Source organism: Lactiplantibacillus mudanjiangensis, assembly GCF_005405385.1.
Classification (GTDB): domain Bacteria; phylum Bacillota; class Bacilli; order Lactobacillales; family Lactobacillaceae; genus Lactiplantibacillus; species Lactiplantibacillus mudanjiangensis.
This window is the reverse complement of sequence record NZ_BJDY01000003.1, coordinates 403,701-634,386: the sequence shown is the minus strand read 5'-3', so window position 1 is coordinate 634,386 and position 230,686 is coordinate 403,701. Positions and strand designations below refer to the sequence as shown.

General features: G+C 43.3%; 212 protein-coding genes and 1 pseudogene (2 of these 213 only partly in view). 86 read left to right on the top strand and 127 right to left on the bottom strand.

Annotated elements, in window-relative coordinates:
- Positions 1-136, top strand: the end of a protein-coding gene (locus FFM84_RS07745; protein WP_130844186.1) for an Rgg/GadR/MutR family transcriptional regulator. It extends 755 nt beyond the left edge of the window; 136 of the gene's 891 nt are visible here — the last part of the coding sequence; its start codon lies beyond the left edge, outside the window; its stop codon occupies positions 134-136.
- 61 nt (positions 137-197) lie between these two features.
- Here FFM84_RS07745 and FFM84_RS07740 read toward each other — a convergent pair whose 3' ends face one another.
- Entirely contained in the window at positions 198-761 is a 564-nt protein-coding gene (locus FFM84_RS07740) for a TetR/AcrR family transcriptional regulator (protein WP_130844187.1), read from the bottom strand.
- A 137-nt stretch (positions 762-898) separates the two neighbouring features.
- Between FFM84_RS07740 and FFM84_RS07735 the strand changes: the two genes are divergently transcribed.
- The 3 genes from FFM84_RS07735 (at position 899) to FFM84_RS07725 (ending at position 3,579) form a co-directional block, all read left to right on the top strand.
- Positions 899-2,728 (top strand): FAD-dependent oxidoreductase, encoded by a 1,830-nt coding sequence (locus tag FFM84_RS07735; RefSeq protein ID WP_130844188.1) that lies wholly within the window; start codon positions 899-901, stop codon positions 2,726-2,728.
- 220 nt (positions 2,729-2,948) lie between these two features.
- Positions 2,949-3,311: a type II toxin-antitoxin system RelE/ParE family toxin gene (locus FFM84_RS07730; protein WP_130844189.1), complete on the top strand. Its 363-nt coding sequence runs from the start codon at positions 2,949-2,951 to the stop codon at positions 3,309-3,311.
- Positions 3,304-3,579: a helix-turn-helix domain-containing protein gene (locus tag FFM84_RS07725; protein ID WP_130844190.1), complete on the top strand. Its 276-nt coding sequence runs from the start codon at positions 3,304-3,306 to the stop codon at positions 3,577-3,579. The genes FFM84_RS07730 and FFM84_RS07725 overlap by 8 nt, the downstream gene beginning before the upstream one ends.
- A gap of 123 nt (positions 3,580-3,702) precedes the next feature.
- Here the strand turns inward: FFM84_RS07725 and FFM84_RS07720 are convergent, their stop codons facing one another.
- The 6 genes from FFM84_RS07720 to FFM84_RS07695 all read right to left on the bottom strand — a co-directional run bounded on the left by FFM84_RS07720 (position 3,703) and on the right by FFM84_RS07695 (position 12,335).
- Positions 3,703-4,533 (bottom strand): PRD domain-containing protein, encoded by an 831-nt coding sequence (locus FFM84_RS07720; protein ID WP_130844191.1) that lies wholly within the window; start codon positions 4,531-4,533, stop codon positions 3,703-3,705.
- A gap of 25 nt (positions 4,534-4,558) precedes the next feature.
- Positions 4,559-6,010 (bottom strand): glycoside hydrolase family 1 protein, encoded by a 1,452-nt coding sequence (locus tag FFM84_RS07715; RefSeq protein WP_130844192.1) that lies wholly within the window; start codon positions 6,008-6,010, stop codon positions 4,559-4,561.
- Positions 6,011-6,012: 2 nt separating this feature from the next.
- Positions 6,013-7,857, bottom strand: a complete 1,845-nt coding sequence (locus FFM84_RS07710; RefSeq protein WP_130844193.1) for a PTS beta-glucoside transporter subunit IIBCA — start codon at positions 7,855-7,857, stop codon at positions 6,013-6,015.
- Between the two features lie 245 nt (positions 7,858-8,102).
- Positions 8,103-9,437 (bottom strand): dihydrolipoyl dehydrogenase family protein, encoded by a 1,335-nt coding sequence (locus FFM84_RS07705; protein ID WP_130844194.1) that lies wholly within the window; start codon positions 9,435-9,437, stop codon positions 8,103-8,105.
- A gap of 401 nt (positions 9,438-9,838) precedes the next feature.
- Complete coding sequence (locus FFM84_RS07700; protein WP_130844195.1) at positions 9,839-10,807, bottom strand: ABC transporter ATP-binding protein; 969 nt, start codon at positions 10,805-10,807, stop codon at positions 9,839-9,841.
- Position 10,808: 1 nt separating this feature from the next.
- Complete coding sequence (locus FFM84_RS07695) at positions 10,809-12,335, bottom strand: ABC transporter permease/substrate-binding protein (RefSeq protein WP_130844196.1); 1,527 nt, start codon at positions 12,333-12,335, stop codon at positions 10,809-10,811.
- 202 nt (positions 12,336-12,537) lie between these two features.
- Between FFM84_RS07695 and FFM84_RS07690 the strand changes: the two genes are divergently transcribed.
- On the top strand, positions 12,538-12,954 hold the full coding sequence (locus FFM84_RS07690; protein WP_130844197.1) for an Lrp/AsnC family transcriptional regulator: 417 nt from the start codon (positions 12,538-12,540) through the stop codon (positions 12,952-12,954).
- Between the two features lie 52 nt (positions 12,955-13,006).
- Here FFM84_RS07690 and FFM84_RS07685 read toward each other — a convergent pair whose 3' ends face one another.
- The 5 genes from FFM84_RS07685 to FFM84_RS07665 form a co-directional block, all read right to left on the bottom strand.
- The gene (locus FFM84_RS07685) at positions 13,007-13,627 is read right to left on the bottom strand and encodes a response regulator (protein WP_130844198.1); all 621 of its coding nucleotides are present in this window, start codon (positions 13,625-13,627) and stop codon (positions 13,007-13,009) included.
- Positions 13,602-14,873 (bottom strand): sensor histidine kinase, encoded by a 1,272-nt coding sequence (locus tag FFM84_RS07680; protein ID WP_130844199.1) that lies wholly within the window; start codon positions 14,871-14,873, stop codon positions 13,602-13,604. The genes FFM84_RS07685 and FFM84_RS07680 overlap by 26 nt, the downstream gene beginning before the upstream one ends.
- A gap of 81 nt (positions 14,874-14,954) precedes the next feature.
- Entirely contained in the window at positions 14,955-17,003 is a 2,049-nt protein-coding gene (locus FFM84_RS07675; RefSeq protein ID WP_130844200.1) for an ABC transporter ATP-binding protein/permease, read from the bottom strand.
- Between the two features lie 132 nt (positions 17,004-17,135).
- Positions 17,136-18,260 (bottom strand): GGDEF domain-containing protein, encoded by a 1,125-nt coding sequence (locus FFM84_RS07670; protein WP_130844201.1) that lies wholly within the window; start codon positions 18,258-18,260, stop codon positions 17,136-17,138.
- A gap of 635 nt (positions 18,261-18,895) precedes the next feature.
- Complete coding sequence (locus tag FFM84_RS07665) at positions 18,896-19,789, bottom strand: oxidoreductase (RefSeq protein WP_130844202.1); 894 nt, start codon at positions 19,787-19,789, stop codon at positions 18,896-18,898.
- Positions 19,790-19,955: 166 nt separating this feature from the next.
- Here FFM84_RS07665 and rihC point away from each other — a divergent pair, with 166 nt between their 5' ends.
- The 3 genes from rihC to FFM84_RS07650 all read left to right on the top strand — a co-directional run bounded on the left by rihC (position 19,956) and on the right by FFM84_RS07650 (position 22,828).
- On the top strand, positions 19,956-20,867 hold the full coding sequence (rihC, locus tag FFM84_RS07660; protein WP_130844203.1) for a ribonucleoside hydrolase RihC: 912 nt from the start codon (positions 19,956-19,958) through the stop codon (positions 20,865-20,867).
- 508 nt (positions 20,868-21,375) lie between these two features.
- A complete protein-coding gene (locus FFM84_RS07655) occupies positions 21,376-22,329 on the top strand; it encodes a ketopantoate reductase family protein (RefSeq protein ID WP_130844204.1) in 954 nt (317 codons plus the stop codon).
- 262 nt (positions 22,330-22,591) lie between these two features.
- On the top strand, positions 22,592-22,828 hold the full coding sequence (locus tag FFM84_RS07650) for a hypothetical protein (RefSeq protein ID WP_130852012.1): 237 nt from the start codon (positions 22,592-22,594) through the stop codon (positions 22,826-22,828).
- Positions 22,829-22,885: 57 nt separating this feature from the next.
- Here FFM84_RS07650 and FFM84_RS07645 read toward each other — a convergent pair whose 3' ends face one another.
- The 3 genes from FFM84_RS07645 to FFM84_RS07635 form a co-directional block, all read right to left on the bottom strand.
- Positions 22,886-23,443 (bottom strand): acetyl-CoA carboxylase biotin carboxyl carrier protein, encoded by a 558-nt coding sequence (locus FFM84_RS07645; RefSeq protein WP_130844206.1) that lies wholly within the window; start codon positions 23,441-23,443, stop codon positions 22,886-22,888.
- Positions 23,444-23,541: 98 nt separating this feature from the next.
- Positions 23,542-23,853 carry a hypothetical protein gene (locus FFM84_RS07640; protein ID WP_130844207.1) on the bottom strand — a complete coding sequence of 104 codons (312 nt, stop codon included), beginning with the start codon at positions 23,851-23,853 and terminating at the stop codon, positions 23,542-23,544.
- Positions 23,854-24,545: 692 nt separating this feature from the next.
- Positions 24,546-25,016, bottom strand: a complete 471-nt coding sequence (locus FFM84_RS07635) for an RrF2 family transcriptional regulator (RefSeq protein ID WP_130844208.1) — start codon at positions 25,014-25,016, stop codon at positions 24,546-24,548.
- Between the two features lie 112 nt (positions 25,017-25,128).
- Here FFM84_RS07635 and FFM84_RS07630 point away from each other — a divergent pair, with 112 nt between their 5' ends.
- The 3 genes from FFM84_RS07630 to FFM84_RS07620 all read left to right on the top strand — a co-directional run bounded on the left by FFM84_RS07630 (position 25,129) and on the right by FFM84_RS07620 (position 28,136).
- The gene (locus FFM84_RS07630; RefSeq protein ID WP_130844209.1) at positions 25,129-26,325 is read left to right on the top strand and encodes a DUF2075 domain-containing protein; all 1,197 of its coding nucleotides are present in this window, start codon (positions 25,129-25,131) and stop codon (positions 26,323-26,325) included.
- A gap of 31 nt (positions 26,326-26,356) precedes the next feature.
- Positions 26,357-26,866, top strand: coding sequence for a YbhB/YbcL family Raf kinase inhibitor-like protein (locus tag FFM84_RS07625; RefSeq protein WP_130844210.1), 510 nt, complete (start codon positions 26,357-26,359; stop codon positions 26,864-26,866).
- 349 nt (positions 26,867-27,215) lie between these two features.
- Complete coding sequence (locus FFM84_RS07620; protein ID WP_130844211.1) at positions 27,216-28,136, top strand: hypothetical protein; 921 nt, start codon at positions 27,216-27,218, stop codon at positions 28,134-28,136.
- Between the two features lie 42 nt (positions 28,137-28,178).
- Here FFM84_RS07620 and FFM84_RS07615 read toward each other — a convergent pair whose 3' ends face one another.
- The 3 genes from FFM84_RS07615 to FFM84_RS07605 all read right to left on the bottom strand — a co-directional run bounded on the left by FFM84_RS07615 (position 28,179) and on the right by FFM84_RS07605 (position 31,670).
- Positions 28,179-28,547 carry a DUF1304 domain-containing protein gene (locus tag FFM84_RS07615; RefSeq protein WP_130844212.1) on the bottom strand — a complete coding sequence of 123 codons (369 nt, stop codon included), beginning with the start codon at positions 28,545-28,547 and terminating at the stop codon, positions 28,179-28,181.
- A 182-nt stretch (positions 28,548-28,729) separates the two neighbouring features.
- The gene (locus FFM84_RS07610) at positions 28,730-30,235 is read right to left on the bottom strand and encodes a multicopper oxidase family protein (protein WP_130844213.1); all 1,506 of its coding nucleotides are present in this window, start codon (positions 30,233-30,235) and stop codon (positions 28,730-28,732) included.
- A gap of 859 nt (positions 30,236-31,094) precedes the next feature.
- Positions 31,095-31,670, bottom strand: coding sequence for a matrixin family metalloprotease (locus tag FFM84_RS07605; protein WP_225424748.1), 576 nt, complete (start codon positions 31,668-31,670; stop codon positions 31,095-31,097).
- Positions 31,671-31,892: 222 nt separating this feature from the next.
- Between FFM84_RS07605 and rpiA the strand changes: the two genes are divergently transcribed.
- Complete coding sequence (gene rpiA / locus FFM84_RS07600) at positions 31,893-32,561, top strand: ribose 5-phosphate isomerase A (RefSeq protein WP_130844215.1); 669 nt, start codon at positions 31,893-31,895, stop codon at positions 32,559-32,561.
- Between the two features lie 729 nt (positions 32,562-33,290).
- Here rpiA and FFM84_RS07595 read toward each other — a convergent pair.
- The gene (locus FFM84_RS07595) at positions 33,291-34,607 is read right to left on the bottom strand and encodes an ammonium transporter (protein WP_130844216.1); all 1,317 of its coding nucleotides are present in this window, start codon (positions 34,605-34,607) and stop codon (positions 33,291-33,293) included.
- Positions 34,608-34,968: 361 nt separating this feature from the next.
- Between FFM84_RS07595 and FFM84_RS07590 the strand changes: the two genes are divergently transcribed.
- Complete coding sequence (locus tag FFM84_RS07590; RefSeq protein ID WP_130844217.1) at positions 34,969-35,928, top strand: L-lactate dehydrogenase; 960 nt, start codon at positions 34,969-34,971, stop codon at positions 35,926-35,928.
- A gap of 64 nt (positions 35,929-35,992) precedes the next feature.
- Here the strand turns inward: FFM84_RS07590 and FFM84_RS07585 are convergent, their stop codons facing one another.
- Entirely contained in the window at positions 35,993-36,448 is a 456-nt protein-coding gene (locus FFM84_RS07585; RefSeq protein WP_130844218.1) for a hypothetical protein, read from the bottom strand.
- 119 nt (positions 36,449-36,567) lie between these two features.
- Here FFM84_RS07585 and FFM84_RS07580 point away from each other — a divergent pair, with 119 nt between their 5' ends.
- Together FFM84_RS07580 and FFM84_RS07575 are read left to right on the top strand one after the other, a co-directional pair.
- On the top strand, positions 36,568-36,993 hold the full coding sequence (locus FFM84_RS07580; protein ID WP_130844219.1) for a MarR family winged helix-turn-helix transcriptional regulator: 426 nt from the start codon (positions 36,568-36,570) through the stop codon (positions 36,991-36,993).
- Positions 36,994-37,147: 154 nt separating this feature from the next.
- Positions 37,148-37,411 carry a hypothetical protein gene (locus FFM84_RS07575; protein WP_225424749.1) on the top strand — a complete coding sequence of 88 codons (264 nt, stop codon included), beginning with the start codon at positions 37,148-37,150 and terminating at the stop codon, positions 37,409-37,411.
- Positions 37,412-37,456: 45 nt separating this feature from the next.
- Here FFM84_RS07575 and FFM84_RS07570 read toward each other — a convergent pair whose 3' ends face one another.
- Both FFM84_RS07570 and FFM84_RS07565 read right to left on the bottom strand, forming a co-directional pair.
- Positions 37,457-38,896, bottom strand: coding sequence for an MFS transporter (locus FFM84_RS07570; protein WP_130844221.1), 1,440 nt, complete (start codon positions 38,894-38,896; stop codon positions 37,457-37,459).
- On the bottom strand, positions 38,893-39,444 hold the full coding sequence (locus FFM84_RS07565; RefSeq protein ID WP_130844222.1) for a PadR family transcriptional regulator: 552 nt from the start codon (positions 39,442-39,444) through the stop codon (positions 38,893-38,895). Before FFM84_RS07565 ends, FFM84_RS07570 begins: the two co-directional genes overlap by 4 nt.
- 143 nt (positions 39,445-39,587) lie before the next feature.
- Between FFM84_RS07565 and FFM84_RS07560 the strand changes: the two genes are divergently transcribed.
- Complete coding sequence (locus FFM84_RS07560) at positions 39,588-40,754, top strand: hypothetical protein (protein ID WP_130844223.1); 1,167 nt, start codon at positions 39,588-39,590, stop codon at positions 40,752-40,754.
- Positions 40,755-41,250: 496 nt separating this feature from the next.
- Here the strand turns inward: FFM84_RS07560 and FFM84_RS07555 are convergent, their stop codons facing one another.
- The 3 genes from FFM84_RS07555 to FFM84_RS07545 all read right to left on the bottom strand — a co-directional run bounded on the left by FFM84_RS07555 (position 41,251) and on the right by FFM84_RS07545 (position 44,059).
- Entirely contained in the window at positions 41,251-41,508 is a 258-nt protein-coding gene (locus tag FFM84_RS07555; protein WP_130844224.1) for a hypothetical protein, read from the bottom strand.
- A 63-nt stretch (positions 41,509-41,571) separates the two neighbouring features.
- Entirely contained in the window at positions 41,572-42,984 is a 1,413-nt protein-coding gene (locus FFM84_RS07550; protein WP_130844225.1) for a C69 family dipeptidase, read from the bottom strand.
- Between the two features lie 733 nt (positions 42,985-43,717).
- Positions 43,718-44,059, bottom strand: coding sequence for a bacteriocin immunity family protein (locus FFM84_RS07545; RefSeq protein ID WP_165450282.1), 342 nt, complete (start codon positions 44,057-44,059; stop codon positions 43,718-43,720).
- A 175-nt stretch (positions 44,060-44,234) separates the two neighbouring features.
- Here FFM84_RS07545 and FFM84_RS07540 point away from each other — a divergent pair, with 175 nt between their 5' ends.
- Both FFM84_RS07540 and FFM84_RS07535 read left to right on the top strand, forming a co-directional pair.
- Positions 44,235-44,432 (top strand): hypothetical protein, encoded by a 198-nt coding sequence (locus FFM84_RS07540; protein WP_130844227.1) that lies wholly within the window; start codon positions 44,235-44,237, stop codon positions 44,430-44,432.
- A 14-nt stretch (positions 44,433-44,446) separates the two neighbouring features.
- Positions 44,447-45,352 carry an SPFH domain-containing protein gene (locus FFM84_RS07535; RefSeq protein ID WP_130844228.1) on the top strand — a complete coding sequence of 302 codons (906 nt, stop codon included), beginning with the start codon at positions 44,447-44,449 and terminating at the stop codon, positions 45,350-45,352.
- A 50-nt stretch (positions 45,353-45,402) separates the two neighbouring features.
- Here the strand turns inward: FFM84_RS07535 and FFM84_RS07530 are convergent, their stop codons facing one another.
- Positions 45,403-46,806, bottom strand: a complete 1,404-nt coding sequence (locus tag FFM84_RS07530) for an MFS transporter (protein ID WP_225424750.1) — start codon at positions 46,804-46,806, stop codon at positions 45,403-45,405.
- 167 nt (positions 46,807-46,973) lie between these two features.
- Here FFM84_RS07530 and FFM84_RS07525 point away from each other — a divergent pair, with 167 nt between their 5' ends.
- Together FFM84_RS07525 and FFM84_RS07520 are read left to right on the top strand one after the other, a co-directional pair.
- Entirely contained in the window at positions 46,974-47,165 is a 192-nt protein-coding gene (locus tag FFM84_RS07525) for a hypothetical protein (protein ID WP_130844230.1), read from the top strand.
- Positions 47,166-47,298: 133 nt separating this feature from the next.
- Positions 47,299-48,636, top strand: a complete 1,338-nt coding sequence (locus tag FFM84_RS07520; protein ID WP_130844231.1) for an MFS transporter — start codon at positions 47,299-47,301, stop codon at positions 48,634-48,636.
- Positions 48,637-48,737: 101 nt separating this feature from the next.
- On the opposite strand, the gene fba is transcribed toward FFM84_RS07520, so the two are convergent.
- A complete protein-coding gene (fba, locus tag FFM84_RS07515) occupies positions 48,738-49,601 on the bottom strand; it encodes a class II fructose-1,6-bisphosphate aldolase (RefSeq protein ID WP_130844232.1) in 864 nt (287 codons plus the stop codon).
- A gap of 430 nt (positions 49,602-50,031) precedes the next feature.
- On the opposite strand from fba, the gene FFM84_RS07510 reads away from it, so the two are divergent.
- Positions 50,032-51,402, top strand: coding sequence for an aldehyde dehydrogenase family protein (locus tag FFM84_RS07510; RefSeq protein ID WP_130844233.1), 1,371 nt, complete (start codon positions 50,032-50,034; stop codon positions 51,400-51,402).
- A gap of 93 nt (positions 51,403-51,495) precedes the next feature.
- Here FFM84_RS07510 and FFM84_RS07505 read toward each other — a convergent pair whose 3' ends face one another.
- The 5 genes from FFM84_RS07505 to FFM84_RS07485 form a co-directional block, all read right to left on the bottom strand.
- On the bottom strand, positions 51,496-52,500 hold the full coding sequence (locus tag FFM84_RS07505) for a hypothetical protein (protein WP_130844234.1): 1,005 nt from the start codon (positions 52,498-52,500) through the stop codon (positions 51,496-51,498).
- Between the two features lie 12 nt (positions 52,501-52,512).
- Complete coding sequence (locus FFM84_RS07500) at positions 52,513-53,406, bottom strand: ATP-binding cassette domain-containing protein (RefSeq protein ID WP_130844235.1); 894 nt, start codon at positions 53,404-53,406, stop codon at positions 52,513-52,515.
- A gap of 2 nt (positions 53,407-53,408) precedes the next feature.
- Complete coding sequence (locus tag FFM84_RS07495; RefSeq protein WP_130844236.1) at positions 53,409-53,765, bottom strand: GntR family transcriptional regulator; 357 nt, start codon at positions 53,763-53,765, stop codon at positions 53,409-53,411.
- A 278-nt stretch (positions 53,766-54,043) separates the two neighbouring features.
- Positions 54,044-54,229: a hypothetical protein gene (locus FFM84_RS07490; protein WP_130844237.1), complete on the bottom strand. Its 186-nt coding sequence runs from the start codon at positions 54,227-54,229 to the stop codon at positions 54,044-54,046.
- Between the two features lie 123 nt (positions 54,230-54,352).
- A complete protein-coding gene (locus FFM84_RS07485; RefSeq protein WP_130844238.1) occupies positions 54,353-54,880 on the bottom strand; it encodes a GNAT family N-acetyltransferase in 528 nt (175 codons plus the stop codon).
- Between the two features lie 583 nt (positions 54,881-55,463).
- Between FFM84_RS07485 and FFM84_RS07480 the strand changes: the two genes are divergently transcribed.
- The 7 genes from FFM84_RS07480 (at position 55,464) to FFM84_RS07450 (ending at position 61,732) form a co-directional block, all read left to right on the top strand.
- Complete coding sequence (locus tag FFM84_RS07480; RefSeq protein WP_130844239.1) at positions 55,464-55,931, top strand: ASCH domain-containing protein; 468 nt, start codon at positions 55,464-55,466, stop codon at positions 55,929-55,931.
- A gap of 216 nt (positions 55,932-56,147) precedes the next feature.
- A complete protein-coding gene (locus FFM84_RS07475) occupies positions 56,148-56,690 on the top strand; it encodes a helix-turn-helix domain-containing protein (protein WP_130844240.1) in 543 nt (180 codons plus the stop codon).
- A 26-nt stretch (positions 56,691-56,716) separates the two neighbouring features.
- A complete protein-coding gene (locus FFM84_RS07470; RefSeq protein ID WP_130844241.1) occupies positions 56,717-57,814 on the top strand; it encodes an ABC transporter ATP-binding protein in 1,098 nt (365 codons plus the stop codon).
- An 11-nt stretch (positions 57,815-57,825) separates the two neighbouring features.
- Positions 57,826-58,653, top strand: a complete 828-nt coding sequence (locus tag FFM84_RS07465) for an ABC transporter permease (RefSeq protein ID WP_130844242.1) — start codon at positions 57,826-57,828, stop codon at positions 58,651-58,653.
- A complete protein-coding gene (locus FFM84_RS07460; RefSeq protein ID WP_130844243.1) occupies positions 58,650-59,456 on the top strand; it encodes an ABC transporter permease in 807 nt (268 codons plus the stop codon). The genes FFM84_RS07465 and FFM84_RS07460 overlap by 4 nt, the downstream gene beginning before the upstream one ends.
- Entirely contained in the window at positions 59,456-60,526 is a 1,071-nt protein-coding gene (locus FFM84_RS07455) for an ABC transporter substrate-binding protein (protein WP_130844244.1), read from the top strand. The genes FFM84_RS07460 and FFM84_RS07455 overlap by 1 nt, the downstream gene beginning before the upstream one ends.
- Positions 60,527-60,955: 429 nt before the next feature.
- A complete protein-coding gene (locus FFM84_RS07450; protein ID WP_130844245.1) occupies positions 60,956-61,732 on the top strand; it encodes a CPBP family intramembrane glutamic endopeptidase in 777 nt (258 codons plus the stop codon).
- Positions 61,733-61,772: 40 nt separating this feature from the next.
- Here FFM84_RS07450 and FFM84_RS07445 read toward each other — a convergent pair whose 3' ends face one another.
- Both FFM84_RS07445 and FFM84_RS07440 read right to left on the bottom strand, forming a co-directional pair.
- Positions 61,773-62,030, bottom strand: coding sequence for a hypothetical protein (locus FFM84_RS07445; protein ID WP_130844246.1), 258 nt, complete (start codon positions 62,028-62,030; stop codon positions 61,773-61,775).
- A 69-nt stretch (positions 62,031-62,099) separates the two neighbouring features.
- Positions 62,100-62,534 carry a MarR family winged helix-turn-helix transcriptional regulator gene (locus FFM84_RS07440; protein WP_130844247.1) on the bottom strand — a complete coding sequence of 145 codons (435 nt, stop codon included), beginning with the start codon at positions 62,532-62,534 and terminating at the stop codon, positions 62,100-62,102.
- 74 nt (positions 62,535-62,608) lie between these two features.
- On the opposite strand from FFM84_RS07440, the gene FFM84_RS07435 reads away from it, so the two are divergent.
- Positions 62,609-63,049 (top strand): GNAT family N-acetyltransferase, encoded by a 441-nt coding sequence (locus FFM84_RS07435; RefSeq protein ID WP_130844248.1) that lies wholly within the window; start codon positions 62,609-62,611, stop codon positions 63,047-63,049.
- A gap of 267 nt (positions 63,050-63,316) precedes the next feature.
- Here FFM84_RS07435 and FFM84_RS07430 read toward each other — a convergent pair whose 3' ends face one another.
- Positions 63,317-63,952 carry a hypothetical protein gene (locus FFM84_RS07430; protein ID WP_137643809.1) on the bottom strand — a complete coding sequence of 212 codons (636 nt, stop codon included), beginning with the start codon at positions 63,950-63,952 and terminating at the stop codon, positions 63,317-63,319.
- A gap of 263 nt (positions 63,953-64,215) precedes the next feature.
- On the opposite strand from FFM84_RS07430, the gene FFM84_RS07425 reads away from it, so the two are divergent.
- Positions 64,216-64,323, top strand: a complete 108-nt coding sequence (locus FFM84_RS07425) for a helix-turn-helix domain-containing protein (RefSeq protein WP_130844737.1) — start codon at positions 64,216-64,218, stop codon at positions 64,321-64,323.
- 396 nt (positions 64,324-64,719) lie between these two features.
- Here FFM84_RS07425 and FFM84_RS07415 read toward each other — a convergent pair whose 3' ends face one another.
- Complete coding sequence (locus FFM84_RS07415; RefSeq protein WP_130844250.1) at positions 64,720-65,046, bottom strand: DUF5626 family protein; 327 nt, start codon at positions 65,044-65,046, stop codon at positions 64,720-64,722.
- Between the two features lie 206 nt (positions 65,047-65,252).
- On the opposite strand from FFM84_RS07415, the gene FFM84_RS07410 reads away from it, so the two are divergent.
- The gene (locus tag FFM84_RS07410) at positions 65,253-65,675 is read left to right on the top strand and encodes a hypothetical protein (protein WP_130844251.1); all 423 of its coding nucleotides are present in this window, start codon (positions 65,253-65,255) and stop codon (positions 65,673-65,675) included.
- A gap of 440 nt (positions 65,676-66,115) precedes the next feature.
- On the opposite strand, the pseudogene FFM84_RS07405 reads toward FFM84_RS07410, so the two are convergent.
- Positions 66,116-66,390, bottom strand: a pseudogene (locus tag FFM84_RS07405) (helix-turn-helix domain-containing protein).
- Positions 66,391-66,529: 139 nt separating this feature from the next.
- On the bottom strand, positions 66,530-67,735 hold the full coding sequence (locus tag FFM84_RS07400) for an acetate/propionate family kinase (protein ID WP_130844252.1): 1,206 nt from the start codon (positions 67,733-67,735) through the stop codon (positions 66,530-66,532).
- 201 nt (positions 67,736-67,936) lie between these two features.
- Here FFM84_RS07400 and FFM84_RS07395 point away from each other — a divergent pair, with 201 nt between their 5' ends.
- From FFM84_RS07395 to FFM84_RS07380, 4 genes are all read left to right on the top strand, one after another.
- The gene (locus FFM84_RS07395; RefSeq protein WP_130844253.1) at positions 67,937-68,302 is read left to right on the top strand and encodes a hypothetical protein; all 366 of its coding nucleotides are present in this window, start codon (positions 67,937-67,939) and stop codon (positions 68,300-68,302) included.
- A gap of 139 nt (positions 68,303-68,441) precedes the next feature.
- Positions 68,442-70,817 (top strand): ATP-dependent DNA helicase, encoded by a 2,376-nt coding sequence (locus FFM84_RS07390; protein WP_130844254.1) that lies wholly within the window; start codon positions 68,442-68,444, stop codon positions 70,815-70,817.
- Positions 70,807-71,523 carry a hypothetical protein gene (locus FFM84_RS07385; RefSeq protein ID WP_130844255.1) on the top strand — a complete coding sequence of 239 codons (717 nt, stop codon included), beginning with the start codon at positions 70,807-70,809 and terminating at the stop codon, positions 71,521-71,523. Before FFM84_RS07390 ends, FFM84_RS07385 begins: the two co-directional genes overlap by 11 nt.
- Positions 71,520-72,437, top strand: coding sequence for a sce7725 family protein (locus tag FFM84_RS07380; protein ID WP_130844256.1), 918 nt, complete (start codon positions 71,520-71,522; stop codon positions 72,435-72,437). Before FFM84_RS07385 ends, FFM84_RS07380 begins: the two co-directional genes overlap by 4 nt.
- 750 nt (positions 72,438-73,187) lie before the next feature.
- On the opposite strand, the gene lplA is transcribed toward FFM84_RS07380, so the two are convergent.
- On the bottom strand, positions 73,188-74,213 hold the full coding sequence (gene lplA / locus FFM84_RS07375; protein ID WP_130844257.1) for a lipoate--protein ligase: 1,026 nt from the start codon (positions 74,211-74,213) through the stop codon (positions 73,188-73,190).
- 123 nt (positions 74,214-74,336) lie between these two features.
- Between lplA and FFM84_RS07370 the strand changes: the two genes are divergently transcribed.
- The 3 genes from FFM84_RS07370 (at position 74,337) to apf (FFM84_RS07360) (ending at position 76,601) form a co-directional block, all read left to right on the top strand.
- Positions 74,337-74,708 (top strand): glycine cleavage system H family protein, encoded by a 372-nt coding sequence (locus FFM84_RS07370; RefSeq protein WP_130844258.1) that lies wholly within the window; start codon positions 74,337-74,339, stop codon positions 74,706-74,708.
- Positions 74,709-75,131: 423 nt separating this feature from the next.
- Positions 75,132-75,704 carry an aggregation-promoting factor gene (apf, locus tag FFM84_RS07365; protein ID WP_130844259.1) on the top strand — a complete coding sequence of 191 codons (573 nt, stop codon included), beginning with the start codon at positions 75,132-75,134 and terminating at the stop codon, positions 75,702-75,704.
- 360 nt (positions 75,705-76,064) lie between these two features.
- Positions 76,065-76,601, top strand: a complete 537-nt coding sequence (gene apf, locus FFM84_RS07360; RefSeq protein ID WP_130844260.1) for an aggregation-promoting factor — start codon at positions 76,065-76,067, stop codon at positions 76,599-76,601.
- 73 nt (positions 76,602-76,674) lie between these two features.
- Here the strand turns inward: apf (FFM84_RS07360) and FFM84_RS07355 are convergent, their stop codons facing one another.
- From FFM84_RS07355 to FFM84_RS07325, 7 genes are all read right to left on the bottom strand, one after another.
- On the bottom strand, positions 76,675-76,995 hold the full coding sequence (locus tag FFM84_RS07355; protein ID WP_130844261.1) for a hypothetical protein: 321 nt from the start codon (positions 76,993-76,995) through the stop codon (positions 76,675-76,677).
- Between the two features lie 29 nt (positions 76,996-77,024).
- A complete protein-coding gene (locus FFM84_RS07350) occupies positions 77,025-77,282 on the bottom strand; it encodes a hypothetical protein (protein ID WP_130844262.1) in 258 nt (85 codons plus the stop codon).
- A 363-nt stretch (positions 77,283-77,645) separates the two neighbouring features.
- Complete coding sequence (locus FFM84_RS07345) at positions 77,646-78,305, bottom strand: ABC transporter ATP-binding protein (protein WP_130844263.1); 660 nt, start codon at positions 78,303-78,305, stop codon at positions 77,646-77,648.
- Between the two features lie 15 nt (positions 78,306-78,320).
- On the bottom strand, positions 78,321-79,811 hold the full coding sequence (locus FFM84_RS07340; RefSeq protein WP_130844264.1) for an ABC transporter permease: 1,491 nt from the start codon (positions 79,809-79,811) through the stop codon (positions 78,321-78,323).
- Positions 79,812-80,041: 230 nt separating this feature from the next.
- The gene (locus FFM84_RS07335) at positions 80,042-82,123 is read right to left on the bottom strand and encodes an L-type lectin family protein (protein ID WP_130844265.1); all 2,082 of its coding nucleotides are present in this window, start codon (positions 82,121-82,123) and stop codon (positions 80,042-80,044) included.
- A gap of 317 nt (positions 82,124-82,440) precedes the next feature.
- On the bottom strand, positions 82,441-82,986 hold the full coding sequence (locus FFM84_RS07330) for a DNA-3-methyladenine glycosylase I (protein WP_130844266.1): 546 nt from the start codon (positions 82,984-82,986) through the stop codon (positions 82,441-82,443).
- 108 nt (positions 82,987-83,094) lie between these two features.
- The gene (locus FFM84_RS07325) at positions 83,095-87,393 is read right to left on the bottom strand and encodes an MMPL family transporter (protein ID WP_130844267.1); all 4,299 of its coding nucleotides are present in this window, start codon (positions 87,391-87,393) and stop codon (positions 83,095-83,097) included.
- Between the two features lie 180 nt (positions 87,394-87,573).
- Here FFM84_RS07325 and FFM84_RS07320 point away from each other — a divergent pair, with 180 nt between their 5' ends.
- Complete coding sequence (locus tag FFM84_RS07320) at positions 87,574-88,170, top strand: TetR/AcrR family transcriptional regulator (protein WP_130844268.1); 597 nt, start codon at positions 87,574-87,576, stop codon at positions 88,168-88,170.
- A 171-nt stretch (positions 88,171-88,341) separates the two neighbouring features.
- Here FFM84_RS07320 and FFM84_RS07315 read toward each other — a convergent pair whose 3' ends face one another.
- The 3 genes from FFM84_RS07315 to FFM84_RS07305 all read right to left on the bottom strand — a co-directional run bounded on the left by FFM84_RS07315 (position 88,342) and on the right by FFM84_RS07305 (position 90,846).
- On the bottom strand, positions 88,342-89,028 hold the full coding sequence (locus FFM84_RS07315) for a GTP pyrophosphokinase (protein WP_130844269.1): 687 nt from the start codon (positions 89,026-89,028) through the stop codon (positions 88,342-88,344).
- Between the two features lie 55 nt (positions 89,029-89,083).
- Positions 89,084-89,371 carry a hypothetical protein gene (locus tag FFM84_RS07310; protein WP_130844270.1) on the bottom strand — a complete coding sequence of 96 codons (288 nt, stop codon included), beginning with the start codon at positions 89,369-89,371 and terminating at the stop codon, positions 89,084-89,086.
- Between the two features lie 80 nt (positions 89,372-89,451).
- Positions 89,452-90,846, bottom strand: coding sequence for an FAD-binding oxidoreductase (locus tag FFM84_RS07305; RefSeq protein ID WP_130844271.1), 1,395 nt, complete (start codon positions 90,844-90,846; stop codon positions 89,452-89,454).
- A 248-nt stretch (positions 90,847-91,094) separates the two neighbouring features.
- On the opposite strand from FFM84_RS07305, the gene FFM84_RS07300 reads away from it, so the two are divergent.
- Positions 91,095-92,108: an LCP family protein gene (locus FFM84_RS07300; RefSeq protein WP_371852222.1), complete on the top strand. Its 1,014-nt coding sequence runs from the start codon at positions 91,095-91,097 to the stop codon at positions 92,106-92,108.
- A gap of 100 nt (positions 92,109-92,208) precedes the next feature.
- On the opposite strand, the gene FFM84_RS07295 is transcribed toward FFM84_RS07300, so the two are convergent.
- The gene (locus FFM84_RS07295; protein ID WP_130844273.1) at positions 92,209-92,475 is read right to left on the bottom strand and encodes a hypothetical protein; all 267 of its coding nucleotides are present in this window, start codon (positions 92,473-92,475) and stop codon (positions 92,209-92,211) included.
- 223 nt (positions 92,476-92,698) lie between these two features.
- Between FFM84_RS07295 and FFM84_RS07290 the strand changes: the two genes are divergently transcribed.
- The 6 genes from FFM84_RS07290 (at position 92,699) to FFM84_RS07265 (ending at position 97,173) form a co-directional block, all read left to right on the top strand.
- Positions 92,699-93,010 carry a hypothetical protein gene (locus FFM84_RS07290; RefSeq protein ID WP_130844274.1) on the top strand — a complete coding sequence of 104 codons (312 nt, stop codon included), beginning with the start codon at positions 92,699-92,701 and terminating at the stop codon, positions 93,008-93,010.
- Positions 93,011-93,145: 135 nt separating this feature from the next.
- Positions 93,146-93,850, top strand: a complete 705-nt coding sequence (locus tag FFM84_RS07285) for a response regulator transcription factor (protein WP_130844275.1) — start codon at positions 93,146-93,148, stop codon at positions 93,848-93,850.
- Positions 93,837-95,225 carry a sensor histidine kinase gene (locus tag FFM84_RS07280; protein ID WP_130844276.1) on the top strand — a complete coding sequence of 463 codons (1,389 nt, stop codon included), beginning with the start codon at positions 93,837-93,839 and terminating at the stop codon, positions 95,223-95,225. Before FFM84_RS07285 ends, FFM84_RS07280 begins: the two co-directional genes overlap by 14 nt.
- Before the next feature lie 700 nt (positions 95,226-95,925).
- The gene (locus tag FFM84_RS07275) at positions 95,926-96,174 is read left to right on the top strand and encodes a hypothetical protein (RefSeq protein WP_130844277.1); all 249 of its coding nucleotides are present in this window, start codon (positions 95,926-95,928) and stop codon (positions 96,172-96,174) included.
- A 47-nt stretch (positions 96,175-96,221) separates the two neighbouring features.
- On the top strand, positions 96,222-96,524 hold the full coding sequence (locus FFM84_RS07270) for a hypothetical protein (protein ID WP_130844278.1): 303 nt from the start codon (positions 96,222-96,224) through the stop codon (positions 96,522-96,524).
- Positions 96,525-96,549: 25 nt separating this feature from the next.
- Positions 96,550-97,173: a hypothetical protein gene (locus FFM84_RS07265; RefSeq protein ID WP_130844279.1), complete on the top strand. Its 624-nt coding sequence runs from the start codon at positions 96,550-96,552 to the stop codon at positions 97,171-97,173.
- Positions 97,174-97,283: 110 nt separating this feature from the next.
- Here the strand turns inward: FFM84_RS07265 and FFM84_RS07260 are convergent, their stop codons facing one another.
- Both FFM84_RS07260 and FFM84_RS07255 read right to left on the bottom strand, forming a co-directional pair.
- Positions 97,284-98,648, bottom strand: a complete 1,365-nt coding sequence (locus tag FFM84_RS07260) for an Nramp family divalent metal transporter (RefSeq protein ID WP_130844738.1) — start codon at positions 98,646-98,648, stop codon at positions 97,284-97,286.
- 221 nt (positions 98,649-98,869) lie between these two features.
- A complete protein-coding gene (locus tag FFM84_RS07255) occupies positions 98,870-99,547 on the bottom strand; it encodes a TetR/AcrR family transcriptional regulator (RefSeq protein ID WP_130844280.1) in 678 nt (225 codons plus the stop codon).
- A gap of 182 nt (positions 99,548-99,729) precedes the next feature.
- Here FFM84_RS07255 and FFM84_RS07250 point away from each other — a divergent pair, with 182 nt between their 5' ends.
- Both FFM84_RS07250 and FFM84_RS07245 read left to right on the top strand, forming a co-directional pair.
- Entirely contained in the window at positions 99,730-100,170 is a 441-nt protein-coding gene (locus FFM84_RS07250; protein ID WP_130844281.1) for an Rrf2 family transcriptional regulator, read from the top strand.
- Between the two features lie 161 nt (positions 100,171-100,331).
- Complete coding sequence (locus FFM84_RS07245; RefSeq protein ID WP_130844282.1) at positions 100,332-101,213, top strand: tyrosine-protein phosphatase; 882 nt, start codon at positions 100,332-100,334, stop codon at positions 101,211-101,213.
- A 70-nt stretch (positions 101,214-101,283) separates the two neighbouring features.
- On the opposite strand, the gene lpdD is transcribed toward FFM84_RS07245, so the two are convergent.
- From lpdD to FFM84_RS07230, 3 genes are all read right to left on the bottom strand, one after another.
- On the bottom strand, positions 101,284-101,694 hold the full coding sequence (lpdD, locus tag FFM84_RS07240) for a prenylated flavin chaperone LpdD (protein ID WP_130844283.1): 411 nt from the start codon (positions 101,692-101,694) through the stop codon (positions 101,284-101,286).
- Between the two features lie 2 nt (positions 101,695-101,696).
- Positions 101,697-102,263: a UbiX family flavin prenyltransferase gene (locus tag FFM84_RS07235; protein WP_497707032.1), complete on the bottom strand. Its 567-nt coding sequence runs from the start codon at positions 102,261-102,263 to the stop codon at positions 101,697-101,699.
- A gap of 155 nt (positions 102,264-102,418) precedes the next feature.
- Positions 102,419-103,252 carry a chitosanase gene (locus FFM84_RS07230; RefSeq protein WP_130844285.1) on the bottom strand — a complete coding sequence of 278 codons (834 nt, stop codon included), beginning with the start codon at positions 103,250-103,252 and terminating at the stop codon, positions 102,419-102,421.
- A gap of 618 nt (positions 103,253-103,870) precedes the next feature.
- On the opposite strand from FFM84_RS07230, the gene FFM84_RS07225 reads away from it, so the two are divergent.
- On the top strand, positions 103,871-104,650 hold the full coding sequence (locus FFM84_RS07225) for a hypothetical protein (RefSeq protein WP_130844286.1): 780 nt from the start codon (positions 103,871-103,873) through the stop codon (positions 104,648-104,650).
- Positions 104,651-104,762: 112 nt separating this feature from the next.
- Here the strand turns inward: FFM84_RS07225 and pnuC are convergent, their stop codons facing one another.
- Entirely contained in the window at positions 104,763-105,542 is a 780-nt protein-coding gene (gene pnuC / locus FFM84_RS07220) for a nicotinamide riboside transporter PnuC (protein WP_130844287.1), read from the bottom strand.
- 412 nt (positions 105,543-105,954) lie between these two features.
- Here pnuC and map point away from each other — a divergent pair, with 412 nt between their 5' ends.
- Positions 105,955-106,743: a type I methionyl aminopeptidase gene (gene map / locus FFM84_RS07215; RefSeq protein ID WP_130844288.1), complete on the top strand. Its 789-nt coding sequence runs from the start codon at positions 105,955-105,957 to the stop codon at positions 106,741-106,743.
- 48 nt (positions 106,744-106,791) lie between these two features.
- Here the strand turns inward: map and rbsU are convergent, their stop codons facing one another.
- From rbsU to FFM84_RS07190, 5 genes are all read right to left on the bottom strand, one after another.
- Positions 106,792-107,676 carry a ribose/proton symporter RbsU gene (rbsU, locus tag FFM84_RS07210; RefSeq protein ID WP_130844289.1) on the bottom strand — a complete coding sequence of 295 codons (885 nt, stop codon included), beginning with the start codon at positions 107,674-107,676 and terminating at the stop codon, positions 106,792-106,794.
- A 30-nt stretch (positions 107,677-107,706) separates the two neighbouring features.
- Entirely contained in the window at positions 107,707-108,102 is a 396-nt protein-coding gene (rbsD, locus tag FFM84_RS07205) for a D-ribose pyranase (RefSeq protein WP_130844290.1), read from the bottom strand.
- Between the two features lie 2 nt (positions 108,103-108,104).
- Positions 108,105-109,025 (bottom strand): ribokinase, encoded by a 921-nt coding sequence (gene rbsK, locus FFM84_RS07200; RefSeq protein ID WP_130844291.1) that lies wholly within the window; start codon positions 109,023-109,025, stop codon positions 108,105-108,107.
- A 105-nt stretch (positions 109,026-109,130) separates the two neighbouring features.
- Positions 109,131-110,129, bottom strand: a complete 999-nt coding sequence (rbsR, locus tag FFM84_RS07195) for a ribose utilization transcriptional repressor RbsR (protein ID WP_130844292.1) — start codon at positions 110,127-110,129, stop codon at positions 109,131-109,133.
- Between the two features lie 110 nt (positions 110,130-110,239).
- Positions 110,240-111,589, bottom strand: a complete 1,350-nt coding sequence (locus FFM84_RS07190; RefSeq protein WP_130844293.1) for a DUF2252 domain-containing protein — start codon at positions 111,587-111,589, stop codon at positions 110,240-110,242.
- A 182-nt stretch (positions 111,590-111,771) separates the two neighbouring features.
- Between FFM84_RS07190 and ndk the strand changes: the two genes are divergently transcribed.
- Positions 111,772-112,236: a nucleoside-diphosphate kinase gene (gene ndk / locus FFM84_RS07185; RefSeq protein ID WP_130844294.1), complete on the top strand. Its 465-nt coding sequence runs from the start codon at positions 111,772-111,774 to the stop codon at positions 112,234-112,236.
- Positions 112,237-112,287: 51 nt separating this feature from the next.
- Here ndk and FFM84_RS07180 read toward each other — a convergent pair whose 3' ends face one another.
- The 6 genes from FFM84_RS07180 to FFM84_RS07155 form a co-directional block, all read right to left on the bottom strand.
- Positions 112,288-112,512: a hypothetical protein gene (locus FFM84_RS07180; protein WP_130844295.1), complete on the bottom strand. Its 225-nt coding sequence runs from the start codon at positions 112,510-112,512 to the stop codon at positions 112,288-112,290.
- Between the two features lie 47 nt (positions 112,513-112,559).
- Entirely contained in the window at positions 112,560-112,892 is a 333-nt protein-coding gene (gene trxA / locus FFM84_RS07175) for a thioredoxin (protein WP_130844296.1), read from the bottom strand.
- Positions 112,893-113,191: 299 nt separating this feature from the next.
- On the bottom strand, positions 113,192-114,346 hold the full coding sequence (locus tag FFM84_RS07170; RefSeq protein WP_130844297.1) for a mannitol-1-phosphate 5-dehydrogenase: 1,155 nt from the start codon (positions 114,344-114,346) through the stop codon (positions 113,192-113,194).
- A gap of 1 nt (position 114,347) precedes the next feature.
- Positions 114,348-114,797, bottom strand: a complete 450-nt coding sequence (locus FFM84_RS07165) for a PTS mannitol transporter subunit IIA (RefSeq protein ID WP_130844298.1) — start codon at positions 114,795-114,797, stop codon at positions 114,348-114,350.
- Positions 114,798-114,811: 14 nt separating this feature from the next.
- Positions 114,812-116,887: a BglG family transcription antiterminator gene (locus FFM84_RS07160; protein ID WP_130844299.1), complete on the bottom strand. Its 2,076-nt coding sequence runs from the start codon at positions 116,885-116,887 to the stop codon at positions 114,812-114,814.
- 24 nt (positions 116,888-116,911) lie between these two features.
- Positions 116,912-118,744, bottom strand: coding sequence for a PTS mannitol transporter subunit IIBC (locus FFM84_RS07155; RefSeq protein ID WP_130844300.1), 1,833 nt, complete (start codon positions 118,742-118,744; stop codon positions 116,912-116,914).
- 295 nt (positions 118,745-119,039) lie between these two features.
- Between FFM84_RS07155 and FFM84_RS07150 the strand changes: the two genes are divergently transcribed.
- Together FFM84_RS07150 and FFM84_RS07145 are read left to right on the top strand one after the other, a co-directional pair.
- Positions 119,040-119,252, top strand: coding sequence for a hypothetical protein (locus tag FFM84_RS07150; protein ID WP_130844301.1), 213 nt, complete (start codon positions 119,040-119,042; stop codon positions 119,250-119,252).
- 590 nt (positions 119,253-119,842) lie between these two features.
- On the top strand, positions 119,843-121,258 hold the full coding sequence (locus FFM84_RS07145; protein ID WP_130844302.1) for a C69 family dipeptidase: 1,416 nt from the start codon (positions 119,843-119,845) through the stop codon (positions 121,256-121,258).
- Positions 121,259-121,329: 71 nt separating this feature from the next.
- On the opposite strand, the gene FFM84_RS07140 is transcribed toward FFM84_RS07145, so the two are convergent.
- A complete protein-coding gene (locus tag FFM84_RS07140; RefSeq protein WP_130844303.1) occupies positions 121,330-122,043 on the bottom strand; it encodes a glucosamine-6-phosphate deaminase in 714 nt (237 codons plus the stop codon).
- Positions 122,044-122,299: 256 nt separating this feature from the next.
- Positions 122,300-122,743 carry a DUF4352 domain-containing protein gene (locus tag FFM84_RS07135; RefSeq protein WP_130844304.1) on the bottom strand — a complete coding sequence of 148 codons (444 nt, stop codon included), beginning with the start codon at positions 122,741-122,743 and terminating at the stop codon, positions 122,300-122,302.
- A gap of 172 nt (positions 122,744-122,915) precedes the next feature.
- Here FFM84_RS07135 and greA point away from each other — a divergent pair, with 172 nt between their 5' ends.
- Positions 122,916-123,386 (top strand): transcription elongation factor GreA, encoded by a 471-nt coding sequence (gene greA / locus FFM84_RS07130; RefSeq protein ID WP_130844305.1) that lies wholly within the window; start codon positions 122,916-122,918, stop codon positions 123,384-123,386.
- Between the two features lie 588 nt (positions 123,387-123,974).
- Here greA and FFM84_RS07125 read toward each other — a convergent pair.
- The 3 genes from FFM84_RS07125 to FFM84_RS07115 all read right to left on the bottom strand — a co-directional run bounded on the left by FFM84_RS07125 (position 123,975) and on the right by FFM84_RS07115 (position 126,915).
- Positions 123,975-124,805 carry an aldo/keto reductase gene (locus FFM84_RS07125; RefSeq protein WP_130844306.1) on the bottom strand — a complete coding sequence of 277 codons (831 nt, stop codon included), beginning with the start codon at positions 124,803-124,805 and terminating at the stop codon, positions 123,975-123,977.
- Between the two features lie 19 nt (positions 124,806-124,824).
- A complete protein-coding gene (locus tag FFM84_RS07120; protein ID WP_130844739.1) occupies positions 124,825-125,301 on the bottom strand; it encodes a glutathione peroxidase in 477 nt (158 codons plus the stop codon).
- Between the two features lie 99 nt (positions 125,302-125,400).
- Positions 125,401-126,915, bottom strand: a complete 1,515-nt coding sequence (locus FFM84_RS07115) for an ABC-F family ATP-binding cassette domain-containing protein (RefSeq protein ID WP_130844307.1) — start codon at positions 126,913-126,915, stop codon at positions 125,401-125,403.
- Between the two features lie 299 nt (positions 126,916-127,214).
- Between FFM84_RS07115 and FFM84_RS07110 the strand changes: the two genes are divergently transcribed.
- From FFM84_RS07110 to uhpT, 3 genes are all read left to right on the top strand, one after another.
- Positions 127,215-127,598, top strand: coding sequence for a fluoride efflux transporter FluC (locus tag FFM84_RS07110; RefSeq protein WP_130844308.1), 384 nt, complete (start codon positions 127,215-127,217; stop codon positions 127,596-127,598).
- Positions 127,598-127,951, top strand: a complete 354-nt coding sequence (gene crcB / locus FFM84_RS07105; protein WP_130844309.1) for a fluoride efflux transporter CrcB — start codon at positions 127,598-127,600, stop codon at positions 127,949-127,951. The genes FFM84_RS07110 and crcB overlap by 1 nt, the downstream gene beginning before the upstream one ends.
- Positions 127,952-128,029: 78 nt before the next feature.
- Positions 128,030-129,418, top strand: a complete 1,389-nt coding sequence (gene uhpT / locus FFM84_RS07100; protein ID WP_130844310.1) for a hexose-6-phosphate:phosphate antiporter UhpT — start codon at positions 128,030-128,032, stop codon at positions 129,416-129,418.
- Positions 129,419-129,475: 57 nt separating this feature from the next.
- On the opposite strand, the gene FFM84_RS07095 is transcribed toward uhpT, so the two are convergent.
- Positions 129,476-129,721 carry a DUF3781 domain-containing protein gene (locus FFM84_RS07095; RefSeq protein ID WP_130844311.1) on the bottom strand — a complete coding sequence of 82 codons (246 nt, stop codon included), beginning with the start codon at positions 129,719-129,721 and terminating at the stop codon, positions 129,476-129,478.
- Between the two features lie 602 nt (positions 129,722-130,323).
- Complete coding sequence (locus tag FFM84_RS07085; protein WP_130844313.1) at positions 130,324-131,508, bottom strand: acetate/propionate family kinase; 1,185 nt, start codon at positions 131,506-131,508, stop codon at positions 130,324-130,326.
- 110 nt (positions 131,509-131,618) lie between these two features.
- Between FFM84_RS07085 and FFM84_RS07080 the strand changes: the two genes are divergently transcribed.
- Both FFM84_RS07080 and FFM84_RS07075 read left to right on the top strand, forming a co-directional pair.
- Positions 131,619-132,497: an NFACT RNA binding domain-containing protein gene (locus tag FFM84_RS07080; protein ID WP_130844314.1), complete on the top strand. Its 879-nt coding sequence runs from the start codon at positions 131,619-131,621 to the stop codon at positions 132,495-132,497.
- Positions 132,484-132,834 (top strand): iron chaperone, encoded by a 351-nt coding sequence (locus FFM84_RS07075; protein WP_130844315.1) that lies wholly within the window; start codon positions 132,484-132,486, stop codon positions 132,832-132,834. Before FFM84_RS07080 ends, FFM84_RS07075 begins: the two co-directional genes overlap by 14 nt.
- A gap of 38 nt (positions 132,835-132,872) precedes the next feature.
- Here the strand turns inward: FFM84_RS07075 and FFM84_RS07070 are convergent, their stop codons facing one another.
- The 7 genes from FFM84_RS07070 to FFM84_RS07040 all read right to left on the bottom strand — a co-directional run bounded on the left by FFM84_RS07070 (position 132,873) and on the right by FFM84_RS07040 (position 137,651).
- Positions 132,873-133,094, bottom strand: a complete 222-nt coding sequence (locus FFM84_RS07070) for a hypothetical protein (protein WP_130844316.1) — start codon at positions 133,092-133,094, stop codon at positions 132,873-132,875.
- 157 nt (positions 133,095-133,251) lie between these two features.
- Positions 133,252-133,470 (bottom strand): P8 family protein, encoded by a 219-nt coding sequence (locus tag FFM84_RS07065; RefSeq protein WP_130844317.1) that lies wholly within the window; start codon positions 133,468-133,470, stop codon positions 133,252-133,254.
- 100 nt (positions 133,471-133,570) lie between these two features.
- Positions 133,571-134,503: a DMT family transporter gene (locus FFM84_RS07060; protein WP_130844318.1), complete on the bottom strand. Its 933-nt coding sequence runs from the start codon at positions 134,501-134,503 to the stop codon at positions 133,571-133,573.
- A gap of 81 nt (positions 134,504-134,584) precedes the next feature.
- Positions 134,585-135,070, bottom strand: coding sequence for a MerR family transcriptional regulator (locus FFM84_RS07055; protein WP_130844319.1), 486 nt, complete (start codon positions 135,068-135,070; stop codon positions 134,585-134,587).
- A 72-nt stretch (positions 135,071-135,142) separates the two neighbouring features.
- Entirely contained in the window at positions 135,143-136,132 is a 990-nt protein-coding gene (locus tag FFM84_RS07050) for an aldo/keto reductase (protein ID WP_130844320.1), read from the bottom strand.
- Between the two features lie 265 nt (positions 136,133-136,397).
- A complete protein-coding gene (locus FFM84_RS07045) occupies positions 136,398-137,015 on the bottom strand; it encodes a GyrI-like domain-containing protein (protein WP_130844321.1) in 618 nt (205 codons plus the stop codon).
- A 12-nt stretch (positions 137,016-137,027) separates the two neighbouring features.
- On the bottom strand, positions 137,028-137,651 hold the full coding sequence (locus FFM84_RS07040; protein WP_130844322.1) for a histidine phosphatase family protein: 624 nt from the start codon (positions 137,649-137,651) through the stop codon (positions 137,028-137,030).
- Positions 137,652-138,483: 832 nt separating this feature from the next.
- Between FFM84_RS07040 and serC the strand changes: the two genes are divergently transcribed.
- From serC to FFM84_RS16410, 6 genes are all read left to right on the top strand, one after another.
- Positions 138,484-139,572 carry a 3-phosphoserine/phosphohydroxythreonine transaminase gene (gene serC, locus FFM84_RS07035; RefSeq protein WP_130844323.1) on the top strand — a complete coding sequence of 363 codons (1,089 nt, stop codon included), beginning with the start codon at positions 138,484-138,486 and terminating at the stop codon, positions 139,570-139,572.
- Positions 139,572-140,741, top strand: a complete 1,170-nt coding sequence (locus tag FFM84_RS07030) for a phosphoglycerate dehydrogenase (RefSeq protein ID WP_130844324.1) — start codon at positions 139,572-139,574, stop codon at positions 140,739-140,741. The genes serC and FFM84_RS07030 overlap by 1 nt, the downstream gene beginning before the upstream one ends.
- Positions 140,742-140,753: 12 nt before the next feature.
- Positions 140,754-141,188 carry a GNAT family N-acetyltransferase gene (locus tag FFM84_RS07025; protein WP_130844325.1) on the top strand — a complete coding sequence of 145 codons (435 nt, stop codon included), beginning with the start codon at positions 140,754-140,756 and terminating at the stop codon, positions 141,186-141,188.
- Positions 141,189-141,347: 159 nt separating this feature from the next.
- A complete protein-coding gene (locus FFM84_RS07020; protein WP_130844326.1) occupies positions 141,348-143,009 on the top strand; it encodes a peptide ABC transporter substrate-binding protein in 1,662 nt (553 codons plus the stop codon).
- Between the two features lie 260 nt (positions 143,010-143,269).
- Positions 143,270-144,112, top strand: coding sequence for a helix-turn-helix domain-containing protein (locus FFM84_RS07015; RefSeq protein ID WP_130844327.1), 843 nt, complete (start codon positions 143,270-143,272; stop codon positions 144,110-144,112).
- Between the two features lie 87 nt (positions 144,113-144,199).
- Positions 144,200-144,331 carry a hypothetical protein gene (locus tag FFM84_RS16410; protein WP_263854355.1) on the top strand — a complete coding sequence of 44 codons (132 nt, stop codon included), beginning with the start codon at positions 144,200-144,202 and terminating at the stop codon, positions 144,329-144,331.
- 78 nt (positions 144,332-144,409) lie between these two features.
- On the opposite strand, the gene FFM84_RS07010 is transcribed toward FFM84_RS16410, so the two are convergent.
- Positions 144,410-148,462 carry a SpaA isopeptide-forming pilin-related protein gene (locus FFM84_RS07010; protein ID WP_165450283.1) on the bottom strand — a complete coding sequence of 1,351 codons (4,053 nt, stop codon included), beginning with the start codon at positions 148,460-148,462 and terminating at the stop codon, positions 144,410-144,412.
- Between the two features lie 239 nt (positions 148,463-148,701).
- On the opposite strand from FFM84_RS07010, the gene FFM84_RS07005 reads away from it, so the two are divergent.
- Complete coding sequence (locus FFM84_RS07005) at positions 148,702-148,908, top strand: hypothetical protein (RefSeq protein WP_130844329.1); 207 nt, start codon at positions 148,702-148,704, stop codon at positions 148,906-148,908.
- A 114-nt stretch (positions 148,909-149,022) separates the two neighbouring features.
- Here the strand turns inward: FFM84_RS07005 and FFM84_RS07000 are convergent, their stop codons facing one another.
- The 5 genes from FFM84_RS07000 to FFM84_RS06980 form a co-directional block, all read right to left on the bottom strand.
- A complete protein-coding gene (locus FFM84_RS07000) occupies positions 149,023-150,246 on the bottom strand; it encodes an MFS transporter (protein WP_130844330.1) in 1,224 nt (407 codons plus the stop codon).
- Positions 150,247-150,248: 2 nt separating this feature from the next.
- Entirely contained in the window at positions 150,249-151,133 is an 885-nt protein-coding gene (gene aroE, locus FFM84_RS06995) for a shikimate dehydrogenase (protein WP_130844331.1), read from the bottom strand.
- A 17-nt stretch (positions 151,134-151,150) separates the two neighbouring features.
- Positions 151,151-152,035, bottom strand: coding sequence for a shikimate dehydrogenase (locus FFM84_RS06990; protein ID WP_130844332.1), 885 nt, complete (start codon positions 152,033-152,035; stop codon positions 151,151-151,153).
- Between the two features lie 76 nt (positions 152,036-152,111).
- Positions 152,112-152,951: an SDR family NAD(P)-dependent oxidoreductase gene (locus tag FFM84_RS06985; RefSeq protein ID WP_130844333.1), complete on the bottom strand. Its 840-nt coding sequence runs from the start codon at positions 152,949-152,951 to the stop codon at positions 152,112-152,114.
- A gap of 23 nt (positions 152,952-152,974) precedes the next feature.
- The gene (locus tag FFM84_RS06980; protein WP_130844334.1) at positions 152,975-153,826 is read right to left on the bottom strand and encodes a sugar phosphate isomerase/epimerase family protein; all 852 of its coding nucleotides are present in this window, start codon (positions 153,824-153,826) and stop codon (positions 152,975-152,977) included.
- Between the two features lie 214 nt (positions 153,827-154,040).
- On the opposite strand from FFM84_RS06980, the gene FFM84_RS06975 reads away from it, so the two are divergent.
- The 3 genes from FFM84_RS06975 (at position 154,041) to FFM84_RS06965 (ending at position 158,450) form a co-directional block, all read left to right on the top strand.
- Complete coding sequence (locus FFM84_RS06975; protein ID WP_130844335.1) at positions 154,041-154,946, top strand: LysR family transcriptional regulator; 906 nt, start codon at positions 154,041-154,043, stop codon at positions 154,944-154,946.
- A 1,092-nt stretch (positions 154,947-156,038) separates the two neighbouring features.
- Complete coding sequence (locus FFM84_RS06970; RefSeq protein ID WP_130844336.1) at positions 156,039-156,932, top strand: LysR family transcriptional regulator; 894 nt, start codon at positions 156,039-156,041, stop codon at positions 156,930-156,932.
- A gap of 75 nt (positions 156,933-157,007) precedes the next feature.
- Positions 157,008-158,450, top strand: coding sequence for a hypothetical protein (locus FFM84_RS06965; RefSeq protein WP_130844337.1), 1,443 nt, complete (start codon positions 157,008-157,010; stop codon positions 158,448-158,450).
- 335 nt (positions 158,451-158,785) lie between these two features.
- Here the strand turns inward: FFM84_RS06965 and FFM84_RS06960 are convergent, their stop codons facing one another.
- The 4 genes from FFM84_RS06960 to FFM84_RS06945 form a co-directional block, all read right to left on the bottom strand.
- Positions 158,786-160,246: a glycoside hydrolase family 1 protein gene (locus tag FFM84_RS06960; RefSeq protein ID WP_130844338.1), complete on the bottom strand. Its 1,461-nt coding sequence runs from the start codon at positions 160,244-160,246 to the stop codon at positions 158,786-158,788.
- Complete coding sequence (locus tag FFM84_RS06955) at positions 160,239-162,107, bottom strand: beta-glucoside-specific PTS transporter subunit IIABC (RefSeq protein WP_130844339.1); 1,869 nt, start codon at positions 162,105-162,107, stop codon at positions 160,239-160,241. Before FFM84_RS06955 ends, FFM84_RS06960 begins: the two co-directional genes overlap by 8 nt.
- 102 nt (positions 162,108-162,209) lie before the next feature.
- Positions 162,210-163,055 (bottom strand): BglG family transcription antiterminator LicT, encoded by an 846-nt coding sequence (licT, locus tag FFM84_RS06950; protein WP_130844340.1) that lies wholly within the window; start codon positions 163,053-163,055, stop codon positions 162,210-162,212.
- 182 nt (positions 163,056-163,237) lie between these two features.
- A complete protein-coding gene (locus FFM84_RS06945; RefSeq protein ID WP_130844341.1) occupies positions 163,238-164,926 on the bottom strand; it encodes a glycoside hydrolase family 13 protein in 1,689 nt (562 codons plus the stop codon).
- Between the two features lie 444 nt (positions 164,927-165,370).
- Here FFM84_RS06945 and nhaC point away from each other — a divergent pair, with 444 nt between their 5' ends.
- From nhaC to FFM84_RS06905, 8 genes are all read left to right on the top strand, one after another.
- The gene (gene nhaC / locus FFM84_RS06940) at positions 165,371-166,768 is read left to right on the top strand and encodes a Na+/H+ antiporter NhaC (RefSeq protein WP_130844342.1); all 1,398 of its coding nucleotides are present in this window, start codon (positions 165,371-165,373) and stop codon (positions 166,766-166,768) included.
- A 113-nt stretch (positions 166,769-166,881) separates the two neighbouring features.
- Positions 166,882-167,793 (top strand): NADP-dependent oxidoreductase, encoded by a 912-nt coding sequence (locus tag FFM84_RS06935; protein ID WP_130844343.1) that lies wholly within the window; start codon positions 166,882-166,884, stop codon positions 167,791-167,793.
- Positions 167,794-167,993: 200 nt separating this feature from the next.
- The gene (gene treR / locus FFM84_RS06930) at positions 167,994-168,716 is read left to right on the top strand and encodes a trehalose operon repressor (RefSeq protein WP_130844344.1); all 723 of its coding nucleotides are present in this window, start codon (positions 167,994-167,996) and stop codon (positions 168,714-168,716) included.
- Between the two features lie 20 nt (positions 168,717-168,736).
- Entirely contained in the window at positions 168,737-170,386 is a 1,650-nt protein-coding gene (treC, locus tag FFM84_RS06925) for an alpha,alpha-phosphotrehalase (protein WP_130844345.1), read from the top strand.
- Between the two features lie 14 nt (positions 170,387-170,400).
- Positions 170,401-172,398 carry a PTS sugar transporter subunit IIABC gene (locus FFM84_RS06920; protein ID WP_130844346.1) on the top strand — a complete coding sequence of 666 codons (1,998 nt, stop codon included), beginning with the start codon at positions 170,401-170,403 and terminating at the stop codon, positions 172,396-172,398.
- Between the two features lie 727 nt (positions 172,399-173,125).
- Positions 173,126-173,686, top strand: coding sequence for an ECF-type riboflavin transporter substrate-binding protein (locus FFM84_RS06915; protein WP_130844347.1), 561 nt, complete (start codon positions 173,126-173,128; stop codon positions 173,684-173,686).
- A gap of 6 nt (positions 173,687-173,692) precedes the next feature.
- Positions 173,693-175,393, top strand: coding sequence for an ABC transporter ATP-binding protein (locus FFM84_RS06910; RefSeq protein WP_130844740.1), 1,701 nt, complete (start codon positions 173,693-173,695; stop codon positions 175,391-175,393).
- The gene (locus tag FFM84_RS06905; protein WP_130844348.1) at positions 175,393-176,229 is read left to right on the top strand and encodes an energy-coupling factor transporter transmembrane component T family protein; all 837 of its coding nucleotides are present in this window, start codon (positions 175,393-175,395) and stop codon (positions 176,227-176,229) included. The genes FFM84_RS06910 and FFM84_RS06905 overlap by 1 nt, the downstream gene beginning before the upstream one ends.
- Positions 176,230-176,324: 95 nt before the next feature.
- Here the strand turns inward: FFM84_RS06905 and FFM84_RS06900 are convergent, their stop codons facing one another.
- The 3 genes from FFM84_RS06900 to FFM84_RS06890 all read right to left on the bottom strand — a co-directional run bounded on the left by FFM84_RS06900 (position 176,325) and on the right by FFM84_RS06890 (position 181,663).
- On the bottom strand, positions 176,325-178,862 hold the full coding sequence (locus FFM84_RS06900) for a lectin-like domain-containing protein (RefSeq protein ID WP_130844349.1): 2,538 nt from the start codon (positions 178,860-178,862) through the stop codon (positions 176,325-176,327).
- A gap of 148 nt (positions 178,863-179,010) precedes the next feature.
- A complete protein-coding gene (locus FFM84_RS06895) occupies positions 179,011-179,778 on the bottom strand; it encodes a helix-turn-helix transcriptional regulator (protein ID WP_225424753.1) in 768 nt (255 codons plus the stop codon).
- 415 nt (positions 179,779-180,193) lie between these two features.
- Positions 180,194-181,663 carry a sucrose-6-phosphate hydrolase gene (locus tag FFM84_RS06890; RefSeq protein ID WP_130844350.1) on the bottom strand — a complete coding sequence of 490 codons (1,470 nt, stop codon included), beginning with the start codon at positions 181,661-181,663 and terminating at the stop codon, positions 180,194-180,196.
- 286 nt (positions 181,664-181,949) lie between these two features.
- On the opposite strand from FFM84_RS06890, the gene FFM84_RS06885 reads away from it, so the two are divergent.
- Positions 181,950-182,816 (top strand): fructokinase, encoded by an 867-nt coding sequence (locus FFM84_RS06885; RefSeq protein WP_130844351.1) that lies wholly within the window; start codon positions 181,950-181,952, stop codon positions 182,814-182,816.
- Positions 182,817-183,306: 490 nt separating this feature from the next.
- Here FFM84_RS06885 and FFM84_RS06880 read toward each other — a convergent pair whose 3' ends face one another.
- From FFM84_RS06880 to FFM84_RS06775, 22 genes are all read right to left on the bottom strand, one after another.
- Positions 183,307-184,032: a GntR family transcriptional regulator gene (locus FFM84_RS06880; RefSeq protein WP_130844352.1), complete on the bottom strand. Its 726-nt coding sequence runs from the start codon at positions 184,030-184,032 to the stop codon at positions 183,307-183,309.
- Positions 184,033-184,127: 95 nt separating this feature from the next.
- The gene (locus FFM84_RS06875; protein WP_130844353.1) at positions 184,128-185,561 is read right to left on the bottom strand and encodes a 6-phospho-beta-glucosidase; all 1,434 of its coding nucleotides are present in this window, start codon (positions 185,559-185,561) and stop codon (positions 184,128-184,130) included.
- 29 nt (positions 185,562-185,590) lie between these two features.
- Positions 185,591-186,949, bottom strand: coding sequence for a PTS cellobiose transporter subunit IIC (gene celB, locus FFM84_RS06870; protein WP_130844354.1), 1,359 nt, complete (start codon positions 186,947-186,949; stop codon positions 185,591-185,593).
- Between the two features lie 22 nt (positions 186,950-186,971).
- Positions 186,972-187,445 (bottom strand): hypothetical protein, encoded by a 474-nt coding sequence (locus FFM84_RS06865; protein WP_130844355.1) that lies wholly within the window; start codon positions 187,443-187,445, stop codon positions 186,972-186,974.
- A 399-nt stretch (positions 187,446-187,844) separates the two neighbouring features.
- On the bottom strand, positions 187,845-190,112 hold the full coding sequence (locus tag FFM84_RS06860) for a glycoside hydrolase family 65 protein (RefSeq protein WP_130844356.1): 2,268 nt from the start codon (positions 190,110-190,112) through the stop codon (positions 187,845-187,847).
- Between the two features lie 99 nt (positions 190,113-190,211).
- Complete coding sequence (locus FFM84_RS06855; RefSeq protein ID WP_130844357.1) at positions 190,212-191,315, bottom strand: ABC transporter ATP-binding protein; 1,104 nt, start codon at positions 191,313-191,315, stop codon at positions 190,212-190,214.
- A 42-nt stretch (positions 191,316-191,357) separates the two neighbouring features.
- Positions 191,358-192,026, bottom strand: coding sequence for a hypothetical protein (locus FFM84_RS06850; protein ID WP_130844358.1), 669 nt, complete (start codon positions 192,024-192,026; stop codon positions 191,358-191,360).
- 31 nt (positions 192,027-192,057) lie between these two features.
- Positions 192,058-192,876, bottom strand: a complete 819-nt coding sequence (locus FFM84_RS06845; RefSeq protein WP_130844359.1) for a carbohydrate ABC transporter permease — start codon at positions 192,874-192,876, stop codon at positions 192,058-192,060.
- A complete protein-coding gene (locus FFM84_RS06840) occupies positions 192,876-193,736 on the bottom strand; it encodes a carbohydrate ABC transporter permease (protein ID WP_130844360.1) in 861 nt (286 codons plus the stop codon). Before FFM84_RS06840 ends, FFM84_RS06845 begins: the two co-directional genes overlap by 1 nt.
- Before the next feature lie 48 nt (positions 193,737-193,784).
- On the bottom strand, positions 193,785-195,083 hold the full coding sequence (locus FFM84_RS06835) for an ABC transporter substrate-binding protein (RefSeq protein ID WP_174795752.1): 1,299 nt from the start codon (positions 195,081-195,083) through the stop codon (positions 193,785-193,787).
- A gap of 268 nt (positions 195,084-195,351) precedes the next feature.
- Positions 195,352-196,632: an alpha-amylase family glycosyl hydrolase gene (locus FFM84_RS06830; protein ID WP_130844362.1), complete on the bottom strand. Its 1,281-nt coding sequence runs from the start codon at positions 196,630-196,632 to the stop codon at positions 195,352-195,354.
- A gap of 3 nt (positions 196,633-196,635) precedes the next feature.
- Positions 196,636-198,306: an alpha-glucosidase gene (locus FFM84_RS06825; RefSeq protein WP_130844363.1), complete on the bottom strand. Its 1,671-nt coding sequence runs from the start codon at positions 198,304-198,306 to the stop codon at positions 196,636-196,638.
- Positions 198,307-198,829: 523 nt separating this feature from the next.
- Entirely contained in the window at positions 198,830-199,792 is a 963-nt protein-coding gene (locus FFM84_RS06820; RefSeq protein ID WP_130844364.1) for a LacI family DNA-binding transcriptional regulator, read from the bottom strand.
- Positions 199,793-199,816: 24 nt separating this feature from the next.
- A complete protein-coding gene (locus FFM84_RS06815) occupies positions 199,817-200,824 on the bottom strand; it encodes a LacI family DNA-binding transcriptional regulator (protein ID WP_130844365.1) in 1,008 nt (335 codons plus the stop codon).
- A gap of 123 nt (positions 200,825-200,947) precedes the next feature.
- Positions 200,948-203,185, bottom strand: coding sequence for a glycoside hydrolase family 31 protein (locus FFM84_RS06810; RefSeq protein ID WP_130844366.1), 2,238 nt, complete (start codon positions 203,183-203,185; stop codon positions 200,948-200,950).
- A 13-nt stretch (positions 203,186-203,198) separates the two neighbouring features.
- Positions 203,199-204,893 carry a glycoside hydrolase family 13 protein gene (locus FFM84_RS06805; protein WP_130844367.1) on the bottom strand — a complete coding sequence of 565 codons (1,695 nt, stop codon included), beginning with the start codon at positions 204,891-204,893 and terminating at the stop codon, positions 203,199-203,201.
- Positions 204,886-205,302: a PTS sugar transporter subunit IIA gene (locus FFM84_RS06800; RefSeq protein ID WP_130844368.1), complete on the bottom strand. Its 417-nt coding sequence runs from the start codon at positions 205,300-205,302 to the stop codon at positions 204,886-204,888. The genes FFM84_RS06805 and FFM84_RS06800 overlap by 8 nt, the downstream gene beginning before the upstream one ends.
- Before the next feature lie 66 nt (positions 205,303-205,368).
- A complete protein-coding gene (locus FFM84_RS06795; protein WP_130844369.1) occupies positions 205,369-206,202 on the bottom strand; it encodes a PTS system mannose/fructose/sorbose family transporter subunit IID in 834 nt (277 codons plus the stop codon).
- Complete coding sequence (locus FFM84_RS06790; RefSeq protein ID WP_130844370.1) at positions 206,195-207,001, bottom strand: PTS mannose/fructose/sorbose/N-acetylgalactosamine transporter subunit IIC; 807 nt, start codon at positions 206,999-207,001, stop codon at positions 206,195-206,197. The genes FFM84_RS06795 and FFM84_RS06790 overlap by 8 nt, the downstream gene beginning before the upstream one ends.
- Before the next feature lie 19 nt (positions 207,002-207,020).
- Positions 207,021-207,512, bottom strand: a complete 492-nt coding sequence (locus tag FFM84_RS06785) for a PTS sugar transporter subunit IIB (RefSeq protein ID WP_130844371.1) — start codon at positions 207,510-207,512, stop codon at positions 207,021-207,023.
- A 7-nt stretch (positions 207,513-207,519) separates the two neighbouring features.
- The gene (locus tag FFM84_RS06780; protein ID WP_130844372.1) at positions 207,520-208,035 is read right to left on the bottom strand and encodes a PTS sugar transporter subunit IIB; all 516 of its coding nucleotides are present in this window, start codon (positions 208,033-208,035) and stop codon (positions 207,520-207,522) included.
- Positions 208,036-208,132: 97 nt separating this feature from the next.
- Positions 208,133-210,862: a sigma 54-interacting transcriptional regulator gene (locus FFM84_RS06775; protein ID WP_130844373.1), complete on the bottom strand. Its 2,730-nt coding sequence runs from the start codon at positions 210,860-210,862 to the stop codon at positions 208,133-208,135.
- A 172-nt stretch (positions 210,863-211,034) separates the two neighbouring features.
- Here FFM84_RS06775 and FFM84_RS16470 point away from each other — a divergent pair, with 172 nt between their 5' ends.
- The 3 genes from FFM84_RS16470 to FFM84_RS06760 are packed head-to-tail and all read left to right on the top strand — an operon-like array spanning position 211,035 to position 212,285.
- A complete protein-coding gene (locus FFM84_RS16470; protein WP_225425271.1) occupies positions 211,035-211,160 on the top strand; it encodes a hypothetical protein in 126 nt (41 codons plus the stop codon).
- A gap of 4 nt (positions 211,161-211,164) precedes the next feature.
- Positions 211,165-211,680: a folate family ECF transporter S component gene (locus FFM84_RS06765; RefSeq protein WP_130844375.1), complete on the top strand. Its 516-nt coding sequence runs from the start codon at positions 211,165-211,167 to the stop codon at positions 211,678-211,680.
- A gap of 11 nt (positions 211,681-211,691) precedes the next feature.
- Positions 211,692-212,285 carry a hypothetical protein gene (locus FFM84_RS06760; RefSeq protein ID WP_130844376.1) on the top strand — a complete coding sequence of 198 codons (594 nt, stop codon included), beginning with the start codon at positions 211,692-211,694 and terminating at the stop codon, positions 212,283-212,285.
- 40 nt (positions 212,286-212,325) lie between these two features.
- Here the strand turns inward: FFM84_RS06760 and FFM84_RS06755 are convergent, their stop codons facing one another.
- The 10 genes from FFM84_RS06755 to FFM84_RS06710 form a co-directional block, all read right to left on the bottom strand.
- Positions 212,326-214,029 (bottom strand): aryl-sulfate sulfotransferase, encoded by a 1,704-nt coding sequence (locus FFM84_RS06755; RefSeq protein WP_130844377.1) that lies wholly within the window; start codon positions 214,027-214,029, stop codon positions 212,326-212,328.
- A gap of 99 nt (positions 214,030-214,128) precedes the next feature.
- The gene (locus FFM84_RS06750) at positions 214,129-215,730 is read right to left on the bottom strand and encodes an acyl-CoA dehydrogenase family protein (RefSeq protein ID WP_130844378.1); all 1,602 of its coding nucleotides are present in this window, start codon (positions 215,728-215,730) and stop codon (positions 214,129-214,131) included.
- 117 nt (positions 215,731-215,847) lie between these two features.
- Positions 215,848-217,068, bottom strand: a complete 1,221-nt coding sequence (locus FFM84_RS06745; protein ID WP_225424754.1) for an MFS transporter — start codon at positions 217,066-217,068, stop codon at positions 215,848-215,850.
- A gap of 300 nt (positions 217,069-217,368) precedes the next feature.
- The gene (locus FFM84_RS06740) at positions 217,369-218,013 is read right to left on the bottom strand and encodes a TetR/AcrR family transcriptional regulator (protein WP_130844379.1); all 645 of its coding nucleotides are present in this window, start codon (positions 218,011-218,013) and stop codon (positions 217,369-217,371) included.
- A gap of 22 nt (positions 218,014-218,035) precedes the next feature.
- Positions 218,036-219,652 (bottom strand): ABC transporter permease, encoded by a 1,617-nt coding sequence (locus FFM84_RS06735; RefSeq protein WP_130844380.1) that lies wholly within the window; start codon positions 219,650-219,652, stop codon positions 218,036-218,038.
- A 5-nt stretch (positions 219,653-219,657) separates the two neighbouring features.
- Positions 219,658-220,572 (bottom strand): ABC transporter ATP-binding protein, encoded by a 915-nt coding sequence (locus tag FFM84_RS06730; RefSeq protein WP_130844381.1) that lies wholly within the window; start codon positions 220,570-220,572, stop codon positions 219,658-219,660.
- Positions 220,573-220,920: 348 nt separating this feature from the next.
- Positions 220,921-221,412 (bottom strand): alcohol dehydrogenase, encoded by a 492-nt coding sequence (locus FFM84_RS06725; protein ID WP_130844382.1) that lies wholly within the window; start codon positions 221,410-221,412, stop codon positions 220,921-220,923.
- A 642-nt stretch (positions 221,413-222,054) separates the two neighbouring features.
- Positions 222,055-222,843: a hypothetical protein gene (locus FFM84_RS06720; RefSeq protein WP_130844383.1), complete on the bottom strand. Its 789-nt coding sequence runs from the start codon at positions 222,841-222,843 to the stop codon at positions 222,055-222,057.
- Positions 222,844-222,868: 25 nt separating this feature from the next.
- Positions 222,869-223,210 carry a PadR family transcriptional regulator gene (locus FFM84_RS06715; RefSeq protein WP_130844384.1) on the bottom strand — a complete coding sequence of 114 codons (342 nt, stop codon included), beginning with the start codon at positions 223,208-223,210 and terminating at the stop codon, positions 222,869-222,871.
- Between the two features lie 451 nt (positions 223,211-223,661).
- Positions 223,662-224,378, bottom strand: a complete 717-nt coding sequence (locus FFM84_RS06710; RefSeq protein WP_130844743.1) for a GntR family transcriptional regulator — start codon at positions 224,376-224,378, stop codon at positions 223,662-223,664.
- 186 nt (positions 224,379-224,564) lie between these two features.
- Here FFM84_RS06710 and FFM84_RS06705 point away from each other — a divergent pair, with 186 nt between their 5' ends.
- The 4 genes from FFM84_RS06705 (at position 224,565) to FFM84_RS06690 (ending at position 228,301) form a co-directional block, all read left to right on the top strand.
- Positions 224,565-224,831, top strand: coding sequence for a hypothetical protein (locus tag FFM84_RS06705; protein WP_130844385.1), 267 nt, complete (start codon positions 224,565-224,567; stop codon positions 224,829-224,831).
- A gap of 247 nt (positions 224,832-225,078) precedes the next feature.
- The gene (locus FFM84_RS06700; protein WP_130844386.1) at positions 225,079-226,461 is read left to right on the top strand and encodes a glycoside hydrolase family 1 protein; all 1,383 of its coding nucleotides are present in this window, start codon (positions 225,079-225,081) and stop codon (positions 226,459-226,461) included.
- Positions 226,461-227,939, top strand: coding sequence for a PTS sugar transporter subunit IIC (locus FFM84_RS06695; RefSeq protein ID WP_130844387.1), 1,479 nt, complete (start codon positions 226,461-226,463; stop codon positions 227,937-227,939). Before FFM84_RS06700 ends, FFM84_RS06695 begins: the two co-directional genes overlap by 1 nt.
- Before the next feature lie 35 nt (positions 227,940-227,974).
- Complete coding sequence (locus tag FFM84_RS06690; protein ID WP_130844388.1) at positions 227,975-228,301, top strand: PTS sugar transporter subunit IIB; 327 nt, start codon at positions 227,975-227,977, stop codon at positions 228,299-228,301.
- Positions 228,302-228,387: 86 nt separating this feature from the next.
- Here FFM84_RS06690 and FFM84_RS06685 read toward each other — a convergent pair whose 3' ends face one another.
- Positions 228,388-230,238 (bottom strand): FAD-binding protein, encoded by a 1,851-nt coding sequence (locus FFM84_RS06685; RefSeq protein WP_130844389.1) that lies wholly within the window; start codon positions 230,236-230,238, stop codon positions 228,388-228,390.
- A 162-nt stretch (positions 230,239-230,400) separates the two neighbouring features.
- Here FFM84_RS06685 and FFM84_RS06680 point away from each other — a divergent pair, with 162 nt between their 5' ends.
- A protein-coding gene (locus FFM84_RS06680) for a LysR family transcriptional regulator (RefSeq protein ID WP_130844390.1) crosses the window boundary here: on the top strand, positions 230,401-230,686 show its 5' end (the start). It continues 608 nt past the right edge of the window; the window shows 286 of its 894 coding nt (coding positions 1-286); its start codon is at positions 230,401-230,403; the stop codon falls past the right edge of the window.

Here is a 230,686-nt window from a genome sequence, read left to right as displayed (position 1 = left end):
AGATGACTATCTGTCAAAGTCAGATTTAACAATGGCCAAGTGCACCACGGCTATTCAGATGACTCAACAACTAGGCATGCCAAAGTGGACCGCTATTTTTAATAACATTTTAGATGAAGCGCAAAAAATTCAATGACTAAAAAATCACTTAGCCTTAAACGACGGCTAAGTGATTTTTTATTCTTTCTATATTAGAACTATCTATCCGAAACCATGAATAATACAGCCAACGCCTGTTTAGTCGCCACAAATGCGTCAAAATCCCCTTTTTGAAAACACCAGTTAATTTCGACACCTTCAAACAACATCACTGAACTGCGATACATCTCGGCAGCTGGCGCGTGATTTTTAATGGAACCGGCCTGTTGTGCTTGCTGAATTAAGTCCGTCACATACTTGTTAGTTGATTCACTAAGATCAAACGTATGCTGATTGATTTTTAAGTTAGCAATATACAATTGGCTATACAAATCTGGTCCCAAAGTCGCAATAATGTCGATGGTCTGTTGATAAAAATCATAGATCCGCTCGAGTGGATCTTGTGGCCCATCCTGACGTTGTAGTTGTGCCGGTAGTTTGACGACTAGACTTCGAAAATAGGTACTAATCAATTGATCCTTACTGTTGAAATGATAGTAAAACGTGGGTTTCGTAATATCGCAGGCCCGACAAATATCATTGATCGTAACCTGTTCAAATTGTGTTGCTTTAAAGAGCTTAATAGCCGTCGTCATAATACTTTGATCCGTTGCTTTTGTCATCGTTCATCCTCCCGCATCACACAATTTATTATAACATTTAAAGGTTTGTTAAAAATCTTACCCGAGTAATAAAAAATGTGCTATGATATTGTTAATCAATGAACATAGTCTTGGTAATTGAAAGGAAGTTGTTGAAGATGTCACAAAAATTTATCGGTGCCGTACAAGGGTTTCATAGCGTTATTACGGCCACGGTTACCGTTAACGATCAACATGAACTCATCGATGTCGAAGCAGACGCCCAAGCTGGTACAGTCGGTGCCTTAGGGATTGAACAAATGCAGCAAAAAATGAAAGCGGTTCATAGTGCCGATGTCGATGCGGTTTCTGGTGCTTCGGTAAGCTCGACCAGTTTTAAGAACGCCGTGCAAAAAGCCCTAGCAGTCAGTGACGGCCAACTATCTGCCAAAGATGCCCTTGATGTGACAGTTCCTAATCCCAAACAATCAACCACCGATGCGACCACTAGTGCATCGGTTCATCCAGATGCCACTCCAGACAATCCATCACCCGTCATGCCGGCCGTCGCTTACAAGCCCGATCTCAACTTTGATGCCAGTTATGACGTTGTGATTGTCGGTGCTGGTGGTGCTGGGTTAGCTGCGGCCGCCGAAGCCGCACGATCTGGTCTTTCCGTTTATATTAGTGAAAAAAGTGGTATTCCTGGTGGGACCACCAACTACTCCGGTGGGGTTATTCAAGCAGCGGGGACAAAACTACAACAGACAACAACTGACTATCCTAATGACACGCCCGAAAAACATGCGAAATTGTGGCTACAAGCGGGCGAAAACATGGTTAAACCTGAACTCGTTAAGGATTTAGCTCAAGGTGCACCCCAAAATATTGATTGGTTGGCATCACTTGGTATCAACTGGATTAGTGTCTACGGTCATTGCCACATTCCTTATGTGGACGATGCTAACTTTGCCGATCGAATTCACATTTACGACAATGGCACCGGTAAAGGTGGTGGCATGGGAGATGGCTTAGTCTTAACCCAAACGTTACTTAAAGCGGCCTTAGCTGCTGGGGCTACTATTGATTACGAAACTCCAGCCGTGGCTTTAGTTCAAGATACTAACAACCACAACGTTTACGGCGTTAAAGTCAGTCATGACGGCCAAGACCATTTAATCAAAGCTAACCGTGGGGTCATTTTAGCCACCGCCAGCATCGATCATAATCCGGCCTTAGCTAAAGCTTACAACGCTCAACATTATAACGATTTGATGTTCAATACGTGCTTATCCGCTAAGTCGGACACTGGTGACGGTTTAATGATGGGCTTATCCGCTGGCGGTGCCGTCAGTGGCATGGGTGGTACCATTGATTTTTGTGGCAAGACTGGGAACGGGACCAGCAATCAAGTTCCAACGATCCCATTAATCTTTGTCAATGGTGCTGGGAAACGGTTTGTTTGCGAAGATGCGACTTACGCTTATCAATATCGCGCTATTTTCCAACAAGAAAAACAATTCGAGAAACCAACTTATATGATCTTTGATCAACGGTCAATTAGCGAACCCGGTAGTGTTTGGGCAACTGAATCTTTAGCCGCAGACGTTAAAAAAGGTGTCGTTAAACGAGCCGACAGTATCGCAGAATTGGCCGACTTAATCGATGTGCCGGTAGCAAACTTACATGCCACGATCGCCACTTGGAACGAAAATATGACCCAAGGTAATGACTTAGAATTTGGTCGCCGCACCGGTTTGAAACCATTGCAAGCGCCATTCTATGCTTATCATAATCAAGCCACGAACTTAGGTGCCATTGGTGGGTTAACGATCAATGTTGACGGCCAAGTCCTCGACAACTTCGATCAACCGATTACCGGCCTGTACGCCGCTGGTTTGAATGCCGGCGGTTGGCTTGGCCCTTACTATCCTGGTTCTGGAACCGCAATTTCTGGAATCGTGCATCAAGGACGTAAAGCGGCGCAAGCTTTAGCACAATTGAATTAGCTGCTGAAGAGAGTGGGACAAAAGACGGTTTGCTACTGAATATAGCCTAGGCATACGAATGATTATGCATTTTCAATCGTTTATATGCCTAGGCTATGCGGAGGGAGCAGTCTTTTGTCGCACGTTTCGACTGTAAATATTCGGAGATGCAAAAAAGAATCAAGTAAGCCGTCAATAGCATATAATGGTATTTTTATCAATATGTGCTATAATTCAAGGTATGAAAAAACCAGAATTTGAATTTTATCAACGTCCCAATGGGCACATCGAATTTATTGAGTTTTTACAATCTTTACCTGATAAGGATCGTTCAAAACTAGTAGCCACCATTGCCAACGTACAAGATCAAGGATTGATTGTTGCTAGAAAGATGAAATGGATTAAGAAATTAGACGATAACCTATTTGAGCTACGATCAAAAACTGGCAATAACATTCAACGTGGACTATATTTTCATGTAACCGACACCAATTATCAAGTCACTCATGGATTTAGCAAAAAGGCACAAAAAACACCACCCTATGAAATCAAACACGCTATGAAGATCAGAGACGAATACTGGGAGGAACATAAAAATGACTAGTATTAAATTTAATGATTATTTGCAAGAATCCTTAAAGAACCCATCATTCAAAGCTTCTTATAATAGTGACTACAGCAAACTCGCCAGTGCGGCCGCATTAATGAAAGCTCGCGAAACTGCCGGATTAACGCAACAAGAACTCGCAGTCAAGGCATCTGTACCGCAATCAACAGTGGCGCGGATAGAAAGTGGTGCTAATACAAGTTTCGATACACTATCTAAAATTGCATTTGCACTTGGAAAACGATTAATTGTCGACTTTTCTTAGATTAGCTTTTCTGAAAGCACTATAAGACTGACATATAATTAAAGCTGGTGAGCCGGAATCTTCTGATTTCATCTCACCAGCTTTTTAATAGCTTAAAAATAAGACACCACAACTTACGCGTTTTTATATTAATCGTTGTATTTGCAATGCCATCAACATCACTTCTTCATCTGGTAACGGCGTCTTGAATTTCATATTCAAATAGGCCGCCACCTTTTGTGCAATCTGGAAAGCCCGTGGATTTTGACTTTTAACTAATGCCACCATAGCTGGATCAGCATTTGCTAACAAGCTTCCGGCAATGGCCCGTTCAACCAAGAACTTGACATGAACGACACAACGCTGATAATTCATTCCTTGCTCATCTAGCTTGCCACCGGCCTGATATTTGATAATATTGATGATCCTGCCAATTAATTGGCCCGCCTTCAAAGCATCTTTACGTTCATCAGTTCCATTTTCGGCATTAATAATGTGAGCCGCAATATTCGCCGCTTCTTGTTCCGAAAACTCAGTTCCCATTTGCTCGTTGACCAGCTTAACTGCTAATTGTCCCAACTCAAACTCACTGGCGTAGTACGTTTTGATTTCCCAATAAACCCGATTAGTAATCACAATGCCTTTTTCCGCTCGTTCCAATGCAAACTTCAAATGATCTAGCAAAGCAACATATAATGTCTCACTCAACTTTGCAGTTATCCGTTGTTGCGCCTGGGTCACAATTTCTTGCGTAATTTCTAGTAAATGTGGGGACGATGACGCAATTGTCGTTAACAACTGTTCAACATTAGGATTCTGAGTCGCGACAAACACTTGATTAAAGTCATGTTCGGTTACCACTGTTCCAGGATGTTTACCGTAACCTAACCCTTTGCCTAATAATACAAACTCTTGGTCACGCTCATTGGTCGCGAGCACCACGCTCGAATTTAGCACTTTCTTGATTCGTAGCACGTCTACCCCTCCAATCCAATTATCGTTAGCCTAAGTCAGCACCATTCGTGGCAATTACTTTTTGATACCAAGTGAATGAATCTTTCTTGTACCGGTTTAACGACCCCTGTCCCAAATCATCTTCATCAACATAAATGAAGCCATATCGTTTCGACATCTGTGACGTGGAGGCACTAACCAAATCAATTGGTGCCCAACTTGTATAGCCTAACAAGTCGACGCCGGCATCGACCGCTTTAATCATTTCCGCAAAGTGCGCTTTGAAATACTTAATCCGATAATCATCATGCACGTGATGATCCGCCGTCAAGTCATCTTTAGCACCCATTCCGTTTTCAACAATCATCAATGGTTTATGATACCGATCATAGAGTTGTAATAGTGAAATCCGTAACCCAACTGGGTCCACGGTCCAACCCCATTCTGTTGCTGGCAAATGTGGATTCTTGCCACCAACGACAGTATTCCCTGTTGTTAAAGTTAAATTATTCTCGTCATAAGATGAGACCATTGACATGTAATAACTAAACGAAACAAAGTCGACTGGATTAGCTTTCAAAATTGCCAAATCTTCCGATGTCATCTCAATATCCAAGTCATGTTCCTTAAAGTAGTTCAGGATTAAGGCTGGATATTCACCGAAAACTTGAACATCGGCTGGGAAATAATTCATTGTGTTTTTATTAAATGACGCTAACACATCCCGCGGATCAGAAGAATTTGGATAATCGGTTAATTTCGTCAACATACAACCGATCTGACTGCCCGGAATCATCTCATGACAAGCTTTCGTTACTAACGCTGAGGCCACAAATTGATGATGAAAAGCCTGATATTCGGTTTGTAACAAGTTATCCGTTTGATCAGGAATAATTCCTGCCGACGTAAATGGGTGACGCGTCACACTATCGATTTCATTAAAGGTCAACCAATACTTCACATCATCTTTAAACGCGGTAAAGCACGCCTGACAAAAACGCACAAACAAGTCAATGACATGTCGATCAGCCCAACCATTATATTTCGTGGCTAAAGCTAACGGCATCTCATAATGTGATAACGTGACAATTGGTTCAATCTGATACTCATGCATCTTCGCAAATAGTTCTCGATAATAAGCTAATCCGGCTTGATTAGGTTCAGTTTCTTCACCGGTTGGAAAAATTCGCGTCCACGCGATCGATAAGCGTAACGTTTTAAAGCCCATTTCATTGAACAATGCTAAATCTTCTGGGTAGCGATGATAAAAATCAATGCCACGACGTTTGGGATAATCAGTCGTATCCGTAGCCTTAATGGCCGCATCAATATCTGCGGAGCTCACACCGACTTGCTTGCGATAATCTTTGACATCAACTTTTGGTTTATAAGTCGCAACGTCAGCAACTGACAATCCCTTACCATCATCATTCCAAGCACCTTCAACTTGATTGGCAGCAACCGCGCCGCCCCATAAAAAGTCTTTTCTTAATCCCATGATTAAACTCCTAACTTCGCAATGTTCATCACTGATTGCGTCTCTTGGTCATCAGTCACTTCATCTACAGCAACTGCATAATTGTCTTGATTGGTGACTACCATCATCGTAATTGGATTATAGCCAGCCGCTTTAATCTTGTCTAAATCAAATGTTTCTAAGACTTCACCCGCCGTGACATGTTGACCGACCTGAACATCAGATTCAAAATACTGCCCATTCAATTGAACGGTATCTAACCCAATATGGAATAAAATTTCAGCACCATTATCGGTCTTCATGCCTAGTGCATGTTTCGTTTCATAGACCATTTCAATCGTCCCATCGGTTGGGGCAACTAAACGACCTTCACTTGGATCGACCGCAATACCTTGACCGATTAACCCTTGTGAAAAAACATCGTCAGGAACTGCGGATAATGGTAGGACTTGACCAGCAATCGGTGCCGTTAAATCTTCAGCAGCCACACTGGTTGTCGTTGTTGCATCGGCCTTGACTGCTTCATTGTTAGTTTCATTCTTCCATAGTAACAAACTTGCCACAAATGAAACGACAAATGAAAGTCCAAAGCCAATCAACGCATGAATTAAGTTGGCAGGATTACTCTTATCCACAAACATTGGTAAACTGGCTAACCCAGGTCCCACAATCGTAAATCCGGCTAACCCAACAATACCAACGTAGGCACCACCAATGACACTCCCAATCACAACACTCGTTAATGCCCGTTTGTGTTGTAAAGTGACCCCGTAAAGCGCGGGTTCCGTAATGCCAAACAAAGCTGAAATCGCTGCGGATAACGCAACCCCACGCATCTTCGTGTCTTTAGTCCGAATGGCAATGGCAAAACACGTTCCACTTTCTGAAATATTATGTGCCAAGGAAGCAGGTAGATACAACGTTTCTTTCCCAACCGTACTAAAAGTTGAAACGACATAAGGAATCATTGGTTTGTGCATCCCAGTTGCAACCATAAATGGCAAAGCACCAGCTAACAAAGCGGTCGCAACCCAGCCAAGATGTGTATTCAAGAACAAGATCACACTGACAAAGCCTTCACCAACCACATAACCCAAAGGTCCTAAGAATAAGAGCGTAATTGGCGCGGTAATGAGCATCGCCATCATTGGCACAAAGAAGATCCGAATGGGCTTTGGTGAGTACTTCGTAAAGAACCGTTCCATCACCGCATAGAACAACACACTTAAAATTGCTGGAAAAACTTGTGAACTATAAGTCACGTTCATCACATTCATACCAAACAATTGCGTCCCTTTAGTCATCATTGTGACTAAATCAGGTAAGATCAAAACACCCACTGTTGAAACAGCCACTAACGGATTGACTTTCAATTTCTGAGCGGTTGTAATTGCCACCAGAATTGGTAAGAAGTAAAGCGGCGCCCCACCAACTAAGGTTAAAATTTGATACGTTTGACTACTATCACTAATCCAGCCGAACATCGCAAGTAGCATCAGTAGCGCTTTAAGAATCCCACCACCCGCAATAGCTGGTACTAAAGGTTGAAAGACACTAATAATAAAATCAAGGACAACTTTACCCCAGGATTGCTTGGGGCCTTTAGTCGCTTGTCCTGTAACTTCACCTAATTCATTTTGCACAGCATCAAACATATCCACGACATCATTACCAATAATCACCTGACATTGGCCACCGGCGATAACCGCACCTAAAACGCCATCAATCGCTTTTAATTCATCCAAATCAGCTTGATCAAAATCACTCAATGAAAACCGTAGCCGGGTTGAACAATGAATCAAAGAAACAATATTCTGCTTACCACCAACACCAGCAATAATTGCTTTTGCACTTGCATCAAAATCCATAATAGTCACTCCTAACGACAAAAAACAGGATCTAAAAAGTAGCCGGGGAATGCCCGTTACTTTTTTAGATCCTGCCTGCTTTACCAGTTACATGTCTAATTTTATTTAATTTCTATATTGATAATGTAAACCCTTACATATCGGAAGTCAACCTTATTTTTCAAATAAAAAAAGATTCGGGCCCTTTTCATTAGACCTGAATCTTGATTAAACAGCTGTAAATAAGGAACTACCGACCGTGATGATTAAACTAAATATTGTAAATCACTAGCCGGTGTTGGATAAGCCCAGATAAGTTTCTGTAACTCAGCCAACGTCACTTTTTGTTGAATTAACGTCATGACATAGTTAATCATTTCATCGGCAATTTCACTCAAGAAGCTAGCGCCAACGACCAACCCACTTTGCCGATCAACGACGACCTTCGCTAAAGCTTTGGGCGTCTGCAACCGATAATAGGTGAACCAGTGTGTCATATCTAACGTGTTCACTTGATACCGAGCTGAATCTTCTCTGGCTTTAGCCGTAGTGAGCCCCACCTCAGCCAACTTGGGTTCTGCATAAACTTCGGTTGGAATCACCGGATACGTGATTGCTGCAGCCGGTTGCGTTAATTCTCCAACCAAGTAACGCGCTTCATATCCCGCGACTGGCGTTAACTTTGGCACTGGTGTATCGCTCACATCACCAATCGCATAAATATGTGGATTGGCGGTTTGAAGATGATCATTGACTTGCACGCCACCGCGGTTAACCGTAACGCCCACGTTTGCCAACCCCAAATAATCAACATTTGGTTGTCGACCTGCCGAACAAATTACTAAGTCCGTGGTGAGGTCGAACCCATCGGCCGCCGTCAAATGCAGGCCATCCGGTTGCTTGGTAATCCGTTGTAAGTCAACATTCAAATCAAACGTGATCCCCTGTTCAGTCAGTTGCCCCATCAATGCTTGGACATGTTCAGTGTCAAACGCTTTTAATGGCCGCTCATTATGATGAATCAAGTGAACTTCGGCCCCTGCCGCCCGAGCAATGGTTGCGAGTTCAAACCCTACATAGCCACCGCCAACAAAGGTGACCCGTTTTGGCATCGTATCGAGATCTAAGAAATCCGTACTCGTCTTAAAGTATTCCTGCCCCTCAACGGGTAAGATGGTTGGCCGTTGACCGGTCGCAATCACATAATCGGTCCCACTAACCGTTTCGTCACCAACTTGCAACGTGCCATCGGCGTTAAAGGTCGCCTGACCATGTAGTGTTGCAATCTTTTGGCCTTGTAAGCCGCTCAAGGTTCCATCATTAATACCATCAGTATAACCGCGTTTTGTCGTCATCAAAGCTGGCCAATCAACCGTTGGCACACCGGTTAAGCCATGGCCTTGTAAGTTTTTAGCACGTTGCTGAGCTTCAACCGCACTAAGCAAAATCTTCTTCGGATCACACCCCCGATTAGGACAAGTACCACCCCACAAGTCCGCTTCAACAATCAATACAGACTTACCTTGCGCTTTAAGCCCACCGGCAACCGCCGTTCCAGCTGGGCCGCCACCGATTACAACGATATCGTATTCTTTTGTCATTTTTGGGTCCTCCTCGTTTGCTTTTCTGAAACGTGTTCGGTCAACCTGGGAGCTGCGCTGACTACGCAAGCCCAACAATCCGGCAGGTTCATCGGATCATTGGCTTTGCTAGGTCATGCTCACTCCCAACCCGGTTGGTCTCTCACTCTAGTCTGAAACGTGTTCGGTCAACCTGGGAGCTGCGCTGACTACGCAAGCCCAACAATCCGGCAGGTTCATCGGATCATTGGCTTTGCTAGGTCATGCTCACTCCCAACCCGGTTGGTATCTCACTCTAGTCTGAAACGTGTTCGGTCAACCTGGAGATTCCGCTTGCTACGCTAAAGCAACTAACCGGATAGACCACCGGCTAATTGCTTTAGCTAGGCAATGCTCATCTCCAACCCGGTTGACCTCACACTCTAATCTGGTTCATGCGTACTCAAATAAGTCATCACCGTCTGACGATCTAAGTATCCCTTGACCTGCGTCTCCTCAGTGATTGCTAAATATTGGTGCGTCGCCAATGCTTCAAAAGCCGTTCGTAACGTTGCTTGAGAATCAATTGCTTGGATTTCACCATCAGCAACTGCCGGCTTTTTTGGCAAATAACCTTGAACCAGGCCGACCCGACCAACATACACATCGTAAATCTTTTTCGCTCGACTAGCACCGAAGAAGTCCCGCACAAAATCATTGACCGGATGTTGCGCAATCGCACTCGGCGTATCGACTTGCAACAACTCACCATGCCGCATAATCCCGATCCGATCGCCTAATTTCAAGGCTTCATTCATATCATGGGTCACAAACACAATCGTATTGTCATAACGTTGATGGAGCTTTAAGACTAGATCTTGCAACTGTTGACGCGAGATCGGGTCCAACGCACTGAATGGTTCATCCATCAATACAGTCGTGGGTTGTGAGGCGATGGCCCGCAAAATGCCGATCCGTTGCTGTTCCCCACCGGATAATTCATCCGGCATTCGATCACGATAAACTGCTGGGTCTAAGCCGACTTCTGTTAACAAATCATCAATCGTGGCATTAATTTCTTTTTTGGGAGTCCCCTTCATTTCAGGGATAACCGCAATATTTTGGGCCACCGTCATCGTTGGGAACAGGGCAATTTGTTGCAAGACATAGCCCATGTCCCAACGTAATTCTCGTAACGGTACCGTTGTGGTATCTTGACCATTCACTAAGATTTTGCCACCGGTTAACGGTTCTAACCGATTGATCATCTTGAGTGACGTGGTCTTACCACTTCCTGAGGTCCCAACTAAGACGAAAAGTTCACCCTTAGCCACCGTTAAATTGAGGTCTGGAATGACTTCGTTACCGTTAAATGATTTTTGAACATGTTGAAATTCAATGGCAGTTGTCATCTTAGTTGCCCCCTTTCAATAAGCCGTGTTTAACCAAATAGTGATGCGCAACGGTTGCCGCCGACTCATTCTTAACATTGACTTCATAGTTCATTTCTTGCATATCCGTTTCGGAAATCCGCCCAGCCAGCTTATTCAAAGCTTTGACCACCTTAGGATGCTTCTTAGCAAAGGATTGTTTCATCAACGGCGCCCCTTGGTAAGTTGGGAAGAAGTGTTTATCATCCTTCAAAATTGCCAAGTTATATTGCCGCAACTCACTATCCGTTGAGTAGGCATCGACCAAGTTGATCCGGCCCTTACTAATGGCTTCATAACGCAACGCCGGTTCCATTGATTTCGCTGTAATATCTAAGCCATATGCCTTCTTTAAACCTTTCAAGCCATCGTCACGATCAATAAATTCAAGTGTCATCCCAGGCTTTAAGATCGATTCAACTTGATTCAAATCACTAATTGTCTTTAAGTGGTGTTGCCGCTTGAACTTCTTAGTAACCGCCAAGGCATACGTATTGTTGTAGGCCATTGGCTTTAGTAACGTCATCTCATCTTGGCTAGCTAGTCGCTTCTTCGCCAATTGATACGTTTGATTAGCGGTTAAATTCTTCGCATGACTCCCACTCACTAACGTTTCCAATACTGAACCGGTGAATTCTGGATAAATATCAATCTGATCATGTTTTAACGCACTGAACAAGAACGTGGTTTTCCCAAAGTTAGGCTTCAACGTCACTTTGACATGACTATCGTTGGCCTCAATTAATTGCTTATACATATTAATCAAAATTTCTGGTTCGGAACCTAGCTTCCCAGCAATCGTAATGGTTTCAGTCCGGTTAGCGTAAACGCTGTACGCCCCACCACCAGCTAGCAACGCAACGATCACCCCAAATACGGTTAACGCGCGTTTCGGTTTTGCCGTTTGGAACCAACGAATGAGCGCACTGAGCACAATCGCAAGTAAAGCGGACGAAATCGCACCAATTAAAAGTAACGAGGTGTTGTTACGGTCAATCCCTAACATAATGAATGTCCCGAGACCACCAGCACCAATCAAAGCGGCTAACGTCGCGGTCCCAATAATCAGGACAACCGCGGTCCGAATACCGGCGATGATTTGCGGCATTGCAATCGGCAGTTCGACCTTGAATAACTTACGCATCCGCGACATCCCAAACGCATCGGCAGCTTCTTCGATTGAGTCATCGATTTCATCAATCCCCAGATACGTATTTTGGAAGATCGGTAGCAGCGCGTAAATCACCAGGGCAATCACGGCCGGCACCGTCCCAATCCCTACTAATGGAATTAACAGTCCCAATAACGCTAAGGAAGGAATTGTCTGTAAAACACTGGTTAGCTGTAACAATCCCTCGGCCAGCTTAGGTCGTCTAACGGCCCAAATGGCTAACGGAATGGCAATCACCATCGCGATCACTAACGCGGCTAATGAAATACCTAAATGTTGCCAAAGCGCCGTCAACAAATCCCCGCGTCGCTCTATAAATGTTTGTATCAAGGTCTGCATAATAACCTCCCCATCCTTATCTCTAATGTCTTTTATCGTAGCATAACCACTTTTAAAATCGCAGTAAAACGCTTCACGATTTTTGCTTCACCTGTAACTTTAAAAGTTCAACATTTAACAGTCTACACCTGCTTGACGACCCTGTTAAGATTAAAACTAAAGGGTTAACCCCCTAAAACTTTAAAAAATAAGGTGTTACGATATGACCGATCCAACTGACCTCGCTATTATCAAAGCGCTAAATAAGAATTGTCGCCTCAAAGTCAGCCATCTAGCTAAGCAGGTCCACCTAACGGCACCGGCTGTCGCGGCGCGTATTGAACGTTTGGAAACAACCGGGGTGATTAAAAACTATACGATTGAGATTGATTTAGTCAAAATGGGCCTTCAGCGACAGGTTTTCATCCAAGCTGGCCTTAAAAAACCACAACACGCTGCATACTTTGCGTTTATCCAGGCACATCACAATGCCATTCGCCATCATTATCACACGACCGGTGAGCTGAATTACTTGATTGAAGCGGCATTTTTTGACAATCAAGACTTAGACACATTCTTACAAGTGCTAGGTCAACTCGCAACCTATCGTGTCATCGATATCGTTGCGGAAGATTTTTAGCGATAAACAAAAGGCACCCGGAATTTTTCCGGGTGCCTTTTAGCCTAACCATTTAAATTTCAATCAAGTGATGTTTCAAGGCGTAGGCCACTGCTTCGGCCCGAGTAAAGACGCCAAAATCCGTATAGATTTGCGTCAAATGCGCCTTAATCGTCCGTTCACTCAAATGCATCGTTTGAGCAATTTCTTTACTATGATAACCTTGCGCCACGGCCGTTAAAATCGCTTGATTCTGTGGGCTCAACGGCGCTACCGCCGGCGTCGCCGGTTGAAAGGCCTTGGCCGCAATTTCGGCTTCTAACGCCACTTGACCGTTTAACGCTTGATGCAAGGTTTGAATAATTGTTTCACGCGTTGCGTCTTTCAACAAGTAACCTTTTGCACCTAATTTCAATGCCATTTGAATCGGTTCTTGATCATCAAAGGTGGTCAGTACGACCACTGGAAGTTGACTATGCTGATTGGCTAATTGCTGCAACATCGTGATCCCGTCCATTGGCTGCATGCGAATGTCTAAAATAATAATATCCGGTGTGATCGTCTCCAACTGTTGCAGCCCGTTTTGACCATCCGTGGCTTCAGCGACCACTTCAAATTCATTGGTATTTTCCAAAATAGTCTTCAACCCTTCACGTAGCAATTGATGATCATCGACTAACATCACTTTTATCATGAGATATGCCTTCCTTAATTGGGATTAAAAAGGTCACTGTTGTGCCTTCACCTGGTTCACTTGTTAACTGGACTTGCCCATTAATTGCGGCCATTCGTTCTCGCAATCCGACCAAACCAAAATGTCCCGCCGGTTGACGCAAACTCAACTTAAACCCTTGGCCGAAATCAACAACCTGGACTTGATACTGATCCGCTTGCCGTTGTCCGCGAATAATCACCGTATCTGTTTGCGCGTGCTTCACCACATTCGTTAAGGCTTCCGAGAGACACCGCGACACTTCTGTCAGCACATTTGGGGAAAAGACCGGCAAATCTGGTAACTTCGTCTGCACCGTTAAGCCATAATTTTTTTGAAACGTCTCAGTTAATAACTGTACCCGTCCAGCCAGATCGCCTTCACTGGCACTTCGTAAATCAGTGATCGTTAACCGTGACTCTTGCAATGTTTTACGGGCGATCGTCACACTCCGTTTAATGATTGGCTTGGCACGATCAACTTGATCGTTATCTAATAAATCATCAGCCGCTTCCAATTGCATCACGACACCCGCTAGTCCTTGGGTCAACGTATCGTGCAATTCGCGCGCCATTCGTTCACGTTCATTACGAGCAGTTGAGGCTTCTAATTGCTTGTACGCCAATCGTAACTCCGCCAACACTTTTTCACTTTTTAACCGTTCATCAACTTGATGACTGTAAAACCGCCAATAGTAAATCACCACGACCGCTGTAAACAGGCTAGCTTGAATCATCACTGCCATTCGGGTCCAGTTCGTATTTAAGCCATACGATACCCAAACTGCGCCATAGGTTAGCCAGATCAAGACTATCACCCACCAACGATCACTAACCAAATTCAATCCTTCAATCAGCATCAGCGGCAACATCCCCATATAAAGCAGCTCTTGACCACCATGTAACCAAGTGCCAACGCCAACCGTCAGCGCCAACTGCGCAATAATCACACCCCATTGCCACAGCCAAACCGTCATCAGTCGTGGCAACAACCAAATCAAGCCACCGACTAGGACGACAAACGCCACGATTACTAACCAAGCTAGCCAAGTCACACTCGGCCCTGGTTTCGTGACTTGCCCCGTCGCAATCAGCGTCGCATTATGCATGCCCAACGTTAAAAAGGCGACAATTAATAGCCACGCGATGCTAGCAGGTCGGCCCTTGGTTAAAATTTCTTTTTGAACGGCCCGCCGCACTGGTTTGGGTCTAGGTGGTTTTGGTGGCATTAGTCATGCTTCCTTTCATTAAAAAGTCGTCCCCGACTTACTGAGGACGACTTTACACTATTTATCCCGATAACACCACTACTAATCAGCGGCTAACGCATCGATTGGATTCAAACGAGCGGCCCGCCAAGCTGGTAAGATCGCCGCCAACAAGGCAATCGCTAACGCAATGACAAAGGTGAAGACAATATTATCAACTTGAATTTGAATCAGGTTATAACTGGCAATACTATAGAGGGCTTTGTTCAAGACAGCGCCAATTCCATAGGCTAACCCCGTTGCTAGAGCCGCACTGACCACACCAATAATCAACGATTCACTCGTAAACAATCGACGAATATCCCGGCGACTTTCACCTAAAGCCCGCAAAATGCCAATTTCTTTTTTACGCGCACTAACCGACATAAACATCGTGACAATAATCATCAAGGCTGAAACAAGTAACGAGATTCCCGCAATTGCCGCTAAGACAGTTGTGGCTAAGTTCACGTACGTATTAACTGTGGTCAACATGCTGGCAATACTCGTCGCCATAAATTGGCGTTTACCACTCGTCTTCAACTTATTGATTTGTTTGGTGACACTTTTATTGTGTTGCCGTGAATCGACTTTAACCGTGACTGAAGTAGCTTTCGTGTTGGCCTTTTTGCTAGCCTGCATCGATTGCATCGTTGCATAAGTAACTGCATTGGCGCCACTACCAGTACTCCCATTAGTAATCCCAGCAACTGTTAACTTCCGTTTGATTGTCACCGTCTTACCTGACTTATTCGTTGTCTGATAAGAAACCGTGACTTTTTTACCGACTAACTTACGCCAGTTTTTGCTAGACCACTTTTTAGCGATCGTACTCTTATCGAGGACAATTTCATTTTTGCCAGCTTGATGTCCCACTTTAATCGTTGACTTGCGATCATTGGCGGACCAGGTCGTCAATGAACTAGCCGTATAGTCTTTTTTGCCAATTTTGATAGTGGCATTGCTGGCAGTTAAGCCACCTTGGGCACTGGAAACGTGCTTTAATTGACTTAATCGCTTAATCTGCGCCGTTGAAAATGTCTTAACACTACTAGTATCACTAGCGCTGGCCGTGGCGGTCGCACTGCCAGCAGCACTTGGGCTACCGCTACCTTGGGCCTGTTGTGCTTGCGCTTGTTGGTTGCTCTGACTGCCGCCACGCTTAGACTGACTCGTCTTCGTATAACGAGCCACCGTCACAACTTGTGGGTTCACCATATCATTAATCTGTTGATTAATATAGCCCTTCAGTCCATTGCCTAGACCGTTAAATAACATGACCGCAAATAACCCAATTGCCGTCCCAATCACAATGAGTAAATTCCAGCTCCACGTATATTTGAGATGCTTGAAAGCCGTTGTTAATGGCACGTACCATGGTAACTTACGGGCCGCAATTTGTTGAGCCTGTTCGTCAACGGGATAAGCCGTCTTCAACCGCTCATCAGCCGTAATCTTCCCATCAGCTAACCGGACAATCCGCGTACCCGCATCCGCAACTGCCTGTGAATGCGTCACACAAATAACTAACCGACCTTCGGCAGCAATTTGATCTAAAAGCTGTAAAACTTCGGCTGTGTTTTGAGAATCCAAGGCACCCGTTGGTTCATCGGCAATAATAATCTTAGGATCACTTGCCAATGCCCGCGCAATGGCAACCCGTTGTTTCTGACCACCAGATAATTGGTTCGGATATTTTTTCACCTGATCACTGAGGCCGACTTGCGCCAATAACTCATGCGCCCGTTGTTCCCGTTGCGATCGTGAGAGCTTGGTCATATCTAATGAAATTAAGACATTGTCTAAAACCGACAAATGACTAATTAGATTATATGACTGATAAATATACCCGATCGTTTCGCGCCGGTAACGGTCCATTTGTTTTTCTTGATGATGATCAATGGCTTGACCTTGGAGCAAGACTTGCCCATCGAATTGCCGGTCTAATCCCCCAATAATGTTCATCAAGGTGGATTTACCACCACCAGACTCACCTAAAATCGCGACGAATTCGCCACGTTCAAAGGTTAAATCAATCCCATTTAATACTGGGAAAGCTTCTTTGCCTAAGTAATAGGCTTTATGAATGTCTTTTAACTCTAAATAACTCACGCGTTATCACCTAGTTCTCTCTTAAATTAGTGAGCTAAGTTTAACGCGTCCTGAAATGCTTGTCATCGAACGTTGGGACATATTTAACTGCCCGTTTGGGTAATAAAAAAGAACCACCCCACGGCAGTTCCTTTAATCACTCGTAATTTGCATCCGACCATTTTGTTTCGAATGATATAAATTTTTATCCACGCGATCATAGAAGACAGTCGGCGACACATCAGCGGCTAAGGCGGCACTTCCGACTGAGATCGAGAGTTCGATTATCCCGTCACCCGTCACAACTTGCGTATGATTGATGGCCAAAAAGATTTGCTGAATCGTTTTTTTCGCTACTTCTGGTTCAACTGGCATGAGCACGTTGAATTCCTCACCACCAGTTCGATACAACCGCATTTGCGCGTGATTAGCTTCAATCACGGTTTGGGCAACGACCACCACTTGCTTCAAGACTTGATCACCCGCTAAATGCCCATAGGTATCATTAATATGCTTGAAGTGATCAATATCAAACATCATCATCGTTAACGGCTGTTGATGCTGATGATGCCGTTTAAACCACCCATTCAAAGCTTCAGTATAAGCCGCAAAGTTTTCAGCGTGGGTCAACTCATCATGTTCAGCGGACCATTCCAATTGCTGACGCAACTCACTGTTATGCGACAACATCGACACATACAGATAGATCAGAATTTCGAAAATAACCAGATACAGCCATTCTTCCCAAAAGATTCGCCAAGTAAAATTGAACTTAATCTGCATTAGTACCCAGAATACCCCACCAAATGGGATCGTAACTAGTAAATAACCAATAATCGGTTGTCTAACCGTCTGATGACGCCGTTGGATATAGTTGAGAACACCGAAGAAAGCCAACATCGCAAAACCATGCGCCCATGATTCCCACGACCCCCAAGAGTGGTTAAACCACATAAACATAATCAACAATGGGGCTAATGTATAATAAGGCACACGTAAATTGACAAAATAACCGCAAAAAATCACGGCCATTAATTGAAAGTTCATAAATTGCCACGAATAGTTCGCCCCTACAACCAGAGCTTGTAAGCCGAATACGAAGACAATCATATAGCCCAAGCCATACCAGGCTTCGAACTGATCATCCGACCATGGTAAATGCCATTCGTGAATCCAGATTTTTAAGGTATTAACAGTTGCCCAGTAAAGGGTGACGACACCTAAGATGAAAAAGACGCCCGTGACAAATGGCGGCACTTGCCAATGGAACCATGTCATGTCAGCCCTCACCTCATTTCGCACCTTAACATGGTTGTTTTATTAATTTCAGTTTTAGTTCTAGCTTAATTAGACAGATAATTTTCATTTTACCGTTACCGTCATAAAAAGCAACCAATATACAAATGAAAACGACCTAAAAGCATTGATTATGCTTAATTTATTAGTCAATATGCAGTAAAGTCCTTACTAGTACTGATTTGAGCTATGCTAAATTGACCACCTACGTCAGCCAGTGATTCTGCCGGCTGTGGGACCGGCTCCAGCCAAAGTTCGGGCTTCCACCTCGCTTTTGAGCCTAGCCCAAATCGCTAGTCGCAAAAGTCGTCCACATCGTAAAGTCCGGCAGAACCATCCGGACTAACGATGTCTTCACGGCCGGCGCCATCACTGGCTGACTCCGGTTATAACGTTGATCAATCTAGTCATCATTATAACCGAGAGTGCCTCCACATTGAGCCCAGCCGTGGGAAGCTCTTATCGCTTAGAGCTTGGCGCTTTTGAAACACGGGTTGGGTGGTTCAAAACGACGGTTCAGACCGCTTTTTGGATGAACCGATCCGCCCACAGCGTTCCGGCTCAATGTGGGCGAACGGTAGGTGGCAAGCAACGCTATTTTTAATTAATCGGTACGCTTAACTTTCACGCCGATAATGACGACTACTAGCTCGCTGCGTCTTTTTATGCATCACTTTTGCTAACTTAGCGGCGCCGTGAACAGCTTGGTTCATTAAGTAATCGAACTGACGATCCGATAGCCACTTCCGCGCCGCGAGTGAAACGCCCGCACCCATGCCCGCATGATAACGAGTTTTCGGCCGGTCATCGTTGACCGCACGCACCATCAACTTCGCAATGACACCCGGTTGTGAGGCAAATTGATCAAATAATGATAACATCGCACCAACTTCTTTAGCTTGCTTTCCATAGGCAGTTTCACCAGAAACAGCTAAGAGTTTTTGCTCCGCAATACCGGCCCATTCGGTCTTAATACCACCAGGTTCAATCATGATTACATCAATGCCCAATGGCGCTAATTCCATTCGCAACGCATCACTCATACCTTCAATCGCATGTTTCGTCCCCATGTACCACGCACTTAACGGTTGATAGATTTTGCCACCAATTGATGACACGTTGATAATGCGGCCAGCACCTTGCGCCCGCATCATCGGTAACACCAATTGGGTTAGCCGCATGACACCAAAGACATTCACTTTGAATTGATACTCACCTTCGGCTAACGGTACATCTTCCAACGCGCCATATGAGCCATACCCCGCATTGTTGATTAATACATCAAGTCGCTGCTGTTCGGCCTTAATCGTCGCTACTGCTACCACTAATGTTTGCTCATCAGTCACATCCAGTTTTAACACATGCACACCAGCCGCCGCTAAATCGGTCATTTTCTCAACTCGACGAGCAGCGCCATACACAATATTGCCTTGCGCTTTTAGCTTCAACGCCGTGGCCTTCCCAATTCCTGATGACGCCCCTGTAATCAAAATCACCCGTGGCTCTGTCATAAAAGTTGCCTCCAATTATCCTTAATGATTAATGCCATGCTACGCCTTAACGCTGGGAATTGCAATCGGATTCAATAGCGCGAACTATGCCTAAAAATGGTACACTAATGATAGTTATTAACGACGCTGGCTAGCGTCACTGCTTATATAATAGGAGGAAATGACTATGCCAACTAAAATTATTATGGATACGGATCCTGGTATCGATGACGCCGCTGCAATCACGATTGCGTTGAACCACCCAGATTTTGACCTACAACTCATTACCACGGTGGCTGGGAATGTCACGGTCGATAAAACCACATTAAATGCTTTAAAACTGACTAAGTTTTTTCATAAAAACGTCCCCGTTGCGGGCGGTGCCGCACAACCACTGATCAAGCCATTTGAAGATGCTGCTCGCATCCACGGCGAATCTGGTATGCCCGGCTATGATTTTCCAACTGATTTAGACCAACCAATGTCGATGACGGCAATTGAAGCGTTACGTGATCACATCATGGCTGCCAAAGAACCCATCACACTCGTCCCAACTGGTGCCTATACCAACATTGCCTTGTTATTCAAGACTTATCCCGAAGTGATTCCACATATTAAAGAAATCATCGCCATGGGTGGGGCTTTAGGTAAAGGTAACATGACTAGTGCCGCTGAATTCAACGTCTTCACCGATCCACATGCAGCCGCTATCATGTATGCCGCTGGTGTGCCAATTACCATGGTTGGCTTAGATGTCACGATGAAGGCTTTGTTGACACCTGATACAATGACCAAACTCCCAACACTCGGCAAAACTGGGACAATGTTACATGCCCTCTTCAATCATTACAACGATGGTGACCAAGCAGGGATTCCGATGCACGATGTTAACACGTTGTTCTATCTCTTACATCCTGAGGCCTTTACAACCGAAAAGATGTGGATTGATGTCCAAACTGACGGTCCCGCAATTGGCGAAACGGTCGGCGATATTCGTGGCGCTTACCATGAGGGCAAAACGAATGCAACGGTTTGTGTCGATATTGACGCTGCTGCTTTCAATACCTGGTTCTTAACTGCTGTTGAAGCAATTGGTTAGAGATAACCTTTAGTTTTTTAATTAAAATCAACGATTGAATCTTAATCTGGGGTCACTCAGGTTAAGATTCTTTAGTTTACCGAAAAATAGTTGACATTTCCTAAAAATGACATTATGGTTATAACATTAAAACTTGATGAAAAGCCAAATACTTTGAAGGAGTCGTTCAATTGACATGCTTAGAAAGTACCGCTTGTTGGGAAGGTGCCTTGGCAATTGAATTAAAGGGCAAAGTTGGCGCGAACTTTTCGAGGTTCGCTGGGTGCACCCATTACCGTGCAGCGTTTAGTTTACTGAACGTGTTGAGGATTAGTGTGTGAACACTAATCAAATTAAGGTGGTAACCCGTGAAAACGTCCTTTGGATTTTAGATCCAAAGGGCGTTTTTGTCATCTCGTTTTATCAAACATAAGTCATACCAATTCCAACACACATAGTCGTTACATATAGATTCATCATATTATAAATTATTCACATATATTAAATAGTTGAAAGGAAGTTTTAATTTATGAAATACGGCATTATTGGTGCAGGCGCGATGGGGTATCGTTACGGGGTCATGTTGCAAGAGAACGCGGCGGTCGAGGTTGATTTTATCGAAACTTGGACTCCTAATATCCAAATGGTTCACGACCAAGGTGGCGTAAAAGTTGCCCGTGATCATGCAAATCAACACATCGTCCCGATTAACATCTATACCCCAGAAGACTACACCGGTCATCCCGACGTCTGGATTGTTTTCAAAAAGCAGATGCAGCTGGCCGACGAATTGAAACGTGATGCCCCATTATTTCATGACGATCAATACGTCTTTTCAGCCATGAACGGCATGGGTCATTTTGAAAAAATCGCGGCCTACTTCCCTGCTGACCATATTATTGGGGGAACTGCCATGATCGCAACGGTCCTAAATGGTCCCGGTGACGTTGATTTTATGGGACCCAAAGGTAGTGAGGCAATGCATATGAGTAAATATGCTGGCAAAATCGATGACACAACTACAGCCGTCATGGCTGATTTCAAAGCAGCACAACTAAATCCCATTTGGTCAGATAATTTTATGGGTATGTGCCTGTCTAAAGTCGTTTTCAACGCCGTAACTAATAGTCTTTGTACCATGTTTGAGTTACAAATGGGGCAATTCATTGAATATCCCGGCGTCAAGGCTATGGCGACCCAACTCTTCAATGAAGCGTACGATGCTTGCGAGCGCGCCGGCATTAAGTTAATCGAAACCCGCCAAGCCGAGATTGATTCTGTTGAAACGGTCAGCCACGCTTACAAGTACCACTATCCATCAATGTACCAAGACTTTTCAAACGGTCGGCCAACCGAAGTCGATTACATCAACGGCTACATCGCCAAACTCGGTCGCGAACACGACTATGTTTGTCGGGTCCATGAATTCGTCACTCACGAAGTGCATTTGGCGGAAATGATGCGGCAGTATAAACACGCTTAATCTCAGCACCATTTTTTAGTTAAGTTCTAAAGACTGTACGTTAATAATTGCGAGCGAAACTTTATCAGAGACGTCTTGGGCTAGGTTAAATTGGTCACCTACGGCAGATGGCAAGTGGGCCAATTTAAGGTATCCCTAACGTTTAAGGCGGATTTTCATGACTTTATGTCATTATTTCTAATAAGCCACTTCATTATGCTAAGCTTAATTTATCGAGAGCACACGGCGTTCGGCAGACAAACTGTGATGGAGGTTGGTAATGATGAAACAGTTAAAAGCAGCATGGTTAGATATTTGGGGGTCCGTTGAAATCCTAATGGTGATTTTAATTCCGGTTGTCCTTATCATTAAGGGCTTAATTGATCTCATTACCAATGGTCAGTATGAGTTGCTTACCTATCTCAAACTGTTAGCCACCAGCCTTTTAGGCGCCCTGATCTTCTTTAGTCTTTCCGAACTCATTGAACAAGCCATCCATTGGTGGCGCAATCGCGCTTAAACACAAAAATAAGGCTAGTCTCACCTATTCATTGGCGAGACTAGCCTTTCATTATCATTAAATATCACTAGGATTATCTAGTGCCAATTGAATCAATGGTTGGCCGAAGTTCACTTCGTCACCATTTTTCACTAAAATCCGTTTTACTTGTCCGGCTTGTTTTGCAACTACCGGCCGCATCATTTGCATCGCTTGAATCAACCCCACCTGTTGACCAACACTAACATGGTCGCCAACTTTAACATAAGGTGGTTCTTCAGCGGAATGTGCTGGATAATAAATCCCCACTACCGGAGCCGTCACACATTCTTTTGGATCGATTTCATCCATAACCGGCGCTGAAGCTGCCGATACTGGCGTTGGTGCCGCAGTGGGCGCTACTGGTGTCGTGACCGTTGGTTGAGGCGTCACAATGGGCGCCTCACTAACTGGGGCATTGGGAATTGGTGCCGGTTGGGGTGTCGCAGGTGCTGGGGTCACAACCGGACCGCTAGCTACTGCAGCTTTACTCTTCTTACCCAACTGGATCTCAAATTCTTGATCGCGATATTCAAAACTCGTTAAGTTACTTTGTTCAAACTTATCCATTAACTGGTAAATCTTATCTAAATCCATCAAACAACCCTCCAATAATTGACACGTCTTATTATAATGCTAAGTGTACCGCAGGATTATTATGGAAGTGTGAATGCTTCATTAAGAATTTTTCAAAATTAAGCCGTAGCGGTTGCAGGTACAACCTTAAATTGTAGCAACGGTGCCGGCGATTTACCGGCTTTAACATAGGCCAATACCGCATCGACTTGATCCAATTGTAATAACCGATTGTCAAGCTGCCAGAGGTCCCGTTGATAATAATCATGACAATATTGCACCAGATGCGTCAAAAAATCACCGATTGCTTCATTTACCGTATTTCCGCGGCCATCAACGCCCCAAAAGGCGGCTGATTCCACCCAATATCGATCTTCTGCCAATTCTTGATAACGTCTTTCTTCATGAACGATTGCTAAACAGCTGGTCATGGCCAGGCCCCCTCATTGAATATGTGAACAAAGATACCACGTCACTTAGGCGCTGACAATCAAAAACAGCGAACTCGTTTTAAATTAAGGTTCTTAAATCAAGTCACCTTAAATTACAAACAAGTCCGCTATTTTAGTTAAGAATCTAAAGGTCAAAAAGTTGCTTTCAATAACAGTTGTTGATAGGTCAAGTGTTCACCGATCAAAAAAATAGTCATACTTGCCACCTACCGTTCGCCCACATTGAGCCGGAACGCTGTGGGCGGACCGCTTCAGCCCAAAAGCGGTCTGAACCGTCGTTTTGAACCACCCAACCCGTGTTTCAAAAGCGCCAGTCTCTAAGCGATGAATCGCTAAGAGAGGCCCACGGCTGGGCTCAATGCGGGCTCACTCTCGGTTATAATAGTGATCACTAATTGATTAGCATCCACGTGATAACCGGAGTCAACCAGTGATGGCGCCGGCCGTGATAACATCGTTAGTCCGGATGGATTTTCCGGACTTTACGATGTGGACGACTTTTGAGACTAGCGGTTTGGGCTAGTCTCAAAAGCGAGGTGGAAGCCCGTACTTTGGCTGGAACCGGTCCCCACAGCTGGTAGAATCACTGGCTGACGGAGGTGACCAATTTAGTATAACTCAAATTAATGCTGCTAAATTTTTTACCGTCAAAACCAACTTTCAGCCTTTAATTAAGAATCTAAATCTGCTTCACGTTGTAAAAAATACCCATGATGCTGAATATCGCGTTTTAAATCTGCCATCGTAAATTGGTGGTAATAAGCCCGATACTCACGATCCGCAACCGTAAACAAATCCGTTAACGTCTCACTAATATTGGCCGCAATTGCCGACTGATCGGCCGACGTCTCCGTTTGCGATGGCCCGGTGATAAAGCGAGCATAACTCAAGGTCGGTGGAATCGTTAAATCATACAGATCACCCAGATTCATCGCTGCTAGCGACTGTTCCAGTTGATAGCCACCATTTTTTCCAACTGTCCCCACCAAATATCCCTGCTTATGTAAAATTGATAAAATATTGCGAATCATCACTGGATTTAAATGCAATGATTGTGCAAGTTCCCGACTAGATATTTTATTTGGTCGATGCTCATCTAAGTATAGCAAGCTGTGCACCGCCACTGAAAAATCAAGCTTCACAAAAATCCCTCCCATCATTTAGTTGACTAAGCTAAGTTTACCACCAATTGTAATGATTCTCATTTCAATTAAACTAAAAGTTACGTTATAATGCGCTCAGGGGGCTTTATGTATGACAACTGAACTAAGTGCCGCGACTTTCAAGCTCGCGGATGCGGCCGCACTATCCCCGGCCCAACAACAATTAGAGCATCAACTACTCAACTTTATCCAACAACATTTAACAACACCAACTACTGGCCTCTTCGTCATTCAAGGCGATGCCGGTACCGGTAAAAGTGCAGTCTTAGCAGCAGCTTTCACTAAGCTTCAAGCTTTGAGCCGTCAAGCAGCAGCCAACCCGTTGCAACACACGGACAATTACTTGGTCGTCAATCACAATGAAATGCTCAAAATTTACAAACGTTTAGCCGGTGACGATCCCGATTTGCGTAAAAAGGACTTTCAAAAACCGACACCCTTAATTAATCGACTCGCCAAGTCCGATCACAAAGCCGATGTCGTCTTTGTTGACGAGGCCCATTTACTGCTCACACAGCCCGATCGCTACAATCGGTTTGACCAACAAAATCAGCTACACGAGATTATCAAGCACAGTCGCGTTGTCGTATTAGTCTTTGATCCACACCAAGTTTTAAAGCTCAAAAGTTACTGGCAAGCCGACCAACTAGCGCCATTTTTGGCTCATTACCCGCACGAGATCTTCAATCTCGATGAACAGTTTCGTGTGACTGGTAATGCTGAGGTCGTCAACTGGATCGACGGTTTCACCCACGGCAAGCTTCTCGCCAAACCACACAGTCCACAATTCGACTTTCAAATTTTCGATGATGGGCAACCACTATACGACCTGATTCGTCGACGTGACGCCAAGTCCCAATTATCACGAGTTGTCGCTACTGCTGACTTTCCATACGTTGTGAATCACGGCACGTGGTATGTGACCGCTGGTTCCTTAAAGTTACCTTGGGATAAGGTTAATTTAACCGATGATCCGTGGGCCTTACGACCGGAAACGTTAAATGAAGTCGGCTCAATTTATACCATTCAAGGATTTGACTTGAACTATGCAGGCGTTATTTTAGGGCCATCGGTTGGTTATGATCCAAAAACAAACCACGTCATCGTGCGTCCTGATCGTTACGAAGATCAAGAAGCGTTTAAAAATCGTGATGATTTAGGCGAACTTGCACCATTAAAAGCCCAGATTATCTTCAATTCAATCAATGTGTTAATGAAACGTGGTCGTTACGGCTTATATCTTTATGCCTGCGATCCGGTCCTACGACAACACCTATTAGCGTTATAATAAAGTTACTCAATTTTAAGGAGGCATTTTTATGCAAGTCTCGATCCCAACGGTTAACGGTCTGTTAGCTGACAAATACAGCAAACACGCCGCTCCCGATCAACAATACAAGGGCCATCCGATTATCTCGTTTCCAGTTGACATTCAAGACGTCCCCGCTGGTACTGAAAGTTTAGCGTTCGTCTTTTATGATCACGATGCGATCCCAGTTAGTGGCTTCACTTGGATTCACTGGATTGCTGCGAACTTACCAGCTGATACGACCAGCCTACCAGAAAATGCCAGCCAAAGTGGCGCTGTCTCCATGGTACAAGGTAACAATTCTAGTGCTGGGGGCTATACCGGTGAAACCGATCTGAAAGTCACCCAACATTACGTTGGGCCTTATCCACCTAATGGCGATCACGACTATACGTTCAAACTCTATGCCTTGGATACCACCCTACCAGTCAAACCTGGTTACTGGTTAAATGATTTTTACAAATTAAGCGAAGGCCATGTTTTAGCTACAGCTAAAGCAATTGTCGTTGGTCGGCACTAAAGATTATTGAAAGAGAGTGAGACAAAAGACGGTTTGCTACCGAGCATAGCCTAGGAATACGAATGATTGTGCATTTCAATCGTTCGTATTTCGTAGCTAAGCGGAGGGAGCAGTCTTTTGTCGCACGTTTCGACTATAAATATTCGGAGATTTAAAAAGAGTTTGGACATTTGTTCCAAGCTCTTTTTAATATCCAAATGGAATTTAAATGTAAATGATTTAGGTTTATTATTTAACAAATTGCCTTTATATAGGCCTGAAAGATTAAAATAAGTATGTTATAATCGTCAACAGTCGTTTCAAATAATATTATTTTTTTATATTAAAACTAGATTAAGGAGTTTTTTGTATGCGCCACTTATTCACCACTCGACCGGGTCGCGATTATCTCATCGGCTTTGCATTCATTCTCATCATGGTTGGTCTTGCCACTTATCAGCAAGATTACGAGATCATTTTGCCAGAAATCGGTGCCCTCACGACAGGCACTTGGATTTATCGTAAGGCCACCTGGATTAACCAACCCGTCAAAATCTTTCTAGCCCCCGCTGGTACAGCTATTATTGGCTTTTTGGTCAACCAATTAGCACTAGGTTACGCCGTTAAAGTCTACTTAACCTTGTTACTAATTCTCGTGTTGCTTAGCATTTTACGTTCAACGTTAGCCCCATCATTTGCGACTGGCTTATTACCCATCATCGTTAATGCGACACATTGGGTATTTATCGTGGCGATTGTGGTCTTCACCGCCAGCCTAATGATCGGGGTCTTTTTACAAGGTACCTATCGTCAAACAGCCCCGGCACCTAAACTACAATGGCCCACAATGTTAGGCTTTATGTTAGCCGCGACCCTGTGGATCGGTGTTGTTTGGAGGATTGATCAACCCCAGATGGCCGGTATTCCACCGGTACTGGTCGTTTTCTTCGAGGTTGCACAATTGCCTACCTATAGCGGTAAGTTAGCCATTAAACACATCATTGCATTGAGTGGCGCTGCCACATTAGGTGTTGTGAGCTATTATTTATTGGGTACTTGGTTGCTAGCAACTTTGGTTAGCTTACCTCTGGTTTTTATCATGCTAAGCCTCTTAAACCTCAAGTTGCCCGCGGCTTATGCCTTTCCACTGCTAGCACTAGTCTTACCCACTAACATGTTTCTTGGCTTACCGCTAACGGCTAGCTTAGCGGCGATTTTCTTTTTAGGTACGGTCTATTTGTACAAACAAGTCATGAATCGACTCAGTTGGGCTTCCGAAAATGGATCATAAAAAAAGTTTGCGCCAATATTAGGCACAAACTTTTTTTATTCGCTAGACTAACAAGAACAAGACAAACGCAATCAAGGCTGGTAACCCTTGAACCACGATAATCGACTTGCTGGCGGTCGCACTACCGTAAACCGCTGCAACCATCACGCATGCTAAGAAAAACAAGGTGACACCCGTGCTAGCAGCTGCAGGCACAACCCATAAACTATATAAAATACCAACCGCTAAGAATCCATTGTACAGGCCTTGATTGCCGAACAACGTTTTAACTTCTGGCATTTTCAATAATTTCCGTGGAACCCCAAAGGCCTTAGCTGCCATCTCACTATCCGCATTAAACATTTCCAACCATAGAATAAAGAAATGCTCGACTGCCACTAAAATGGCCATAATCATTGCTGCAATTGCCATTATACTCAACCCCTTTATTTAACTAATTCTAGTGTAACAAAGGGCGTTCATTGAATAAACCCGAACGGCTTATCATTAAGATAATCGTGACATAAAAGAGCGCCCCGTCAGCAATGGCAGGTCGCTCTTTTATCAACATCTATTTACTACTAGTAATGGCAACGCGATCACCACAACTTTTTTTACATACCTGGCATCCAAACATCCTCGGGTTTAACCCCTTGCTCTTCCGCAAAGGCATTGCGCAGCGTGTCCATATCCATTAAATGATATGTCTTTGGATGATCTGGATCATAAGATTCGATCTGAGCCATCATCCCACCATCTTCATGTTCAATGATGTGACAGTGATACATGTAAACCCCGGTCAAATCAAACCGAACTTGAATCCGTACCGTTTCACCCGGGTTAACCCCAACGGTATCTTTCAAACCATGTTCATTAGGATAAACGGGCCCACCATTACGTGATAACACTCTAAATTGGGTGCCATGCACGTGGAACGGATGAACCATCCCGTTTTCCGTACTGTTCGTATTATTAATGTCCCAAATCGCGACATCGTGCACTTTTTGTCGTGCATCAATCCGTTGCATGTCGAACTTCTTACCGTCCATCGCCACTTCTTCGTCCATACCGTCCATCGTAATTGTTCGAACTGGTAAGCCTGGTGTCGGTGTTTCTGCTGGCAAATCCACTAAATGATCTGGCAGTTGGGTATCGTCAGGTTCAAATGCTTTGATCCGGAAATGTACTAATGGCGTCTCATCAGTCATCAAAGCGACTTCATCACCCGGCTTGTAAGCACCAAAGTCCACAATAATTTCATCCCGTTCAGCACAAGTCATCATGACTTTGTTCATGTAAACTGGCGCTGGCATAATACCACCGTCAGAACCCACTTGGGCAAATTCAAGATCATCATTAAAGTGTAACCGCCATTCACGCCGGTTGGACCCATTCAAGATTCGTAAGCGAACCCGTTGTGTCGTGACATCAAAATAAGGATTAATTGTCCCATTGATCAATGCGGTATGTCCTTGCACGCCATCAGGATCATAGTCCGCGCGATAATCGAATTGATTATCCGCATGGAATTCCCGGTCCTGTAAGACTAATGGAATATCATCGACCCCATAATTGCGTGGGAATGGTAATTGATCTTCGACGTCATCTTTAATAATGACCATCGCTGCCAAGCCTTTCCAAACTTGAGTAGCCGTTGATGGACATGGATGAGCATGTAGCCAAGTCGTAGCGGCTGGTTGCATGACATCAAAGTCAATGTGGTTGGTTTGCCCCGGATAAACCGGCGCATGACAACCACCATCCGTAATTGGCCCCGAAACATCTAACCCGTGCCAATGGAAAGTCGTTAATTCAGGTAACTTGTTCTCTAAATCAATATGTGTGTGTTTTCCGTTGCGAAAAACTAACGTTTGACCTAAAAAGCCTGCATTGTAGCCCCAAGTCTTAGTCTTTTTTCCTGGCAGAAATTGCGTTTCACTCGTTTCAGCCGTTACGGTGTAATAATCATCTGTCGCCGTTTGTTTATCGGGCTTCAACAATGGTGGTACTGCCAATGGTTGTGGCTCAACCGTTGGCGTCTTCAGTGGAATATAACCGCCATCATGCGTGTTATAAGCTGGTTCATCAAAAAAATAATCCGTATAGACTTTCTTGGTCATTGTGACATCCCCTCTAAAATTCTAAACATCCTATATTGATAACCGGAGTTAGCAACCGTTAACTCTACGTCCAGTTTAGAATTGTTTCAATTGAGTGTCAACGATTATTAAGCAACCGTTTTCTTCTATAATTAAAGGTTGAAAATCACTTTTTAACCATATTTTTTTGCTAGGTTAAGTATTCACCTATCGAAAATAGTCATGCTTGCCACCAACCGTTCGCCCACCTTGAACCGGAACGCTGTGGATGGACCGGCTCAGCCAAAAAACGGTCTGATCCGTCGTTTCGAACCGCTAAACCCGCGTTTCAAAAGCGCCAGGCTAAGCGAAATCGCTAAGAACCCCCACGGCTGGGCTCAATGTGGACTCGCTCTCGGTTATAATAGTGATCGCTAGATTGACACATAGTGAACTGTCCGGAGCCAGCCAGTGATGGCGCCGGCCGTGCAAACATCGTTAGTTCGGATGGTTTTTCCGGACTTACGATGTGGACGACTTTTAAGACTAGTGGTTTTGGCTAGGCTTAGAAGCGAGATGGAGTCCCGCACTTTGGCTGGAACCGTTCCCCACAGCCGGCAGAATCACTGGCTGGCGGAGGTACACAACTTTAGGTCATAAGGCCGCTACCGGCCGCATAATCACTTTCCAATCTTTTCTTCTATACAGTAGGATGCAAAAAAGCAACTAACTAGGGGCGTTAGTTGCTTCGTTATTTATCCTTATTAAGTTTCCCATCAACCTCGGTTGCTTACAGCCGAGGCCCAAAGCTCACCTAGCTGCCGATTGGGGCAAGCAGCTTCGCGGGGGTTAATCAAAACACGGTGAGTCTTGCCATTGATCGCTACCAACAGCTCTACTTTTATTGTGCACTTAAAGAACTCTTACCAACCGGCATCAAGTCGCGTTTAGCCACGGCCGACTTATCGACACCCGCAATCGCGTTATAACGGTTGTTCGCCATCATGACACTGTGCGAGTTCGAGCTGTGTTGTAACCCAATCACATGACCTAATTCATGTTCGGCCACATGCACCCGATCGGATTTTGAGTACTTGTAAGTGGCGAGATTCTTCCGAAGCAGTTTGACTGTCGCACTAGTAAAATAGCCCACCGAATCAGCTTTTGTAAACGTGATCCCAGCCAACATGTTGTATTTACCAGTTGTCGCCGTACTCGTTGTCAAAACAATATCATGACTTTTCGCGGTGCCCGCAACAAACTTAAAGTCGCCAGTCTTATTCCAAGCCTTGATCGCCTTTTGGTAAATACTCCGGTAATAAGTTGACTTGGTATTGTAAACATACGTCACTTCTGGATGCCGCCAGCGGTGACTACTGAAAGGGGTGGCTGCTGAGGATGCTTGTGCCACGCTCCCTAAGTTTAACGTTAGGAGCATTGCCAGCATCACTAAAACCAACCGCATTCTCTTTCTCATCATTGGTACCTTCTTTCGCTTCACTGAAGGTAGCTATCAATGTACCTTTATTTTAAGGCTAGCTACCGATTATTTTTGGTTTACGGTTTGAGATTGACCCAACCGATTCGATTTTTTTCATTTCTCGTGTTAGTTAATTAGTTAATCCAAGTTTTTTAATTCGCTTACTCATGCAAGTGGTAATATGGAATTATCTTTAAAAAATTGGAAGTGGAACCTAATATGTCTATCAGCGAAAATATCGTACAACAGGCGCTTTTACTTATCAAACCGGGAATGACCATTGGTTTCGGGGGTGGAACTACCGTTGGGCTATTGGTAAAGGCCGCTGCTAACCTAGTTAACGAAGTTCAAGTTTTAACCCCTTCACCAACAACACGCCAGTTAGCAACCGTCCTAGGTTACACCGTTATTGACGCTCAATATTGTGATCGCATCGATCTGGCATTCGATGGGTGTGACCAATTAGACCACCATCACTCAGCCTTAAAAAGCGGTGGCGGTATTCATTCGAATGAGAAAATAATCGCAACGTTGGCAGACGAATATTGGCTTTTAGCGCCAGAAACTAAGCTAGTCAACGAATTTGACACTAAAGATCCTTTAGTCTTAGAAGTCCTACCGCAAGCTTTTGCATTAGTTATGCATAAAGTTGCAAGATTAGGTGGTCAACCGACCGTGCGTACGGCCAGTAATCGCGATGGTATGACGTTAACTGACAATGGTAATTTGATCATTGATTGCCACTTTCCAAGCTATCAAAGTCTACCAAATATAAACCAGCAGTTGTCAGCATTAGCTGGAGTGGTTGAGACGTCTTATTTCGACCATTTGGTAACCAATGCCATCATTGGTTCACCCATAACTGGAGCAATAAATTACTTATATTAAATTTTGTTTACAGAAGTAAATTTTAATATATATGATGTTTATTTTCGAATTTTCAATAAAAATTAATTCGAATAAAACGTCTTTTTCTATTATCGATACTTATTTAGTATGTAAAAGACTGTGAATCGCAGTTTTTATCAATAAGCCATATAAACTCTTTATTTATAAGGGTTATATGGCTTTTATCAACAATATTGTTCAAGCAATCATCATAAAAGTTTATAATAATTAATAATATAAAGCCTGAGACGATCAATTTAGATACAGCGTTTTTCACTCATCCATTGCTATTATCATTGCTTATAATACTGCTGACTTAGCATAGTTTTTTCGTTCAATTGATTAGTCGCATTTCATCGACATGATTTTCAAGCAAACGAAACAAGTTGGTTAGCGCTTACAACTAACAGTCATCGTCTTTCACTAATTGCTCGGATTAGTTTATTTCAAGTCGTCTTGTTAACCAATGCTGCCAGTATCCAGCAACCATTCAGTGTTTGCATAAACATGAATTTAGCATTCTTAATAGTCTTCATCATCATTAGAAATTCAAATTATCAATCACGTGATAAACTTACGATATCAGAATTGATATGTCGGGATTTAGCGCCATAAGGTATATAAATAATCATAATATCAGCAATAACGGAATTACATTCAAAAGTTATATATCAATAACAAAAAAATAACCACCGATTAACGATTAATCGGTGGTTATTTTGATAATTACTATCTAAATCGTTGATGTCCGTCTAGTAAGCGTGACAATTGTCCTTTAAACTCATCACTGTGACGTTCAATTTCACTCAATTGTGAACTCATTGGCACTGTGTAATCAGCAACCTCACCATGTTCGCCTTGATCTAACCCTAATTTTTCTTCAGCAACATCTACTCGCATTTTAACAAATCGCTTCAGAATCATGATAATGACAATACACATCAGGGTGGTAAAAACAATCGTGAACCCAGTCGCTAGCAATTGTAGTCCAAATAATTTAAAGCCACCGCCATAAAATAGCCCATTAAGCGTAATTGTCGAATTGACGGTCTTAGTGGCAAACAATCCAGTTAAAACACTTCCTACAATGCCAGACACCCCATGGCAGCCAAACGCATCCAAGGCATCGTCAATGCCCAACCGAGGTTTAAGCAAGGTAATAAAAGCATAGCTGGTTAACGTGGCAATCAAGCCAATGAAGAAGGCCCCACTCACGGTTACGTAACCACAAGCTGGCGTTATTCCAACCAAGCCGCAAAGGGTCCCCGTACAAACACCAACTAAGGTCGGTTTACCTTTGGTGACCATATCTAAGATCATCCAAGTCATCATAGATGTCGCCGTGGCCACCGTTGTGGTTAAAAATGCTTGAATCGCAATGTTATTCATCGCTAAAGCTGAACCAGCGTTAAATCCGTACCAGCCGATCCACAAAATGGCGGTTCCAAGTAAAACCCATAAAATATTATAATGTTGCATCTCACGCTTGCCATAATTGTAACGTGGCCCTAGAAACGCCGATAACACTAACGCCGTAATCCCCGCATTAATATGAACCACGGTCCCACCAGCAAAATCAATCACGCCAAGCTGAGCTAACAAGCCATTGTCCCATACCATGTGGACCATCGGATAATAAATCAAGACTGACCAAAAGACGATGAACCCTAATAAGAAGTTAAAGCGAATTCGACCAACAACCGCCCCCACAAACAACGCCGGCGTAATAATGGCAAACATCATCTGAAAGATCATGTAGAGTCCGTTTGGAATTTTAGTTGCCGTTAAGGCCGTTAAACGCGCGCCATGCAGCCAAAGTACATGTAAATCACCAACAACGCCACCTAAGTTTCCAGAAAAAGATAACGAATATCCCACCGCGATCCATAGTAAGATTGCCAATCCGCAAATCATAAACACTGACAGCATCGTATTCACAACGTTTCGTTTCGATACTAACCCGCCATAAAAAAAGGCTAACCCTGGTGTCATAAACAATACCAATATACTAGACAGAACTAAGAACGTTGAATTTGCAGCATTCATAATCATAACCCCTATCCATACCATTTGATGTTAGAAATTATAACATTAACTTTTGATGAGTGGGGCATTTTTTTGTAAAAAACGATGATTTTAGTCAAATTAACTGAGCTTAAATGTTAATTTGGTATCTTTTGCCAAAAGAAATGTCACATTTTCTTACATCGTTTAATTATCTTAACTCAACAATCCATTTCTACGCAGCCTAGTTGTTATCTGACTTAAGATAATAAGTTACTGATCACGAAACCGTTTTCCAAATTGACATCACGATAAATTGTCGTTAAGCTAAGCATCGTTACATTATAAAATAATTAAATTTCAACTACTTAGTTCTTAATAATTAAACGGAGGATACATAATTATGCGAAAATATGCCATTATCGGTGTCGGCCACGTCGGCGCTACCATTGCGTACACCCTGGTTTGTAAGGGAATTGCGGATGAATTGATTTTAATTGATACGAATACAGCCAAAGCACGGGCGGAACAACTTGATTTGCAAGACGCTCAAGCCCGTTTAGATAGTCGGACCATTATTAAAATTAATGATTACCATGAACTAGCTGATACTGATATTCTCTTCATTACCAGCGGCAACATCCATGCCTTAGACCACGCTTCGGGTAATCGTTGGGCAGAATTTGACTATACGAAAGAAATCGTGCAGGCCATTGCGCCAAAAGTGAAAGCATCCGGCTTTAACGGGGTTGCTATCGATACGATGAACCCTTGCGATGCCATTACTCACTACTTCCAACGTGCCACTGGCCTATCTCGGGCTCAAGTCTTCGGGACAGGCACCTTCTTGGATACCGCACGGATGCAAAAGGTTGTCGCCGAAGTTTTTGATTGTGATCCTAAAAATATCAGTGGCTATGTCTATGGCGAACACGGTGAATCTCAATTCACCGCATGGTCAACCGTTCAAGTTAACGGTGTCCCAATCACTGACTTAGTTGACAGTCATCACCTCGATCTCGATGCGCTAGAAGCTGAAGCTCGCCATGGTGGTTGGGCCGTACATTCTGGGAAAGGCTATACCAGCTTTGCAATTGCGACTTGTGCCGTTAAATTAAGTGAAGCAGTCTTTGCTAACGCTCGGTTAGCTTGCCCGGTTTCAGCTTATAGCGAAACCTTCGACACCTATGTGGGGCAACCTGCGATCATTGGTAAAAATGGGGTTGAAAGTGTCACCACCTTAGCTTTAACCGCTGACGAAACTGCTAAATTCCAAAACTCGGCGAATACCATTATCGAGAAGTTCCATGCTTTCGACGATGCCTTAACTCAGCCACAAGCTCCCCTACAAAAGTTAGCTTAAGTAACTTCCAATCTAAAACGTCCATCAAACAATCACGGTTTGATGGACGTTTTAGGTTGTCTTTTTAATTGGCCAACGATGCGGTAAGCCTACGCGTCACTGGTTTGACGAAAAAATCACGTACGATTAAAGCCATGATCAATGACTCAATGAAACCCAAGCCAAATTGCAACGGCGTCATCTGATAAAGTGCGCCAGTCATTATTAAGGCCCGTGTGCTCATTGTCAAACACATCACCACAATCATCACCCAACCACGAATCGTCTGAGCGCGTTTCATAATCGCTACCGTGTCCGTTAATCGCCGGGTCCCCAGCTTAATCGCTAACGCGGCTAGATTAGTCGCAATCAGCAAATTAAACACGTACGCAAACGCAATCGTCGGCAATACTTGTAACCAGAATTGATGCATGACCGTTGCTGAGAGCCCTGTGCTCGTGACCATTCCCAACCAACTCATAATACTGCCCATTCCAATACACATCATTAATGTAAATACTAATCTTTGTTTTAATGGCATAAAATTAATCTCCTAATAGTTGATAAGTCAACTATTAATTATAAGCAAAATAGTTTAATTGTCAACTAATTAGCAAACTATGCTACAATAATCCTAATGAACATAAGGACGTGACCACTATGCGAACTAATGATTTAGGAAAATATGTCGGTGTGTTGCATCGCCGATTTCAAATCGTTATCAATCGAGAACTAACGTTGCCAGCCTTAAATGCGACAAACGCCAACTTTTTATTATTCATCAGTGAACACGATCGCGTCACTGCCAAACAAATTGCCACGACGCTAGCCATCAATAAAGGCCTAGTTAGCCGTGAGTTGACCCGTTTAGATACTGCCGGTTATATTGATCGGACCACCGATCAGCAGGATCATCGCACATCTTGGGTCCAAATTACGCCGACCGGGCAAGCTGCTTGTACAACGATCAATGCCTTAATGCAACAACTCTGGGACCAAGTCTTAGCGGACAGCACTCAAACGGCCATTGATCAAACTCATACTGAACTAGCACAGTGGGCCGACCGGGCATCCGAGTTAAAATAACAATTCATTGTCATTAAATATGCAATTGAAAGGGTTATTTTATCAAATTTATTAAAAAAATTGCATTTTAGTCCCCATTTATCCAAAAAAATGCTAGAATGTCACCTAGAGTATTATTTAAGGTGTTCACTATTATTTTGATGGGATGATTTTTATGCGACAACCAACAACACGCCAACAATGGCTTATTATCATTGTTTTTACCATCCTTGGTGTTGGCTGTGCCCTGCTGGGGCGCTGGGGCCGGGCGTTGAGTACCATTTTGATGGGACTTACGTTGGCCGCTTTAACTAGTAACAGTCTCCGGTTTTGCAAGGCCCGGGGCTTTAGCCAAACAAACGGGATGTTATTGTCACTCGTGGTGGCTGCTAGTTATATCTTGACCATTTTGGGTAGCTATGGCTATTTTCGGGGGTAACCAAAAAGGATCGCAACTTTTCCGTTGTGATCCTTTTTGCTTATCCTATTTAGCAGTCGTTGGCCGTTTTAATAACCGAACGCCTGTAATTACCGTGGCAATCAAGCAAATCACTAACGCCACGCTAAAGGCCACTCGCATCCCCGCAATAAAAATTTCAGGATGCGCTGGTAAGTAAGCCGTGACTTGATAGCCGGCTGCTTGACTCATGGCACTGAACAAAACGGTCGTTGCCACCGAAATTCCGATCACCATGCCGAGTTCACGCGCCAAGGCATTAATCCCGCCGGCAACGCCGAGATCCTTAACGGCGACCGAACTCATGACAATTGAGTTATTCGGTGCTTGAAAGATCCCATTGCCTAACCCAACCAAGCCAATAAAACTCATGAACAACCACAATGGTGTCGTTAAGTTAGACATCAAGTAACCCACTTGGCTAATCGAAATCACCACTAACCCAATAAACGTCAATAGTTCTGGGCCAATCTTATCCGAAATCGAACCGGCAATCGGCGCCACAATCACTTGCACAATTGGGAACGTCATCAACGCATACCCGGCATAATTAGCCGCTAAACCACGCGCATTTTCCAAGTAAAATGGTGAAATCACATTAAAGAAGAAGTTCACTACAAAAATCAAAAAGGCACATAAGATACTGATGGAAAATCGCGAGTTTTTAAACAGATGTAATGCTAAAATCGGTTGTTCAATGCGTAATTCCCACATCACAAAGCCAATAATGGCAACCAAAGCCACGGCAAATAGGGCTAAAATGGCTGGTTTCGTAAAACCAATCTCTTGGCCGACAAAGACACCGGCAAATAACGTGACCATCACAATCGCAAACAGCCCCGCCCCTAATTTATCAATCGGACTATCAGTTGTCGTCACATCCTTAGGCAAGATCGCTTGACCAAGGATTAACGCAATAATTCCAACGGGAACATTGATCCAGAAAATATACCCCCAACTTAAATGGGCTAAGATCAGCCCACCGATCCCAGGTCCGGCAATACTGCCTAACGCCACAAATGATCCAATCATCCCCAAGGCTCGGCCACGTTCTTGAAACGGAAAGACTTCGGTGATGATCCCATTATTGGTACTCATGGTCATCGCCGCGCCAACTGCTTGTAAAACCCGCGCACCAAGTAACATCGCTAAGCCTGAATTAAACCCACATAACAGTGACCCAATAATAAAGAATAATGAACCCACTTTAAAAATGCGGATCTTACCATACTTATCGCCTAATTTACCAAATAATAGCAGCAACGCACAAATCACGATCAAATAAATCGAAACTACCCATTCCGCTTGATTCATCGGAATGGCTAATGACTTACTCATGACGGGCAAGGCAATATTAACGATACTCCCGTCTAGTGTTGACATAAACGTAAATAAACACACCGCGACTAAAATCCACCAGCGGTGTTTTTGAATCTGCGGGTCAGCCGCAAATGCTGATTGTTTCATGATTCTGACTCCCTCTCTTGTTGAACATGTTGCAATAATGCTGTCACCCAATCTGCTTGGGCTTGCGCCCGAACTTGTTGTAATTGATTAACCAATAAGGCATCTTGAACGTCCTCGGCTACCATGTGCGGATTATGCTCAAGGTATTGCCGATGCGTCGCTAATCGATCTAATTGCCCGATCGCAAACTTCTGATATGCAGTCAAAACAGTCACTCGTTGGTCCTGACTGAATAAATGCAAAAAATTAAGCTTCATTTGAAAAGTTAACTGTGTCTGCTTATTCAATGTCACTGGGGCTAAAGCTAACTTCATAAAACGGTCACGGCCAGCTTCCGTGATTGTCGCCACTTTTTGAGGCCGCTTGGTTTCACCAGGCGCAAAAGCCAACGTGAGTTCCCCCGCTACGGCCAGCTTATCCATCAACGGATATAACGCCCCAAAGCTAATCGTCAATTCTTGACCGACTACTGACGACAGGGCTTTCCGTAATTGATAGCCCGTCATCGGTCGATCCATTAATTGACCTAAAATAAATAATTCGTACATCCTTAACCACCTTACTTTTAGTGCGTTTTATATTATATGTATCTATTCGATATATTACAAGCAAAACTTGCACCAAAAATCACCGGGGGTTCCCTAAAACGTGCTATCATGGAGGAATATTATAGTAAAAGGGGGTTAGACCGATGAGTGAAATTATGGCAGCTTTACAATTGGCCCAACACCAAGCCGATCTCATCAATCTTTATCAAGCCGACAGCGAGGTTGTTTATACTGGCTATATCGATAGTCTGGCACCCGATGGCGTCGTCGTGAATACCTATGACGATGCTGGGCTGCAAGATGGTGCCGTCTTCATGCGTTATGATGTTGTCGATGAAGTGGAAACCATGAGTGAAGATTTGGATAACATGGCGTTTCGCATCGCTAATGCCGATCAAGCTGGCTTAAGCACGGTGCCACAAACATCGGTACAACTCGATGCTAAACAATCCGGATTACCACAAATCCTAGCTCAAGCTCGCACGACACAACAAATCATCTTGTTAGTGTTAGCTGATAATGAGAATTATCTTGAAGGCCAAGTCCAAGGTTTTACGGATGATCAAGTCACCTTCCAGATTTTTGACAAATTTAACTATCGCAATCATGATACTGAAACGCTCGACATTGCGGCTATTAGTATTATTGAATTCCAAGGTAACGAACTATTACTCGAAAGTGCTTATGTTCAAACAGACTATCGCCATCAAGATGACATTAAAGCAACCGGCAAACGGGCCATCAACGATACTTTAGTCCATGCACAAGCGCATCATCAATTGGTGGCTGTCGATTCAGCGGATGGGTCCGGCATGTTTTTTGTCGGTTTCGTGAATACACTAAACGCTGACAGCTTGGTCATTAATCTCGTTGATATGACCGGTCAATTCGGTGGTTATACCCTTTGCCGGCGGTCATTAATTGAATCAGTTTCGATTCAATCAGATTACTTGCAAACCGTCCGTGGCTTTATCGAATTGAATCAACAGTATGAATTGAATGTTCAACCCGTCTTAAACGACGAGCGCCTCTTTGATGGCACCACCGACCTATTTGAAAGTCAAATTCGTCAGGCTGGCAATTTTCACAACTTGTTGCATCTCACAACCAAGAATGCGCTCCTGCCAACGATGACAGGCTATCCAGGCCCGATTAATAACGGACACTTCATCTTCTATAACGTTGAAGATGATCACCAACTCAATCGTGTTGGCACGTTAGTTGAACTCGATCAAGTCGTCGAATTATCCTTCGGTTATATGGACGCTTATTTACTCGAAAAACGATTAAAAGATGCTGGTAGCTTATAACTAAAAATTGAATCTTGCCGCCTGCCGTTCGTCCACATTGAGCCGGAACGCTGTGGGTGGACCGGCCTAGCCAAAAAGCGGTCTAGGTCGTCGTTTTGAACCACCAAGCCCGTGTTTCAAAAGCGCCAGTCACTAAGCGATAAATCGTTAAGTGACTCCCACGGCTGAGCTCAAAGTGGACTCACTCTCGGCTGTAGAGCTGATATCATGATTACTAAAACACGATACAACCGGAGTCAGGCAGTGATGGCGCCGGCCGTGAAAACATCGTTAGTTCGGATGATTTTTTCCGGGCTTACGATGTGGACGACTTTTGAGACTAGCGATTTGGGCTAGGCTTAAAAGCGAGGTGGAAGCCCGATCTTTGGCTGGAACCGGTCCCCACAGCTGGCAGAATCACTGCCTGGCGGAGGTACTATTTTTTCCATTACTAATACATTACCCCACACAAAAACGCCTAGACGTAATTGTCCAGGCGTTTTTGTGTAGGTCAACTTCATTTTGTCTTGTCGTCATCATCGTATCGTTTTTCAACGTGATACGACTGACTTTCGGTCTGTGCTTTTTCCGCGGGAATGAGATCATCCGCATAAAAAATCGAATAACCATGATCCTCATTCAACGGCTTGGCAATTAAAATGCCGCGCTTACGACCTTGGCGTGCATTATAGATATCCGCACTCCGTAACGCTTCATTGTAATCATGGGATTCTGAAATCGCATCGCCTGGATTAAATAAAACATTTTCATCCATTGTTGATCACATCCTTTGGTTTGGTAACTTCATTATACACACGTCACCATCAAAACTAAAAGTTTAAAGATTGATGTCGACGTTATAAGTGAGTTTCGACAACGTTAACCCTTTGGTAATCAAGCGGCCAATTAAGTCTTCCGCTTTATCACGCATTTGAGCAACCATAGCTTTATCTTGAGCAGTTAAATAAGCAGTCAAGTCATCACCAGTTAACTTAGCGGCTTCGGCGTCCGTTTGAGCCACAAATTGTGCTAATTCGATCCGGCATTCCTTCAAATAATCGATATCTTCTTGTACAAAATCTGCATAGTGCGATTCAACAATCATCGATAAGGTCCGGTACAACCAATAAGCACTCTTACGGTCGTAGGTTAATGGCGTATTGGCAAAACTTTCGTCCGTTTCTGACACATTCGCGTGGAATGGCAAGTAAGGGGCAAAAGCAGGCATCCCAAACGTCATCCACATGATGGCGCTTTGTTCAGCTGGTACGTCATTACGAATTTGCATCACGTGTGAATTTTGCGTCCGATTCATCGCAATTGGCCGGAACTTCTTGGCTTCTGGTGAATCCGTAAATGGATCATACTTAGTTTCATTGTAGTGTGAACCTAAAACGTATTCGACATCAGCCACAGAGATTTTCTTAGCAGCATGACAAATGAATGGCAATTCACTAGATTGTGGATCTTGTTCAATCTCAGGGTTAAAATAGCGTTGACCATACCAAACCCGTGGCGTATTGTAATGGCGATCCTTTTCATTATCAGTCCCAAAGATATGCCGGAAGTTAAACCCTTCTTTATCAGGATTCAAATGATGTTCAGCAACAAATTCTTGGATGCCATCAGACCACATGAAGTTATCAGGATCATCAAAATCAACCCATTGAATGGCAACTTGGTTGGCCGCAACTGCATAGGCATCATCAGGAATCCGTTGTGCAACCCAGTGATGACCAGTGACAATTTCCATATACCAAACGTCATCTTTATCATTGAAGAGGACGCCGTTACCTTCTGGTGACCCATATTTGGCAATTAATTGGCCTAAATAAGTCACTCCATCACGAGCGGAGTCAATAAATGGGGTCACCATGGTTGGTAAGGAATCTTCCGCCAACCCATTTTTAACGAAAGGATCGAAAGTTAAAGTATGTTCGTTACCATAAACACTTTCCGTTGAAGAAACCCCAACGTTCTTTTCGTTAAAGCCGTTTTCTTCAAAAACTCCTTTTTCCGCAACTTCAATGTTAGGTACCGCTTGGTAACGGTAGCCATCAGCGGGTAATGGTGCTGTAAAGCCATTCTTACCAGAAGTTAACGTTTCGTGGCGACCATGAACGGCCGGATGCACGATAAATTTTTGTGGGGTAATCGGCATAAACGTATCATCATTACGCGCAATCATCGTCGAGCCATCAACCGTGGCCTTTTTCCCCACCAGAATAGTGGTACAAGCTTGTTCGTACATGCAAACAACTCCTTATTTAAGTTATCAATCCATTTTACAAGTTCAATTTTACACCGTCTATTTAAAATTACTACCACGATGACAGCGTTATCAATAAATTCTTACATAATTCTCATTGCCCGAATCGCCGTTAATATAAATCTGATTTAACTGACGAAATAAGGATATTTTATTTTTTTAATGAATTATTCTTATTTTCAAAAAATCATCGACACACTTTCTTCACAATTCGTTGTTATGATCTATTCATAGCAATTAAGGATTCCCCTCCGAAGTTGCTACTATAACAATTAACATTCTTTTCATTTACTCCTCCAAAGTAATGAAATCAGTCGAAGCGAATAACTTTGACAAAGCTTAATGAGCGGCATGTGAACGTCCCCCCGCTTATATGAATAAACGCTCATTAAGTGCTCGTCAGATGATTCCCCGTCATCTGATGACCTACTCCTTTTGACCTTCGTATTCCCGTACGAAGGTTTTTTGTGCGCTTTTTTAAATTTATTGGATCAGCTTGCCATCTGACGTTCGCCTAAATTAGTGATCACAAACCTAATTAGCATCCGCAAACTAACCAGAATCACTGACTGACGTAGGTGGTTAATTTAGCATGACCTAAAACAGGGATAGTAAAGGTTTTATCGTCATACTTATTTTTCAACCTAAAGGAATCCACTAAAAAAGTCTTATTAAGCTAGCTGAAACACCAACTCAATAAGACTTAAAATTCCTATCAAAACATGATTGGGCCAAACACCAAACCGGACCATTCTTGTTGACGCAAAACCGAATCATCTAACTTGCCAGCTTCGACATCAGCTTGAATCTGGTGATAGATTGCTGAAAAGGACTCTGGCACTTTATGATGCCCGTGACCGACATAATACTCTGAAATACTATGTGAAAGCTCACTAACTACCGCCGTATACGTTTGATCGTCTGAATTCAAACCAGTTGCGGCTGTGACCAAAATGGCTTTCAATTCTGGATCTGCCATGACCTTTGGATCATCATAAGCCGCACTCATTTGTTGCATTAACGTGGCCTTTAAAGTCGTTTCTTCATTATCAGTCATTGTCGTTCCCCCCATAGCGTCTTAACTTAAAACTGCACTCAGTTTACGCCGATATAGCTATTTGTCAATCTATTTTGACAACAATTTTAGTCACTAACTTCCAGATTAAAACCTATCAATCTAGTATCAAACCGCTTATAATTAGTTTATTAAATAAATAAAGGTGGGACTTCAAATGGAAGGATACTTAGATCAACGTTTAATCGGCCAACGCTTCACCCTAACTGCCAGTCAGCTGCTTGACGGGGTCACGTTCTTCGGCATCTTTTATCATTTGCGCGCAACGACGTCGTTACATGTTGGGGATTTGGTTGAAGTCACGCATGCAGATGCGCATGGCTTAACCGTCACCGTTGTTACGCCCCGCCAATAGGGGGATTCAATCTAATGCTCGGACTTATTATTGGGTTTATCGTTATTTTACTTGTGATCTCGACACTCGCGGCATCCATTCGGATTATCACACAACCAAATCAAGGCGTTGTCCTAACATTTGGGAAATTCGAACGGGTAATCAGTTCTGGTTTTCACTTCATCAAGCCATTTATTTCACGGGTGATTACCGTGAATACGGCTCAAACGCCTGTCGACTTAGATCAACAAGTTGTGATCACCAAAGATAACGCTGAAATCTCGGTCAAAATTTCGCTGAAGTATCATGTCACTGATATCGAAGACTTTGTTTTCAAAAACGAAGATTCGGTTCGCAGTATGATTCAAGATACTCGGGCCTCTTTACGGGGGATTATCGGGAATAAAGAACTGAATGAAGTCTTAAATGGGACGCAAGAAATCAACGCCGCCTTATTCAAGGAAATCTCATCAGTCACCGCTGGTTATGGTCTCAATGTCGATCGGGTCAATATTGACTCGGTTAACCCTTCCGCAGATATTCAAGCATCGATGAACAAACTGTTGCAAGCTACCCGGGAACGAGACGCTACCATCGCCACCGCCGAAGGGAAAAGTAAGTCAATCACTTTGGAAAACGAGGCCAATAACCAAGCCTTGCTTGCCACTAACAAGGCTCAAAACGAAGCCCTGGTGAACAGTGCCAAGGCCAAGGCAACTGCCGTTCAAACCGAAGCCGATGCCGATGCGTACCGGACACGGATTTTAAATGGTGCCTTAGCTGAGTCTTCCGAAAATTACTTTATTTTCCAAAACACCGAAGCTGTTAAAGCTTTGGCTAAAGGTGACGCCAATACCGTGGTCTTACCAAACCAGACCTTGGATAGTTTGGGACTAATTCCCGCTTTAACCAAGCTCGGAAAAGTGACTAAAACAAATTAATCTGTCCTATGAAAAAATCGCTCACCAGTCCGCTGGCGAGCGATTTTTACTTATTTATCTGTTTTTTGATAATGGAAGACTAAATAATACAGTCCAAAGTTCACCACAGCCAAGACCATGATTAACCCAAAAGCCAATTGACTTCCAATTGCCGTTGCATGCGCATAGGATAGCTTTCCAGTGGGCACTGCCGACATTAGCGCTGCTAAAATGGTAGTCCCAATCGAACCGGCAAACTGTTGACCCGTATTATAGATCGCATTGGCATCAGCCCGTTGATCCAAGTCAACTTCTTTTAACCCATTCGTCAACGTATTGCTAAACGCCATCGACCGGCCGATACTGAATACAATGTATAAAATCGTAATCATCAGAATAGGTAACGCCCGACCAAAAACGGTAAATCCAGTCGCAGCAAGTAAGAATAACCCACTCCCTGTTAAAATCGGCAATCGTGCGCCGTGTTCATCTAATAAATGACCAAACCAAGGTTGCAACACCGCCGTAATCAAGCTACCAGGTAATAGCATCAAGCCGCCAATTAATGAACTCGCACCAACCACAATTTGCGCGTAATTCGGTAGTGCAAAGTTAATCCCGATATTACAGAATTGTAGAATGATATACGCTAGAAAACTGTACGTAAAAACTGGATTCTTAAAAATAGCGAGTTTCAATAATTGCGTCTGACTATGTTTAGCTAATTGAATATAGCCAATCAAACTAATCAGCGCTAACCCAATGCCTCCTAAGAATTGCCAACTTAACCAGCCAACGGTACTGATTTGGTCCAGTCCCACGGTGAAACTCACAAAGGCCACCGCCAATAATAAAAATTGACCCCAATTGAACCGCACCGCACGAACGGGAATAAATTGTTTAATCGCACCACTTCCGAGTAATAAGATTAAGCCTTCAACTGGCATCGTACTCCAAAATATCCAACGCCAATTAGCCATGGCAACCATTACACCACCAAACGTTGGACCACTCGCCGGCGCAATCATCAAGATTAAGCCAGCCATTCCCATGTAAAATCCTAGACGTGCTCGCGGCACACTCTCTGCCACAATGTTAAACATCAACGGAATCGCAATTCCAGCACAACCAGCTTGAATCACCCGACCAATCAATAAAATTGGAAAAGTCGTAGCTAGCGCACAAACTAAGTCGCCGACAATGAATGCCAGGGCAGCCGTCACGAATAATTGCTTATTAGTAAATCGTTGTTTTAAGAATGCCGACGTGATCATCAATAACGCTACTGTTAATAAATACCCCGTCGTAATCCATTGCACCGTGCTCAATGACACGTGCATCGTTTTCATTAGTGTAGGGAACGTCACGTTCATTGACGTTTCTACCAAAATACCTAAAAAAGCCATGATTGCAACCGCAAAAACGGCCAATAGGTTCTTTCGTGGCACGGTTGTCGGCTGTGAACCTGTTGTCATCATATTACCTCTCATTTCAAATTAGTTTCAGATTTCATCATACGCGTTATACCCCCGTTATGTAAGCCAAGCGATTTTGATCGGTTAACTAACCAGTCGTTTCCAGTTGGCTTTAACTAGCCGCCCGATTAAACTCAAATCAATCTAAAGACTTGGGGGCGTTAATTATGCATTTAATTAAGCCGATGATTTTTTATAAAACTGGTCGTTTTTGGCTAGGTGGCCTATTCATTTGGATCGTCTTCGCAGGTTATCCCCGGACTTACGCCACGGTTGGTGATGTCATCACTTATGGCCTACTGTTAATTGTCAGTCTATTGGCCGTTGGCAGTGCTTTCTTCGTTCATACCGAAAGATAAGGTCGTTAGCAGCAGCTACGATAAATGGCCGTTTTTTCACGTCCAAGGCGCTCTACTTCGATTTCAAATCTGGTTAGGGTACAATTAAACTGTGCTTTAGCTAAAATTTATAATCATTTTGGAGGCGATCTTTTTGCAGCAACCTTGGCAAACCGCTTGGCCAGAACGAATCAGTTACGGTTTAAGCGATGCGGCCGATAACTTGGTTTTCCAAATGATGACCACGTACCTGCTATTTTTCTATACTGACGTCTACGGGTTATCGGCTAGCGCGGCCGCAATTTTATTCATCGTGGCGCGCTTAGCAGATGTCGTTGAAAGTTTAATTATCGGCATCATGATCGATCATACACACTCACGCTTTGGTAAAAGTCGTCCCTTCTTCTTATGGTACGCCTTGCCTTATGTCTTGTTTGCGGTTTTGACCTTTGTGACGCCCAACTTTGGTGATACTGGTAAACTCATCTGGGCCTACGTAACCTATCTAGGACTGGGATTCTTCTACACCGCGGTAAACTTACCGATTACGTCTATTTTACCGACGCTATCAAAAAATGATCAAGAACTCACGTTACTTGGTGTGATTCGGCAGTTCTCTGGTAGTGCCGTTCAAATTATCGTCGCCGTTTTCACCTTACCATTGGTCGCCTTACTCGGTCGGGGTAATCAACAACACGGATTCTTATATACGATCATTTTGTTTGGCATCATTTCGTTAGCGTTAATTTGGAATACCTTCTTCCAAATCAAAGAACGCTTTAGTCAACCAGAAGCCGATCACCAACCATTAAGCGAAGTCTGGCAGATGTTAAAAAAGAATCAACCGTGGTTCGTGATTTCAATTGTGATTCTATTGTATTGGTTAACAACCGCCATTAAGAATCAAACAACCATCTACTACTTTAAATATTTGCAACACAGCGAAAGTTTAGTGCCACTCGTCAACGGCTTTACCTTCGCGGCATTGATTGGCGTCGTTCTTATTGTCAGTGCTGCTAAACGCCTCGGTAAAAAGCGGACGATGTTAACGGGGATTGCCATCGCCGCCATTGGCCAACTCATTCTAGCTAGTGGCACCCTGGTACAACAACTCCCCATCATCTTTGCGGGAACATTCATCAACTCGATTGGAAATGGCCTGATCATTGGCCTCGTGTCAATCATGATCGCGGACACCATCCGTTATGGGATGACAATGGGGATTCAAGCTGAAGGTATCTTAGCGTCAACCGATGACTTCGGGGTCAACGTTGGGTTAGGCTTAGGTGGATTAATTACGGCTGGCTTATTCCACCTATCTGGTTACGTTGCTAACCATCCGCAAAACGTGGCCACGCAACACATGATTACGCTAAATTACGCTTGGTTACCGTTAGGTCTCTACATTTTAATGTTTATCGTCTTGTTATTCTACAACGAAACGCAATTGCTGACCGCCGTTAATCAGCATTTTGACAATGTGCGCAATTAAAAAGTCGCCATCGAAACTGAATTCGATGGCGACTTTGTTTTATTTACAAGATCATAAGAAAAGCCGACTCAGCGTCGACTTTTCGAGATTCAAGAATCTAATTATTTAGCTTCTGGAGTCATGAACCAGCCAATACGTGATGAAACAACATCAACGATAGCTTTCTTACCAGGTGCTAATAATTTACGAGGGTCGTAGCCCTTACCGATTTGGTCTGCGCCAGATTCGATGTAAGCACGAGTAGCATTAGCAAATGCAACTTGGTTTTCAGTGTTAACGTTAACCTTGCTGATACCCATCTTAACGGCCTTAACGATTTGGTCCTTAGGAATACCAGAACCACCGTGTAATACCATTGGCATCTTAACAGCATCTGAGATTTCTTGTAAACGTTCGAAATGTAAGCCAGTCCAGTTTTCTGGGTACTTACCATGAATGTTACCAATCCCAGCAGCCAAGATGTCGATACCAGTGTCAGCTAATTGTTTAGCTTCTTCAACAGATGCTAATTCACCTTCACCGATGATACCGTCTTCTTCACCACCGATTGAACCAACTTCGGCTTCAACAGAGATGCCCTTAGCATGTGCTAATTTGACGATTTCCTTAGTCTTTTCTAAGTTTTCGGCAAATGGCAAGTCATGACCATCGAACATAACTGATGAGTAACCAGCTTCGATACATTCTTTAGCTGCTTCGTAGTTACCATGGTCTAAGTGCATAACAACAGGAACAGTGATGTTCATGCTTTCCATAGTATCAGCAACTAAATGCTTAACTAATTTGTAGCCGCCCATGTATTTAGCAGCACCCATTGAAACTTGGATAATAACAGGGGTGTTAGTATCTTGGGCACCCTTTAAGATGCAACGAGTCCATTCAAGGTTGTTAGTGTTGAACGCACCAATAGCGTAATGGTTCTTGTATGCGTCTTGTGTCATATCAACAGCATTTACAAATGACATAAAAATAACCCTCCTAGGTTAATTAAGAGATACGATTTTTGAATCACATTCATTTTAGCACACTTTGCCTAGGAGTGATAACCGTTTTGCGATATTTATTATGCTGTCAAAACCAAGATTTGGCTGGTTTGACTTGGAATTTAAACATGTAATCGGTTTCTTTCGTATAATTTAATTTATGCCGCTGACTTTTAAGGTTAAGTCCAATTAGTTTGTAAAGATTGTGAATTTAGTAACAGTTTATTGGTTTAATCACGTTGTAAACGCTTACTTTATTTTCAAAATAAAATGCCTATATATCAGTCTATTAGTCCCGCTTTATTTTTTATTTTGTGATTTAAAATTGCCTATTTACATTTGTGAAGAAGTGATTATAATAAGTCTTGTGAAATAAACAACAAGTTTTGTTTGGCTTAGGAGGAATTGTGCGATGTTGAAAGAAATTGATGAAAAAACCGATGTTCAACAGTCAACCGATCGCTTAGTCTTCAATGCGTCATTAGCGGCGAACCGGCTAGAAGTTATGGACCAAGAACAGATTGATGCGGCCGTAACCGCACTTGCTCACGCGGCGCATGCAGCGCGTGGAATGTTAGCAGCTATGGCTGTTGAAGAAACCGGCCGTGGGAACTACCGTGATAAGGTCGCAAAAAATGACTTTGCTGCTAAAAACGTCTACGATTTTATTAAAGATGACAAAACTGTCGGAATCATTAATGACGATCCAGTCAGTGGCGTGATGAAAGTTGCCGAACCCGTTGGGATTATTGCCGGCGTAACGCCTGTAACCAACCCAACATCTACGGTGATTTTCAATGCAATGTTAGCCTTAAAGACCCGGAACCCTATCATCTTTGGTTTTCATCCTTTTGCCCAAAAGACTTGTGTTGAAACTGGTCGAATTATTCGTGATGCCGCCATTGCAGCCGGCGCACCTAAAAACTGGATGCAATGGATTAAGCAACCTAGTTTAGCGGCCACCGAAGCTTTGATGAATCACAAAGGCGTTGCCACCATTATCGCGACTGGTGGTTCAGCCATGGTCAAATCGGCCTACTCAACTGGGAAACCAGCGTTAGGAGTGGGTCCTGGTAATGTGCCTTGTTTCATCGAAAAGACTGCTGACGTTAAGCAAGCAGTTGACGACGTCATTACCTCTAAGTCGTTCGATAACGGCATGATTTGCGCGTCTGAATCTAACTTAATCGTTGACGATAGCATCTACGATCAAGTTAAAACCGAATTAAGTGCCAATGGCGTTTACTTCACTAAGCCTGAACAAGTTTCAGCTTTAGAAAAAACCGTCATGAACCTCAAGAAACAGGCCGTTGATCCAAAAGTTGCTGGACAAACGCCTTGGCAAATCGCGCAGTGGGCCGGATTCGATATTCCAGTCGACACGAAAGTCTTAGCGGTTGAATTAGACGGCATCGGTGGTGACCAACCACTTTCACGTGAAAAGTTATCACCCGTACTCGCCGTTATTCATGCAAAGAATACACAAGTTGGCTTTAATTTGATGAAGCGGAGCCTCGCTTTGGGTGGTTTAGGCCATACCGCAGTGCTCCACACCACTGATGAAGCTGTCATGACTCAATTTGCACTCGAAATGACCGCTTGTCGGGCTTTAATCAACGTACCTTCCTCACAAGGTGCCATCGGTTTCAAATATGACAATGTTGCGCCATCCTTGACTTTGGGCTGTGGCACTTGGGGCCATAACTCAATTTCGCACAACTTGGAAGATTGGGACCTCTTGAATATCAAGACCGTTGCCAAACGCTTAAGCAAAATTCGTTAATACCCTTTTTTCAAAGATAAATTAGAATTGCCGCCAAAAACAGGCGCCGCTACTGAGCAAGTTAAGCTTGCTAGTAACGGCGCCTTTTAGGTGCTACGCAATTTTTTTGAATTTAAATGCCGTTCGAACTTGGTCTGGTCGATACAAGATTAAGCGACCAATACTCCAAGTTAAGTAGGCCACGACCACTGCTAACAGCACGTTTTGATAGAGTGGTAAATCTGCAACATAGTGATTGGTGACCATTTGAATAATTAAATGACCAAAGCTTGAGAAACTAACTGCCACCGTCAAATATACGATAACTAACCAAAGTAACGTTTGTCGGAATTGCGGCAACAAGAAATATTCGCCAGTTTCTTCCAAAGACAGATGTTCAAAAGCCCAACGATCTAAATAATATAGCGCAACAATAACGGCTAAACTACCGAGTACTAGAATGCTAAAACCCGACCAGGTCGACTGATCAAAGTAATAAATCCAATGAACTCGCCACAATTGAATGCCCGTCAAATCCATTAAAATCGTGCTAAACCCATTAATTGCAAAGAGCCAACTTGCCATAAAGATAACCGTTGTGAGCGCACTGGCAAAAATTTGGCCCAGCCACAACCCACAAGTCATCGCCACCATCAAAACCGCCAATAAGAACATCAACTGACTCACACAATAGCGTAAATCGTTGGCCCAGTTCAAATTATAAGTCATCGTCGACCGTTTAATTAACCCCAATACGCCTAAAAAAAGGCCATGCATCAAGACATAACTACCGGCCACAGTGGTCAATAACAGTTGTAGCTTTTGCCGATAAATCCGACGCCGGGTCACTGGCAGCGCGAATAGATAATGGTTAAAATCCGTATGATGATCCCAAGCAAATATCGCCCAGCCTAAGACAGTCACGACTACAAAAGTCATGAACATTAATAAACTGTCTGCATTGCCTGTAATATAACCGTGCTTTGTAAATAAATTACCAACGGTCCCAACTAAATCAGTTGCGGCCTTAATACCGACTAGCCCCATCACCACTAAAGCCGTTCCCAATAAGACTCGATAACGGCGCCATAATAACCGCCATAAAGTTGTGTTTGTCATTGCCCCGTCCTCCTAAGATAGTAACTCATAGTCATGTTCATCCGTTAAATTCGCCACAAATAGATCAGTTAACGACAACGGTAGTGCTTCTTGAAAGACCGGTTTAGTTGCCGTCAGTTGATCAGCCAAAGCTGGCGTAAAGTTTTCAAAAACGACGACAATGACTCGACCAGACACGCTAATAATATGTCCTTGTTCACGTAATACGGCCGGAATAGTCTTATCGCGATAAACCACCTGCATTTTACGTGCTTGAGCCCGCATCGTTTCTAATTGATAATCATGTTTAATTCGACCATCTTTTAGCATCAATACCCGATCAATGATGCCCTCTAATTCACTCAAGTTGTGTGACGCAATTAGAATCGCATGATCCCCGTTAGCCACTTCATCGATTAAAATATTAAGGACATTTTTCCGAATAATCACATCGAGACCATCTAACGGCTCATCTAAAAAGAGATAAGTCGCCTTCGTTGAGACACTTAGAATAATCGTAAATAGGCCAAACATGCCTTTTGAAAAATGGCGTAACTTCTGGTCAACCGGTAGTTGATAGCGTGTCATTAATTGATCAAACTTCGCTTGGTCAAATTCCGGATAAGTCGCGCGATAATACCAAGCAATTTGTTTAGCAGTGACGCCTTTAAAGAAATTCGCTTGCGGATCAACAAAGCTTAACCGTTGCCGTAATTCAGGTTGCGCGGATACCGCTTGATCATCCACTAGCACTTGACCAGTATCCGGTAAATACTGACCATTAATCGTTCGAAATAAGGTGGTTTTTCCAACCCCATTTCGACCGATAATCCCGACAATCTGGCCGGGTTCAACTGTAAAATCAAGATCAATCAAGGTCGCATGGTGATCGATTTGTTTATTCAAATTTGTGATCTTTAAGCTCATGACTACTGTTCCTCCATTTGTGTCAGCCAAGTTTGTAGGAGACTAATTGAAATCCCAACTTGTGCTGCTTGTTGCACTAACTGGACTAACTGTTGCTGAATCTCGGATTGCGCTGTTTTAGTGGTTGCTGCTGTGACATAGCTGCCTTTTCCCGGGACAGTTTGAATCACTTGTAGCTGCTCCAGTTGCTTATAGGCTTTACTCACCGTATTGGGATTTAGTAGATGTTGCTTGGCTAACTCTCTAACTGATGGCAATTGTTCGCCCGGTTGCCAAAGGCCGTGGGCGATGTCTTGTTGAATCCCTGTTACTAGTTGAGCATAATATGGTTGCCCACTTTGCCGATCAATTACAACCATTTCGTCATCTCCAAACTGTACTACACTGTATTACGGTGTATTATATCAGGGTAGGACAGTTTCGGCAATATCAGCTGCTAAATTTGCCACAGAAGCCAGTCAGTGATTCTGCCAGCTGTGAGGACCGGTGCCATCACTGACTGGCTTCGGTTATCATGCGGATGTTAATTAATCAGTAATCACTAGCATAACCTCAGCTAGCAAGTTGAGCTACTTTTAATTTGGCACAAAAAAAGCGCTTGAGGTTTTACCCTCAAACGCTTGATGTTTCTGAATATCTATTTACGACGCAATTCACGAGCCGCGTATTCCATCACGGCCATTAAAATGCCCAAACTAATTGGAAATGCAATTGCGCTTACCATTAAGTCGGCGGTGATGCCAAAGAAAGCAAAGATGCCAGCTAATAAAATAACCGCCACAATCAACATTCCGGTATCCACTTTCGCCCAGTGTTTAATCATCGGTACAACCCCGTTTCGATTTATTTATCGTAACGAGTGTAACACCTGGTAATCCTGGTTAAAGGGCGACCACTTAAGAATTCCATTAGAATTATTTTAATGTTTGTAACCGGTTCATTTCAATTAAACCAGTACACGAGTCATGGTCGTCACCGCTAAGCGACCACTTGGCGCTAACGGTAAAAATAACTGATCACCGTCTTCAAAGCCCAGCTTACGCCAAAACGCGGCCACACCAGCATCCGCAGTCACTCGGGTTAACTGCAAGCAATGAATATTGCTCTTTAGAGCTGCCTGCATTAGACCCATCATGACCACCGTTCCCACTGAACGTCGTTGATAATCGGCACCAACCATCAACAATCCAATAAACATGAAATCGGCTTTGGGATACCGGCTGAGCACATCCACCATCGCCACTAAGTGTCCTGCCAAATAAAACCCGAAGACTTGTTTTTGTTCGGCCGTTACCGTCTCAGGATGGGCCACTAGATCTGCTTGAATTTCTGCTAGGGTGATTTCACCCGCCCCCAATGACTGTCGATAGGCTGGATTGCTTTGTTCCAACGCCAGTAAGTCAGCCAGATCCGCCGCAGTTAAGACTTTAACTTTAAAATTAGGCAATTCAGCTTGTAAAGTCGATAATTTCATTTATTTTTCCTCAATTCTCTAAAAGTTGAAAGATATTTTAGGTCAACAATCACTGATATAACGGTCATGCTTGCCGCCTAACGTTCGCCCACATTGAGCCGGAACGCTGTGGACGGACTGGTCGAGCCAAAGGACGGTCTCGCCCATCGTTTTGAACCGCCAATACCGCGTTTCAAAAGCGCCAGTCTCTAAGCGATAAATCGCTAAGAGACTTCCACGGCTTGGCTCAATATGGGCTCACTTTCGGCTATAACTATAGTGTAAAAAAGCTTTACAGAACCAATATTAGCCGGTAATAGTGCTGGCTGGCAATCGTGACTAATTTAGCGTTGTCTAAATCGCTGTTAGTCTTACATTCATTGTGATCATTAACTTTCAACCTTCAGTCAATTCTATCGTAACAACGTACACTCATTATACCTCGCTTGATTGGTTAGTTTCCTTTCAAAGTAGCCAAACTTCATCAGTAACTGAAAAAATGGTCAACGACATGTCGCTTTTGCCACCGACATGCTATACTTAAGTTGTGAATTCGTTTACAAGTGAATGAATTCAGTAATCTTAAAGAAATTAGGTGACGACCATGCCAGCACAATCTGCCGAACAATTATGGAAAGCTTATAATGAAACAACCGATACCAACGGAGCCTCATATCAAACTCGTTGGTTCGGTGACCAAGGTCAACCGGAACAAGTTCAAGCGTTAACCGACGCGATTTTGGCTGGTCATAAAACGGCCACAACCACCCCACTGGATAGTTATACGGCCGAACAAGTCGCCATTCCCCAAGTGGGCGATTATAACGTCTTATTAAATGGTGACATGAAACCAGTCGCGGTTTTAAAGACTGTTGTCTCTGAATTAATTCCGTTTTACCGGATTTCAGCGGAACATGCTTATCACGAAGGTGATGGCGACCGCTCAATCAGTAACTGGCGTGAACTTAAAACCGAAGAATTCACCCCAACTTTGGAAGAACACGGTCATCAATTAGGCCCTGACACCCCAATGGTCAGCGAAGTTTTTGAAGTGGTTTACCGTGCCGATTAAGCTCATTGTCACAACTGCCTGAGACCTAGTCTTGGGCTTTTTTTATTAGCGAGAATGGGACATTCCTAAGCGATGCGGAGGAGTAGGCTTTTATCCTAGGTTTCAGCTATAAATATTCAGAAACACTTGCCAGTCGTGTCATTTTCATTATAATAATAAATCGAGCTAAACTTTTAGTTTACTCACACAAAACACACATTAAAGAAGGTGAAAGTCATGGATATTGGTCAACGTCTCCGCAATCTACGGATGCAAAAGCAATTGACCCAAGAGGAACTCGGTGAACGCACCGACCTTTCCAAGGGGTATATCTCGCAATTAGAACATAATCAATCATCGCCTTCAATGGAAACTTTTTTCCATATTTTGGCGGTACTCGGTGAAACGCCGGCTGCTTTTTTTAAGCCAGAAACCCCGACACATCAGATTGTTTATCATCCGACAGAACAAATGACCTATGACGATGAAAACCTGGGCTATCAGTTAAAATGGTTAGTACCCGCTTCCAACGAAAATGCTTTGGAACCGGTCACCATCACCTTAGCACCACACGGGTGTTTCAAATCTTTTGAGCCCTCGCCGGCTGAGACCTTTATGATGGTTCAAGCTGGCACCTTAATTTTACATCTCGGGTCGCAACAATATACGGCAACCGCGGGCGATACGGTGTATTTCCACGCTACCAAACGGCATCAAATTCACAATGCCGGGACCGGTCCATGTACATTTACCTTAGTCACGACCGAGTCCTACTTATAACTAGCTGTTAAAAGGAGGGGTTTCAATTGGCGGTCAATGCACAACCAATTATTCGTTTAACCAACGTTTGTAAAAGTTATGGGGATCATCAAATCCTCAAAAATATTAATCTCGAACTCGAAGCCGGTAAATTTTATACGTTACTCGGGCCATCGGGTTGTGGTAAAACCACGATTCTGCGAACCATTGCAGGTTTTACCGATGCAACTTCAGGCCAAGTCGAATTTGATGGCCAAGTTATCAATACGTTGCCTGCTAACCAACGACAACTCAATACAGTCTTTCAAGACTACGCTCTCTTTCCCCATCTAACCGTGGCTGAAAATGTGGCGTTTGGCCTGAAATTGCAAAAAGTTGCTAAAACTGAAATCAACCAACGCGTCCAAGAAGCCTTGGCTTTAGTCCAACTAGCCGATTTCGGTGATCGTGAAATCAGCGAGATTTCTGGTGGGCAACAACAACGGGTCGCGATTGCTCGCGCCTTAGTCATGCGGCCAAAAGTCTTATTACTTGATGAACCATTATCGGCGCTAGATGCTAAACTACGTAAAGACATGCAATATGAATTGCGGGACTTGCAACAGCGCCTCGGGATCACCTTCCTCTTTGTCACCCATGACCAAGAAGAAGCCTTAGCCATGAGTGATGAAATCTTTGTCATGAATAGTGGCGAGATTTTGCAAGGTGGCACACCGGTTGATATTTACGATGAACCGATCAATCATTTCGTGGCTAACTTTATCGGCGAAAGTAATATTATCCCCGGCCAAATGAAACAAGATTACGAAGTTGAATTCGTTGGCAAGCGGTTTGAATGTGCCGATGCCGGTATGCGACCAAATGAAGACGTTGAAGTTGTTTTACGTCCAGAAGACTTAGATATCGTTGCAGCCGATCAAGGTAAATTAGTCGTCACTGTTGATTCCCAGCTTTTCCGCGGCAATTACTTTGAAATCGTGGCTTTTGACGCGGATCAGAATGAATGGCTAGTTCACTCGACTAATCCGGCCGATGAAGGGACGCCAATCGGTTTAACCTTTGACCCCCAAGATATTCACGTCATGCGTCTCCATGAATCCGAAGCGGCCTTTGATGCCCGCCTCGAACAATACGAAGACGATTAGGGGGCAAGCAGATGCAACAAAAACAACGATTAACTCGCAGTACGGCCTACTTTATCCCGTATACCTTATGGATCGTGCTTTTCGTCATTGCACCGGTCTTATTGTTGATCTATCAATCATTCTTTAACATTGATGGCCAATTTACCTTTGCCAATTATCAAACTTATTTTGCTTCCAGCACTTATTTAATGATGACCGTTAACTCAGTCTGGTATGCCTTTTTGATTACATTAGCAACATTACTGATCAGCTATCCAACGGCCTATTTGTTAAATGAAACCAAGCATCCACAGCTCTGGCTGTTACTGATCATTATGCCAACTTGGATCAACCTATTACTGAAAGCCTACGCGTTCATTGGCATTTTCAGTCAAGCTGGGATCGCCAATCAATTTTTGAGCTTTATTGGTATCGGCCCTAAGCAACTGCTCTTTACGAATTTCAGCTTCATCTTTGTGGCGGCTTATATTCAGATTCCATTCATGGTATTGCCGATCTATAACTCGATTAGCGAACTCAAGCCATCCTATGTCAATGCGAGTCGGGACTTAGGCGCTACTAACTGGCAAACTTTCAGTCGTGTGATTTTTCCACTGACCTTGCCAGGCGTCAAAGCTGGGATTCAAGCTGTCTTTATTCCATCGTTGTCACTCTTCATGTTGACACGACTGATTGGTGGTAACAAGGTGATCACCTTAGGGACGGCGATTGAAGAACACTTCTTAACCACCATGAATTGGGGAATGGGGTCAACCATTGGCGTGGTTCTCATCATCGCCATGGTCATTATCATGTGGCTCACTAGTGGTCGCCAGCCACGAAAGGGGTTGACGAAATGAAAACCCGTTTTAAATGGCGCAACCTTTACCTTTGGTTAGTCTTTATTGTGCTTTACGCGCCGATTCTGTTTTTAATTGTCTACTCTTTCAGTCAAGGCACAACCATGACCAATTATCACGGTTTCACGTGGGCTCATTATCAAGCCTTGTTTGCCGATAGCCGGCTGATTGCTATCTTCTTAGATACCTTGTTAATCGCCCTACTGTCTTCAATCATCGCCACTGCGGTGGGAACCTTGGGCGCATTAGGCATTAACAATACGACTCGTCCCGTTACCAAGAATACCTTGCTAGCCTTGAACAATATTTTGATGGTGTCCCCTGATGTTATTATCGGGGCCAGTTTCTTAATCTTCTTCACGGCCTTAAAGATTCCACTTGGTTTCGGCTCAGTCTTACTCAGTCATATCGCCTTTTCGATTCCGATTGTGGTCTTAATGGTCTTACCGAAAATTCAAGAAATGGGCACGAGTTTGCTCGATGCCGCGGCGGATTTAGGGGCTAACAACTGGCAACTATTGAGCCAAGTCATCGTGCCTTACATCATGCCTGGCATCTTTTCAGGATTTTTCATGGCTTTAACCTACTCGCTGGATGATTTTGCGGTCACTTTCTTCGTTACCGGGAATGGCTTTACCACCTTATCAGTTGAAATCTATTCACGGGCTCGGCAAGGCATCAACCTCGAAATTAACGCTTTATCAGGTTTAATGTTCTTAATGGCCCTAGTGTTAGTCATCGGTTACTACTTCATTAATCAATACAGCAGTCGCCATCGCAAAACGGTTAGGGGGCGGCATTGATGAAAAAATTAATCAGTGCCATTATTGGCCTATTGTTGGTTTGTGGCTTGTTAGCCTTGGGCGCACAACACTTACAAACGAGTGCCGGTAGTACCGGTAAAAAAGTGTTAAACCTATACACCTGGGGCGATTACATCGATCCAAGTCTGCTGACCAAGTTTCAAAAACAAACCGGCTATCACGTCAACGTTGAAACATTTGATAGCAACGAAGCAATGTTCACCAAGATCAAACAAGGCGGGACCAGCTATGATTTAACGGTGCCCAGCGATTACATGATCGAAAAGATGAAAGCTGCCAAGTTACTATTACCACTCGACAAAAAGCGCCTAACCGGGATGCAAAATTATGATCCGCGCTTTATGAATCTAGCCTTTGATAAACATAATCGCTATTCCGTGCCTTATTTTTGGGGTACGTTAGGGATTGTTTACAATGACAAGTACGTCAAACCTGGTAGCATCAAGCATTGGAATGACTTGTGGACTAAAAAGTACCGCAATAATATCATGCTCATTGATAGTGCCCGTGACGTCATGGGGATGGCGTTGGCCTCGATGAATCAGTCGATGAACACGACCGATCCGGCCACATTACTCGCGGCACGCAATAAGCTCAACCGCTTAGCACCCAACGTCAAAGCTGTTGTCGCTGATGAAATCAAGATGTATATGATTCAAAATGAAGCGGCCGTCGCTGTCGATTGGTCGGGTGAAGCATCTGAAATGTTGGCCGGTAATTCGCATCTCCACTATGTCGTCCCATCCGAAGGGAGTAACTTGTGGTTTGACAATTTGGTTATCCCCAAGACGGCTAAGCATTTCAAAGCCATTTATGCGTTCTTAAACTTCATGAGCGAACCGAAAAACGCGGCCCAAAATGCCGAATACATCGGCTATGCGACACCGAACTTGAAAGCTAAAGCCTTATTACCAAAGGCTGTGCGTAACGATCGGCAATTCTATCCGGATAACAACACGATTCGTCATTTACAGATTTACCAAGACCTATCACCGGCTAAAGTTGGCCTTTATAATGATCGTTATCTTGAATTTAAAATGCATCATTAACACTTAACCACTTAGAGGCTGTGACTTTTGTCGCGGCCTCTTTTGTCTCGAAATATCGCTAGCTAAAGGTTAAAAATAGATCTGCTTGCCACCTAACGTTCGCCCACATTGAGCCGGAACGCTGTGGGCGGACTGGTTCAGCCAAAAAGCGGTCTGAACCATCGTTTTGAACCACCAAACCCGTGTTTCAAAAACGCCAGGCTCTAAGCGATAAATCGCTAAGAGCTCCCACGGCTGGGCTCAATGTGGACTCACTCTCGGTTATACTGGTTACTAATTAATATCCACAAGATTAACCAGAAACAGCCGTGCAAACATCGTTAGTCCGGATGATCTTTGGTTCAATTACTCACCTAACCAAAGTTAGTCATCCAATTTTGATTAGATGCGTGCTACACTAGATCTACCAAACTAAGGAGCAAAAAATCTATGAAAACTTTCAAACGCGGTTGGGGTTCAGCGTTACTGTTATTCATTCTGGTCCCCGTTATGATGTTTGCGGCGGCTTGGATTGTTAAGCTAACCGGCATGTCCAGCCGACTTTCTGGCCCACTACAAGACACGCTCGTTTTATTAGGCGCTTGGACTTATAATCACTACGTTGCTAAGGTCCCGGTTCATTGGGGAAACTTTAAAAATTTTGATCAGCAGTTTCATTTGGCCATCCCAGCGATGATTTTAGTCGCCTTTCTAGCGGTCGCTAAACTCGTTCAGCTATTTCAGACGCCCTTTCAACCGGTCATGGCTTTTTATCTCTGCTATGTCATCCTCATTGGGTTAACAGAAGAATTTGTCTTTCGTGGCTTAATAATTCCCCTCTTGGCACGATCACTACCCGGTAAACCACTCGCAACGGTCTTATTATCAAGTGTTTTATTTGGTGGTTTACACTTGATCAACACGACCCAGATTTCTTGGACTTATGTCTTACCGCAAATCTTATTTGCGATGGCTTTAGGAACTTTTTTCGCCAGTCTCTACGTGAGCACCAACAATCTCATGCTAACTATTGCCTTGCATGCCATTACCGACGTCTCACTGATCACTCAACTAGTTAACCATGCCGCTGACTTTAGTAATTTCACGATGTCACCGGCTATTTCTTTAGCTGTCGCTGGTATCTATCTCGTCATCTTCATCATTGCGATTGTCGTGGCTAAACGCCAAGTTAAAGGTATCACCATTCAAACCGAATTAAACGACTAACTTAAAACGTGGGGCCTCAAAAATTGAGACCCCACGTTTTTTATAGTGCTGACAAAATAAAGAACTTAATCACACCAATCACAACTAACGCGATTGACCCAATTAAGCTGACTCTGCTTACTCCACGAGCCGCCGTGTCTGGAAAAATTAAGAAGTGTCCATTCAAAATAATCAACGCACTGAAAGCCAAACCACCCATCAACCACTGATTAACGCTAACCACACTAAGCAGTAACCAGATGCCAACTAAACTGAGGAATCCACCTCTGAGCAGATTCATTGTCGTTGCTTTTGCCATGATCACCAACTCCTTTTATGATACTTAGTTTACGAGAAGTTGATAACCAACACCTAGCAAAAACGTTAGTTACTTAACTGGCGCTTCAATAGCATGCTGTACTTGTTCGGCCACTAAGGACAGATCTTCAAATAAAACTTGGCGTTGCCCTGGCGTTAAGTTTTCGGCCACTAGTTCAGCGCACCACTGTTCATACTCATGCAACTGAGGGTAAAGCGCCTGACCGGCTTCAGTTGGATACAAGCATCGAACTTTTTTGTTATCTGGTTGCGTCGTTTTTACAACATAGCCTTTTTTTATTAAATTCTGAACTGCGCGATAATTGGTGGTCCGATCCATCTTCATTTGATCGGCCAGTTGACCAAAAAACAGCCCTGGTTGTTCACAAATTCGGATTAAATAAATAAATTGATTATTGTTGAGACCGTATTGTGCAAAGCGTTGATTGCCTTCATTCATTATCATCCGCGAAATCGTCCCCATTAACCTTAAAGTTGGGATCATCTTAAAAGCCTCCATTTTATTGCATATGCAATCATTAAGTGATAAACTAATTGACATTGAAAGGACGTGGCAACATGTGGCAAAGCAAAACATTCACTGAATTAACCACTTCTGAATTATACGCCATTTATAACTTACGCGTCAAAACGTTCGTTGTTGAGCAACAACGTATTTATCAAGAAGTCGATGAAATTGATCTAACCGCGATACATATTTTTAAGATGCACAACGGTAAAATAATTGCATATGCACGAGTTTTTCAAGAAGACGATCATTTATCCTTTGGCCGGGTCGTCGTCGATGCCAGTCAGCGCGGGCAACATTTAGGGGCCGCCCTGATGACTCAGATCTTAGCAGTTGCCAAAGACCGCTTTCCCGTGGAACCGATTCAGATTGAAGCCCAAATTCAAGTTCAAGCGTTTTACGAGCGTTACAACTTCCATGCAGTCGGTAAACCGTTTATTTTCAACCAAACACCCCATCTGAAAATGATTTGCGTCGCTGAGCTGCCATAATAAAAACGTATCGTTAACTGGTAACCATTAACGATCCGTTTATTCATATAATTTGCATAAAATAAAAAGAGACAGCCGAAGCCATCTCTAAAAGTATGAAAACGATCTATAAGTCTAAATTGACAATAACACAACCAAATATCTATTAATTATCTTATTTTTCTTAAAATATAAAATAAATAAGCCCTAATAAAATGCCAAATATTATTAAAACGATTAAGGTTGCTAAAGTCCATTTAAAGAATTTTGTCATGCTTTCCTCCTAATCTAATTTGCCCAACCATGGTAGAAAGTACGCGTACCCTTATAATTTCCCTTCACAGAAGCATTGATGTGACCAGTCGTTATACCATACTTACCAATTCCAATAGTATATGACCATCTGCCCCAAGCATACGCTTGATTATTTGTAACATATCTCTTTTGTCCATCTTTATTCAAGCTTACCATTGGATTGTAATTTTTAACTACGTAAGCATCACTACTGGTAGTTTTAAGAACCTTTTTACCTTTTGTTTTATAGTTAACTTTGATACGAACAGTTGTGATGGCAGGCCAATATTTCCCAGGTTTTCTTGAATACGTGTATTGGGTACTTCTGGAAGTTGATGAACTAGCAGAACTTCTTAATAGGGACATTGTAGCGACAGTACTTAGTGTATCATTTGAATCACTCTCTGTATAATTCTGTTGTTTTGGATTTGACATAGAGTTGACGAATTTCTTCTGACTATCAGGGGACATCTTATTGAAGTTGTTTAATTCTGTCGCTGCACCAGAAACTGCGCTACTAATGTATTGAGATTGAACACCTGCCTTTTCCGCATCCTGAGTATCATAATTTTTCAAATAATCTTTATATGAAGCTACTGTTAAATTAGTGGAATTCGTGTCGGCATTCACATTAAATCCTGTCGAGGCAATGACAGATAACGTAATTGTAGCTAGAACAAGTGCTTTTGCTGTTTTTTTTCATCTTTTAAAAGCTCGATTCTTACCAATGCGCATTGATACCTTATATTTGTTAACAAATATTATTTTACATAATGTATACTGAATAATTGAAGGAACCAAGGGTTTACATGAGGAACTTACAAGTTGCACATGGCCTGATGAAGTGTGCCAATATGCGTGTAAACACTTAATTAAGCAAGGAGTGCGTTCATATCACTACGATAGCTAGTCAATTAAAAGAAGCCCGAACACAACAAGGATATTCTCAAAACGAAATTGCGACAATTTTACATATCTCACGACAGTCAATTTCTAAGTAGGAAAATGGAAGAGGGTACCCAGACATTGACAATTTAATATTGTTGAGTAATGTATATAAAATGTCCCTAGATAAACTTTTACGACAGAATCCTGATCTTCAATCACAATTTGAGTCTGATAACGAAACAAAAAAAATTTAAAACCAGTAGACACACAACCCTATCAGAACAAAGATGAAGGGCTATTATTAATTATACTAGTAATAATTTCGGCGATTATTCCACCAATAGGTCTATTTATGCCAGGTTATACGATTTGGAGAAATACAAAGTACAATAGTTTGTATAAGACAATTATTTTAGTGTCCATTTTAGTAATTATTTTAAGTATACTTAATTGTTACGTGATTATTAACGACAATTGGATTCAACCGTCACAAACAACCGTTTATAAAATCAACTAGCAGTGACATATAATTTATGGTTGCGTATCTTTGCAGAGAGATACGAATAATAGGTAATAACACCAACAGATCTGGTCATTTTTAAAGTTACTTTACTGCTAGAATCCCTAATTAATGATTGATGTTTTATCCTGCCGATTAGGGCGTGAGTCTTAATGTGAGATACCTTTTTTATAGTATTTCCAGAAGTTGTAACATGGTAGCTGGCATTCCATGATAAGGCTGATGTATGTGTAACGTTGAAAGTGGCACCATTCACAGAAGCTGGAAAAGCAAACAAAAGAACAAAAGTGACAATTGATAAGATAAATTTTTTCAAGACTATGACCTCCTGATTCGAGGTTATAGTCTTGATTTTTAATTCATAAGAACGGCAACGTTTACCTAGGGAAACGTTTAGTTTACATGGCCTTATTAATTAAACGTAAAGTCAAAGTACTATTAAAAATACTCTGAACGTAGCATTAGTAGACTATGATATACTTTTTCAATACAGCATATAAAACATTCAAAGAGGACCGGTAAATGAATACAAATGAGCATTTGTACAAAATGAGTGAAATAGCAATCGCAGCAGGCGTTGATAAAACTAAAGTATGGCGTTATATTCGTGACAAAAGCATTCAAGAACGTTCTAAAAGAGGCAACGTTTTACTATACGATGAGTACTCTAAAAGAGCTATTTTGAAAGGAATTAAAAAGAATAATATTCATAGAACAACTAACCGAAAGTACGAGCAAGAGTTAATCGATACTTTAAGAACACAAGTGGATGAGCTCAAAATAGAATTAAGGCAAAGGGAAAAGGAAATAGATAATTTTCAAATCTTACTGGATCAACAACAGCAACTTAATTTATCGACCAGTCGTCAAAATACAAAATCAAAAGATAACGAAAACATTTCTACACTTACAAAAAATAAAACATTCAATTGGTTTAGAAAATAATTAATAACACGCGTTGTACTATGGTCTGTATTCAAATCATAAAAGTCGCTTAATGGTCATTAAATCTGTTAAGATAAAAACAAAGGACTGGTGACAATGATAAGCCATCGCTATGAGTTAACTGCTGAACAACGGTTGCAAATTAAATCTTATTTTCCTAAAAAAGAACAAGGTGTTACTTCAATAAATTAAAACACTTTAGACATATAGCGACTCGCTTCGATAAACTAGCCGAGTCGTTTTTAGCATTGTCCATGTTGCGACCATTTTCCTGCACACAAAGTAATTTGAAGACACTCCCTAGCACAACGCGTGGTGAACCGTTGATTTTCAATCAAACGCCCTATCTGAAAATGATTCGTACCGCTAACTTGGTATAATAAAAGCTACTATTAGACTATCAATCACAAGTTTGATGTCTAGTAGTAGCTTTTAATTAGCTAATGCGTAGGACTAAATTGGATCGTTAACCGTTGATTAGTCGCCAGCGCGATTTCTTTGTTGAAGCATTCATCGAGCCATTCTCGATGCGTGCAATCGTTGATTGAGGTTTACCAACCAAATCAGCAAATTCACGTTGGCTCATTCCTAACTGGTCACGAAGTTCACACACTTTAACGGCAACTTCTAAGTTAACATGTTCCTGTTCTAAAAGTCCTGAAAAAGTCGGGCGTGTTGCACTTCTTTCAACCGCATACTCATCGATTTTGCTCACTTGTCCATCCTTCTTACTCAAATATAGGTGTTATTCTTTGATGGTAGCGAATTTGCTATCGCAGAACAAATTTTCTAGCCTAATAAAAACGGATCGTTAACTGACAAACCAGCTAACAATCCGTTTATTCATAGTCGCTTTAAATTGGGGACTTTTCAGTCAACCGTTCAACGTCACGCACAATCATTAATTCTTCGTTAGTTGGCACAACTAAAACATCGACCTTACCGCCATCTTGACTAATCAAACGTTCTTGACCATGAACGTTATTCTTTTCGTCATCAATGGTAATGCCAAAGTAGCCTAATTGTTTTGTAATCCGAGCACGCATCGCCACTGAATTCTCACCGACACCCGCCGTAAAGACGAGGGCATCTAAGCCACCCATTTCAGCGATGTAACTCCCAATATACTTCACAACACGGTTCGCAAAGATTTCAAGCGCCAATTCAGCTTGATGGTTATCTTCGGCCGCCGCTTTATCTAAGTCACGCATATCTGGTGATACGCCTGAGATCCCAAGTAACCCAGATTTGTTATTCAAAATATTGATAAAGTCTTGCACGTCTGAAATTCCCAAATGCCGCATTAAGAATGGGATCAAGGACGCATCAATATCTCCTGAACGCGTACTCATCGTAATTCCGGCTAATGGTGTAAAGCCCATTGACGTATCGATCGCTTGACCGTGATCAAACGCCGTAATGGAGGCCCCTGAACCTAAATGCAAGGTAATTAACTTCAAGTCTTTTAAGTCTTTGCCTAAAATTTCAGCGGTGCGATTGGCAACGTAACGATGACTCGTTCCGTGAGCGCCATATTTCCGGGCACCAAATTGTTTGTAATAATCGTAAGGGAGGCTGTATAAGTAATTAGCTTCCGGCATCGTCGCGTACAAAGATGTATCAAAGACCGCCACTTGAACCGCCTTTGGTAATAATTGTTGAAAGACTTCGATGTAGTAAGCCTGCGTCGGATTATGTAGCGGCGCGTATTCTGATAAGTCTTTGATTTGCTTCAACGTGGTTGGGGTAATGACCACAGAATCTTTAAAATCTTCCCCACCAGCCACGACCCGATGTCCAACGCCAGTAATTTCACTCAAATGAGCCAGAATACCATCACTCTTTAAACGGGTTAACACCATTGCAGCCGCTTCTTGAGCATCAATAGTATCCTTAGTTTCCGTGTACTTTTCACCGTCAGCTTTTTTTATCACAAATTTTGATTGTGGTAAGCCTAAACGATCCACCATTCCTGAGGCGATCACTGTTTCTTCGGGTAAACTGAATAATTTCCACTTCAACGTCGAGCTGCCGGCGTTAATTGCTAATACTTTTGCCATGTTCTTTCCCTCCAATTTCTCACGTGCATACTGTAAGTGTAACTAATATTGAATGCGCTTTCAAGGATTGGCTAAAAAAGCTTATTTTTTTCTTGAAACCAATCAAGATTCTTTATGATTCATAAGCGCCACAAGCGCATATCATTTCTTTCGTTACCCTTGTCGGTAGTATAATTAAGGTAAATTAGGGAGGCGATTAGCATGCGTTCAACGAACCGTTTTTGGACTTTGAATCGTTACTTTGCCACCAGTTTGCTCGTCATTGGTAGTGGTCTAATTCTTTGGGCGCTACTCACTAGCTTTGGCACCTTATTAAGCGTTGAGGCCACTGTCACTGCCGGGGTACTTGGCATTGCAGCCCTCGCTTTTCTTCAACCGGCACCGCTCAGCGTGCTCGCACCCACCATTGCAATTATTAGTTTGAGTGCGGGTTATGCCACTTTCTTTAGTACCAACACCGTTGCTTGGGGTAGCGCCATTCTCGCCATCGTGATGATGGCCGGCATCTTAAGCTATGGGTTCAACTTACGTCAGGCCCTACGTCGTCGTCATTCTCAATGGCAATAAATCAGTTAATAACCACCGACCGCTAGTTAGCGGTCGGCTTTTTATTTGGGCTGATTTTTAGTATCCCTTACAGACAATCCCGAACATCTGTTTTATAATTAAAACCGATTTGAATTTACGATTAAAGGAGGGACGCCACGTGGCTACTAAAATTGGGATTCGCCAACTCGTTGAATTTGTCTTGCGGAAAGGTGATTTGATTGAAACGAAAAACAGTCAAAACACCGCGCAGATGGGGGCCAAGATTCATCGGCAATTGCAAAGTAGCCGCTCGGACGCCTACCAAAGTGAAGTTTACTTAAAAACCACAGTCACCATGAACGGTGCCGATTATGTGATTGCCGGGCGTGCGGATGGCATTCAAACCACTGACGATGGTCTGTTAATTGAAGAGATTAAAACCTCGGATCAAGCCTTTGAAGACTTAACCGAAAACACGCATGATCTCTATTGGGGCCAAGTTAAAGTCTATGGCTACTTATTATTAAAAGATCATGACGACGTGGACCAAGTGACGCTCCAACTGACTTACGTTCAGACGAATGCCGACAAAATCACTAAAACACAAAAAATCCTCACACGGTCTGAACTAGACGACTTCTTCAAAACGCTAATTACGGAATACGAGTATTGGCTCACGTTACGGGCCGACTTGCGCCAGCAACGCAATGCCTCAATCATCGACTTGCCCTTCCCGTTTCCAGCTTATCGCAATGGGCAACGAGAACTAGCGGCCGCGGTTTATAAAACGATCCGTTTTCAAAAACGATTGTTTGTTGAAGCACCAACTGGGACTGGGAAAACCATTTCTACACTATTTCCAGCAGTCAAAGCCATGGGTGAAGATGTCATTGAACGGATCTTCTATTTAACTGCCAAACAGAGCACGCGACACGTGGCTGAAGGCGGCATCACCTTAATGAGCGCGGACGGTTTACGGCTTAAAAGTATCACCTTAACAGCGAAAGACCAGATTCGCTTTCCAGAAGAACAAGACGTCCGACCAGAAGAGAATCCGTTTATGATCGGTTACTACGATCGCTTGAAACCGGCTTTAAAAGATTTATTGACTCATGAAGATCAACTCACCCGCGCGGTCATTGAACAATATGCTCGCAAACATACTGTCGACCCGTTTGAATTTTCCTTAGACGCGTCGTTATTTTGTGATGTGATTATTTGCGATTACAATTATTTATTTGATCCGTTAGTTTACTTACAACGATTTTTCAGTGAAGCTGATGATGAAAACTTTTTCTTAGTCGATGAAGTCCATAACTTAGTCAGTCGAGCGCGTGATATGTATTCCGCTGAAATCGGTGACGACCCAATTGCGGCGATTTTAAAACTAGCTAAACCGGATAAATCACAACCAAGTGACGACTTACAACAAGCCCTTAAGAAAGTTCGGCGTAGCTTCAACCGGCTTCGACGCGTCTTAACCGATGATGGTCAAACGACCTTAATAGCGCCCGAGCCACCCGAAAAATTATTACAAACGATGCGTACTTTTAACGAGTTCATGAGTGATTGGTTGGCTCAACAAGCGCCTTCAACGCTCTACGATGCAGCCCGTGACTACTTTTTCAATAGCCTAACTTTTGTTAAAATCGGCGATCTTTACGACGGGAGCTATCAAACGCGGATCGTTTCAGACGGCCATCATGTGATCGTTAAAGAGTTATGTTTAGACCCAAGTGACTTTTTGAATCGTTCATTGAGTTTGGGCGCAGGTGCTGTCTTATTTTCAGCGACGCTATCGCCAATGTCGTACTATCAAAATGTGCTTGGCAGTGCTGACAATAGTTTGGCTTATCAATTGCCCTCACCGTTTCCGCCTAAGCATCAAGCGATTTTAGTCACACAATATATTCAGACCACTTATCACGAACGCCCCCATAGTGAGGCCGCTATCATCGCCAGTTTACACGCATTAGTTACTGCCAAAACTGGCAATTATCTGCTTTTCTTTCCGTCATACGGTTACTTAACGCAAATTAAAGCAGCCTTTGAATTGGCTTACCCAGACATTGCCACCATCGCCCAAGAAAATGCGATGGATGCTACTGCCCGCCAAGCCTTTTTGGACCAATTTCAAGCCGAACCAGACCAAACATTGGTCGGTTTCTGTGTGCTTGGTGGTATCTTTTCAGAAGGAATCGACTTGCGTGGGGACCGTTTAATCGGTGTGGCGATTGTTAGTGTAGGGCTGCCGGGGATCAATCCGGAAACCGACCTCATTCGTGACTACTATAATCATGAGAATGGGCAAGGTTTTGCGTACGCCTATCAATTACCCGGTATGAATAACGTGTTGCAAGCGGCCGGTCGCCTCATTCGCAGTACCAAAGATGTCGGTATCGTTTTATTACTCGACCAGCGATTCGCCAGTCGCCGCTACACGGCCCTGTTCCCGGAACATTGGCAATACTACCAAACGATTCAATCCGTACCCCAACTCACCGCCACAATTGACAACTTTTGGCACCAAGTGGAGGAAAATCATGAAGACTAAATTAACCAAACAATTAGAAAGTACCCTCTATCAATATTGCCTTGAACAAGGTGCCTACGTTGTTGAAGAAGTATCCATGCCCGCAAAAAAAGGCATTGTCGATACGTTAAGTTATCAACTGGGCCCAGACAATCAGGTCGAATGGCGTTGTTATGAATTGAAAGTCACTAAAGCCGACTTCCATTCCAAAGCACAGTTATCTTTCATCGGCCACTATAACTATTTCGTCTTACCACAGGCCCTATACGAGGAAGTCGCTGATGAGATTCCAACCCAGATTGGCGTCTTGATTTATCGCCCCTTTGATCAACAGGCCGTTGACTTAGCACCGCAACCCTTGCGAGCACCCGGCTTTTTAACTGTAGCAAAAAAGGCCCAACATCAAGACTTACAAGTGGACGAAACCGCCTTAACCGGACACTTTGTCGCGTCCTTATTCCGTGAAGTCGATAAGGCCAAGCGCGTCAAAAAAGGGCTACAACTCTATTCCGACGATCAGTTATTTAAAGCTCTCAAAAAACGGGCCAAAGTTGGTTACGACATCTATCAACCAGATCATAATCTCTACGACCGCTTCGTTGATGACATCCAAAATGAGGCTATCACCGCATTACAAATTGAATTAGATGCGCGCAACGCTGAGTATCAGGCCTTGCAGCTTAAGTATCGGGCCTTGGTCCATCCTGACTTGGAGGATCAATTATGACGACTTATTATCCCTACTTGCGCGGCCGCATGTACGATCTGTTGGCACTAAAAGCATTGGCCGAACAACACCAATTAGGGCCAAATATTGTCCCAATTATTGAACCAGTTCGCGATTCTAAGGAACTCGTGACCACTGTTCAGGCTTTAATCACAGCGGAACAACCGTTTAGTGTCGTTGCCAATCCTCAAGTCAGCGTCTACGGCCTAAATGATACCAAGTTATACCCATTACCGGATCTCACTGAGTTACCGTTTTATCACCCAAGTGCCATTTTAGCGCCAGATTTTCGGGCCGACTGGTTGACCAAAAATGCACAACAATCAAGTCTACTCATTGCGCCTAATTATCCGTTACTCAAGGCCTATCAGCAGACAACCATGTTTAAAACGGTCAACGGAATCTTAGTTCCTAACGAAGCGCGTTTACGGGCAATCGCTGGAACGCGCGCCATTGCGTTAACTGATCCCATGCCGTTCTTGCCACATATCGCTGAATACGCTCAGTTAACCGATGAATTTTTTGCTCCCGCTAACTGGTCCTACCAACTTGATGGCAGCCAAGGGTTCGGTGATTACAGCATCGTGGGACACCACTACTTTGATAAAGGCATGCCCTCACGAGCGATCGCCATTCATCTAGTTTACGTGACGGCTGATGGCAGCTTGCGCCTGCATCATTTTGTTTCAGATAGCAATGACAGTATGCGTGGTCAAAAAAACAAGTTTTTCGAAGCCTTACAAAAGCTGGTTGCTTGGGCTCCCGTACATTTAACCGGACTAAATCAAACACCGGCACTACAAGACTTATTGGCTTATCAAGATAGTCCGAAATTTCCCGGCCTCGGTGCCGTTAAAAAGTTAGCTTTGATGCATCACTTTCAATTAATGCACCGGTTATTATCCCTGACTTAAAGTTGAACCTTCCTTTTTAGCAATAATCGTTAACGAGGTAAGTATTCATCGAGCAAAAATAGTCATGCTTGCCACCTACCGTTCGCCCACCTTGAGCTGGAACGCTGTGGGCGGACCGGTTCAGCCAAAAAGCGGTCTGAACCGTCGTTTTGAACCGCTTAATCCGCGTTTCAAAAGCGCCAATCTCTAAGCGATAAATCGCTAAGAGCTCCCACGGCTGGGCTCAATATGGGCTCACTCTCGGTTATGATGATTGTTAAACTATTTAACGGCCACAATGCAATCGAACGCCGGCCTGTACTGATATAATTTCTATCGCCAATAATTATCTTTCGACCTTTAGTACTTGAACTAAAATCGAGATCCTAAGCAACTGTGCTTAGAATCTCGATTTTTTTCTAATACTATTTATGCTCGGCCTACCTGTTCGCCAATCAGAACTGAAACGCTGTTAAGACTATTCAAATGATGATCAAACATCAACCAAATTGAAATATAAATCAACATATAGTCGAAGTCAGCCTGTGATGGCGCCGGCCGTGAAAACATCGTAAAGTCCGGATGCTTTTGCCGGACTTTACGATGTGGACGCCTTTTGAGACTAGCGATTTTGGCTAGGCTCAAAAGCGAGGTGAAAGCCCGACTTTGGGCTGGAACCGGTCCCCACAGCCGGCAGAATCACTGGCTGACGCAGGCGGCTATAAACCACCTTTTAAAAATTATCCACCTAACTGATTCTCGATTTTTAAGTTAAATAGCCAATAACAAATCGGCCACTTCATCTGCCGTGATCGCCCCTAAGTTAGCCGCTAAATCAACCTGGCTCAAGGCTTGAATCAAGGCATCACGATTAAATTTCGCGCCAATTAAAGCCTGTTCAACCAAGTGAATATCACCACCAGTAATAAAATCACCGTAAAGCTTCAATTCACTAATGGCCCCATCGACAACCGTAAAGTTAAAACTAACGGTCCCAATTGGATAATGTTTAGAAACATAGTGATCATAACCTGGATTACGACCATAGTTCCACGCTTCCGTATCATACTTACCTTGCAAACGTTCATCAATCACGGCCCAATCATGGTCATTCAAATGATATGTTTCGATTTGGTCTAACCGATCAACGTTAAATAAGCGTAATAAGAGTGCCTCTTTAAAGCCTTCAATATCCAAGTTTTGATAGGCCGCATCTAAGAATGGTTTCACATTCGTCACCCGACTGTTAACCGACTGAACACCTTTAGAGGCTAACTTTTCTTTATCCGGCGTCAGGACTTCATTGGCCGCATCCATATTCAAGTCAAACATCAATGTCCCACCAGCTGCGTAAGACTGGCCGACTTTAAACATCGTCATCCCGGAGAATTTTTGATCGCCAATGACCATATCATTGCGGCCACGCATCTCCGCGTTAGTCGCGCCCATGTCATGGAGTGCCTCGATAATCGGTTGAGCGAAGTGCTTGAAATCACCAAAATACTGGTCATCATCAATGACGATGTTTTCAAAGATAATATTGCCAAAATCATGATAAACCGCACCACCGCCAGAGGTACGTCGAACTAACTTGATATCATGTTGTTTCAAATAGGGTAAATCGACTTCCGCGTAGGCATTTTGGTTCACCCCGACGATGACGGCCGGCTGATTTACATACATGATTAACCCATGGCCCGGTAACCGTAGATCATTGACTAAATAATTATCAAGCGATTGATTCACAATTGGATCATAAACCGGTTGACCATTGCGGGACGTATCAATAAAAAACATCGCAAGCACCTCTAACTTTTTTAAGATTAGTTCTATGATAAAGCGTTACCATCACAAAAACAATCCTAATTGAGAGCGCTTTATGTGCTATACTTAATCCCTAGTTAAAGGAGGCGTTTAGCCATGGCTTCAGTATGGAGATCAACTTGGAATTATTTTAAAAATGATTGGCTTACACGTCATTCTAAAGTAACCACGACTTATGACGGCATCTGGTTACAAACCCAGTCACACGGTCGAATTACCTTGGGGCTTACCGATGAAGCTAAAGCCGATATTGGTGAAATCACCTTCATCGAATACCCGACCAAGGGCACTCAACTTAAAGCGGGCGATCCATTAATCGATATCGAAGGCGGTAAAGCGGTCGAAACGTTCAAAGCCCCAGTCAACGGCACGATTGTTGAATATAATGATGACTTACGAACAAATCCTGCCCAAATTGCGCAAAATAAGTTTGCTAAGAACTGGATCGTCAAACTTAAAGCCGATTAATCCTTGAGTCCGTTAATTACTAAAAATAAGCGATTTAAGCGAAGTGTAATCGTTTTCATCTCGATTAAATATTAGTCATTTAATGATTAGTTCATTCCTATTTGCCATCAGCAGCCCCACTTACGGTTAAAAAAGCCGTCAGTGAGGCTTTTTATAAACCCAATTAAATCAGGGATTCACGTTATTTTTTTATAATTAATCGAAACTTTGTCTTCGCTTTTCCAGCATTAAAATCAATTTTTTGATCAATTATTACAAAATGTTACAGAAATCAGCTTATATTACAAAAAGTCACCAATTTCGTAAAATAACTGCTATTCGTTTGTCACACTGCGCGGTTATACTATTCCCTGTTATGAAGCTTAGCAGACACCAAGGGGGCTAAGCGAATCGGAAATCAAAAAAACAGGAGTGTACATTACTTTGAAAATTAAGAGTGCCTTATTATCAACCGTTGCAGCGGCGTCTGGTCTTTTAGCTTTAGGAGCGACCGCTAGCGCAGCCACTGTTACCGTTAAAAGCGGCGATACTGTTTCTAAGATTGCACGTGCCCATCAAACAACCATTTCTGCCATTGAAAAAGCGAACCACATGAAGAATGTTAACTTGATTTATGTTGGTCAAAAGTTAACGGTCAATGGTGCTGATACACAAACAACCACTACTAGTAACACGGCGGTAAGTGCTTCATCAACAACTCAAGCAACGACTAACAATACAACCACGACGACTAGTCAAAACACGGCATCAACAACGACTAGCACTACCAACAGTTCTGACAGTTCAGCTAAAGCTTGGATTGCCAACAAAGAATCTGGTGGTTCATATAGCGCTCGTAATGGTCAATATGTTGGGAAATACCAATTAAGCGCCTCATACTTAAACGGTGATTACTCAGCTGCTAACCAAGAAAAAGTCGCTAACAACTACGTGAACTCTCGTTATGGTTCATGGTCAGCTGCCAAAGCTCATTGGGAAGCTAACGGCTGGTACTAAACTAAATTTAACTTCAATGAAAGGCATCGCTATGGCGGTGTCTTTTTTATTTTGGATCTGGGAATTCCAAGTACTCACTTGGTTTGTCTTAAAACATAAAACACTCAAGACCATTTAAAAATCTTAAGTATCGTTACGTTTATTTTCTGAAAAATTCGCATGGATGTTACAAAACATTACAAAAATCAGCATTTATTACATTTATTTGGATAAACCGTAACCTGCTATTTACCCACCTGCAATACTCACTCGCTATACTAGTCTCTGTTGCTTGGTTAGCAATTCGCTAATCAATTTAGAAAACTTGCTTCGGTAAGTTAGGAATAGAAACGACGCAAAGTATAGGAGTGTCTTAATTTTATGAAAATCAAAAATCTTGTTTTATCAACTATCGCCACTTTAGGTTTATTCGCTGTTACCACCACTGCTGCTAACGCCGACACGGTTACTGTTAAATCCGGTGACACAGTCGCTAAGATTGCTAAAGCGCACAATACCTCCGTTTCAGCAATCAAGCAAGCGAACCAATTAAGTAACGTTAACATGATCTACGTTGGCGACCAATTGACGGTTAACGGGACGAGCTCAACCACTACTAAAGCAGCGACAACGGCTTCAACTAGCACTACAACGTCAACCACTGCTTCAACGACGTCAACTTCAACAACCAGTACTAGTGACTCAGCCGCTAAAGCTTGGATTGCCAACAAGGAATCTGGTGGCTCATACACCGCTTCAAATGGGAACTATTATGGTAAATACCAATTAACTAAGTCCCTCTTAGGTGGCGATTTATCTGCTGCTAACCAAGAAAAGGTTGCTAACGCTTATGTCGCTTCACGTTACGGCTCATGGACTAAGGCCAAAGCCTTCTGGATGGCTAACGGCTGGTACTAAAATTTAAAATTAACCAATTAATTAAAGACGCCGATTTCAGCGAAAATGCTGAAATCGGCGTCTTTTTGAGTTGTTATTTGCTTACTAATTGGTGATTCAGCCACCAAAACAATCCCAGTAAGATAAGTTGTAGCGGTATTAATACTAAATCAGGTCCGCCACCTAAAAGAAGATAATTTTCAATGATTAGCATCGCTCCAATAATCAGCACCGGCTGGATCACTAATTGCTTGAATTTATCTGGCAACCAAATAATTATAGTTATGACTAACCAATAAATCGCTGTTACATAGGTAACTCGAGTGTAAATATCATTTAAGGTTGATGCTGCACCTGTAATCCCCAAATATATTGCCATTAATACGATTAAACACGAAATCAAAATTTTCTTCACAAAAACAATCCCCCAAGACTAACTATCAACTACTTGATCAACTTTTTATCATGTTTATTTCTTCCTGATACATAATAAGCATAGAACCAAATATTGCCAATAACAAACGCTAACAACAATGGAAAGATAGTCATATGCTTGCCATTAAAATAAAGCCACGCAAGTGATGCACTATATATTATTGGTAAAACCCAGCTAAGCATTTTCTGATAAAAATAACCTTCAATATATTGAAAAACCGTGCTAATTATCACAACAATCCACAGAATTATCGTCACTTTATCCATTATATTTCTTCCCTCTATTTGACTGCAATCGGCCTAATTTTTATAATTAAAATTTCCTTATTACACTTAATTACTATCAACACAATAGTTCCGTTCATTAATAAATTCAATATCATTTCAGATTATACCTAACTACTAATAACACACTGCGGTTCTGACCACAGTTATCCACTTGGGGATAACTGTTTATTAACTCTGATTTTTGCGTATTTTTCCCCAATTTGTCCCCAGAATTACCCATCACGTGGATAACTTGTCCTTAACTACTAATTTCCACCTCATCACCACTTGTTTTATCCACAAAATCACTCGCATAAAAAAATCCCCAACCAGTGACTAACACCAGTTGGGGATAAGTTGTGATTAACTTTCTAACGCAAATTCATGTTTAGCTAATCGGTACGAATGATCACACGCTTTGGCCACGTCTGATTCATGGGTCACGATAATCACACATTTATTTTGTTCATGGGCAATTTTTTGGAATTGATCAATCATAAATTTTGTATTTTCTTCGTCCAAGTTACCGGTTGGTTCATCGGCAACGACTAACTTCGCATCACAACACATCGTCCGCGCAATCGCGACCCGTTGTTGTTGCCCACCGGAAAGCTTCTGAACGTTTTTCTTCATCTGTTCATCAGTTAACCCTAGTTTACGCAACATATCAGCGGCAAATGCTTTATCACCTTTGTGACTGGATTCCGTCACTGCCATCGCGGTTAACAAGTTATTCAACGGTGACATGTAATTGAACAAGTTATACGACTGGAATACAATCGCCACGTGTGATTTCCGATAGTTCGTTAAGCCAATCTTATTAATCGGTTGTCCGTTTAATTCGATTTGCCCGGCACGCGGTTTATCTAAACCAGCCAATAAAGACAAGAAGGTTGTCTTACCAGAACCACTTTGACCGACAATCGCATACGAAGTGCCGGATTTAAATTCCAAGTCGACATGTTCGAACAAGCTATTCTCCTGCCGATCATACCAATAACCTAAGTCATTTGTTTTTAACATATCCAACACCTCCAATTAATCGATTAAGACTTTCTTCGGCTGTAGTCGAAGAATCCCACCAGATGCTAACATGATCGATAAGAACATAATCGCTAACCCGAAACCACCGAGTTCAACTAAGTCTAAGACCGTCACGCTGACATCCAATTCAGCTTGTTTCGTTGACGACGTACTACTACTGCTACTGTCGTCAGGAGCACCGCCGCCACCCATATTACCGCTTGGCTTGCTGTTACCACTTGGGGCACCACCACTACCGCCTGGTTGACCACCTTGGGTCTGGGTACTGGTTGAACTCGTTGTCGCCGTGGTCGTTTGTTGTGACACTAATTGTTGTCCCAATTTATTCCCAACAAACTTCCCACCAGCACCAGCAATCACGATTGAGACAATCAAGACCATGACCATTTCAACAAAGAATTGGGCCACAATCTTCCAACGCGCTTCACCGAGGGATAACAAGACCCCAATTTCGTAACGACGTTCGCGAATCATCAAAATCACGATCAAGGCTAAGATAATCGTCCCAGCAATCGCCACTAACCAAACAATCTTATCCGCGAAGGATTTGACGTTGTCCATGGACGCTTTAACCGTTTGATAACTACTATCATTGGTAGACAATGAGTATTTTGAGGTATTGATTAACTTCTTACCAGCAGTTTTAACGGAACTAACCTTAGCTGGATCAGAAACATTAGAGGTAACCGAATCCGCAGTGTTCTTATATTTCGAACCCTTAACCGTATTGGCAAAGGTATATGACGTATAAACACTGTTTGATGGATCAGTGGCACCTGGTCCTTGTTGCGTACTTGTACTTGAAGAAGCCTTATAAATCCCAACAATCTTCATTGTATAAGTCTTCTTGCTCCCAGTCGTCGCTTTCAACTTAATCGTATCACCGACGCTTAAACTATCCTCTTTGGCCAATTCGCTTTCGATGACGACATTATTTGTGCCTTCATCTGAGGTCGTGATCCCACGACCTTTAGTGATCTTGCTCGACTTTTCTTCAAAAGCCGATGTTGATGCGGTTGAAGTCACCCCAGAAATGGCAATATCGCCAGAACTAGAACTACTACTCATGCCGCCTTTCATGCCCATACCGCCACCGGTACTACTACTGCTAGACGTTGAAATGGCATCAAAACCTTTGGCGTTAGCCGATGTTGATACCGTGGCACTGTAACTTGACACATTACTTAACTTCGCGATCTTTTTAGCATCGCTCAGTTTAACTGGTGACGTGGTCAGCTTAGGTTTGCTCGACTTTTTCGTCGAGGTACTGCTTCGCATCTTCTTAAATGCAGCTTCCCGATTAGCGGAAAGGGTCACTGTCGCCCCGACACTCTTCTTCGCATTACTCGTCGCGGTATCCGCGGCGTTACGAATCAGTAGTCCGGCTAAGACAAACAACATAATAGCTGATGTAACTAGAATTAATAAAATCGAACGACCTTTCTTGGCCGTCAGATTAAGCCATGCCCGTTTAAAGAAATTCACGGTTTGACCTCCTTAAGATATAAGTATTCGACGTGTTGCCTCTTGAACACTTATCAAGATACCGAGAAAAAACTACTTTAATGTGAAATTCTTAGGATATTTTCACGTTCTGTTAAAGAACATTTCGCTATTCGCTAGATAATCCAGCTAACAGCGTGGTTATTGGGTTAAACTGACACCAAAAAGGCCGTTCGGAGTCATTACCTTCCCGAACAGCCTGGATACGGTTTTTACGGGGCATCAGCTAATGTCCACTTAATAGTCCCAGTATAATTACCTGAAACAGCTCCCGCATTTGTCTTCATGATTAATCCTTCATGTTCCCAACAATCAATCACGTCATGCGTCTCTTCATCATTTTTAGTGGCATGTTCATCGACAATGATCGCTTCACTCCCGATCTTTTGATCATGGTTCTGATGACGATAATAGACATTTCCACGTAGCGCCTGCTTTTTTTCGTTCACGAATTCTGACGCGGTCGCTTTTAATTGCCAGCGCGAGCCACTGCCACGCTCGTCGCGGATTTTTAATTGCCAATCAGCTTGCCGAATCGCGGCTTGCGTTTTACCGGTTAATTTGACTGGCGCAAAAGTTCCCGAAGACCCGACCGTTTGAAACGCTAACTCACCGCCAATGACCTCAATCGTCACTTTTGCCACTTCCGATTCATGTTGATCGCGATCCACTGCTTGTAATGATAACGTGTGCTGACCAACCACTAATTCACGCGTATCTAACTTCATCTCAAAGTCACCTTGGTGACCATCGACCGTTTTCAAAACAGTGTGTCCGATTTCTTGATCTTTTAAATATGCTGTCACCTTAACATCATCTACAGCTAACGGCGTATGCTGTAAAGTATCTTTGACTTGACCGCCGATCGTCAGTGATTGGCCTTTCTTTTGACGATAAGTTATCTTAGCCGGGGTGACTTCCAAACCACGCGCCGGAATCAAGTCGTAGCTTGGCGCTGTCACTTCGGTCTTAAGCTTATGCGTTTGTACCACATTATTCATTGATGTAATCGGTGTTACGGCGGTCACCGCTTGCGCCTGACCCCGAAAGATGATAACTGCCAACTGATTATCTTTAGATAATGGCTGGTCAAGTTTCACTTTAACATTTTGATCAGTCGGTTTATCCAATTTTTGCGTCTTACCGTTCGTATATTTAATCTCAGCACTTGACCAATCAACAGTTGTCGGCAAATTAAGATCAGCCTCAATATCTGACCAACTTTGTAACCCACTACGATACTTAACGGTATAAGCATACTTCAAGTGATCAGTCGCCCGCACACGTGCGCCGGTATTAACTTCTTTTTTTTGCGTTTCATTGGTGATCGCTAAGGTCGTTTTGGCTTTAATCAGATTGGGTACCGCATCAAAAATCACTTGTTGCGGTTGAAAAACTTCACTAGTTGTCCCAATCATACCCCAGGTTAGTTTGCCATCCTTACTTGCAAATTGATTAGTATCAATCGTTTCGACTTGTTTAAAGTGCGATTGACCAAGATTGCCATTCACATCAATATCATCAAACTCATAGGTCATTTCATGAGTTTCAGCACGCCAATCTAAACTAACATGCCGCCATTGACCATTTGTAAAGTAAATTCGATCCACGTTCGTTTGATGGCGCATTTCGTAACGGAATTTATCTGAAAGGATTATGTGCTCATTTTCCTGTTGCACATAGGCATGATAATCGCCTGGATAATCTGAGGCAATATGTTGTCCTTTCAATTGTCGGTCAAACGAGTCACCCCGACCATTCTTTTTACTCTGATTCAAATGGTTATCAAATTCCAATGCCCAACTATTTTGAATAGCCGTTTTGGCAATCTCACGAACATCATCTTCACGTTTATCATTATCAATTCCCCAAACGCCTAGCGACTCACCTTTACCTTTACCGTTTTCATCCTGAGCAACGGCCGACCGACCACGCGGATCGTTATGCAGCACAAAGGCCATCCCTTCACCAGCATTCTTGACTGCATCCGCCATCTTGATCCACATTGAAATGTGATTATCTTGATTTAAGTCAAACTCATTACCCGGTAATGACCAAACGCCACCAACTTGATCTTTTGCATTCGTCAATTGAATGATTTGTGTGGTTTCCGAACCATGAACAGGCCCCGGTAGTAACTGAGCGCTATTATTATTAAATGTCGCGGGAGCAAATAGATTCTCCATCGATAACCCATTGGGCGTCTTTACCGCTGCTTGTGCCGGTGTCATTGCCTTTAGAATGCCCAGACTAGCAATAATAAACAGTAACCACTTCCAATACACTTTCTGCATGATTTTTCTCCTAACTATTTTCCATACGTCACCGGCACTAGCTCAACGACAGTATCTTAGCAAATTTTTTCAATCATTTCAATTTAAAATCCTATATATTTCATAAGTATAAATTTATACAAGACCAGTTATCATCGCCTTGATTATTCTCAATAAATTATTAAGCAATGCCCATATCATCGAATTTATTAAATAGCCCTAATTAGGTTGCCCCTAACGGATAGACCGATTTTTATAAAATCGCTCTCATTCCTATTTCATCGCACAAAAAAAGCCTGACCAATCGGACAGACTTTTTTTAATATTAATTTTATAATTTAGACCCAATCGCAACTTTGTAAGTGATCATTGACTAACCCAGCACCTTGCATGAATGAATAGATAGTTGTTGGACCCACAAATTTAAATCCATGCTGTTTAAGCGCCTTTGACAACTGTTTGGCCCGCTCATCAGTCGACGGTATTTCAGCCGCAGTCGCCCAAGCTTGACGAATCGGCTGACCATCCACAAATGACCATACCCAGTCACTAAAGGACTGCGGTGTCGACCAAGTTTGAATCATTTGGGCATTATTGATCGTTGCCACTAACTTTTGCCGATGCCGAATAATCCGCGCATCGCCTAACAAACGTTCAACATCCTCATCAGTCATTGCCGCCACTTTATCAATATCATATTGATAAAAGTCTTCGCGAAAGGCCGCGCGTTTATTGAGTACCGTTTGCCAGCTCAACCCAGCCTGGTACGTTTCTAGGCACAATAATTCAAATAGTTTTTGTGGCTCATGTTGTGGCCGACCCCATTCTTGATCATGGTAAGCCTGCATGAGTTCATTGTCGCCAACCCAGTCACATCGTTGCATTTTGGTCACCCTCTCTAAAAGAAAACGGTGCCCGCCGCAATCTGATGATTACGACCGGCACCGCCAGTTAACTTAACAATAACATACTACTGAAAGTTACTTTAATTTTTAGTTGCGACTACGCTTCGTTTTTTTATCTGCAGTTGTTTCATTCTCCATCCGATCCGTTAACGGGTAGGTTAAGCGAATCAAACTAGGAATAATCGCTGGAATGGCAAAGACTAAGATCACCAATCCAATAATGACGACCATTGCCACTTGAATCAAGGTCAAGACACCCGATGGCATCAAGGCGGCAAAAGTCCCACTCAAGATCAAGGCAGCGGATAAGACAACCGCCCCGATCACACCAGCCGCACGAACAATTCGTGTGCTTGGCGTTGCAGCAGAATTATCGAATTCACGATACTTCATCATCAGGAAGATACTGTAATCGACCCCAAGGGCAATTAACATGATGAATCCGAAGAATGGTGTATTCCAGGTTAACATGCTTTGACCTAAGAACCAGTTACTCAACATCCGCGTAATACTTAAGGACATAATGTAGGCTAACAATAATGTTCCTAAGATGTAGAACGGTTGTAAGACCGAACGCGTGATGAACATCAAAGCAATTAAGATCCCGACTAACATAATCGCGGCCGTCCGAATGAAGTCACTTGAAGCGATTGATTGGGTATCATTCGTTTCCGAAGTTTGGCCCCCAATAGCAATCGTGGCACCGTCTAAGACAGTCCCTTTCAAGGTATTCGTGGCTTGCGTTTGAATAGCTGAAATCCGGTTCATCGCCGTCTTCGAACTTGGATTATCGTTTAAGACAATCGTCAACTTCGTGGCATGGTTGTTACCAGACATGTAAGCCTTCAACGCTGACGCATAAGTCTTGCCCTTCAACGTGCTCTTAGGTACGTAGTAAGTCTTCGCAGCATCAGAATTTTTCACGCCAGTTAAGTAACTATTGGCTGATTTGACACCCTTATTAACTTTCTTCGTCCCAGTGCTTGCAGAAGCCAAGCCCTTTTGTAAGGTTGACATTTGCTTAACCAGACTTTGTAACGTCGTGTACATCGTTTGGTTACCAGTAGCTAATTGACTTGCACCACTCGTTAACTTGCTTGAACTAGCAACTAACTTATTAGTTCCTGCATCCAAAGCACTGATAGCACTTGTTAACGTAGGAATTTGACTTTGTAAGCTAGTCATTCCAGTTGAAACTTGGCTAGCACCGCTTGCTAACTTGCTAACACCACTAACTAATGATGGCACCTGTGCGTTTAACTTGCTAGTACCACTGGCCAATTGAGCCGCACCACTATTTAATTTAACAGCACCGCTATTTATTTGTCCTGCACCACTATTTAAAGAAGCAGAATTATTGGCTAATTTATTAGTACCGGTTGCTAAAGCACTGATAGCACTTGTTAATGTTGGCACCTGTGAACTCAAAGTATTAACACCGCTATTTAATTTTGAAGCACCAGTATTAAGTTTGTTGGCACCAGAAGCAGCGCTTGCAACACCATTAGTGTATTCATTCAACGAACTAGCCATTGATTGTGTCCCAGTTTGTAGTTTAGTTAAGCCTTCAGATACTTGGCTAGAACCACTAACTAAACCAGTTTGTGACCCACTACCTGTTAAAGCAGCTTCAATTTGTTGCATCCCAGTAATTGCTTCTTCTAACTTACTAATTGCTTGTAAGGAAGCGTTATTTGCCGTAATTGAGCCTTGAGCTAAAGTACTGAGACTAGATAAACTACTTAAACTAGTGCTCAAACTCTTCAATTGAGTCGTAGCTGATGACAAACTGCTTAATTGTGTTTGTAAATCACTCAACGCTTGCAAACCAGCCGCCGCATTTGTGGTAGATGAATTTGCACGGGTTGTTGCAGTTGAGCTAGTTGAACTAGCATTGGCACTATTTTGCGCATTGACTTGTGATGTAACTGCTGAAGAAATCGCTGCTTTTTCTTCAGATGTTGCTGAAGATCCAGCTGCCGCAATGGCTGCCGAAGCAACTGCATTAGCATTAACACTTGTACTAGTTGTGCTGGTTGAAGTAGTCCCAGCCGCATCGGCACTAGACGCACTCATCAAAGCACTCTTAATCGTGCCCATATCAGTCGTCATTGCACTTTGTGAATTACTGAAAGTTTCAGCTGCAGTATTGATCGATGACACACTAGAACTAACTGTACCAGAAGCATCTACTAATTTTTGCATTTCTGTATTCAGTTTATTTAAGCTCGATGTTAATGTAGCTAGTTGTGACGTATCTGCTGAACTAGTTGCTGATTTAACTTGTGCTTCTAATTGAGATAATCCACTAGCAACTTGTGAAGCTCCAGTTTGTAATTGAGCAACACTAGAAGTTAACGTTGATGTTCCAGAAGTTAACGCTGATTTCTTGCTGTTTAATGTGTCCAAACCAGAAGTTAAGGATTGAGTACCACTAAATAACGTACTCGTTCCACTAGATAGTTCACTAATTCCTGAAGTTAAAGAACTAGTCTTGCTATTAAGCTGATTCAAACCGCTATTAACCGTGTAAACACCATTAGTATACGTAACTAATCCAGATTTTAACTGACTTGAACCAGTAACTAATTGACCAGTACCACTGGATAATTGACTGGCACCACTAGACAGTTGACTAGCACCACTTGCCAATGTTCCAGTTTTACTGTTCAACGTATTCAACCCGGTGCTAACTTGACTAGCACCACTTGCTAGTTTATTAACCCCACTAGATAACGTTCCGGTCTTACTATTCAACTGATCTAAACCATTGTTAACGGTATAAACACCATTAGCATAAGTAACGATCCCAGCCTTCAAACTCTTAGCACCAGTAGCTAACTTCTTCGCACCACTAACCCCAGAAGACATATTTGAGCTCTTCAACTTAGAATTAGCACTATCCAAGCCACTACTAATCTTGCTTAACCCGCTCCCAGCGGTCTTCATCCCGCTAGTCACAGTGCCTAATTGACTCTTCAAGTAAAGTGCACTAATTTCTGAACCACCTGGTTGGGTGACAGATGCCACCGTTTTGACACCTTTGACCTTCTTCAATTGCTTGGTCAAGTTATCAATGACTTTCAAGTCTTTCTCGTTATTCAAGGCATGATCCGTCTTGATATATAACGTTGATGGTTCCGCCGTCCCTTTAGAGAAATGCTTTTGAACGACTTTAAACCCTTGTTTGGCTGGAATCGTATCATTTAATTCAGCCAACGTATCATAGTTTAATTCACTATTATAAGTAAGAATAAATGGTAATGACACCCCAAAGACAACAAGCAAGGCAATCAAGGGATAACGAACTGACCCCATTGAAATACCGTGCCACATCTTGCTCGTGCTACCACCAGCAAACTTCTTACTTGGCCAGAACAACCGTGGTCCGAGTAACGCCATGAAGAATGGATTTAAAGTTAATAAAACTAACAATAAGATCGCCACGGCGACCGCAACCCCAACGGCTGAACGATAAATTGAAAAGTTTGCTAATCCTAATGCTGAGAACCCGATTAATAGTGAAGACCCACTATAGAGGATTGTCCGCCCAGCAATCTTTAATGCACGCCCAGTCGCGGCGACTGGACTATCGCCATGACTGAGTTCTTCTTTGAATTGATCAAACAGTAAAATATTGTAGTCAGTCCCAATCCCAAAGAGGACCACGACCATGAAGACTTGCGTAAAGTTTGACAGTGGGAAATTAAACTTATCAACTAAGTTCATTACGATACTCAACGAAATAATGAACGAGACCCCAACTGACAATAATGACACTAACGGTGTAATTGGTGACCGGAAGACTAACGTTAAAACGATAAAGATAAAGATAACCGTAATAATTTCGGTCTTCTGAATCCCGGCTTCCGTTTCCTGGGTAAAGTCATCATTTAAGATGTCACTCCCAGTAATGTAGGTTTTAACCCCACTCGTCTTGGCCCCTTCAGTAATGTTGGTCGTCATATTTTCGACTGTTTGGTTTTTACCAACCATTAACTGTAGTAATTCAGTTGACTTATCTTTTGAAATCAATTGTTTCTTAGCGGCCGCATTATCGCTGGCGGCCGTCATGGACTTCACATGATACTTCGACTTTTGCACTTTGAAACGTTGGATCGTCCCATCGATCTGTTCCTTTTGTGCAGCAGTTAATGGTGAGTTGCCATTGCTAAAGACAACAACCACTTGACGCGTATTATTTTGATTACGCCCCCAATGGTTTTGAATCACTTGCGCAACTTGACTCTTCGCACTACTTGGTAGTTGCGTCTGGCCCTTATCACGAACCAGTGTGCTAACGTTTGGTAATAGGAAAATGGCCGCCACCATAATCACTAACCAAATCGCCGCCTGTATACTAAAGCGTCTACGGCTCCCTTTCAATCTATATCCCTTCCCTAATTCAGATTCTAAAACGACATCGTGACATTTAATCAACAATATGTTTAAATAATAACAATATGTTAGTTGAAAGCGAATGAAATATCAACCAACAATTTTCATAATTTCGTCATTAAATAAACAATTAATGGCGTATTGTTCAAATAATGAGGTGAAATTAAAGTGGTAGGTACAAAAAACAATCGTCGAGCACAAATGACCGAACGATTAATTCAAGATAGCCTTATTCAACTCTTACAACATCAAGAGTTGAATGAGATTACAGTGACGGCCGTTTGTAAAATGGCCGACATTAACCGGGGGACGTTCTATGCCCATTATGATGACGTCAAAGACTGTATGCACACCATGGAACAAGATGCGACTAAGGAACTTTTAGCCGTCATTAACGAACATTTGCATCCTGATTCATTACGCGCGATTTTAACGGGGATCTTTGAAATCGTCAAAAAACGCCATGCCGTAACATCGTTCATCCTAACAACAGACCAAGACTTTCTCATGCACTTCATCGCCACTACCAAACGTGAAATTCTCGAACATAATCAATCACTTATTGGTAATATCAGTGCTCGTGAAGGTCAGTATATGTTCGAGTACTATTTGAACGGCATCGTTGGCGTTGTCCGATACTGGCTAAAAACGGATCTTCAAGAATCACCAGAAACCCTTGCAGCCTTCATTAATGACTGGTGGTATCGCGGTAAACCCTTTAAAGCAATTGCTGACTTACCACCAGAATCACAATCAAATAAATAATTGTTAGTTATTAAACCTAAAATATTTCAATTAATCATAACCAACATTTTAAACCTAACATGAGTTGGTTCTTAGTGAAAGTATTTACGCCTTAAAATATTAAACTACTTCAACCGTTATTCATCAAAAGCGCCAGTCAGTGACAAGTTCGTCGCTGACTGGCGCTTTTTATTAGGACTCAGGCGTCGGTGGTTGTTGATACATCCGCGTCTTAATATCATCCATTTCTTGATCTAACTTCGTAATCAACCGCGCCTTTTTCGTCAAGGACCGCTGAAGCGTCACTTGATCAGGCACATTCTTCTTATAATTTAACTCATGCTCTAGCGATGCCCAAAAATTCATGGCAATCGTCCGAATTTGTAATTCGACTTCAATAATATTAGGACCATCAACGGTGTACACCGGCACGCCCAAGATGAGGTGCAAGCTTTGGTAACCATTGGCTTTGGGATGATGCACATAATCCTTCACTTTCAAAACCTTGATATCAGCTTGTGTCGCTAATAAGTCTTCAACAATCTTGATATCACTCACAAATCGCACAATTAACCGAATACCAGCAATATCATGTAAATTGTTAAAAACAGCTTCAAATGTCAATGGTAGCTTTTTACGACGTAACTTTCCCACAATACTATCGGGAGACTTGATCCGTGACTGTTTACTATCAATTAACGCATAGCCATAGCGCAATGCATATTCCTGACTAATATAATCTAACTTGTCTAAAACCAACTTCATCGCGACTTCGTATCGTAAGGAATACGCCCGGAGTTGATCAACTGCTTGTAATAACTCGGGCGGTGCCGGTAGAAACGGATCGTCGCCAGCTGGTTGCGCTGTTGATTTACTCACTTATTTTTTCGCTCCTATAATAAACACTTGCTCTCAAATGCCAGTTTAGCTTTAGTTATTGGACCGAAATTACCCACTCACGTACCAACTGATCATAAGCAATCTGATACGTCTGCTCGCCGGCTTGATACGATAATTGACCATCGACGTCTTCGAATTCACTAGGAATTAACCCGTGGCCGTCTAACACATTCAGGTGTCCCCAAACCATGCGATCAGCTAAGAAGTGGTCAAAGCGCTGCCAAAAACGTTGAAAACTCGCAAAATCAATCACGTCAAAAATCTCATTACGTAAGACCTCAGCGTCAAATTCAAGGCGAATATTGGTTGTCTTTGGTGCCAAGTAATCTCCTCCTAAATTTCAAAAGTAGCTCACTAATTAATCATAACGGTTATAAAACATCGGTGCAAATCATAACCTAGCTAGTTAATTTTACGTTTTGGATTCAACAATCCCATTGGGTCAAAGAGGGCTTTAATCTGATGCTGAATCTGATCAACATCTTCGCCTAGTTCAGCGTTATTCCACTGATTCTTCAACATCCCGATCGCATGTTCACCAGAAATCGTCCCGCCAAGCGCCAACGTCTTATGGAACATTAATTGTAACGCTTTAATAATCGCCTCTGGGACTTCAGTTTCCTCTTTTGGCCAAACTAAAGTTGGATGCACATTACCATCACCAGCATGGCCGGCAGTATAAATCTTCACGCCTAAGTCTTGCCCCATCGCTTGAATATAATCCATTAAGGGTGCCAATTGTGACAACGGTACGGCCATATCTTCCATAATATGGTTTTGACCGGCAAAGACGGCCGGTAACATGTCTCGCCGTAATTGTTCCAAGTCAGCTTGTTCTTTTGGTTCAGTTGTTACCGTCACATGATTGGCTTGATGCTTAGCTAATAGGTCTTCAACCACATGCATGCTTGCTTCGCCACCATTGTCTAACTTAAAGATCAACATGGCCCCACTATTATCAGCATAATGCGTCTTTTCATAACGATCCAAGGCAATTACCGTGTTACCGTCCAAAGCTTCTAGCATCGTTGGATAAACGCCCGAGATTCGAATGGCAGTGACCGCTTTAGCTAAGGCCGTCATATTATCAAAGAACGCCATCCCCATCACTGGGGTCCCAAGTGGAATTGGTAATAATTTAACGATTACTTGGGTAATAATCCCTAGTGTGCCTTCTGAACCGACCATTAATTGCGTTAAATCATAGCCAAAGGCCTGCTTTAACGTCCGACCGCCGAATTGTACTTCGCGACCATCAGCTAAAACAACTTTAACGCCTAAGACATTGTCTTTAGTCGCGCCATACTTAACCGTACTCATGCCACCAGCATTGGTCGCCACGTTACCACCGATCCCAGATATTGGTTTTGAACCAGGATCTGGCGCATAAAACATGCCTTGTTTCCGAGCTTCCTTATCAAGATCGCCATTAACGACCCCAGGTTCAACAACGGCTAAAGAATCTTCTTTACTAATCTCTAAAATTCGATTCATTTTAGCCGTAGATAGGATTAAGCCACCAGCAATACCATCGGAACCAATAACGGTACTCGTTGTTTGTGCTTGTGGCACCACTGGCAAATGGAATTTCCGTGCCGTTTTTAAGGTACCTTGAATATCTTTGGTTGAATGAGCTTCAATATAAGCTAATGCCAACCCACTGTCATCATCACTTAAATTCTTGCTAAAAGAAAACTTTTGCAAGGTGTCAGCATCCGTCAAGACTTGACCATCCGTGACGTTGGCCTTTAAATCTGCAATGATATCGTCATCTGAAAAAGCTTTAAAAACTGTCAACTTCAAGACCTCACTTTATTAATAACTGATTTGTTTAACTAGACAATACCAGTATAAGCCAAAAATAAAGCGCTAACTATTATTCGACCCACAATCTTAAGCAAGTGTTTAGATACTGACCTATTGAATACGAGCATTGGTATTTTATTTTTTAATTGCCTACACTTAATTTTAGTATTTTCCAGCCACCCATTTTAACAGTATGCTAAATCTTAGTTTTAAAAAAAGAGGGGTGCATCATGCAACATATGGGACGTTCACGACACGGACTACTGTGGCTGATTATTGGGTTAGCACTAGTTACGCTAGCCATTGCCATCGGGGTCCAAGTTCATCAAGCACAGAATCGCTATCAAACTAAAATCTACACCGGCACCAGTGCCGATAATGTCAATACCAGTAAACCAATTAGTCTTCTATTATTAGGGACCGATACTGGCGCGGATGGTCGAATCACGAAAGGTAATTCAGATACCATTATGGTTGTCACCATCAACCCTAAAACTAAAAAGACCGTGATCACGAGTATTCCTCGCGATACCTTAGCTGAAATGGTCGGCACTAAAACGACCAACGTTCAAAAACTCAATGCTGCTTACAACATTGGTGGCTCGACGATGGCTAAAGCGAGCGTCAGCAAGCTGTTAAACATTCCGATTGATTATTACGCAACTTTAAATATGGGTGGTTTGAAACAAATTGTTGATGCCGTTGGTGGCGTAACCATCACCAGCCCAATGAAAGTCAGCTATGATCACATCACGATTACCAAGGGGCGACATCATTTGAATGGCAAGCAAGCGTTAACTTACACCCGAATGCGTTATCAAGATCCTCGTGGTGACTATGGTCGACAATTACGTCAACAACAAGTCATGAAAGCCGTTCTAGCTAAGTTAGCTAATACCAAGACGTTAGCCCGCTACAATCAATTATTGTCCTCATTAAGCAATAATTTACGTACCGATTTGAGTTTTAATGATCTAGTCGCTTTGGCCACTAAAGATCACGAAAATACCAAGCACATTGTGTCACACCAATTGATCGAGACACCTGCCTGGATCAATACCAGCTCCTATCAGATTGCCAGCACGGCAAAGTTACAAACAACTTCCAATGCCATTCGCAGCCAATTAGGGCTTAAAGCTGAAAAAATAAGTAATATTGAAACCAAATTGAACGCCTTAAATAGTAGTTATGATGGCACCACCAATTTGAATTACGATACTAATGGCCTCGACACTATTACGTATACAGAATAAAACTAAAACCCACGGACAACGACTGATAACTGTTGTCTGTGGGTTTTAGTTTGTTCGTTCACTTTACATTCATTAAATAGCGCTTCATAAATCTAATTCATTAGTAAGTCATCGCTTGTTGCCAAGTCGCCAATTGTGAAATTAGACCGCCAGTATTGTCGTTGAATTCATATTTCTTATTAGCTAGTGCTGCTTCAGCATGTTCCTGATGAACTTGTAAGTCATGCATATTAACCGTTAACATTAGTGGCTTAAAAGCTTGTGTTGACCAAATTTTCAATTGATCAGCTTGGCGTTCAACCGCCACAAAAAAATACTGTGCGAATCGGGTTTTCAAATCAATTTGTTTTAAAATGCCTGTCTCCATTTCAAACAGCTCCTCTCTCAGCTGATAGTCTAACTATAAGCGCTGAAACGCGTTTCAGGTCAAGGATTTTTATTGAACTTTTTTAATTGCAACTAGAATTATTACATTTTAGTAACAGCGGCTTTAAAATGCTAGGTTTATTAGTCAAACCGATGTACTATATTGATAAAAGATTATCCGGTATGATGTTCAAACTAGCGCCGGAAGTAAAGGAGTTGCCAACATGATCAAGACCGAACCCGTTCATCATCAAAAATATTGTTATCTAATTGAACTCACTGGCAATGTGCAAACTGATCTAATGATCGCCTTATCGGCCGCCGAACAAAATCTGGGTTCCTGGGAACGGGTCTATTCAGCCAAACTACCAACATGGCGTTTATGGACAAATGCCAACGCTGACGTTGTTCGCTTCACGGTAGCGCATATTATCGCTCGATATTCACTACCGCAGAATGATTACTGGCTCATTCAATACCATGGCCATGATCACAATCATCCCAAAATGTTGCATCCACAATTTCATACGCATTAGTTTGAACAACTGGTATTTGTCTCATTGATACCAGTTTTAATTTTGACATTTTTTTGAAAATAATGGGCTTTAACGCAGTTACTCGCCTTTTTTAGCTATAATAAGGATAATTATAACGTCACCAGGAGGTTCCCCATGCAAAACACCATTTTAATTGTTGAAGACGAACTGAGTTTGTCAGGCTATTTAACGAAAGAGCTTCAGTTTGAAGATTTTAACGTTGTGGTCGCTAATGATGGTCTCGCCGCCCTTGAGACTTACGACGCCCACAAAAACGACCTACTACTGATCCTGCTGGACTGGATGTTGCCCAAATTAGACGGGATGGAGGTCTTACGCCGCATTCGCAAACATGATCAAGTCCCCGTTATCATTATGACTGCCCGTGATTATGTCGGTGATAAGGTCGCCGGTTTAGATAACGGCGCCGATGACTACATTACTAAACCATTTGAAATCGAAGAATTATTGGCGCGTATCCGGGTCATCCAACGGCGCGCTGAAAATCAGACTGCGGTTAGCCAAGTCTACCAATTAGATCAAGTGGTCTTGGATACCAAAGCACATCGGGTCACGTGTAACGATGAGGACGTTCAGCTCACCCATCGTGAATATGATTTACTCCAATTCTTTTTAGCCCATCCCGACCAAGTCTTCACCCGTGATGAGCTCCTCGATCAAGTCTGGGGTGCAGATTTTCTCGGACAGCAAAATGTGGTCGATGTTTATGTTGGTTACTTACGTAATAAAGTTGATCCCGATAACGACGTGCCATTAATTGAAACAGTTCGCGGGGTCGGCTATAAATTAAGGGAGTCGATTGCCAATGGCGAAAAATAACGCAACTGCACCAACCTATGAACGCTTGATTAATCAAGAGATTCGCCGGCTCGTCTTACTGATTACGTTAATCATTAGTGTCGTCATTCTCGTTATTGTCGGGACACAGCAAACCTTGAGCACCAGCCGCGAAGCTCGTGACTTGATGACTAGCTTGAATCAAGCCAACATCAAAGATGTGCCTAGTTTTATTCATTGGAATAACTCGACTACCCGTAATACGAAGCAACCGGCCTTTATTCGCGTCACTACTAACAAAACAACCCTAACCACGACGACAAAATCTAAGCGCACTATTTTGACGTCACCCTCGTCAAAAGCTTTTTTTGCCAAACGCCAAACGAAACTCGTTGGTAGTCTGGTCTATGTACGCGGTTTTGGCCTTTTCTTAGCTTATACGCAAAAAGACGGACAAAATACGTACCAACTATGGGTGAGCTTGCGACGATTAATCAACAGTCTGCTGGTCTTGATTGCGCTCATTATTATCGTCATGCTTGCCGCTTCGGCATTAGGCACTTGGTGGGCTCATCGTTTGGCGCTTAGATTAAGTACGCCAACGGTGACCTTATTACGCGAAACTGAGTATACCTCCAATGACCCCGAAGCCGATCAACCAACATTAACGATCCCCGAAAGTCCACGTGAAATTAATGACTTAGGCCGTGCTTTTAATAACTTATTGTTGGCTCAAAATCAACGACTGCAACATGAGCGACAATTTATTTCGGATGCCTCACATGAATTGCGAACACCGATTGCGGCGATTCGCGGTAACTTAAGCCTTATTCGTCGCCGTGGTGACTCACATCCAGAGGTTATTCCCGAATCATTAGCGTTCATTGATGAAGAATCATTGCGGATGCAGCATTTAATTGAAAATTTACTTCACTTATCACGGGCTGATCGCGCCAAAATTGAACTCAGCGATCAAGACTTATCTTATTTAGTCCTACAACTTGGTGAACATTATCAGCCATCACTCGCTCCGCAAAAGCTACAATTAGAGATTGACCAAAACATTCACGTTAAAGGCAACGCCGATATGTTACAACAAATTGTCGTAGCCTTATTAGACAATGCCCATAAATATTCACCGGTGGATCAACCGATCACGTTACGCTTACACCAGACTGACGATGCGATCGAACTCGCCGTCGCTGATCATGGCGAAGGGATTCCTGATGATCAAAAAACCGCCGTTTTCCAACGGTTCTATCGCGTTGATCAGTCACGTTCACAGGCCATTGAAGGTAGTGGCCTTGGCTTGGCCATCGTGCAACAGCTAGTGGCCCTTAATCAAGCCACCATCAAGATTACCAACAACCAACCACGTGGGAGTATCTTTACTGTTCGCTGGGAACTTAAAAAGTAACCCTTGTTAATCTCAATCTTCCACATAAAAAATACAGGTTACGAGATAACGATGATGGTAAGCGTCTTGCAACTATTGGTAAGTGTTAGGTTAATTTAGCCACCTACGCCAGTCAGTGATTCTGCCAGCGGTGGGACCGGCTCCAGCCAAAGTTCGGGCTTCCACCTCGCTTTTGAGACTAGCTTAAACCGCTAGTCTCAAAAGTCGTCCACATCGTAAGCCCGGAAAAATCACCGGACTAACGATGTCGTCACGGCCGGCGCCATCACTGGCTGGCTCCGGTTAGTTTCTTATTGCTAGTTAACCCACTAGTTTAACCGAGAGTGAGCTCACATTGAGCCCAGCCGTGGGGGGCTCTTAGCGATTTATCGTTTAGAGCTCGGCGCTTTTGAAACACGGGTTGGGTGGTTCAAAACGACGGTTCAGACCGCTTTTTGGCTGAACCGGTCCACCCACAGCGTTCCGGCTCAATGTGGGTGAACAGTAGGTGGCAAGTCAATAACTAGTTTTTGGTGAAAAATAACTTTCTAAAAAAGATAAACGACCGTTAAACCTTGATCTAATCAGGTTTAACGGTCGTTTTGTCTAAACATAAGTTGGTTTCTAAGAAATTCTTATTTAATGCTTACGATAACTCGGTAGTTGAAAGACCCAATAGTCGGTAAACTAAAGTCATTCAATAAAGCAAGGAGCTAATCAAATGTTACTTGATACCGATCCAAAAATTAAAAATATCACCGCAGTCAACCTCGTTAAAGTGGTTTACCCATTAATCATTGCTAAGACTGAACAAGGTGACTACATTCAAATTAAATTGAGTGACGACCAACTTAGCGACCCGCTCTTCTGGGAAAGCGCTCGTGACTTATGTAAGAACCAATTATGGGTGCCGATGGGTCGTAAGTTCCACCAACTACTCTCTAACGACTGGATTTTACCAACTGCTTAACTTAAAAAACTAACTTAAATCAACCAACTAAAAGGAGTTCGATCATTATGAAAAATTTATTTGCTAAAGTGACATTAACCTTATTAACTGCCGGGACCTTATTTGCTACCACGGGGACTGCCTTAGCCGATACCACCACTAATACGACCCCTAACCAAACATCAACGACCCTTGTTAACAAAGTCAACCGCGACACTAACTTAGCTACTAGTAGCACGACGCCTAGCCGACACAACTTGACCCCTAAACCAACTCGGTTAATCACCAAGACGACCCAAAGCCAAATTCTCGCAACTGTTGATACTAGTGCTCAAAGTTTAAATAAGAGCAAATACCAACCTACTGTTTAAACCAATTTCTTAGGAGGTCGTGCTTATGTCCGAATTAACCAATCAAATCACCACCCAACTTCAATTACATCGTCAAGAAGCGTTGATTAAGAGTCGGACACAAGGTATTTGGTATACCGGTGCCGATCTCTTAGAAGACATCGCCTTATGTAAAAGCAGTCTACAACAACAAGCCGTTACTGCTGGTCAAAACATGCTCGTCAGTCTCGATAATTCAGCAGCCCTCCCGATCGTCTTACTCGCAAGTTGGGAGTTAGGCATTAATATCACCTTGGCGGCACCAACAACCAAACCATCACTAGTTAACGACCACTACACCGCCATGGTTTATACACCAACTTCAACACAGCAGTTAGCCACTCAACTCGATCCACAACAGGTCAGTCTGTTGACCCTAATTCTTAACACAGCGCCTAACTTTGCTTATTTAGTGCAAGACCTAGCCCCTAGTCTCGTACAAACGCCTGAAGCTACCCTCACGATTGCGGGTCATCATACCGTTTACACGCAATCAACGCTCTTGCAACGCGCACAACAATTGACACCACCCGCTAAAATTACGGACCTCTACGATCTTGATCGTGGCATTCTACCACTACTTGCTAATCTACTGCAGCCGACGCCGGTAGCGCTCGCTTGGGCTGGATAACAGATTTGGAAGATTACCACGCTCGCTAATCAGGCCTTAGCTTGGTTTACATAAAAAAAGATGCCATTCAATTTCAAATGACATCTTTGACGTTAATTTTTAAATTTTAATTAGTGCACAATCCCAACGGTCTGCAAAATCAAGTAAATATTCAAGACAATTAAGATCGCGGTGATAACCCAAGCCGTCCATTTAACCCACTCGCGGTTCTTGAAGTTTCCCATCAGCTTCTTATCACTTGTAAACATCACTAGTGGAATCATCGCGAATGGTAACGCGATACTTAAGAAGACTTGAGACAACGTCAAGAGGTTTTCAATTTTTGCTTCGTTACCATGATAGTAAATGGCGAAAACCAGCACTGGTGTAACGGAGATTAACCGAGTTAATAACCGTTGAGCCCAGAGTGGCATCTTCAACCGAATGAACCCTTCCATGATGATTTGCCCGGAAAGCGTCCCGGTAATCGTGGAACTTTGGCCTGAAGATAACAACGCAATCGCAAACAACATACTAAGCACTGGACTGGCGATGGAACCAACAATCTTGCTATTACCTAATGCGTTATATAAATCAACGAATCGGCCTAAGTCACCCTTAGTCCCAAAGAATAACGCTGCCCCTAAGATTAAGAGCAAACTGTTAACCACGAAGGCCACTGATAATTGAATGTTAGAGTCAATCGTCGTGAACTTAACGGCCTTAGCCACTTCTTTTTCATCACTACGATCAACGGCCCGCGTTTGCGAAATTGATGACCCTAGATACAAGTTATGTGGCATAACCGTGGCCCCAACAATCCCTAAAGCCAGATATAGCATGGATTGATTGCTGACAATTCTGGTTGTTGGCACATACCCTTTTAACATTTCAGGGACGTTTGGCTGTGAAATGATGACTTCGTATAAGAAGACGAACAAGATCACAGCGACTAAAGTGGCGACAATTGCTTCGATTTTACGGAAGCCTAATTTCATTAAGAGTAATAAGATCAAAACATCAGCGGTCGTAATTAAAATCCCGACGACCAGTGGAAATCCAAATAATAACTTCAACGCGATCCCGGACCCAATAATTTCGGCCACATCAGTCGCTATAATGGCTAATTCTGTCACGACCCAAAGAAAAATACCCATCCCTTTAGATGTCCGTTCACGGGTTAGTTGTGCTAAATCTTTCCCCGTCACAATCCCCAACCGGGCAGCCATTGCTTGTAATAACATCGCAATTAAACTTGAAAGTAAAATAACTGATAACAGCGCATATTTATATTGTGACCCACCGGCAATTGACGTAATCCAATTACCAGGGTCCATATAACCAACCGCAACTAACGCCCCTGGCCCCGTATAGGCCACTAAGGTACGCCAGAAATTGGCATCCTTGGGAACACGGATACTCCCATTAACTTCGTCCAAACTCTTACTATCAGACCCAGACGAATGAATGCCGGTACTACCCTTAGTGGCAACCATCGCTGAACGATCCTTCGTTTTTGCTAGTTTTTTCATGATGACACCCTCGCTTCTATTGGTTTAGAATTCAGGTTGTGGACTACTGTGATCCTCAACAGTGACTGCTCAGTTACATATTGAGCGGTCACTTTAATTCCACTAGGTAGTATAGCATCATTAATAAATTAGTCAACTATTTTCATTTATTTTTTCGGCTTTCCTAAAACGCCTTTTCAGTGCGGCTATTCTAGTAATAGCGGCATTCGGCGTGGGCTGAGACCATTAACTAAGAAATCACTGAGATACCGAATCGTCGTCTCATCATCCGTTGGCGCTGTCTCGGTATACAAAACTCGTTTCACCAAATAACCGCCCAACGTTGAGAATAATAATTGCAAAATCATCGTGTTCGGCCAATCGACTAATTCGCCCGTCGCTTTCAACCGATCCATCACGACCTCGGCTTGTTGTAAAACACTCGGCGACACCATCCCGAGCACCGCTGCCCGGTCAGCTGCGTTATTGAAAAATTGCGATAAAATCACTTCTAGTGACGCGCGATTCTGAGCCACGAATTTCACGCGATCAGTCACTAAGGCAACAACAAACGCATTCAACGTTTGCGTCTTGCTAGCCAGAACGGCTTCATCCAGATCATTGAGCATGGCTGGCAAAATATTCTGAACGATTGGCTGCATAATGGCCTTCAAGATCCCATTTTTATTAGTAAAATTATGAAACAAAGTTCCTTCGGCAACCCCTGCTCGATCAGCAATTTCACGGGTCCCCACTTCTTCGTAACTTTTCTCGGCAAACAAGGCTAACGCTGCAGATAGAATCTTGCGTTGGGTTTTGGTAATCTGACCATCCTTTCCCAACGAGGCCGCATAATAGGCTTGGATGGTTTCAATTTCACTCATGTTCGAACTCCTTTTTGCAGTAACTGCTCAATTTATTACCCACATCATAACTGATTTACTGATAATAAGCGACAAGTTTTTTTGAAAAGTTACATGATTTTTTTGATTAGTCCTGACAATTGCTTTAAATAGCTGGATATCGTATAATCACAGTAATTAATACAGTTACAGGAAGTGATCAAATGCGGGTTTCAACACGTTTCAGCGATGCCATTCATCTATTGGCATTTCTCAAGATTTACGATCAACAACATCTAACGAGTGATCTCATCGCCAGTAGCATTGAAACCAGTCCCGTCGTCGTTCGCCGTTTAATGGGTAAACTACGACAGGCTGGACTAATCAAAACAGTCCCTGGTTCGGCTCAACCCACTTTGGCTAAACCACTTGATCAAATTTCGCTACTGGCTATCTTTTATGCCGTTGAAGGAGACAAGCCGCTTTTCTCAGTTGATCCTAAAACGAATCCAGACTGCATTGTCGGTGGTAACATTCAAACGGTCTTACGACAATATTATCAGGATGCCCAAACTGCAGCCGAGGCTCGACTAGCCAAAACCAGTTTGCAAGATATCGTTGACAATCTCTTAGTCGAACAAGCTAAAAAAGAAGCTTTATCTTAATCAAAGCTCACGAGAATCGCGCCAAATGTTGATATCACAACATTTGGCGCGTTTTTTAACTTACCCGGTCTAATCCCCTTACATAATCTTTACCAAATAGATATATGAGCTTTACATGTAACTGTTATGCTTTAGCTATTCTTTAATTGGAGGGGAATCCATTGAAAAGATCAGTGATTATTGCCATGCTTGCTTTATCCGGTATTACAACCGGAACTAGTGCCATTACGCCATTAATGGCTAACGCGGCGACCAAAAAAGCGACGACGGTTAAGACCGCGAAGCAACCAAAAGCAAAACAGATTAAGTTACAAGGTGCCATTAACGTCCGTGATTTAGGTGGTTATCGGACTAAATCCGGTAAGACTATCAAGAAGCACAAGTTATTACGTTCGGCCGCTTTGAACACCCTAACCAAAAAAGATGCGCAGAAGTTGGTTAAAACTTATCACTTAGCCACCGATATTGATCTACGCACCGATGCTGAAGCGAAAAAATCACCTGATGTTAAGATCAAAGGTGTTAAATACGTTTTTGATCCGGTCATGCATCAATTTTCAAAAATTGGTAAAACCGAGTCTGGCACTAAAGTCATGGAAACGACCTACAGTCAATTCGTAACGACCAAAACGTCGCGCAAAGCTTATCATCAATTGTTCAAATTTCTGCTCACCAATCCTAAAAACAAGGCCGTGCTCTGGCATTGTTCCGCCGGGAAAGATCGTGCCGGCATGGGATCAGTCCTAGTTTTATCGGCTTTAGGTGTTGATCGTAAAACCATCAACAAGGACTTCCTACTTTCTAACAAGTTTCGTGCCACCACGAATAAAAAAGCCCTCGCTGCCTTATCTGCCAAAGGGATAAAGAAAGGGTCGTTAACTTATCAACGGGCCAAAGAGATGAATGATGTTAAAGTGGCTTATCTCAATACGTCATATCATTTAATCAAAAAAGATTACGGCTCAATGCATAATTTTCTGATCAAAGGGATTGGTTTAACGAATCACGACATAAAAAAACTACAACAACTTTATTTAAAATAACCTAATTCACTATCAGCGAAAAAGAACCATCCATCTCGGCTAGTTTCTCCGGGATGGATGGTTCTTTGACTTATTTTGGTCGTTCATCATTTCGATAATATTCGGGTTGAGCCGCCTGAATGGGATGTGCCGTTAGCCAAGCAATGATCTGCTCACCTAAAGCGGTCGTCATCGGTGCTGCCGCCGCAATCTGCGCTTTACTAATTTGATTAACATGAATACCAGCAGTAATTGTACAGCTACCAACTAATACTGGTTGCAGTTGTTTAGCCAGTCGCTCTGAAATAAAGTTATCCTTGTGGAAACGACCATCATGACTTGGAAATTTGACTGTTTGTGGTGCGGTTGTTTTGGTTAAAGTCGTCACATCACCAATATGTGGATTATCGCCCCCGGTCACTACAATCAGTAAGTCGAACCCAACAACTTGTAAGCTGGCCGTCATCTGATAACCTGCTTGTGTCGTCGTAAAAGTTGGCATAACTAATCTCCTTCCCAACGACGATCCGTTTCATTATGAATTTGGAACGCGTCTAATACTTTCATCGTCTGATGATTGACTAAATCTTGAATCGTTTTTGGGTGATTATAAAAAGCTGGAATCGGTGGAATGATTTGAGCACCCAATTTGGCTAACTTAGTCAAGTTCTCTAAATGAATTACGCTCAATGGTGTTTCACGTGGAACAATCACGAGCTTTCGTTGCTCTTTGATTGTCACATCGGCCGCCCGCGCAATCAAATTATCGCCAAAACCATACGCAATGGCAGAAACGGTCTTCATGCTAGCCGGCACAATAACCATCCCATCGTTTAAGAACGAACCACTTGCAATTGTTGCACCTTGATCGTTGATATTATACGTATAGTCCGCCAATGCATTGAGTTGCGCTAACGAATAATCTGTTTCTAACGCTAAGTTTTTCTTAGCCCACGTACTCATCACCAAATGCGTCTCAACATCTGGAATCGCCTGTAGTTTTTGTAATAAGTCGACCGCATAAATGGTCCCAGAGGCACCCGTAATCCCAACTACAATTCGTTTCATCACATTCAACTCCTTTTGTTTAACTTCTTTTCAACCGTTTAATTCCTACGCTATTTATCTTACCTGCTTCCACCGCCACGAACAAATCAAGTTTTGACTAACTGATATTCAATTTAAGAATAATAAAAGGCCCGACAATTTTCGTCAGACCTAATAACTTATCTATTTGATTGAGTATCCGCACTGAGTTGTTTCAACTTAGTAGCGGTTAATCGAAATTTTTGCTGATACATGGTCCATGTTAACGGTAATTGTAGTCGATCCTTATGTTCTTGCACAAATTGCCATTGGGCCTTTAACCGCGACAAATCATGATGGGCTTTTTCTTGGCGCATGATTTTTGCGCGCACGGTCAAAAACGTCCGTAAATAAGTTGTCGCCTGACCACCTTGTCTTGGTGTCTTTGCGCGTTGCTTAGCGACGCGCCGAATACCACCAAAACTATCAGCCGAGGCACCCGGTCCATGTACCACCATGGCATCGTAATAAATATATTGTCCTAACGGGGTAAGACCATCCTGTTGAGCGGCCCGAATGGCTGGTCTTAAATAGAGCCGATCAACAATCGCGTCTTGTGCTTGAATCAACCGCTGATCACGAGCAGCTTGCCGCCAAGCCCGTACAAACTTGGGGCCTAATCCTTGATGACTCGCAGTCCCATTCACCCGTTTCAAAGCCGGCAAATAGCGCACCAATCGATTATGTGGCCGCAACTTTTGGTACTTACGTACGACCTGCAACAAATCACCAGTTCCCGAAGTAAAACCAATAATTCCGGCGGTATAGCCCCGACCATCCCCAATGTCTTCAATATATCGATATTGCTGATGATAGTTTAACGATGAGTTCTCAGCACTTGAAACTAACGCAAACGTCGTGGCCCGTAAGTTTCCCGTCGCAATCGTTTGTTGCCGTTGATACCACCAATAACCACCATAGATTAGTCCTAAAAGTACCAATAGACCGCATAATCCCCAACCCCATTTTTTCATTTTAACCCCTACTCTCGTTCTCAATTACTTCTTAGTGTACACGTTTACACAATTAATATTCAACCTTCAAAAACAGTCATACTTGCCACCTACCGTTCGCCCATCTTGAGCCGGAACGCTGTGGGCGGACCAGTTCAGCCAAAATTCGGTCTGAACCGTCGTTTTTGAACCACTAAACCCGTGCTTCAAAAACGCCAGTCTCTAAGCGATAAATCGCTAAGAGCCTCCCACGGCTGGGCTCAATGTGAGCTCACTCTCGGTTATGATGGTGATTACGAAATTGATTGGTATTCGCAATAAAACCGGAGTCAGCCAGTGATGGCGCCGGCCGTGAAAATATCGTAAAGTCTGGGTGTTTTCCCCGGACTTTACGATATGGACGACTTTTGAGACTAGTGGTTTGGCTAGGCTCAAAAGCGAGGTGAAAGCCCGCACTTTGGCTGGAGCCGGTCCCCACAGCCGGCAGAATCACTGGCTGGCGTAGGTGACTAATTTAAGCCAACATCAATATGGCTGCCATATTTAACTTTCAACCTTTAATTAATGAACTAATTGTGTGCCGCAAAGCCTATTTAGGCTTATACTCGAGGTAGTTTATGATGATAGGAGGCCTGGTCAATGGCTAATCGACGTACCACACACGATCCTCATCAATTCATCAACACTGCTGACCATCGTCGCCAACTCCAACTTGCTGTTCAAGTGGCCCTGCCAGCGAATGCCCACGTCTTAGCTCGCAATTTTGCCCGCTCCAGCGCCAGTTCATATTGGCTACTAATGCTCGATCAACCAGCCGGTCAAGCACCACGCTTTTTAACCTTACGAATCGCTGACCATACTCTTTGGTTAGCAAATCATGACCAATTGGCCATTACTTGGCAAGCAGGTGACTTTCAAACTGTTCAGCAAACGTTGCGCGCGCAATTGACGCCTGCTGCGCTACAACATTACAGTTTTTCACTAACAACCATTGATATCGTAACCCTACGATTGATTCTGCATCTTGAACAACACCAACTCATCTGGCTTGTTCAATTGTCACCAACAATCGCCAAGGCTTACAAGAATCAACAGCTCGACTTACAGGCTGACTTTTTGTCGGCTAAGTTATTATTGGGTAATATGAATAACAGCAGTTTACAACTCGTGCCTGTTAACCAACCGCTATTTCAGCAGCGATTAGGTCAGTATTTCGGCCGAAATTTATTATTCTCACAATTTACCAGTCATCGTTTATTGCGACTACTACCAACCAATCAATGGATTCGACCTCTTTTGCAAGTTTTACCACCTACCCCGCAGTTAACCACGCAACTGGCGGCGGCTTATGGTACGGATTTTGTTCGTGTCAGTGTGGAAGCGATTCGGCAACAGGCTCAAGTCTCAATGGCTAATTAAAAATCGTTGTGCTCAAGAATGATCTTGAGCACAACGATTTTTAATGCTAAAAGGACCAAGCCGCCTTGGCTTGGTCCTACTTGCCGGAAAGACAATTTCCGTTAATTTAAATTTAGTGATCTAAACCAAAGGCATGTTGATCATCGTTATTTGCTTCAGCGGCGGCTTTTTCTTCAGCCATTAACCGTGCCCGTTCATGCTTGTTGTACCAAGGTGAAACGGTGAAGGCTAAGACATCGTTCATCAAGTAAACAGAACTATTGATGAACATCGCTAAAGTGGCTGAGCCTTGGCGGAAGGAAATGAACCAAAGGACCATTTGAGCTAAACCAGAAGCAATCCACCAGAAATATTGGTTGTTGTAACGCAAGAAACAAATGACACCAGCCGTTAAACAGATGGCAAAACTAATCGCATCAATCCAAGGCCGAGGATCATCAGTCAAAGCACCAATGAGGTAACCTGAAAGGGCATAAACAACCAGGGTTGCAACGATTGCGACAACCCAGGTCCGACCCGTAAACTTCCGAATCTTAGAAACCATGTTCACATTCCAGTTTGCACTCAACAAGACCGGAATATCCAACGTCACCACGTAAGCCAATTGTTCACCAATACTTAAGTAGTTCTTAGCTGAAAAACCAACAACAATAAAACAGATTGCCGAGATAACCCCTAGTAACCCATTAACTGATTTGGCTGCGTTGATTGCCAACACACATAAAACACCCAAAGTTGTCCCAATAAATGTTAAGATAGTTAGTGGCGTAATTGGGGCGCTCACCAAGGTCATCACTTGGCAACCCAAGCTAAAGTAAAATAAATAGTAGTTTTGTTGTGGCCAACCTTTTAGTTGGTGCGATAAAAATTTAAAATAATTACTCAAAATCAAAATCCTCTTTCCGTCATTCAGTATCTGCCGTTAAAACGTCTTAGTTGGCCAACTAACTTTAATCGATACCACCACATGTGGTATCTCCGTTCGAAACAACACTATATATTGTATCATTATCTTTGACGATGAAAAGGGGTAATTTTAGTTCACCCTATCAATTGTACACAATCGATCCGCTCATTTAACTGGTAGACTAGCGTTTTTAGTCGACCAATTTTTTTATATTTTTTTCATGCTAAGGGGTTAATTAACTGCGAGCGACATAACCAGCTAATCCATAGACAAACACTGTTAAATCAGGCGTTTTATCCATATTCAGACTAGCCTTTTGTCGGATTTCACTCGCTGGGGTATACTTAGTAATGGAAAGCAAGTCACATCAAAATAGTTAAATTTTTATGGAGGCACTATGATAACACTTAAATCAGATCGTGAGATTAAGGGCATGCAAGCAGCTGGCGACATTATGGTCGGGTTGTTCCATGCTTTGGAAGATTACATCAAGCCTGGCATTACCACTTGGGACGTTGATCACTTCGCTTACAACTATATTACGGCTCATGACGCCACTCCCGGCGAATTAAACTTTGAAGGCTACAAGTATTCAACTTGTGTCAGCGTTAATGACATGATTTGTCATGGTTGTCCAAGCAAAGATATTTTAGTTAAAGATGGTGACCTCTTAAAAGTCGACACCGTTATCAACTACCATGGTTACTTGAGTGATTCATGTCACGCATTTGTTGCCGGCACGCCCTCACCAGAAGTAAAGAAGCTTATGGAAGTCACGCATGAAGCCCTCTATCGTGGGATTGACCAAGCCGTTGTTGGTAATCGGATTGGTGATATTGGTTGGGCTATTCAAGATTACGCTGAAAACCAAATGGGTTACGGCGTCGTTCGCGAATATATCGGCCATGGTATTGGACCCACGATGCACGAAAAGCCAGACGTTCCTCATTACGGTGAAGCTGGTCACGGCACACGTTTAAAGGCCGGAATGACTATCACGATCGAACCTATGGTCAACATTGGCGATTGGCGTTCTGGCGAAACCGCTGATGACGGTTGGACCGTTAAGACGCTTGATGGTAGCCTTAGTTGCCAATATGAACACACTTTAGTCGTAACTGATGATGGTCCTAAGATCTTATCATCATTCGATAATGACTTTGATGCTAAATATTTATTGAAGTAAACAAAAATGGTAATCGCAAAAATGCGGTTACCATTTTTTTATGAGCGCTTAAATAAGAACCGTAACGGTTGCGGCCGCTAAAATGAGGACTAACCCTAATATTGTAATGCCCATTTCTTTAGCCGTCTTCTTTTGACCTAAGAACCAGATACCCGTCAAGGTCGCTAGGACTACCGAAGTTTGCGATAAGATAAACCCGGTCGCTAGCCCATTCATGTTTGGTTGCGCCGAGATCAAGTAAGTTAAAGCTGCGAAAGCAAAGAAGAACCCAGAAATAATATGCTTGTAAGAAATGCCCTCTACTAGAGCTAACTTTTCACCACGAGCAGCTAAAACGATGGCATAAATGACTGACACAATCACCATCCCAATGGCTTGCGGCACGAAGGCTTGCATCCCACTGATATTGGTCGCTTGTGGTGCTGCTGAGTAGGCCCAATAACCAATCTCACCAACGGCTAACCATAGAACTGCATTACGTAAAAGTCGTGCATTACCGGCGTCTTTATGTTCTGACCATACTGTCAAGCTGGCACCAATAATAATTAAAACCAAAGCTAAGCCACCAAAGACTTTATCACTAACCCCTGGCCAATCACCTAAAGCAAAAACGCCCCAAAGTGACGCGCCCAACAATTGAAAAGCCGTAGTAATTGGCATGGCCCGTGATGAGCCAACCATGGTGAAAGCTTTAAACGTGATAATTTGCGCACTAGCCCAACCAATCCCAGATAAGATTGAGAACCATAAGTTCATCCCACTTGGCATCGCTAAGCCTTTTATATTGGCAAAAATAATGGCAAAGATTAAGGTACCGACCGTTGATCCAAGAATTTGATTAACTGGGCGACCGCCGAATTTAGAGGCAATCGTGGGGTATAATCCCCAACCTAGTAACGGCCCAAGACCAATCAGTAATGCAGTTGTGTTCATCTCAATTCCTCCCATGCTTTAATTAGTGCTTTAGAACGTGACGCCACTTTCCAATAAGATATTGGCATATGGGGTCATTTCACCTGTTCGAACAAAGGCTTTACAATCAGACAATGAGCGTTTCATGTCCTCATGTGGCATGAAAGTGATTGGCATGTCTGGTAACCGTTTCTTAATCGCTGTTAACATTTCAGGATTCTGTGTCCGGATTTCATCGGCTAAATAGATGCGTTGAACTTCTAATTCTTCTAAAACATTATTTAGAACTTGCATAAAGCTTGGAATACCGTTGTCGACGGCCAAGTCAATTTTTTCAGTGCCGGCTGGTACTGGCATTCCGGCATCGCCAATGCTTAACTTATCAAAATGGCCCATTTGTGCAATGACCCGTGACATATCCGAATTAATCATTTTCGTTTTTTTCATAATTATTCAGCCTCCGCTGCTGCAATTTCATTTTTGTAAGGAATCGATGGTTGTGCGCCAAACCGTTGAACGGTTAGAGATGATGCCCGATTACCATATCGAATAGCCGCTTCTAAATTACTAAAATCTGGCTTTAACACACTACTCATCGCACCGATAAAAGTATCTCCAGCAGACGTCGTATCAACTGCTTCCACCTTGAAAGCTGGAATAACACCATGTCGACCATCGACATCATAAAAGGCACCCTTGCTCCCGATCGTAATGATGACCACGGCAATCCCTAGAGCATGTAAATCGGCAGCTGCTTGTAACATGCTGGCTTCATCGGTAATCTTAATTCCCGTTAAAATTTCAGTTTCCGTTTCATTAGGAATAATCATATCTGTAACTGCCAACAATTCAGCGGGCACCTTTTCCATCGCCGGTGCGGGATTTAAGACCGTTTTAACGCCCGCATGTTGGGCCAATTTGAAGGCTTCGATCGTACTATCAACTGAACTTTCAAATTGGGCAACCACAAAATCGCTCGCTTCAATCAACGCTTTATGGTCATCCACATAAGCGGGATCAAACGCCATATTTGCCCCACCATGAATCATGATCTGGTTTTCACCGGCATCATCAACAACCACATAGGCTTGTCCAGTTGAGACTTTGGTCAGCGTTGTCACGCCAGTTAAATCGATTTTTTCTTGTTCCAATAAGTCCAACATGGCCCGACCAGCATCGTCATCACCAACGGCACCTATGAAATTCGTCTTAGCGCCAGAGCGTTGTGCAGCTACGGCTTGATTTGCACCCTTACCACCACCTGCCGAAAAAATTTCTTTCGTATGCATGGTTTCACCTGGTTTAGGCATCTGTTTAACTCGAATTGTCCGATCTAAATTGATACTACCGATCATCGTTACTGTATTCATATGCGTACCCTCCATATGGCCGACTAAACTGGTCAATTTATTTATTAAAACGTTTTATGAAAACGTTTTAATAAGGAACACCAAGAATATATCACATTTAGAAGCTTATTTCAAATTATTTGTGGAAGCCCTTTCTACCAATTTGACGGCGAGCTGTTGTTCTTGCCAAGGTAGCGTTGGTTCAGCGATACGCGCCAATAATTGTTTGGCTGTCGTCTGGCCTAATTCAAAAATCGGCTGTGCAATCGTTGTTAACTGTGGAACCACATATTGACACATCTCCACATCATCATACCCAATCACACTATAATCTTGTGGAATCTGCCGGCCATTTTCGGCGAGTCCTAAATAAACGCCAAAAGCGATCTGGTCACTTACCGCAAAAATAGCCGTTGCTGGTGTTGCCATGACGGCTGGTACGGCTTCACGACCCGCTTTTTTGGATAAGGCGGTTGCAATCACATGCACATTGGCTTGATCGTAAACACTATAAAAACCAGCTAAACGCTTTTGAATATTAGCCGCGGCATGCGCGGGCATGAGTACCGCGACCTCTTGATGACCTAATGATTGCAGATGTTGCGCAGCTTGCCGGCCACCGGCATAATCGTCAGTTAATACAGCATCACTAACGCCTTCAGCTTTTTTTTGATCTAGTACAATAAACGGATGTTGTTTACGACGTAAAATATCCGTAATGGCTTGATTCGAAACTGCTGAACTCGCAATAATAAAACCATCAACACCACGTCGACTTAGTTCGGACAAATAGACTTGTTCCTTAGCCTCATTCAAATCAGCGTTACACAACATTGTAATGAAGTTGGCCTGATACAACACATCTTCAATCCCACGAATCAATTCGCTAAAAAATGGATTCGTGATATCTGGCACCAATACACCAATCGTTTTGCTCTTTTTATTAATCATTCGTTGCGCAAAATAATCTGGTTCATAGTGCAGATCTGCTTTAGCCGCTTCGACTTTTTCGACCGTCGTTGGGCTGAATTTATCCCCATTCCCGTTTAGAATTTGTGATACCGTTGCGATTGAAACCCCTGAACGCCGCGCGACATCTTTAATCGTCACCGCTTTATTTTTCATTTTACTTCCTCCGTTATCAAGACTTCTTAACGATATTGTATCTTAGTTCATCTCAATTACCCAACCAAATAAAAAGACGGTGACTCAATCGTCTGACCGTCTCATTTGACTTACACTAATTCTAAAAATGTTTGATAATCATCCTCAACTTGGCTCACATAAGCGGTCGCCCACTGTTCCATCGCCTCATCGAACTTATCTGAACTCCCAACATAACCGCGAATCATTGCGGCAGTCGGACTTTGCGCATGGGCTTGGGCTAAGATCATCGCACACGTATTGGCATAGGCTTTAAATTGGCCCCAATCCAACGTCGCAATATCAATCGATTCTTTCATATCACGGAATTGTCGGACATAAAAACTCTTATCCGCCATTTGGAAATAACCTAAGAAGACATCCGATGTTGATTGCAAAATCCGTTGTGAACTCACAATCCGTTGGCCTTCGGTTAATTCCAGTGCCGCCGTTAACTCTGGCCGACTCTGACTACCGACTTTCCGCGTCGGCAAGGCTTCTTTAATTTGCAAAACCATGTGACTACCATCAGTACTCGTCAATAAAACCAGATAGCATAGTGACCCAAAACTCCCAACTCCCACACTATGACGAATGATATCAGTAACTTCATATTGCGACAACAGCAGCGCGACATCGGTTCGGACCGTTTGTAGATACTGCTTAATACCGCGTTTCAAATTACGATACGTTTTCTTATTCACGTGGACGGAACGTGGCGCATTATCTTTGAATTGGCGTTCACCTTGACTATTCGTCCAGGTAAACTTGCGCACGACTTGTTCGGAATTCCGTTTGCTAGCTTTCTTCACCAAATCCGCAATAAAGTTCGCCGTATCTTCTGGCTCTCCGCCAAAATTCAACACAGCTTGAACTTCGTTATCACGATAAAACCGATTCAGCGTGGTCTGATCAAACATTCGTTTAATCCCTTCGCGATAACTAGCACTAGCTTCACGAACGAGCTTTTCAACTTTTTTCGGTTTAAAGTCATTGTTCCGAGCGGCTAAAATGATACTGACGAGCAGACGCCGTAAGTCCCATTCCCATGGGTGGACGCCGGCTTCATCAAAGTCATTCAAATCAAAAACTAACCGCCGTTCAGGTGACGCATAGAACCCAAAATTACCGAGATGGGCATCGCCGCAAACGACCGCTGGAATTTCAGTTGAGTGTTGATAATCTAAATCATAATCCATTAGTTCGACCGAACCACGAAAGAAAGCAAACGCCGAAGCGCTCATTCGCTCACGCCGTAAGGGTAAGAGTTCAGGAACTAACATTTCTCGTACATGTTTTAAATAAGCCGCTGCATCGCGTTTGACGGGCACAAACGTCCCTAACTGATCAAACGACGTCACACTACGCCGCGCCTTACCAATTGCGATCAATTCTGCAACGGTGTGGTGCTGACGAATGTGCGTTAAATCTAATGGTGGCATGGACATCAATCCTTTATTTTGAGCTGTCTCTATTATACCGATTTATCGCATGAAAACGAAATTTTGATATCAACTTAAATCGATTCATAATCATCGTTGACGCCGTGTCGGACTTGGGTTACCATTAGGTTAGCGGCTAATGGAAGCGCTTTATTTAAAGCTTTTTTGAGGAGGACTTTATCATGGCAAATTCTGAAAAAACCTTAGTACTAGTTAAACCTGACGGGGTGGCGGAAGGTCATATTGGTGAAATTATCACGCGGTTCGAACAAAAAAATTATCGCATCGCGGCATTAAAAGTTATTAAAGCCACCGAAGAACAATTATCTCAACATTATCGCGAAAAGATTGAAAAACCTTACTTCAACGAAATCGAGACGTATATGGAAGAAGGTCCATTAGTTGCGATTATCGTGAGTGGGACTGGTGTTGTTAAAGCCGTTCATCGCTTGGCCGGTAATACCCGCCCAAGTGACGCCCAACCAGGCACCATTCGGGGTGACTTTGCCCACGAATATCCAGATGGTATTTTACGGAATATTATCCATACTTCGGACAGCCGCGAAAACGCCCATCACGAAATTGCGATTTGGTTCCCAGAACTCGCCGTTTCCGCCCGTAAAGATCTTAAAAAGAATAAAAAATAACACTTAATAAAAATAACGAGCCTAGTCATGATGACTAAGCTCGTTATTTTGTTAGTGCCGATAATGTTGCCAGATAGCCACAACTAATGTAATCAGTAGCAGCGCACTACCAGCAATCACCATTCCAAGTGATGACCACAATTCCGGTTTAAGCGTTTGATAACGGACACCACGACCAAGTTTCACAAAGTTAACCCACAGTTGTGTCGAGCCAATTATTAAAATAGTGACCGTCCCAATTAAAATGTTACCGGGTAATTTTAATTTGTCGAACATGACTTAACACCCTTCCAATCGCCTAGTTTGTCAAAGCAATCATTGCCTTATTCTGCCGTGACTTCGGCTAATTTTTGATCTAGGTACTTTTTTAAGGCGCCTTGCGGATGAAAGCCCACGACTTTTTCAGCGGCCTTACCGTGCTTAAAAATGACCAATGCGGGGATGCTCATAATTTCAAACTTTTCCGCAATATCTTTATTTTCATCAACGTCTAACGATGCGAACTTGATCTTGCCATCGTATTCTTCATCGAGTGCTTCTAGCGCCGGCGTTTGCATCTTGCAAGGCCCACACCAGTCCGCCCAAAAATCAACGACGGTCAAATCGGTCCCAGCGGCGACAGTATCAAAATCCGCACCAGTAATTGGTTCTAACATATTTGTTCCCTCACTTTTACTAAATACCATAGTTTAACTAGCCGTGAGGTGGATAGTCACAATGCTCAGCCCTTTCGTTAGCCTTAGCGCCGAACTATGGCGTTTAGGCTAAGGGCACTTTTCGAGACCGCCTTTTGGCTCGAAAATGCCCCAGAGCGTTCCAGCATTGTGGCTGTCCACCGGTAAGGCGGCCAGCAAGCACAATTTACCATTTATCATACCACGCCGGTCTCACAATCCATACAAAAAGACCCAGTTACTCAGGCGGCTAGTAACTAGGTCTTTTTATTCAACCAGCTTTACTTTTCAGCTAAATGCTTTTCGTAAGCGGCTTTAATTTCGTTAATTAAATCTTCATCCTTCAAACTAGTGGTTTCGCGAATCACTTGTTCGATTGGTTCGTCCTTAAGCATTTGTTGTAACTTAACGCTTTCGGCATCGTTAGGGAAGTTGAAGAAGAACATCATACCAGCCGTATCCACTAAAGCACTGTAGTCACGGTTGCGTTCTTTCAATTCACGGATTGGGCGAATGAAACGTTCGTCAAAACCTAACTTCCGAATTGGGGTCCGGCCAACCCGTTCGATATCATCTGAGATATATGGGTTTTCGAACCGACTCAAGATCTTTTCTTGATAAGTATGGTGAACTTCTGGATCAAAGCCCCATTTTTGAATGAGCAAGTCCCCGGTTTCGCCTAAGACGCGTTTGGCTTGTTCCACAACACTGTCATCTTTAACGGCTTCGCCAATGGTCTTGTAGCCCTTCATGTTACCGGTATAAGCAACGGTGGCATGACCGGTGTTAACGGAGAATAACTTCCGTTCAATGTAAGGTTCCAAGTCGTCAGCGTAGTCCACACCCTTTAATTGGATGTCAGCATTCTTCATTTGTGACTTGTCGATCACCCATTCTTTGAATGGTTCAACGGAAACAAACAAAGGATCATCATGTTTTTGAAGTGGCACAATCCGGTCAACGGCGGCATTTGGGAACCCAATATATTGGTCAGCCCAAGCTTGTTCGTCATCGTTTAAGGCTTCATAAACCGACTTCTTCAATGATTGGCTCCCACCAATCATGTTTTCACAAGCGATCACGTCGATTGGCGTGGTGTTGTTATTAGCTTGGCGTAACTTAATCCCGTCAGCAATTAATGGCGCAATGAACTTCAAAATCTTAGGACCGATCGCTGTGGTAACTAAGTCAGCTTGCGCGATTTCTTCAGCAACGGCTTTAGGATCTTTACCATTGTTAATCCCCTTAACGTCGTGAACGTCAATATGTTCTTGACCTTCTGCGGCGAGTTCAATCGTATAACCATTGCGTTTGTTCAATTCATCGATCAACGTTTCGTTAACGTCGACAAATGTGATTTTAAACCCATTGTCAGCCAACGTTTCACCAATGAAGCCTCGACCAATATTACCTGCACCAAAATGTACGTCTAACATGCTAATCAACTTCCTTTAATAGATTAATAATTTCATCTTCTGATTGTGCATCTGCTAACTTCGCGACATTGGCAACGTCGCTACAGTAGATCGCAATCTGTGATAAGAGATTCAAATGCTCGCCGTTCAAACCAGCAATCCCGAAAATGACCGTGACGGTTTTATCATCATCGTCATTGGCCGGATCACCCCAGCTCACACCCATTGGCACTTGGACCACGGAAATCCCGGTCTTTTTAATATATTTCATCCCATCCTCAGTGCCATGAGGGATGGCAATAAAGTTACCCATATAAACGGAGACGTCTTGATTCCGAGCTTGCATGGCGTCAATGTATTCAGGTTCGACACAACCGCCATCGACCAATAACTGACCGGCTAAGCGGATGCCTTCTGCTTGCGTTGCCACTTGTTGGTTTAACGCAATCATCTTTTTATCTAAAGCTTCCATTCTATTCACCTACTCTATTTCGTTAGTTCGTTCAAAAATGCCTTGCTAATTAACTGATAAAGCTGTTGGCGACTGCCGGTCATGAAGGTCTGGGTATTGGCCTGACTCTCAATGACTAACGCACTCAACTTTCCCATCAACCGATTTTCATAATCACTGATGGTGGTGGGGCCTAACATTAACACGATCCGTTGTAGTTGGATTTTTTGATCACCCATACTTTTAAACGGTACCGGCTTGGCCAATTCAAAGATCGCACAGTATGGTGCGGTCACTTGCATACTTAACGTGTGAACTAATGCCAAGTTGGTCTCAGGAATGCCAACTGGTGCTAAGCCAATCCGATGCAATAACTTACCGGCGACTTCTAGTGGAGCTTGCACGATCACCGGATCAATCTGCCGGGTAATCTGGACCAACGTTTCGGCTACCGTTTCGTCATGATTATCGATAGCGGTAATTTCAAATCGATCCAAAATGCGCTTGGCAATCGTGAGCTGATCGTACACCGTATCGAAATCTAATTCCGGTGTTGGTGCCACCGGCGGCTGCGGATCAACCACCTTTGTCCTTGGAAAATATTGATGTAAATACTCACGTAGCGCACTGACTTCATTTTCCAACAACAACGGACTAACAACCCGGTAGTTCAGCTTGAATCCTGGCAATTGGGTTGTCGACAGAATCAAGTCAAATTGTTTTAACTCAATCTGACCTAAGTTGCCAATACGCGCCACATCAATGGTTGTAATTTCTGGGACCAACCGTGTTAACCGCGTTTTCAAGATGCGCGCCGTTGTCATCCCGTTAGGACACAACACCAACGCCTTTAGTGCTTGATGACTCAACTGTTGCTCATACGTACTGGCAAAGTGAATCAACAAATATGTCAACTCGTCAATTTGGAAGTTCTGATCAGGGAACGTGGCGGCAAAGCCATGGACCACCGCGGCGTATAACCGTGGGTACTGGTCACGGACTGCTTGTAACTCAGAACTAGAAGGCATCGGCCCCGGCATCCCATTACGTTGCAAGGCAATCTGCATGTGCGCCGTCAAGTTATTCAATAACCGATCATCGGTTCCAAACGACCAGTTAAAGTAATCCGCAACCGCATCAATAAATTGTTTGACGCGATAAGTGAGCTGCAAATCATAGTTAGATAACGAGGCATCTTGATCAATGCGGAACGTTAGTCCTTTGATCTGCTGGGCTAGAAAATCAATCTCAGCCCCTGTCACTTGGGCTTTAATCGCTGTCGGTAGTTGCGTCAAAACCGCTAACGCAATCTGTTGATACTTAAGAAAGTCATCACGATTAATCCCATGTAAATTTGTCACTTGATGATCGTGTTGCAATCGCATCACAGCGGTTGTCAACGTAATAATCAATTGTTGCAGTTGCCCATCTGGCACTGACGCAAAGTAGCGCTTTTTTAAATTCCGCACCGCTTCATAACAATGCAGTAAGGTTTCGGCGTCCAATTGATTTAAAAAGTACGATTGCTCATCAATGGCGGTGACTGCCAAGCCACGTTTTAACTTGGCAATCGTTCTAAAGAACTCATAGTCATTGATGGCATTGTTTAAGATCGTTGCAAAGAGGCTGCGAATATTGGCTTCCGTCCCAGCAACTTGAATCCCCCGTGATTTCAACCGTTCAATCGTTAAGTCATAATCCCGAAACGGGACGGCTAATACGGTTAAATCGTTTGAAATCGTGGCAATACTCACATTGAAGTCTAACGCTAACGCTTTCAATTTAGTGGCGGTCTCTGCCATCAACAATCGACAAGCCAACGCATTTTGTCGCGTTTGCGTATCGAAAGCCGGCGTGAGACCTTGACTAGTGGTTAGCTCGCCCTTGAAAGCCGCCAAAGCGGCCGTCGTTCCACTTAACTGGAAGCGATGGTCTTGATTGACGATTTCCAACTCGGCGTTGGCTAACACTAACTCTAAATTGCTGAATTCACGATAGATTGTCCGACGACTACTATTGAGGGCGGTTTCAATCTGATTCATGGTCAAACCAGTTGGACTATCCAACAATAATTGTAGTAGATCATCTTGACGTTTTGTGAACTTTACCATGGGGCCACCTCATATGATAACGGTTTATTTTAATCCTAATACCATCTTATCATATTTAGGTGAGTTCAGAAGATCATCGGTAACCAGCACTTGGACGTGCGTGTAGCGAGTCTTCAAGTTCTTAGCTGCTTCAGAAGTTGAAACGACTAAGAGACTGTTATTATCCTGCAATTCATCAATCCCTAAATTCTTCACAACGGCCTGTTTGTTAGCCTTCTTCAACCGATCTTTCATCAAGGAAGTGGCCATGGTGGCTGTCCCTAAATGACTGTCATGATGAACAAAGACGACTTCTTCAACACTGTCTAGTGCTAAATCAGTTGGTAATTCACTTGGATCAGCTTGCGTTTCAGCAGCTTCTGAAGCAGGTGCAGCTGGTTCATCACTAACTTGATCACGAGCTTTTAAGTTAACCACGATTTGGTCATACTTAGGACTGCTCAAGAAGTTATCAACGGCAATACGTAAGGCATGTGGTGCTTTTTGGTTCGCCCGATCAGCCAATTCATCTTGTGTAATGACTAATAAACCGGGTTCATCTTTCAAATTACTAATGGCTGTGTTCGTGACTGACATATCGATACCAGCCTTCTTCACTTTGTCCCGTAATAAGGAAGCACCCATTGCGGATGAACCCATTCCGGCATCACAAGCGAAGATAATGTGATCAACATCTTTATAAGAAGCAATGACATCGGCTGCATCTTCAGTTGAAACGGCTTCGCCATTCTTAGCGGCTTTCATGTCACTCATTTGACCTTTAGCAGCAGCTAATGAATCATCAGTCATAGATTTGTCACGTTTCAAGATAACCGCGGCAACCAAGAAGGAAGCTAAGGTCGCTAACGTCACACCGACGATCAAACCGATATAGTTTGAAACGCTCCGTGGTGCCATCGCGAACAACATAATGATTGAACCAGGTGATGGCGTTGACCGTAAACCAACATTCAAAAGACTAAATGTGGCCGTCCCAGTAACCCCACCAGCGATAACAGCTAAGAACAACGCTGGTTTCATTAAAACGTATGGGAAGTAAATTTCATGAATCCCACCAAGGAAATGAATAATCATGGCACTTGGTGCTGAAGCTTTAGCACTACCTTTACCAAATAAGGCGAAGGCTAACAAGATCCCAAGACCTGGACCTGGATCTGGTTCAAGTAAGAACAGAATTGATTTACCAGCACTGGCTGCCGCTTGAATTCCAAGTGGGGTCAAAATACCTTGGTTAATCGCATTGTTCAAGAACAAAATCTTGGCTGGTTCAATGAAGACATTGGCTAATGGTAAGAGGTTGGCTTTGATAATCCAGTTAACACCAATGGCCATTCCGGCACTGGCAACTGAAACCAATGGGCCGATCCCAAAGTAACCAAGGATGGCAAGTAACATGCCCATAATCCCAGCGGAGAAGTTGTTAACCAACATTTCAAACCCGCTACGGACTTTATCAGAAATGGCATCGTCCCATTTCTTAATGCACCAGCCACCTAAAGGCCCCATAATCATGGCCCCAATAAACATTGGGATGGTTGACCCAACAATCACACCCATAGTGGCAATCGCACCAACGACCCCACCACGGTGACCGGCAATCATGTTACCACCGGTAAACGCTATCAATAATGGCAATAAATAATGGACCATTGGTTGAATCATTTTGGCTAAATCGGCATTTGGGAACCAACCACCGGCCATAAAGATCGCGGTAATTAACCCCCAAGCAATAAACGCTCCGATGTTCGGCATAACCATGTTACTTAAGGCACTTCCGAACTTTTGCACGCGGGCTTTAACGCCCACTTTTTTCTTTGCAACAGGAGCGGATTGGGTTGCTGTATTATTTTCACTCATTAGATACAAGCTCCTTCCTTTTCTTTACTCTTATATCATAGCGGGCACAGAAAACGGTTTCAAGGAATTCTAGGCAGACCGGTGGCACAACTGAGTGTGCCACAATTAAACTCAGCGATTCACAATCGGAAAAACTGGCATAGGCCACTACAAAAGTTGATTAATCAGCAATGGTAGCCTTTTCTAAATTGGCATGACTTGATATAATGATTACGGTTTCACAAATAAAATTACCGGATTTGTCTCAAAAAACAACCTAATTTCAATTGATCACAACTAGAAAAGAGGCGCCAGCATGTTCAAACATCGTTGGTTTCGTTATCTATTAACCAGTATCGCCTGCGCGTTAGTGGACATTATTTTTTCGATCACCAGCCATCATCCACAGCCATTAAGCTTAACCCTGATTGTCATTCCGCTCACTGTTCTGATTCTTTACGTCATTCATGGTCTAAAGTTACTAGCACTAAATGTTGTTAATTGGCTCGATTATCATTTACCTAAATAACTAGATCACTATAGTGTTAGCAGTATTGACTTGAGTTATGCTAAATTAGCCACCTACGCCAGCTAGTGATTCTGCCGGCTGTGGGGACCGGCTCCAGCCAAAGACCGGGCTTCCACCTCGCTTTTGAGTCTAGCCAAAACCGCTAGTCTCAAAAGTCGTCCATATCGTAAAGTCCGGAAAAAACACCCGGACTAACGATATTTTCACGGCCAGCGCCATCACTGACTGGCTCCGGTTGTATCGCAAAGACTAATCAATCACTAATATAATCGAGAGTGAGCTCATATTGAGCCCAGCCGTGGGAATCTCTTAGCGATTTATCGCTTAGAGCTTGGCGCTTTTGAAACACGGGTTGGGTGGTTCAAAACGACGGTTCAGACCGCTTTTTGGCTGAACCGGTCCGCCCACAGCTTTTCGGCTCAAGGTGGGCGAACGGTAGGTGGCAAGTCTATGTTTGATCAGTAAACACTCGTCACGCCAGTAATTGTCACTAAAAACTGCTTCCAACCTTTCATAAGTAATTTGATCTAGTCCATTGTTTTCTGTTCCCAGACTCCTATACTTAAAAGTACAAAGGGGGCAGAACTAACATGAAAAAAGGTTCTGATTGTACTGAAATATTAGTTGGTAAAAATGCCACCATCGATGGGTCAACCATTGTGGCACGTAACGAGGATGGCTATGGCCCGATTAATCCGATCAAGTTTATCGTCCACGAGGCTAAGGACCAAACTCAAGCCACTTATACCTCAGTGACCACCGGTGTCACGGTGCCATTACCCGATCACGCTTATCGTTATACGGCCACACCACAAGCGGATCAAAGCGATGGCCAATATGAAGAAGCCGGAATTAACGAATTGAATGTCGGTATGAGTGCCACCGAAACGACGGCGACCAATACGCGCGTTTTAGCATATGATCCATTAGTTGATGACGGGATCAATGAAGAAGCAATGGTGTCACTCGTGTTGCCTTACATTAAAACCGCTAAAGAAGGCGTTCAACGTTTAGGTGCCTTGCTCGAAAAATACGGCACTGGTGAAAGCAACAGTATCGCCTTCAACGATCATGATAACGTTTGGATTTTAGAGACGGCTGGTGGTCATCATTGGGGGGCAATGCGCTTACCAGATGATGTGTATGCGATTGTGCCTAACCAAACCGTGGTACAAAACCTTGATTTAAGTGATTCAGACAACTTCTTAGGGGCAACCGACTTAGCCGAATTTGTCGAAACCTACCATTTAAACCCTAATCCTGACACCTTTAACTTCCGCACGATCTTTGGGACGCAAGATGAAGCCGATGCATATTACAACACACCACGAACTTGGTATGGGCAAAAGTTGTTCAACCCTGAGATTGACCAACAGCCGACTGATCAAGACATGCCAATGTGTCGCAAGCCTAGTCATCAACTCGCGATTGAAGATGTACAAGCCTTCTTGTCGTCACATTATAATGGCACGCCATATGATCCATTTGGCACTTATGCTTCCGGTTCTGAAGTTGACCAACAAAAATACCGGCCAATTGCGATGGATCGAAATCAATGTTCATCGATTTTGCAGATCCGTAACGATGTGCCGGCTGATCATGCGGCTATTCAATGGGTCGCCATGGGCTTTTTCGCCTACGCGCCTTACATGCCATTCTTTACCAATATCAATGACACTCCCGTTGACTATCGAAACACCACGGCTGACGTTGATGTGGATAATGTCTACTGGTTAAACAAGACACTATCCGTTCTAATCGAACCACATTGGCATGATTATGCCGAGGCCGTCAATGCCTTTAAGGCCGATTGCCAAGCTTATGCGCGTGGTCGCGTGGCTATTACTGACAATAATGTTAGTGGCGATATCACGACTGCCTTAACCCAAGCTAATGCGCAAACTGCTGGTGAAATCTCTAAACGGACTCATCAACTCTTTGATACCATCGTCAAACACGGTTTGAATTTATCAAAAACTGCTTGGGAAAAAGGCCAAAACCTTTAAATCAGTCGAAAAAAGCGCGTCGTTAATCAGTCAAAAACTGATCAACGACGCGCTTGTCTTTTTAATTGTGTTTAGTATTTTTTGCTTAACTTGCTAGCAGCCGCTTCGTCAATAATAACGGTAACGTCTGGATGGTTTTGCAAAATTGAAGCTGGCAAATCAGGGGTATCTGGACCTTCGATCATACCCTTAACGGCATCAGCCTTGTTTTCGCCAAAGGCTTCTAAGATTAAGTGCTTGCTCTTCATGATTGAAGCTAAGCCCATTGAGAAGGCTTGCTTAGGCACATCATTTTCGCTAGCAAAGAAGCGTGCATTAGCTTCGATAGTTGATGGGGTTAAGTCAACAACATGAGTTGTCACATCGCGTGACGTCCCAGGTTCGTTGAAACCAATATGACCATTACGGCCAATCCCTAAGATTTGTAAATCAATTGGATGTTCGTCAATAACTTTGTCATAACGTTTAACTTCTTCAGCTGGATCAGCAGCTAAACCATTTGGTAAGAATGATTCTTTGAATGGCTTTTCGTTAAACAAGTGTGATTGCATGAAGTATTTGTAACTTTGGTCATTGTCAGGTGCGATCCCAACATATTCATCCAAATTAACAGATGTACAGTTACTGAAATCTAAATCACTCTTTACGATTTCTTGATAAGTCGTTACGGGCGTAGAACCAGTCGCCAACCCAAAGACTTTAGCCCCATTGTCTAAAGCGTTCTTAAATACTTTAAATCCTTCTTTGCCGCCAGCAGCTTGATCCTTTACTACGATAACTTTCATTTTAACTGACTCCCTCTTTATTTGGTATAGGCCAATTATATATTGGTCTAGACAGAAATTCAAGGGTTTTGCCGTAAAAACTTAAAAAACTTTTCCGTAACCGTTACCAATGTTAATTTTATAACTATTATTAACCGCTATTATGATTGTAATTTATCCTCGGGTTGCCTATACTTAAAAGTGTTCGTAACTCCGTAGAGCGTGAGAAACTCTACGACTAGCCAAGGCTGCAAAGCTATTGGCTATTTTTTTGCGCTCATAACGTGATAACTTGTTGATGGGTTCCCCAAACGCCTTCGCTAACTTGCAGTCTCACTTTGGTGCCAGTTGGTAAGTGACGGGGCCGCTCAAAAATAATTGTTCCCGTTAAACGTGCTTGGGGCTTTAACGTTTGCAAGAGGAAATGCCCCATGGCACGATTCTTTTGTATCGTCGCCACATTTTGTGCCGCATATTTTTTACCATTAATTATCAATTGAAAGTTTGGACTCGCCAAGACAACCGTTTGGGCGCCACGATTGTGAACCGTCATCTTAACTGCTAGTTGGTGTGCGGATTGCTTGACGCTACTGATCTGACTCACTTGCAACTTACCAACTGTCATCTGATTAACACGTGACTGCGCAAAAACTGGTGTCGTCACTAACGGCGTTAAGACGACTAACCCCAATAAGGTACTTAACTTACTCATTTTGTTCATTTCAAACTCCCCCTTTGATTAGTCTAAACGATACCACCACTTTTTTACCGTGTCTATACGGAGTAGTTTAACGATCAACCTGCTACGATGTCTTTATCATCCCATTCCAAAATCAATCCCGATGTGGTAACCTATTCCCAGTAAAATCCAATCAAGATGCGAGGTTTTATCAATGGAACCAACCTTTAATAAAATGACGCCCGCAGGCTACCACGCCATCGAGCAAGAAATCGAAGACTTAAAACAACAACGCCCTCACCGGATTAAAGTCTTGGCGGCAGCGGCGGCGTTAGGTGACCGTTCTGAAAATGCTGAATACACTAACGCCAAACGTGATCTTGGTCGCTTGGAAAGTCGGTTACGTTTCTTAAATAAACAACTTCAATATGCCCAAGTCGTCGAACCCGCCGATAACGATCAACTAGATATTGGCAAATCGGTGACGCTGGAATTTTTAGATGATCACGACCAAGTAACGTACCAATTAGTCGGTAAACAAGAAGCTAATTTAGCTGATCAAAAGATTTCATTTACATCACCAATCGGCAAAGCCTTAACCGGTCATACGACCAACGATATCGTCACGGTCACTGCGCCCAATGGCAACTATCAAGTAAAAATTATCGATATTCATCGTCATTAAAAAATGAGGTCACTGGGAATTTTATCCTAGCGACCTCATTTTTTTAATTAAAACTAACGGTTGAAAGCTACTTTTTAGCAATAATCGTTGATATGGCAAGTATTCACCACCTACTTGCCACCTACCGTTCGCCCACCTTGAGCCGGAACGCTGTGGGCGGACCGGGTTCAGCCAAAAAGCGGTCTGAACCATCGTTTTGAGCCACCAAGTCCGTGTTTCAAAAACGCCAAGCGCTAAGCGATAAATCGCTAAGAGCTTCCCACGGCTGGGCTCAATGTGGACTCATTCTCGGTTATGATGGTGATTACAAAATTGATTGGTATTTACAATACAACCGGAGTCAGCCAGTGATGGCGCCGGCCGTGAAAGCAGCGTTAGTCCGGATGATTTTTCCGAGCTTACGCTGTGGACGACTTTTAAGACTAGCGGTTTAGGCTAGGCTTAAAAGCGAGGTGGAAGCCCGCACTTTGGCTGGAGCCGGTCCCCACCGCCGGCAGAATCGCTGGTTGGCGTAGGTGATCAATTTAGCATGACTTAAGTCAATTCTAGTAAAGTTTTTACCGCCATACTTAACTTTCAACTTTTAGATTAAAATTCTTGATAAACAGCTGGATCTTGATCTTTCAAGCGACCATCTGGACGACTTAACCCATTAATCGTCGCCATATCTTCGGCGTTGATTTCAAAGTCAAATAAGTCTAAATTGCCTGCTTGACGACTAGGCGTTGATGACTTTGGAATCGGTAACGTCCCTAATTGTAATTCCCAACGTAAAATCAATTGACCAACGTTCTTATGATAACGGGCCGCAATCGTTTTTAGCGTCGGATTGCCGAGCATTTCACTGGCCCGACCGAGTGGACTCCAATCTTGTGTCAAAATCCCATGAGCTTGATTGTACTCACGTTGCGCTTGCTGATTAAAGTATGGATGCAATTCCACTTGATTAATGACCGGTAAAACACCAGTTTCCTTTTCCAAGCGATCTAAATGTTCAGGTAAGAAGTTGGAGACACCGATGGATCGCACTAAACCAAACTTTTGTGCATCGATTAACGCCTGCCAAGCTTCAACATAGTGATCTTCCTTTGGGTTTGGCCAATGAATCAAATACAAATCATAGTAGTCCAAACCAGCCCGAAACAGTGATTCTTCAATCGTCGCAATCGCTTCATGGTAAGCATGATGCCGACCAGGGAGTTTAGAAGAAATTACTAATTCCGACCGCGGTACTCGCGAACGACGAACCGCTTCACCAACAACACCTTCATTTTCATAATTAAACGCCGTATCCAGTAGCCGATAGCCACGATCAATCGCTGAATCAATCACTTGCACACCAGCGGCACCGTTTAACCTGAATGTCCCAAATCCAACTTTTGGTAAAGTTAAGCCATCACGTAATGTATATGTTTCCAAACTTCATGAACCCCTTTCTCTAACGATCAGCTAACGCATCACGAATCTCAGCTTCAAATGTTTCTGGTCGTGTGACTGGTGCAAACCGATTCAACACACGCCCATCACGCCCAATTAGAAACTTCGTAAAGTTCCACTTAATTCGGCCATGACCGGCGGTTTGTTTCAGATAGGTAAATAACGGATCTTCTTCATCGCCATTCACCAGCACCCGTTTGGTCATTGGGAACGTCACTCCATAGTGGCGTTGACAATAATCATGGGTCGCTTCATCATCGGCTTTTTCCTGATGGAATTGGTTTGATGGTAACCCGAGCACGACTAAGCCTTCATCATGATATTTCTTATATAAGTCTTCTAAGCCTTTGAATTGCGGCGCCAAGCCACAATTACTAGCGGTATTCACAATCAATAAAACTTGCCCACGATATTGTTCTAAGGGCAATTCTTCGCCACTCATTTCAGTGACGTTAAAATCATAAATTGATGCCATCAGCATTCCCTCCACTCATCTCAATTGATGCGCTAAGTACTACTTAAAGTAAAGCACAAATCAAGCGTTTCGGGATATATTTTGCTCAAAAAATGAGCTTTATTAACCTTTTGCCGCCTCAATCTGATCACGTAAGGCTTGAATATCAGCCGTTTTAGCCATGGGATCAGCCATTAATTGATCATACTTGAATTGTAACAATGGTAAGTCTGACGTAGCCGGCGCTTTGACAGCCACTTGATCAGGATCGGTTAAGTCTTGGTCTTTCAAAATTAACTGACGCGTGGCCACTTGCTCACTAAAGGTCGCATCATGTGAAACAAAGATCACGGTTCCTGGATAATCACGTAAATAATCCGCTAAGGCATCCAACGCATCGACGTCCAAATAATTCGTTGGTTCATCTAACATCAACACATTATAGTTACCCACTAAAATCACGACTAGCTGTAGTTTCACTAGTTCGCCGCCACTTAAAACAGCGACGGATTGATCATAGAAACGTGCGGCTAACCCTAATGCCCCCATCACATTTCGTAACGTTTGATCAGGCAACTGACTGGCCGCCCGCACCGTTTGCCAGACCGTCAAATGACCATCCAAGACTGTCATATCTTGCTGGAATACCCCGATCTTAGCAGTTGGCGCGGTTGTCAAACCAGATTGACCAGCTAAAATGGCTTGTAGTAACGTTGTCTTACCACTCCCATTTGGCCCAACTAAGGCCACCCGATCACCCGGTTTGATCTGAAAACTCACGTGCTTTAACAATACTTTTTGATCTCGACGTAACGTCAAGTTCGTTGCCGTGGCAACCGTCTTACCGATTAAATTTGGAAAATCCGTCGCGACTAACTTAAACCCAACTTGCGTAAATGGCTTAGTCAAGTTGGCCTCACGATCACCACGTTCAATGAGTTTTTTGGCACTACGATCCATTTTAGCCGCAGTTGCTTCACGTAATGATTTAGAATTAGCCCATTCACCAGCACTCATGCTTCGTTTCCCTTTACGAATCCGTTGTGCCTTTTCATGACGCGCTTGGACCGCTAATTTCAAATCATGTTGATGCCGTTGCTGCCGGACATAGGCGGCTTGTTGACTGGCAATCTGTTGATCGCGCATGGCAATATAGTCGGCATAATTGCCAGCATACGCCGTAAATGCTTGATGGCGCACGGCCCAAGTTTGGGTTGTGACGGCATTTAACAAGTGCCGATCATGGGAAATTAACAATAATAACCCCTGATAGTGACGCAACTGCTTAATTAACCAGGCTTGATGGGATTCATCCAAGTTTGATGACGGTTCATCCAAAATCAAGATTTCGGGCCGCGTACTTAACGCTGCCCGAACTCGTGCCATCATCGCTTGACCACCACTACGATCTTGGGTCGGTGCAATTTGCGCGACATCGATTATCGGACTATCCACACTCACTTGACCGGTATAATCTATATCTTCACCAGTTAACAATCGTGCTAACGTTGATTTACCGGCGCCATTACGACCCACGATACCGATCTTATCACCAGTTGTCGCTGTTAGCTGGTCCACTTCAAATAAACGTTGACCATTCACTAATTTTTCAACTTGCTTGATTTTAATTTCAGACATTTAAAATTCCCCCTTGTTGGCAGGGATTAAATTTGGGCACAAAAAAAGCGTCCTCACATTGAGCGAGACCGCTGGTTTTAGATTCCACCAGCGCCCCTAATTAATCCCAAAAACGACAGTCCACCCCTTGTTTCATCAGGTGTCACTGTTCAATTACTGGCATTAATTAGTTGCGCATTGGCTGAAATCCTCCGTACTTTCATAAGTTGTTTTATACATTAGCATGCTTCAACTTATTTTGCAACTCCAGCCAATTTTCAGTAAAATTAAAGTATTTTCTGAAATCAAAGAGGCAGACTATGAGAAAAATCATTTACATTGCATTATTCGCGGCTATCGGTGGGGGTTGTCGTGAAGCACTCGGCTTACTTGTTAGTTGGCCACAACATTTCTGGATCACCGTCATCATTAACGTTACTGGGGCATTTTTGTTAAGCTTAACGACCACCCTATTACCAGCGCGGTTACCAGTTAGTGAAGCCGTCGTTACTGGCCTAAGTGTTGGCTTAATCGGTAGTTTCACCACCTTCTCGACCTTTACATTAGAAACCCTCACCTTGTGGCAACAAGGCCAAACCGGACTAGTATTAGCCTACGTTAGCGCTAGTTTAGGCCTCGGCTTGTTAGCCGGACTCGCAGGTAACTTATTGAGTCAATATTGGTTACCTGAGGAGGGACGCTGATGTGGGAATTGATCGGATTAGTGAGTAGTGGTGCTACTTTAGGGGCGCTTACTCGATACAGTGTTATGCGGCTCGCCAGACCTTTAAACCAGCGACTAGCCTTACCCGTAGCCACGCTTGGCATTAATCTCGTTGGGGCATTATTGCTAGGCTGGGATATGACGAGTTCGTTATCCGCCAACTGGCAACTATTCTTAGGTACCGGTATTATGGGTGGCCTAACGACCTTTTCAACAATGATTAACGAAATTGTGCTATTGGCTCGTAATGGACGTTTGAAAACTGCTGGTAGCTACTTAGGCTTAAGCCTAATTGGTGGGCTAGCGATGGTCTGGTTAGGAACCCTACTTTGAAAGCAAAGCAACCGTTTTCAGTTTCTGTGCTATACTGAAATTGGTCGATAAATTTTTACATTCGAAGAAGGGGTATTTATGTGGCATTATTTTGACCTAAAACGCCCTAAGAAGCTGGGACTTTCCATCGCTGATCAACGTCAACGTTGGTTACGGGAATTTCTAAAAGCTTTTTTGGTCGTTTTCTTTGTTTATTTCAGTATGTACCTGATCCGTAACAACCTCTCCGCGGCACAACCATTGCTCGTTAAGGATGGCATTTCAACTACCGCGTTAGGCTGGATCGGTTATGGTTTCTCACTCGCCTATGGGATTGGGAAAACGGTTCTCGGTTACGTGGTTGATGGCAAGAACACTAAGCGCTTCATGTCCTTCCTGTTGATTTTGGCCGCTTTAATGACCTTAATCATCGGGGTGGCGTTGTTAATGAACAACGCCCCAGTAGGCTTAATCTTAGTGCTCTGGTCATTGAACGGGGTCTTCCAATCTCCGGGTGGTTCAGCCTCGCTCTCCACAATTTCACGGTGGACAACCACCACGTCGCGTGGTCGCTACATTGGGATTTGGAATATCTCCCATGAATTTGGTGGCGCAGTTGCTGGGGTCATTGCGCTCTGGGGGGCCAATCATTTATTTGCTGGTAACGTCGGCGGTATGTTTATTTTTCCTGCTATTATTGGTCTCATTATTGGATTCTGGGGACTGTTTTATGGCGCCGATGACCCGCAAGAACTTGGTTGGGATTCCAGTGAAGTGATCTTTGGTGAAGAGATTTCCGCTGCGGACCAAACCGCTTCTAGTATGAGTAAATGGGAAATCTTCAAGACCTTTGTCATGAAGAGTCCTTGGGTTTGGTTACTCTGTATCGCCAATGTCTTTGTCTACGTGGTACGGATTGGAATCGTTAACTGGGCACCGCTCTACACGGTTCAACAGCTTCATTTTACCGTTGCTCAAGGCGCCAATACCTTGTTGCTCTTCCAGCTTGGGGGCATTATCGGGAGTGTTGTTTGGGGTTGGTTCTCTGACGTCTTAAAAGGTCGGCGGGCAGTCGTTTCCATCATTTGCTTGGCCTTAACTGCCTTTGTCGTGCTGGGATACCGTTACGGCACCACGCCGATGATGATTAACACGTCCTTATTCTTCTTAGGGATGCTCATCTATGGCCCACAACTTTTAATTGGGGTTGCCGTAATCAGCTTCGTGCCAAAGAATGCGCTAAACGTTTCCGATGGGTTAACTGGGACGTTTGCCTATATCTTTGGGGACTTGATGGCACAAGTCGGCTTTGCTGCCATCGCTGATCCTAAGGCCAACGGGTTATCCTTCTTAGGGATGAACCTACATGGTTGGAACGATACGTTTATCGTCTTCTACATTGCGGTCGTGTTGAGTATTATCATGCTCGCCATCATTGCGGTTGGGGAAGAAAAACGGATTCGCCAACAGTTGAAACTTGAAAAATAATCATCTAAAAAGCGAGGTACTAACCAACGTTCAAACGTTAGTTAGTACCTCGCTTTTTCATAGTTTATTAACGGTGATTAGACGAAAATTACCGGCATTAACGACCAATTGTACTTGTCGCGTCACACTACTCACGTAATAATTCTTACCATGCCGTTCAATTGTCGTTGTGGCATCACTTAACACAGCTTGTACCAGCGCCTCAATGGCCGGTTTAGATAACTCAATATTAAGCTTCTTATTCACCCGTTGATAAACTAATTCGGTATAACTAACACGCTGACTAATCTGTGCTAAGTCCATATAATCTCCTCCAAACAAAAACAAATTTAGTTTAGCGAAGGCCGGTTGAAATCAGGTTCCGTGTCAACAACGTTGGGTGGCGTTTTTTTGCCACCTTACGTTGTGGGACGTCTTTGAAGACTGGTTTTTAGTCTTCGAAGCGAGGCCCCAGACCGCTTTATGGCTGGAGCCGTTCCCCACAGAACCAGATTTCAGCCGACCGTAGCGTTTAATACCATTAAAAATGAGCCTCAAGTTTCATCAAACTCGAGACTCATTTCAATTTTTAACCTAATTGCTAAATGGACTGGCGAAAAATAGTAGGCCACCGATGACTAACACCGCGGCGCCTAACCACAAGGCCACTCGGATTAAAAATAACCCGATGAAAACCATAAATACCAATCCAATTAATTTAAAACCAATTTTAAAGAAGACTTTGAGTAACCATAGACCAATTACTAAAGCAATCAATAAACCGATCATCTATCCGCTCGAACTCGAGCTTCCCTCCTTACGGTCGTCACGACCGCTGGTTGAACTTTGCTTTGTTCTTGGTAAGCAGTGTAGCACGAATTGACGATAACCCCGTCATCATTGATCTGAAATTACGAAAAGCTTAATTACTGAATCGCTGCCACTTGGCGCACCATCGCTAACTCTTCGTTAGTTGGAATTAACAACACTTTGATCTTAGAATCAGCGCTACTAATCACGCCTTCTTGGCCGGCTGCATTTAAATCAGCATCTAACTTCACGCCAAAGATTTGCAATTCATCAATAATTTGTTGCCGCAATTGGACATTATGTTCGCCAATCCCACCAGCAAAAATCAATGCATCGGCACCGTGAAGTTCCGTTAAGTAACTCCCGGCATATTTTGAAATCCGATTAACAAAGATATCCACGGCTAATTGAGCTTGTGGATTCGTCTTTTCTTGGGCTTTGATTTCACGCATATCTGGTGAAATCTCAGAAACACCCAGTAACCCGGAATCATTATTAAGCATCATCATGATTTCATTGGGATCGCTGATATTTAATTGATCCATTAAAAATGGCAAGATTGATGGGTCAACATCGCCAGCCCGTGTCCCCATGGTAACCCCTGTTAATGGCGTAAAGCCCATTGACGTGTCGAAGGCTTTGCCATCTTTAACCGCAGCTAATGAAGCACCACTACCTAAGTGCATCGTGACCAAATTGACCGTGTCTTTAGGTCGCTTTAATAATTCCGCAGCCCGACCAGTTAAGTAACCATGCGAAATGCCATGTTCGCCATAACGACGGATATGATATTTCTTGGTTAATTTATAAGGTAAGCTATAAATAGCATTCATTTCTGGCAAATCCGTAAAAAATTGACTGTCAAAAACGGCGTATTGTTTCACGTTAGGCAACGTTTGGGCCATTGTTTCAATCCCTTGAGCTTCCATTGGATTGTGTAAGGGGGCAAAGCTACTTAACTCGCGAATTTGTTCTAAAACGCTTGGCGTAACTTCAACAGCTTGTTTGAAAGTTTCACCACCGGCAACCACGCGATGCGCAACAGCGGTAATTTCCGTTAAATCCTTAATAATCGCTAAGCGTTGAAGTTCATCCAACATCATTTGCGCGGCATGGGCTTGATCTAAATTATCCACGATTGTTTCAAATTTTTGGTGATCGCCATACTTGATCGTAAAAATCGATCCTGGCATACTAATTCGTTCAACTAAACCACTGGCCAGCACCGTTTCAGCAGGCATTTCAAATAATTGCCACTTCAATGATGAGCTCCCAGCGTTAATAATTAATGTTTTTTGCACGATTTATCACACTCCTACCTAATAGCATACCGAATTTTCATGAAAAGTGCTGAATTATTTTCCACGCGGTATAATAACTTTAACGAATTCGAAATAAAGGACGGTCACTCATGTCAACACCAACCGAATTAGACGATGCGACACTAGTCAGTCAAGCCATTGACCGGCAACTCTATCGTACCCGCAAACAAATCGACGCTTTAAAACGCGCCATTGATCGTGTCGAAGATTTTTCCGACCTCCAAGTTAAAGGGACTTTGTTAAAAACGTATGCCAGTCAAATTGACGGTCATCACAATTATGTTGAGCTGCCCGACTATCGCCAACCGGGCCAGCAACTAACTATTCAATTAGACGTTAGCAAGTCGATCATGGCTAACGCCGAGGAATACTTCCATCAATATCGTAAGCACAAGCGCGGTTTAGACACCGTTGAAGCCAACCTGGCTCAAGCCCAAAAAACTTTAACACAACAACTTGCGCGTCAAACTAATTTTAACCCATTAGACGTGTCACAAGTCACCAAAGTGAAGCAGCAATTAATCGCCGAAGGGGCGTTAAAAACCAAAGTTTTACACTCTTCTAAGTTACCCGAACCGGCGCATCCACGACGCTTTTATACAACCGATCATGTCTTGGTCGAAATTGGTAAGAACAGTGATCAAAACGATCATTTAACTTTAACGGCGCGGAAAGATTACTACTGGATGCATGTCAGTGAATTGGCCGGTTCTCATGTGGTTATTCACAGTAATCATCCGAGCCAACAAACGTTACAAGAAGCCGCCGTATTAACGGCCTATTATAGTAAGGGCCGCAAGTATCCCCGCGTCCCTGTCGATGTGTTAAAGGTCAGTCAATTACACAAACCCAAAGGGGCTAAGTCCGGTCTCGTCACGTTTAGTGGCAAAGCCGCGACCATTACCGTTCGCCCTGATGTTGAGTTAGTTCGTCAATTACGCGAGGAAGAAAATCATGACCCCCATTGAAACTTATATTCACGCACAACCAACTGAACGTCAATCGGCCTTGACCACCATTTATCACACGATTAAGACTGAATTACCGCAAGCTGAAGAACGGATTAAGTATCAAATGCCGACCTTTTATTGGCACGAAAACATCATTCATTTTGCGCTATTTAAAAAACACATTGGCCTCTACCCAACCCCTAGTGCGATCACGGCTTTTTCTGATGAACTCGCCGATTATCCGACTAGTAAGGGTGCCATTCAACTGCCACTAGATCAACCAGTTCCGGTGGCCTTGATTCAAAAAATCACGCGATTTCGAAAGCAAGAAGTTGCCACTAAATTCAAAGATTGAAAAAAACGAGGCCGTGCTGTGAAGTCACGACCTCGTTTTTAGCGTTGCCACCAACTCTCTTTCAAGAAAGTAATTTCGGTGACCTCGCTGATTTTGATTTGATTAACAACCCCAGCTTTTTGATTCAGCAACAGCGACGTCCCATTAACGGCCGCAATTAATCCACTAGGCCGATAGCCATTCGTCAAGGTTAATTGCACCACGCAATTCATCTCATAGGCCTGTAACAACGACGCTTCAATTGTCTTCAACTGTTCCATCCTCGATCACCTCATCGCAAATAAGTATCTCGATTATAGCACAGTTTCCAGAACAAGTGTTCGTTCATTTAAATGAAAATTTATGTAAAAAAATACGGATTACCTAGCTGGCAATTCGTACTTTTCAAAAATTAGGCCGTTCCGGTCGTTATTTTAGTTAAGCCTTTAGGAGTTTTTCAACTTCGCTCTTTAGCTTAGCTTGATCCATACTCATATAAGGCGCTACCTCATCAGCCGTCTTGTCAGTATCATGACTATCGGCGTCCATAAAGTGATTCCAGATCGCATCCCGTACGGGTAACTTGGAATCGCTCCAATCAAACACGTCCGTCATCTTTTCGTCTAACATACTGTTCATTTCAACTGCTGTAGCCATACTAAAACAACTTCCCTTCTAATTTTTGGTACACCCTAATTATAGGGTCCTTTTAGAAAAAGGGTTAAAATTTGTTTCAAATTTTCAGAAAATAACCAGCCTAAAGAAAATGAATGCCAGCAACCCCAACAAACATCGTCACTAAGCCTATAATTCGTGTCAACACCACCCGGTTTGTTAAAGATTCAAACAAACCGAATTGATCGATCAAAGCGCTAAAGAACAATTGCCCAAATAGTGCAATCACCACCACTTGACCGGTCCCAATTTGTGGCACTAACCAAGCACTACCAAAGACATAAAGCGCACCTAGAAAGCCGCCAATCCATAACCACCAATAGTGAGTACCCGCTTTAAAAGCTGGCGTCAATTGCGTTAATGGCAAGTGTAAACCGGCCAACAAGATAAAAAGCAGAACCGCACCAACTGTAAAAGAAATCATCGCCGCATGAACAGACGACCCTAACACCACACCTAAATGCCCATTGATGGCAGTCTGACTCGCCATCAAGAAACCTGAACCAATCCCGAGTAATTGTAAAAACAAATGTGATTGCTTTGGTTGTGACTTGGCTGTCGATTGTCGCGTTACCATGCCCGTGGCCACGACCATGCCAACCGCGACTAATAACACACCAATTGCTTTAACCACCGTTAATCCTGACTTGGGCGACCCAAATAGCCCCCATTGATCAATCAAGACACCCATGATGATCTGACCGAACAATGGCAAAACAGCAGTTTGAATACTGCCTAGCTTAGGAAATAATAATAAGTTAACCGTCATCCCCAGCACGCCCAAGAGACCGCCTAGCCAGATCCACCATGGATTTTGTGTAAACGTTGACCAAGCAACTAGCGGATTAACACCAGTCGCTAAAGTCAAGATAACTAGAAATAACGCCCCAATAGTGAATGACACCGTTGATGCCAAATAAGGTGACCCGACATATTGACGTAATTTTGAATTAACCGCCGTTTGCATCGCTAAACCACTACCCATTAAAATGGGAATTAATGCCAAAATAATCATGTTTAACCACTCCTCAATTGCTTATTTTAAATAAGTTATGAGGCTAGCTTACAAGCTATAGTTAGCTACAGGTCAAGTACTTTATTCCGAAATATTACCTAAGTCTTTCGCCGTTTGACCCTGTTGCAATAATTGATCGTATTCTTGATACGTCTTGGGATCAACCTGCTTGGAATCTGGCAAAAGGTGAATAGCTTCAGTGCCCGCCGCAGCGGCAGTCTTGTAATACCACTTTTTAAATCGTAAATAACCTAACGAAGCCTGCAATTGTTGAATCTTTTGTTCAAGGACTTGTTCGTGTTCATCTAAAAAGTCGTATCGTGTGGTCAGCGATTCATCACCATCTAAACGCCATGACACAAAGTAGGCAATATCTTTAATAGGCACCCCAGCCGCCTTTAGGTCCAAAATCATCTGCATTAATTGAATATTATCCGTGGTAAAGCGCCGACGACCACCCGAGTCACGCTTCACAAATGGTAACAATCCTTCATGATCGTAATATCGGATCGCTTCAACCGACAAGTTTAACATTTTGGCAACTTCACCAATGCTATAAGTTTCCATACCAATCCTCATTTCTATGAAAATAACGACCGGTACCCGTCTAATGCGATACTGGTCGTTAATTAAAGTCAATTAATTCAAAATTTTGTCAATTGCTGCAAGTTCGTCTGCACTAAAATCTAACTGTTCGGTCGCTGCAAGATCCGCATGCAAATGAGCCACGCTCGTCGTCCCAATAATCACACTAGCAACCGTATCCGTCCGCAACAACCACGCTAAGGCCATTTGCGCCAGCGTTTGACCACGCTGTTGGGCAATCACATTCAGCGCATTCAGCTGTGAAACAACTTTTTCAGTGCCATTTTCGAGGACATATTTGTTAGTCCGATGAATCGGAAAATCAGCCGGAATACCTTTCAAATAACGATCCGATAACAAACCTTCGGATAACGGACCATACGCCACTAAGCCAGCGTTGTGTTTACCAAGAAACTTCAACAAACCATTGGTTTCAGCTTGGCGGTTCAACATATTATATGAGTATTGGTTCACCGTAAATGGGGTGTGCATGTCTTCAAAATAACTGACCATTTCAGCGGTTTGCTTTTGGTCGTAGTTTGAAATTCCCACATACAAGGCCTTACCCTGCCGGACTAATAAGTCCAACGCTTGAGCCGTCTCCTGTAAATCAATGTTAGGGTCGGGACGATGGGAATAGAAAATATCAACATAGTCTAAATCCATCCGCCGCAAACTTCGATCTAAAGCACCGACTAAGGCTTTTCGTGACCCAAATGCCCCATAAGGTCCCGGCCATGCTGGATAACCGGCTTTTGTCGTAATCACTAATTCTTCACGATAAGGCTTTAAATCACGTTTTAAAATTTGGGCAAAGGTCTGTTCGGCAGACCCTTTCGATGGACCATAATTATCGGCCAAATCAAAACTAAATACCCCGTGGTCGAAAGCATCTAAGACCACTTCACGTGAATTAGCAAGCGGCGCCTCATCACCAAAGTGACGCCATAACCCTAAGGAAACGGCAGGTAATTGTAAGCCGGTCCGACCAACACGGCGAATCGGTAAATCTTGATAACGTGTTTCAGCTGCTGAATATGTCATTCAAGTCACCCTTTTTAACAATTTTTTATCTCATCCTTAATTATAGCCCAAACGAAAAGAGCAGTCCTCACTTTAGGTAAGGATTGCTCTACTTAGGAGACCTAGAATTATACATTCCGGCTGTTGCTGTCTAACGTTGTGTCACACCTTGGACCTGAGAGCAACAGTGACTAGCGAAGTCCAAGTTTTACTGCGGTTTGATTAGCATTATGACTATTGTAGCCCCAATTAAAAATTGGTCAAGTTAATTGTTCGCACTTGTTACCTATACAAACCAGCGTAAAACCGTCTTGCGCTTAGCCGCAACGGCCCGCCGGGGGTCTGATAAATAAATTTCTTTATGTGCTAATGTTCGTCTTTTTAGGTCATGCGTTTCCGCATAGGCCGCTAATTTTTGAAAACTTGCCGGTTCATCATCATACGACCCAACATGTAAAACTTGTAAACAGTCACCATCAGTTAACATTTCAAATTGTACGTCAGCATTAAACGGATTCGGTTTCTTAGCTTGCACTGCCGTTAAATTACTGGCAGCGAGTTTAGGCGTGACAAAATCTGGTTGTCGTAGCATGATTTTATATTGCAGATCAGCCTTATCAAAGCTGCCATCATCATGAACATCAGCCGGATCAAGTGTCCAAATCCCTTCTAATGGAAAAACGGTATATTCATAGTAGCCGTCCGGAGTGACCCCACTTTTAGGCATCATTCGAATCCCATAGGCTGCGGCGTACAATGCTGCCGTGCGCTCGCTAAACTCAGTATCATTAGGGTCCCCGTGACCACTAATCGTATAGTAGTTGAACATGGGCACCGTTATTGGCGTCGCCACGGCTTTGGGTAGATAGAGGACTTTATCCTGTTTACGCCATTCATATTTCATCAAGTTGTCCTCCTAAAAACCAATCTGACGATTATAGTAGCTCAAATATTGATGTTGGGTCTTTGAATCGATTGTAATCTTGGTAACACTCGTATTTTCTGGTTCTGGTAACGTCATCGGATCAGTCGGTTGTAACACCGCTAAGACCATCGCCTTGACCGTAAAGCCATGCGTAACGACAATAACTTGATCATCAGGATACTTAGCTGCCGTATCCGTTAAAAAGGCCGTCACACGCGCAATCACCTGGTCAAATGTTTCCCCATCGGTCGCAGCCTCAACGTAAGTTGGTAAGACATCATTTAACGCCTGATCAAAATATTGTGGATAGCGTGCTTTTAACTCATCATTTTTTTGCCCATCCCATTGACCATATGAGATTTCCAATAATCGATCATCGGTAGTCATCGGTAACTCGCGACCATGATTTAACAAAGCCGCTGTCGCTTTGGTTCGGTCTAATGGACTACAAATTAAACGGTCGGCAAAACTAATATCAAACGCCGCATGTAAAGCCTGTGCTTGCTGTTCACCAACCGCATTCAAATGGGTAATCGCCGTATTAATCGTGCCTTGTTTTAAGTTCTGCGCATTCGCCGTGGTTTGACCATGGCGAACAATATAAAAAGTTGTCATGTAAAAAGCTCCTTTAGCGGATTTTTTATGTTATTTAAAAGATTGACTAATGCTAAAACTTGCCGTCTGCCGTTCGCCCCTGCTGAGCCGGAACGCTGTGGACGGACAGGTCAAGCCAAACAGCGGTCTTGCCCTTCGTTTTGAACCGCCCAACCCGCGTTTCAAAAGTACCGATCTCTAGGCGGTAAACCGCCAAGAGATTCCCACGGCTGGGCCCATCATGGACTCACTCTCGACTAACTAACTCACCGTTATACAAAATTAAGTGTCACTTATTTTACAACCAATTAACCGCAGTCAGCCCGTGATGGCGCCAGCCGTGAAGACGTTGTTAGTTCGGGTAAATCAACGTGGACGACCTGAGAGACTAGTGGCTTTTGCTAGGCGCTTAGGCGAGGTGTCAGACCGCTTTTTGGCTGACGCCGGTCCCCACAGCTGGCAGAATCACTGGCTGACGAAGGTGGCTAATTAGCACACTTTAGCCATAAAACTATTATTAAAAAACATCACTTAATTTTAATTATGCCACAATTTTTCTCATATTTCTGTATTGACAAAGTGAAAACAACTTGGTAAATTTATCTCATAACGAAAGTAAGGAGTGCTTATGATATGACAATCAATCGTAATGCTAACTTAATCGTCTCCTCCTGGTCTACACATTCATCTGTGTTGGCCTAGTTTTGTGTACATCAAGCCTAAACATGGATGTTTAAACCAACATTTCATGCGAGGGCGATTAATCTACTGACTTTAACAGTCCTCGTGGTCTAATTCGACTACTAGGACTTTTTTTATTGTAAATTTTTAGTTTTGAAAGTGGGGATTTTTAATGACAACTTATAATTTTTCAGCCGGGCCGGCCGTGATGCCACAACCCGTGATCCAACAAATCCAAGCCGAATTACCTTCATTTCAAGGGTCTGGCATGAGCATTATGGAACTGTCCCATCGGTCCGCGTTATTCGATCAAGTCATTAATGACGCTGAAGCCGATCTACGCGACTTAATGCAGATTCCCGACAACTATCGTGTCCTCTTTTTTCAAGGTGGTGGGACCTTACAATTTACTGCCGCACCATTGAACTTGGCCACCAATCATCACCATATCGGCTTGTTAGATAGCGGGCACTGGGCCAGTCGCGCCGCTGAAGAAGCCCAACGTGTCCATACCCAAGTCGACATTTTAGGAACAGGTGCAACCAATCAGTTCACTGCCTTGCCTTACCCTGATCAACCCGTTAACCAAGCACTCGATTATGTGCATTTAACTACCAACAATACGATTGAAGGCACGACTTACACCAAACTCCCAGACACGGGTAACGTCCCATTAGTGGCCGACATGTCATCTAACTTTTTGGGTCAACCTTACAACGTTCAAGACTTCGGCATGATCTTCGCCGGTGCGCAAAAGAACCTTGGCCCTGCTGGTCTTACAATCGTGATTGTTCGCGATGACTTGATCGGTCACGCTAAGGATTTACCAAGTATGCTTGACTATCAGCTATTTGCCGACAAACGGTCCATGTTTAATACCCCACCGGTCTTTGCAATTTACGCCGCTGGACTCGTTTTAAAATGGCTCAAAGCGCAAGGTGGCTTAACCGTCATGGCAAAACGTAATCATGACAAAGCGGCCCTACTTTACGACTTTTTGGATCAATCAACTTTATTCAACAATCCCGTTAAACCAGCTGATCGCTCGTTAATGAACGTGCCATTTGTTACCGGCAACCCCGCAATCGATGCACGCGTCATTGCCGGCGCTACTGATCATAACCTCTTAAACTTAAAAGGACATCGCTTGGTTGGCGGCATGCGTGCTAGTCTATACAACGCCATGCCTAAAGCGGGCGTGCAAGCCCTCGTTGACTATCTCGCTGATTTCGAAGCTATTTATAAAAAGGAGAATGCCTAATGTATCAAGTTAAGACTTATAACGCTATTGCCCCAGCCGGACTTGCGCAATTCACTAATGATTATCAACTCAATGAATCTGATCAACCTGACGCCTACCTGATTCGCTCCGTTGATTTGCATCAAGAAGCCTTGCCACAGTCACTCAAAGTCATCGCGCGGGCGGGGGCTGGTGTCAATAACATTCCATTAGGCGTTGCGACTGCCAATGGGACGGCGGTGTTCAACACCCCTGGTAGTAATGCCAATGCTGTCAAAGAACTCGTCATTGGCTTACTGATTGTAGCGTCACGCAACTTGATGGCCGCGGCTAATTACTCAGCCCAACATACCGAGGCTGATGTCTCACAACGAACTGAACATGATAAAACGCAATTCAATGGCACTGAATTATTAGGCAAAACCTTAGCCGTCATCGGTTTAGGTCACGTCGGGTCACTGGTGGCCAATGCTGCGTTAAACCTTGGCATGAACGTCATCGGTTACGATCCTTACTTGTCAGCCGATGCCGCTTGGAACATTGCCAAACAAGTTCAACGGGCAAGTAGTATTGAAATGGCTGTTAAACACGCAGATTACGTCACCGTTCACGTACCTAAAAATGAAGACACGTTGAACCTCTTAGGTGCTAAAGAAATCGCCGCAATGCCAGAAAATGCGCAACTTTTCAACTACGCACGTGGCGGCATTGTCGATAACACTGCCGTTTTAGCTGCCATCAAGACTGGTCACATCGCCCATTACTACACAGACTTTGGCGAACCCCAATTAGCCAATCAAGCCGCTGTCACCGTCACACCACATATTGGTGGGTCGACATTGGAAGCTGAAGTTAATGGGGCCACCCAAGCAGCTCAAACCATCATGACTTACCTAGAAACCGGTAACGTGCAATATGCCATCAACTTGCCAACCTTAACCGTGCCATTCAATGCCGCTTACCGCTTTACGGTGATTCATGAAAATGTGCCTAATATGGTCAGCCAAATCACCCAAAAATTGGCCGCAGCTAATTTGAACATCGCGACCATGGCTAATGCGGCTAAAGCTGGTACCGCCTATACCATCATTGATGTCGACGACCTAGATCATGCTCAGAGTCAGCAACTTATCGACGCGTTAAACCAAATTCCAGCAGTCGCCCGCGTCCGACTGTTAATCCATCATTAAGGAAACCAATCAATGGCTATCAATTTATTAACCGCCCCAACCGAATCTCAATTAGACCGATTAATGGCGATTTGGCTACAAGGCAATCTGGACGCGCATCCGTTCGTCCGTCCAGATTACTGGCGCAAACAAGCGCCGGCCGTTCGTGAGGCTTTGCCACAAGCCAAACTCCTAGTTGCTACGGATCGAGACCAAATTCAAGGCTTTTTAGGTCTACAAGACTACTACATTGCTGGTATTTTTATCGCTGCCGGCGCGCGCCAACAAGGGCTCGGTTCGGCCTTGTTAACCACGGCTAAACAGCAACAATCGAAACTAGAACTATCTGTCTATGTCGCCAACCGTGTCGCCGTTGCTTTTTATCACCATAGTGACTTTCACGTGCACGCTCAAGCAATTGATAAAGACACCAACCAACCTGAATATACGATGCGCTGGCATCGATAATGCCAATTATTAACAAACCGCTCAACTTAGTTATCCATCGCTAAGTTGGGCGGTTTGTGTCTACTGAACGTTAAAGATTAGAAACTAACTATTGATTTTAATCTAAATTTAATGTATCCTCATTGTCATATCATAAAAAAGATTTAGGGGGATACATATATGCAATGGAAAACAGTTTCAGCCGCAGTAACCGTCACAGCCGCTGCCGGACTTTTATTAACCGCCTGTGGAAATCAAAGCTCATCTAGTTCGAGTAGTAGCGCCACTAGCGGTAAGTTAGCCAAGACTCAAGTGCTTAATTGGTCGGAAAATGGCCAAGATTTATCAACTTTGGACCCTTCACTTGCGATTGATGTTATCAGTGGGACGATGATTAATAACTCACAAGAAGGTCTCTACCGTTTAGGCAACAACAGTAAAGTGACACCGGGGATCGCTAAAAGTACCACCGTTTCTAAAAACAAGTTAACTTATACCTTCACCCTACGTAAAAATGCCAAGTGGAGTAACGGTGATCAAGTAACAGCGCAAGACTTTGTTTACGGCTGGCGCCGGACGGTTAATCCTAAGACTGCCTCACAATACGCTTACTTGTATTCTGGCATCAAAAATGCCGACAAGATCACTAACGGTAAAGCTAAGGCGTCAACTTTAGGGATCAAAGCTGATGGTAAATACAAACTAACGGTTACTTTGGAAAAACCAATGCAATACTTCAAACTATTGATGGGCTTTGTCGTGTTCTTCCCACAAAATCAACATGCCGTTGAAAAGTATGGGAAAGATTATGGGACTAGTTCTAGCAAGATGGTTTACAACGGTCCATTCAAGATGACCGGTTGGAATGGGACCAACTCAACTTGGACCTTGGTTAAAAACAACCAATACTGGGACAAAAAGCACGTACATCTGACCAAGATTCACGATCAAGTGGTCAAATCTACAACCACTGCCTTCAATTTATTCCAAAGTGGCAAACTCGACATGGCCACCTTATCTGGACAACAAGTTAAGAATGAAAAGAACAATTCAAAACTTAAAATCCGTAAGTCGTCACGTTTGAACTACTTGGAATTCAACCAAAAGAAAGTTAAAGCTTTAGCCAACAAGAAATTGCGGCAAGCCATGTCCTTATCATTGAACCGTAAAGAACTCGTTAACGATGTCTTGGGCGATGGTTCAGTGACACCTAAAGGTTTTGTCACCGCTGGTTTAGCCAACGATCCAACAACTGGTAAAGACTTCGCGACTCAAAACGAGGTCAAATCTTCCGTCACTCAAGATACTGCCAAAGCTAAAAAACTTTGGAAGCAAGGGTTAAAAGAAGTCGGCAAGAAGAAACTCACTTTGACATTAACGCATGATGACACCGACCAAATGAAGGCTCTGTCCGAATACGTTCAAGGTCAACTTGAAAAAGAACTGCCTGGCTTAACCGTTAAGAGTGTCACCGTCCCTTACAAGACACGGATCTCACGTGAAGTTGCTGGTAACTTCCAATTGGTTATCTCCGCATGGCAAGCAGACTTCGCTGATCCAATCTCTGACTTAGGAATCATGACGTCAACTAACGATTACAATTTCGGGAAATGGCAAAACAAAACCTTTGATGCCGCCATCAAGACCGCTAACAGCACGACTAGCACCAAGAAACGCTGGGCCGCTTTAGCCACCGCCGAAAAGACGATTGGTACCGATCAAGGGGTTGCCCCATTGTCACAAAACGTGATCGCCCAAATGGTCAATCCAAAGCTTAAAGGCTTGGTTTACAACACTGCTGGGATCAACTACAACTTTAAATCGGCTTATATGACGAAATAAGCTCAAAAGAGTTTGGGATAAAATCCAAACTCTTTTTTGCATCTCCGAATAGTTATAGCCAAATCGTCTTTAAACCCACTCTATTTTTAGTGCCATTTTTATGGAAAATCAAGCACAATTATTCATATATTTTCAGAATATTAAGTATACTTTCCAGATATTGACAAAATTATATAAACATTGTTTAATTAGAAGTGGAAGTGCCGTCGAAGCTTGGCAGCATGGTCAGTGTAATTACCTTTCAAGGGAGGAAAACATAAATGAATATCGAATTATTCATTGCCCGCCGGAAGGCTCTCGGCCTCTCACAAAAAGCCCTTTCTGACGGCATCTGTACCCAAGCAACTTTAAGTAAATTTGAAAACAACGGGAAAGCGCCCGCGATTCGGATCGTAGCGCAACTCTGTCAACGACTTCATCTTCAATTAGAAGATGTCTTTCCAACAGAACGTGTCGCGGATGCGGCCGTTTTAAAAGAACTCGGCCAAATCGAATTCGACTTAATCACCAGTGAATTCGATGATGCGGAAACTCGCTTAAACCGCATCACCGACAAACCCCGGCACGATTTGGAAACCAAGCTTCAATACTGTTTTTTAAAAGGTTATGTCGCGGCGTTGAATCAACACCCCATCAGTGACGTTTTGTTTAATTTCGACCAAATCATCACGGATCTAGACGAGCAACATGCCACGATTTATACACAACTCGCTTACTGTGGCACCGGGATCGCTTATCAAAATAATCATGAACCGGACAAAGCAAAATACTACTTTGAAAAAGTCCGCCAAGCACTGCCCAGCTTATCATTAGAAACTACCGCGAGTGTTTGGCGTGTGGTTAATCTCGCCTACTACACTGGGAACTTTTACGCCGAAATTGGCGAAAATGCGATTAGCGAGCGTTTGCTTGCTTACGCGATCAAGATCTGTGCCGAATCACATGTGACCTTCTATGTGGCCAAAATCAAGTTCTTACAAGCGCGGCTCAGTACCGATGCACAGCAAGTTCAAGACTTATTAAATGATGCCACCGCCTTTGCTCGGATCAACAATAATCAACAATTGCTTAAGAAAATTACGAATTACTCAAATTCGCGCTAATCACTAGCTTATTGATTGCAATCTGCCTTCAAATCACCTAAACTGCAAGTATCAAGAAGATGTTAAGACGATTAGGAGGCGCTGGATATGATTTTAGCAGGTTTATTAGCTGCGGCTGGTTTAGCCGCTGTTGCAGGAGTGGTCGCTGGTAATCGCGTGCCCGCTGCCCAACCAGTACGTGTTCGGCATGATGACTCGTCGCGCCAGAATCGCCGGTAATCATTTAAACTGACAATAACCAAAAATAACACGTTCAGCACCCCATCATTGGGATGTCGAACGTGTTATTTTTTAAGCTTAAGCTTGTTGCTTACGCACATAACCATAGCCTAAACCAACTAATACTAAGCTGAGTAAGCCTAACCAGGTCCAAACTGAAGAAGCTTGTTCATCAGTTTGTGGCAAAGTTGACTTCGTAGCTGTGTTCGCTGATTCTGACTGACCAACACTTGGCTGTAAGGTCGCACCTTGACTAATTGTCGTAGTGGTTGTCTTAACAGTTGTGGTTGGTGTCGTTGGCTTGTTGGTCTTTGAAGTTGGAGTGTTTGGTGTAATCCCACCTTCATATTCCCCAAAAGTATCACCAGGCTTCGTTGGGACAACCTTAACTGGTGGTACAGTTGGCACACTTGGCGTTGTCGGGGTCGTTGGGACACTCGGCTTCGTTGGTGTGGTTGGCACGTTAGGTTTTTTCGGCGTATCAGGCGTGACCGGTGTAGTTGGTATTGCGGTATCTTCAATCGTCACCGTGCTCGTTTGATCAGCTAAGACCGTCACGTTTTGCGCCGTGGTATTTAAGGTATACCCAGTTGGTGCACTCGTTTCGATCACTTGGTAAGTCCCTAGTGCCAAATCACTAAAGGTAACTTGACCCTTAGCGTCCGTCGTGCCAGTCGTAACCGTTTCACCAGTAGCGTTCACCAACTTGAAGGTCGCACCCGCCAAAATGGCTTTCGTTTGACTGTCAACTTTAGTAACCGTAATGCTACCAGTTGGTGTGACTGGCGTTACCGGAACGTCATCGGCGGTATTGGTTAACGTGATCACACCATTACTCATGGTGTTACCCGTCAACGTATAACCCGCAACTGGCGTTTCAACAACCGTGTAGTTAATCGCCGTACCATCACTATCTTCAGTTGCCAAATCAGTGAATTGACCAGTATAGCCGTTAGCCGTGGTTAAGGTCAACGTCTTACCAGTACTTTCACCATTCGCAACCAACGTAACCGTAACATCAGGAGTCTTGGCATTAGCTGCCGTATTCGCCCAGTGTTTGTTCACGGTAATCGTGGTGGTTGGGGTAACTGGCGTGGTCGTTTTGACATCTTCAACCGTAATTGTCGCTGCCGTGGTACTCGTGGCATCAACCGTTACGGCTTGATCAGTTGCCAAACTGTAACCCGTTGGGGCCGTTGCTTCATGTAACGTGTAAGTGCCAGAAGTTAAACCAGTAAAGGTTGCGACACCTTGATCATCAGTCGTTGCAGTAGCAATAACCGTCGTCCCATTCTTTAATTCAAAAGTGGCACCGGCTAAAACTGCACCAGATTCGCTGTCAACTTTGGTAACCTTTAAGCTATTTGTTTGTAGCGTATTGGTAAATGTTGCCACACCGTCAACGATGTCACCACCGCTTGTGGTATAACCTGCAACTGGTGTTTCAACAACCGTGTAAGTAATTGAATGACCAGTCGTATCAGTTGTGGCCAAGTTGGTAAATTGACCGGTATAACCATCGGCTTTAGTTAAAGTCAAGGTTTGATCAGTTGCCTGACCACCAGCATATAATGTCACCGTCACATCGGGTGTCGTCGCATCACTTGCCACGCCAGCCCAAACTTTGTTGACCGTAATGTTGGTTGTCGCAATTTTGGTATCCATAATCGTCGTTGCAACTTGATAATTTGTCGAAACATTAGCCGCACCACCAATCGTGACCGTTTGTGACTTAGCTAATTGATAACCAGTTGGTGCTTGCGTTTCAACTAACGTATAAGTTCCTTGAGCAACCTTAGTGAACGTGGCCGTCCCATCAGTTCCCGTCGTTTGTGTATCGACAACAGTTCCATCAGCTTGACGTAGTTCAAAAGTGGCGCCCGCTAAACCGGCGTTTGCATCATCACTACCAACCTTCGTCAACGTAATCTGACCGTACTGATACGTATTGGTAATCGTCACGGTATCACCAGTCGTCGTTTGACTGCTGGTATAACCATCAGGAACCGTTTCTTGAACTGTGTACGTATAGTCCTTACCAAAGTTATCCGTAACCGCTAGATTACTGAAAGACCCTTGATAACTGTTCGTACTGTCCAAAGTCAACGTTTGATCAGTCTTGTCACCGTTACGATACAACGTCACTATCACAGCAGGTGTCGATGTACCAGTAGGCACATCCGTCCAAACTTTCGTCACATTTAATGACGTCCGTTCAACTGGCGTATCAGTAGTGGTTAATTGAACCGTTACTGGGGTATACGTCCCATCAGAATTAGCGGTTGGTGATGAGACGACAAAACTAATTGAATCAGTATTCAAGGCATAACCGTCAGGCGCCTGAGTTTCACGTAAGATGTAACTACCGGAAACTAACTTATTAATCGTAGCCTGACCCGTTTTACCAGTGGTTATACCACTTCGCAATAATCTTGAATTACTGTCTGCAGTATACAGACTATAAACAGCCCCAGCAACCGGAACACCGGTTTCAGAATCAGTTTTTGTTAAAATCGCCATGTTATCAATGGACGTTGCTGTTCCGTTACCACCAGATGCAAAACTACCGGTTGAATTTGCGGTGGTCGTCTTGATTTCACCAGTTCCTGGATCTTTCTCACCATCAGCTGGCTTATAAGCCATAGTAGCATTATTGGTATAAACATGATTGTCTTCTAATGCCACAGAATACTCAATATTAATCGCCGTAGTGATCGGATTAGTGAACGTAATTTTTAATTCATTACCGGTAGCCGTTAATGTGTAATCCACGCCAGCCGTTAGCCTCGTTGTATTTGTAATACCACCATTAACATACGTACCTGACTCAACCCACAAATCATTCTTGTAAGTTTGATAAAGCCCGATATTATCAGTAATCGAAACATTCGTCCACGTCTCAGCATTCGGATTAATGATAATTTGCCAATAGCCTGTGTGACCATCACTAGTCGAGCTATTATCAAGCCAACCAACCTTGTTCATGACAAAACTACTGTCACCACTAGATTTAGTCGTCCCACGAACATTAAACGATAATGTGCCTTGACGACTATCAGCTGGATTTTTGGCATAGTAATCATTAAATGTTAGTAGTGCCGTTGTCCCATCAGCCATAACTGTTGCTGTCCCGATCACTTGATTCGTATGCATATCTGTCACATCAAAAGTTGTCCCGGCAGTCGCCCCTGTAGTTAAAACATTACTTGGTAAGGTCACTGTGGCTGTATCACCGTCATTAATTACTTCACCATCTGGAATTGACCAGTAGTAACGGACAAAGTAGGTCGAGTAATAGTCCAAACTATCTGAACTTGTATAAATATTGGTACCATCTGAAATCGTTGCATCATCAGCACCTAAGCCATTAACAACCACCGTTGAACGACTTAAGGCCAGTTTCAAATTCTTAAATGACATCGTCCCATTACTTAATGATCCAAGACCATCTAAACTGGTAACCACGGCACTATACATCGTTATATTGGATTGTTGGTTTGATGTTTCAGCTTCACTTGACTTAGCCTGCACTTGACTAGCAGTCGCAGCTGCTTGCACATCACTTGCTGATTGATCAACGTCCACATCAGAATCAGCTACCGTCGTATCGGTTGCTTGAATTCCAGTGGTGCCTTGATTATTTGAAGTGTTGGCCTGGTTAGTGTTTGAACTGCTATCATTTGAACTAGTGTCCTGGTTAGTGGTCGAACTCGTATCAGTCGCATTAGACTTAGTGCCATCATTACTACTGTTACTTGTCGAATCACTACTTTGTGTTTCATCAACTGATGAACTAGTATGACTACTATTATTAGTTGAAGAAGACACATTATCTTGACTACTAGTTGATGAATCCGCGTTACTGCTACTATCTGTCGCCGAGCTTGTATTGGTACTTTGACCACTACCACTCGTTGAATCAGTATCAGTGGACGTTGATTCATCGGTTGTTGATCCACTTTGTAACGTCACTTGTTTGGCCGCCGTCACAGATTTCGCACTAGTTGTCGCGGTATCTGCATCGGTCGTCGCGGTTGTGGCGGTATTACTCGTCGTATCAGCTTTCGCCGTATTGGCTGCCAGTAACGTTAACAAAGTCGCCGTTCCAACTAAAAAATTTTTTAATCGCATCATTATTCCTCCTTTCTTTAAAATTTGTCGATTAGTTTAATAGATATATAAACTAACGATACACCTTATTATAATCCACATTATACGCAAACGACAACGATTATTGTAAATGATCATTAACGTAGTTAATATTTTTTTTGCATGCTGTCAAACAATTTGACTTGTAACCGTTATCGCCTTTATACTATGGGCAAAATTAGTTGTAAGTTTATCAGCATTACCAAGAGAGGAACTGAACATTGGATCAAAAATTCATCATGATGAATGGCCGCTTAATCTTCGCGTTAATTAGCATGATTGGGGCCGCATTAATCACGTTACAGGTTAGCCCCGCTGTCCTTTATCCAACTTTACGGACTTATTTCACTGGCATGGTTATTTTAGGCATCGGTCTCGATATCTTTGGCCGGATTAAGCTGGCTACAAGCAACTCAACTGATGATTAAATCAACCCATTAATCGCTGTAATCAAAAAATACCACCAACGTTTAAGGAAACTCCCAAAATGTCGGTGGTATTATTTTTATTTCGATAATAGTTAGGGTCAAACTTATTATTAATTAGGCTTTAGCCGCGACCGTCTTGGTCGTCGGTCGATCATGATGCTTTACAACTAATGCTAAGCCAATTCCGATTACTGTAATCACGATATTCAACAAGATAATAGTCCGTGGTGCACTACCGCCCATCGTCTTGGTCAAATAGGCCGCCAGTGATAAGACCGCATAGTTAGCCACACTGGAAGCAATCATGACTAATGAGGTCGCTAACCCTTTACTATCTGGCATAAAGGTCACTGTGGTTGAAACGGCCAGTTGTAAGACCCCACCGGCCGCTGCGTAACCTAGCACAAAGCTACCAACATACAGAATAAATGGACTCGTGATGACGTAGCAAAGTAACAACATGACGACTGAAATACTTGGATAGAGTACCAACACGGTTGTTTCTTTGAGTCCCATGCGAATGAATTGCGCGGTTAATAGCACCGCAATCATTGCCCCAACCGCATAAAATGATTGCAAAATACTTGGATCTTTAATGCCATAGCTCGTGCCCAATTCTTGGTTACAGTTCAACCAAATCATAAACGTGGCGGAACTCGTAAACCCGATGAGAATGGACGCTAAGGCAGCGCCAGAAAAATGATGCTGTCCCTTAACAGCTGCCGACTTGGCAACTTTGTTCGCTTTTGGAAAAGGTAAAATCAATACTAAAATAGCATCAATCACCATCAAAATCCCACAAGCAATGAAGATCACTTGATAAGACAAGTTAGCTGCCGCGACCCAACCAATCAAAAACGGTAAGATAAATTGCGCGACCGTTACTGAAAATTTTGTAAACAGATTGGCAATTGACGCCGCATTCGGAAAGATTTCCATGACAGTTGGTGACACACACGTATCCAAAAACGAATTGGCAATCCCATTCATAATCCCAATGGCATAGGCAAACCACATACTGTGTACCGAGATCATTCCAAAGAAAAATGCCGCATAGAGTGCAATCCCAATGAAGCCACTGAACCGGCGGCCCACTTTATCGGAGATTGGCCCAGCAAATGGATAAGCAATCAAGCGCCCTAAGCCATACGCCGCAATGACTGAAACCACCATACTCACATCGAGTGTCCCATTAGATAATGTCGTGGCACCCCAAGCTTTCGCAAATTCCGTTTTATATTGGCCCATAATTGACGAGGCAATTCCGAGAATAACATAAGCAAAATATAGCGATAACGCGGTTGGATAATATTTTTTATTTGAAGTCGTTGTGGCCATATTTACTTACCCCCAGTATCACTAAAGAAAAGTCGTTTGACATCATCGACCGGCATTTCTCGACCGGTATACAGCTTGAAGGCGGCAGCCCCTTGCCAAACGAGCATTCCTTTACCACCAATCGTGGTGCACCCTTGTGCTTTAGCATCGGCAAGTAGTTTAGTGACCGCTGGGCTATAAACCGTATCCGTCACCACTAAGTCAGGCCGCAAAACGCTCAAATCTTTGATATTACTTTGATCAGGATGGGGATTCATCCCTACTTTAGTCGCATTCGCTAAAATATCACTGGTTTTAATTGAGGCAGCCATGGCAGCCTGATCGTTCAAATCGCCAACTTCAACGTGACAAGCTGGGACTTTCGCCATGATCTTTTGGGCGGTTAATTCGGCATTTTCAAAGAAAGGATCTTTCGGATTAAAAATGCGAATAGCCGCGGCCCCTTCTAACGCCATTTGTACCGCAATGGCTGTGCCAGCACCACCAGCGCCCAAAATCGTCATCGTTTTACCGGTTGGGTCGACACCATGATGCCGCAAATTTTCAACATAACCAGCACCATCGGTATTATGACCGACTAAGACACCGTCATTGTTAACAATCGTGTTAACCGCACCAATTAATTCGGCCGCAGGAGATAATTCATCAACCAATTCAGCCGCCACCTTTTTACAAGGCATCGTAACATTCGCACCGCGCATATTTAACAGCCGCATCTTCGACAAGGCACTCGCCATTTCATCAGCTTGAATATCGAACGCTAAGTAGGCGTCATTGATTCCCGCTTGTTCGAAACTGTAGTTATACATCGCCGGCGAGCCCGAATGGCCGACTGGCGAACCAAATAACCCTAACATCGTTGTATGTCCATCAATTCGTGATTCCATAATCGTTCATCCTCTCTTTAGTGCTGCTTAACTGCCTGTTTGGCTTCATAAGCTTGATACTCGTCAGTCGGCATGTCTTTGCCCGTAAACAACGTATAAGCCGCGGCACCTTGCCACAACAACATCCCTTTACCCGGCGCGACGGTACAACCAGTGGCTTCGGCATCTTCAATCAGCTTCGTCTTCAATGGGTTATAAACCGTATCGGCCACGACTAAATCAGACTGCAACCAACTAGGATCAATCAATGATTGCCCATCCAATGGTTTCATTCCGACCACCGTTGCATTTACCAAAATATCAGCCGCAGCGATTTCGGCCTTTAATTTGGCTTGATCCGCTAAGGGATAAACGGTGACGTCTACATTTGGTGTCGCCGTTTTCAGTTTGGCTTGGGTTGCTTCGGCATTGGCGTAAAAATCATCGTCTTGATTAAAAATCGAGATCGATGCGGCACCATCTAATGCACATTGGACTTGCAACGCGGTGGCCGCACCACCCGCACCTAAAACCACGAGTTTCTTACCTTGAATAGTCACACCGGTTTCCTTTAAGTTCCGAACAAATCCAAGTCCATCGGTAATGTGCCCCGTTAATTTGCCGTCATCGTTGACGATCACATTAATCGCGCCAACAATCTTGGCGGCTGGTGACAAGTCATCGACTAATGTCGCCGCAACGGTCTTGCAAGGCATGGTGACATTACTGCCACGAACCTTGAATAACCGCAACATATCCATCGCTTCAGCCATTTGATCCTTTTTGACATCGAACGCTAAGTACGCGTAATCCAGTCCTTGTTGTTGAAAGCTAAAGTTATACATCGCTGGCGAGCCCGAATGACCTACCGGTGAGCCGAGTAAGGTAAATAAACCAGTCGTTCCTGAAATTCGTTTTTCCATGTTAAGACACTCCTTCATTTATGTAGAAAAGAGACCGAGACAGCTGTCCCAGTCTCCTTTCGACTCACGCAAATCGTTATTTTTTAGCAGGTTGATGATGATCGATGGCATATTGACGACGACCACCGGGCTTTGGAATCATGTCAGAAATCATCATGTTCAAGCCACCATCGACGGTGACTTCACCACCATTGGTGTAATCAGAACGGTCACTAGCTAACCATAAAACGGTGTTGGCGATATCATCTAAGTTCCCAATCCGCTTGCTAGCAACTAAGCGTTTCCGACCATCTTCAACTTTAGGATCACTATAGAAGTTTTCTGAAAGAGGTGTCTTCACTAAACATGGGAGAACACAGTTACTGCGAACGCCATATTGACCCCATTCAGCGGCCATTTGCTTCGACATCATGTTAACGCCGGCTTTAGTGGTACTATAGGCGCCACTGTAAGTTTCAGGATAGCGGGAGGCAACGGTTGAGATATGCACCATGTTCCCGTGCTTTTGTTGAATCATCACGCGGCCAAACCGTTGTGACATCAAGAAGTAACCGGTTAAGTTGACGTTAACGGCGGCTTGCCATTCATCTAAACGTAAGTCTTCCAATGGTGAGAAGCGTAAAATTGCAGCCGTGTTAACTAGCACATCGACTTGACCAAAGGTATCGACGACTTTTTTAACCGCCGCATCAACTTCGGCTTCATTTGTGGTGTTGCAAACAACGGCCACCGTTTTAATCCCGTATTGATCAGCTAACTTCTTAGCAGCTGCCTCGGTCTTATCTTCAATCATGTCGACTAAAGCCAAATTTGCACCTTGTTTAGCAAATTCTTCACAGAACTTTGTTCCCATGCCACCAACAGCACCGGTGACAACAACAACTTTACCGTTTAATCCTAACCAACTATCACTCATTTTTAGTTCCTCCTAATCAATAATTACGCATTTGCAGGTTCTTTTAAAATTTCAGGCCAAGCTTTTTGAATCGTGGCAACCGTTTGTTTGTAAGTATAATCAGCCACGTAGTCAATGCCCTTCGCCATGTAGCCATCAGAGATCACTTCAACCCCAATGACTTTAGGATCAACGCCCGCATCTTTGATCATCTTCACAAAGCCAGCAGTATCTAAATCACCAGCACCAGGGGCTAAACGATCATGCATTGATTCGTCACGCAAGATTGAGTCAGCATATGGCCGGGTGTAAGCATCGTCGATTTGAATAGAAATCACGCGTTTCGCTTGTTCTTTCGTCAATAAATCATAAGATTGGTTGGCGCGAACCCAGTGCCACATATCAAGTAACATGTAGACATTGTCGCAATTGGCTTTTTGCATGATCTTCCATGTTTTATCCAAATTTGGTAACCCACTATATGGCATTGGTTCCAAGGCAATAATGTATTGACCAGCCCGAGCCGCTAATTCTTGTAATTTTTCAGCGGTATAGTCAATTGAATAATCTTCCATTAACCCAGTATTGATATGTTTGACGCCAAATAAGTCACACATATGGAAACAAGTTTGTTCCTTATATTTTTGTTCATATGACCGTTCTGGTTCACACCATTGCACAATATATTCGACTTCAGTACACCGAATGTTGTATTTTGCTAAGATGTCCAAAATATCTTGATCCGTTAGGCCTTCATTTAGCGCATCAACGTAGGTTTCAGCTCGTAACCCGATCCCATCGTAGCCAGCTTCACTAGCAGCCTTGCAGCGATCTTCGAAACTGCATTTGTCACCTAAAGTCCAGGAACTAATGGTAATTGGATGTGTCTTCGTCATAATTGATTCCTCCAAATTGTGGATTTTCAACATGCATGCTCTTTAATTCACATAATTTATTTTACAAGTCTAATGTAAGCGCTTTTGAAATTGGCGTCCAATTGCTTTTAACCGCAGTGACCCATAGCTAAAAGTTATTAATTCTGGTATATTAGCTATAGTAAGCGCTAGCAGGGCTACTACAGCTAGCCTTAACAGGAGGTATCTGTGCATCATGAACCTAGATCATTTACGCTATTTTGTCGCCTTATCACGTACTGAAAACTACACTCAAACTGCAAAACTGTTACATATTACACAACCAAGTTTAACGAAAGCCATTCACTCGCTGGAAAACGAATTAAATCTGCCATTATTTAAGCGAATTGGTCGTAACGTTGAACTAACCCCCGCCGGAAAGCTCTTTGCTAACGGTGTGGAATCTTCATTAATTACCCTTGATAAAAGCATTGCTGACATTAAAAGCTTCAATCAACAAAAGGCCGTTATTCGCGTGGCGTCCCTACGCACATTAAGCATCAAATGGCTGCCAGACATGGCCCAACGTTTCTTACAAGCAACACAAAATTCGGCGATTCGGTTTCAATTCAACACCGATACCGGCTTATCACCTGACATTTTAAATGGGTTGCGTACGAAGCAATATGATGTCGCTTTTTGTTCCAAACTCGACAACTACAGCGACTTGGATTTCTTCCCAGTAGCTGAACAGACCATGGTCTGTATCACCCCAACCGACCACGCTTTGGCCAATCGTTCAAGCATTAACCTGACAGAGACCCTAGCCTATCCGCAAATTACATTCTCTGAACGCAGTGGCTTGCATCCGATCATGACTAAATTATTTAATGACTGTGGCGGCCAACCGATTAGTGCCTATTCGGTCGAAGAAGATCAAGCGATTGCTGGCCTCGTCGCCAATGGCTTTGGCATCGCGGTGGTCCCAAACATGTCCATCTTGCAGACGATGCCAGTTAAAATCATTCCTTTATCTTTCCCAAACTGGCAACGAATTCTTTACATGGCCGCACTAAAAACAGCGACACCACAACCGGCAGTTAATCAGTTTATTACCTTCGTCCGCACACAGAGCAAACAACTTTCAGTTAATAATATTTAACTAGCGATTGAGAGCTAATTATGGTGGTGAGAACCTACTAGCATTGTTTGCTAAACAGTCACCTCCGTCAGCCAGCGATTCTGCCGGCTGTGGGGACCGGCGCTATCGCTGGCTGACTCCGGTTATCATGCAGATACTAATTAATTAGTAGTCACTAATATAGCCGAGAATGAGTCCACCCGTGGGAGCTGGAACGATAGATGACAAGTAAGGCTACTTTTGATCAATGAATACTCGTCCTATCAATAATTATTGCTAAAAAAACAATTTTTAGTCTTTAGATAATTATTAATATTTGTTATATCAGATTTACAAACATCCTTTTAAATGCCGTTTTCCATGACAATCATGTGGTGCAGTATTATAATTACTTATAGTTTCACTAGAAGTAAGCAAACTGCGGGGCTTCATTCCAACACCCCTTTAAGTGATAGTTCATACTTATCGATTTTTTGGAAAATTCCTATTTATTAGGCTGTTTTTGGTAGCGCTATTAAAATCAGTTATAACTTTGACCCCTTAATCAATACGTAAGGCCAATTAATCTATCAGCTTAGACACTTAACAAAAACTGATTCGATTAGTTAGTTACGCAAAACACACTAAAAAAGCCGGCGTTATTTAGTTCATTAATAGGTTAACCCCCTTAACAACTGATCAATCTTAATCACTAAACCGACAAGTAATGATTATTATTGTGGGCAAAACAATTTATTTTTTTGCTTAGGTCAGACCAGTTAAAACAGCACCTTAATCAATAAGTGATTATCATAGTGATTTAACCGATTTGTTGCAAAATACTGTTTTAGACCAATTTCAATTATCACGCTATAAACTTTGGTTATGACTTAACGGGTTAAACTATTTGCTAATTTAAGGGGTAAAATGGGACACCTAGTGTCATAAATCCCGCACTTAGGGGCTTAATCGTGGTATGATTAATCTGTCAATTACTAATTTTATTAATCAACGACCGCAATCCAACAATCCCTTAACTGATAATGTTTTTTTATAACCGGCAGCTAAAAGTTCCTGGGAAGCGAACTCTAACGGTTAATGTTTAACAACAACTTTTATGGAGGCTGCATTTCAATGAATATTAAGGATTTGTACTACTTTCAACGCTTAATTAGTACACAAAGCTATACGCAAACGGCCGCCGATTTCCATGTCAGCCAACCAACCATCTCACAAGCCATCAAACGGTTGGAACGGCATTTTCAAACGACGCTTTTCTTTCGGCAAGCCAAAACTAAAGCTTTAGTCTTAACGCCAAGTGGACAACAACTCTTGTTAGCCGCTAACGATATCATTGCTAATTGGCAACATGTTAACGAATCAATCGGTCATTTGCGTCAACACACGCTTCGACTAGGTATTGAACCATCTGTGAGCGAACGCTATCTGCCCGCTTTAACTAAACCAATCGTCGAAAAAGACTTACTTAGCAGTATTCATACAGTTGAAATGGGCGCTAACCAGTTAGTCAAACAAGTTTTGAATGGCCAACTAGATATCGCCGTTAGCTGTAATCTTGATCAAACACTTGACGAGCGTCTAGCCGTGACCCCTCTGCGACCTTTCACCTTTAAGATTCTTTGCAGTCCCGATCACGAGCTGACTAAGTTGGACCATCCAACTTTCAAAGACGCGCTTCAACATCCGTTCGTTATTTTGAACGCTACTTACTTAAGCAAGCTCGTTTTCCATCAACTAGCCGAACAATTGTCAATTGAACCACAAGTGATGTTTGAATCGGATAACGGCACCCTAATTAACGGGTTAGTTCGTGAAAACTTAGCTTTAGGATTCATTTCTGATATTGGCGCTGAACCTGAAAAAGGATTAGTTGAAATTCCAATTACCGACGTGCAAGCACCAAGTGTGCACATTAATATGATTCGCCGGGCTCATCAATTCCCAATTGGCTTATTCAAAGATGTCATGGATATTGTCGAAGAGACCTTTAAAGATGATTCAATCTAAATAAAAACCTGTTCCTCCGCTGAAAATCGGCTACAATGGATATTGTAGTTTTCACTTTTCGCGGGGGTTTTATTTTTGAAACAAATTAAAGTTATCGGGCTACTCCTTGGATGTAGCCTATTATTAAACGTGGCCTTGTCACCATTGGCGGGACAAGCAGCCACGACCACTTATCATGTCAGCAAGCTAAAAGCCACTAAGCATCAGGACTATTACGTGCCTAGTCATGCATATCACCATGTTAGCTGGTATTTAGGCTTGCACGGAAAAAAGGCCACGTTAACCAAGGCGGCCGGCTTAACCAAAGCCACTCGAACGACTTATACGAGTGTCAAACAACTTAAGCTGAAACGTGGGAAAAAGACCACGACTTTGCTGGGGGTTCGAACGAGTTCTAAGGCAACCGTTGTCTGGATTAACAAATCCTATTTAAGAATCGGTAAGAACCCCAATCGAATTCGGGCCACACGCACAGCTAAAGGCCACTATCAACAACATGGCAATGCCTTGGATTGGTTTAATCCAAAACATTTTAAAACATTGCGCAATGCCGATTATTACGTCACCACTTATCCCTTTGCCCGTAGTAGCGATTATCAAGCTTCGGCTTACCAGAAAACAGCCACAACCATTAAAGCCGTCGCTGGGAATCATTTAGCCGACTTTAAGACCCTGGCTTACTTGCCCATTACGATGAAGACCAGTGGTGATTACAGTAATCCACAAAGTGTGGTGATGACACCACACGGTCAAGGCATGTACATTATGCAAACGACCCACAGTTATGCCACTACCGGACGAGTGGTCTATTACGATCTTGCCGCCTTAAAAGCTTACGGCATCACTCATGATCACATGGCTCGGTTACGGCGTGCCAGTCACGACAAAGCCGTTAATAAGCTGACCGCGACAGATCGGGCTATATTAAAACATGTCAAAATTGGCCCACAATTTAAGACCGGTCATGGGCAATCATTAGCGTATAATCCCCATAACCACCAGCTATGGTTTATTGGACATGGCGGCAAGCACGCCAACCTACAACAATTATCAAAAAAAGCCTTGAAGCCGATTAAAAAGATTAGCTTTAAATTGAATTCCAAAATCAGCATGGGGAGTGTTTTAACCTTTGATAATCATGGGACGGCCTACTTTTATAGTTCGGCACCCAAAGTTGGGTCGGCACCGAAAGGATCAGTTAAATTATTCGCTGGTAAGATTGGCAAAACCACGGTGCGGTTCCATCTCGTGATGCAAGGGTTACGGTATAGTCCGGGAACCATTGCTCAAGCAATGAGTTACAACCCGCAACGCAACCAACTTTATTTAGTCTCTAACGGCAGTATCACCTCATTACCAGTCAATCATCTCGGCCACCTCAAGAGCAGTGCCATCGAATCGACGATGTTTCAAACAACGCGTGAATTCGAAGGGCTGAGCTTTACAACCAATGGCGGCGCTTATCTTCTCGTTAATCGGGGGGCAGAAGTCTTGAAAGCAACGACTAATAACTTTTAGACATAAAAACGACGATCCTTTTTTAGAGGATCGCCGTTTTTTGACTAACTAAATTGTCTTTTAGCATCAGTCATTGATATGACAAGTATTCACCGATCAAAACTAGATCGCCTTGAACCGAAATGCGGTGGCCACACTCTTCTCGGCTATACTGGTAATCACTGATTAGCAAGATAACCGAAGCCAGCCAGTGATGGCGCCGGACTTTACGATGTGGACGACTTTTAAGACTAGCGATTTGAGCTAGACTTAAAAGCGAGGTGGACGCCCGCACCTTTGCTGAAGCCGGTCCCCACAGTCGGCAGAATCACTGGCTGGCGTAGGTAACCCAGCAATTAAGCTAAATCATCACCATTTGAGGCAATGACTTTTTGATACCAAGCAAACGAATCTTTCTTAATCCGCTTCAAACTGCCTTGACCAGCATCATCTTGATCGACATAAATGAAACCATAACGTTTTGACATTTCAGACGTGGAAAAACTAATTAAATCAATTGGTCCCCACATCGTGTAGCCCATCAATTCAACACCATCTGAAATCGCCTCACGCATCTGAATGATATGTTTACGTAAATAGTCAATCCGATAATCATCATGAACGTGGCCATCCGCCGCCAATTCATCAACTGCGCCGAGGCCATTTTCAACGATAAATAGTGGTTTCCGATAACGATCCCACATTTCGTTTAACGTGACGCGTAACCCAACGGGATCAATCTGCCAACCCCAATCGGAAGCCTCCAAATAAGGATTACGACCACCCGTTGCCATATTCCCATTGACCTGTTCACCTTCATCAGCCGCCGTCACTGTCGTCATATAATAACTAAAACTAATAAAATCGACTGGATACTTAGCTAAAATAGCCTGATCATCTGGTGCCATCTCAAGTTGAATGTCATTTTCTGCAAAATAACGATTCATGTATTCAGGATATTCACCACGAGCTTGCACATCTGTAAAGAACAAATTCTTTTGATCTTCTAATTGTGCGGCTTGCACATCGACGGGATTAGGCGTGGCTGGATAAGTTTGCATCCGAGCCAGCATCGAGCCAATCTTAGCGTTTGGATCAATCTCATGTAGTTGTTTAGTCGCAATCGCACTAGCGACAAATTGATGATGTAACGCCTGATAACGAATTTGTAATTGTTCAGTCTGACTCAAATCCTTATCAATCGCACCCGTTTCATGAAAACCCCAAGTGCCCGTATTAATTTCATTAAACGTTAACCAATAATGGACCTGGCCATGATAGCGTTTAAAGACTGTTTCGGTAAAGCGATTGAACGCCGCGATTGTCTGCCGACTGGCCCAGCCATTTTGTTCAACCGTCAAGTTAATCGGCATTTCATAATGTGATAAGGTCACCAACGGTTCAATATTGTACTTTTTTAACTCCGCCAACACGCGGTCATAAAAAGCTAAGCCAGCTTCATTAGGTTCAGTTTCCGTCCCCTTGGGAAAAATGCGAGCCCAGGCCATTGAGAAACGATAGACTTTAAAACCCATTTCCGCAAAGAGCTTAATATCTTCTTTGTAATGATGATAAAAATCAACCCCACGTCGCTTAGGGTACATGGCATCCGTAGTATCTGCCATCGCGATTTTAATTGATTCCGAAGTGACATCGCCCATCGACATATGCTTACGGTCAGTCGTTTTTTGAACAACTTCGGCTGTCGTCAAACCTTTACCGTCAATATTCCAAGCCCCTTCAACTTGGTTAGCGGCTGTAGCGCCACCCCATAAAAAGTTAGCTGGAAATTGCTTTGGATAAGTTGATTTATACATTTGCTGGCACTCCTTCATTAGTTGTGGATTGTGGTTCTAACGTTAAAATCATATTTTTATTGGCTTCAGTCGCCGTGGTTGGTTGCACTGCTTGATAGTCATTAGTATTCGTCACAATGACCATCACGGTAGTGTCATAACCCGCCGCTTTAATCTTAGCCACATCAAATGTCGTTAATAGATCACCGCACTTAACCGTCGCATTTTGTTCAACCATCGTTTCAAAATATTGACCGTCTAATTGCACCGTATTAATCCCGATATGAATCAGAATTTCAGCGCCATTTGTTGACGTAATACCAATCGCATGTCCCGTTGGGTAAACGGCGGTAACCGTTCCGTCAACTGGCGCATGAATTTCACCTTTGCTTGGGACGATTGCTAACCCTTGACCCATCGCTTCTGATGCAAACACTTCATCGTTAACATTTTTCAATGGGATAATGGTGCCTTCAACAGGTGCCATGATCGTATCGTCATCTAACTTAGAGGTACTCGTTTCATCTACTGATGGGTCCTCTTTAACCCCCAAAAAGTAGGTTAAGACAGCCGCCGCAATAAAGGCAACTAACAACCCAATGACTTCACCAATAAAGCCTTGACCAAGATACGTTGGCAATGCTAACAGACTTGGCAACGTAAAGGAACTGGCATGTACTTGGAAGAAGCCTGCAATACCGCCCCCGACCGCGCCGGCAGCAACAGCACAGTAAAATGGTCGTTTGAGTTTTAAAGTGACCCCATAAATAGTGGGTTCAGTAATCCCAAAGAACGCCGTAATCACCGATGAACCAGCTAAAGCTTTCATCTTAGTATCTTTACTCTTTAAAAAGACCCCAAGTGCCGCACCGGCTTGTGATAAAACAGCCGCACTCAAAATTGGCAACAATGGATCATAGCCCATCTTGGCAATGTTATTCATCATCAATGGCACAAACGTCCAGTGAACGCCGAAAATAACAAAGACTTGCCAGAAAGCTCCCATAATTAAACCAGCACCTAATGGCATAAAGTTATAAATCGCCATCATACCGTTGGCCAAGGCATTACTGATAACACCACCCACTGGTCCGACCACTAACAATGTTAATGGCGTCATCACGATTAAGGATAGAAGTGGTGAAAAAATATTACGCATCGATTCAGGGAACAACTTATCAAACCATGGTTCTAAGTATGACAATACCCAAATTGCCAGCAAGATCGGAATAACCGTTGACGTATAAGTCGTTGGCATCACTGGAATGCCGAAGAATCGTAACGTGGTCGAATTCGACATCACAGTGACTAACGTCGGATATAACAATGCTGCCCCCAATGAAACCCCTACGAATTGATTAACATGTAATTGTTTTGACGCTGTAAATGCCAAGAAAATCGGTAGGAAATAGAAGATCGCATCACCCGCTGAATACCAGATTTTGTAAGCCCCACTAGTCGTTGTCATCCAGTTCAGGGCGACAAACAAAGCCAGTAGCCCTTTCAAGATCCCGGCACCCGCCAATGCGCCTAAAAATGGGGTAAAGATGCCTGAAATAAAGGCAATAAAGCGATTAACAATATTTTGTTTAGGCCCATCTTCGTCTTTTTCTTCAGTGGCACTATCAGCATTCGCAATCCCAGCTAGATCAGCTAAAGCCGCATAAACTTTGGCAACCGAGTTACCAATCACGACTTGGTATTGACCGGCACTTTGAACCACCGTAATCACACCGTCCAGATTTTCAATACCTTCAGTATCCGCTTGATCAACCGCTTTCAAATTAAACCGTAACCGCGTGGCACAATGCCAAGCTTTCTGAATATTTTCCTTGCCGCCAATCTTGTCTAAGATTTGTTGAGCTAAGTCTTGATAATCCATAGTAGTTCCTCCTTAAAAATAAAAACCCAAGTCGCTACCACCCCCTAAAGTAGGTATTAGTGACTTGGGTTTTGCCTAATTAAATAGTTACAATCCCTAATATTAGGATGCTTCATTCAATATTCGCTGAATGTGCATCGTTAAATAAACTTGTTCGTTCAAAGAAACTGGTTGTTGGGCCGTTTTCTCGATAAATGCCACGATCTTTTGAACACAATCGAACGCACGTGGATATTTTTGTGAAACATGTTGATACAAAAATTCATCATCTTCGCCTTGTGACCGATCATCTTTTTTGAGCGTTAGTCGTTCAGCAAAGAACCGCAGATGAACTAGGAAGCGTTGTAAACTAAGACTGTCATCGGACATGGTCAATGATAATTGATACTTCACAATATTTAAAACATCGTTGATTAACTTAGTCATCGCCAAGGTTTGATCAGGATTAGAATCTGCCAGACTATTTTCCACAAACTTCATGGCAATAAACCCAGCTTCATCTTCCGGCAATTGCTCATCGAATTGATTTTTAATTAAGGTTAACGCTTGACGACCAACCTGATATTCTTGATGATAGATACGTTTAATTTCCCAAAGAATTTCATTTTTGATATCCATTTGATGTTGCTGTCGATAGACCGCAAAATGAATGTGATCCGTTAACGAAATTAATAAGTACCCATTAAACGTCGTTTGCAGTTGCTTTTCAGCCAAGACAATAATTTGCGAAGCCAGTTCAAAATACTCTGGCTCAATATCCGCCATCAAGGCCTGAAAGTTCGCAATCCAATTATCCTGAGTCGGTGCATACGTTTTGGTGACCAATTGCTCATCCACGGTATCGCCAGTCTTCTTCTGAAAGCCCAATCCCTTACCGATTAAAACGACTTCATGTCCGGCTTGTTCTGCTAGCAACACATTGTTGTTGAACACTTTCTTAATTCGCATGCCTCACGCCCCTCGACTCTTGGTCCAAAAATAAAAACCCAATAATTTTGCAACCAGTGATAGTTCTAGTATATCACGGTAAACAAAATTATCAGGTTTTGCCCACTACCTTGGCAGCGGTAACAATCCTAGTTAATGTTATACATTGTAACCGGTTCATAAAATGAATGCAAGCGTTTTAATTAATTTTCTGTTGTAAATTCGTAAATCTTCGCTTCATACGGCCGTAACACAGCCCTTTGATCGTCTTCATAATTACTAATCAATAAGGCCGCATCCGTTGGTAAGTCAGCATAGTCTCGTTGTTGGACTTGATCAGTAAAGTTGCAAACGACTAGCAACCGTTGATCACCGGTTACTCGTAAATAAGCGTAAACCGCATCATCATCAGCGTCCAATAATTGATACGCCCCGGTCGTAAAGATCGGCACGTCATGTCGTAACCGGATCAAGCGTTGATAGTATGTGAAGACTGACTTTGGTTGAGCTAAGGCTTGTTCCACATTAATATTAGTGTAATTAGCATTCACCGCTAGCCACGGTTGACCAGTTGTGAATCCCGCATTGATACTTGCATCCCATTGCATCGGTGTCCGCGCGTTATCCCGCGACATTTTCGCTAAATACGTCATCATTTTAGCCGCCGGTACCCGCTGTTCCTCATCAACCAAGTGATGATAGGCATTCAATGACTCCAAATCTTGATAATCACTTAATTGCGTGAAATTCGCATTGGTCATGCCAATTTCTTCACCTTCATAAAGGTATGGCGTGCCTTGCAGGCCATGTAGCATCGTGGCTAGCATCATCGCGGACTTTTCACGATATTGTGGGCTGTCATTACCAAACCGCGACACAATTCGCGGTTGATCATGATTATTCCAATACAAACTGTTCCACGCCATGCCCTGCAACCCCGTTTGCCACTTACTCAAACTCTGCTTGAGGTCGACCAGTTTCACGGGTTGGTCATCCCACTTACCCATGGCTGGATCAGGATTGCCATCCAAGCCCATATGTTCAAATTCAAAGACCATGTTTAATTCATGCGTTGTTAGTCCGGCCGATTGCTGGGCATCTTCAATCGTTGCAGCCGGCGTCTCACCAACCGTGATTAAATCATGGCCAGCAAAAACGTTAGTATTCAACGCTTGTAAGAATTCACTGAGCCGGTGACCATTGGCAATAATCGGGCCGATATCCGCATACGGTTCACCAGGATTCGGTTGACCGTCAACAAATCCAGTGGGTTTTGAGATTAAGTTGATCACATCTAGCCGAAAACCATCGACCCCCTTCGCCACCCAGCCAGACATCATGTCATAGATTGCTTGCCGTAAGTCCGAATTTTCCCAATTTAAATCTGGTTGTTCAACCGCAAACGAATGCAAATAATATTGCTTTCGCGCTGGCACATAGGTCCAAGCTGAGCCACTAAAGAATGAGCCCCAGTTAGTCGGCGCATGACCATCAACTGGATCACGCCAAATATAATAATCTGAATACGGATTGTCACGACTCTTGGCGCTCTCGATGAACCATGGATGCTGATCAGACGAGTGATTAACCACCATATCCATCATAATCTTCAACCCGCGTTGATGGGCCTGTGTTAGTAGCCTTTCAAAATCCGCCATCGTACCAAATTCTGGATTGATGTCCTCATAATCACTAATATCGTAGCCATTATCGACGCCCGGCGAGCGATAAATCGGATTCAACCAGAGCACATCGACCCCGAGTTGTTTCAAGTAATCTAATCGCTGGGTGATCCCCACTAAATCTCCAATCCCGTCACCATTTGAATCTTGAAACGACCGTGGATAGATTTGATAAACGACGGCTTGTTGCCACCACTGACTATCTGCCATTTGCTTGACACCCCTTTGCTGTTTACGCTTTCATTAATTGTATTCTACCATGATCTCGCAACTTAGCGTTCATCAGTATTGATGTTACCGGTAACGAAAATCCATTAGTCCACGCTTGACGCTTTTTTCAGAACATGCTATGATCACAGATAACTTAATGAACGAACGAGAAGGTCACTCCCAAGTAGTCGTTTAGCTGTGCGTCAGGAAGTCGGTGGTTGCTGCGAACCGATCAGGCTAACACGAATGAAATACGGTGACCCACGTCCGGGTGCGCTCGGCGGATAATAACTAGAACCGTTACCTTCTAGTGAGCGGAACTAACTGGCTTTTTGCCAGTTGGGTTCAAGCTGGGTGGTACCACGGTTTAATCAATCGTCCCTGTTGTTTTAATTAACAACAGGGACGATTTTTTTAGTTAAATTTATTTTGGAGGTTGCAATTATGCAAAAAAACTCAACGGCCCCAACGGTCAAATTCGGCGAAGCACTGCTCGTCTTACTCGTAATGTTAGCTATTATGGGACTCGGCGTCATCAAATTCGGATTATCCCCACAAACACCAGTCATGCTGGTCATCGCCTTAGTTATTTTATGGGCCCGGATTCGCGGTCACAACTGGGACAGTATTCATGATGGCATTATTGATGGTATCAAAACTGGGATTGTGCCAATTTTCATTTTCTTACTTATCGGCGCATTAATCAGTGTCTGGATCGCCGCCGGCATTATTCCATCGATGATGGTCTTTGGGTTCCATTTAATCTCGGCACAATGGTTCGTGCCATCAGTCTTCTTAGTCTGTGCCATTATCGGGACCTCAATTGGGAGTGCTTTTACCATTATCTCGACCATCGGGATCGCCCTATTCGGGATTGGAACCACGATGGGGATCAATCCAGCCTTAATTGCTGGCGCGATTATTTCTGGCGCGATCTTTGGAGACAAAACGTCACCATTATCTGATTCAACCAACTTAGCTTCAGCGATCGCTGAAAGTGACTTATTCGATCATATCCGTAACTTAATGTGGTCGACGATTCCGGCTTTTGTCGTCTCACTTGGACTATACGCTGTCATCGGGGCTGGGGCCGCAACAGAGTCACATTTAGGTAAAATTCAAACAACTTTAACGGTTTTAAATCAAAACTTCTCCATTTCTTGGTGGGCTGTTTTACCATTACTAGTGATGTTTGTCTGTGCTTTCATGAAGATTCCAGCAATTCCAACCCTCTTCTTAAACATTGGTCTCGCCATTGTGATGATCTTTATTGAACAACCACACACGTCACTTGCAAAAATTGCCACGATGATCGAAAGTGGTTTTGTCGCTAAAACTGGTAATCAAGGTGTCGATCAGCTCTTATCGCGTGGTGGCATTAGTGCGATGATGAGCACCGTTTCGTTGATTCTGTTAACCCTCGCACTTGGTGGATTATTGATGAAATTCAACTTAATTCAAACGGTTATGATCCCATTAGCTAATCGCTTGCACGGTAACGGTGCCACTGTCACCGCCGCAATTTTAGCCGGGATTGGGGTCAATATCTTTGTCGGTGAACAATACCTATCCGTTATTTTACCGGGTAAAGCCTTCAAGAAAACCTTTAATGACCGTGGCTTAGCTAACCTTGCTTTGAGTCGCGTGCTCGAAGATGGTGGGACTGTGATCAACTACTTGATTCCTTGGGGCGTCGCTGGGGCCTTCGCCGCTAACACGTTAGGTGTCCCAACGTTAGCTTACTTGCCATTTTGCTTCTTCAGTCTCTTGTCACCGGTCTTTTCGATCATTAGTGGGTTCACCGGTTGGGGGCTCAAACATCAAAAAACCGTTACTGATTAATCAGTAACCAAACCAACTCCCGAAAGTAATGGTTCTAACTTGTGATTTACCCCCAGCTCTCGCTACAATTGAGGTAATCGTTAGTAACTAGTACCAATCAAGGGGGGATTTTGATGCTTGCTTATGGTTATGCCAACTCAGGGGGCGCGGCACCACTTATCGCAATTGAACAACCAGATCTCATGCCAGCATCCGATCAGATTGTCTTAACAACTTTAGCCGTGAATATTAATCGTGCCGATCACCTTAATTTAACGGGGCACTTAACATTACCCTTAATTCCTGGACATGACGTTGTCGGTCGAATTAGCCAAATCGGCAGTTCAGTGACCGGCCTACCGCTAGGCACGTTAGTCGCTGCGTACACCACGCAGACTTACGCGGAACAAGTCATCGTTGACGAAGATAAGCTCGTCCCATTACCGGATGAGTTACCGGCTTTAGAGGCTGTCAGTGTGATTACACCAGGGATTACGGCTTATAAAATTGTGCACTACTTTGCGGATGTTCAGCCCGGTCAAACAGTCATCGTCAAAGGTGCTGCCGGTAGTGTGGGCCGACTCGTCGTCCAATTAGCAAAACGTCTCGGCGCCACAGTCTTAGCGGTCGCAGAACAACGTCACACCCGCTTGTTACAAGCTTTGGGTGTTCAGCAAATCGTCGCCTATGATCAGCAAAATCCAGCGCACGTGCTGGCAAATCGCGGTGATGTCGTCATCAACGTCGCTCCTAATGGCCTCGATGGTAAAACCGATCTCGCGATGGCCAAGTTTGATGCAACGATCGTGTCAATGGCCCCAAGTTTACCCGCAACGAGCAAGGCAATCGTGTTCAAAACCGTCCAGCCAACGGATACCATTTCAGACACAGCGGTCCTGCAAACATTATTCAAACTATTGCAAACCAAACAAATTCAAACGCAAGTGGGTTACCAGTTACCGTTCACGTTAGCTGGATTCACCCAAGCTCAAGAGTTATTAACAGTTGAACACAATGGCCGCATTGTCGTGGCTAAAACTGAATAACCGTCAAAAGCACCGCCGATAATCGTTAGTTATCGGCGGTGTTTTTATCTTGTCTAGACTTGATAGACATTCCAAATTCAAGTAACGATCACTGATTAAGCAGCATTTATAAAGTTTGTTAAGTCACTTATTGACAAGATGTCTAGACAAGTGATATAGTCATTCTTGAAAACGATTTCTAATTTAGGAGGCGGCACCGCATGCCGAACAAATCCGCGTTAATTTATGAAGATTTAAAGCAGAAGATTGATCGGGAAGTTTACAAACTAGGCACTTACTTGCCAAGTGAGCACCAACTTTGCGATCTCTATGGCATTTCTCGCGAGACTGGCCGCAAAGCCTTATCCGCATTAGCCGAAGCCGGCTACATTCAAAAGATTCGTGGCAAAGGCTCGATTGTCATCGAACATCGCCAATACGAATTTCCCGTTTCTGGGATTGTGAGTTATCAAGAATTAGCTCAAAAATTAAAAATCAAAACCGAAAATATCGTCTACGGTTTTGAAACCAAAGTTCCCCTACCCGTCCAAATGTTTACCTCATTGGGCGTCGAAATGACCGCCGCACCAGTTACCGCGATCAAGCGGGTGCGCTTAATCGATGGCGAACCTGACATTATTGATAAAGATTATATCTTACAAGCGGTGGTTCCCGATTTACCGCGAGCAGCGGCCGAAAAGTCACTCTACGCTTACTTTGAGCAAACACTCGGTCTGCAAATTGCCTATGCAACTAAAGAAATCACGATGGAACCAGCGACTGCCGAAGATCAAGCCCACTTAGACTTACCAGTTGGAGCTTATGTCGCCGTCGTTCGTAGTGTGACTAGCTTGGCAGATGCCACGCCGTTCCAATTTACGGAATCACGCCATCGTGCCGACAAGTTTCGTTTCCGTGATTTTGCTCGCCGCGTTCAACCTTAAACATTGAGAGGTTTAAAAACATGAAATTATCTGAACAAGTGATCTATCAAGTTTATCCTAAATCTTTTTATGACAGTGACGGTGATGGTATCGGCGATTTAAAAGGCATCATCCAAAAGATTCCTTATTTAAAATCACTGAATATCGACATGATCTGGTTTAACCCATTTTTCGTCTCACCACAAAACGACAACGGTTACGATATTGAAGACTATTACCGCATTGATCCCACTTTTGGGACAATGCAAGACTTTGACAACTTGGTCGCCGAATTAAAAGCAGTCGGAATTGGGGTAATGCTTGATATGGTGTTTAACCACACGTCAACGCAACACGCTTGGTTTCAAAAAGCTTTAGCTGGCGATCCTAAGTATCAAGCCTTCTACTATTTACGTCCCGCCAAAGCGGACGGTAGCTTGCCAACCAACTGGGAATCCAAATTTGGCGGTCCAGCTTGGGCCCCATTTGGTGATACCGACTTGTACTACTTGCACCTCTTCGATCCCACTCAGGCCGATCTTGATTGGCATAACCCTGAAGTGCGCACTGCTTGTGCCGAGGTCGTCAACTTCTGGCGCGCTAAAGGGGTTCAAGGATTCCGCTTTGACGTCATTAACGTGACGGGTAAAGCGACTGACCTTGTGGATGCGCCAACTGGGGTTGCTAGCAAGACACTCTACACTGATACACCCGTAGTCCAAGATTATTTGAAAGAACTTAACCAAGCCAGTTTTGGACAAGATCCTGACAGTATTACCGTGGGCGAAATGTCTTCTACAACGATTAAAAATAGTATTGGTTACTCTAATCCTGATAACCATGAACTATCAATGGTTTTTAACTTCCACCATCTGAAAACCGACTACGTCGATGGCCGTAAATGGTCACGAATGCCGTTCAACTTCCCTCGTTTGAAGCATCTGCTAGATGGTTGGGCCACCGGGATGTCAGCTGGGAATGGCTGGCAAGCATTGTTCTGGAATAATCACGATCAACCACGGGCCATCGATCGTTTTGGTGATCCAATCCGCTACCGGGCTAAATCCGCGGAAATGTTGGCAACGGTGATTCACTTGATGCGCGGCACCCCATTTATCTACATGGGTGAAGAGATTGGCATGACTGACCCTAACTACACCAGCATGGCCGATTACGTTGATATTGAAGCATTAAATGCTTATCGAGCCTTGTTGCATAGCGGCTACAGCCATCAAGATGCCTTTACCATTGTCAAAACCAAGGCCCGTGACAATTCGCGGACACCGATGCAATGGGATGCCAGTCAGAAAGCCGGCTTTACCACCGGTCGTCCTTGGCTGCGCCCCACCAATCAAGCCCAAATCAACGTCGCGGACGAAGTCAATCATGGTGAGATCTTTGCTTACTATCAACAACTGATCCACTTACGTAAGACGTACCCAATTATCGCGGACGGCGATTATCAGACTTGGCGGCTCGATCATGATCAAGTCTTTGGTTATTGGCGCACATTAGGTGACCAGAAACTGCTAGTTTTAAATAACTTCTACGATACAGCCACGACCGTTGATTTGCCAGACGAGGCCCTAACAGCGCAAGTACTGTTATCAAATTATGATGACGTTCATGTCCAGTCATCATTAGTCTTACACCCTTATCAATCTGTCGCACTATTACTCGCAAAACCTTAAAGGAGGTTTTTCTAATGGCTAAAATGCAAGCGGTAACAATCACAACACCCATTACAGGCGAGGTGATTCCATTAAATCAAGTCGATGATCCTGTCTTTTCAACCGGTATGATGGGTCTGGGCTTTGGGGTTCAACCCACTTCCGGTCAAGTTCTCGCCCCGGTTAGCGGCACGGTCACTATGATCGCCGCAACGAAACACGCTTTGGGTTTCACGACCCCCGATAATCATCTTGAAGTATTAGTCCATCTTGGCATTGATACCGTCGCTTTAGGTGGCGCACCCTTTACCCTCAATGTTGAAGCCGGCGATACGGTTCAAGCTGGCGATGTTGTCGCGACCATGGATTTGGACGCGATTAAAGCTAGCAACAAGCAAACAACGGTCGTGTTAGCCGTCACCAATGCAACTGACAAACTCGCTCACCTCGACGTGACTCCTGGCAAGGCAACGGCTGGTCAAACAGTCGCTAAGGGACGGTTGAATGCAGCCACCTTCAATGCCAAACGTCAAGGTCGTTTAAAACCAGTTGATCACTATGATGAACTGGCTACGGCCATTGTCGAAAATGTTGGTGGCGTTGAAAATATCAATAGTTTGATTCACTGTATCACTCGCTTACGTTTTTATTTGAAAGATGAAAGTTTAGCTAATGATGATGTCATTGCCGACTTAAAAGGCGTCATCGATGTCGCTAAAGCTGGTGGACAGTATCAAGTCGTCATCGGGGCAGCGGTAACCGATGTGTATGACGCAGTCGTCAAACTCATTGGGCCTGAATACACCAACGATGCCGCAACAGCCAAGGTTGTCGCCGATACGAATGCCGCCGCACAACAACCGACGACTTTCGGCGGTAAAATCAAACATGGTTTCAGTAGTTTAATCGGGGTCATCACCGGCTCTATGATTCCAGTGATTGGGTTGTTGGCGGCTTCCGGGATTTTAAAGGGAATCTTGGCCCTATTAACGACTTATAAACTAGTGAGCGCCACCGCATCGACCTACGTCATCATTAATGCGATGAGCGATTCAGTCTTTTACTTCTTGCCGATCTTTGTTGGCTTCACTGCCGCTAAAAAACTAGGTGCCGACCCCGTTATCATGGGAATTGTTGGTGGGGTACTCACCTACCCATCACTCGTCAGCATCGCCGCTAGTGGCAAAACCATTAGCACGTTTATGGGTATGTCGATTAACGCGAGCTTTTTCGGGTTACCCGTTCATTTAGCCTCATATACTTATTCCATCTTCCCAATGATTGCTGGGGCTTGGTTAGCTAGCAAGTTAGAACCTTGGCTTAAACGTGTTATTCCAACGGTCTTACGAATGATTTTCTTGCCATTATTTGAAGTTGTGATCGTTTCTGGCGTCATCTTACTTTTCTTAGGACCAATCATTACCGTGCTTTCAACTGGATTGGCCAACTTAATCGTGACTGTTTATAACCTCAGTCCCGCCATTTCTGGATTGCTCATCGGTGGGTTCTATCAAGTTCTAGTGATCTTTGGCTTACACTGGGCCGTTATTCCAATTGTGGCCAACGATATTGCAACAACCGGTCACAGTTATTTAAATGCTATTGTTTCAGCAACTATGGTGGCCCAAGGTGGCGCCGTCTTAGCAATTGCCTTAAAGTCAAAACTCGCCAACATTCAAGAACTTGCTTGGCCAGCGACGATCTCTGCATTTGCTGGCGTCACCGAACCGGCTATGTATGGGATTAACTTGAAATACGGTCGGGCTTTCATTACCGCCAGTATCGGAGCGGCAGTTGGCGGCTTCTTAACCGGACTGATGCATGTGAACATGTGGGGCTTTACCGGCTCATTGATTGGGTTCACCTCGTTCGTCAACCCGAAAGGCATGGATTTCAGTTTTACCGGTTTCTGGATTGCTTCAATTGCGACTATTGTCGTTTCATTCACCTTAACGTGGCTCTTCGGCTTCAAAGATGAAGATGCGCAAACTGTTAAACGGGCCCCTAAAAAGCGCCATTTAGGTGCAGCTTAACTAAATTGTAAAATCAACGTTAGACTTGACTTACCACCTGCCGTTCGCCCACCTTGAGCCGGAACGCGGTGGGCGGACCGGCTCAGCCAAAAGGCGGTCTGAACCACTCAACCAGTGATGGCGCTGGCCGTGAGAACAGCGTTAGTCCGGATGCTTTTGGCCGGACCTTACGATGTGGACGACTTTTGAGACTAGCGGTTTGGGCTAGGCTTAAAAGCGAGGTAGCAGCCCGATCTTTGGCTGGAACCGGTCCCCACAGCCAGCAGAATCGCTGACTGACGGAGGTGACTTATCTATAGGACTCAGGGTTCCTATCGCAATCATCACCTTTAAATTTCGAATTATTTCAATGTAATCGAATTCATTGTCATATTCTGGCTTGCGCCCGATTGGGGTTAGGCGTATGATTTAATAAGTTAAATTCAGATGAGAAAAAGCTGTGACGAGATGAGTAAGCGAACGGTCGTCCAAAGAGAGTCGTGGATGGTGTAAAACGATGACGATTACCGTTGAATATGGTCTTGAAGAAGCTACAAAGGTCGCCGTATTAGGTGCCCTTTGTCGGAGCGATTCGTTACAATCAAGAGAAGCCCCAGTGGGGAAATCTAGGTGGTAACACGCAAACGCGTCCTTGAAAGCAATTGGCTTTCAGGCGCGTTTTTTGTTGTCTGTTTTTTAATTGTCGTGCTCGCTATTATTCGTTCATACTTTATTAAGGAGTGTTCTTATGCAAAATAAACAATCAACTTCCATTCGTACCGTGGTCGCCACCGGGATCGGCGCGGCGATCATCTTTGTCCTCATGAAATTTGTGGCCATTCCAACCGGGATTCCCAATACTCAAGTCAATGTTGCTGCTGGTTTCTTAGCTTTGTTAGGTGCCATTTTTGGCCCCGTTGCCGCTGGCTTGGCCGTCTTTATTGGACATGCCTTAAACGACTTCGTCACTTACGGTTCTCCTTGGTGGACCTGGATCATCGTCGATGGCTTAATCGGGGTCGCCTTTGGATTCGCTAAAAATCGGCTAAAAATTGAAGACGGTGTTTTAGGGACCGCCAAGCTAGTTTGGTTCAACATTTATCAAGTCATTGTCAACTTCATCGGCTGGGTGCTTTTAGCGCCAACTGGTGATATCATTGTGTATCATGAACCAGCCACTAAAGTCTATTTACAAGGCATTACCACTTGGTTGGTCAACTCAATCTCGGTTGCCATCATTGGGTCTATCTTATTAGTCCTCTATGCTCGGACGCGAACCCAACGTGGTAGCCTAAAAAAGGAACGTTAATCTATGATGACCGCACCAATCATTAGCTTTAAAGACTTTTCATTTCAATATAACAGTCAAACTGAGCCCACATTGCAACACCTTAACCTGGCTATTTATCCCGGCGAGAAGGTTCTCATTGCGGGCCCGTCTGGTTCTGGTAAATCAACATTAGGTCGGTGTTTAAACGGCTTGATTCCACAATCATACCAAGGAACCATGACCGGCAGTGCCACTGTCAATGGCCACGACATCAGCGCCAGCTCCATTTTCGAGCTCTCGATGGACATTGGGACGGTCTTACAAGACCCTGATAGTCAGTTTGTTGGCTTGACCGTTGTGGAAGACATGGCCTTTTCATTGGAAAATGACCAACAAACGCAGCCTGACATGCAGGCAGCTACCACTAAGTGGGCTCAAACGCTCGATTTAACCGACTTATTAACCCATCGGCCCCAAGAACTATCTGGTGGACAAAAACAACGCGTCTCGATGGCTGGGGTCTTAATAGATAACAGTAAAATTCTATTATTCGATGAACCTTTAGCCAGTCTAGACCCAGCTTCAGGCAAAGCATCCATGGCTTTAATCGACCAGTTAACCCATGATGAAGATTTGACCGTCGTGATTATTGAACACCGAATCGAAGATGTCTTACAACAACCGATCGACCGACTCATCGTGATGCAAGATGGGGCCATTGTCGCTAACGACAAACCTGAAGCCATTTTACGGGCCTCATTAATGGCCCAATTAGGCTTACGTGAACCACTCTACTTGTCGGCATTAAAACTGGCCGGCGTTGATCTCGCTGATTGTACCCATTTAGATCGTTTAGCAGACTTAGCCGTCCCTAACTTAACAGCAACCTTGCAACAGTGGACCGCGGGTGTTGACTTAAAAGTCCCTCAAGTTCACGCGGACCCATTGTTAGAAATTGATCAGCTTAATTTTGGCTACGACCCGCAACGACCAATCATTCATAACCTTTCAGTCACCTTGAATCGTGGCGAAATGATCAGTCTAGTCGGCCAAAATGGGACTGGCAAATCAACGTTAAGCAATTTGATCACCGGCTTCTTAACACCGCAAAGTGGCAAGCTCTTATTTAACGGTCAGTCATTATTAGATCAATCCGTTAAAGAACGCGCCGACCAGATTGGCTACATCTTGCAAGATCCGAATCAAATGATATCTAAGACGTTGATTTTCGATGAAGTCGCCGCTGGCCTAACATTGCGCGGTGTTGATCCCGATGAAATTGAACAACGGGTCTTAGCCACTTTAAAAGTCTGTGGCCTCTATGAATTTCGACACTGGCCAATCTCCGCGCTGAGTTTTGGGCAAAAAAAGCGGGTCACCATTGCGGCAATTCTGGTCTTACAACCAGCCATGATTATTTTAGATGAACCAACAGCTGGCCAAGATTTACAGCACTACACTGAAATGATGACTTTCTTAACCAAGATCAATCGGGAACAGGGGATCACGATTATGCTGATCACCCACGACATGCATTTAATGTTAGAGTACACCGATCGGACCATTGTTTTAGGCAACGGGACAATCTTGATGGATGCCAGCCCGGCCGACGTCTTGACCAATGATGCAATTATCGATCAAGCGTCACTGGCGAAGACTAGCTTATATGAATTAGCTGAACAACATCAGCTCAATCCAACTGAATTCGTTGCCAAGTTTGTCCAAGCCGAACGGGAGGCCCGCTAATGCAAAATCAATTATTGATTGGCTACGATAATCGACATACTTTTTTGAATCGGCTCAGTGGTAGCACGAAACTACTCTGCTTTGTCGGCTTATCCATTATCGGAATGATGACTTATGATACCCGCTATTTGATCGGTGTGATGGTTTTCTCTTTAATCATCTTTCATTTTTCAAAAATCAACTATCGTGATATCAAATTCGTCGTTAATGTCATTATTGGGTTTTCCGTTTTGAATTTAGTCATGGTGTATGTCTTTGCCCCACATTATGGAGTCACGATTTATGGTACCGAGCATTTACTACTGGGCTCTAGCCAACACTATTTCAATCTAACAACCGAACAGTTATTTTATGAATTTAACCTTCTTTTAAAATATACGTTTGCCGTGCCGTTAGCGTTAATCTTCCTAATGACGACTAATCCTAGTGAATTTGCGGCCAGTTTAAATAAAATTGGCATCTCCTATCGCATTAGTTACTCGGTTGCCATTGCGTTACGTTATATTCCTGATGTTCAAAATGATTACCGCACCATTAGTTTAGCGCAACAAGCGCGGGGCTTTGAAATGTCTAAAAAAGCACCCTTTATGACCCGGGTGCGCGGTAGTATACAGATTTTATTACCGTTGATTTTTTCTAGTCTCGATCGCATTGAAGTGATTAGCCAAGCGATGGAGCTCCGACGTTTTGGTAAGGGTAAAAAACGGACCTGGTATATGGCTCAAAAGTTTAAATCAAATGATTATTTGGCATTACTATGTGTTCTTGTCATCATCTTAATTGGAATCGGCTTATTCAAAGTTAATGGTGGTCGTTTCTGGAATCCATTTAACTAAAAAAGTGCCGCTCAAGGTGTTTACCATGCTTAGTCATGGTGACATCTTGAGTGGCATTTTTTTACACGCTTATTTCCTGACAACAGCGACTATTCTTAATCGCGATGACGAATCCACTGTTGACCATAGCTTAAAATAAATAGTACCAAAATACCCACTATGGTTCCCCAGCTGGTCGAGCGTTCTGAGGTCTGTGGTAATGCATGATGATCAACTTGTTCTTTTGACTTCGCCGACTTTGACTTGTCCGGTGTTAAAGGTAGCGATGGTTTATTTGTAATCGTACCGATCAGTTTAGGTGCACGCTGATCTATTATAGCTGAGTCGTCGTTCAACTTCACTGTCCTTTTAGAATTCGTTGATTTATCAGAATTTGTCGGTTCCTCGGGCTTTGTGGGTTCTTCAGGTTTCGTCGGTTCCTCGGGTTTCGTCGGTTCCTCGGGTTTCGTTGGTTCCTCGGGCTTCGTTGGTTCTTCGGGCTTCGTTGGTTCCTCGGGCTTCGTCGGTTCCTCGGGTTTCGTTGGTTCCTCTGGTTTCGTCGGTTCTTCGGGCTTTGCTGGTTCCTCGGGTTTCGTTGGTTCCTCGGGTCTCGTTGGTTCCTCGGGCTTCGTTGGTTCCTCGGGCTTCGTTGGTTCCTCGGGCTTCGTCGGTTCCTCGGGCTTCGTCGGTTCTTCGGGCTTCGTTGGTTCTTCGGGCTTTGTGGGTTCCTCGGGCTTCGTTGGTTCTTCGGGCTTTACTGGTCGATAAACCACTGTAAACTGCAAATCTTGGCTCATTTTACTGATTGCCTGCGGTGTCACTTGTATCAAGTCACCATCCGGTGCGCTGTTAGTGATAACTTGGTACCCATCAACTTGTGGATGGGCCACCGCTGCAAAGCTAGCTGTATCACCAAGTTGCCACTCAATACCAGCTTGATTAATTGGCACACCTGTTTCACTAATTTCAGGAGTACCTACTTGACCAATCGCGTAGTAAACATGAGTCTCTTGGGTTACTGGATTTTCAATGGTCACAAACACTATCGGTTGCGCCTTGTAAGCTGTCGCTACTGAAACGCCTTGTTCGTCTACGTAATTAATGGTTTCAGTTACTTGTTGCTGGCTGACTTGATAATCTGGTGCGTATACATAAACCACGGTCCCATTATCGCCATCACTGACTAACGTGCCACTAGTCGGCAGACTCACACTTCCCGTCACACTACCATCATCTAATCGGACAAAACGGTACCCTGGAATATCCAGGCTTTGTGTCGTGTAGCTGCCAGATACCACGGCGCCACCTGGATATGTGACTTGGGCTTGAGCCAATTGATTGCCATTCAAATCAACATATTTAACATTAACTGTTGCGGCCTGTTGATAGTCAAAACTGATTAATTTGAATTGTTGTAAATTCTTGGCACCACCCGTTGAGGCACTCACAATCATCGCCATTGTATCATCATCTGTTGGCACCAATCTGGTCCAAGTTAATTGGTTGCCATCACTCTGATGATACGAGATCCGTAATTGCCGCGTTGAGCCATTATAATCAACAACAAATTTATGAAACTGCCCATCTAAATCTTTTGCTGATAGTTCTTGAACTGAACTCAAATCGGTTGTGGCCCACCAGCGATCAACATCGTCTCCCTGATTAGTTTTAACCGTTCTCAATTCGGTCGTGATGAAACTACCGAATTGGGCAACATCATCTGGGTCAGCCGCCCAACCGTAACCGTTAGAATCCGTGGCATCAACTTGTGCTCCTGGTACATTTGCTGTTGGTATGGCTGCCCCATTATGCCAAGTGTCTAGTTTAAAACCCAAGGCATCCATTAGGCCACCAATTCCAAGATTACCACCAGCATTGCCAATATCCGTGACATTGCCGCGATGAAAGGCAAATCCAATACCGTCTGCTCCACCTTGGGATGATGTACGACTACCTAAATTGACTTGCCCAACTAAAGTAAAACTTGTCTGCATATTGATTTTATTTTTTAAGGAAAAATTACCAACTTGGTTATTTAAATCCGGTGTAATTGTGACAATCCCCGTTTGTGAATCATAGGTTGCGGCCCCATTTAACTTAAAATATTGGTCAAAATTGGTTTTATCAACATGTGAATACGCTTTGACTTTAGGCATTTCAGTTGTCATTACCCTTTGGCGTTGTGCCACTGTTGGTTTAGCCTGACTAACAATGCGACTCGCTGGTTGTTTGACGGCCGATGTCGCACCGGCTGTTGATGCTGGTGAGTTCTGAGAACTAGTGCCGGATGTGGCACTGGTTGCTGATGCCGATGAACTCTGATAACTGGTGTCAGATGTGGCACTAGTTGCTGATACCGATGAACTCTGAGAATTAGTGCTAGATGTGGCACTGGTTGCTGATGCTGATGAACTCTGAGAACTAGTGTCAGATGTGGCACTGGTTGCTGATGTCGATGAACTCTGAGAATTAGTGCTAGATGTGGCACTGGTTGAATGATCAGTTTCAACCAATTCTGATGATGACGTTATCGCCTTTACAGTCGGCTGCTGCTCATCAGTGTCAGCTTGACTGATTGTTGTTGTTAATCCCACTCCCAGTAGGACTATTCCAGAAAACAAAAAAATACGTTGATAAACGGTTCTCGTATTCATATCCTCATCCCTTTATAGTTAAGCCTATTAATCCTTGCGTTTAATTATTAATGAGTATACTAACGATTTTTCGTTTAAATACGCAATTTGTACTAGAAAACAATAAACAATATAAAAAAATACAACCCACAATAATGTTGGGTTGCTGCTAATCAATTTGACTATTCTGCTGACGATACTCTAGGGGAGTCATTCCAATTTCACGTTTAAATCTTTTAGAAAAATCAGCAGCATCATAAAAGTTAAGTTCATGTGCAATCTTCTGAATTGGTGTCTTACTGGCTAACAATAAACGTTCAGCCTCACGTATCTTTTCCATATTGATATAATCGCGAATCGACATATTCATTTCTTTAGTAAACACACGTTGAATCGTCAGTGGATTGTAACGTTTGTTCACATGCTCTAAAACTTTTTTGACTGTTACCTTACGATGTAAATGCGCATGAATATAATAAATAACATCCAAGGTTGCTTCCAGATGGCTCGTATACGATAATCCATCCTTCTGAGCGAGATGACCAAAGTCTCGAACAATCTCATAGACTAATGGCATATATTTTTTGGTTGTCACCGGTAGCGTCTTTAACCGTTGATGGTAAGCAAGCTGCAATTCAATAAACTGATAAATATTCACGTGATTTTGAATTCCTTCAAATGACAAAATATCCACAAATGCGTTTAATTGAACGACCTTTTCAGTTGGTGACAATTGATTGAGTAACGTTCGTGACCGTTGTAAATTATCGCGTGCAAATTTTAAGCCCTCTTCAATACGTCCAGCACGATAAAATCGAATAAAATCACGTTCAACATAACCAATTAAAATTAAAGCTTTGGTTGTTTGATCGCTGGTCGTATACGACTGTAAAAAATCTAAATAATCTGTATACTGTATGTCTAATATACTAAACACCCCCCCGAGCCTCTGTATTTAACCATAACTAGTACTTTTAACTTTCAAAACCCGATTAACGATCATATCCTTGAAATATTAATAGCTATCGTAACACTTAACTAATTACAAAAAGAATGATTTGTATAAATCCGAGTAAAAAGGATAATCTATTTACAAAAAATACGGGAGTAAGACAAAAGCGGTTTGCTACCGAGCATCGCCTTTTGTCACACGTTTCGACTATACCTATTCGGAGATGCAAAAAAGAGTTTGGTTTTCGTCCCAAACTCTTCCCAGGTTAAAAATTGACGGGTAAAACCCCATTAATCTTTTCACTAAAATTCAATTTTCGCCTTACTACAAAGAGGCTAACCTCAGTGATAGTTGATCCGGAGCCATGATCGGTAATAACTTGTTAATTGCGCCTATCAATCTAATTTACTGATTCAAGTTGCCAGCCTTGCCAACCTAGTGCCGTCGTAAAGCCAGTTTGGCTCAGACTAAAGTCAGCATTAGTTGCTGGAAACATCCGCCCCGTTAACACTGTCGCACCATCATTTAAATACAACTCAAACACGCTGTGATCAAGTAATAGCTGCCCAGTCAATGGTTGATGGGCATTCAGATTGGCCGTACGGGTCATGCCATAAGTCGCGGCAACGGCTTCACCAGTACCAGCACGATCAACGACTAATTCGCCGTGAGCGGTATCAATATTCAAGATTAATCCTTGATTTGTCGTAATATCGGTCACAATCGTCACCTGACCTTGTTGATCGGCGGGCACTGTAAAGTGCAGCTCACTTTGCTGTGGGATTACTGGATGCGGCATGGTTACCTGTAACACCTGCTGACGAATGGTGCTCACGCCAACTGGCTGTTGAACTAAGCGATCATTTTTTAAGTGTAAGTCTTTGATCACACTTAACCCGTTTGCCCAGCCTTCACGGTCACTTGGATAAGCAATATCTGGTAACCCAATCCAGCTCACCGCTAAGGCTCGACTATCCGGCGCGTTAAAGGCTTGCGTGGCATAAACATCAAAACCAGCATCTAAGTTTTGCAATGGACTAGGATCGATAAAGCTAAACGTCTCCCAATCAAACGCTTGACCGACAACATAAGCATTCGGATAAATATTTTCACTCGCTAAAACATCTGCGGACACGCCTTGCGGACAAAAAATTAACACTGGACGGTCATCAATAAAGACCAAATTAGGACATTCCACCATATAACCCATCGGCTGATCGCTAAACTGTAAGTCACCGTTTAATGTCCATGGTCCAGTCACTGCTGGCGCTTGATAAACCATCACATGTCCAGTTAAATCCGTCGTTTGTGCCCCAATGAAGGCATAGTATTGGCCATCATGTTCGATAATTTGGGGATCACGAAAATGTTCAGTCACCGTTTTAGGCGGATTACTAATCAACGGTGTCGTCAGCTTAGTGACTTGATTAGTCGTCGTTAACCAAGCGCCATTTTGTTTTGGATGTCGTTCCCATTCTTGATCCCGAACGTTACCGGTGTACATTAGGAAGAGTCGATCTTTGACCGCAATCGCTGAACCCGAATAGACCCCTTGCTGATCCAATGGCGTATCAGGAATTAAGGCTGGCCCCAACTTTTCCCAATGCATTAAATCATCACTGACTAGGTGTTCCCAACTCTTCAAACCGTGTACAGGACCATAAGGAAAGGCCTGATAAAATAAATGCCATTGCCCATTAAAATACGAAAAACCATTGGGATCATTCAATAATCCCGTTGTTGGCTGAATGTGATAGCCAAAGCGCCAATGTGATTGCGCAATCTGTTGTCGTAAAGTTGTCAGTTGTTCAGTCGGCCACTGATCATATGGCCGATAACGTTCAGCGGTGGTCCAAGTCGTGGTTACCATGTTGCATCCTCCTAAATGTATCCGTTATCATTTATGGTTATCTTAAAAGTTATTAGCTAAAATGTCAATCGTTAGTCATTATTAAACTTGATTTATTTTTAAAAATGCTAATTTATAGCAATTTATATAAATGTCATACGTTTGACATTTTAAATAAAATATCTATAATTGGAACCATAAAAACGTTTTCTAAAACTTGAATGTAACCGTTCACAGTAGCGTTCAAAAAGTGTATACTGTTATTAAAATGTATATACTTTTAATTGACTTTGGGAGGATTTTTAATATGATTTTAGGTGCAATTGAAGCAGGCGGCACTAAATTCGTCTGTGCAACAGGTGATGAAACGGGCAACGTTTTCGATCGGGTTTCGATTCCAACAACGACCCCTGCTGAAACGATGGCGGCGGTGGATGCGTATTTTAAGGCACATCCCGTCGATGCGATTGGGATTGGCTCATTTGGCCCAATTGGGGTTAACCCTGACGATCCAAAATACGGCTACATCACAACCACACCCAAACCCGGCTGGGGTGATTTTGACTTTTTAGGTCACTTGAAACAACACGTCGACGTGCCGCTTTATTGGACAACCGATGTCAACGAAGCCGCCTATGGTGAAGCTAAAATGGGCATTGCCAAGGACGTGCCTAACAGTATTTATGTCACTATTGGGACCGGTGTTGGTGCCGGGGTCATCAGTCACAATGAAATCTTCAATGGCCGCACCCACACTGAACTTGGACACATGCGATTAAATCGTTTACCTGGCGATGATTTTGAAAACAATTGCCCCTACCATGACATCTGTTTAGAAGGCATGGCTGCGGGTCCCGCTGTTGGGAAACGGACTGGTAAAGCCGGCAAAGACGTTGCCGAAGATGATCCAGTTTGGGCTACGGTCGCCGACTATATTGCCCAAGCTTGTGTGAACTTGACAGTTTCTTTTGCTCCCGACACGATCATCTTAAATGGTGGGGTCATGAAGCAAAAGCAACTCTTTCCAATTATTCGTGAAAAATTCGCCGCTTACTTAAACGGTTACGAAGAAGTACCAGCACTAGACCAGTACATTGTCCCAGCTGGTTTAGGTGACAACTCTGGTGTTGTTGGTGGGTTATTACTCGCCAAACTCGCCCTTAGTGAGGCTTAAATCGTATTTGAAAGGCCCCATCATCGCGACTTAACTCGTGATGGTGGGGCCTTTCTAGTTAGAATTGGGTTGTCACCTACGTCAGCCAGTGATTCTGCCGGCTGTGGGGACCGGTTCCAGCCAAAGTGCGGGCTTCCACCTCGCTTTTAAGCCTAGCCAAAACCGCTAGTCTTAAAAGTCGTCCACATCGTAAAGTCCGGCAAAAGCATCCGGACTAACGCTGTTCTCACGGCCGACGCCATCACTGGCTGACTCCGGTTAGTTTGCGGATACTAATTAAGTTTGTGATCACTCATATAACCGAGAGTGAGCTCACATTGAGCCCAGCCGTGGGAGACTCTTAGCGATTTATCGCTTAGAGGCCGGCGCTTTTGAAACACGGGTTGGGTGGTTCAAAACGACGGTTCAGACCGCTTTTTGGCTGAACCGGTCCGCCCACAGCGTTCCGGCTCAATGTGGGCGAACGGCAGGTGGCAAGCCAAACGACAACCTAATGAATCTTCTTCACCATAAACATCTTAGCCTGCCGGTAATCATAGTATTGCTTCGAAAAAGCCAATAACTGCCCAGTACTCAAATACGTTTCATCTTGAACCACCAAACATGGTGCCCCAACTGGCAATTGCAAATAGTCAGCAGCTACTTTGGGCAGTGGTTCACTCATAATAATCTGATCAATAAAGCCAATTTTGATATGTTGTTGGGCTTCGCAGAATTCAAATAACGAGCCATATAAGGCACTATCTGGAATCTCTTCAATGACCGATTTCAAATAATACGAATGTTCCACCACGTATGGTTGTTGATCCATCGCCCGAAATCGTTCAAGCGCTAGTAACCGTTCGTCTGGCTCAAATTGATAATTATTTGGCCGAAATTCAGCTTGATCGACTCGACATTCTCGTTTACTCGCTGTCGCAGTCGTCAATTGGCGACCAATCCGAGCAGCCTCGGCGGACAGTCCGCCACTGTGTTCCAAAGCAATCGAATCACCCGCTTGTTGTGTTCGTACAAACGTCCCGACCCCATGCATCTGATACGTATAGCCCATCGTGCCAAGTGCCTGTAATGCTTGACGTAGCGCATAACGGGTAACATCGTAGCGGGCCATGAGTTCCGGTTCTGCGGGTAACTTCCGATGAGCATCGGCCAGTTCCCCGCGACGAATATCGGCCATGATCGCTTGTACTAATTCATCATTACTTAATCGCGCCATTTTTATGTGTCCTTCCTCAATTTCTTCGTCAAAAAACACCCAAACTACTAGCGTTTGAGTGTTTACTCGTGCTTAGTTATTCAAATTATACCGTACTAACTGAGGTCTGAGCCATTAGTTGCAATAACTTTTTGGAACCAATCGAAGGAATCTTTTTTCCCACGTTTCAAAGTGCCTTCACCGGCATCATTTTTATCCACATAGATGACCCCATAACGTTTGTCCATCTGACCCGTCCCCGCAGAAACCAAATCAATGAATCCCCATGGCGTATACCCCATTAGGTCAACGCCATCAATATCAACGGCTAAGGCCATTTGTTCAATATGTTGCCGTAAATAGTCGATCCGATAATCATCATGAATCTTGCCGTCAGCGTTTTTTTTATCAAAGGCCCCTAAACCATTTTCCACGATAAATAATGGCAGGTCGTAACGATCACTAAACCAGTTCAATGCATAGCGCAAGCCGATTGGATCAATCTCCCAGCCCCAATCAGAACGAGTCAAAGAAGGATTCTGTACTTCATGATTCTTAGTTGGTGTCATGAAGTCGACTGGCTCTTGGTCATCGGCCTTAATAACATGTGACGCATAGTAAGAGAAGCCAATATAATCCACGGTACCCTCTTTAATGATCTGTAAATCAGATGCTGAGATATCTAAATCAAAGTGTTTCCGATCAAAGTACCGTAATAACCAGTTTGGATACTTCCCTTTGCATTGCACATCCGCTAACCAGTAGTTCGCTTGCATGGCGCGTTCGGCCTTCATCACATCTTTGGGATTCGACGTGGCGGGATAAGTTGGCCCCATCGCAAACATCGCCCCAATTTGAAAATCTGGATTGATTTGATGGCCAATCTTAACGGCTAAAGCACTGGCGACTGTTTCATAATGGGCAGCTTGATACATCAACTTTTCAGCGTCTTCATCATCTTTAACTAAAATTCCAGAATTGGTGAATAAGCCCCATTCGTTCAAGCCGGTTTGATTGTTAATTTCGTTAAACGTCATCCAATACTTAACTTTGTCACGATAACGTTTGAAGACGACTTCGGCGAATCTTTCAAAAAATTCAATCATGCGACTATTGCGCCAACCACCGTATTCCGTTACTAAATGATACGGCATCTCAAAGTGAGATAACGTAATCACGGGTTCAATGCCATATTTCAGTAATTCATCGAATAAGTCATCATAGAACTGCAACCCAGCTTCGTTTGGTTCGTCTTCATCGCCGTTTGGAAAGATCCGCGTCCAGGCGATACTGGTCCGAAAACATTTCAGGCCTAATTCTGCAAATAGTTTCACGTCGTCGCGATAATGACCATAGAAATCAATCGCATCATGATTGGGATAATTTTTGCCAGGAATGACACCATCGGTAATTTCACGAGCGGTGTTATTGTCACCTGCCGTCATGACGTCGGCAATACTGATACCTTTACCGTCAGCTTGCCAGCCGCCTTCTAATTGATGAGCAGCAACCGCGCCGCCCCATAAGAAACCTTTTGGAAATTTTGTCATGTTCAATTCCTCCTCTAATTTGCCGTTAACTAAGCTGCTGCCGATTCACTTTGTTGTTCTTGAACAAACAACTTGTTGTCATAGAACTTGATGAATGGGTACCAGATGGCAAACGCCACTAAGACACAAACTAACGCTAAAACAAACGCCCGCCAGTCACCGCCAGAACCTACGAAACCAGATAACCCGCCGGGAGTTGGCCAAGCCACTTGGAATTTTGGTGGATTAACTAGATGATACTTAATGGAGAAGTAAGCCACTGACATTGATGACATCGGTGCTAAGAAGAAAGGTATCGCTGTGTATGGATTATAAACGACTGGCATCCCAAACAAGATTGGTTCATTAATATTGAAGAAAGCCGGAACCAAGCAAACTTTACCTAGTGCACCTAATTGCGCTGATTTGGCAAAAAAGGCGATAAAGATAACTAAACCAAGTGTGGCACCGGAACCCCCGATAGTCACAAAACAGTTGTTAAATTCACCCGCAAACGGAATGTTACCACCATGTTGGTTAGTGACCATGTTAGATAACACGATCGGCGTTAAGAATGACGTCACAATTGTGGCCCCATGAATCCCAACAATCCATAATGCATGCATCAAGAAGTAGATCACCAGTAAACCAGCCCAAGTATTCGTTAAGTTAGTGACAAAGCTAAATGGTACTGCCACCACTTTATAAATATCAGTGTTCAACGCAATTAAAGCGCCGTTGATAACCATGACCGTTAAGGCAATTAAAGCGGTTGGAATCAAAGCGGTAAATGACCGCGAAACGCCGGTTGGCACCGTATCTGGCATCTTAATCGTCCATTGTTTCTTCACACAGAGTGCGTAAATCTTGACCGCGAGAATGGACATAATGATGGCCGTAAAAATCCCGGTCGCCCCTAAACGCGTCACGCCACCACCCATTTCCCAACCATCAATAATCTTAGATTTATCATTGAAAACGTTGATTAACGTGACCATGCCACCCTTGAAGGCTAATTCAGGCACACACATGAAGAATGCCATCATGGAAATCAAAGCCCCGTTCAAAGGATTCACATCGATATGTTCTTCTTGTGCTTGAATCTTGGTGTATTCATAACCAAAGACCAAACAGAAGTAAAGCGATAACACACCCATCGTGGCCGTATTGGCTAACATGTATAATGGCGCAATCTTATCAAATGATGCAGCAAAGAATCCCTTTAAGAAGGGAAAGCTTTGTGGCAACACGCTAATGATCAAAAACATCGAGCCGACAACCGTAAACGGAATAGTCGCCATCCCGGCAGCCATAACCCCTCGTACAATTCGAAACTGGGCTAATTTTCCCATCGGTCCCATTAAATGATTATTTAAAAATTGAAATAACTTGTTATTACTATTATCCATCAGATTTCACATCCAGTCTTTTTTATAAACTTGCCGCAAACTTTTTAATCTGTTGTAAATAACGATCTTGATCGTGTTCAATGACATAAACGCGTCGTAACATCAGGCCACTGACGATCATGCCTAGTCCTAAACACCCCATCAGCCATGGTTCGCTTTGTGCGGTCATAAACGCATAAGCAAACTGTCGATGACCAAGCAAAATGGTACTGATTAAGCCAACGTTCAGGCCAAGTTGTGCCCAATAATACCGTTTGGTCCAAGCCAAACGATGTGATGGCCGCCAATATTTGCTGACTTGTTCGACCATTACAATGCTGGCACCCACCATTAACACCAGCGGCACGATCCATCCCACGGTAGATGTGGTCGCTGCCATCACCAACCAGTACAAATTCGTAAAAAAGAAAATAGCGGTTACATAACGAAAAATCAAAAAACGGTTGAAATTCATACTGGTTAAACTCAGTTTTTCCTTACTGGATGTCGACGTCATGATTCAGTCCTCCTTAAAAAAACATAGTCATTCGAACGACTACTCATTCGAATGACTATAGCTTATCAGAATTTTCAATTTTTGTAAACGGTTTCTTTGAACTTTCTTGTTGATCATCTTAATACCCTTTCATCAATCATAGCCGAAACGTGCGCCAGAAGTCAGTTAGTTCCGCTTAACCCTGATAGCCAAGCAATCCAAAACCAGGATTGTTCGGCTATCAATGTTAATGCTCGCTAACTACCCGACTTCTGTCCCACTCTCTAGCAAAAAAAGAGACCCAGCTAAACGCTAGGTCTCTCGGAGTAGGTTAGAATGAGTCAGCATCATTCTAGGGTTTTGGGACTTGACCGTAACAAGTTTCGGACACGTCGCGATCAAGTTCAGTTAGGCAAAATCTTAAGCGGTCACTGGTGACGTTAATGCCACTGGTTGACCATTTAATTCAATCGTTAATGGTTTACCACTAATCAAGTCCACTGTTGAGCCTTGTTGGTCCACGGTAACTTTTAACAGCCGCCCACGAAAGTTGACGTGGAATTGATAGTGTTCCCATTGTTTAGGCACGAATGGCGCAAATGATAAGGTATCATCACGTACCCGCATGCCCGCGAAGCCTTGGACGATCGCTAACCAAGAACCCGTCATTGACGTAATGTGCAAGCCATCGACCGTGTCATTGTTGTAGTTATCCAAGTCTAACCGGGCCGTCCGTGCATACATTTCAACCGCTTTGTCTTCATAATGCAAGTCGGCTGCTAAGATCGCATGCACAGCTGGCGACAAGCTAGATTCATGAACCGTTAATGGTTCGTAGAAGTCAAAGTTGGCCTTCTTTTGATCATGGGTAAAGTCATCCATGAAGTAGTAGATTCCTTGCAGGACATCGGCTTGCTTGATGTATGGTGACCGTAAAATCTTATCCCATGACCAGTTTTGATTAATTGGTCGTTGGTCAGCCGGAATGGATGAAACAGGCTTCAAATCTTTATCCAAATACGTATCGTTTTGCACAAAGATGCCTAGATCATCATCATGTGGGAAGTACATCCGATCCACAATGTCTTGCCACTTAGCCAATTCAGCCGCTGAAACACCTAGCGCTGCTCGTTTGTCCGCATCAACTAACTTCAAACTTGCCAACGTATACGCTAATGTCCAGCGGGCCATGAAGTTGGTGTACCAGTTGTTATTGACGTTATTTTCGTATTCATTGGGACCAGTGACCCCATGAATCATATATTGTTGCTTGCGTTCAGAGAAATGTACCCGGTCAGCCCAGAAACGTGAAATCCCGGTTAAAACATCGATCCCTTTGGTCTTCAAGTAAGTGTCATCCCCGGTGTAGCGGGTATAGTTGAAGATCGCATAGGCCATCGACCCATTCCGATGAATTTCCTCAAAGGTAATTTCCCATTCATTGTGACATTCAATCCCATTAAAGGTCACCATTGGGAATAACGCGCCATCTAAGCCTTGCATTTGAGCATTATGGTAAGCGCCATCCAATTGATTGTACCGATATTCAAGCAAGTTTTCGGTCACTTTAGGTTTGGCTAATGAGAGGTAGAACGGTACCCCGAACGCTTCGGTATCCCAATAAGTCGCCCCACCGTACTTTTCACCGGTGAAGCCTTTAGGTCCTAAGTTCAACCGACTGTCTTCGCCGTAATAAGTAGAGAATAACTGGAATAAATTGAACCGAATACCTTGTTGTGCGGCATCGTCACCACCGATGGCAACATCTGCTAGTTCCCATCGTTTGGCCCATAAATCAGCATGAGCTTGGCGCAAATCTGCATAACTTTGAGCTGTCACCTGTTCACTAATTTGAGCTAAACCGTTACGTAATGCTGGCACATCCTCATAATCCCGAGATGTCACAACGATGACCCGTTTTTCAAAAGTCGTGGTTTCATCTGGTGCCAAAGTTCCGCGGAAAATATTAGTGACAGCCTTTTCCGTTTCTGGTGCATTGGCCCCTTGTAGTTCAGTTTTATGCAACATTTGCATGCCCAATGTGAACCGTGGTGTGCCAAAGTCATTTGGCTTCGTTTCAGCAATCATACTGCCACCAGTCACCGCATGGCTCTTGTCCAAGACTTGCCAGAATTGTTCATCATAGTTGGCATCTTCGTTGAAAACATCCGCATCAATTTGTGAAATAAAGCCAATTTGAACTGGTTCTTCACTCAGATTATGCACATTGTAATGGACATCAAATAATTCCTTTTGTGCAACACTGACAAACCGATCGATATCAAATTGAATCCGCTTACCATTTTTATTAACGATAAACGACCGGTGTAGGATTCCAGTATGCATATCCAAATCTAACGTAAAGTCACTAATCTCATCTTTAGCTAAATCCACTTGATCGCCATCAATGGTCAAGTTAACTTTGATGAAGTTTACCGCATTGATGACCTTCCCAAAGTAAGCTGGATAACCATTTTTCCACCAACCAACCCGAGTCTTATCAGGGTACCAGACGCCCCCCAAGTAGATGCCTTTTAAGGTGTCATTGGAATAATGCTCCTCAAACATTCCCCGCATGCCCATGTAGCCATTACCAATACTTGTCATACTTTCTTGCAAACGTTTATCCGTTGGTACTAATTCATGACTAATGACGTGCCACGGATCAACTTCAAAAATTCGTTTCATGTTTTACGTCCTCCTAATTGGCCCTAATAAAAAGAGCCTGAGACATTCCTGTCACCAGACTCTTTTCAGCAGTACTAACGCGACCACTGGCCACTTAACTTACTCAATCGTGACTTGGGTATCGTCATCGAAGAAATGAGCCTTGCTCATTTCAAACGCCATTTTGACTTCTTCGCCTGGTTTATGATAATCACGCGCATTAACTTGGGCCACGAATTCCGTGTCGCCAGTCCGTGAATAGAGCATTGAATCAGTCCCTAAGAATTCGGAAACTTCGACTTTAGCGTCTACAACAGCGTCTGACATTGCTTCTAGTGCGACTTGTTCCGTATGAATATCTTCAGGCCGAACCCCGACGGTAATCTTCTTACCTTCGTAGCCTTTATCCCGTAAGACCTTTAGACGGCCTTCAGGAACAGCGACATCCAAACCTTTGCCATTAGAGACCCGACCATTTTCTAACTTCGCATCGAAGAAGTTCATCGAAGGTGATCCCATAAAGCCAGCGACAAACTTGTTGGCCGGTTTGTTATACAAATCATCAGGAGTCCCAACTTGTTGGACCTTCCCATCATTCATAATGACAATCCGATCAGCCATCGTCATCGCTTCAACTTGGTCATGAGTCACATATATCATGTTCGTCTTCAACCGTTGATGCAATTGGGCGATTTGGGTCCGCATTTGGACCCGCAACTTGGCATCCAAGTTAGATAATGGTTCATCAAGCAAGAATAGTTTCGCATCCCGAACGATGGCCCGACCTAACGCAACCCGTTGCCGTTGCCCACCAGATAAAGCGCCTGGTTTACGTTGTAAGTAATCCGTCAAACCTAAGATCTCGGCAGCATTGTCAACCCGTTTTTGAATCTCATCCTTTGGCATTTTCCGAATTTTCAATCCGAAAGCCATATTATCAAAAACAGTCATTTGTGGATAAAGAGCGTAGTTTTGGAAAACCATCGCGATATTCCGATCTTTAGGATGAACATCATTCATCACTTGATCATCAATCTTTAAATCACCTTTAGTAATATCTTCTAGCCCGGCAATCATCCGTAACGTGGTAGACTTCCCACAACCAGATGGGCCAACGAACACGATAAATTCATTATCTTTAATATCTAAGTTAAAATCCGTTACCGAATCCGTGTCGTTGCCAGGATAACGTTTATAAATATGTTCTAATTTTATTTCTGCCATTGCGCAAACGCTCCTTCATTTCCATTATTCATTTCACTTTAATCAGTTCGTCACTTGCTTGTCTTCGGTTACTTTGACCCGCGGATTAAAAATGCGATAAGTTGCTAGCGCTGATAATGACATGCTGAACAACAAGATGCAAAAGATTAATCGGAGTTCAAAATTAATAGCGAATAAGATAATTGTTGTCACCGCGGAAAGGATTAACTTAACAGGGTGAGCGACCACTAATTCAACCATCGACGTGGTGGTGAACTGACTGTAATTCCAACCATTCCAAAGCGTTAGTAACACGAGGCCCACAACTAGTGTCGCTACATGCCACATAATATTGGCGGTCGTGACCCGTAATAAGATCAACCAACCACTTGCCAACACTGCAATCAACGCATTAGGCTGCCAGTGCATCAAAGCTTTTAGATAGGCCATCCCAGTTGCGCGGAGAAACGACCCACTATCGGTCATTTGCCACGTTCTAACCGTCTGATAAGCGGCGGTTGTAGCTGGTACAGTGAAGGTTGCTAACATCACCGTCACAATCACCATGGTCATCGCAAATAATTGATTCAATGGTAGACTGATGGCTAAGATTAACATCACCAATACAGGCAAGTTAATCAGAAACCAGACCAAGTTAATGGTAACTAATGCCGCAATCCAATTACTAATCGTGAGTAACTTTTGACCAAACTTTGATTGTAAATTTAACATTAGCATCCTCCTTTCATTCAAAAGACTTTAATTACTTAACCGCACCATCGGTAACACCTTTGATAATGTAACGTTGTGCAAAGATGTAGAAGAGAATAACTGGGATAATCGACAAGGTCAATCCAGCTAACGCTAAATGCCATTGCTTCGTATATTGACCGAAGAAGAAGAACATTTGTAGCGGAATCGTGTATTGATTTTGTGGTAAGACCAGTGATGGTAACAGGTAATCATTCCAAATGGCGATAATATTCAAGATCCCAACAGTCACGGTAATTGGTGTCAGCATTGGGAAGATAATCTTAAAGAAGATTTGGAACCGGTTGGCCCCTTCCAATTCGGCAGATTCATCCATCGCAATTGGAATACTGCCCATCGTCCCTTGATATAAGAAGATCGAAAGACTGGCATCAAAGCCTAAATACATGAACATTAAGCCCCACATGTTGAGCATGTGAACTTGTCCAAAGTTAGCTGTCAATGGAATCATAACCGTTTGGAACGGAATCAACATCGCAGAAACGAATAACATCAAAATCGCACCGCTTAACTTACTCTTGTTTCGTTGTAAGGCGTAAGCCGCCATTGATGAAAACAAAACTAAGATCAAGACAGAAACAACCGTAATGAGTAATGAATGCCCTAGTGATGAGATGAAATCCAACGCCTTAAATGAATTATGGTAGTTCGCCGTTGTCGCTTGTCCGTTACCGGGTAAGCTCAAAACTGAAGCGAAGATCCCTTTTGGCGTTTTAAAGGAGTTCGTCAAAATCATGTAGAACGGGAAGATCCAGAGAATGCCTAAAATGAGACCTAAGATTCCTAAGAAGAAGCGACTCGTTTTTTTCATTACAGATCCACCTCCCGCTTACGGTTATAGTAAACTTGCAACAATGAAATTGCGGCAACGATTAAGAAGAAGATCAACGCTTTAGCTTCAGCCATCGCGAAGTTGTTTTCTGAATAAGCCGTATTAACAATGTTCATCGCTAACATTTCGGTTGACTTGTAAGGACCACCATTGGTCAATGACAAGTTTTGATCATAAATCTTGAACCCATTAGAAAGGGTTAAAAACATACATACTGTGAACGCTGGTGCAATCATTGGGAACGTAATATGCACGAATCGTTGCCATGGTGAGGCTCCGTCCATTTCAGCAGCTTCAATCACTTCACTCGGGATGTTTTGCAAGTAAGCGATATAGATAATCATGATATACCCACTCATTTGCCAAACTGTCACGATAACTAAGCCCCAGAAACCGGTCTTGCCATCTGTCAGCCATCCCGTCAGCCAGGCCATATGGAGCGCCTTGCCTAACGCATCAAATGCTTGTGTGAAAATAAATTGCCAAATGAATCCTAAGATCAACCCACCAATAAGGTTTGGCATAAAGAAGACGGTCCGTAATAAATTGTTTCCCTTGAACTTTTGCGTTACAAGTAACGCTAATGCCAAGCCAATCACGTTGAGTAAGATTACGGTTACAATTACAAATTTGATCGTAAACCATAAAGCGGCTAAAAAGCCGCTATCATGGAAAAGTGTGATGTAATTTTTAAAACCGAGCATCTCAGTATAGCCTAAGCCATCCCAGTTAGTGAATGAATAAAAGACACCCATGATTGCTGGAATAAAGACGACTAATGCTAACGCAACGAGGGTTGGCGTCAAAAAGAGCCAGAACGATAAGCTTCGATTCTTCATAATAAATCCCCTCTTCTGAAATACTGTTCGAAATTCAGTTAATCCACACTATTTCGAGGCTTGTTGTTGGTTCCAACCTTTAATAGAATTCTTAACTGTTGTGTCCCAACTTTGCTTGCCTGAGAGATACTTTTGCAAGTTTGGTTGGAAAGTGTTTGGATCCCATGATGTCCCGGTGTAAGCAGGGAAGGCCCAGCCAATTGTCTTGTGAGCTTGTGAGTACTTGAAGACAACTTGAGTCAAAGCATCTGGCATCTTAGCATCGTTGTAACCTTTGTAGGCAGGAACAAAGTGTAACTTGTTAACAACTAACTTCTTACCTTCTTTAGATGTGTATAACCAGTCTAAGAAGTTCTTAGCAGCCGTTTGTTCAGCAGTTGACTTGTTCTTGTTAACACCCCAGTAGAGTGAAGTCCCAACAGGTAACTTGTTTTCGTAGCCTTTAACAGGAATTGGAATCATACCCATGTCATTTTGAGCAAATTTCTTATCGATTTGTTCAACAGTTGAGTAAATCCAGTCCCCTTGTTGAATCATCGCAACTTTACCTTGTGAGAAGTTTTGGTTAACTTGTGATGAGTAATCTTGTTGCATGACAGGACCAACAGAGTAGTTCTTTTGTAAGTCGATCATGGCCTTCATTTCTTTGTTAGCCGTGAACTTCATGCTCTTAGAGTTGTACATCTTCAAGGCATTGCCACCGAATTCTTGGCCAACATATAAGTTAGCTAAATGATCAGAAAGAATCCAAGTTTCCTTACCAGGTAAACAGAAGACGCCCTTAATACCAAGCTTAGTCTTTTGTGAGTTAATCTTCTTAACCGCAGCGGTTAATTTTGCCATCGTGGTTAACTTAGTCGCATCCACGCCAGCCTTCTTGAAGATCTTCTTGTTGTAAACCAACCCATAACCTTCAACGTTGAATGGTAACCCAACGGTCTTACCGTTTGATTTAACCGCATCCAAGGTTCCTGGTTGAGCTGCTTTAGCAGCCTTGGTGTTTGACAAGTCAGCTTCTTGAGAAGCAAATTGTTTAACATCCGCAGGACCCGCTAAACTAAAGATCGTTGGTGCATTCCCAGAAGAAATCCGGGTTTTAAGCACTGGATCATAATCGGTACCCCCACCGATTGAAGAAACAGTAATTGAAACATTTGGATGTAACTTGTGATACCGTGCCGCAATTTGTTTAAATTGCTTGTTTGATTCGACCTTACCTTGCAAGATCGTAATCTTGACTTTCTTGTTAGACGAACTTGAAGAATTGCTATTACCACAGCCGACCAATGTTAATGCCATTGCGCCAGCCATTACTGAAACGCCTAACTTTTTCCAACCCATTGTCATGATGTTACCCCCTACTTAATTTTATTAAGATCCATAACCTTTATGACAAATTCAATTATGGCTTTTTGGAAGCGGTTTCGCAACCCTTTTCACAATGTTACCGATAACAAGATTTATACCGAAATTAAAAAGGCCGTTAAATCAACGCTGATTGGCCCTAATTTGTGTGCAATCGGTTGCAGGAATTCATATCTTCGCCACATTTTAATCATAAAAAACCCGTAAACAAAGCCGATAAATCGGGCTTTATTTACGGGAATAATCGAGACTATTTTTGTAAGATAATTGGGGCATTTGTTAATAATACTTGATGATTTTTAACTGTAACCATCGTATCCGTTAGTTGGTTAAGATACTTGCCGTCGGTTAATTCACAAGCAACAGTTCCAGTGAATGGTCGCAAGGCAAAGAGTCCCACGATCAATTGATCACCTAAGCGATATTGCACTTGCATAACTTGGTCATTAATCGCCGTCACCGTATACGCGCCTTGAGTGAGTAACTCTTGATGTTTAAGTGTGGCCACTCGTTGAATCAAATCACTAAGATCTAGTGGGCCAGTTAGCGCCACTGGATCGGCATCAAACAGACTTGGCAAGTGAGCTTGACCAAACTCTTGACCTGCATAAATTAGCCCACTACCTTTTTCAAACAAATTAAAGGCCAGCCAATTGCGTAACGTTTGTGGATCGGTCAAGTAACTAGTTGCTCGTGGCACATCGTGATTTTCTAGGAATCGCATTTTCACGTAATTACGTGGAAATGTGACATCTTGTTTCATCAAAATCCGGGCAAATTCTGCTAGTGAGCGTTTGCCAGCAGCCGTGTCATGTAAATCATCAATCACATCATAATCGTAAACCATGTCAAAAGCCTGATACAGTTCACTATCGGACAAGTCTTCAAAACCTTGATCACGCACTTGTTTTAAGAATTGTGGGTCGTTACTTTCCGCTAACCAAATCAAATTTGGCTTAACAGCTGCCAGCGCTTGGCGGGCAGCTAGCCAAAACTCAAGCGGCACTAATGGCGCGACATCACAACGGAAGCCATCCACAAATTGCGCCCATTGTTTGAGCGTTTCGATCTGATAATCCCACAACTCATGATTAGCATAATCTAAGTCGATAATATCTGACCAATCGGCGACGCGATTACCAAACTGGCCATTCGGCTTTTTAAAGAACCAATCTGGATGTTGTTGCACGAGCAACGAATCTGGTGACGTGTGATTATAAACAATATCCAAAATCACGCGCATCCCTTGCTCATGAATTGCTTGCGTTAACGCCTCAAAATCAGCCCGTGTCCCAAGTTCTGGATTGATGCCACGATAATCTTTAATGGCGTAAGGTGAACCTAATGCCCCCTTACGATTTTTTTCACCAACCGGATAGATTGGCATTAACCAGATAATATCGGTTCCTAAAGCTTTGATTCTTGGTAAATCAGCTTGAATTGCTTTAAAACCACCTTGTTCAGTATAGTTGCGTGGAAAGATGGAATAAATGAGTTGCGAACGTAATGCAACGTTAGTTGTTTTAGCCATTTGTTAGTCTCCTTTTGTTTCGGTCACCGTTAAGGACCATGGTTGATAGGTGGCATTTTCGCCAGTATGAGTAACTTCACCTTCTAGTAGTTTTACTGCTGTCATTATTGGACTAGCCATACTAATCGGTTGATCCGTCAAGTTACAGGTCACCGTAGCCGTCTTTGACCCTAGTGTCCGTGTATATTGGAAAATCCCCGCTGGCGTGTCTTGAATAACTTCATCACCTTGCGTAAAAAGCGATGTTTGCTTCAATTTTAAAAGTTGGCGATAAAAGTTCAGTAAACTAGCAGGATCAGCTTGTTCCGTTGCCGCATCAACCTTGGTCGTCATCCCCGATAGCCATGGTGTTGTTGTTGAAAAACCGTTTGCCGGCTGTGCTGTTGTCCACTGCATTGGCCCACGCGCTGCCATTTTATGCGTATGATTTAACATTGTCATTGTCTGTTCAGCTGAATAACCGGCCGTCAAAGCGGCCTGATAAAATGGCGCCACAGTTCGATCGTTGAACGTGTCTAACTTCGTAAAGTTTAAGTTCTCTAACCCCAATTCTTCGCCATAATAAATGATGGGTAACCCCCGTTGCAAATACAGCATTGTTGCCAAACACTTCAAGCTTCGCCAATAATATTTAGGACTGGCATACCGCGTTGCCAAACGAGCCATATCGTGATTACTCCAATATAGGACCGGTAAACTGACGCCTGCTAACTTGGTTTGAATTGTCGTTAGTTGTGCTTTCATGCCTTCGATATCTAACGGTTTTGGTTGGAATTCAGCCGGAATCTTAGGATCTAATTGATCTTCTTGATCAACTAATGAACGGAACGTAATGACTGCATCACATTCATTGTTGGCCGGACGACTATAGTCAATGAGCAACTCTGGGCTCGCCGAAGCGGCTTCACCAATGATGAATAAGTCTGGCTTAATTTGTCGCAATGCCCCGCAAAATTTACTTAAATAGGGTTGGACTTTCGGTAAATGGGCATAAAAAGCTTCCGCAATCGTTGGCTCTGCAGATTGATTCGGCACGTTTTGTTTAAAATTAGCTTTATCAATGTGAATAAATGCATCTAACCGCAAACCATCAATGCCTTGGTTTACCCAAAACTTTGCGATTTCTAGCATCGAATGACGGACTTCTGGGTTCTGCCAATTCAAATCTGGCATGTGCCGATCAAATAGATGGAAATAATATTGATCGGTCTCCCCAGGATCTGGCTCCCAGACACTGCCACCAAAAAATGACCCCCAATTATTCGGCAACTGCCCAGCTTTGGGTGCATCCGACCACAAATAGTAATCTCGATACAGACCTTGTGGATGCGTAATTGCATCTTGGAACCAAGGATGCTGATCCGACGTATGATTCATCACAAAGTCCAACAATAAGTACATGCCGTTTTGATGCAATGTCTTAATCAGCTCATGGACATCCGCCATCGTCCCCAATGACGGATCAATGGCGTAATAATTTGAGACATCATACCCATTATCAACTTGTGGCGAGACATAAATTGGATTCAGCCACACCGTCGTAATCCCCAGCTTTTTTAAATATGGAATGTGCTGAATCACCCCTTGTAAATCCCCGATGCCATCACTATTCGTATCTTGAAAACTCTTAGGATAAATTTGATAAATCACTTGTTGGTCATACCATTTTGGCATGATCACCACCCCCCTCAGCCCAATTAATAAAGCGTTTTCATATCAATAACTTTAGCCTACCGATTATCTGACTGGGAAACAAGGGGGTCTGGCGTGTTAACGGTAACAGTTTTGTTTATGTATAAAAAATCAGGCTGATATCAATTGTTTTTGAAAATAAAGTATCCCGGACATAGAAGACATCCAAATTATGACTAAGGCAAAAACATATTAGCAACTACCACTCAATCCTTTGATGAAACAGTACTTTAGTACTATGATATTTTAGTACCAAGGTACTATGGTACTAAAATACTTAGTTATTGATTGATATTCCCAGAATGGACTTATTGAAAATAACAGTCTTTGTAGAATATCAATGTTAATATCAACTTCGCATTGCTCATAGATATTAACAGCAATAGATTATTATTTCGTCCAGCCTTTCTATGGAAAAAGAGATTTCATTTGGTAAAGAATCTCTTTTAGTTTGGCAATTCAGCACAAAAAAGGCGTTCTCATAAACGCCCTTACCCCGTTAATTTTAATCTCCCTGGTCATTACGAGTCGACCCCGCAATCGACAATGTCGGCAATAATTGTTCAATTCCTTGTGATTGACCATCTTTTTCAATCTTAGTTAATAACATCCGCGCACAACGGACCCCTAACTCAAAAATCGGTTGTTGTACCGTCGTGAGCTTTGGCGTTGCCACTTGATTTAAGAAGACACCGTCAAATCCGATAATACCAAAATCAGCTGGAACTCGGGCATTAAAAATCGTCAATCCTTTTTCAATACCGAAAGCTAACCGATCACTAGCACATACGTAACACGTATTGGCCTTCAGATCCGACCAGTTAGCTTCAATATATTCCATTGCCAGGTGGCTATGATTGCTAAAACGATGAATCGTCGTCGGTAATTGATGATTTTGCATACTCATTAAGTAACCCGCCTCACGAGAGTATTCAAAAGGCTCCTTAACGTTAATGCCAATAAATTCAATGTTGGTATAGCCTTGTTTGAGTGCATATTCAGTTGCCATTTGCGTTCCCAACGTATTATTAGTATCGCAATAGTCAAGCTCCAAGCGATTTTCCCCGAATAAGACGACTGGTCGAGTCAACCGTTGCACCCATTCAAAATCTGTATGTCGCATTCCCGTCACAATATACCCATCACAACCGCCAATATCAAAGCTATGATTCGTCACTAATTGTAACGAGTATTGCTCCTTACCTAGTTCCTTAGAGATCCCTGCCAACAGATTCATATAGTAAGGCTCCGTGGTATCCATATCTTCTAAAATAAATAACTTAATAATTTGGGTCCGATTATTCACTAATGCTTTTGCCGCCACATTGGGACGATAATTCAATTCATGCATCGCCGTAAAAACACTTTGTTTTAACTCATCACGAACTTGTTCTGGATGATTAATCACCCGTGAGACAGTCATTTTAGACACATTAGCCCGTTTGGCTACATCTGTTAATGTTGTCACCCTTACACCCCCAAGTTAACTATGTTATACCGTTGCCACTGAATGGCGTTCAATAATCTGATGTGGGACAATCAATTTCGTTGATAGATGATCATCGCTTTGAAGTCCAACCGCAATCTTAGCCGCTTCATGCCCCAAGCGACGTGGAAAAATTTCAACTGACGTTAAGGCGGGATGGGCAGCTTCTGAAAAGACCGAATTATTAAAACCAATAATTGACGCTTCACGATCTGCCACCATCGTTGATGATTTTAAGACTTGTTGAATTCGTAACCCTAACATATCATCAACCGTGATAAATGCTGTAATTTCAGGATGTTGCGTCAAATATTGGATCACCAGTTGCCGACCACCTGGATATTCTTGTGCTGGTAACTCAAACGAATTAATCAACAATTGATTGTCCATCATGACCCGTTGATATCCTAGCATGCGATCATTTTGAACCATCTTCTTTAAATCATTATAGACGAAACAAATATTTTTATGACCATGATCGACTAAAAATTGCGCCGCATCCGACCCTGCTAAAATATTATCGTTATCGACATACGGTGTTTCATTCACTAATTGGTAAGGTTTACCAATCATGACATATTGCGCATCTAACTGCCGTAGCTTCGTTAAAATTGGATCATCTTTTTCAGAATACAGGACGATAAACCGACGAATCATCCCTTGAGTCACCATAATATCGATACTATTCAGTAATTCTGCTTGGGATGACCCCGTCGCCAAATTAACCATCGCTTGGGCTTGGTAACAAGCCTCACTAATACCCCGTAAGACCTTTAAAAAGAACGGATTGGTAAAAATTTCATGATGATCAACTGGTAGAATCACACCAATTGCATTACTACGCTTATTGGCAAGACTCTGTGCATTAAAATCTGGTGCATAGTGCAACGTTTGCATGGCTTTCCAGACACGTGCCTTCGTTTTTTGCGTAATTGCTGGATTATCGTGCATGGCCCGGGATGCGGTCGAGGGCGAGACTTTAGCGAGCTTAGCTACATCTTTAATCGTCGCCATATGATTACCTCCATTGTTTCATTTTCATAGCTACATTGTAAGCGTTTTACGAAGCTAGTGCAATCGGTTGCAGGAAAATTGCACAAAAAAAGAATCAGCCATAATCGGCCAATTCTAATTTTCCTAACGCATCAATAATTCCATCAGCATGCCTTTAATCGCAGGATCAGTAACGGTTGATAAATAACTGACCACTTTCGTCGTATCGGTCGTTTCGTGATAAGCCTGCCAAATTGCTGCCTTCGTTTCAAAATCTAACTTAGCGAATTGCAATCGTTGCTTAACAAGTTGCGTGACTAACGTCGTCTGATCAACGCTTTGATACTGGGTATACGTGATCTGAGTGGCCGTTTGACTAGCGACTTTGGCGACTGCCCCAACAAGCACAACTTGATAGTGGCGGTCCTCAGGAATTAAGTCCGCTCCAGCGACAACGTGCCAGCTAAATTGTTGATGCTGTTCATCCCAACTGAATTCGGTCTTCGCCAATTGATCACCATGATGTTCAACTAATGTATACGTTCCGTCAGTCCCCGTGAAGACTTTGATAACGAGTTTGGTTGGCAATTGATCAATTGGCGCCATATAATCTGGATTCAATGGTACTATCCCACCGGCCTTAACAAAGACTGGATAAGTGGCTTTTTCCCGATAAGCGTTGAAGACCCGATCACCTTGATAACGTAACCCAGTGAAGAAATCATACCACGTTCCAGCTGGTAACCAGACTTTAGTGCTACCTAGATTAGCCGTGGCATCTGCTGGCGTGGTAATTGGCGCAACGACCATTGATGGGCCAAATTGAAATTCATTAGGCACGTCATACGCCGTTTTTTCGTCTGGATAGCCATAATACATTGGCTGTACCAACGGCACCCCATTTGTATGAGTTTGGTCGTTGGCACTGTCTAAATATGGGACGAGTTGACTTCGTAATTGTAAAAAGTTCACCATAACGGGCGCAATCGTTTGATCATAATTCCAGGGTTCTTTCCCCATAAAGATATTATTCGAACTGTGCAGCCGTAAAATAGGACTAAAGACGCCTAATTGCAACCAGCGTAAGGCCAATTCACCATCATAAGTCCCCCGCATATGACCGCCAATATCATGACTCCACCAAGTGTAACCAATGTTGCTGGCCGTGGCGGTAAAGTATGGCTGAAATTGTAGTGAAGCCCATGAGGCAACGGTATCACCCGAAAAACCAATCGGATAACGATGACTACCCGGACCGGCATATCGTGACAAGATCAAGCCTTCACCTGGATGTTGACGTTCATTATCGGCATAATGAGCAATGTTCAGTAACCATAATGGATCGATCTTACTGCGGCCACGAGCACCGCCTTGTTGCCAATCAATCCACCAGAAATCAACACCTTGTTGCTCCAATTGATGATGAACGTCTGTATAAGCTTTTTTGAATGCCGCATTTTGTAAATCAAATAATGCCGGTTGTTCATTGGCTGTATCAAGGTTTAATTGTTTAGCAACGGTTGGATAACAAGCCTCACTTGGGCGAATTCCTGATGCTGGATGCACGTTTAACGTGACCTTTCGACCTTGTTGATGCAACTGACTCATCATCTTAGCAGGATCAGGGAAGTAATCCTTATTCCACGTATAACCGGTCCAACCACTCCCATACTTCGCGGGAATATCAGTCGTATGCCAATTCATATCAAAGACCGTTACCGCAATCGGCACTTGCTGTTCATCAAAACGTTGCATCAATTTTAAGTATTCTGTTTGCGTGTAAGGATAGAAGCGACTCCACCAATTACCCAGTGCATAACGCGGTACCAATGGTGGTAAGCCGGTCAATTGATAGTACGCTCGCAACGTCGCGCGATAATCACGACCGTAAGCAAAGTAATAGTAATCCATTTCTGGTTGATCACGTGCAACCACCGTTTCACCATCTAAGATAAATGAGTCCGAATCATCCAAGACGCTAAATCCATCTTTAGACATCAAACCTTCCGCTAACGGAATCGCACCATCCGCCCGATCAAGTGTCCGCGCGGTGCCTTTGAGATTCTTTTCGTTCGTTTCACCAAAATACCAACGGCTATAATGCGTCCCATAATTTGAAGCAGCATCAATAAACAAGCTGCCAGCATCTAACGGACCGCCTTCATAATACAAATGAAAGCCCGCCGTTTTAATCTCCAATTGATGTCCATGTGTTTGCTGATAAACGGTTAAGTCTGGCTTAGGAAAATCTCGATTTTGAACAGCTTGAGTTAAACGATCTTCAAAAACTCCCGTTTCAGAATATTCAATCCGTAATAATTTTTCAGTTAAAACAGTAAATCGAACATGTTGATCTTGAATCACATTTTCATTGACTTGCATGTCAGTTCCTCCATTAAAGTGCCCGTAAAAAGACTTTTGCTTCATACGGCTGCAACGTTAAGTTAGCGGTTTCATTATCAGCCACTATCGGATAATTATCAATCAATGGCTGCCATTTTTTTGACTGTAGTGACACTGGAATCGCCCAATCACTAATGTGCGTCGCAAAACTACATACAACCAGCAACTGCTGAGTCGCCGTCGTTCGTGTGTACGCAAAAACAAGCGGATTGTCTGGATCTAATAATTGATATGTTCCAGTGGTCACAATGTCATACTGGTGACGTAATTTAATTAACCGTTGATAGTAATACCAAATAGATTGTGGATCGGCTTGTGCTGTCGCCACATTCACCACCGTATAATTAGGATTAACTTTAAGCCACGGCTGTTTGATAGAAAAACCAGCATTAGTGCTGCGATTCCATTGCATCGGTGTCCGAGCATTATCACGTGACTTGCAATGAATCATCTCCATCACTTTTTGAACCGGTAAATTTTCAATTTGTGTCAATCGTTTAAAAACATCTTGCGTTTCAATATCATCATAGGATTGAATATCTCGATAATTGACATTCGTCATACCGATTTCTTCACCCTCATAAATATAAGGGGTTCCTTGCAGCATATGCAGTAGCGTCCCCAACATTTTTGCAGAGGCAACACGATAGACGCTATCATTACCGAACCTTGAAACGGCCCTGGCCTGATCATGATTACTCCAATACAAACTATTCCACCCTTGATGTTCGGCAATCGTAGTTTGCCACTCAGATAAAACCCGTTTTAAATCTGTGAGCTTAAACCGGTTCGTCGAAAATTTACCATACTTACCGTAATCTAAATGCATATGATCAAAATGAAAAACCATATCCAATTCATGTCGGCGCGCATCGACATAAGGCACCGCATCTTGAACACCGGTATGTGGCGTTTCGCCGACTGTCATCACTGAGTAATGCGATAATACTTGTTCATTCATTTCTTGTAAATATTCATGCACATGGGGACCGTTTGCTGTCCCAACATAATAGTCACCATATTGTTTATTTTGAATAATCGGACCATCTGGGAAGCCGGCCACTTTAGAAATCAAATTAATGACATCCATCCGGAAGCCATCAATACCTTTATCTAACCAAAATCGCATGATGTCATAAACGGCTTGTCTGACTTGAGGATTGCGCCAATTCAAATCAGGTTGTTCTTTGGCGAATAGATGTAAATAGTACTGATCCACCGCTGGGACATATTCCCAAGTAGAGCCCCCAAAACTAGAGCCCCAGTTATTCGGCACTTGACCTGAAACCGCATCTTGCCAGATATAATAATCATGATACGGATTATCTCGTGATGATTTGGCTTCTTGAAACCAGCGATGTTGATCGGACGTATGATTAACCACCAAATCCAAAATGAGTTTCAACCCAAGTTGATGTGCTGTCGTCAATAGCCGATCAAAATCAGCCATTGACCCTAAATCAGCATCAATTTGATAATAATCGGCAATATCATAACCATTATCCACATGCGGCGATTGGTAAATTGGATTTAGCCAAACAACATCGGCCCCTAACGATTTAATATACGCTAACTTCTGCGTGATCCCATTTAGATCACCGATGCCATCACCGTTACTATCTTGAAAACTCTTTGGATAAACTTGATAAACAACGGCTTTTTTCCACCAATCACGTTGATTATTCATCATCATCATCTGCCTCGACACTAATATCATTAACGTAAGCCAGTTGATCTTTTGCCTCCTGCACTAATGTATGAATTCGGTCCGTTGTTAAATAATTTTGGTCAGGCTCCATCACCAATGCCATAATTAACGGCAAATTCATTCCCGTAAAAAGATGAGTATGTTCACGAGTATGGTAAGGGAAAAACTTCTGATTAACACTGCCAGCTAATAAATCCGTAAAAATTAAGACTTCATCTTCGGTACTAAAACTAGTCATAATCTTAGTCACTTGTTCTTCAATCGGTTGATTATCTGTATAAGCTGTCATGATCTGAATATTATCGTGTTCGCCACTAATAAAGGCTAATGTATGGGCCATTCCAGCAGCGAGCTTTCCATGTGAAGCGATGACAATCTGTCTTTTCATCTTAATCAATTCCTTTCAACTATCCCATTTGAACTAAAGAGGCCGTCTCAATGGCGGCCTCCCTTTTTAATTCGCAACGCCTAAAATACCGGTGAATGCACCCAACAAAGAAAGCACTAACAGTAAAACGATGACTCGTGTTGGCGTCCATTTCTTGCTACCTAATAACCGGTAGACTAAATAAGCAACAGCAGCTGGCAAGAGTGCCGGCATGATCTTATCTAACACGCCAGTTTGCATGGCCAATTTAACTTTCCCAGTCATAAAGGTCAATGGCGTTTGAACCTTAACTGCGGTCGCTACTAAAGCACCTACGACAGTTAACCCCATCACCGAACTAGCTTCGGTAAAGACTGACAGCCGATCACCCAAGGTCGTTACTAACTTAACCCCAGAATCATAACCTAAATCAAAAAGCTTTAACCGCAACCAGAACAGGACAATGTCGACTAAGATCCATGCAATCGCTCCAGTTGGATTACCTTGCAACGCCATATAACCTGCAATTGACCCCATAATTGTTGGCAACAAAACCCAAATTAATGTATCGCCGATACCAGCAAATGGCCCCATTAAAGATGTCTTTAATGATTGCACCGCATCTTTAGACTTGATCCCATCTTTTTCTTCCATGGCTAAGGTCGCACCTAGAATGATGTTTGCCATGACAGTTGTCGTATTAAAATATTTAAAATGATTATCTAAAGCTTCAACATATTCATCATCTTTAGGATAGATCTTACGTAAAACTTTTGAGAACGCCCAAACAACAGATGGTCCTTGTTGCGTTTCGTAATTGAAATTGTTAACGCCCATCGTCATATATCTTAAAATCGCACTATGTCGTTCACGCTTGGTTAATTTAGTTGGTTGATCCGTCTTCACAACTTCTTTACTCATCGTAATCGTCTCCTTGTGGTTGATCATTTGTAACGGTCATCGCGTCCACTTGGGCCTTCTTAGCATTGGCTGTTTTCATCCCCTGTTGGAAAATCACAATTGCAGCGGCTAAACCAAGTAGCGCTACCCCAAATACAGGAACTTTCAAATAGGCCGCAAAGACGAACCCAACAATAATGTATGACACGTACTTCTTTGTTGGCATATAATGCATCAACATCCCTAACCCAACAACTGGTAACATACCGCCAGCAATCGTTAATCCGTTCATAATCCATTGTGGAATAATACTTAAAATAGCTTTAACTGCAGTAGGGCCAACGGTGACGACAACAATCATTGGAATAAAATTCTTCAGTGCAAAGAAGAACGGTCCAAGCCAATTAATCATCCGCATCTTATCAAATTCTTTTTGATGCGCATAAGCTTGAGCTTTGTGGGCAATAAAGTTGTTAGCAAGTTTAATAATGACATCAAATTGAATCGCTAATAATCCAACTGGTAAACCAACGGCAACCGCCGTGGCAATCCCAGAACCAGTCCGAATAGCCAAGAATGAACCAACAATCGTCGCTAGCCCATAATCGGGAACTGACGCGCCACCTAAACCAGCGACCCCCAATGACATCAATTGGAAGGTCCCAGCAATAACCATAGCGGTGTGCATATCTCCCATAATCAGACCAGCAATTAACCCAACGGTTACAGGCCAATAATTAATAATCGTAATTCCTTGATTATCTAAAGTCGCATAGGAGGCTAAAATCAAAATTAAAATATTTTGGACAATATCAGGCATTGCATTAACCTACTTTCTTTTAATTAAACGTTTTCCCAGTAATTGCTTTATCAAATGATTCTGGTATATCTGTTGGCACGTACTTAATATCTACTGGCACGCCCCGTTGTTCAATCGTCTTTAAGTCTGCAACTTCTTGTGCATTTAAAGAAACAAATTTGCTAATTAAGGTTCGACCATCTTCTGCAAAAACAATCCCAATATCTAGTTTTGGAATCTCAACACCCGCATCCATCAATTTAAGCATTGTACTTGGTTCCTTAGCGATGAGAAAAACTCGTTGGGCATCATAATTACCATTCTGAAAATTGTGAATTGCTTTTTCGGTGTTGATAATCGACATCCCCGTACCGGTAGGCTTGCTGAGTCGCATACTTGCCTTTAAATCTTCATTTTGACTGACTTCATCATCCACCACCATATAGCGTTTAGCTTGTGTTTCTGCAGCCCATTGATTGACCACAATCCCGTGAATTAACCGTTGATCGATTCTGCCTAAAACTACTGTCATAACTTACTCACTCCTCTAATGTGGTTGGAATCTCTATTTTCTTCGCATAGGGACTTCCTTGAATACTTGTATCCGGAACGTGTTGTTTAATCACTGCGGCATCATCTAGATCGGCCTGGTCCATGTAAACTGTCCCAGCGATTTTTTGTTTGCCAGGCTGCTTAAACATATTCCATAGAGTGACTGTCTCAGCCTCGGTGCCAGCCTCAACTAATGCTCTAACTGCTGCTGGTGTCCGACAAACGACAAAAATTCGAAAAGGCTTTCCTAAGAGACTAATATGTTCACGTTTTAATCTGGCAATCATTTTTGCGCCGTTGCTAACGCTTACAAAATAACCTGTTAAATTGGCCGATTGTAGGGCCATATTCATAATGGTTTTATTGAGTTGGTCGTTAACCAATTGATCATCGGGTACCACCACTGCATCGAATTCAAGTGCCTGCTTCCAAGTCACCGCAATTTGACCATGAATTAACCGATTATCAACTCGTACCACGACGTTTGCTGTTTCAGTTGTCAAACTTCCACGTCCTTTCATTTATATACATGCAAAAAGTGTGCCAACTACTGTTTAGCACACCATTAAACAGTTAGCTGACACACTCGTTGAGACTGAACTAATCAAGGTTAGCCAAGTCTAAACGGCTGTTCAAGATATCATAGATAAACCCAATTTCCGAAACCGGAATGGTAATTTTATAATAGTGTTGTATATCACTAAGCGCATCTGTAGTGATTTGAATAAAGTGTTGATGTGTTTTTTGGAACTGTTGCACCTGGTGGTAATCCAGATTGGGCTCTCGTTGAACAATCCGCTCAACCATGAAACATAGATGCATGTACAAGCTGATTCGCAAATAAACATCCATTTTTCGTCCTAAACTGCGTTCTAAAATTAAAACAGTTTGCTCAACTTGCCCCACGGTTATTTGTGGATCTAAAACTGCTAAATTAGCCGCAATATTATCTAAAGTAAACGCCCGGACCATGGCTTGATTCATCTTAGTTAATTGCTGCTGACTAAACATATCAGGAAAGGCATTTAAGAAAATGCGATTTCCCACTTCTGGGTTAATTAACTCTTCAACTGACAAATAAGGTATTTCTTTGACGTTGGGATCATCAGTGCCAATAATTAACTTAACGTTATATTGGTCAAAAATCGGATCTTGCAAACCATTTTGTTTTAACTGATAAAAATCTTTAGTCACAATTTTAATACTACCATTCGTACTATCAGTGACAATTCGTTGTAAATACTTGGCCGCCCCAATACCAGTAATACACGTTGTTAAAATAACCTTTGCTTTTTGAACCGGTATCACGACTTTGGTTTGTGGTTGCTGTTGTACGGCAATTTTCTTTAGTCGATCCGTAGTTAGCTGATTCTTCAAAATATCTTGGCCAATGACTAAGGCCATCGCTGTTGAAACATTGGTCATCATGGCAATTTTGCCATCATAATGTGGCTCCAACATCGCCGCCAATTGTGTTAATGACCCCATATCCACTAGCAGTAATAAGTCACTTTCGGTGTTAATCGTTCTAAAATACCGTTTTAACTCACTAACCACCTCACTGATGCTTGCATCTAACGGCATATCAACGCCTTCGTATACCGAACCGTTCAACAACCGATTGACAGTGGTCGCAATACTAGAAGCAGTCGAATAACCGTGAGTCACAATAACAGCATTCGTTTTAATTGGAATTAATTGCTCTTGCTGTGCAAAGATAAAGTTAAAAATAAACAGCGTATATAACTCTGGATTTTGCAGATTTAATTGCACCGCAATCGCTTGGACCAACTGTGTACTCAAATTATACCGACGACCAAATTGTTGCTGCAATTGAACAAGGGTTGTCGTTAAATCGGCGACTTGACGGTCATCTTCAAAATCATTTAAGAATAAAACAATCAATGCTAGCAAATGTGAATTGCTATTAAACCGATTAATCCCAAAGTCCAAATAGAAATTGCCCAAAATACCCTTAATGGTGGTCTCTAAGAATTCTAAAATGGACCCATCACGATGACGACGTAAATCAAACGACACAAAATCAGCGATTTTATTGGCAATTCTGGCAGTCACTTCAAAATACTGTTGCCGACTAACATCATCACTACCCACTTGCTGGGTAATCTCGATGATCTCGGTAGCAAATTCAAACAGCTTGGTCCGTTCTTTAATGGCAACCTCTTTGATTTCAGAATCATGATAATTAATCAAGATTGGATTACCAGTAACGCTTGGTTGTGACTTATTAGTCATAAAATCTAAAGGTAAATCAGCCACTTTGATTAACAAACTAGTCGTGGTATCTCGTTGCTTTAGTAGTGATTCAGCACAAGTTAGCTTTACAATACTTTGTAACTTACCAACATTTCCTGGCAATTCTGCGTTCACTAATAAGGCTGCCACAGCAGCACTAATCTTGATATTTCGATGCATAACGTGCGCTTCGTTCAAAAACAAATTTGCAATCAGATCTAATTTTTCTTGTTTGGTCCGATGATGAAAGCTAGGAATTTGAATCACCATTGGAATTCGTCGCAAAAAGGTTTGCAAGAAATCAATATTCTGTTTTTCGGTTGTGGCAAAGATCAGCCGAGCATTGGATTCATAGACCGCTTTCGTTTCACCAACCGGCCGATAAGTCCCCTTATCCATATACTGGAATAACTTTTCCTGACTTTCTGGCGCTAAACGATGCACTTCATCAAGAAATAAGTAACCATCCTTAGCAGTTGCTAGTAAGCCTTCACGCGTGGCCTCGGCACCGGTAAAAGCACCTTTTACGTGACCAAATAAAATACTCGATAATAATTCTGGATTATCCGCATATTCTGCACAATTAAGTACAGTGAATTTGCCTGTAACAAAACCTTCACGTTTAGCAAACTCATACGCTAATTGCGCCAAATAACTTTTACCGACCCCCGAATCTCCCACTAATAGGCAAGACATCCCGTTAGGCGGATAAATAACCGCTGATTTGATCTGATTAACAACGTTCTTTAAACTAGATTCCGCCCCGATTAACTGCTTAAACGGATCCACCTTGGCCGTTTGCGCAGTTTTCTGCTGCTCTAAGTGCTCATTCAAATGAATAAACCGTTGTGGATTGGCTTCATAAACTGACTGAGCAATAAAATAGACTGGCCGAGTGCTCGTTTTTAACGCTTCCCCATTACGAACTAATTCATTTAAATATAAACTAACCGTACTACGTTGAATCGCTAATTTCTTTGAAATAAATTGTGCGGAAACCCCCAAAGTATTCGGTGCTAAATCTTGACTTGTGGTCAATAGCAACTGGATGACCCTTTCGCGATTAGTTAGCATTCTCACCAACCTCCTCTTTCAAACTATCTCTCTCAGTGTAAAATAAAGCGTTTGCAAATCCAAGTTAAAAATAATTCAAGACTTCTAGCGCGCATAACATCGAATTCGGAATATTTTCTTTTTTATATTTACCATTTATGTTTCTTAAATCTAAAATAATTTACCTGCTAAGATCAAATCATCATTTATGCTTCAAGCTCATAAATATTGTTATGTCAACGTTTCACGACCCATTACCCCTCTAGTTTTCTGGAACAATCATCGTTATACTGCGATTACAACAACTAAAGGAGCATGATGTCATGACCACCACTACTTCCGCCAAAACGATAACTATCTTGGGTAGTTTAACTGCCATGCAACTTATTTTAGGTAGCTTATTATCTATTCAATTTCTAACGACTAAAATCGCGTTTGCTTTTATTATTGTCGCCGTAACCGCCCGTTTATTCTCACCGCTAATAACCGCTGGAAGTACCGCATTAGCTTACTTACTAGGCATGCTCCTCTTTCCTAAATTCACTTTCTTCCCGGGCTTCATTCTAACAGCCTTCTTAACCGGTCTCGTTTTCGGCTATGCCTTTCATCAACGACCAACTTTACCGCGAATTATGCTGGCAACCTTCATTGTCACTTTTGTGCTGAATCTTGGTCTCAATAGTCTATGGCTACATTGGTTATATCAAACCCCTTGGCCAATTCTATTCACCACTCGACTCATTCAAGAAATCATCACCATGTTAATCTACACCGTGAGTCTCAGTGCGCTCTTCAAGCTCCCACTACTCAATCATCTCACGACCCGTTTATCATCTTAAAGGAGCTTAACATGACTATGACTGAGCCACTGACTATTGTCTTAACACCAAACGAATCTCAGCTTTACCGGGCACCATTTGCAGCCGTCTTAGCAGCGTGGCTAAAAAATTGGCCTGCTTCGCAACCTGATCAATCACTAAAAGCCTCACGTAACGCCATTGTCACCGATCCAGCACCGTCATTATCCCAACAACTATCTGCGTGTCTTGCACACTGGTCACTCAATGCCAATACCATCGATTGCTTAGCAATTAGTTCAACTGGCATGACCTATAAATTAACCACAAACAGCCAATTTCATCCAATCGCTACTTATTTGAAACAAATCCACCACTGCTTGAACAAAGTTGTATTGACTGATCCTAGTCCACTGGACCGAATTATCCACGATAACTTGCTCACTTACTTGGCCGAAGAAATCAGCGTTAGTCGACCACTCACAACCCAGACACACGCTGACTTTGAAGTCTTTGTCCTAATTCTCGAACACCTCCAAACCCAAGCACCCACTGAACTATTAACTCAACTTGTGGCCGCTAATTTAGCTGCTGATATTCCATTAGTGGAACCCAACATCGCCTGGCGCTATTTACGCTATTTTTAATACAAAAAACGCCATCAACTAAATGATGACGTTCATAAAATTAATAAGTTGGATATAACGATAACCGTTCAGCCCGATATGACCAATCTCCCGCACTAAAGTTGGTCCGGTTCACATCAAAGACCACCTGATTGGTCTTGCGGTTAACTTCAACAAATTCACTACGCTTACCACTATCGGCATAGCCAAAACCTATCAACGTATTCCCTTGACCAACTTGATAGCTACTCCCAACAATATTGGTAAAGTTCTTAGTTCCACGTGACTTGCCGTATGACCACGTGGTTTTAACCGTCTTTTGCTTTTGATTCAAACGCACTTCAGTACCAATAGAATATTGCTTAGACGTTGTCAGATCACCACGTGTGACCGCGACATTATTGTCGTAATATTCCAGTTGCAACACATTGCCACTGTCACTTTCACCAACAATATTGATGGCATGTTGACCACCGTTATATTGGAAATGAGTGCCTTTAGCTGGCTTGATCAAGTATTTTTGATAACTAGCGGGAATCTTTTGATCCGCCCCTAAGATCCATTTAAGCTTTCCAGTCCGATAATTTAAGCCTAAAATCATCGACTGGTTTCGACCAGAAACTAACAATAAGTTATGCTTCTGATCGTAAGCCATAGAATTTTGATGGAACCAATCTAATTTACCATCTGAGCGACTAGTCGCATCGTACTTCGTATAGGCACTCTTGAACAAGACCCGTTTCAAATCAATCACCTTTTTAATCTTACCAGTCTGGTGATCAATTTGAATCATCGTGTCTTCCACATACTTCGCACTACCATCATCAACCGTTAACAAGAAGTCGCCATTCGGCATTTCGATGACATCATGGTGAATCACCGTATTAACGGCGGTCTTTTTCGGGTCCGCTTTAGTTGGGAACACTCCACTAAAGTCATATTGCTTATAGACCCGACCATAGTAATCGGTAATCCGTAACGCATTATATTTCGAATCACTAGTTGTTTTTTTAGTTAAAATCAACAAGTGCCCATTTTTTAGGGTCTTAAAGACATGTGAAATTTTATTCGTCGCATACCAGCGAATTTGTCCCTGGGCGTCCAGACCATAAGTTAGGCCTTGGCTACTAACCGCAAATGTGAGCTTCGTATTGCCAGTGCCTAACGACATTTTGCTAGGCGTACTGGTTTTAAGCGTGTTAGTGCCAATCTCGGCTGGTGCCTTGGCCGTTTTAATAGCATAAGTCTTGGTCGTCTTTTTACCGGCCTTAGTTGTATAGGTCACCTTAACTTGATTGGTCCGACCCGCATACAAACCAAGTACCCCAATCTGATGACTCGTCTGATATCCTTTAATCGTATGAGTGATCGTCGTTGCCTTGGAATCACCCACAACTTCGGTCGTCACTTGCGTTGCTGCTTTGGTCTTCACCAAGATCAATGCCGATAATGGGCTAGTCTGATACGGATTGGTGATCACTTTAGCGGCCGCACCCGCTGAAAGGGATTCAAGTTGTTGCGTGTAGGTTTTCGTTAATGCTTGCGTTGACTTAATTCCTGTTGTCGATAACGTGGGTTGAAGTCGCTTCTTTATCGTGGCCGTGGATAATCCACCTTGTTTTTCCACTTGATTGGCATGCCGCGCCACATCTTTAACGGGCGTGGCCCGCGATTGTTGCCAGTAAACACTACCACCAACAATCGCCAATACCACAATAAGGATGCCACCGATTAGCCAGGGTTTGGATCGTAGTCCTGATTTCATTATCAATCACCATTTCCTCTTTGATCAATCCCCGTATATTCAAGCCAATTGTTTTATACAATCAAATTAATCATATCAGAAAATACACGATGCTAATAACTAGTTCAACGCCGATAACATCCCTGTTAAAAAGTCAATTGCCTGACCAACAAACGCATGTTGTGCCACCTTAAAAATTGGCGCCGTTTCGTCTTGGTTAACTGCCACAATATGTTCAGCACCAACCATGCCGATCACAAATTGATCCGCACCAGAAATACCAATCGTAATGATCACTTCTGGTGTGACCGTTGCCCCGCTAAGTCCAATCTGTTGATCAACACTAAATTGTTCTAGGGTCGTTAATGGTCGGGTGACCGCAATCGTTGCGCCAATCCACTTCGCTAATTGTTGGGCCTGTAATACCACGGCTGGATCAAGTGCCCCACGACCTAGCGCAATAATCCGCTTAGCCGTTTTAACATTACCCACATTAACGGGGACATCTTCAGTTAAATGAAGTTGTTTGACGATCCGATGCAAATCTGAAACCGCAATTCGTTTGGCCATTGGCACTGGTCGATTGTCGACCGTATTTTGATGATCAGCAACGCCAAGTTCGATAGCCCCTAAATCTTGCAACAGCCATTCAGCAGAACCTTCGGCTAAGTCTAAAGCCCGAACATCACGCAGTAATTGTTCCAGTGGAAATTCATGCGTATAAGCTAACCCACCAACAATTTGAATCGCTTGGTTGGTCACATCAAAACCATGTTGCCCACCATACAACTTAGCCATCGTGGCTGCTGCTTCAAAATCGACATGCTGATCAACTTGGTCGGCCGCATCAAACGCCAATAATTCGCCGGCGCGTTTTTGGATCGTCATCTGAGCAACTTTAGTTTGAACAGCTGGAATGGTATTCAAAGTACCATCCACAACTTCACGTTTAGCCGCATACATCTTGACACAATCGAGCGCATGTTCCATCACACCAGCTGCAATCGCGCCCATAAAGATTCGCGCAATTGCTTGGTTGCGGCGAGCAATATCTAAACCTTGTCCCGGACGACCAAGCATATTCGCCGCCGTCACCTGCACATCTTGCATATGGATACCCGCAACTGAAACGCCGCGCAAGCCCATGGTGGTTTGTTTAGCCGTGATCGTCACCCCAGGCATATCGGCATCAATAATAAACGTGGCAAACTCACCATTTTCTTCACGTGTTAACACAACATAAGTGCCGGCTTGACCACCATTAGTCACAAAAGCCTTTTCACCATTTAAGGTCCAACCAGTCTCGGTTTTAGCCGCAAGTGTCTGCACACCACGCAAACTCCCACCACTAGGCTCCGTAATTGCAAACCCCATCAATTGGTCATGACCACGCGTTAAATACTGTTTTTTTTGTTCCGGGGTACCGTAATGATCAATTTGCTCAGCAGCTTTCCATAACCCTTCTAGCACAACCGCTAAGCTGGCAGATGCCCGAGCAATAATTGATAGAACTAAAGCTCGTGACTTGGTACTTAGCCCCGCACCATATGGCTTAGCCAGCCCTAATTGCGGTATATTTTGCTGGATAAGCAAGTCATAGGCGGCTTGCGAAAACTCGCCTGTTTGATCAATCTGATGATCCAAAGGCGCTAAATGCTGTTCAGCGAAAGCGGTCAACTGTTTGACCATCGCCTTTTGGTCGGCGGTTAAATTTTTTTCCATAAATGGTATCCTCTTTTTCGTCTGCTTATAAAGATATCTCTAATTTACCACAATTCATTAAGAATAGAACTAACAAAAAACGAGTTAGCCTTGATAGCTAGCCCGTTTAGCTGTGTTTTAAATTTGAAAACGCCGATTCCGAATCATTAGGATAATCACAATAAGTAGACTTAATAAAGTGACCGCAGTATCAATTTGGAAAACATGTAAGACACTAACTGCCGTGTCATTAATGATAAAGCTTGAAACTAACGGCCCAACAAAGAACGTTAATGCCGTTGCAAAACTATAGTACCCCGTTACTTTCCCCTTTTGAGCTGGGAAATATTGACTGAGTAACGTCAATCCTAATTGCCAGATACCCCCAGCAGCGAAGAACCCAATCGCAATGGCGGTTAACCGCGCACCAGCTGCACTTGGGACTAAAACCATTTGCAATAATGCTAAGAAAGACACTAACGTATAAACAAAAATCAATTTAATCGGTTTTACTTTCGTCACCAATGATGACGTAATGAAAACTGAGATCAACGAGGCACTGGCATACCATGAGATTAACGATTTCGCATTATTCGCTCCTAATTTAACCACGGCACTCCCAAAGTTTGGCGCATATTGTGAAAAGATATAAAACGTGAAGGACAACGTAAAGCCGATTAAAATTAACAAGCTCCCGTCAATAAGCATCGATGGCCGGGGACCATCAGTTGGCGTGGCAACAGTTGTCGTCGTAGCCTTGGTAGCCTTAGTAATGACTGGTTGCGGTGCAAAAGCCGCCATCGCAATCAACACGATATCAAAGACCATAATCAATACCATCGCTAGCAACGTAAACTTAGAACTTGGTTCGGCCGCGACGATAAATGGCAAGACAAATTGGGCCAACGACATGGCGGCTTTAACCAATGAATTCATGCTAGCAGCTTGGTCTTGAAACGCATCGGTTAAGGCCGGATAGCTGGCTGTATCTCCAAAAGAATTCGTCGCCCCCATAAATAGCGCCGCAACACAGGCACTGATCAAATTCGTACTAAAGAATAGTCCTAACAAGAAGATGATCTGTGCAACCATCCCAATGAGCATCGTCCCTTTACGACCCAAACGATCAGAAAGATACCCGGCGACTAGGATCGTGATCAATCGACCGATCCCAATCATCGCAATAACCGTTGAGATCCCTTTTAGATCAGTGTGCCACAGCGCTTGAAATTGCGTTCCATATTGCGAAACCACAATGGTCGCCATTCCTAAAATGGCATAATTGATATAAATGCCTAAGGCCAATGGTAAATATTGTTTCTGCTTCATTGTTCCGACCCGCTTTGCTTTGAATTCCATGACGGTCACCCTTTCGCTCTCAACGTGATACTTATCACCAGCCAATCAATTTGAACCGCTTACAAAATCAAATAATAGCTAAATCATAGTCTACGGTTATCAATGATACCATGCAACTGATGCAGGTACCGAGGTTAATGATAAATATTTGAATATTTTTTCACAATCATCTTTACAACTTTGATTCTAGCACTCGCCGCGCCCCTGTCTAATGACGGCTAGGCATTAAATCAATAGCCACAGGTTATCAATTCCACTAAAAATGGCTTAGGAATCGGCTCCTAAGCCAGTCATTTCGAATTATGTCAGTGATTTTACAAAACCACTCTGTAAAATTTCCATATAGGCCCGTGCTCGTTTCACAATCCAATCAGCATCCGACATCGTCTTCATGCCCGCATGTTGCGACTGTTCGGCTTGAAACTCCGCGAACAATTGATTGTAAACCCCAACAACTAGGTTAAGAACTAACTCACGATCCACATCAGGTCGTAACGACATCTGATCTAAGACCTGATCAAACTGTTGACGCAGTCCTTGAACCGCTTGCTGATACATCGTCATTAGCTGGTTTTGAATCGGTCCGGGTAACTTTTTGGCATCACCATAAGCTTGCATCATCACTGCAAACTCATTTGGATACTGTTGCCCAAAAGCCGCTTTGGCTTGCGTACTTTGCACCACTAGCGTCACTAAATCTGGAGGCACGGCCAACGCTTGTTGGCTAACATTAGCCGTAATTGTTGCCATCGCCGCTTTAACCACAGCCAAATATAACCCCGCTTTACTGCCATAGTAGTGAAAAATCAAGCCTTTTGAGACTTGGGCTTTGATTGCGATTTGATCCGTCTTGGCCCGTTGATATCCATCGTCCGCAAACACCTGCGTGGCGGCCTTAAGCATGCGCGTCACCTTTTTAGGATCCTTTAATACGGTTACCGCCATCTGTCTCTTCCTCTCCAATACGCTATTGTGCCAAATCACGACGCCGATAGCCCCAACTTGCTAGGCCTAATAACAAGACCGTCAGTCCAAGGCACCACCAGTTCGTTGACCAATCTAAGGCATGCACAGGGACCTGATTAACAAACCCTAGTGGCGTTAACTGCCGGGCCCATTTTGGTAGATCAATCAATCGGCCTAAATATAGCGACAAAAAACCATAAAAAGTCCAGCCCCAAGCTAAATAACGCCATTTTGGTACCCAGCCTACTAACACACTGGCCGCAGCAACCATCACCAACATCGCTGGCAAATAGGCCAACCAGACCTGACGATAAGTCGTCCACACAACCGGCGTTGTCATGACCGCGTGACCAGCTGCATACATGCCACCCACACCGGCTAACAAGACAATTCCAGCTGTCACGACAGCCACACCAGTATAACTGGCCCAAACATGCCAACGTGAAGTTGCCGTAGCATATAGCTGATGCAAAATTCCCTTTTGTTCATCACTGACTAACTTTAACATGATTTGAATGGCCGGAATCAACGCCACCACCACTAAAACAATCGCCAATACGGCAATAAATTGTTTCACGATTAGCCGGTTGGCCGCGACTAACGCTGACGTCCCCAATAATTGCTTAATCATCGGATTACTCTTAGCCAGGTCACCAATCGTATTAAAGATCGAGCCATAGGCCGCCCCCAATACGGCACTCCCAATGACCCATGCACTCAACGTTCCTCGCAATTGTCGCAGTAACAAGGTCGTTGGTCCCATCAAACTTGCCGATGCTCGTAAACGACCTTGCTTGGGTGCGATTAATCCGGCCCCCAAATCACGTTGATAACTCATTAAAGCGGCCCCAATTAAGCAACCTAAGCCTAATAACAACATGCAAACAACGGGTAACCACCGATTCGTTTGATAGGCGTCTAGCTTTTCAATCCAGCCAAAGGGCACCCACCAAGTCAGCTTAGGATGCTGAACATCAGTCACCATTCGGGCAACATAGGAACCACCAAAAATTGCATAGCTTAACATCGTGGTCTCACTAGCTGTCGTTGCAATCTGTGCTAAACACAACGTTAACATGCCGAATAACCAACCACTGGCAGCTAACCCCATCCCAATTAACCAATTACCAGTAGTATTTGCTCCCGGCAGTTGGGCCAGTTGTAGGCCCGCACCAAACAACAAGCCGATAATAAAGTTAAGACTAGTCAATTCAATAGCCGTTGCCAATAGCGGTGCTAAGCGGCCAACCGTGTGGGCACGAACTAACTCTAGTACGCCAGTGTCTTCTTCGCCACGTGTCGCCGCGACTGCAATCATAATATTCATAATGATCATCATGATTGCCATAAAAACAACCATCTCGGTCGCAAAAATCGTGGCAGTTGTGTAGGGCATTTTGGCTGTAAATTCACCAAATAACGAAACCATGGCCGGTGTTTTCAACGTTTTTGCAATGGTATTAAGCGCCGTTTGCGTTCCATAGATGCCTTCAAATTTAGCCGCAATTGCGGTAAACAGCCCTGCTAAACCTACCATCCAAATCAGTAACTTTAGGCCATCCCGTTTTAAATTAAGTCGACATAATATCCCGGTGCGTGCTACTAGTGATTTAAGCATTGGACTCACTTCCGATCCGGTGTTGCCGCTGTATAGTAACGCATGAACAAATCCTCTAACGTCGGCGGCGTACTAGTGATTGCAACTAACTGTTGCGCACTCAAATATTGCATCACCGCCGTCAATTGATCGGCATCCACTGCAAAACTGACATGATTTTGACCGGCTTTAACCGTCAACCCGTGGACACCCGGCAATTCGGCCACATGAGCCAACGATTGGACCGTCTGCACGTCAATCGTGGTCCGCGTTAAGTGCCGCATATCCGCTAACGTCCCGGTTTCCACAATCGTCCCTTCGCGAATAATCCCGATCCGATCACACATTTTTTCAACTTCCGACAAAATATGACTAGATAACAAAACACTTTTACCGGCCTGTTTAAGCTGTAACACTTGCGTTTGGAACAATTGTTCATTCAATGGGTCCAACCCAGATGTTGGCTCATCAAATATATAAAAGTCGGCATCAGTTGAAAAGGCCGCTATTAACGCCACTTTTTGCCGATTGCCCTTTGAATAAGTCCGCGCTTTTTTCCGTGGATCTAAACTAAATGCTTTGATCAAGGCATCGGTTTTAGCCGTATGTTGATCACCATTCAACTTCAGCAACAAGTCGATAATTTCGCCACCACTCAAGTTAGGCCACAAGTTGACGTCACCAGGCACATAGGCCAACCGCTGATGAATCGCGACACTGTGTTGCCAAACATCTTGACCAAAAATGGTCGCAGTACCACCATTGGCCTTCAATAAGCCCAGTAAAATTCGAATCGTTGTCGACTTACCGGCACCGTTGGGGCCAATAAAGCCAAAAACCTCGCCCGGATAAATCGCAAAATCAATATCTGTCAATGCGTTAAACTTACCGAAGCGTTTTTGTAAATGTGAAATTTTTAAAACTGGTGTGGCTTGCGTCATATCGAACGCCCCCTTTAGCGATCATCGCTAATTTTGACGTTATCATAAGCCAGATTGACTCGTGAGTCAATATTTAACGCACTTGATTGGATAGTTCCCTTCCAAACCAAATTCCCCCTAAAAAAGGGCAAAAAAATAGCACTGATCAGCTTGACCAGCACTCACGTTGAGGACAATAAAATAATCTGAGACAGTCTCACACCTTATTGTCAACGTAATTACTCAACGGTAATTACCATTTTTAATTATACGCTATTCCCGGAAAAATTTGGGTCACTTCAGTCAAATTCATCCAAAAAAATCGACCTAGCTTCAAACTAGGTCGATCAAACTCGTTATGTACGTGTTTTATTCCATGCTGGTTTTAGCATATTCTTCTAAGACTGGGACCACATAGCGTTCCTCAGCTTGTTTGCGCGCCATAATGGCATCATCCATATCCGCAAATTGTTGGTTCAACACTAAGCGTCCACGATACATTAAACGCGCGACCCATTTTTGTGAACAACGATCAAAAGACACGCCAATGACCCCGCTTCGATTCCGACTATTCGGCTTCAAACGATCAACGGACGTTCCTTGATACAACGGTAAGTTGTCACTGCGGCCCATATTTTTTCGTGTTTGGGGATTTTCAAAAATATTTTTCCGGCTGACATCAGCACGTAAACATCCGCAACTCTTGGTAATGCCTTTGCGTAAGCGATAGCTATCCACAACGACCTGCCGACCACATGAACATTGACACAACCAACGGGCATTCCCATTAGGGGCACTCTTAGCTCGTTTAATGACGGTCAATCGGCTAAATGTCTCTCCTGTTAAATCTTTTAGTCGCATCAAAATCACCTCGATAATTTTATGTCCAATCGATGCGGCAGCACCCTATACCAATTGAACTTAGTTTCTAATCTATACTGATTTTATGAAATAAGTATGACGAATACCAAAACATTCATAGTATTATTTATAGATATTTTTATTTAGGCAAGCAAAAGGGGTAAATCACACATCCCAGCTTTGGCCTTTAAATATAATACTACTATCTATCCGAGGTGTCATGTAAATATGAATATTTTTATATATTGTATAAATCAAACTCGATGATCTCATCATTACCAGCCTAGCACGTGTTTGTAAAATCGTCCATAAAAAAAACGTGCTGACAGTGATTCTGCTCACCGAGCACGTGATATTATTTCTTTACGATTAGGAACCTTACTAGTATTGGTTTAAGTCATGCTAAATTAGTTTCAGATCACTAACATAACCGAGAGTGAGCTCACATTGAGCCCAGCCGTGGGAGTCTCTTAGCGATTTATCGCTTAGAGACTGGCGCTTTTGAAACACGGGGTTGGTGGTTCAAAACGACGGTTCAGACCGCTTTTTGGCTGAACCGGGCCGCCCACAGCGTTCCGGCTCAATGTGGGCGAACGGCAGGTGGCAAGTATTTCTAAAAAGTAACTTTCAACCTTTAGTTGTTTAAAGTGGCCATAATCCTAGATTACTCAAAATACGTATTTCCGTATGTGGTGGCAATAATGGCTGTAACGCCTCACGAATCGTGGCTTCATTGCCCATTGTCTGTAGATCATACCAATACGTGCCATGATGGTCTTGTCCAACCAAACGCCAAGCACCCAGATCTTCAATCGGCGTTAAATCGGGGGCTGCGGGCATTTTGTATAAAAAGATATGCCAAGTTGGGCGCCAAGCATCGTCATAATCTTGTAATTGACGACGTAATTGCCGCACTTGCCGATGAATCGGCACAATCTGACTGATTCCGAGCACCACGCCAATAAGCCAAATGATGGGACCCACTTCAAAAGCCCATCCTGGCGCTTGGATGCCGACTAACACCATGAGCATCACGGTGAATGCCACGACCCATCCGAGCGTCCACACATTAACTAAATTCCAAAGATGGTTCCGTAAGCCTAGCGCAACTTTAAGTTGCAGTGGATCATCTTTTGTTACCGTACCAATTCCAGCTAAAAGCTTCGGATCGGTCGTCCCAGTATAAAGTACTTTAATGGCCGGTTGCTTTAACGTGGCCGTAGCTAAAACCGTAAATACGGCATTGGTTGTAGCCGTGGTTTCCACATCAACTGGGACATATTCCGTAAAAAGACGGTAGTTGGTCGTTGTCGGTGTAAAGTCATACCGTGACCCATGCACGTCAGCTAACAACCACCCCTTTTTGACCATCGCATTCAGCCAGTTTAGTTCGGCCGCTGACCCCTTAATCACATTTCGATAACGTTGCATTAAAACACCCCCAAAAATACGATCCCTAGTCGTCAGTTGGTAAGTCGAGCTGATTGATAATCTGGTTCAGTAGCCCCAAACGATCTCGTTCCGCCGCTAGCACCGCGAGTCCACTCCCGGTTAATTCATAAATATGCTGATCATCAGCGGTTATTTGATCTTTAATCAGATAATCTTGCGTCAACATATGTAAAGTTGTATACAACGTTCCCAAACCAATTTGTAGCTGATGATTCGTCAATGTCGCAATTTTAGTTGGGATATCCATATTTCGTATCGGTTGTGCCACACTCACCAAAGTTAAAAACGTCGCTTCGGTTAACGGTACATACTTGTCAATTAATCGTTGATATAATCCCGCTGCCATTTCGCTCATCCCTTCAAAGAAACCGTTTACTTTAATTAAAATTATGAACCTCCACCAATTTAAAAGCAAACTAAAACGACAACCAAGCAACGCTCAGTTGTCGTTTGACTATCATAATTAGTTAGTACATTAACAGGAGTCACCTACGTCAGCCAGTGATTCAGCCGGCTGTATTGTGAATACAACTCAATCTCATCATCATTATAACCGAGAGTGAGTTCACATTGAGCCCAGCCGTGGGAGGCTTTTAGCGATTTATCGCTTAGAGCCTGGCGTTTTTGAAACACGATTTTTGTGGTTCAAAACGACGGTTCAGACCGCTTTTTGGCTGAACCGGTCCGCCCACAGCGTTCCGGCTCAATGTGGGCGAACGGCAGGTGGCAAGAGTGAGGACTTTTGATCGTTGAACAAACACTTGCTACATTAACGACAGTTGTCATTTCACCTTTAATTAATGGATTTGAATATCGGCCACGACCGTACTAGTCGCGTATGGTAAATGTGCTTCTGAGATTTCGAATGGTTGCCCGTCATCTGTGTAACTGACTTGGTTAATGACCAAAACTGGGTCACCTACTTGAGAGCCTAAGCCTTCAATATCTTCATCATTGGCTTTGGCCGCCGAAATAATTCGATGAGAACCGGCAATCGACATCCCTCGTTCTTTTTCCAAGTAGCCATAAATCGACCCCATCAGTACACTCTTCGTCAACGTCACAATGCTGGTTGGCATAATCGTATGTTCATAAGCCCAGACTTTCCCGTCCACATACCGGGTTCGCCGAATAACATAGACCGGGTCCATGTCGTCAATCATTAATTGTTCAGCTTCACGAGTCGTTGGTAGGCGTGCTTGTAATTCCAACACTTTACTCGTAACTTTCTTTCCAGCATTGGTCCGCGTTGTCCCTAGTGGTTTGTCCATCAATGTCTCTTGATGATCTTCAGTGATGCCAAAATCTTTACGTACAAACGTCCCCGCACCACGTTTAGAATAAACCATCCCTTCAATAATCAATAGCTGAATGGCTTTATGAATCGTAATCCGCGTTGTATCGAAAGTCGCGGCTAATTTGTTTTGATCCGGCATTAATTCACCGGGCGCATATTTCCCCGACTTGATATCTTGACGTAAACTGTCGGCGATGGCCTCGTATTTGTAAGCCAATTTTCTCACATTCTTTCCTCAATAACATCTTGTCACATAGTTTAACCCATTTCGTTAACAAAGTGAATAATTTGTATATACTTTTTAAATGAATGTTTAATTTCATTTCAAAACTGATTATTTTCCCAACGATCACGAAGTCGGTATAATAAACCTACAATTCGATCATTTAATGAGGTGAAAAGCATGGAAGTCCATTCGCTAAAGCTCGATCAAGATGCCGTTATTTATTCAGCAGCGATCAAAACCCTAGCTAATTTCAAACCAGAAATTAACGTTGATTTTTCCAAAGTCTCTAATCAAGAAGAAGCCCGTATTTTGGCTCAAGAAACGACCAAACAGTTCACGGCAACCTTTGAAAAGTTATTGGAAACAGGGTATGCCAAAGCTATTTCCAAAGGTCAATTGGCTGAATGGGGCGCTTATTATTTAGCTCATAAAAGCCAAAAATAACCGGCCTAAAAACTAAGACCACTAATGATTTACTGGTTAAATTAGTACCAACCAATCCGGTTGGTACTAATTTTTTTGCATTTTAGGATCGTTCAAAACCCTTGATATAACTGAATTTATATTTTGAATTATCTAAAAGACTATACAAATTTAATCAAAAGGATTGTTTTTAATACCGATTGAGTTTATACTACAAAGGTGTTAAGGAAAGCGCTTCCTGAAAAACATGATTAGATTGGAGGAAATTATGGACCTTTCACGTAGAATGCCCAAAGATTTTTTCTGGGGTAACTCAGTTTCGAGTATGCAAACTGAAGGCGCCTGGAATATTGATGGTAAGGGCAAATCAGTTTATGATGTGCGCCCAGCCACTGAGCACACTGCGGATTGGCATGATGCCATTGATGAATATCACCGCTATGACGAGGATTTAGACTTAATGCAATCGATGCACATGAACATGTATCGAATTCAAATCTCTTGGTCACGAGTGGTTCCCGATGGCGATGGTGACTTCAACCAAGCTGGGATCGACTTTTACGACCGCTTAGTTGATGGGATGCTCAAACGTGGGATTACGCCAATGATCTGCTTGTACCATTTCGATATGCCATTAGCGCTAGCCCAAAAAGAAAACGGATTCATGTCACGACATACTGTTGATGCATTTGTCCGTTTTGGGAAAAAGATGATTGAACACTTCGCTGATCGGGTCAAATATTGGATCACGTTCAACGAACACAATTTGTATTTTACGAATGAAGTTTTCAACATTTCAGGTTATGACCATGGCGACCGGTCACTAAACGATCTCTACACCATTTTCCATCATACCATGTTGGCTCACGCACAACTTGATGCATTTGTTCATGCCGACTACGATGATGTGAAATTCGGTGGGATGATTGCCTACACACCAGTCTACCCAGCCACGTCTAAACCAAATGATGTTTTCGCCGCTCGACAATTAGATCAATTTTTAAATAATAATTTGAACGATGCGTTTGTTCACGGTCATTACGCCCATGAAGTTCTAACCTATATCAAGAACAACGATATTGATTATGACCATCAGGCTGGCGATGATGATATTATTGCGAACATGCACGCAGACTTCTTAGCATTCAGCTATTATCGTACAACGACGATCAATGCCGATAAGGTTCCTGCGGGAACGGCACCTAATCATTATTTGGATTATGGCATGGAGTCAAACCGCTTCCTTAAAGCCAACAAGTGGGGCTGGACGATTGATCCACTTGGATTCCGTAATATGATCACTGATCTGTACAACCGCTATGAGGTTCCAGTCTTCCCAATTGAAAATGGGATCGGCTTGGAAGAACATTGGGATGGTCAAAATATGATTGAAGATGACTTGCGCATCCAATATCATGAAGAACACATCTCAGCGATGAAAGACGCGATGTTTTTAGACGGTGCAAAAGTCTTGGGTTACTTGGGCTGGGGGCTCATTGATATCCCAAGTTCACACGCCGACATTGAAAAACGTTACGGGGTCGTCTATGTCAATCGCAGTAACCATGATTTAAAGGACATGCAACGTGTCCCAAAGAAGTCCTATTACTGGCTTAAGTCAGTTTTAGCAAAAAATGGAGATGAATTGTAATGGAAAATAGCAATAGCAGTAACAGTGCTTTTAGTAAATTCATTAACGATAAAATTTTGCCACCGGTCATGAAATTCGTTAACACGAAACCGGTCAAAGCCTTACAAGATGGGATGGTTTACGCCTTACCATTTATCATTATCGGTTCCGTATTCTTGATTTTGTCAAATATCCCAATTCCAGCGCTTGCCGCGATCTTAAAAGCTTCTGGTTGGTCAGCATTCTTTAACCAAGCTTACACCGCTACGTTCGCGATTATGTCAGTTTGGGCCGCGGTTGGGATTGCTTATGTGTACGTCCGCAACGAAGGTTATGAAGCCCTCCCTGCTGGGTTAACTTCATTAGCCACTTTCTTACTTTTGCAAACGCTTAACATCGCCAGCCCATTAGCTGGTGCGATGGGCAAAGCTGGTACCGGGATCACCAATGCTGCCGGCAATGTTGTGATGTCAGGGACTGCCGTTAGTCAAAACATCGACAAATTACCAAAAGCATTGCAAGGATTCCTAACCACTCCTGTTAGCGGCGTTATCAACTTAACTTGGCTTGGTGGTCAAGGGATGGTTGCTGCGATCATTATTGGTATCTTAGTTGGTTGGGCATATTCTGCAATGATCCGTGCCGGTTGGAAGATTACTTTACCAGAACAAGTCCCAGCTAGTGTTGCTGGTCAATTTACCGCTATGATCCCTGCTGGGGTTATTATCACCGTTTCAATGTTACTTTACGCTGCTTTCAGTGCCTTTGGTAACACCGACTTATTGCAATTAATCTATACAATGTTACAAACACCATTGCAAGGATTATCTGATTCACTTGGTGGTGCCTTAGTTATCGCATTCTTAGTTCCATTCTTCTGGTTCTTTGGGGTCCATGGTGGGTTAATCATGGGTGCCATCACCAGTGGGTTATTAATTCCTAACACTGCCGATAACGCCGCTTTATATAAAGCAGGCAAATTGACTGTTGCTCAAGGTGCCCACATTGTTACCAACGAATTCTACAACAACTTCATTAACTTAACTGGTTCTGGGATTACCATTGGGTTAGTTATCTTTACGGTCTTCGCCGCGCGTTCTGTCCAATTGAAGACTATTGGGAAGATTGAATTAGTCCCTGCTTTGTTTAACATTAACGAACCATTCTTGTTCGGTTTGCCATTAGTTATGAACCCATTCTTGGCAATTCCATTCTTCTTAACCCCTGTTTTGGTTGCCTTATCAACCTACTTGGTTATCTACTTCGGAATTATCCCACCATTGAACGGGGTTGCTGCGCCTTGGACGACACCAGCGATTATCTCTGGTTTCCTTATTGGTGGTTGGAAGATGGCAATCTGGCAAACACTTACCTTGGTTATGTCAACTGCAATCTACTTCCCATTTGCTAAGAAGTATGACCGGATCTTGAAGGGCCAAGAAGATGCTAAAGCTGCTGCCGAAGCCGCTGCTGGAAATGCTGCTGCTGAAAAAGCTTAATAGTTACTCGTTTTGTTTGAAAGGATGAATTGATTATGGCTGAAAAAATTATTATGTTGGCTTGTTCAGCCGGCATGTCAACCTCACTACTCGTTTCAAAGATGCAAGCTGCCGCTAAAGCCGACGGTGTTGATTACAAGATCTTCGCCACTTCTTCAGCTGACATCGACCATCAATTAGCTTCTGATGAAAAACCAGACGTTTTGTTACTCGGACCACAAATTCGTTACATGGCTAACGATGTTAAGAAGAAGACCGATAAAGTCGGTATTCCAATGGACATCATTAACATGAGCGATTATGGCATGATGAATGGTGAAAACGTCTTAAAGACTGCTGAAAAAATGTTAGGTGACGCTTAGTTAAGTTTCACGTGAAACATTTTGACACATAGGACAAAAGAACCACCCGCAATTAATTTTGCGGGTGGTTCTTTTTACGTTCACAATTAAGCAGTCACCTTACTAAGCGCATCTTGAACGGCTGACTTCAATGCTCGACTCGTGGTCGAGGCGCCAGAAACCACATCAACATCGGCACTATTAGCTTGTACCATCTGAGCTGGCAATTCATCTAACGCTGCTTGACCGACATCGGCACTTTCACTTTGCCGGACAACCTCAACTTGTTGTAGCTTGTCATTAGCATAGGTGATTCGTACCACAATTTGACCACCAATGCCATTGGCACTAGTTCCTAAATATTGATTAGACCCAAGCTCAATCGTGCTTAAATCGTCTGCGGCAGCTAAATTATCGCCACCTAAAGTCGTTGTTTTTTGACTGGCCGAGGTGGTCGCGTCATTGACCATGGCTTGTGGTGAATCGGCCTTAGGTTTAGCCGCATTTTCACCAGCAATCTTCCCAAAGATCAAGCATTCGGCTAAGTTACCACCACCCTGATATTGGTTCGCACAAATCCCACCGAGTTCACCGGCACCATACAAGTGTGGGATTGGCCGTTGATCACTATCGAGAATTTCAGCTTGGGCATTACGCCGAGGACCACCTTGGGTATTCAAGATATCATGCGTTAATGCAGCCGCATAATATGGTCCATCACCAAAGGCTGTCATACTATCGGCTTGACGACCATAAGCATAATCACGTCCTTGAGCAGCAAACGTATTAAAATCAGTGATTGTTTGCGTTAAGATCTCCCCATCAGCACCCATTTGAGTGGCTAAATCAGCTAAGGTGTCTGCCTTTAGCAACGTCTTTAGAAAATCCGCATATGGCAAGTTTTCAGCTTGATTGAAGCGATCCAATTGGGCCTGATCAAACACCAGATAAGGATGGACATTCGTCCGAGGTACTCGCCAAGTCCCATGATCGTAAATATGACCATGACGATTTTGTTCGTCTTCTTTGAAATACCGGCTGCCGTCATCACCAACTGTGATAATGCTGCCGTGTGACAGTTCTGGCCAAGCATTGACAATCAAACGGGCCCGTTCACCGGCGGGTACATCAAAGGCTAAGCCATGTAACATCCCTAGCGCTTCATAGTTCTGCATGTGCCACAAATCAGCCCCGACTTCTTCAGCCATCCGAATCCCGTCACCACGATTATAGAGCGTCCCTAATGGCGCTAAGCGTGCAGCACCTAAGTAGTCTTGAACTTGTTCAGGGTTGTTTTCAAAACCACCCATCGCCATGACAACGCCATTTAAGGCCCGGACATTGACCCGTTTTTCATGACGCTCAATTTGCACACCGACTACCGCTTTAGTAATCGGATCTTGAATAAGATGTTTAGCTGGTGCTTCCAACCAGACATCGATCTTGTCGGATCGATCAACGACCTTTTGCCGTAAAATCTTCCACAATGCCGCATCGAAGAACCCGCCGTGGACAGTCGTAAAGTCATAACTTTTCACGCCATCATACTCTGGATATTCAAAAATCGCATCCTTAATATTGACATCAGTTGAGTCCAAATCAAAATTCTTTTTAAAACTGAATGGCTCAACATCCAAATAATCGCGGACATATTGCCGCATATTTGCCATGCCTTTAACATAAGTATTCACCATGGTTTCATCCAATTGCATCGGCGCTGTTAAATTTTGATAATACGTTTTTAGTTCATCAAAGTTATCACCAGTCCCGATTAATTGCGCGGAATAACGGGTATTCCCACCTTCATGACCATTTGGCGCGACATCAGTTAGTAAAACTTTAGCTCCTGCATCAGCAGCAAACCGTGCGGCGGTTGCCCCGGCACCACCAAAGCCTAAAACCACTGTGTCATAAGTGGCGTCCCATTTAATCTTTTCAACATCAACCATCTGTATCATCCTCCTTAAATTAATTGTGTTAAGAATCACAATCAAAGGGTCGCCTCTATTATGCAATCGCTTACCAAGGTTGTAAAATTACTTTCGACTGGTATGATGATAATAAATTTATTATTAATTAAACCGCCACAAATTAACGTGAGTTATTAAGGAGCCTTAACCATGGATCAACGACTCGGTGACTTCTTAGCCGCGATTGCCACTACTGGCAACATGACTAAAGCCGCACAAAGTTTATTCGTCACTCAACCTTATATTAGTCAAACCGTCCGCCGCGCTGAAAATGAGCTGAACGTGGTTTTAGTGACTCGTGATCATCAACCGCTCACCCTCACTTATGCTGGCCAACGCGTTTTAACCTATTTACAAGCCCAGCATCAGCTTCAAACCGCAATGCAACAAGAACTCAAACAACTAACGAACCATGCTGCTGGTTCCTTAACTTTGG

What these genes read in the sequence shown, in the direction of transcription:
- FFM84_RS07740 (WP_130844187.1), bottom strand. Translation starts at nt 761, where the DNA reads ATGACAAAAGCAACGGATCAAAGTATTATGACGACGGCTATTAAGCTC.
- FFM84_RS07735 (WP_130844188.1), top strand. Translation starts at nt 899, where the DNA reads ATGTCACAAAAATTTATCGGTGCCGTACAAGGGTTTCATAGCGTTATT.
- FFM84_RS07730 (WP_130844189.1), top strand. Translation starts at nt 2,949, where the DNA reads ATGAAAAAACCAGAATTTGAATTTTATCAACGTCCCAATGGGCACATC.
- FFM84_RS07725 (WP_130844190.1), top strand. Translation starts at nt 3,304, where the DNA reads ATGACTAGTATTAAATTTAATGATTATTTGCAAGAATCCTTAAAGAAC.
- FFM84_RS07715 (WP_130844192.1), bottom strand. Translation starts at nt 6,010, where the DNA reads ATGGGATTAAGAAAAGACTTTTTATGGGGCGGCGCGGTTGCTGCCAAT.
- FFM84_RS07710 (WP_130844193.1), bottom strand. Translation starts at nt 7,857, where the DNA reads ATGGATTTTGATGCAAGTGCAAAAGCAATTATTGCTGGTGTTGGTGGT.
- FFM84_RS07705 (WP_130844194.1), bottom strand. Translation starts at nt 9,437, where the DNA reads ATGACAAAAGAATACGATATCGTTGTAATCGGTGGCGGCCCAGCTGGA.
- FFM84_RS07700 (WP_130844195.1), bottom strand. Translation starts at nt 10,807, where the DNA reads ATGACAACTGCCATTGAATTTCAACATGTTCAAAAATCATTTAACGGT.
- FFM84_RS07695 (WP_130844196.1), bottom strand. Translation starts at nt 12,335, where the DNA reads ATGCAGACCTTGATACAAACATTTATAGAGCGACGCGGGGATTTGTTG.
- FFM84_RS07690 (WP_130844197.1), top strand. Translation starts at nt 12,538, where the DNA reads ATGACCGATCCAACTGACCTCGCTATTATCAAAGCGCTAAATAAGAAT.
- FFM84_RS07685 (WP_130844198.1), bottom strand. Translation starts at nt 13,627, where the DNA reads ATGATAAAAGTGATGTTAGTCGATGATCATCAATTGCTACGTGAAGGG.
- FFM84_RS07680 (WP_130844199.1), bottom strand. Translation starts at nt 14,873, where the DNA reads ATGCCACCAAAACCACCTAGACCCAAACCAGTGCGGCGGGCCGTTCAA.
- FFM84_RS07670 (WP_130844201.1), bottom strand. Translation starts at nt 18,260, where the DNA reads ATGACATGGTTCCATTGGCAAGTGCCGCCATTTGTCACGGGCGTCTTT.
- FFM84_RS07665 (WP_130844202.1), bottom strand. Translation starts at nt 19,789, where the DNA reads ATGACAGAGCCACGGGTGATTTTGATTACAGGGGCGTCATCAGGAATT.
- rihC (WP_130844203.1), top strand. Translation starts at nt 19,956, where the DNA reads ATGCCAACTAAAATTATTATGGATACGGATCCTGGTATCGATGACGCC.
- FFM84_RS07655 (WP_130844204.1), top strand. Translation starts at nt 21,376, where the DNA reads ATGAAATACGGCATTATTGGTGCAGGCGCGATGGGGTATCGTTACGGG.
- FFM84_RS07650 (WP_130852012.1), top strand. Translation starts at nt 22,592, where the DNA reads ATGAAACAGTTAAAAGCAGCATGGTTAGATATTTGGGGGTCCGTTGAA.
- FFM84_RS07645 (WP_130844206.1), bottom strand. Translation starts at nt 23,443, where the DNA reads ATGGATTTAGATAAGATTTACCAGTTAATGGATAAGTTTGAACAAAGT.
- FFM84_RS07640 (WP_130844207.1), bottom strand. Translation starts at nt 23,853, where the DNA reads ATGACCAGCTGTTTAGCAATCGTTCATGAAGAAAGACGTTATCAAGAA.
- FFM84_RS07630 (WP_130844209.1), top strand. Translation starts at nt 25,129, where the DNA reads ATGACAACTGAACTAAGTGCCGCGACTTTCAAGCTCGCGGATGCGGCC.
- FFM84_RS07625 (WP_130844210.1), top strand. Translation starts at nt 26,357, where the DNA reads ATGCAAGTCTCGATCCCAACGGTTAACGGTCTGTTAGCTGACAAATAC.
- FFM84_RS07620 (WP_130844211.1), top strand. Translation starts at nt 27,216, where the DNA reads ATGCGCCACTTATTCACCACTCGACCGGGTCGCGATTATCTCATCGGC.
- FFM84_RS07615 (WP_130844212.1), bottom strand. Translation starts at nt 28,547, where the DNA reads ATGGCAATTGCAGCAATGATTATGGCCATTTTAGTGGCAGTCGAGCAT.
- FFM84_RS07610 (WP_130844213.1), bottom strand. Translation starts at nt 30,235, where the DNA reads ATGACCAAGAAAGTCTATACGGATTATTTTTTTGATGAACCAGCTTAT.
- FFM84_RS07605 (WP_225424748.1), bottom strand. Translation starts at nt 31,670, where the DNA reads ATGAGAAAGAGAATGCGGTTGGTTTTAGTGATGCTGGCAATGCTCCTA.
- rpiA (WP_130844215.1), top strand. Translation starts at nt 31,893, where the DNA reads ATGTCTATCAGCGAAAATATCGTACAACAGGCGCTTTTACTTATCAAA.
- FFM84_RS07595 (WP_130844216.1), bottom strand. Translation starts at nt 34,607, where the DNA reads ATGAATGCTGCAAATTCAACGTTCTTAGTTCTGTCTAGTATATTGGTA.
- FFM84_RS07590 (WP_130844217.1), top strand. Translation starts at nt 34,969, where the DNA reads ATGCGAAAATATGCCATTATCGGTGTCGGCCACGTCGGCGCTACCATT.
- FFM84_RS07585 (WP_130844218.1), bottom strand. Translation starts at nt 36,448, where the DNA reads ATGCCATTAAAACAAAGATTAGTATTTACATTAATGATGTGTATTGGA.
- FFM84_RS07580 (WP_130844219.1), top strand. Translation starts at nt 36,568, where the DNA reads ATGCGAACTAATGATTTAGGAAAATATGTCGGTGTGTTGCATCGCCGA.
- FFM84_RS07575 (WP_225424749.1), top strand. Translation starts at nt 37,148, where the DNA reads ATGCGACAACCAACAACACGCCAACAATGGCTTATTATCATTGTTTTT.
- FFM84_RS07570 (WP_130844221.1), bottom strand. Translation starts at nt 38,896, where the DNA reads ATGAAACAATCAGCATTTGCGGCTGACCCGCAGATTCAAAAACACCGC.
- FFM84_RS07565 (WP_130844222.1), bottom strand. Translation starts at nt 39,444, where the DNA reads ATGTACGAATTATTTATTTTAGGTCAATTAATGGATCGACCGATGACG.
- FFM84_RS07560 (WP_130844223.1), top strand. Translation starts at nt 39,588, where the DNA reads ATGAGTGAAATTATGGCAGCTTTACAATTGGCCCAACACCAAGCCGAT.
- FFM84_RS07555 (WP_130844224.1), bottom strand. Translation starts at nt 41,508, where the DNA reads ATGGATGAAAATGTTTTATTTAATCCAGGCGATGCGATTTCAGAATCC.
- FFM84_RS07550 (WP_130844225.1), bottom strand. Translation starts at nt 42,984, where the DNA reads ATGTACGAACAAGCTTGTACCACTATTCTGGTGGGGAAAAAGGCCACG.
- FFM84_RS07545 (WP_165450282.1), bottom strand. Translation starts at nt 44,059, where the DNA reads ATGACTGATAATGAAGAAACGACTTTAAAGGCCACGTTAATGCAACAA.
- FFM84_RS07540 (WP_130844227.1), top strand. Translation starts at nt 44,235, where the DNA reads ATGGAAGGATACTTAGATCAACGTTTAATCGGCCAACGCTTCACCCTA.
- FFM84_RS07535 (WP_130844228.1), top strand. Translation starts at nt 44,447, where the DNA reads ATGCTCGGACTTATTATTGGGTTTATCGTTATTTTACTTGTGATCTCG.
- FFM84_RS07530 (WP_225424750.1), bottom strand. Translation starts at nt 46,806, where the DNA reads ATGACAACAGGTTCACAGCCGACAACCGTGCCACGAAAGAACCTATTG.
- FFM84_RS07525 (WP_130844230.1), top strand. Translation starts at nt 46,974, where the DNA reads ATGCATTTAATTAAGCCGATGATTTTTTATAAAACTGGTCGTTTTTGG.
- fba (WP_130844232.1), bottom strand. Translation starts at nt 49,601, where the DNA reads ATGTCATTTGTAAATGCTGTTGATATGACACAAGACGCATACAAGAAC.
- FFM84_RS07510 (WP_130844233.1), top strand. Translation starts at nt 50,032, where the DNA reads ATGTTGAAAGAAATTGATGAAAAAACCGATGTTCAACAGTCAACCGAT.
- FFM84_RS07505 (WP_130844234.1), bottom strand. Translation starts at nt 52,500, where the DNA reads ATGACAAACACAACTTTATGGCGGTTATTATGGCGCCGTTATCGAGTC.
- FFM84_RS07500 (WP_130844235.1), bottom strand. Translation starts at nt 53,406, where the DNA reads ATGAGCTTAAAGATCACAAATTTGAATAAACAAATCGATCACCATGCG.
- FFM84_RS07495 (WP_130844236.1), bottom strand. Translation starts at nt 53,765, where the DNA reads ATGGTTGTAATTGATCGGCAAAGTGGGCAACCATATTATGCTCAACTA.
- FFM84_RS07490 (WP_130844237.1), bottom strand. Translation starts at nt 54,229, where the DNA reads ATGATTAAACACTGGGCGAAAGTGGATACCGGAATGTTGATTGTGGCG.
- FFM84_RS07485 (WP_130844238.1), bottom strand. Translation starts at nt 54,880, where the DNA reads ATGAAATTATCGACTTTACAAGCTGAATTGCCTAATTTTAAAGTTAAA.
- FFM84_RS07480 (WP_130844239.1), top strand. Translation starts at nt 55,464, where the DNA reads ATGCCAGCACAATCTGCCGAACAATTATGGAAAGCTTATAATGAAACA.
- FFM84_RS07475 (WP_130844240.1), top strand. Translation starts at nt 56,148, where the DNA reads ATGGATATTGGTCAACGTCTCCGCAATCTACGGATGCAAAAGCAATTG.
- FFM84_RS07465 (WP_130844242.1), top strand. Translation starts at nt 57,826, where the DNA reads ATGCAACAAAAACAACGATTAACTCGCAGTACGGCCTACTTTATCCCG.
- FFM84_RS07460 (WP_130844243.1), top strand. Translation starts at nt 58,650, where the DNA reads ATGAAAACCCGTTTTAAATGGCGCAACCTTTACCTTTGGTTAGTCTTT.
- FFM84_RS07455 (WP_130844244.1), top strand. Translation starts at nt 59,456, where the DNA reads ATGAAAAAATTAATCAGTGCCATTATTGGCCTATTGTTGGTTTGTGGC.
- FFM84_RS07450 (WP_130844245.1), top strand. Translation starts at nt 60,956, where the DNA reads ATGAAAACTTTCAAACGCGGTTGGGGTTCAGCGTTACTGTTATTCATT.
- FFM84_RS07445 (WP_130844246.1), bottom strand. Translation starts at nt 62,030, where the DNA reads ATGGCAAAAGCAACGACAATGAATCTGCTCAGAGGTGGATTCCTCAGT.
- FFM84_RS07440 (WP_130844247.1), bottom strand. Translation starts at nt 62,534, where the DNA reads ATGATCCCAACTTTAAGGTTAATGGGGACGATTTCGCGGATGATAATG.
- FFM84_RS07435 (WP_130844248.1), top strand. Translation starts at nt 62,609, where the DNA reads ATGTGGCAAAGCAAAACATTCACTGAATTAACCACTTCTGAATTATAC.
- FFM84_RS07410 (WP_130844251.1), top strand. Translation starts at nt 65,253, where the DNA reads ATGAATACAAATGAGCATTTGTACAAAATGAGTGAAATAGCAATCGCA.
- FFM84_RS07400 (WP_130844252.1), bottom strand. Translation starts at nt 67,735, where the DNA reads ATGGCAAAAGTATTAGCAATTAACGCCGGCAGCTCGACGTTGAAGTGG.
- FFM84_RS07395 (WP_130844253.1), top strand. Translation starts at nt 67,937, where the DNA reads ATGCGTTCAACGAACCGTTTTTGGACTTTGAATCGTTACTTTGCCACC.
- FFM84_RS07385 (WP_130844255.1), top strand. Translation starts at nt 70,807, where the DNA reads ATGAAGACTAAATTAACCAAACAATTAGAAAGTACCCTCTATCAATAT.
- FFM84_RS07380 (WP_130844256.1), top strand. Translation starts at nt 71,520, where the DNA reads ATGACGACTTATTATCCCTACTTGCGCGGCCGCATGTACGATCTGTTG.
- lplA (WP_130844257.1), bottom strand. Translation starts at nt 74,213, where the DNA reads ATGTTTTTTATTGATACGTCCCGCAATGGTCAACCGGTTTATGATCCA.
- FFM84_RS07370 (WP_130844258.1), top strand. Translation starts at nt 74,337, where the DNA reads ATGGCTTCAGTATGGAGATCAACTTGGAATTATTTTAAAAATGATTGG.
- apf (WP_130844260.1), top strand. Translation starts at nt 76,065, where the DNA reads ATGAAAATCAAAAATCTTGTTTTATCAACTATCGCCACTTTAGGTTTA.
- FFM84_RS07350 (WP_130844262.1), bottom strand. Translation starts at nt 77,282, where the DNA reads ATGGATAAAGTGACGATAATTCTGTGGATTGTTGTGATAATTAGCACG.
- FFM84_RS07345 (WP_130844263.1), bottom strand. Translation starts at nt 78,305, where the DNA reads ATGTTAAAAACAAATGACTTAGGTTATTGGTATGATCGGCAGGAGAAT.
- FFM84_RS07335 (WP_130844265.1), bottom strand. Translation starts at nt 82,123, where the DNA reads ATGCAGAAAGTGTATTGGAAGTGGTTACTGTTTATTATTGCTAGTCTG.
- FFM84_RS07330 (WP_130844266.1), bottom strand. Translation starts at nt 82,986, where the DNA reads ATGCAACGATGTGACTGGGTTGGCGACAATGAACTCATGCAGGCTTAC.
- FFM84_RS07300 (WP_371852222.1), top strand. Translation starts at nt 91,095, where the DNA reads ATGGGACGTTCACGACACGGACTACTGTGGCTGATTATTGGGTTAGCA.
- FFM84_RS07295 (WP_130844273.1), bottom strand. Translation starts at nt 92,475, where the DNA reads ATGGAGACAGGCATTTTAAAACAAATTGATTTGAAAACCCGATTCGCA.
- FFM84_RS07290 (WP_130844274.1), top strand. Translation starts at nt 92,699, where the DNA reads ATGATCAAGACCGAACCCGTTCATCATCAAAAATATTGTTATCTAATT.
- FFM84_RS07285 (WP_130844275.1), top strand. Translation starts at nt 93,146, where the DNA reads ATGCAAAACACCATTTTAATTGTTGAAGACGAACTGAGTTTGTCAGGC.
- FFM84_RS07280 (WP_130844276.1), top strand. Translation starts at nt 93,837, where the DNA reads ATGGCGAAAAATAACGCAACTGCACCAACCTATGAACGCTTGATTAAT.
- FFM84_RS07275 (WP_130844277.1), top strand. Translation starts at nt 95,926, where the DNA reads ATGTTACTTGATACCGATCCAAAAATTAAAAATATCACCGCAGTCAAC.
- FFM84_RS07270 (WP_130844278.1), top strand. Translation starts at nt 96,222, where the DNA reads ATGAAAAATTTATTTGCTAAAGTGACATTAACCTTATTAACTGCCGGG.
- FFM84_RS07265 (WP_130844279.1), top strand. Translation starts at nt 96,550, where the DNA reads ATGTCCGAATTAACCAATCAAATCACCACCCAACTTCAATTACATCGT.
- FFM84_RS07260 (WP_130844738.1), bottom strand. Translation starts at nt 98,648, where the DNA reads ATGGTTGCCACTAAGGGTAGTACCGGCATTCATTCGTCTGGGTCTGAT.
- FFM84_RS07255 (WP_130844280.1), bottom strand. Translation starts at nt 99,547, where the DNA reads ATGAGTGAAATTGAAACCATCCAAGCCTATTATGCGGCCTCGTTGGGA.
- FFM84_RS07250 (WP_130844281.1), top strand. Translation starts at nt 99,730, where the DNA reads ATGCGGGTTTCAACACGTTTCAGCGATGCCATTCATCTATTGGCATTT.
- lpdD (WP_130844283.1), bottom strand. Translation starts at nt 101,694, where the DNA reads ATGCCAACTTTTACGACGACACAAGCAGGTTATCAGATGACGGCCAGC.
- FFM84_RS07230 (WP_130844285.1), bottom strand. Translation starts at nt 103,252, where the DNA reads ATGAAAAAATGGGGTTGGGGATTATGCGGTCTATTGGTACTTTTAGGA.
- FFM84_RS07225 (WP_130844286.1), top strand. Translation starts at nt 103,871, where the DNA reads ATGGCTAATCGACGTACCACACACGATCCTCATCAATTCATCAACACT.
- map (WP_130844288.1), top strand. Translation starts at nt 105,955, where the DNA reads ATGATAACACTTAAATCAGATCGTGAGATTAAGGGCATGCAAGCAGCT.
- rbsU (WP_130844289.1), bottom strand. Translation starts at nt 107,676, where the DNA reads ATGAACACAACTGCATTACTGATTGGTCTTGGGCCGTTACTAGGTTGG.
- rbsD (WP_130844290.1), bottom strand. Translation starts at nt 108,102, where the DNA reads ATGAAAAAAACGAAAATGATTAATTCGGATATGTCACGGGTCATTGCA.
- rbsK (WP_130844291.1), bottom strand. Translation starts at nt 109,025, where the DNA reads ATGAATACAGTAACGATGATCGGTAGTATCAATTTAGATCGGACAATT.
- rbsR (WP_130844292.1), bottom strand. Translation starts at nt 110,129, where the DNA reads ATGAAAAATAAAGCGGTGACGATTAAAGATGTCGCGCGGCGTTCAGGG.
- FFM84_RS07190 (WP_130844293.1), bottom strand. Translation starts at nt 111,589, where the DNA reads ATGCCACCATTAGATTTAACGCACATTCGTCAGCACCACACCGTTGCA.
- ndk (WP_130844294.1), top strand. Translation starts at nt 111,772, where the DNA reads ATGGCAAATTCTGAAAAAACCTTAGTACTAGTTAAACCTGACGGGGTG.
- FFM84_RS07180 (WP_130844295.1), bottom strand. Translation starts at nt 112,512, where the DNA reads ATGTTCGACAAATTAAAATTACCCGGTAACATTTTAATTGGGACGGTC.
- trxA (WP_130844296.1), bottom strand. Translation starts at nt 112,892, where the DNA reads ATGTTAGAACCAATTACTGGTGCGGATTTTGATACTGTCGCCGCTGGG.
- FFM84_RS07170 (WP_130844297.1), bottom strand. Translation starts at nt 114,346, where the DNA reads ATGTTAGACGTACATTTTGGTGCAGGTAATATTGGTCGAGGCTTCATT.
- FFM84_RS07165 (WP_130844298.1), bottom strand. Translation starts at nt 114,797, where the DNA reads ATGGAAGCTTTAGATAAAAAGATGATTGCGTTAAACCAACAAGTGGCA.
- FFM84_RS07160 (WP_130844299.1), bottom strand. Translation starts at nt 116,887, where the DNA reads ATGGTAAAGTTCACAAAACGTCAAGATGATCTACTACAATTATTGTTG.
- FFM84_RS07155 (WP_130844300.1), bottom strand. Translation starts at nt 118,744, where the DNA reads ATGAGTGAAAATAATACAGCAACCCAATCCGCTCCTGTTGCAAAGAAA.
- FFM84_RS07150 (WP_130844301.1), top strand. Translation starts at nt 119,040, where the DNA reads ATGTTCAAACATCGTTGGTTTCGTTATCTATTAACCAGTATCGCCTGC.
- FFM84_RS07145 (WP_130844302.1), top strand. Translation starts at nt 119,843, where the DNA reads ATGAAAAAAGGTTCTGATTGTACTGAAATATTAGTTGGTAAAAATGCC.
- FFM84_RS07140 (WP_130844303.1), bottom strand. Translation starts at nt 122,043, where the DNA reads ATGAAAGTTATCGTAGTAAAGGATCAAGCTGCTGGCGGCAAAGAAGGA.
- FFM84_RS07135 (WP_130844304.1), bottom strand. Translation starts at nt 122,743, where the DNA reads ATGAACAAAATGAGTAAGTTAAGTACCTTATTGGGGTTAGTCGTCTTA.
- greA (WP_130844305.1), top strand. Translation starts at nt 122,916, where the DNA reads ATGGAACCAACCTTTAATAAAATGACGCCCGCAGGCTACCACGCCATC.
- FFM84_RS07115 (WP_130844307.1), bottom strand. Translation starts at nt 126,915, where the DNA reads ATGTCTGAAATTAAAATCAAGCAAGTTGAAAAATTAGTGAATGGTCAA.
- FFM84_RS07110 (WP_130844308.1), top strand. Translation starts at nt 127,215, where the DNA reads ATGAGAAAAATCATTTACATTGCATTATTCGCGGCTATCGGTGGGGGT.
- crcB (WP_130844309.1), top strand. Translation starts at nt 127,598, where the DNA reads ATGTGGGAATTGATCGGATTAGTGAGTAGTGGTGCTACTTTAGGGGCG.
- uhpT (WP_130844310.1), top strand. Translation starts at nt 128,030, where the DNA reads ATGTGGCATTATTTTGACCTAAAACGCCCTAAGAAGCTGGGACTTTCC.
- FFM84_RS07095 (WP_130844311.1), bottom strand. Translation starts at nt 129,721, where the DNA reads ATGGACTTAGCACAGATTAGTCAGCGTGTTAGTTATACCGAATTAGTT.
- FFM84_RS07080 (WP_130844314.1), top strand. Translation starts at nt 131,619, where the DNA reads ATGTCAACACCAACCGAATTAGACGATGCGACACTAGTCAGTCAAGCC.
- FFM84_RS07075 (WP_130844315.1), top strand. Translation starts at nt 132,484, where the DNA reads ATGACCCCCATTGAAACTTATATTCACGCACAACCAACTGAACGTCAA.
- FFM84_RS07070 (WP_130844316.1), bottom strand. Translation starts at nt 133,094, where the DNA reads ATGGAACAGTTGAAGACAATTGAAGCGTCGTTGTTACAGGCCTATGAG.
- FFM84_RS07065 (WP_130844317.1), bottom strand. Translation starts at nt 133,470, where the DNA reads ATGGCTACAGCAGTTGAAATGAACAGTATGTTAGACGAAAAGATGACG.
- FFM84_RS07060 (WP_130844318.1), bottom strand. Translation starts at nt 134,503, where the DNA reads ATGATTATTTTGGCATTAATTCCCATTTTAATGGGTAGTGGTTTAGCG.
- FFM84_RS07055 (WP_130844319.1), bottom strand. Translation starts at nt 135,070, where the DNA reads ATGGAAACTTATAGCATTGGTGAAGTTGCCAAAATGTTAAACTTGTCG.
- FFM84_RS07050 (WP_130844320.1), bottom strand. Translation starts at nt 136,132, where the DNA reads ATGACATATTCAGCAGCTGAAACACGTTATCAAGATTTACCGATTCGC.
- FFM84_RS07045 (WP_130844321.1), bottom strand. Translation starts at nt 137,015, where the DNA reads ATGAAATATGAATGGCGTAAACAGGATAAAGTCCTCTATCTACCCAAA.
- FFM84_RS07040 (WP_130844322.1), bottom strand. Translation starts at nt 137,651, where the DNA reads ATGACAACTTTTTATATTGTTCGCCATGGTCAAACCACGGCGAATGCG.
- serC (WP_130844323.1), top strand. Translation starts at nt 138,484, where the DNA reads ATGACAACTTATAATTTTTCAGCCGGGCCGGCCGTGATGCCACAACCC.
- FFM84_RS07030 (WP_130844324.1), top strand. Translation starts at nt 139,572, where the DNA reads ATGTATCAAGTTAAGACTTATAACGCTATTGCCCCAGCCGGACTTGCG.
- FFM84_RS07025 (WP_130844325.1), top strand. Translation starts at nt 140,754, where the DNA reads ATGGCTATCAATTTATTAACCGCCCCAACCGAATCTCAATTAGACCGA.
- FFM84_RS07020 (WP_130844326.1), top strand. Translation starts at nt 141,348, where the DNA reads ATGCAATGGAAAACAGTTTCAGCCGCAGTAACCGTCACAGCCGCTGCC.
- FFM84_RS07015 (WP_130844327.1), top strand. Translation starts at nt 143,270, where the DNA reads ATGAATATCGAATTATTCATTGCCCGCCGGAAGGCTCTCGGCCTCTCA.
- FFM84_RS16410 (WP_263854355.1), top strand. Translation starts at nt 144,200, where the DNA reads ATGATTTTAGCAGGTTTATTAGCTGCGGCTGGTTTAGCCGCTGTTGCA.
- FFM84_RS07010 (WP_165450283.1), bottom strand. Translation starts at nt 148,462, where the DNA reads ATGCGATTAAAAAATTTTTTAGTTGGAACGGCGACTTTGTTAACGTTA.
- FFM84_RS07000 (WP_130844330.1), bottom strand. Translation starts at nt 150,246, where the DNA reads ATGGCCACAACGACTTCAAATAAAAAATATTATCCAACCGCGTTATCG.
- aroE (WP_130844331.1), bottom strand. Translation starts at nt 151,133, where the DNA reads ATGGAATCACGAATTGATGGACATACAACGATGTTAGGGTTATTTGGT.
- FFM84_RS06990 (WP_130844332.1), bottom strand. Translation starts at nt 152,035, where the DNA reads ATGGAAAAACGAATTTCAGGAACGACTGGTTTATTTACCTTACTCGGC.
- FFM84_RS06985 (WP_130844333.1), bottom strand. Translation starts at nt 152,951, where the DNA reads ATGAGTGATAGTTGGTTAGGATTAAACGGTAAAGTTGTTGTTGTCACC.
- FFM84_RS06980 (WP_130844334.1), bottom strand. Translation starts at nt 153,826, where the DNA reads ATGACGAAGACACATCCAATTACCATTAGTTCCTGGACTTTAGGTGAC.
- FFM84_RS06975 (WP_130844335.1), top strand. Translation starts at nt 154,041, where the DNA reads ATGAACCTAGATCATTTACGCTATTTTGTCGCCTTATCACGTACTGAA.
- FFM84_RS06970 (WP_130844336.1), top strand. Translation starts at nt 156,039, where the DNA reads ATGAATATTAAGGATTTGTACTACTTTCAACGCTTAATTAGTACACAA.
- FFM84_RS06960 (WP_130844338.1), bottom strand. Translation starts at nt 160,246, where the DNA reads ATGTATAAATCAACTTATCCAAAGCAATTTCCAGCTAACTTTTTATGG.
- FFM84_RS06955 (WP_130844339.1), bottom strand. Translation starts at nt 162,107, where the DNA reads ATGGATTATCAAGACTTAGCTCAACAAATCTTAGACAAGATTGGCGGC.
- licT (WP_130844340.1), bottom strand. Translation starts at nt 163,055, where the DNA reads ATGCGAATTAAGAAAGTGTTCAACAACAATGTGTTGCTAGCAGAACAA.
- FFM84_RS06945 (WP_130844341.1), bottom strand. Translation starts at nt 164,926, where the DNA reads ATGGCAGATAGTCAGTGGTGGCAACAAGCCGTCGTTTATCAAATCTAT.
- nhaC (WP_130844342.1), top strand. Translation starts at nt 165,371, where the DNA reads ATGCAAAAAAACTCAACGGCCCCAACGGTCAAATTCGGCGAAGCACTG.
- FFM84_RS06935 (WP_130844343.1), top strand. Translation starts at nt 166,882, where the DNA reads ATGCTTGCTTATGGTTATGCCAACTCAGGGGGCGCGGCACCACTTATC.
- treR (WP_130844344.1), top strand. Translation starts at nt 167,994, where the DNA reads ATGCCGAACAAATCCGCGTTAATTTATGAAGATTTAAAGCAGAAGATT.
- treC (WP_130844345.1), top strand. Translation starts at nt 168,737, where the DNA reads ATGAAATTATCTGAACAAGTGATCTATCAAGTTTATCCTAAATCTTTT.
- FFM84_RS06920 (WP_130844346.1), top strand. Translation starts at nt 170,401, where the DNA reads ATGGCTAAAATGCAAGCGGTAACAATCACAACACCCATTACAGGCGAG.
- FFM84_RS06915 (WP_130844347.1), top strand. Translation starts at nt 173,126, where the DNA reads ATGCAAAATAAACAATCAACTTCCATTCGTACCGTGGTCGCCACCGGG.
- FFM84_RS06910 (WP_130844740.1), top strand. Translation starts at nt 173,693, where the DNA reads ATGACCGCACCAATCATTAGCTTTAAAGACTTTTCATTTCAATATAAC.
- FFM84_RS06905 (WP_130844348.1), top strand. Translation starts at nt 175,393, where the DNA reads ATGCAAAATCAATTATTGATTGGCTACGATAATCGACATACTTTTTTG.
- FFM84_RS06900 (WP_130844349.1), bottom strand. Translation starts at nt 178,862, where the DNA reads ATGAATACGAGAACCGTTTATCAACGTATTTTTTTGTTTTCTGGAATA.
- FFM84_RS06890 (WP_130844350.1), bottom strand. Translation starts at nt 181,663, where the DNA reads ATGGTAACCACGACTTGGACCACCGCTGAACGTTATCGGCCATATGAT.
- FFM84_RS06885 (WP_130844351.1), top strand. Translation starts at nt 181,950, where the DNA reads ATGATTTTAGGTGCAATTGAAGCAGGCGGCACTAAATTCGTCTGTGCA.
- FFM84_RS06880 (WP_130844352.1), bottom strand. Translation starts at nt 184,032, where the DNA reads ATGGCGCGATTAAGTAATGATGAATTAGTACAAGCGATCATGGCCGAT.
- FFM84_RS06875 (WP_130844353.1), bottom strand. Translation starts at nt 185,561, where the DNA reads ATGACAAAATTTCCAAAAGGTTTCTTATGGGGCGGCGCGGTTGCTGCT.
- celB (WP_130844354.1), bottom strand. Translation starts at nt 186,949, where the DNA reads ATGGATAATAGTAATAACAAGTTATTTCAATTTTTAAATAATCATTTA.
- FFM84_RS06865 (WP_130844355.1), bottom strand. Translation starts at nt 187,445, where the DNA reads ATGACGTCGACATCCAGTAAGGAAAAACTGAGTTTAACCAGTATGAAT.
- FFM84_RS06860 (WP_130844356.1), bottom strand. Translation starts at nt 190,112, where the DNA reads ATGAAACGAATTTTTGAAGTTGATCCGTGGCACGTCATTAGTCATGAA.
- FFM84_RS06855 (WP_130844357.1), bottom strand. Translation starts at nt 191,315, where the DNA reads ATGGCAGAAATAAAATTAGAACATATTTATAAACGTTATCCTGGCAAC.
- FFM84_RS06850 (WP_130844358.1), bottom strand. Translation starts at nt 192,026, where the DNA reads ATGTTAAATTTACAATCAAAGTTTGGTCAAAAGTTACTCACGATTAGT.
- FFM84_RS06845 (WP_130844359.1), bottom strand. Translation starts at nt 192,876, where the DNA reads ATGAAAAAAACGAGTCGCTTCTTCTTAGGAATCTTAGGTCTCATTTTA.
- FFM84_RS06840 (WP_130844360.1), bottom strand. Translation starts at nt 193,736, where the DNA reads ATGAAGAATCGAAGCTTATCGTTCTGGCTCTTTTTGACGCCAACCCTC.
- FFM84_RS06835 (WP_174795752.1), bottom strand. Translation starts at nt 195,083, where the DNA reads ATGACAATGGGTTGGAAAAAGTTAGGCGTTTCAGTAATGGCTGGCGCA.
- FFM84_RS06830 (WP_130844362.1), bottom strand. Translation starts at nt 196,632, where the DNA reads ATGGCTAAAACAACTAACGTTGCATTACGTTCGCAACTCATTTATTCC.
- FFM84_RS06825 (WP_130844363.1), bottom strand. Translation starts at nt 198,306, where the DNA reads ATGCCAAAATGGTATGACCAACAAGTGATTTATCAAATTTATCCTAAG.
- FFM84_RS06815 (WP_130844365.1), bottom strand. Translation starts at nt 200,824, where the DNA reads ATGGCGACGATTAAAGATGTAGCTAAGCTCGCTAAAGTCTCGCCCTCG.
- FFM84_RS06810 (WP_130844366.1), bottom strand. Translation starts at nt 203,185, where the DNA reads ATGCAAGTCAATGAAAATGTGATTCAAGATCAACATGTTCGATTTACT.
- FFM84_RS06805 (WP_130844367.1), bottom strand. Translation starts at nt 204,893, where the DNA reads ATGAATAATCAACGTGATTGGTGGAAAAAAGCCGTTGTTTATCAAGTT.
- FFM84_RS06800 (WP_130844368.1), bottom strand. Translation starts at nt 205,302, where the DNA reads ATGAAAAGACAGATTGTCATCGCTTCACATGGAAAGCTCGCTGCTGGA.
- FFM84_RS06795 (WP_130844369.1), bottom strand. Translation starts at nt 206,202, where the DNA reads ATGAGTAAAGAAGTTGTGAAGACGGATCAACCAACTAAATTAACCAAG.
- FFM84_RS06790 (WP_130844370.1), bottom strand. Translation starts at nt 207,001, where the DNA reads ATGCCTGATATTGTCCAAAATATTTTAATTTTGATTTTAGCCTCCTAT.
- FFM84_RS06785 (WP_130844371.1), bottom strand. Translation starts at nt 207,512, where the DNA reads ATGACAGTAGTTTTAGGCAGAATCGATCAACGGTTAATTCACGGGATT.
- FFM84_RS06775 (WP_130844373.1), bottom strand. Translation starts at nt 210,862, where the DNA reads ATGCTAACTAATCGCGAAAGGGTCATCCAGTTGCTATTGACCACAAGT.
- FFM84_RS06765 (WP_130844375.1), top strand. Translation starts at nt 211,165, where the DNA reads ATGACCACCACTACTTCCGCCAAAACGATAACTATCTTGGGTAGTTTA.
- FFM84_RS06760 (WP_130844376.1), top strand. Translation starts at nt 211,692, where the DNA reads ATGACTATGACTGAGCCACTGACTATTGTCTTAACACCAAACGAATCT.
- FFM84_RS06755 (WP_130844377.1), bottom strand. Translation starts at nt 214,029, where the DNA reads ATGAAATCAGGACTACGATCCAAACCCTGGCTAATCGGTGGCATCCTT.
- FFM84_RS06750 (WP_130844378.1), bottom strand. Translation starts at nt 215,730, where the DNA reads ATGGAAAAAAATTTAACCGCCGACCAAAAGGCGATGGTCAAACAGTTG.
- FFM84_RS06745 (WP_225424754.1), bottom strand. Translation starts at nt 217,068, where the DNA reads ATGGAATTCAAAGCAAAGCGGGTCGGAACAATGAAGCAGAAACAATAT.
- FFM84_RS06740 (WP_130844379.1), bottom strand. Translation starts at nt 218,013, where the DNA reads ATGGCGGTAACCGTATTAAAGGATCCTAAAAAGGTGACGCGCATGCTT.
- FFM84_RS06735 (WP_130844380.1), bottom strand. Translation starts at nt 219,652, where the DNA reads ATGCTTAAATCACTAGTAGCACGCACCGGGATATTATGTCGACTTAAT.
- FFM84_RS06730 (WP_130844381.1), bottom strand. Translation starts at nt 220,572, where the DNA reads ATGACGCAAGCCACACCAGTTTTAAAAATTTCACATTTACAAAAACGC.
- FFM84_RS06725 (WP_130844382.1), bottom strand. Translation starts at nt 221,412, where the DNA reads ATGCGACTAAAAGATTTAACAGGAGAGACATTTAGCCGATTGACCGTC.
- FFM84_RS06720 (WP_130844383.1), bottom strand. Translation starts at nt 222,843, where the DNA reads ATGCAACGTTATCGAAATGTGATTAAGGGGTCAGCGGCCGAACTAAAC.
- FFM84_RS06715 (WP_130844384.1), bottom strand. Translation starts at nt 223,210, where the DNA reads ATGGCAGCGGGATTATATCAACGATTAATTGACAAGTATGTACCGTTA.
- FFM84_RS06705 (WP_130844385.1), top strand. Translation starts at nt 224,565, where the DNA reads ATGGAAGTCCATTCGCTAAAGCTCGATCAAGATGCCGTTATTTATTCA.
- FFM84_RS06700 (WP_130844386.1), top strand. Translation starts at nt 225,079, where the DNA reads ATGGACCTTTCACGTAGAATGCCCAAAGATTTTTTCTGGGGTAACTCA.
- FFM84_RS06695 (WP_130844387.1), top strand. Translation starts at nt 226,461, where the DNA reads ATGGAAAATAGCAATAGCAGTAACAGTGCTTTTAGTAAATTCATTAAC.
- FFM84_RS06690 (WP_130844388.1), top strand. Translation starts at nt 227,975, where the DNA reads ATGGCTGAAAAAATTATTATGTTGGCTTGTTCAGCCGGCATGTCAACC.
- FFM84_RS06685 (WP_130844389.1), bottom strand. Translation starts at nt 230,238, where the DNA reads ATGATACAGATGGTTGATGTTGAAAAGATTAAATGGGACGCCACTTAT.